This window comes from Muricoccus pecuniae (genome assembly GCF_014199205.1).
In the GTDB taxonomy this organism is placed as follows: Bacteria; Pseudomonadota; Alphaproteobacteria; order Acetobacterales; family Acetobacteraceae; genus Roseomonas; species Roseomonas pecuniae.
In genome coordinates this window covers 1-224,301 of sequence record NZ_JACIJD010000008.1, presented here as the reverse complement: position 1 = coordinate 224,301, position 224,301 = coordinate 1, and the positions used below count along the sequence as shown (strand labels likewise).

The 224,301-nt window shown below is 72.6% G+C and carries 197 protein-coding genes, 4 tRNA genes and 1 rRNA gene; 116 read left to right on the top strand and 86 right to left on the bottom strand.

The genetic code is table 11. The features are described 5' to 3' along the window. Positions 1–112: 112 nt before the first annotated feature. Together FHS87_RS24610 and FHS87_RS10805 are read right to left on the bottom strand one after the other, a co-directional pair. The gene (locus FHS87_RS24610) at positions 113–292 is read right to left on the bottom strand and encodes a transposase (RefSeq protein WP_376766433.1); all 180 of its coding nucleotides are present in this window, start codon (positions 290–292) and stop codon (positions 113–115) included. Beyond that, on the bottom strand, positions 244–669 hold the full coding sequence (locus FHS87_RS10805) for an IS5 family transposase (protein WP_221299783.1): 426 nt from the start codon (positions 667–669) through the stop codon (positions 244–246). Before FHS87_RS10805 ends, FHS87_RS24610 begins: the two co-directional genes overlap by 49 nt. A gap of 265 nt (positions 670–934) precedes the next feature. Here FHS87_RS10805 and FHS87_RS10800 point away from each other — a divergent pair, with 265 nt between their 5' ends. The 7 genes from FHS87_RS10800 to FHS87_RS10770 all read left to right on the top strand — a co-directional run bounded on the left by FHS87_RS10800 (position 935) and on the right by FHS87_RS10770 (position 7,570). Then, positions 935–1,879, top strand: coding sequence for a LysR family transcriptional regulator (locus FHS87_RS10800; RefSeq protein ID WP_184517610.1), 945 nt, complete (start codon positions 935–937; stop codon positions 1,877–1,879). Positions 1,880–1,968: 89 nt separating this feature from the next. After that, entirely contained in the window at positions 1,969–2,718 is a 750-nt protein-coding gene (locus FHS87_RS10795; protein ID WP_184517608.1) for an SDR family NAD(P)-dependent oxidoreductase, read from the top strand. 51 nt (positions 2,719–2,769) lie between these two features. Beyond that, positions 2,770–3,621, top strand: a complete 852-nt coding sequence (locus tag FHS87_RS10790) for a transketolase (protein ID WP_184517605.1) — start codon at positions 2,770–2,772, stop codon at positions 3,619–3,621. Continuing rightward, the gene (locus FHS87_RS10785) at positions 3,618–4,673 is read left to right on the top strand and encodes a transketolase family protein (RefSeq protein WP_246418311.1); all 1,056 of its coding nucleotides are present in this window, start codon (positions 3,618–3,620) and stop codon (positions 4,671–4,673) included. Before FHS87_RS10790 ends, FHS87_RS10785 begins: the two co-directional genes overlap by 4 nt. A gap of 41 nt (positions 4,674–4,714) precedes the next feature. Then, positions 4,715–5,713: a TRAP transporter substrate-binding protein gene (locus tag FHS87_RS10780; protein WP_184517603.1), complete on the top strand. Its 999-nt coding sequence runs from the start codon at positions 4,715–4,717 to the stop codon at positions 5,711–5,713. Between the two features lies 1 nt (position 5,714). Then, complete coding sequence (locus FHS87_RS10775; RefSeq protein ID WP_184517601.1) at positions 5,715–6,314, top strand: TRAP transporter small permease; 600 nt, start codon at positions 5,715–5,717, stop codon at positions 6,312–6,314. Continuing rightward, on the top strand, positions 6,311–7,570 hold the full coding sequence (locus tag FHS87_RS10770; RefSeq protein WP_184517599.1) for a TRAP transporter large permease: 1,260 nt from the start codon (positions 6,311–6,313) through the stop codon (positions 7,568–7,570). The genes FHS87_RS10775 and FHS87_RS10770 overlap by 4 nt, the downstream gene beginning before the upstream one ends. A 720-nt stretch (positions 7,571–8,290) precedes the next feature. Here FHS87_RS10770 and chrA read toward each other — a convergent pair. Beyond that, on the bottom strand, positions 8,291–9,475 hold the full coding sequence (gene chrA / locus FHS87_RS10765; protein ID WP_456306612.1) for a chromate efflux transporter: 1,185 nt from the start codon (positions 9,473–9,475) through the stop codon (positions 8,291–8,293). A gap of 218 nt (positions 9,476–9,693) precedes the next feature. After that, positions 9,694–10,131, bottom strand: a complete 438-nt coding sequence (arsC, locus tag FHS87_RS10760) for an arsenate reductase (glutaredoxin) (RefSeq protein ID WP_312861963.1) — start codon at positions 10,129–10,131, stop codon at positions 9,694–9,696. A gap of 303 nt (positions 10,132–10,434) precedes the next feature. Here arsC and fumC point away from each other — a divergent pair, with 303 nt between their 5' ends. The 12 genes from fumC (at position 10,435) to phnE (FHS87_RS10700) (ending at position 27,472) form a co-directional block, all read left to right on the top strand. Then, positions 10,435–11,856 carry a class II fumarate hydratase gene (gene fumC, locus FHS87_RS10755; RefSeq protein ID WP_184517595.1) on the top strand — a complete coding sequence of 474 codons (1,422 nt, stop codon included), beginning with the start codon at positions 10,435–10,437 and terminating at the stop codon, positions 11,854–11,856. 409 nt (positions 11,857–12,265) lie between these two features. Beyond that, positions 12,266–13,852, top strand: a complete 1,587-nt coding sequence (locus tag FHS87_RS10750; protein ID WP_184517593.1) for an ABC transporter substrate-binding protein — start codon at positions 12,266–12,268, stop codon at positions 13,850–13,852. 18 nt (positions 13,853–13,870) lie between these two features. Then, positions 13,871–14,839 carry an ABC transporter permease gene (locus tag FHS87_RS10745; RefSeq protein ID WP_456306611.1) on the top strand — a complete coding sequence of 323 codons (969 nt, stop codon included), beginning with the start codon at positions 13,871–13,873 and terminating at the stop codon, positions 14,837–14,839. After that, on the top strand, positions 14,836–15,675 hold the full coding sequence (locus FHS87_RS10740; RefSeq protein WP_184517588.1) for an ABC transporter permease: 840 nt from the start codon (positions 14,836–14,838) through the stop codon (positions 15,673–15,675). Before FHS87_RS10745 ends, FHS87_RS10740 begins: the two co-directional genes overlap by 4 nt. Continuing rightward, a complete protein-coding gene (locus FHS87_RS10735) occupies positions 15,672–17,273 on the top strand; it encodes an ABC transporter ATP-binding protein (RefSeq protein ID WP_184517585.1) in 1,602 nt (533 codons plus the stop codon). Before FHS87_RS10740 ends, FHS87_RS10735 begins: the two co-directional genes overlap by 4 nt. 91 nt (positions 17,274–17,364) lie before the next feature. Further along, entirely contained in the window at positions 17,365–18,315 is a 951-nt protein-coding gene (locus tag FHS87_RS10730; protein ID WP_184517582.1) for a tripartite tricarboxylate transporter substrate binding protein, read from the top strand. 335 nt (positions 18,316–18,650) lie between these two features. Beyond that, positions 18,651–23,333: a PAS domain-containing protein gene (locus tag FHS87_RS10725; protein ID WP_184517579.1), complete on the top strand. Its 4,683-nt coding sequence runs from the start codon at positions 18,651–18,653 to the stop codon at positions 23,331–23,333. A gap of 107 nt (positions 23,334–23,440) precedes the next feature. Beyond that, positions 23,441–23,764: a DUF2934 domain-containing protein gene (locus tag FHS87_RS23395; RefSeq protein ID WP_221299781.1), complete on the top strand. Its 324-nt coding sequence runs from the start codon at positions 23,441–23,443 to the stop codon at positions 23,762–23,764. 132 nt (positions 23,765–23,896) lie between these two features. Further along, entirely contained in the window at positions 23,897–24,700 is an 804-nt protein-coding gene (gene phnC, locus FHS87_RS10715; RefSeq protein ID WP_184517574.1) for a phosphonate ABC transporter ATP-binding protein, read from the top strand. A 48-nt stretch (positions 24,701–24,748) separates the two neighbouring features. Then, a complete protein-coding gene (phnD, locus tag FHS87_RS10710; protein WP_184517571.1) occupies positions 24,749–25,654 on the top strand; it encodes a phosphonate ABC transporter substrate-binding protein in 906 nt (301 codons plus the stop codon). Between the two features lie 67 nt (positions 25,655–25,721). Then, positions 25,722–26,612: a phosphonate ABC transporter, permease protein PhnE gene (phnE, locus tag FHS87_RS10705; RefSeq protein WP_184517568.1), complete on the top strand. Its 891-nt coding sequence runs from the start codon at positions 25,722–25,724 to the stop codon at positions 26,610–26,612. Next, positions 26,609–27,472: a phosphonate ABC transporter, permease protein PhnE gene (phnE, locus tag FHS87_RS10700; RefSeq protein ID WP_184517566.1), complete on the top strand. Its 864-nt coding sequence runs from the start codon at positions 26,609–26,611 to the stop codon at positions 27,470–27,472. Before phnE (FHS87_RS10705) ends, phnE (FHS87_RS10700) begins: the two co-directional genes overlap by 4 nt. A 36-nt stretch (positions 27,473–27,508) precedes the next feature. Here the strand turns inward: phnE (FHS87_RS10700) and phnN are convergent, their stop codons facing one another. The 16 genes from phnN to FHS87_RS10620 form a co-directional block, all read right to left on the bottom strand. After that, on the bottom strand, positions 27,509–28,051 hold the full coding sequence (phnN, locus tag FHS87_RS10695) for a phosphonate metabolism protein/1,5-bisphosphokinase (PRPP-forming) PhnN (protein WP_184517563.1): 543 nt from the start codon (positions 28,049–28,051) through the stop codon (positions 27,509–27,511). Beyond that, positions 28,048–28,752, bottom strand: coding sequence for a phosphonate C-P lyase system protein PhnL (phnL, locus tag FHS87_RS10690; protein ID WP_184517560.1), 705 nt, complete (start codon positions 28,750–28,752; stop codon positions 28,048–28,050). The genes phnN and phnL overlap by 4 nt, the downstream gene beginning before the upstream one ends. Beyond that, positions 28,749–29,525 carry a phosphonate C-P lyase system protein PhnK gene (phnK, locus tag FHS87_RS10685; RefSeq protein WP_184517557.1) on the bottom strand — a complete coding sequence of 259 codons (777 nt, stop codon included), beginning with the start codon at positions 29,523–29,525 and terminating at the stop codon, positions 28,749–28,751. Before phnK ends, phnL begins: the two co-directional genes overlap by 4 nt. Further along, complete coding sequence (locus FHS87_RS10680; RefSeq protein ID WP_246418310.1) at positions 29,522–30,379, bottom strand: alpha-D-ribose 1-methylphosphonate 5-phosphate C-P-lyase PhnJ; 858 nt, start codon at positions 30,377–30,379, stop codon at positions 29,522–29,524. Before FHS87_RS10680 ends, phnK begins: the two co-directional genes overlap by 4 nt. After that, complete coding sequence (locus FHS87_RS10675; RefSeq protein ID WP_184517554.1) at positions 30,376–31,479, bottom strand: carbon-phosphorus lyase complex subunit PhnI; 1,104 nt, start codon at positions 31,477–31,479, stop codon at positions 30,376–30,378. Before FHS87_RS10675 ends, FHS87_RS10680 begins: the two co-directional genes overlap by 4 nt. A gap of 4 nt (positions 31,480–31,483) precedes the next feature. Next, complete coding sequence (gene phnH / locus FHS87_RS10670; protein ID WP_184517551.1) at positions 31,484–32,101, bottom strand: phosphonate C-P lyase system protein PhnH; 618 nt, start codon at positions 32,099–32,101, stop codon at positions 31,484–31,486. Then, complete coding sequence (gene phnG, locus FHS87_RS10665) at positions 32,098–32,547, bottom strand: phosphonate C-P lyase system protein PhnG (RefSeq protein WP_184517548.1); 450 nt, start codon at positions 32,545–32,547, stop codon at positions 32,098–32,100. Before phnG ends, phnH begins: the two co-directional genes overlap by 4 nt. Continuing rightward, positions 32,544–33,716 carry an alpha-D-ribose 1-methylphosphonate 5-triphosphate diphosphatase gene (locus FHS87_RS10660; RefSeq protein ID WP_184517545.1) on the bottom strand — a complete coding sequence of 391 codons (1,173 nt, stop codon included), beginning with the start codon at positions 33,714–33,716 and terminating at the stop codon, positions 32,544–32,546. The genes phnG and FHS87_RS10660 overlap by 4 nt, the downstream gene beginning before the upstream one ends. Next, complete coding sequence (phnF, locus tag FHS87_RS10655) at positions 33,703–34,455, bottom strand: phosphonate metabolism transcriptional regulator PhnF (protein WP_184517542.1); 753 nt, start codon at positions 34,453–34,455, stop codon at positions 33,703–33,705. Before phnF ends, FHS87_RS10660 begins: the two co-directional genes overlap by 14 nt. Positions 34,456–34,538: 83 nt before the next feature. Then, entirely contained in the window at positions 34,539–35,069 is a 531-nt protein-coding gene (locus tag FHS87_RS10650; protein WP_184517539.1) for a hypothetical protein, read from the bottom strand. Positions 35,070–35,198: 129 nt separating this feature from the next. After that, a complete protein-coding gene (locus FHS87_RS10645) occupies positions 35,199–36,017 on the bottom strand; it encodes an ABC transporter permease (protein ID WP_184517536.1) in 819 nt (272 codons plus the stop codon). Positions 36,018–36,027: 10 nt separating this feature from the next. Further along, positions 36,028–37,227, bottom strand: a complete 1,200-nt coding sequence (locus FHS87_RS10640) for an ABC transporter substrate-binding protein (protein ID WP_184517533.1) — start codon at positions 37,225–37,227, stop codon at positions 36,028–36,030. Positions 37,228–37,266: 39 nt separating this feature from the next. Further along, positions 37,267–38,040 (bottom strand): ABC transporter ATP-binding protein, encoded by a 774-nt coding sequence (locus tag FHS87_RS10635; protein WP_184517530.1) that lies wholly within the window; start codon positions 38,038–38,040, stop codon positions 37,267–37,269. Then, a complete protein-coding gene (locus FHS87_RS10630; protein ID WP_184517527.1) occupies positions 38,037–39,110 on the bottom strand; it encodes an acyl-CoA dehydrogenase family protein in 1,074 nt (357 codons plus the stop codon). Before FHS87_RS10630 ends, FHS87_RS10635 begins: the two co-directional genes overlap by 4 nt. 6 nt (positions 39,111–39,116) lie before the next feature. After that, a complete protein-coding gene (locus FHS87_RS10625; RefSeq protein ID WP_184517524.1) occupies positions 39,117–39,686 on the bottom strand; it encodes a carboxymuconolactone decarboxylase family protein in 570 nt (189 codons plus the stop codon). Positions 39,687–40,059: 373 nt separating this feature from the next. Next, a complete protein-coding gene (locus tag FHS87_RS10620) occupies positions 40,060–40,341 on the bottom strand; it encodes a TM2 domain-containing protein (protein ID WP_184517521.1) in 282 nt (93 codons plus the stop codon). Between the two features lie 821 nt (positions 40,342–41,162). Here FHS87_RS10620 and FHS87_RS10615 point away from each other — a divergent pair. The 13 genes from FHS87_RS10615 (at position 41,163) to FHS87_RS10555 (ending at position 55,352) form a co-directional block, all read left to right on the top strand. Then, the gene (locus FHS87_RS10615; RefSeq protein WP_246418309.1) at positions 41,163–41,591 is read left to right on the top strand and encodes a PadR family transcriptional regulator; all 429 of its coding nucleotides are present in this window, start codon (positions 41,163–41,165) and stop codon (positions 41,589–41,591) included. Between the two features lie 109 nt (positions 41,592–41,700). Beyond that, positions 41,701–43,569 (top strand): ATP-binding cassette domain-containing protein, encoded by a 1,869-nt coding sequence (locus FHS87_RS10610; protein WP_184517515.1) that lies wholly within the window; start codon positions 41,701–41,703, stop codon positions 43,567–43,569. A gap of 100 nt (positions 43,570–43,669) precedes the next feature. Continuing rightward, complete coding sequence (locus FHS87_RS10605; protein ID WP_184517512.1) at positions 43,670–44,701, top strand: ABC transporter substrate-binding protein; 1,032 nt, start codon at positions 43,670–43,672, stop codon at positions 44,699–44,701. A 2-nt stretch (positions 44,702–44,703) separates the two neighbouring features. Beyond that, on the top strand, positions 44,704–46,101 hold the full coding sequence (locus tag FHS87_RS10600; RefSeq protein WP_184517509.1) for an amidohydrolase family protein: 1,398 nt from the start codon (positions 44,704–44,706) through the stop codon (positions 46,099–46,101). Positions 46,102–46,114: 13 nt separating this feature from the next. After that, on the top strand, positions 46,115–46,894 hold the full coding sequence (locus FHS87_RS10595; protein WP_184517506.1) for an ABC transporter ATP-binding protein: 780 nt from the start codon (positions 46,115–46,117) through the stop codon (positions 46,892–46,894). Further along, on the top strand, positions 46,891–47,640 hold the full coding sequence (locus tag FHS87_RS10590) for an ABC transporter permease (RefSeq protein WP_184517503.1): 750 nt from the start codon (positions 46,891–46,893) through the stop codon (positions 47,638–47,640). The genes FHS87_RS10595 and FHS87_RS10590 overlap by 4 nt, the downstream gene beginning before the upstream one ends. Further along, the gene (locus tag FHS87_RS10585) at positions 47,637–48,383 is read left to right on the top strand and encodes an ABC transporter permease (RefSeq protein ID WP_184517500.1); all 747 of its coding nucleotides are present in this window, start codon (positions 47,637–47,639) and stop codon (positions 48,381–48,383) included. The genes FHS87_RS10590 and FHS87_RS10585 overlap by 4 nt, the downstream gene beginning before the upstream one ends. A gap of 172 nt (positions 48,384–48,555) precedes the next feature. Further along, positions 48,556–50,325 carry an IlvD/Edd family dehydratase gene (locus tag FHS87_RS10580; protein ID WP_184517497.1) on the top strand — a complete coding sequence of 590 codons (1,770 nt, stop codon included), beginning with the start codon at positions 48,556–48,558 and terminating at the stop codon, positions 50,323–50,325. A gap of 3 nt (positions 50,326–50,328) precedes the next feature. Next, positions 50,329–51,414: a LacI family DNA-binding transcriptional regulator gene (locus tag FHS87_RS10575; RefSeq protein ID WP_184517494.1), complete on the top strand. Its 1,086-nt coding sequence runs from the start codon at positions 50,329–50,331 to the stop codon at positions 51,412–51,414. Further along, positions 51,411–52,367, top strand: coding sequence for a sugar kinase (locus tag FHS87_RS10570; protein WP_184517491.1), 957 nt, complete (start codon positions 51,411–51,413; stop codon positions 52,365–52,367). Before FHS87_RS10575 ends, FHS87_RS10570 begins: the two co-directional genes overlap by 4 nt. After that, positions 52,364–53,008, top strand: coding sequence for a bifunctional 4-hydroxy-2-oxoglutarate aldolase/2-dehydro-3-deoxy-phosphogluconate aldolase (eda, locus tag FHS87_RS10565; protein ID WP_184517487.1), 645 nt, complete (start codon positions 52,364–52,366; stop codon positions 53,006–53,008). Before FHS87_RS10570 ends, eda begins: the two co-directional genes overlap by 4 nt. After that, a complete protein-coding gene (uxuA, locus tag FHS87_RS10560; RefSeq protein ID WP_184517484.1) occupies positions 53,008–54,198 on the top strand; it encodes a mannonate dehydratase in 1,191 nt (396 codons plus the stop codon). The genes eda and uxuA overlap by 1 nt, the downstream gene beginning before the upstream one ends. Positions 54,199–54,335: 137 nt before the next feature. Beyond that, positions 54,336–55,352: a Bug family tripartite tricarboxylate transporter substrate binding protein gene (locus tag FHS87_RS10555; RefSeq protein WP_184517481.1), complete on the top strand. Its 1,017-nt coding sequence runs from the start codon at positions 54,336–54,338 to the stop codon at positions 55,350–55,352. 48 nt (positions 55,353–55,400) lie between these two features. On the opposite strand, the gene FHS87_RS10550 is transcribed toward FHS87_RS10555, so the two are convergent. Both FHS87_RS10550 and FHS87_RS10545 read right to left on the bottom strand, forming a co-directional pair. Continuing rightward, a complete protein-coding gene (locus FHS87_RS10550; protein ID WP_184517479.1) occupies positions 55,401–56,381 on the bottom strand; it encodes a S1C family serine protease in 981 nt (326 codons plus the stop codon). A 93-nt stretch (positions 56,382–56,474) separates the two neighbouring features. After that, positions 56,475–57,806 carry an OmpA family protein gene (locus FHS87_RS10545; protein WP_184517476.1) on the bottom strand — a complete coding sequence of 444 codons (1,332 nt, stop codon included), beginning with the start codon at positions 57,804–57,806 and terminating at the stop codon, positions 56,475–56,477. A 296-nt stretch (positions 57,807–58,102) separates the two neighbouring features. Between FHS87_RS10545 and FHS87_RS10540 the strand changes: the two genes are divergently transcribed. Beyond that, the gene (locus FHS87_RS10540) at positions 58,103–59,338 is read left to right on the top strand and encodes an aminotransferase (protein WP_246418308.1); all 1,236 of its coding nucleotides are present in this window, start codon (positions 58,103–58,105) and stop codon (positions 59,336–59,338) included. Positions 59,339–59,351: 13 nt separating this feature from the next. Here the strand turns inward: FHS87_RS10540 and FHS87_RS10535 are convergent, their stop codons facing one another. The 7 genes from FHS87_RS10535 to FHS87_RS10505 are packed head-to-tail and all read right to left on the bottom strand — an operon-like array spanning position 59,352 to position 66,167. Further along, positions 59,352–60,638, bottom strand: coding sequence for a phosphoribosylamine--glycine ligase (locus tag FHS87_RS10535; protein WP_184517473.1), 1,287 nt, complete (start codon positions 60,636–60,638; stop codon positions 59,352–59,354). 44 nt (positions 60,639–60,682) lie between these two features. Further along, positions 60,683–61,498 carry an NTP transferase domain-containing protein gene (locus tag FHS87_RS10530; RefSeq protein ID WP_184517470.1) on the bottom strand — a complete coding sequence of 272 codons (816 nt, stop codon included), beginning with the start codon at positions 61,496–61,498 and terminating at the stop codon, positions 60,683–60,685. Beyond that, a complete protein-coding gene (locus FHS87_RS10525) occupies positions 61,495–62,655 on the bottom strand; it encodes a dATP pyrophosphohydrolase (RefSeq protein WP_312861962.1) in 1,161 nt (386 codons plus the stop codon). Before FHS87_RS10525 ends, FHS87_RS10530 begins: the two co-directional genes overlap by 4 nt. Then, positions 62,652–63,413, bottom strand: a complete 762-nt coding sequence (locus FHS87_RS10520; RefSeq protein WP_184517645.1) for a sterol desaturase family protein — start codon at positions 63,411–63,413, stop codon at positions 62,652–62,654. The genes FHS87_RS10525 and FHS87_RS10520 overlap by 4 nt, the downstream gene beginning before the upstream one ends. Before the next feature lie 17 nt (positions 63,414–63,430). Beyond that, a complete protein-coding gene (locus FHS87_RS10515; protein WP_184517467.1) occupies positions 63,431–64,495 on the bottom strand; it encodes an LptF/LptG family permease in 1,065 nt (354 codons plus the stop codon). Next, complete coding sequence (locus FHS87_RS10510) at positions 64,492–65,727, bottom strand: LptF/LptG family permease (protein ID WP_184517464.1); 1,236 nt, start codon at positions 65,725–65,727, stop codon at positions 64,492–64,494. The genes FHS87_RS10515 and FHS87_RS10510 overlap by 4 nt, the downstream gene beginning before the upstream one ends. Further along, positions 65,724–66,167 (bottom strand): HIT family protein, encoded by a 444-nt coding sequence (locus tag FHS87_RS10505; protein WP_184517461.1) that lies wholly within the window; start codon positions 66,165–66,167, stop codon positions 65,724–65,726. The genes FHS87_RS10510 and FHS87_RS10505 overlap by 4 nt, the downstream gene beginning before the upstream one ends. Positions 66,168–66,378: 211 nt before the next feature. On the opposite strand from FHS87_RS10505, the gene FHS87_RS24460 reads away from it, so the two are divergent. Continuing rightward, positions 66,379–66,780, top strand: coding sequence for a DUF2141 domain-containing protein (locus FHS87_RS24460; RefSeq protein ID WP_312861961.1), 402 nt, complete (start codon positions 66,379–66,381; stop codon positions 66,778–66,780). On the opposite strand, the gene FHS87_RS10495 is transcribed toward FHS87_RS24460, so the two are convergent. Next, positions 66,777–67,715, bottom strand: a complete 939-nt coding sequence (locus tag FHS87_RS10495) for a metallophosphoesterase family protein (RefSeq protein WP_184517456.1) — start codon at positions 67,713–67,715, stop codon at positions 66,777–66,779. The genes FHS87_RS24460 and FHS87_RS10495 overlap by 4 nt on opposite strands. Here FHS87_RS10495 and FHS87_RS10490 point away from each other — a divergent pair. The 3 genes from FHS87_RS10490 to FHS87_RS10480 are packed head-to-tail and all read left to right on the top strand — an operon-like array spanning position 67,695 to position 70,794. Further along, a complete protein-coding gene (locus FHS87_RS10490; RefSeq protein ID WP_312861960.1) occupies positions 67,695–68,909 on the top strand; it encodes a CDP-alcohol phosphatidyltransferase family protein in 1,215 nt (404 codons plus the stop codon). The two genes, FHS87_RS10495 and FHS87_RS10490, sit on opposite strands and share 21 nt — an antisense overlap. Next, positions 68,906–69,862 (top strand): diacylglycerol kinase family protein, encoded by a 957-nt coding sequence (locus FHS87_RS10485; protein WP_184517453.1) that lies wholly within the window; start codon positions 68,906–68,908, stop codon positions 69,860–69,862. Before FHS87_RS10490 ends, FHS87_RS10485 begins: the two co-directional genes overlap by 4 nt. Further along, positions 69,859–70,794, top strand: a complete 936-nt coding sequence (locus FHS87_RS10480; protein WP_184517450.1) for a hypothetical protein — start codon at positions 69,859–69,861, stop codon at positions 70,792–70,794. The genes FHS87_RS10485 and FHS87_RS10480 overlap by 4 nt, the downstream gene beginning before the upstream one ends. 4 nt (positions 70,795–70,798) lie before the next feature. Here FHS87_RS10480 and spt read toward each other — a convergent pair whose 3' ends face one another. From spt to FHS87_RS10460, 4 genes are read right to left on the bottom strand one after another with little or no spacing between them, the layout of a single operon-like run. Continuing rightward, the gene (gene spt, locus FHS87_RS10475; protein WP_184517447.1) at positions 70,799–72,007 is read right to left on the bottom strand and encodes a serine palmitoyltransferase; all 1,209 of its coding nucleotides are present in this window, start codon (positions 72,005–72,007) and stop codon (positions 70,799–70,801) included. 3 nt (positions 72,008–72,010) lie between these two features. Continuing rightward, positions 72,011–72,262: an acyl carrier protein gene (locus FHS87_RS10470; protein ID WP_184517444.1), complete on the bottom strand. Its 252-nt coding sequence runs from the start codon at positions 72,260–72,262 to the stop codon at positions 72,011–72,013. Continuing rightward, positions 72,252–73,679, bottom strand: a complete 1,428-nt coding sequence (locus FHS87_RS10465) for a lipopolysaccharide biosynthesis protein (protein ID WP_184517441.1) — start codon at positions 73,677–73,679, stop codon at positions 72,252–72,254. Before FHS87_RS10465 ends, FHS87_RS10470 begins: the two co-directional genes overlap by 11 nt. Further along, the gene (locus tag FHS87_RS10460) at positions 73,676–74,812 is read right to left on the bottom strand and encodes a glycosyltransferase family 4 protein (protein ID WP_184517438.1); all 1,137 of its coding nucleotides are present in this window, start codon (positions 74,810–74,812) and stop codon (positions 73,676–73,678) included. The genes FHS87_RS10465 and FHS87_RS10460 overlap by 4 nt, the downstream gene beginning before the upstream one ends. A gap of 71 nt (positions 74,813–74,883) precedes the next feature. On the opposite strand from FHS87_RS10460, the gene FHS87_RS10455 reads away from it, so the two are divergent. Beyond that, complete coding sequence (locus tag FHS87_RS10455) at positions 74,884–76,065, top strand: mitochondrial fission ELM1 family protein (RefSeq protein ID WP_184517435.1); 1,182 nt, start codon at positions 74,884–74,886, stop codon at positions 76,063–76,065. On the opposite strand, the gene FHS87_RS10450 is transcribed toward FHS87_RS10455, so the two are convergent. Further along, positions 75,974–76,912, bottom strand: a complete 939-nt coding sequence (locus tag FHS87_RS10450; RefSeq protein ID WP_184517432.1) for a hypothetical protein — start codon at positions 76,910–76,912, stop codon at positions 75,974–75,976. The genes FHS87_RS10455 and FHS87_RS10450 overlap by 92 nt on opposite strands. A gap of 93 nt (positions 76,913–77,005) precedes the next feature. Here FHS87_RS10450 and FHS87_RS10445 point away from each other — a divergent pair, with 93 nt between their 5' ends. After that, on the top strand, positions 77,006–77,383 hold the full coding sequence (locus FHS87_RS10445; RefSeq protein WP_184517429.1) for a hypothetical protein: 378 nt from the start codon (positions 77,006–77,008) through the stop codon (positions 77,381–77,383). An 11-nt stretch (positions 77,384–77,394) separates the two neighbouring features. On the opposite strand, the gene FHS87_RS10440 is transcribed toward FHS87_RS10445, so the two are convergent. From FHS87_RS10440 to FHS87_RS10425, 4 genes are all read right to left on the bottom strand, one after another. Next, a complete protein-coding gene (locus FHS87_RS10440; RefSeq protein ID WP_184517426.1) occupies positions 77,395–78,363 on the bottom strand; it encodes an NAD-dependent epimerase/dehydratase family protein in 969 nt (322 codons plus the stop codon). Between the two features lie 11 nt (positions 78,364–78,374). Then, positions 78,375–80,132 carry a fatty acyl-AMP ligase gene (locus FHS87_RS10435; RefSeq protein WP_184517423.1) on the bottom strand — a complete coding sequence of 586 codons (1,758 nt, stop codon included), beginning with the start codon at positions 80,130–80,132 and terminating at the stop codon, positions 78,375–78,377. After that, entirely contained in the window at positions 80,132–80,929 is a 798-nt protein-coding gene (locus FHS87_RS10430; RefSeq protein ID WP_184517420.1) for a phosphocholine cytidylyltransferase family protein, read from the bottom strand. The genes FHS87_RS10435 and FHS87_RS10430 overlap by 1 nt, the downstream gene beginning before the upstream one ends. A gap of 103 nt (positions 80,930–81,032) precedes the next feature. Continuing rightward, positions 81,033–82,388, bottom strand: a complete 1,356-nt coding sequence (locus FHS87_RS10425; RefSeq protein ID WP_184517417.1) for a formimidoylglutamate deiminase — start codon at positions 82,386–82,388, stop codon at positions 81,033–81,035. A 283-nt stretch (positions 82,389–82,671) separates the two neighbouring features. On the opposite strand from FHS87_RS10425, the gene ffh reads away from it, so the two are divergent. From ffh to FHS87_RS10370, 11 genes are all read left to right on the top strand, one after another. Continuing rightward, positions 82,672–84,057: a signal recognition particle protein gene (ffh, locus tag FHS87_RS10420; RefSeq protein ID WP_184517414.1), complete on the top strand. Its 1,386-nt coding sequence runs from the start codon at positions 82,672–82,674 to the stop codon at positions 84,055–84,057. 34 nt (positions 84,058–84,091) lie between these two features. Continuing rightward, on the top strand, positions 84,092–84,430 hold the full coding sequence (gene rpsP / locus FHS87_RS10415) for a 30S ribosomal protein S16 (protein WP_184517411.1): 339 nt from the start codon (positions 84,092–84,094) through the stop codon (positions 84,428–84,430). Between the two features lie 18 nt (positions 84,431–84,448). After that, the gene (rimM, locus tag FHS87_RS10410; RefSeq protein ID WP_184517408.1) at positions 84,449–85,036 is read left to right on the top strand and encodes a ribosome maturation factor RimM; all 588 of its coding nucleotides are present in this window, start codon (positions 84,449–84,451) and stop codon (positions 85,034–85,036) included. Then, positions 85,033–85,758 carry a tRNA (guanosine(37)-N1)-methyltransferase TrmD gene (gene trmD / locus FHS87_RS10405; RefSeq protein WP_184517405.1) on the top strand — a complete coding sequence of 242 codons (726 nt, stop codon included), beginning with the start codon at positions 85,033–85,035 and terminating at the stop codon, positions 85,756–85,758. Before rimM ends, trmD begins: the two co-directional genes overlap by 4 nt. A gap of 26 nt (positions 85,759–85,784) precedes the next feature. After that, entirely contained in the window at positions 85,785–86,225 is a 441-nt protein-coding gene (gene rplS, locus FHS87_RS10400) for a 50S ribosomal protein L19 (RefSeq protein ID WP_184517401.1), read from the top strand. Between the two features lie 68 nt (positions 86,226–86,293). After that, positions 86,294–87,736 (top strand): 3-isopropylmalate dehydratase large subunit, encoded by a 1,443-nt coding sequence (leuC, locus tag FHS87_RS10395; protein ID WP_184517398.1) that lies wholly within the window; start codon positions 86,294–86,296, stop codon positions 87,734–87,736. Continuing rightward, positions 87,733–88,344, top strand: coding sequence for a 3-isopropylmalate dehydratase small subunit (gene leuD / locus FHS87_RS10390; protein WP_184517395.1), 612 nt, complete (start codon positions 87,733–87,735; stop codon positions 88,342–88,344). The genes leuC and leuD overlap by 4 nt, the downstream gene beginning before the upstream one ends. A 27-nt stretch (positions 88,345–88,371) precedes the next feature. After that, complete coding sequence (gene leuB, locus FHS87_RS10385; protein ID WP_184517391.1) at positions 88,372–89,484, top strand: 3-isopropylmalate dehydrogenase; 1,113 nt, start codon at positions 88,372–88,374, stop codon at positions 89,482–89,484. 49 nt (positions 89,485–89,533) lie between these two features. Continuing rightward, positions 89,534–89,610, top strand: a tRNA-Arg gene (locus tag FHS87_RS10380). A 35-nt stretch (positions 89,611–89,645) separates the two neighbouring features. Beyond that, positions 89,646–89,722, top strand: a tRNA-Arg gene (locus FHS87_RS10375). 134 nt (positions 89,723–89,856) lie between these two features. Continuing rightward, entirely contained in the window at positions 89,857–91,812 is a 1,956-nt protein-coding gene (locus FHS87_RS10370; RefSeq protein ID WP_184517390.1) for an AsmA family protein, read from the top strand. On the opposite strand, the gene FHS87_RS10365 is transcribed toward FHS87_RS10370, so the two are convergent. The 12 genes from FHS87_RS10365 to rpmI form a co-directional block, all read right to left on the bottom strand. Continuing rightward, entirely contained in the window at positions 91,809–92,978 is a 1,170-nt protein-coding gene (locus FHS87_RS10365; protein ID WP_184517388.1) for an isovaleryl-CoA dehydrogenase, read from the bottom strand. The genes FHS87_RS10370 and FHS87_RS10365 overlap by 4 nt on opposite strands. A gap of 84 nt (positions 92,979–93,062) precedes the next feature. Then, positions 93,063–95,339 (bottom strand): xanthine dehydrogenase molybdopterin binding subunit, encoded by a 2,277-nt coding sequence (xdhB, locus tag FHS87_RS10360; protein ID WP_184517386.1) that lies wholly within the window; start codon positions 95,337–95,339, stop codon positions 93,063–93,065. Continuing rightward, entirely contained in the window at positions 95,339–96,718 is a 1,380-nt protein-coding gene (locus tag FHS87_RS10355; RefSeq protein WP_184517384.1) for a xanthine dehydrogenase small subunit, read from the bottom strand. The genes xdhB and FHS87_RS10355 overlap by 1 nt, the downstream gene beginning before the upstream one ends. Before the next feature lie 48 nt (positions 96,719–96,766). After that, positions 96,767–97,129 carry a response regulator gene (locus FHS87_RS10350; protein ID WP_184517382.1) on the bottom strand — a complete coding sequence of 121 codons (363 nt, stop codon included), beginning with the start codon at positions 97,127–97,129 and terminating at the stop codon, positions 96,767–96,769. Positions 97,130–97,251: 122 nt separating this feature from the next. Continuing rightward, a complete protein-coding gene (locus tag FHS87_RS10345; protein WP_246418306.1) occupies positions 97,252–98,247 on the bottom strand; it encodes a tripartite tricarboxylate transporter substrate-binding protein in 996 nt (331 codons plus the stop codon). 95 nt (positions 98,248–98,342) lie between these two features. Then, the gene (lepA, locus tag FHS87_RS10340; protein ID WP_184517380.1) at positions 98,343–100,148 is read right to left on the bottom strand and encodes a translation elongation factor 4; all 1,806 of its coding nucleotides are present in this window, start codon (positions 100,146–100,148) and stop codon (positions 98,343–98,345) included. A gap of 132 nt (positions 100,149–100,280) precedes the next feature. Further along, positions 100,281–101,093, bottom strand: a complete 813-nt coding sequence (locus FHS87_RS10335) for a potassium channel family protein (protein WP_184517378.1) — start codon at positions 101,091–101,093, stop codon at positions 100,281–100,283. After that, positions 101,090–101,668 carry a peroxidase-related enzyme gene (locus tag FHS87_RS10330; protein ID WP_184517374.1) on the bottom strand — a complete coding sequence of 193 codons (579 nt, stop codon included), beginning with the start codon at positions 101,666–101,668 and terminating at the stop codon, positions 101,090–101,092. The genes FHS87_RS10335 and FHS87_RS10330 overlap by 4 nt, the downstream gene beginning before the upstream one ends. Before the next feature lie 70 nt (positions 101,669–101,738). Continuing rightward, on the bottom strand, positions 101,739–104,234 hold the full coding sequence (gene pheT, locus FHS87_RS10325) for a phenylalanine--tRNA ligase subunit beta (protein ID WP_184517370.1): 2,496 nt from the start codon (positions 104,232–104,234) through the stop codon (positions 101,739–101,741). A 10-nt stretch (positions 104,235–104,244) separates the two neighbouring features. Beyond that, positions 104,245–105,330, bottom strand: coding sequence for a phenylalanine--tRNA ligase subunit alpha (pheS, locus tag FHS87_RS10320; protein WP_184517368.1), 1,086 nt, complete (start codon positions 105,328–105,330; stop codon positions 104,245–104,247). A 134-nt stretch (positions 105,331–105,464) separates the two neighbouring features. After that, a complete protein-coding gene (gene rplT, locus FHS87_RS10315) occupies positions 105,465–105,836 on the bottom strand; it encodes a 50S ribosomal protein L20 (RefSeq protein WP_184517367.1) in 372 nt (123 codons plus the stop codon). An 18-nt stretch (positions 105,837–105,854) separates the two neighbouring features. Continuing rightward, positions 105,855–106,061 (bottom strand): 50S ribosomal protein L35, encoded by a 207-nt coding sequence (gene rpmI, locus FHS87_RS10310; protein WP_043836759.1) that lies wholly within the window; start codon positions 106,059–106,061, stop codon positions 105,855–105,857. Positions 106,062–106,290: 229 nt separating this feature from the next. Here rpmI and FHS87_RS10305 point away from each other — a divergent pair, with 229 nt between their 5' ends. The 6 genes from FHS87_RS10305 (at position 106,291) to FHS87_RS10280 (ending at position 112,114) form a co-directional block, all read left to right on the top strand. Further along, positions 106,291–107,028, top strand: coding sequence for a metallophosphoesterase family protein (locus FHS87_RS10305; protein WP_184517365.1), 738 nt, complete (start codon positions 106,291–106,293; stop codon positions 107,026–107,028). 2 nt (positions 107,029–107,030) lie between these two features. Further along, entirely contained in the window at positions 107,031–108,443 is a 1,413-nt protein-coding gene (locus FHS87_RS10300; RefSeq protein ID WP_184517363.1) for a serine/threonine protein kinase, read from the top strand. Beyond that, positions 108,440–108,979, top strand: a complete 540-nt coding sequence (locus FHS87_RS10295; protein WP_184517361.1) for a deoxycytidylate deaminase — start codon at positions 108,440–108,442, stop codon at positions 108,977–108,979. Before FHS87_RS10300 ends, FHS87_RS10295 begins: the two co-directional genes overlap by 4 nt. A 48-nt stretch (positions 108,980–109,027) precedes the next feature. Further along, complete coding sequence (gene dapF / locus FHS87_RS10290; protein WP_184517359.1) at positions 109,028–109,858, top strand: diaminopimelate epimerase; 831 nt, start codon at positions 109,028–109,030, stop codon at positions 109,856–109,858. Positions 109,859–110,240: 382 nt separating this feature from the next. Next, entirely contained in the window at positions 110,241–111,311 is a 1,071-nt protein-coding gene (gene ftsY, locus FHS87_RS24455) for a signal recognition particle-docking protein FtsY (RefSeq protein WP_456306613.1), read from the top strand. After that, positions 111,311–112,114, top strand: a complete 804-nt coding sequence (locus tag FHS87_RS10280) for a creatininase family protein (protein WP_184517357.1) — start codon at positions 111,311–111,313, stop codon at positions 112,112–112,114. The genes ftsY and FHS87_RS10280 overlap by 1 nt, the downstream gene beginning before the upstream one ends. Here the strand turns inward: FHS87_RS10280 and FHS87_RS10275 are convergent. From FHS87_RS10275 to ugpB, 8 genes are all read right to left on the bottom strand, one after another. Then, the gene (locus tag FHS87_RS10275) at positions 112,111–112,548 is read right to left on the bottom strand and encodes a hypothetical protein (protein WP_184517354.1); all 438 of its coding nucleotides are present in this window, start codon (positions 112,546–112,548) and stop codon (positions 112,111–112,113) included. The genes FHS87_RS10280 and FHS87_RS10275 overlap by 4 nt on opposite strands. Next, positions 112,545–113,120: an NUDIX domain-containing protein gene (locus tag FHS87_RS10270; RefSeq protein WP_184517351.1), complete on the bottom strand. Its 576-nt coding sequence runs from the start codon at positions 113,118–113,120 to the stop codon at positions 112,545–112,547. Before FHS87_RS10270 ends, FHS87_RS10275 begins: the two co-directional genes overlap by 4 nt. Before the next feature lie 52 nt (positions 113,121–113,172). Next, complete coding sequence (locus FHS87_RS10265) at positions 113,173–113,373, bottom strand: hypothetical protein (protein ID WP_184517348.1); 201 nt, start codon at positions 113,371–113,373, stop codon at positions 113,173–113,175. A 130-nt stretch (positions 113,374–113,503) separates the two neighbouring features. Next, positions 113,504–115,822 carry a glycosyltransferase family 4 protein gene (locus tag FHS87_RS10260; RefSeq protein ID WP_184517345.1) on the bottom strand — a complete coding sequence of 773 codons (2,319 nt, stop codon included), beginning with the start codon at positions 115,820–115,822 and terminating at the stop codon, positions 113,504–113,506. Positions 115,823–115,883: 61 nt separating this feature from the next. Then, positions 115,884–116,957, bottom strand: coding sequence for an ABC transporter ATP-binding protein (locus FHS87_RS10255; RefSeq protein ID WP_184517342.1), 1,074 nt, complete (start codon positions 116,955–116,957; stop codon positions 115,884–115,886). Between the two features lie 5 nt (positions 116,958–116,962). After that, positions 116,963–117,868 carry a sn-glycerol-3-phosphate ABC transporter permease UgpE gene (gene ugpE / locus FHS87_RS10250; RefSeq protein WP_184517339.1) on the bottom strand — a complete coding sequence of 302 codons (906 nt, stop codon included), beginning with the start codon at positions 117,866–117,868 and terminating at the stop codon, positions 116,963–116,965. Beyond that, a complete protein-coding gene (gene ugpA, locus FHS87_RS10245) occupies positions 117,868–118,749 on the bottom strand; it encodes a sn-glycerol-3-phosphate ABC transporter permease UgpA (protein ID WP_184517336.1) in 882 nt (293 codons plus the stop codon). The genes ugpE and ugpA overlap by 1 nt, the downstream gene beginning before the upstream one ends. A gap of 49 nt (positions 118,750–118,798) precedes the next feature. Continuing rightward, positions 118,799–120,148 (bottom strand): sn-glycerol-3-phosphate ABC transporter substrate-binding protein UgpB, encoded by a 1,350-nt coding sequence (gene ugpB, locus FHS87_RS10240; protein WP_184517333.1) that lies wholly within the window; start codon positions 120,146–120,148, stop codon positions 118,799–118,801. A gap of 157 nt (positions 120,149–120,305) precedes the next feature. Here ugpB and FHS87_RS10235 point away from each other — a divergent pair, with 157 nt between their 5' ends. The 3 genes from FHS87_RS10235 to pcaF all read left to right on the top strand — a co-directional run bounded on the left by FHS87_RS10235 (position 120,306) and on the right by pcaF (position 123,372). After that, complete coding sequence (locus tag FHS87_RS10235; protein WP_184517330.1) at positions 120,306–120,848, top strand: hypothetical protein; 543 nt, start codon at positions 120,306–120,308, stop codon at positions 120,846–120,848. A 46-nt stretch (positions 120,849–120,894) separates the two neighbouring features. Further along, positions 120,895–122,091 (top strand): MFS transporter, encoded by a 1,197-nt coding sequence (locus FHS87_RS10230; RefSeq protein ID WP_184517327.1) that lies wholly within the window; start codon positions 120,895–120,897, stop codon positions 122,089–122,091. 72 nt (positions 122,092–122,163) lie between these two features. Next, positions 122,164–123,372 carry a 3-oxoadipyl-CoA thiolase gene (gene pcaF, locus FHS87_RS10225; protein WP_184517324.1) on the top strand — a complete coding sequence of 403 codons (1,209 nt, stop codon included), beginning with the start codon at positions 122,164–122,166 and terminating at the stop codon, positions 123,370–123,372. A 19-nt stretch (positions 123,373–123,391) separates the two neighbouring features. Here the strand turns inward: pcaF and FHS87_RS10220 are convergent, their stop codons facing one another. The 3 genes from FHS87_RS10220 to FHS87_RS10210 all read right to left on the bottom strand — a co-directional run bounded on the left by FHS87_RS10220 (position 123,392) and on the right by FHS87_RS10210 (position 129,500). Beyond that, entirely contained in the window at positions 123,392–125,704 is a 2,313-nt protein-coding gene (locus FHS87_RS10220; RefSeq protein ID WP_184517321.1) for a DUF6212 domain-containing protein, read from the bottom strand. Then, positions 125,701–128,214 (bottom strand): glycosyltransferase, encoded by a 2,514-nt coding sequence (locus FHS87_RS10215; protein WP_184517318.1) that lies wholly within the window; start codon positions 128,212–128,214, stop codon positions 125,701–125,703. Before FHS87_RS10215 ends, FHS87_RS10220 begins: the two co-directional genes overlap by 4 nt. Before the next feature lie 128 nt (positions 128,215–128,342). Beyond that, the gene (locus tag FHS87_RS10210; protein ID WP_184517315.1) at positions 128,343–129,500 is read right to left on the bottom strand and encodes a glycosyltransferase family 4 protein; all 1,158 of its coding nucleotides are present in this window, start codon (positions 129,498–129,500) and stop codon (positions 128,343–128,345) included. A gap of 150 nt (positions 129,501–129,650) precedes the next feature. On the opposite strand from FHS87_RS10210, the gene galE reads away from it, so the two are divergent. From galE to FHS87_RS10195, 3 genes are read left to right on the top strand one after another with little or no spacing between them, the layout of a single operon-like run. Next, entirely contained in the window at positions 129,651–130,661 is a 1,011-nt protein-coding gene (gene galE, locus FHS87_RS10205; RefSeq protein ID WP_184517312.1) for a UDP-glucose 4-epimerase GalE, read from the top strand. Between the two features lie 2 nt (positions 130,662–130,663). Next, entirely contained in the window at positions 130,664–131,734 is a 1,071-nt protein-coding gene (locus FHS87_RS10200; protein WP_184517286.1) for a glycosyltransferase family 4 protein, read from the top strand. A gap of 5 nt (positions 131,735–131,739) precedes the next feature. Then, positions 131,740–132,891 (top strand): hypothetical protein, encoded by a 1,152-nt coding sequence (locus tag FHS87_RS10195; RefSeq protein ID WP_184517283.1) that lies wholly within the window; start codon positions 131,740–131,742, stop codon positions 132,889–132,891. 31 nt (positions 132,892–132,922) lie between these two features. Here FHS87_RS10195 and FHS87_RS10190 read toward each other — a convergent pair whose 3' ends face one another. Next, on the bottom strand, positions 132,923–133,666 hold the full coding sequence (locus FHS87_RS10190) for a hypothetical protein (protein ID WP_184517281.1): 744 nt from the start codon (positions 133,664–133,666) through the stop codon (positions 132,923–132,925). Positions 133,667–133,695: 29 nt separating this feature from the next. Next, positions 133,696–136,044 carry a glycosyltransferase gene (locus FHS87_RS10185; RefSeq protein WP_184517278.1) on the bottom strand — a complete coding sequence of 783 codons (2,349 nt, stop codon included), beginning with the start codon at positions 136,042–136,044 and terminating at the stop codon, positions 133,696–133,698. A 174-nt stretch (positions 136,045–136,218) separates the two neighbouring features. Here FHS87_RS10185 and FHS87_RS10180 point away from each other — a divergent pair, with 174 nt between their 5' ends. The 3 genes from FHS87_RS10180 (at position 136,219) to FHS87_RS10170 (ending at position 140,288) form a co-directional block, all read left to right on the top strand. After that, a complete protein-coding gene (locus tag FHS87_RS10180) occupies positions 136,219–137,703 on the top strand; it encodes a hypothetical protein (protein WP_184517275.1) in 1,485 nt (494 codons plus the stop codon). Then, complete coding sequence (locus FHS87_RS10175) at positions 137,700–138,965, top strand: glycosyltransferase (RefSeq protein ID WP_184517272.1); 1,266 nt, start codon at positions 137,700–137,702, stop codon at positions 138,963–138,965. Before FHS87_RS10180 ends, FHS87_RS10175 begins: the two co-directional genes overlap by 4 nt. A gap of 378 nt (positions 138,966–139,343) precedes the next feature. Further along, on the top strand, positions 139,344–140,288 hold the full coding sequence (locus tag FHS87_RS10170; protein ID WP_184517269.1) for a nucleoside hydrolase: 945 nt from the start codon (positions 139,344–139,346) through the stop codon (positions 140,286–140,288). Positions 140,289–140,303: 15 nt separating this feature from the next. On the opposite strand, the gene FHS87_RS10165 is transcribed toward FHS87_RS10170, so the two are convergent. Further along, the gene (locus FHS87_RS10165; RefSeq protein ID WP_184517266.1) at positions 140,304–140,591 is read right to left on the bottom strand and encodes a hypothetical protein; all 288 of its coding nucleotides are present in this window, start codon (positions 140,589–140,591) and stop codon (positions 140,304–140,306) included. A 124-nt stretch (positions 140,592–140,715) separates the two neighbouring features. Here FHS87_RS10165 and FHS87_RS10160 point away from each other — a divergent pair, with 124 nt between their 5' ends. From FHS87_RS10160 to FHS87_RS10120, 9 genes are all read left to right on the top strand, one after another. Then, positions 140,716–141,447, top strand: coding sequence for a glycerophosphodiester phosphodiesterase (locus FHS87_RS10160; RefSeq protein WP_184517263.1), 732 nt, complete (start codon positions 140,716–140,718; stop codon positions 141,445–141,447). A 146-nt stretch (positions 141,448–141,593) separates the two neighbouring features. Beyond that, positions 141,594–142,364 carry an ABC transporter ATP-binding protein gene (locus FHS87_RS10155; protein WP_376766431.1) on the top strand — a complete coding sequence of 257 codons (771 nt, stop codon included), beginning with the start codon at positions 141,594–141,596 and terminating at the stop codon, positions 142,362–142,364. Then, positions 142,361–144,262 (top strand): AMP-binding protein, encoded by a 1,902-nt coding sequence (locus FHS87_RS10150; RefSeq protein WP_184517258.1) that lies wholly within the window; start codon positions 142,361–142,363, stop codon positions 144,260–144,262. Before FHS87_RS10155 ends, FHS87_RS10150 begins: the two co-directional genes overlap by 4 nt. A gap of 2 nt (positions 144,263–144,264) precedes the next feature. Next, the gene (locus tag FHS87_RS10145; RefSeq protein ID WP_184517254.1) at positions 144,265–145,158 is read left to right on the top strand and encodes a branched-chain amino acid ABC transporter permease; all 894 of its coding nucleotides are present in this window, start codon (positions 144,265–144,267) and stop codon (positions 145,156–145,158) included. Positions 145,159–145,162: 4 nt separating this feature from the next. Continuing rightward, entirely contained in the window at positions 145,163–146,230 is a 1,068-nt protein-coding gene (locus tag FHS87_RS10140) for a branched-chain amino acid ABC transporter permease (protein ID WP_184517251.1), read from the top strand. Between the two features lie 50 nt (positions 146,231–146,280). Further along, the gene (locus FHS87_RS10135; RefSeq protein WP_184517248.1) at positions 146,281–147,567 is read left to right on the top strand and encodes an ABC transporter substrate-binding protein; all 1,287 of its coding nucleotides are present in this window, start codon (positions 146,281–146,283) and stop codon (positions 147,565–147,567) included. Next, positions 147,567–148,406 carry an ABC transporter ATP-binding protein gene (locus tag FHS87_RS10130; RefSeq protein WP_184517630.1) on the top strand — a complete coding sequence of 280 codons (840 nt, stop codon included), beginning with the start codon at positions 147,567–147,569 and terminating at the stop codon, positions 148,404–148,406. Before FHS87_RS10135 ends, FHS87_RS10130 begins: the two co-directional genes overlap by 1 nt. Next, positions 148,403–149,638, top strand: a complete 1,236-nt coding sequence (locus FHS87_RS10125) for a phenylacetate--CoA ligase family protein (protein WP_246418303.1) — start codon at positions 148,403–148,405, stop codon at positions 149,636–149,638. Before FHS87_RS10130 ends, FHS87_RS10125 begins: the two co-directional genes overlap by 4 nt. Positions 149,639–149,718: 80 nt before the next feature. Beyond that, the gene (locus FHS87_RS10120) at positions 149,719–150,702 is read left to right on the top strand and encodes an alpha/beta hydrolase (protein ID WP_221299776.1); all 984 of its coding nucleotides are present in this window, start codon (positions 149,719–149,721) and stop codon (positions 150,700–150,702) included. Between the two features lie 19 nt (positions 150,703–150,721). Here the strand turns inward: FHS87_RS10120 and FHS87_RS10115 are convergent, their stop codons facing one another. Both FHS87_RS10115 and FHS87_RS23735 read right to left on the bottom strand, forming a co-directional pair. After that, on the bottom strand, positions 150,722–152,233 hold the full coding sequence (locus FHS87_RS10115; RefSeq protein WP_184517245.1) for a YifB family Mg chelatase-like AAA ATPase: 1,512 nt from the start codon (positions 152,231–152,233) through the stop codon (positions 150,722–150,724). Next, complete coding sequence (locus tag FHS87_RS23735) at positions 152,230–153,261, bottom strand: histone deacetylase family protein (RefSeq protein WP_184517242.1); 1,032 nt, start codon at positions 153,259–153,261, stop codon at positions 152,230–152,232. Before FHS87_RS23735 ends, FHS87_RS10115 begins: the two co-directional genes overlap by 4 nt. A gap of 143 nt (positions 153,262–153,404) precedes the next feature. Between FHS87_RS23735 and FHS87_RS10105 the strand changes: the two genes are divergently transcribed. From FHS87_RS10105 to FHS87_RS10085, 5 genes are read left to right on the top strand one after another with little or no spacing between them, the layout of a single operon-like run. Then, positions 153,405–154,697 (top strand): ArgE/DapE family deacylase, encoded by a 1,293-nt coding sequence (locus tag FHS87_RS10105; RefSeq protein WP_184517239.1) that lies wholly within the window; start codon positions 153,405–153,407, stop codon positions 154,695–154,697. Continuing rightward, positions 154,694–155,935: a Zn-dependent hydrolase gene (locus tag FHS87_RS10100; RefSeq protein ID WP_184517236.1), complete on the top strand. Its 1,242-nt coding sequence runs from the start codon at positions 154,694–154,696 to the stop codon at positions 155,933–155,935. The genes FHS87_RS10105 and FHS87_RS10100 overlap by 4 nt, the downstream gene beginning before the upstream one ends. Before the next feature lie 2 nt (positions 155,936–155,937). After that, positions 155,938–157,461: a M81 family metallopeptidase gene (locus FHS87_RS10095; RefSeq protein ID WP_184517233.1), complete on the top strand. Its 1,524-nt coding sequence runs from the start codon at positions 155,938–155,940 to the stop codon at positions 157,459–157,461. Further along, entirely contained in the window at positions 157,461–157,853 is a 393-nt protein-coding gene (locus tag FHS87_RS10090) for a VOC family protein (protein ID WP_184517230.1), read from the top strand. The genes FHS87_RS10095 and FHS87_RS10090 overlap by 1 nt, the downstream gene beginning before the upstream one ends. Then, positions 157,850–158,287: a GNAT family N-acetyltransferase gene (locus tag FHS87_RS10085; RefSeq protein ID WP_184517226.1), complete on the top strand. Its 438-nt coding sequence runs from the start codon at positions 157,850–157,852 to the stop codon at positions 158,285–158,287. The genes FHS87_RS10090 and FHS87_RS10085 overlap by 4 nt, the downstream gene beginning before the upstream one ends. Before the next feature lie 34 nt (positions 158,288–158,321). On the opposite strand, the gene FHS87_RS10080 is transcribed toward FHS87_RS10085, so the two are convergent. Together FHS87_RS10080 and FHS87_RS10075 are read right to left on the bottom strand one after the other, a co-directional pair. Next, a complete protein-coding gene (locus FHS87_RS10080; RefSeq protein WP_184517223.1) occupies positions 158,322–158,579 on the bottom strand; it encodes a hypothetical protein in 258 nt (85 codons plus the stop codon). 161 nt (positions 158,580–158,740) lie between these two features. Then, positions 158,741–161,536 carry a glycosyltransferase gene (locus tag FHS87_RS10075; RefSeq protein ID WP_184517220.1) on the bottom strand — a complete coding sequence of 932 codons (2,796 nt, stop codon included), beginning with the start codon at positions 161,534–161,536 and terminating at the stop codon, positions 158,741–158,743. A 248-nt stretch (positions 161,537–161,784) separates the two neighbouring features. On the opposite strand from FHS87_RS10075, the gene FHS87_RS10070 reads away from it, so the two are divergent. Continuing rightward, complete coding sequence (locus FHS87_RS10070) at positions 161,785–163,089, top strand: hemolysin family protein (protein ID WP_184517216.1); 1,305 nt, start codon at positions 161,785–161,787, stop codon at positions 163,087–163,089. Positions 163,090–163,101: 12 nt separating this feature from the next. Here the strand turns inward: FHS87_RS10070 and FHS87_RS10065 are convergent, their stop codons facing one another. The 3 genes from FHS87_RS10065 to FHS87_RS10055 form a co-directional block, all read right to left on the bottom strand. Further along, positions 163,102–163,530: a DoxX family protein gene (locus FHS87_RS10065; protein WP_184517213.1), complete on the bottom strand. Its 429-nt coding sequence runs from the start codon at positions 163,528–163,530 to the stop codon at positions 163,102–163,104. An 88-nt stretch (positions 163,531–163,618) separates the two neighbouring features. Next, the gene (gene gpt, locus FHS87_RS10060; protein ID WP_184517210.1) at positions 163,619–164,116 is read right to left on the bottom strand and encodes a xanthine phosphoribosyltransferase; all 498 of its coding nucleotides are present in this window, start codon (positions 164,114–164,116) and stop codon (positions 163,619–163,621) included. Positions 164,117–164,131: 15 nt separating this feature from the next. Beyond that, positions 164,132–164,491 (bottom strand): tRNA-binding protein, encoded by a 360-nt coding sequence (locus tag FHS87_RS10055; protein ID WP_184517207.1) that lies wholly within the window; start codon positions 164,489–164,491, stop codon positions 164,132–164,134. Between the two features lie 129 nt (positions 164,492–164,620). On the opposite strand from FHS87_RS10055, the gene FHS87_RS10050 reads away from it, so the two are divergent. The 3 genes from FHS87_RS10050 to FHS87_RS10040 all read left to right on the top strand — a co-directional run bounded on the left by FHS87_RS10050 (position 164,621) and on the right by FHS87_RS10040 (position 169,809). Beyond that, positions 164,621–166,504, top strand: coding sequence for a bifunctional sugar phosphate isomerase/epimerase/4-hydroxyphenylpyruvate dioxygenase family protein (locus tag FHS87_RS10050; protein ID WP_184517204.1), 1,884 nt, complete (start codon positions 164,621–164,623; stop codon positions 166,502–166,504). A gap of 160 nt (positions 166,505–166,664) precedes the next feature. Next, the gene (locus FHS87_RS10045) at positions 166,665–168,275 is read left to right on the top strand and encodes a gamma-glutamyltransferase family protein (protein WP_184517201.1); all 1,611 of its coding nucleotides are present in this window, start codon (positions 166,665–166,667) and stop codon (positions 168,273–168,275) included. Positions 168,276–168,312: 37 nt separating this feature from the next. Then, positions 168,313–169,809: an amidase gene (locus tag FHS87_RS10040; protein WP_184517198.1), complete on the top strand. Its 1,497-nt coding sequence runs from the start codon at positions 168,313–168,315 to the stop codon at positions 169,807–169,809. A 7-nt stretch (positions 169,810–169,816) separates the two neighbouring features. Here the strand turns inward: FHS87_RS10040 and FHS87_RS10035 are convergent, their stop codons facing one another. The 3 genes from FHS87_RS10035 to FHS87_RS10025 form a co-directional block, all read right to left on the bottom strand. Continuing rightward, positions 169,817–170,074 carry a hypothetical protein gene (locus FHS87_RS10035; protein WP_184517195.1) on the bottom strand — a complete coding sequence of 86 codons (258 nt, stop codon included), beginning with the start codon at positions 170,072–170,074 and terminating at the stop codon, positions 169,817–169,819. Further along, positions 170,071–170,385, bottom strand: a complete 315-nt coding sequence (locus tag FHS87_RS10030; RefSeq protein ID WP_184517192.1) for a hypothetical protein — start codon at positions 170,383–170,385, stop codon at positions 170,071–170,073. The genes FHS87_RS10035 and FHS87_RS10030 overlap by 4 nt, the downstream gene beginning before the upstream one ends. Positions 170,386–170,504: 119 nt before the next feature. Next, positions 170,505–170,759, bottom strand: a complete 255-nt coding sequence (locus FHS87_RS10025; protein WP_184517189.1) for an Lrp/AsnC ligand binding domain-containing protein — start codon at positions 170,757–170,759, stop codon at positions 170,505–170,507. 158 nt (positions 170,760–170,917) lie between these two features. Between FHS87_RS10025 and FHS87_RS10020 the strand changes: the two genes are divergently transcribed. The 3 genes from FHS87_RS10020 (at position 170,918) to FHS87_RS10010 (ending at position 176,978) form a co-directional block, all read left to right on the top strand. Next, positions 170,918–172,027, top strand: a complete 1,110-nt coding sequence (locus FHS87_RS10020) for an efflux RND transporter periplasmic adaptor subunit (protein ID WP_184517187.1) — start codon at positions 170,918–170,920, stop codon at positions 172,025–172,027. Positions 172,028–172,039: 12 nt separating this feature from the next. Beyond that, positions 172,040–175,162 (top strand): efflux RND transporter permease subunit, encoded by a 3,123-nt coding sequence (locus FHS87_RS10015; protein ID WP_184517183.1) that lies wholly within the window; start codon positions 172,040–172,042, stop codon positions 175,160–175,162. A gap of 118 nt (positions 175,163–175,280) precedes the next feature. After that, positions 175,281–176,978 carry a thiamine pyrophosphate-dependent enzyme gene (locus FHS87_RS10010; RefSeq protein ID WP_221299772.1) on the top strand — a complete coding sequence of 566 codons (1,698 nt, stop codon included), beginning with the start codon at positions 175,281–175,283 and terminating at the stop codon, positions 176,976–176,978. 71 nt (positions 176,979–177,049) lie between these two features. Here FHS87_RS10010 and FHS87_RS10005 read toward each other — a convergent pair whose 3' ends face one another. From FHS87_RS10005 to FHS87_RS09990, 4 genes are all read right to left on the bottom strand, one after another. Next, the gene (locus FHS87_RS10005; protein WP_246418301.1) at positions 177,050–177,742 is read right to left on the bottom strand and encodes a DUF1045 domain-containing protein; all 693 of its coding nucleotides are present in this window, start codon (positions 177,740–177,742) and stop codon (positions 177,050–177,052) included. Further along, entirely contained in the window at positions 177,739–178,878 is a 1,140-nt protein-coding gene (locus tag FHS87_RS10000) for an alpha-D-ribose 1-methylphosphonate 5-triphosphate diphosphatase (RefSeq protein ID WP_184517180.1), read from the bottom strand. The genes FHS87_RS10005 and FHS87_RS10000 overlap by 4 nt, the downstream gene beginning before the upstream one ends. Positions 178,879–179,034: 156 nt before the next feature. After that, positions 179,035–179,110 (bottom strand) — tRNA-Asn (locus tag FHS87_RS09995). Between the two features lie 236 nt (positions 179,111–179,346). Further along, positions 179,347–179,420 (bottom strand) — tRNA-Cys (locus tag FHS87_RS09990). Between the two features lie 133 nt (positions 179,421–179,553). On the opposite strand from FHS87_RS09990, the gene FHS87_RS09985 reads away from it, so the two are divergent. From FHS87_RS09985 to FHS87_RS09960, 6 genes are all read left to right on the top strand, one after another. Then, the gene (locus FHS87_RS09985) at positions 179,554–180,216 is read left to right on the top strand and encodes a protein-L-isoaspartate O-methyltransferase family protein (protein ID WP_184517177.1); all 663 of its coding nucleotides are present in this window, start codon (positions 179,554–179,556) and stop codon (positions 180,214–180,216) included. Positions 180,217–180,374: 158 nt separating this feature from the next. Continuing rightward, entirely contained in the window at positions 180,375–181,808 is a 1,434-nt protein-coding gene (locus tag FHS87_RS09980) for a TolC family outer membrane protein (RefSeq protein WP_184517174.1), read from the top strand. 61 nt (positions 181,809–181,869) lie between these two features. After that, positions 181,870–182,409, top strand: coding sequence for a DUF2497 domain-containing protein (locus FHS87_RS09975; RefSeq protein ID WP_184517171.1), 540 nt, complete (start codon positions 181,870–181,872; stop codon positions 182,407–182,409). A gap of 88 nt (positions 182,410–182,497) precedes the next feature. Further along, the gene (locus tag FHS87_RS09970; protein WP_184517168.1) at positions 182,498–185,194 is read left to right on the top strand and encodes a valine--tRNA ligase; all 2,697 of its coding nucleotides are present in this window, start codon (positions 182,498–182,500) and stop codon (positions 185,192–185,194) included. Between the two features lie 10 nt (positions 185,195–185,204). Beyond that, positions 185,205–185,390, top strand: coding sequence for a hypothetical protein (locus FHS87_RS09965; protein WP_184517149.1), 186 nt, complete (start codon positions 185,205–185,207; stop codon positions 185,388–185,390). A 105-nt stretch (positions 185,391–185,495) separates the two neighbouring features. Beyond that, on the top strand, positions 185,496–186,053 hold the full coding sequence (locus FHS87_RS09960) for a 3'-5' exonuclease (protein WP_184517146.1): 558 nt from the start codon (positions 185,496–185,498) through the stop codon (positions 186,051–186,053). On the opposite strand, the gene FHS87_RS09955 is transcribed toward FHS87_RS09960, so the two are convergent. Next, the gene (locus FHS87_RS09955) at positions 186,050–186,676 is read right to left on the bottom strand and encodes a histidine phosphatase family protein (RefSeq protein WP_184517144.1); all 627 of its coding nucleotides are present in this window, start codon (positions 186,674–186,676) and stop codon (positions 186,050–186,052) included. The two genes, FHS87_RS09960 and FHS87_RS09955, sit on opposite strands and share 4 nt — an antisense overlap. A 175-nt stretch (positions 186,677–186,851) precedes the next feature. Here FHS87_RS09955 and ilvD point away from each other — a divergent pair, with 175 nt between their 5' ends. The 4 genes from ilvD (at position 186,852) to FHS87_RS09935 (ending at position 191,103) form a co-directional block, all read left to right on the top strand. Next, positions 186,852–188,576, top strand: coding sequence for a dihydroxy-acid dehydratase (ilvD, locus tag FHS87_RS09950; RefSeq protein ID WP_184517141.1), 1,725 nt, complete (start codon positions 186,852–186,854; stop codon positions 188,574–188,576). Between the two features lie 69 nt (positions 188,577–188,645). Continuing rightward, complete coding sequence (gene pdxA, locus FHS87_RS09945) at positions 188,646–189,659, top strand: 4-hydroxythreonine-4-phosphate dehydrogenase PdxA (protein WP_184517137.1); 1,014 nt, start codon at positions 188,646–188,648, stop codon at positions 189,657–189,659. Then, on the top strand, positions 189,656–190,390 hold the full coding sequence (locus FHS87_RS09940; protein ID WP_184517134.1) for a pyridoxine 5'-phosphate synthase: 735 nt from the start codon (positions 189,656–189,658) through the stop codon (positions 190,388–190,390). The genes pdxA and FHS87_RS09940 overlap by 4 nt, the downstream gene beginning before the upstream one ends. Further along, positions 190,387–191,103: a 2OG-Fe dioxygenase family protein gene (locus FHS87_RS09935; protein ID WP_184517131.1), complete on the top strand. Its 717-nt coding sequence runs from the start codon at positions 190,387–190,389 to the stop codon at positions 191,101–191,103. The genes FHS87_RS09940 and FHS87_RS09935 overlap by 4 nt, the downstream gene beginning before the upstream one ends. A gap of 163 nt (positions 191,104–191,266) precedes the next feature. Here FHS87_RS09935 and FHS87_RS09930 read toward each other — a convergent pair whose 3' ends face one another. Next, positions 191,267–193,081, bottom strand: coding sequence for an ABC-F family ATP-binding cassette domain-containing protein (locus tag FHS87_RS09930; protein WP_184517128.1), 1,815 nt, complete (start codon positions 193,079–193,081; stop codon positions 191,267–191,269). 180 nt (positions 193,082–193,261) lie between these two features. Here FHS87_RS09930 and FHS87_RS09925 point away from each other — a divergent pair, with 180 nt between their 5' ends. The 6 genes from FHS87_RS09925 (at position 193,262) to bcsD (ending at position 204,404) form a co-directional block, all read left to right on the top strand. Next, positions 193,262–194,323, top strand: coding sequence for a glycosyl hydrolase family 8 (locus FHS87_RS09925; protein WP_184517126.1), 1,062 nt, complete (start codon positions 193,262–193,264; stop codon positions 194,321–194,323). 685 nt (positions 194,324–195,008) lie between these two features. Then, positions 195,009–195,215, top strand: coding sequence for a hypothetical protein (locus tag FHS87_RS09920; protein WP_184517124.1), 207 nt, complete (start codon positions 195,009–195,011; stop codon positions 195,213–195,215). A gap of 16 nt (positions 195,216–195,231) precedes the next feature. Next, positions 195,232–196,086, top strand: coding sequence for a cellulose synthase operon protein YhjQ/BcsQ (locus FHS87_RS09915; protein WP_184517122.1), 855 nt, complete (start codon positions 195,232–195,234; stop codon positions 196,084–196,086). Further along, positions 196,083–200,729: a UDP-forming cellulose synthase catalytic subunit gene (bcsA, locus tag FHS87_RS09910; RefSeq protein WP_184517120.1), complete on the top strand. Its 4,647-nt coding sequence runs from the start codon at positions 196,083–196,085 to the stop codon at positions 200,727–200,729. The genes FHS87_RS09915 and bcsA overlap by 4 nt, the downstream gene beginning before the upstream one ends. After that, positions 200,726–203,953, top strand: coding sequence for a cellulose biosynthesis protein BcsC (locus FHS87_RS24210; RefSeq protein WP_184517118.1), 3,228 nt, complete (start codon positions 200,726–200,728; stop codon positions 203,951–203,953). Before bcsA ends, FHS87_RS24210 begins: the two co-directional genes overlap by 4 nt. Positions 203,954–203,969: 16 nt before the next feature. Beyond that, entirely contained in the window at positions 203,970–204,404 is a 435-nt protein-coding gene (gene bcsD, locus FHS87_RS09900) for a cellulose biosynthesis protein BcsD (protein ID WP_184517116.1), read from the top strand. A gap of 4 nt (positions 204,405–204,408) precedes the next feature. Here bcsD and FHS87_RS09895 read toward each other — a convergent pair whose 3' ends face one another. After that, positions 204,409–205,317, bottom strand: a complete 909-nt coding sequence (locus tag FHS87_RS09895) for a methyltransferase domain-containing protein (RefSeq protein WP_184517114.1) — start codon at positions 205,315–205,317, stop codon at positions 204,409–204,411. 110 nt (positions 205,318–205,427) lie between these two features. Between FHS87_RS09895 and FHS87_RS09890 the strand changes: the two genes are divergently transcribed. The 3 genes from FHS87_RS09890 to FHS87_RS09880 all read left to right on the top strand — a co-directional run bounded on the left by FHS87_RS09890 (position 205,428) and on the right by FHS87_RS09880 (position 207,026). Further along, positions 205,428–206,198 carry a ComF family protein gene (locus FHS87_RS09890; RefSeq protein WP_184517618.1) on the top strand — a complete coding sequence of 257 codons (771 nt, stop codon included), beginning with the start codon at positions 205,428–205,430 and terminating at the stop codon, positions 206,196–206,198. 14 nt (positions 206,199–206,212) lie between these two features. Then, positions 206,213–206,470: a glutaredoxin 3 gene (gene grxC / locus FHS87_RS09885; protein ID WP_184517615.1), complete on the top strand. Its 258-nt coding sequence runs from the start codon at positions 206,213–206,215 to the stop codon at positions 206,468–206,470. Between the two features lie 73 nt (positions 206,471–206,543). Next, on the top strand, positions 206,544–207,026 hold the full coding sequence (locus FHS87_RS09880; RefSeq protein WP_184517111.1) for a DUF1178 family protein: 483 nt from the start codon (positions 206,544–206,546) through the stop codon (positions 207,024–207,026). A gap of 6 nt (positions 207,027–207,032) precedes the next feature. On the opposite strand, the gene ubiG is transcribed toward FHS87_RS09880, so the two are convergent. After that, entirely contained in the window at positions 207,033–207,749 is a 717-nt protein-coding gene (ubiG, locus tag FHS87_RS09875) for a bifunctional 2-polyprenyl-6-hydroxyphenol methylase/3-demethylubiquinol 3-O-methyltransferase UbiG (RefSeq protein ID WP_184517109.1), read from the bottom strand. A gap of 104 nt (positions 207,750–207,853) precedes the next feature. On the opposite strand from ubiG, the gene FHS87_RS09870 reads away from it, so the two are divergent. The 9 genes from FHS87_RS09870 to FHS87_RS09830 all read left to right on the top strand — a co-directional run bounded on the left by FHS87_RS09870 (position 207,854) and on the right by FHS87_RS09830 (position 216,706). Continuing rightward, positions 207,854–209,074: an aspartate kinase gene (locus FHS87_RS09870; RefSeq protein WP_184517106.1), complete on the top strand. Its 1,221-nt coding sequence runs from the start codon at positions 207,854–207,856 to the stop codon at positions 209,072–209,074. Between the two features lie 188 nt (positions 209,075–209,262). Further along, positions 209,263–210,249, top strand: a complete 987-nt coding sequence (locus tag FHS87_RS09865; protein WP_246418312.1) for an NAD(P)H-dependent flavin oxidoreductase — start codon at positions 209,263–209,265, stop codon at positions 210,247–210,249. A gap of 83 nt (positions 210,250–210,332) precedes the next feature. Then, positions 210,333–211,343 (top strand): helix-turn-helix domain-containing protein, encoded by a 1,011-nt coding sequence (locus FHS87_RS09860; protein ID WP_184517087.1) that lies wholly within the window; start codon positions 210,333–210,335, stop codon positions 211,341–211,343. A 68-nt stretch (positions 211,344–211,411) separates the two neighbouring features. Continuing rightward, positions 211,412–212,557 (top strand): flavodoxin-dependent (E)-4-hydroxy-3-methylbut-2-enyl-diphosphate synthase, encoded by a 1,146-nt coding sequence (gene ispG / locus FHS87_RS09855; protein WP_184517084.1) that lies wholly within the window; start codon positions 211,412–211,414, stop codon positions 212,555–212,557. Further along, positions 212,557–212,736, top strand: coding sequence for a hypothetical protein (locus FHS87_RS09850; protein WP_184517081.1), 180 nt, complete (start codon positions 212,557–212,559; stop codon positions 212,734–212,736). Before ispG ends, FHS87_RS09850 begins: the two co-directional genes overlap by 1 nt. 38 nt (positions 212,737–212,774) lie before the next feature. Then, positions 212,775–214,019 carry a histidine--tRNA ligase gene (gene hisS / locus FHS87_RS09845; RefSeq protein WP_184517078.1) on the top strand — a complete coding sequence of 415 codons (1,245 nt, stop codon included), beginning with the start codon at positions 212,775–212,777 and terminating at the stop codon, positions 214,017–214,019. Continuing rightward, on the top strand, positions 214,019–215,074 hold the full coding sequence (gene prfA, locus FHS87_RS09840; RefSeq protein ID WP_184517076.1) for a peptide chain release factor 1: 1,056 nt from the start codon (positions 214,019–214,021) through the stop codon (positions 215,072–215,074). The genes hisS and prfA overlap by 1 nt, the downstream gene beginning before the upstream one ends. Next, the gene (gene prmC, locus FHS87_RS09835; RefSeq protein ID WP_184517073.1) at positions 215,071–215,952 is read left to right on the top strand and encodes a peptide chain release factor N(5)-glutamine methyltransferase; all 882 of its coding nucleotides are present in this window, start codon (positions 215,071–215,073) and stop codon (positions 215,950–215,952) included. Before prfA ends, prmC begins: the two co-directional genes overlap by 4 nt. 289 nt (positions 215,953–216,241) lie before the next feature. After that, a complete protein-coding gene (locus FHS87_RS09830) occupies positions 216,242–216,706 on the top strand; it encodes a DUF4167 domain-containing protein (RefSeq protein ID WP_184517071.1) in 465 nt (154 codons plus the stop codon). A gap of 39 nt (positions 216,707–216,745) precedes the next feature. Here FHS87_RS09830 and FHS87_RS09825 read toward each other — a convergent pair whose 3' ends face one another. From FHS87_RS09825 to FHS87_RS09815, 3 genes are all read right to left on the bottom strand, one after another. Then, entirely contained in the window at positions 216,746–218,953 is a 2,208-nt protein-coding gene (locus FHS87_RS09825; RefSeq protein ID WP_246418300.1) for an amylo-alpha-1,6-glucosidase, read from the bottom strand. A 95-nt stretch (positions 218,954–219,048) separates the two neighbouring features. Beyond that, positions 219,049–220,107: a glycosyltransferase family 4 protein gene (locus FHS87_RS09820; RefSeq protein WP_184517068.1), complete on the bottom strand. Its 1,059-nt coding sequence runs from the start codon at positions 220,105–220,107 to the stop codon at positions 219,049–219,051. 88 nt (positions 220,108–220,195) lie between these two features. Continuing rightward, positions 220,196–220,975, bottom strand: coding sequence for an MOSC domain-containing protein (locus FHS87_RS09815; protein ID WP_184517065.1), 780 nt, complete (start codon positions 220,973–220,975; stop codon positions 220,196–220,198). Between the two features lie 178 nt (positions 220,976–221,153). Here FHS87_RS09815 and clpB point away from each other — a divergent pair, with 178 nt between their 5' ends. Continuing rightward, positions 221,154–223,745, top strand: coding sequence for an ATP-dependent chaperone ClpB (gene clpB, locus FHS87_RS09810; RefSeq protein WP_184517062.1), 2,592 nt, complete (start codon positions 221,154–221,156; stop codon positions 223,743–223,745). A gap of 464 nt (positions 223,746–224,209) precedes the next feature. Continuing rightward, positions 224,210–224,301: ribosomal RNA gene (locus FHS87_RS09805) — 16S ribosomal RNA — on the top strand; the annotation flags it as partial.

Below are 224,301 nucleotides of genomic sequence, written 5' to 3'. Positions count from 1 at the left end.
ACTCCATGTCGATCACTCCGATAACCCCGGCCGTCCGGCCAGGGAGGTGAACAGACACAGGTCATTTCTCGGCGAAAACTTCGGCCCTCTCCGGGTCAGCTCTCACTGCAAATCAACAGCCCTCCTTCAGCCAGCGGCGGAGGCTGTCTGCGTCATAGGCCTTGTCCGCGATGAGCCGGTGGGGTCGTGCCACTGCCTGGAGCAGGAGCAGGGCCATGGTGATGTCGGCGACGTTGCCCGGCGTCAGCGCGAGGGCAACCGGGCGGCCGCGATTATCGGTCGAGCAATGGATCTTGGAGGTGCGGCCGCCGCGCGAGCGCCCGACCGCCTGCGCCCACTCCCCCCTTTTCCGCCCGCGGCCGAGCGATGCGCCTTCACGTGAGAGCTGTCGAGGCTGAGTTCCTGCGGCACCTCGCCTGTGGCGGCCACCTTCTCGAACAAGCGCTGCCAGAGACCGCGCAGGGACCAGCGGTTGAAGCGGTTGTAGATCGTGGTGGGCGGGCCGTACTCGGGCGGCACGTCACGCCAGCGGCACCCCGTCTTGAGCACGTGCAGGATGCCGCTGATCACCCGCCGGTCATCCACACGGGGCTTGCTGGGCCTGCCGCGGGGCAGGTGTGGATCAAGGGCCGCCCAGGCCTCGTCCGAAAGCCAGAACAGACGCGCCATGTCGACCTCCTAATCAGCCAGACCCGATCAGGAGGCAAAAACATCAACAACGCAGGAAGTTGTTTGGGTTCCCTACCTAGGGAAGCGGGGCGGCCAGAAGCCTCGCCATGAGCACGACGAGGGTGAAGGGTGCGACCTCCTCTGCTGAGCCGAAACGCATAAGAAACCGAGCCCAGGGCGCCCGCTCGTCGAACGGAGTAAGCCGTCCGGCTCACCGAAGGACGAATGGATTGCACCTGATGATGAGGTTCGCTCATCATCCGGCATGGCTCCACATCTTCCCCTGAGTGCCCTCCGCGCCTTCGAGGCTGCCACCCGCACGGGCTCCTTCCGCCTCGCGGCCGACGATCTCGGCCTTACGCCGAGCGCCGTCAGCCACGCGATCCGCGGATTGGAACGCGATCTCGGCACCGTCCTCTTCGAGCGAGAGGGACGGTCTATCCGCCTCACCCCTGAGGGCCAAACGCTGATGCGTCATGTCGAGCGCGGCTTCGGCGAGTTGCAGCTCGGAATCGGCAGCGTCGCGGCGCGCAGGCCGCAACTGCTGAAGCTCCACAGCGCCCCAAGCTTCGCGGCACAATGGCTCGTTCCCCGCCTCATGCGTCTCTTGCAGGAGTGCGAGGGATTGGAACTGCGCATCGCGGCCAGCACGGAATACACGCGCTTTCTTGCCGATGAGTTCGACGCCGACATCGTGTATGGCGCGCCCCCGCCTGAGTACTACGGCAGCGCCAATCACCAGGGGGTCATCGTCCTTCCGCTCGGCACGGAGATCGTCACTCCGCTCTGCGCGCCGTCCCTCGCCCCCACGATCCGCAGCGCGCGCGACCTGTTCGCACAAACCCTTATCCAGAGCGACACCAAACGGGTCCGCTGGCCCGCCTGGTTCGCGGCCAACGGCCTCGCTGCTCCGGCGCCGGGCGGTCCGCGCTTTGACCGCAGCTTCATCTCGATCAGCGCCGCGGCAGACGGCCTCGGCGTCGCGCTGGAGTCGACGAGGCTGGCCGAGCGCGAGATCGCCTCAGGCCGCCTCGTGCGCCCGCTCGCCGGCATCTGCGAGGACGTCGTCTACACCGGACACTGGCTCGTCTTTCCCCGGGCGAAGCGGTACGCGCGCTCGATGGTGCTATTTCTCGGCTGGCTGACGAAGGAATTGGGGCTCGACGTGAAGCTCGACGACCTCCGGGCCGAGCAAACTGAAAACACATGATCTGAATTCACTGAACCACGCGAAAATCTCGCTTGTCCGTGAAAGGCTGGCTGGATCACCCTCTGGCAACAAGACGAGGGAAGAAACGCATGCTTTTGGCCGGCAGGACCGCCGTCATCTCCGGTGCCGCCAGCGCGCGGGGGATCGGCCGCGCGACCGCGAAGCTCTTCGCCGAGCACGGCGCGCGGGTCGCCATTCTCGATCTCGATGCGGCCGGCGCCAAGCGCGCCGCTGAGGAGTTGGGCGAGGGGCATATCGGCATAGGCTGCGACGTCGCCGACCTGGCGAGCTGCCGCCAGGCAGCGGAGGGAGCGATCGGTGCTTTCGGCAAGGTCGATATCCTCATCAACAATGCCGGCATCACCCAGCCGCTGAAGATCATGGAGATCGAGCCCGAGAACTGGGAGCGCGTGGTCGACGTGAACATGACCGGGGTGCTCTATCTCAGCCAGGCCTTCATCCCGCACATGCGCGCCCGGAAGCAGGGCTCCATTGCCTGCATGTCCTCGGTCTCCGCCCAGCGCGGCGGCGGCATCTTCGGCGGGCCGCACTATTCCGCCGCAAAGGCCGGCGTTCTGGGTCTCGCCAAGGCCATGGCGCGGGAGCTCGGGCCGGATGGCATTCGCGTGAACAGCGTCACTCCCGGCCTGATCCAGACCGACATCACCGGCGGGAAGCTGACGCCGGAGATGAGGACGGAGATCCTGAAGGGCATTCCGCTGAACCGCCTGGGCGATGCGGAGGATGTGGCGCGGATCTACCTGTTCCTCGCCTCCGATCTCTCCTCCTACGTCACCGGCGCGGTGATCGACGTCAACGGCGGCATGCTGATCCACTGAACCCAGCCCGCGGCGCATCGGGGCTGACGTAGAACAAGGAGGAAACGCGGGATGGAAGCGCGAACGACGCTGCTTGCCAACGCACCGGCACTGGAGGAGCGCGCATGGCGCATCCGGCGCAACGCGTTGCGCATGGGGCAGGTGCAAGGGCAGGGCTACATCGCCCAGGCGCTCGGCGTGGCCGATGTGCTCGCCGTGTCCTACTTCCACGCGCTGAGCTACCGGCCGGAGGAGCCGGATTGGGAGGGACGGGACCGCTTCCTTCTCTCCATCGGCCACTACGCGATCGCGCTCTACGCGGCGCTGATCGAGGCCGGCATCATCCCGCCGGATGAGCTGGAGAGCTACGGCACTGATGACAGCCGCCTGCCCATGTCGGGCATGGCCAGCTACACGCCGGGCATGGAGATCAGCGGCGGCTCGCTCGGGATCGGTCTCGGCATCGCGGTCGGCATCGGTCTCGGCCTCAAGCGCAAGAGCTCCGACCGCTTCGTCTACAACCTGATGTCGGACGGGGAGCTGGACGAGGGCCCGACCTGGGAGGCCGCGATGTCGGCCGGTCATTGGCGTCTGGACAACCTGATCTGCATCGTGGACGTGAACCGCATGCAGGCGGACGGCGTCTCGACCGGCGTACTGAACTTCGAGCCGCTTCCGGCCAAGTGGGAAGCCTTCGGCTGGCACGTCCAGCGCGTGGACGGCAACGACATGGGCGCACTCGTCCAGGCCTTCGACACGGCCCGCGCCCTCACCGAGCCGAAGCCGCGCGTGATCATCTGCGACACCAGGATGGCCAAGGGCGTGCCTTTTCTGGAAGCACGGGAGAAATCGCATTTCCTGCGCGTGGAGCCGCATGAATGGGACTTGGCCATCGAGGCGTTGGACGCGGGGAGGGGCGCATGAGCCGGGTGAGGCGCGGGCCCTGGGCGGCCGGCATGGCGGGCACGCCCGCGGCAGCGATGAGCGACCCTTCGAAGCCGCGGCTGACCACCTCGGCCATGATCGCTTCCCTCGTTTCCGAAGGGCAGAGATCGAGCACGGCGCCCTTCGGCCACGCGCTGGTCGAGGCGGCGCGTAACCGGCCGGACATCGTCGGCATGACGGCCGATCTCGGCAAGTACACGGACCTGCACATCTTCGGCGCGGAATATCCCGACCGCTACTACCAGATGGGCATGGCGGAGCAGAACATGATGCTCGCCGCCGCCGGCATGGCGCATGAGGGCTTCGTGCCCTTCGTGACGACCTACGCCGTCTTCGCTTCCCGCCGCACCTATGACTTCATCAGCCAGGGGATCGTGGAGGAGGGGCTGAACGTCAAGATCTGCTGCGCGCTTCCCGGCCTCACCACGGGCTACGGCCCGAGCCACCAGGCCACCGAGGACATCGCGATCTTCCGCGGCATGCCGGACCTGACCATCGTCGATCCCTGCGACGCGCTGGATATCGGGCAGGCCACCCACGCCATCGCGGCCCATCAAGGCCCGGTCTACATGCGCCTGCTGCGCGGCAAGGTGCCGCTGGTGCTCGACGAGTACGACTACCGCTTCGAGCTGGGACGGGCGAGCCTGCTGCGGGACGGCGCCGACGTCCTCGTCATCTCCTCCGGCCTGATGACCATGCGCGCGCTGGAAGCGGCGAAGCTGCTCGAGACGGACCGCGTGAGCGTCGCCGTGCTGCACAGTCCGACCATCAAGCCCCTTGATGAGGCGACGATCGTCCGGGAAGCCGGTCGTGGCGGACGCGCGGTGGTGGTTGCGGAGAACCATTCCGTGATCGGCGGTCTCGGTGAGGCCGTCGCCGGCGCGCTGCTGCGGAATGGCGTGGCGCCGCCCCTCTTCCGGCAGGTAGCCTTGCCCGACGTGTTCCTCGACGCCGGGGCCCTCCCCACCCTGCATGACCGCTACGGTATTTCCGCGGAGGCCATGGCGCGGAGCATCAAGGGATGGCTGTAGCCGAGTAGACCTCGCTAAGAATAATCAGAACGGAGGAAACAATGATCACGTCCAGGACCACTCGCCGGGCGGCGCTGCTCGGAACGCTCGGCCTTCTCTCCGCTCCAGCGGTGCTCCGCGCTCAGGGGCAGGTAAGGCTCACGCTCGGCCACGGCGCCGCGCCGGGCAATCCGCGCAGCCTGGCCGCCGAGCGGCTCGCTGCGACCCTGCGCGAGCGCAGCAACGGCCGCATCGAGATGCGCGTCGCCGGCTCTGCCCAGCTCGGCGACGATGCGGCGATGCTGACAGCGCTTCGCACGGGCACACTCGACATCTCGGTGAATAGCCAGGGCGCCTCCTCGGCCGTGCTGCCGGAACTCGCGGCGGTCGGCATGCCCTTTCTCTTCTCCGGCGCCGCAGCGGCCCACAAGGTAATGGACGGCCCGATCGGCGAGGAGCTGGCACGGCGCTTCGAGGGCGTGGGCCTCGTCGCATTGGGATGGTGGGACAACGGTGTCCGCCACACCACGAACAGCAAGCGCGCGATCAACCGGCCCGAGGACCTGCGCGGGCTGAAGGTCCGCACTCCGCCCGACCCGATGACCATCGACATCTTCCAGGCCCTCGGTGCGGCGACGCAGCAGATCAACTTCAACGAGCTCTACGTCGCCCTGCAGCAGGGTGTGGTGGACGGGCAGGAGAACCCGCTCGCGAACATCCAGTCTTCCAAGATCTACGAGGTGAACCGCTTCGTCTCGCTCACCGGCCACAAGTGGGAGTGCAATCCCTTCCTCGTCTCGAGGATCGCCTGGGGCCGGCTGCGGCCTGACGATCAGCGGCTGTTGCGGGAGGCGGCAAAGGAGGCCGAGCTGCATCAGCGCACCCTGTCGCAGGAGATCGATGCGAAGCTGCTGGGGGAGTTCCGCGCCAACCCGAATGTTTCGGTCAACGAGGTCAACCAGGCGCCGTTCCGCACGGTGACCGCCTCCGTTGCCGAGAAGTGGGAGGCCCGGCCGTTCGGCGATTTCGTGAAGCGCCTCCGCGCTACGGCCGTGGCGTGAGATGGAGGCGCCCTTCCACACCACGCCGGTGCCGGGCGGCACGGCACCTCCCTCCGGCGAGAAGGCGCGGCGGAGCGGGCTGATCGTCGCGGCGGATCGGCTGGACCGCGGCGTCGCCCTCCTGCTGCAAGGGGTGCTGCTGCTCACCGGCACCGCGATGATGGCCGTGCTGACCGCCAATATCGTCGCGCGGTACGTCCTGGCCACAGGTGGCTTCGATTGGTCGGAGGAGGTGCCGCAACAGATCTTCCCCTGGTTCATCATGGCCGGCGTGGCATTGGCCGTGCAGCATGGTGGGCACATCGCCGTGGAATGGCTGCTCGGCCGCCTCGGGCGTGGAGGGAAGCGCCTCCTCCTGCTCGCCGGGCACGGGCTCGTCATCGCGGCCTATGTCGCCCTCTGCTGGCAGGCGCTCTCGGTGGCCGAGATCGTAGCGATCGAGCACAGTCCCGTGCTCGGCCTGCCGGGAAGCGTCGGCTACTGGTCGGTGGCCGCGGGGTGCGCCCTGCTGGCCCTCGGCACCTTCACGATCGCCCTGCGTATCGCGCTGCTCGGCCCTGAGGCGCTTCCGCAGCCCGCCCCCGAGGAGATACCGACGTGAGCCTCGTCCTCGTCCTCGCCTTCACCGTCCTTCTCGTTGCGGTAATCCCCGTGGCGCACGCCCTCGTCATCGCCTCCGGCGTCGCGCTGTTCTGGGAGGGGATGCCGCTGCTGCTCGTTGCGCAGCAGATGTTCCAGCAGACCCAGTCCTTCCCGATGCTGGCGCTGCCCTTCTTCATCCTGGCCGGGACGCTCATCATGGAGGGCAAGCTCGGCGAGGAGCTCCTGCGCTTCTCCGGCGAGGTGATGCAGCGCGTGCGTGGCGGCGCGCTCGCGACCACCGTGCTGGGATCGGTCGTCTTCGGCGGCGTCTCCGGCAGCGCGGTGGCCAATGCGAGTGCCCTCGGCTCCGTGCTCATTCCCTGGCAGAAGCGGCAGGGCTACCCGGCCGGGCTCTGCGCCGCCAACAATGCGACGTCGGCGGTGATCGACATCCTCATTCCGCCTTCCATCCCGATGATCCTCTATGCCGTCGTCAGCGGCGTCAGCATCGGGGATCTCTTCATGGCTGGCGTGCTGCCGGGCGTGCTCATGGCTGCCGGCTTCGTCGTGGTCTGCTGGTGGCAGGCGCGCAAGGTGACGGTTACGGCTGAAGCTCCGCCGCTGAACGCGGGGCGCCTCGCCCGCCTCGCTGTCCTCGCCCTTCCTGCGCTGATCCTGCCCGTGCTGATTCTGCTGGCCCTTCGCTTCGGCCTGGCGACGCCGACCGAGATCGCGGTGATGGCGGTGCTCTACGCGCTGGTCGCCAGCCTCCTTCTCTACCGCGACCTGTCCTGGCAGCGCTTCCGCAAGGCGATGGTCGACGCGGGCGTCGCGACCGGCATCGTGATGATGGTCATCATGGGCAGCGCGGCCGCGAGCTGGATCCTCACCTATGACCAGGTGCCCCAGCGCTTCGCCGAATGGGTTTCCACCACGCTGCGCGAGCCCTGGCTCGTGATCCTGGCGATGAACCTGATCATGCTGCTGGTGGGCGGGCCGCTGGACCTCGCTCCCGCCATCCTGCTCCTCGCGCCGATCTTCGTGCCGCTCGCTGAGGGGATCGGGCTGGACCCTCTCCAGCTCGGGCTGATGATGGTGCTGAATCTCGGCATCGGCCTCTACACGCCGCCGGTGGGGACCACCCTCTTCATCTCGTCCACCATCGCGGGCAGCACGATGTCGGAGACGACAAAGGCGCTCTGGCCCTTCTTCTGGGTCGCCATCGGGCTGCTGGCGCTCGTGAGCTACGTGCCGGCACTGACCATCCGGTTCTGAGTCGGTGAGGCGCGATCGGCTGCTCTCGGCCGATCGCGCCTCACTCTCACCTGCTCAGCCCGGCAGAGAGTGTCGGTGCCCGGTTGAGAGCTGATCGGGGATCCGTGGTGCGCACGGCGCCCGGTATCAGCGATACCCTCAGTCCAGAGCCAGGCCGATGACGTCCCGCAACACCTAGAGCAGCGGCATGTCAGAGGGGACATCGACATCATGCGACGTCCCGTTCACCGTGAGAGAGATGATGTCCACCTCGTTTGACAAAGTCTCATGCCAGCACACCACCTCTGGGGACCGCCCATCGGTTGGCGGTAGTCATCGCCGGGGCCGAAGCACGCTGTCGTTATCATTCCGGCGTCGTGTACCCGGAAGCTGCTCGCTTCGCGGCATGAAGGGCGAGCACGGGACGCAGGGCACGACAGCGGGGAGACGCGAGACCGTGCACAGCGTTCCCGGTCGTTTCGACGCGGGACGTTCTTTGCTTTCGGCGCGCCGTCAGCGGGCCGCTGTCCTGGATGTCCCAGCCCGAGTGGAGGGCTGTGCCGGTCCGGGAGCAGGGATTTCCGGGTGGCTCAGCGCACGGCCAAGTGAGCCGGAAACCTTGGTGACATGGACAGCAGCCAGGGAGGGATGCCGGAGCTTCTTTCTGGCGCCGCCAGAGCTTGGCGCCTTCGGACCCCATCGCGCATCGGCGGGTGGCGTCCGCTCCGGTTCGTCATTGCTCTACAGCATCGCCGCAGCGATGCCCGCGATCCCTGTCGCCACCACCACCAGCCAGGCTGGAACCCGCCAGAGGACAAGGGAGGCAAAGGCCAGCAAGGCGATCGAGAAATCGAGCGGGGTCCGGATAGTCGATGTCCAGATCGGCTGGAACAGCGCCGCGGCCAGAATACCGACCACCGCGGCGTTGACGCCCAGTAGGGCGGCCCGTGCCGCCGGGCGCCGCCGCAAGGCATCCCAGAACGGAAGCATCCCGTACATCAGAAGGATGCCCGGCAGGAAAACGGCCAGCAGGGCCAGGAGGCCACCCGTGATGCCGTTGGGCGGCATGGACTGTGCCGCGCCGAGGAAGGCCGCGAAGGTGAAGAGCGGCCCGGGCACCGCCTGCACCACGCCATAGCCCGCCAGGAAGCCATCCGCGGAGATCCAGCCCGTCGGTACCATGGCCTGCTCCAGCAACGGCAGGACCACGTGGCCTCCGCCGAAGACGAGCGATCCTGCGCGGTAGAAGGCATCGATCACCGCCATGCCATGGGCACCGGTCATCGCGGCAAGCAGTGGAAGACCGGCCAGCAGGAGGACGAAGAGAACGAGGGAGGACAGCGCCGAGCGGCGCGGCACCCGGACGGGCAGGACGGCGTCAGGCGCTCCCGTATCGGCGTTGCGGTACAGCGCCAGCCCCGCCGACGCCCCGAGGATGACGCCGATCTGGGTCAGGGCGGAAGGCAGGAGGAGCACGAAGACGGTCGTGAGGACGGCCAGCGTGGCGCGCGGCCTGTCCGGGCAGAGGCTGTTGGCCATTCCCCAGACCGCCTGCGCCACCACGGCGACCGCGACCAGCTTGAGCCCGTGAAGGAGGCCGGCCCCGGCCCCGCCGGCCAGGGCGCCGACACCATGGGCCGCCAGCAGCATGATGACCGCCGAGGGGATGGTGAAGCCGATCCAGGCCGCGGCCCCGCCGGGCAGCCCGGCGCGGAGCACGCCCAGGGCGAAGCCGACCTGGCTGCTCGCAGGTCCGGGCAGGAACTGGCCCAGGGCCACGAGGTCCGCGTAGCTCTTCTCGTCGAGCCAGCGGCGGCGCTCGACGAACTCCTCGCGGAAGTAGCCGAGATGCGCGACCGGGCCACCGAAGGAGGTCAGGCCGAGCCTCAGGAAGACCAGGAGAACCTCGAGGAAGGAGTTTCGCACGGACGCTTTCTCCGTCATGTCGCCGGCCGGGGCCCGGGCGTCTCCCGGGGCGGATCCACCCTGTGCCGGGCCTGGTCAACCCCGGCCCGGCCGAACCCGCGCTCGTGCCGGACAGGCCAAAGCAGTCCGGCAGCCCGGGTGGGGCAGGGGGGGCGGGCCATGTCCGGCGGTGTCGGGTGCCACCGATCGGCTCGGCTCAGCGGTCTGGCACGAGGCGCCTACGCATTCGTCCCCGGCGAAACGCGGCGGCCCTGGTCGTCGATGACGCGTTCGCCGTCCTCCTTCCTGAAAGCCGCCCTCTGCGGGCTCGGAAGGATGCTCAGCACCGTTTCCGAGGGCCTGCAAAGCCGCACGCCGATCGGCGTCACCACGATGGGGCGGTTGATGAGGATGGGGTGCGCCATCATGGCATCGAGCAACTGGTCGTCGGTCAGGGAGGGATCGCCGAGGCCGAGCTCATCATAGGGCGTGCCTTTCTCGCGAAGGACGTCACGCACCGGGACATCCATGCGCCGGATCAGCTCGGCCAGCCGCTCGCGGGAGGGCGGTGTCTTCAGATACTCGACGATCTCCGGCTCCAAGCCGCTGTTCCGGATGAGGGCGAGGGTGTTGCGGGACGTCCCGCAGGCCGGGTTGTGATAGATCGTGATGGTCACGATGGCAGCTCCTCGATCTGTCGTTCGGGCGACGCGGCGGACAGGAGGCGGGGCGCGGCTCCCGGATGCCCGCAGGTCCCGGGCATGGGCGCAGATCCTTCTCCTGTCGAGGCCCTTGGAGGCAGCGGGGCCGGGCAGGGCCCCAGCGCCTGAGCGACCGCCAGGGGCTGGATGGGCAGCGCTGCCCGGCCGCCGAGAACCGATCGCCGCGCCGGGCGTTGTGCGCCGGGGGATGGTCCGGCTCCGGCACGTCGCGGGCGCCAGTCCACGTCCCGGCAGATCCCGCCCGAAGTGGAGGACAGAATGGCAGACGAGCGCAACCCGGACGCAGGCTTCAGGACCGAGACGGACTCGATGGGCGGGGTCCAGGTTCCGGCCGACCGCCTCTGGGGCGCCCAGACGCAGCGGTCCCTCGTGAACTTTCCCATCGGCGTCGAGCGCTTCCGCTTCGGAAGGCCGGTGATCCGCGCCCTGGGCATTCTCAAGAAGGCCGCGGCGCTGGCGAATGCGGAGCTCGGCCAGCTCCCGCGCGAAAGGGCCGACCTCATCGTGCGCGCCGCGCAGGAGGTGATCGAGGGCCGGTGGGATGCGGAGTTTCCCCTCGTGGTGTTCCAGACGGGGTCCGGCACCCAGACCAACATGAATGCGAACGAGGTCATCGCGAACCGCGCCATCCAGATCGCGGGCGGCCAGCTCGGCTCAAAAAAGCCCGTCCACCCAAATGACGACGTGAACCACAGCCAGTCCTCGAACGACACCTTTCCCACGGCCATGCACATAGCCGCGGTGGAGGTGCTGTCCGAGGTTACCATTCCTGCCGTGCGGATGCTGCGCGACACGCTGGACGACAAGGCGCGCCAGTTCGGAGAGGTGGTCATGGTGGGCCGTACCCACCTGCAGGATGCGACCCCGGTCACGTTGGGCCAAGTGATCGGCGGATGGGTTGCGCAGCTCGACGACGCCGTTGCGACGATCGAGCACGCGCTGAAGGGTCTCTACCGCCTCGCGATCGGTGGCACGGCCGTAGGCACGGGCCTCAACGCGCATCCTCAATTCGGCGAGGCGGCCGCGCGCGGGATCGCGAGCGAGACAGGGCGGCCGTTCGTGTCTGCGCCGAACAAGTTCGCGGCTCTCTCCGCCCATGACGACCTGGTGAACAGCAGCGCCGCGCTCCGAACGCTGGCGGGGGCGCTCATGAAGATCGCCAACGACGTGCGCTGGTACGCCTGCGGCCCGCGAGCAGGCTTCGCAGAACTGCGGATCCCGGAGAACGAGCCCGGCTCCTCGATCATGCCAGGCAAGGTCAATCCGACCCAGAGCGAGGCGATGACCATGGTTGCCGTTCAGGTCTACGGGAACGACGCTGCCGTCGCCTTTGCGGGAAGCCAGGGAAACTTCCAGCTCAACGTCTACAAGCCCGTCATGGTGCACAACGTGCTGGAGTCGGCCGAGCTCATCGCCGATGCGTGTCGCGCCTTTGACGAGCACTGCGCGCGAGGCATCGAGCCGAACGAAGGGCGCATCCGTGAGCACCTCGAGAACTCGCTCATGCTGGTCACCGCTCTCAACCCGCATATCGGCTACGAGAAGTCGGCCAAGATCGCCATGGCGGCCTATCACGACGGAACCACCCTGCGTGAGGCCGCCCTCAAGCTCGGCCATGTCACGGGCGAGCAGTTCGACGCATGGGTGCGTGCGGAGGAGATGACCGGGCCAAGGTCCTGATCTCCCGCTTGTCACGAGCGGCGTGCGGGCCCTTCTGGGGCACGCCGACAGCCAGGCGGGAACGGGGCAGGGGACCTGGTCTGTCCCGTGCCGGTAAGAACTTCCGCGCCGCTCTTGCAGTTGCGGTGCGCGATCTAGAGACGGCTGCCATCAACCGCCGGTGGTAGGCAGGTGATTGTCCTGCTGGTGCTTCGGGTTGCGCGGGAATCCTGAGCGCGAGCTGCTTGTCCGGACGTCCCGAGACATTTCCTCCGGGAAAAGCGGAGATCGAAGGCAGTACTCGCGCCAGCATGCACCCCGAATAGGCATGGCGCTGCCAGAGACCCTGTTATAGGCCTCGCTCGCCTCTTCCCTGGTCAGCAAGTTTCGGCCTAGCGTTCGCGGGCTTCGACCGACGGGAGATGCTGCGATGAACCTGACGCGCCGCAACCTGCTAGCGGGGGCGGGATCTGCACCCCTCCTCCTGAGCGCACAGGAGGCCCTGTCCCAGGGTGCGCAGCCGAAGCGAGGCGGGGTGCTCAACATCATCCTGAACCCAGAGCCGCCGATCCTGCAGATCGGCGTCAACAATCAGACGCCCACCCTCATCTGCGGCACGAAAATAACACAGGGACTGCTGAAGTTCTCGCCGAGCCTGGATCCGCTGCCGGAGCTCGCGAAAAGCTGGACCGTGAGCCCGGACGGGCTGGAGTATGTCTTCAGGCTCCAGGAGAACGTTAAATGGCACGACGGCCGGCCCTTCACGGCCGAGGATGTCATCTACTCCGTCATGACATTCAACCGGGAGATTGCACCGCGCCTCCGAGGCGTGCTGTCAGGGATCGGTGAAGCCGCGGCGCCCGATCCCCATACGGTGCGCTTCGTCCTGAAGCAGGCCTTCCAACCTTTCCTGCTCTGCTTCGACGCCACTGCCCTGCCGATCGTCGCGAAGCACATCTATGACGGCAACGACATCCGCTCGAATCCGGCGAATGCTCGCCCGGTCGGCACGGGGCCGTTCCGTTTCGTGGAGTGGCAGCGCGGGAATTTCGTTCGGATGGAGCGGTTCGACGACTACTGGAAGCCGGGTCAGCCCTATCTTGACGGCATTCTCTGGCGCGTCATCCCGGACGGGCAGAGCCGCCGGCTGGCCATCCAGTCCGGGCAGGTGCAGATGACCACGGCCACGGATATCGAGCCTTTCGACATCCCCGCCCTGCGGCAAGCGCCGAACCTCAATGTCACGACCAGGGGCTGGGAGTACTTCTCGCCGTTGTTCTGGTTCGAGGTAAATCACCGTGTGAAGCCGTTCGACGACAAGCGCGTGCGTCAGGCGATGAGCATGGCGCTGGACCGCAACTTCATCGTGAACCGTCTCTGGTTCGGCCTGGGTAAGGCAGCGACCGGGCCGGTTGCTTCCACCACGCGGTTCTACGAGGCAGACGCCAAGCTGCCACCCTTCGACGTCAGCAAGGCCAGAGCTCTCTTGGACGAAGTCGGCCTGCGCCCGAACGCACAGGGCATCCGAGGCTCCTTCAAATACGTCATCCCGCCTTACGGGGAAATCTGGAACCGGATGGGCGAATATTTCCGACAGGCCATGAGGCAGATCGGCTTCGACGTAACTCTCGAATCGACCGACGCAGGAACCTGGGGGTCGCGCGTCGCGAACTGGGATTACGAGGCAACGTCCAACGTGCTCTACCAGTACGGAGATCCTAGCCTGGGCGTCGAGCGCAGCTACGTGTCATCCAACATCCAGAAGATCCTCTTCACGAACACCGCAGGGTACTCGAATCCGAAGGTGGACGAGCTCTTCGCCAAGGCACGGGTGGCAGCGACCGAAGCCGACCGTCGTGCCGCCTTCTCCGAGGTTCAGAAGATACTGGTGGACGATGTTCCCCTGCTCTGGGTCGTGGAGGTGAACTATCCAACCGTTACCGATAAGCGGCTGCACAATGCCGTCCAGCTCGGCACCGGTGACCACGCTTGCTACGACGACGTGTTCCTGTCCTGAGCCATGGAGCTCTCACGCTTGCCCGGCTTCGTCCTGCGCCGGATTCTGAAATCGGTTCTTGTCGTGCTGGCTATCGTGGTCTGCAATTTCCTGCTCATCCATGCGGCGCCGGGCGATCCGGCGACCGTCATGGCCGGGCAGTCGGGCGCGGCGGACCCGCAGTACATGGAGCAGCTTCGCCGCCAATTCGGCCTGGATCAGCCACTGACGACGCAGCTCTGGATTTATCTTCGGGGCGTGCTGCAGCTCGACCTCGGGTATAGCCACAGGCAACAGGCAGGGGTGGCCGGGCTGATCGCGGATCGGCTGCCCGCGACATTGCTGCTCACCGGCGCTGCGTTTCTCATCGCGATCGCCGGCGGGGTGACCGCCGGTGCCCTGGCCGCGCGCCGCGCGGGCAGTTGGGCAGACAGCCTCATCACGGTCATCGCGCTCGCCTTCTACGCAACGCCGCTCTTCTGGGTCGGGCTGATGCTCGTCCTGCTCTTCAGCGTGTATCTGGAATGGCTGCCCAGCTTCGGGATGAGCGATCCCGGCCTCGCCCTGACCGGGCCGGCGCTCTGGTGGGACGTCGCCCGGCACCTCGTGCTGCCGGCGGTCACCCTCGGCCTCTTCTACCTCGCCGTCTATGCGCGCCTCACCCGCGCGGCGATGCTGGAGGTGCTGGACCAGGACTTCGTGAAGACAGCCCGCGCGAAGGGCGTCCCGGAGGGGCGCGTGCTGCGGGCACATGTGCTCCGCAACGCTCTCCTTCCGGTCATCACCTTCGCGGGCATCCAGGCGGGCCAGCTCGTCGGAGGATCCATCCTGGTCGAAACGGTCTTCGCCTGGCCCGGCATCGGCAGACTCGCCTTCGAGGCGCTCCTGGCGCGCGATTACCAGGTGCTGATGGGAGTGTTCTTCGTGACTTCCGTCGTCGTCGTCCTCTTCAACCTCCTCACGGATGTCCTCTACGCGCTGATCGATCCGCGGGTGGAGGTCGCGTGACGGGTCTTCTCCGCCGCTTCACCCGGCATCCCGGCGCCGTGATCGGTGCCGTGGCCCTGCTGCTGGTGCTGGCTCTCGCCCTGCTCGCGCCCCTGCTGTTCCCGGGAAGTCCCTGGGACATGGCGGGCGCGCCTTTCTCTCCGCCGGGCGAGGATGGAATGCTGCTGGGATCGGACAGCCTGGGCCGCGACGTCGCTGCCGGCATCGCCTATGGCGCGCGCGTCTCCCTGATGGTCGGGGCCGTTTCCACCATCGTGTCCATCCTGATCGGGGTCGCGTTGGGAGCCCTCGCGGGCTATCTCGGCGGCGTGGTGGACGACGCCGTGATGCGCTTCACGGAGTTCTTCCAGACGATCCCCTCCTTCGTCCTGGCCATTCTGCTCGTCGCGATCTTCACGCCGTCCATCACATCGATCGTCGCTGCCATCGCGATCGTCTCATGGCCACCGGTCGCCCGCGTGGTAAGGGCCGAGTTCCTGAGTCTCCGGGGCCGTGAATTCGTGCAGGCCGCGGAGGTGCTCGGCAAGAGACCGCTCAGCATCGTGCTGACCGACATCCTGCCCAACGCCCTCTCGCCCATCATCGTCCTGGCCTCGCTCAACACGGCCAGCGCGATACTGCTCGAGAGCTCGCTGTCCTTCCTCGGCCTCGGTGATCCGAACCTGATGTCCTGGGGTTTCCTGATCGGCTCGGGGCGGTCCGTCATCCGGATCGCCTGGTGGATGAGCGTGTTTCCCGGAATTGCCATCTTCATCACCGTGCTTGCGCTCAATCTCATCGGCGAGGGCCTGTCGGACGCCATGAACCCGCGGCTGAGAAAGCGGGGCGCGCCATGAGCCTCCTGTCCGTGGAGGGCCTGACGGTCGGGCTGCCGAAGGGCGGGGACCGGGCGAACGCGATCGAGGATGTGAGCCTCACGCTCGCCCCGGGCGAGATCCTCTGCATCGTGGGTGAGAGCGGGTCGGGCAAGTCGATGACGGCGAACGCGGCCATGGGGCTGCTGCCGCACGGGTTGCCGGTGAGGTCCGGCCGCATCCTGTTCGAGGGCAGGGACCTGCTGACCACACCGCCCGAGGAGATGCGGCGCCTGCGCGGGTCACGCCTCGCGATGATCTTCCAGGAGCCCATGACGGCGCTGAACCCGCTCATGCGGGTGGGCGACCAGATTGCCGAGGCGATGCGCGTGCACGGCGCCGCGGCGGAGGCCGCGAGGCGGGTTCCCGAACTGCTCGAGGCGGTCAACCTGCCGGATCCCGGGAACCTCGCGCGCTCTTACCCCTTCCGGCTCTCCGGCGGCCAGCGGCAGCGGGTGATGATCGCCATGGCGCTTGCGCTGGAGCCGGCCCTGCTGATCGCGGACGAGCCGACGACCGCGCTCGACGTGACGACGCAGATGCAGATCCTGCGCCTGATCCGGGAGGTGCAGGGCCGGCGCGGGACGGGGGTGATGTTCATCACCCACGACTTCGGCGTGGTGGCCGAGATCGCGGACAGGGTGGCGGTGATGCAGCGCGGCCGCGTGGTGGAGAGCGGCACGGCGGCCGAGGTGCTGAACGCCCCGCGGCACGACTACACCCGTGCTCTCATCGCTGCCGTTCCGCGCGGGAGTGCCGCGAAGCGCGAGGCCGTGGCGCCCGGCGAGCCGATCCTTTCCCTGCGCGGCGTGCGGAAAACCTATCATCGCGGCGGCGGGTTGTTCGGCAAGGGCCAGTCCTTCAAGGCCGTCCACGACGCGGACCTGGATCTTCGGCGCGGCGAGACGCTCGGCATCGTCGGCGAGAGCGGCTCGGGCAAGTCCACCCTGGCCCGCGCGATCGTGCGGCTGGTGCGCCCGGAGGAGGGGGAGATCCTGTTCCACGGCACCGATCTGCGGCCGCTCGGGCGGGAGGCGTGGAAGCCTTTCCGGCGCCGCATTCAGATGGTGTTCCAGGATCCCTATGCCTCGCTGAATCCGCGCCGGTCCGTCGGCGAGGCGATCGCGGAAGGGCCGGTCACCCACGGTGTCCCGCGCGCTGCCGCGCTGGAGCGCGCGCGGGAATTGCTGCGTCTCGTGCAGCTCGATCCCGGCGCCATGGACCGCTACCCCCATGAGTTCTCCGGTGGGCAGCGGCAGCGGATCGGCCTGGCGCGCGCCCTGGCCATGGAGCCGGAGCTGCTGATCGCCGACGAACCCGTCTCGGCGCTCGACGTCTCGGTGCAGGCGCAGGTGCTCGCCCTCCTGGCGGACATCCGCAAGCGCCTGGGCCTCACCATGCTCTTCATCACCCACGACCTGCGCGTCGCGGCCGAGATCTGCGACAGGGTGGCGGTGATGCAGCGGGGCGCGATCGTGGAGCAGGGCGCGACGGCGCAGGTCTTCGACGCGCCGAGGCACGCCTACACCCGCGCGCTGCTGGAGAGCATCCCCGGGAGAGGCTGGACGCCTCCCGTGTGACGCCCGCCTCTGGTCACGGCGTGCGACATCCCCCTAGTCTCCCCGCACCGATAACGGGGAGGACGATATGGCAGTCGGTTGGCGGTGCGCGTTGCGGCGCCGGGGCGTTGGTTCCCTCGCTCTCCTGCTGATGGCCCTGGCCACGGGCGCGGCGGCGCAGGAGAGCTATCCCTCGCGCCCGGTCCAGCTGATCGTGCCCTATCCCCCGGGCGGCAACACGGACCTGATGGCGCGCGCCCTGCAACCCGCCCTCTCGCAGGCGCTCGGCCAGAGCGTCGTCATCGTGAATCGCGGCGGCGCCTCGGGCACGATCGGCGATGCGGAGATCGCGCGGGCGAGGCCGGACGGCTACACCATCGGCCTCTCGCCCAACACGCCGCTCACCGCGCAGCCGCATCTCGTGCCGCTGAGCTACTCGCTGGAGAGCTTCCGGTTCCTCTGCCTCGTCTATGACAACCCGCAGGTGCTGGTGCTCGGGCGCGACACGCCGTTCCGCGACATCGCGGGCATGGTCGCCTATGGCCGCCGGGGCAAGGAAGCGCTCGTCTTCGGCTCGCCGGGGCAGGGGAGCACGCAGCACATCCTCCTGGCCCGGCTGTTGCGCGGGGCCGGGGTGGAGGCGCTGCACGTCCCCTTCACCGGCGCGGGGCCGATGGCGCAGGCCGCGCTCGGCGGGCAGATCATGGCCTTCGTCGAGAGCCCCTCGATCCCCGCCTCCACCGGCCTGCCCGTCGCCGGGGTGTTCAACGCGGCACGGGTGCCCGGCCTGACGGAGGTGCCGACGGTGACGGAGGCCGGCTATCCCATCGTCGGCAGCTCGGCCGGCGGCCTCGTGGCCCCGGCGGGTCTGCCGGACAACGTGGCGGCGGCGATCCAGCGCGCCTGCGGCGAGGCCGTGGCCAGCGAGAGTTTCCGCACGGCGGCGGTGCGGCTCAACTCGGTGCCGAGCTATCTGAGCGGGGCGGAGTTCCGCGCGCGCTTCGCCGAGGAGAGCGAGAGCAACAAGCGCGTGCTGCAGGAACTCGGCATCGCGCGCGAATAGGCCTGGCTGAACCGGTCGCGGGCCTGCGCTGTCGCAGGTCCGCGGCTCCGGAGGGCGGGGAACAGCCGCACCGGGGCGGGGCCCCGGTCGCCCCGGCCGGACGCTCACGAGGGAACCGGGGCGCCGGGATTCCCGTCGCGACATGTTGACTTTGCCCTGCCCGGCTCACATGGTCTCCGCCCCGTGATGGCGGCCGGGGCTTCACGCCTTGGAGCGGTCGCCGTAGTCCAGGGTGAGCAGCTTTGCCGCTGAGGAACGAGCAGGGTCAGGCATCCTTGAGCGGTTCCCGCCCCATGGACGTGGGGAACAGGGAGCCATCCGCGCGGGCACGGCCCGTGCCGGCAGACACGCCACGCCAGGGCTCGCCTCTCTCCCTCCGGCTCGTCCTCCTGGTCGGCGCCGTTTCCGTGCCTCTCATCCTCCTCGGCGCCGGCGCGCTGAGGCTCGAATACGAGGCGGACCGCGACAGGGCCGAGACTCAGCTCGTCGAGCAGGCGCGAAGCCTCGCGCGGCTCGTCGATGGCGAGTTCGACCGCGTGGAAACCGCGGCGCTCACCCTGGCGGCATCCTCCGCGCTCGCCCGCGGGGACCTGTCCGCCTTCGCCCAGGAGATGAGCGCGGCGCGAAACCTGATCTCCGGCGGCGGCACGGAGATCGCGCTGTACGACCTGTCGGGGCTTCGCCTCCTCGGCCCGGCCCGGCCCGGGGAGGAGACGCGGCGGGACGCGCCGGACCTTGCTTATGTCCGCGCCGCCATCGCGAGCGGCCAGCCCCGGAAATCGGACCTCATCGCCCTCCCCGGGGGGAAGGGGGTTGCCGTCGGCGTCGCCGTTCCCCTCACGGCCGGCGACGAGGCGACGCGATCGTCCGGGGCCATCTCCGTCACGCTGCCGCGGGCCCGGCTGCTGGACATCGTCACCGCGGCGAGCCTGCCGCCCGGCGCCTTTGCCTCGGTGCAGGACCGCCAGGGCCTGACCGTCGCCCGCTCCTTCCGCGACGCTGAGACGCTGGGCAAGCTGCCGATGCCCGCGGTGCTGGAGGCGATCCGCGGCGCCCCGGCCGGCCTCGCCCCGCGCGGCACGCGCACGCTGGAGGGCGTGCCCTCGGTGATCGCCTTCGCCCACGCACCGGCGAGCGGCTTCATCGTGAAGCTGGACGTGCCGGAGGAGGTGTTTCTCGCGCCCTTCCAGGCAGCGCTGCTCCGGGCGGTGCTGGTCGGCGGCGGCGTGCTGGCGGCGGGGCTCGGCCTCGCCCTTCTCAGGGCCCGCCGCATCGTCGCCTCCTTCGGCAAGGTCGCCGAGACGGCGATGGGGGCGGGTGCCCCGCCCGGCACGACCGGCCTGCGCGAGGCCGACGACCTCGCCGCTGCCCTCTCGGCCGCGATCGCCGGGCGCGAGCGCGCCGATGCCAGCCTGCGCGCGCTTTTCGAGAGCAGCCCCATCGGCGTCATCATCTCCGACACGGGTGGGCGGGTGCACGAGGCGAACAACGCCTTCCTCCGCATCATCGGGCGCGACCGGGCCGACCTGGAAGCCGGCCGCATCCGGTGGGACGAGATCACGCCGGACGAGTGGATCGGCCGCGATGAGCGGGCGATCGCCGAGGCCGTGGCGCGCGGCCGCTGCAGGCCCTACGAGAAGGAGTATGTCCGGCCGGACGGCACGCGGGTGCCGGTGCTGCTCTCCTTCGGCCTCACCGACCGCGCGATCGGCCTCGCCGCCACCTTCGTCGTGGATCTCACCGCGCGACGCGAGGCCGAGGCGGCGCTGCGCGACAGCGAGGAACGCCTGCGCCTCGCCCAGGAGGCCGGCGGCATCGGCGCCTGGGAGTTGGATCTCGTCACGGGCCTCCGCCACTGGTCCGACACGGCCTATGACCTCTGGGGGCTGGAGAGGGGGCGGCAGGTCACGGCGGACCTGCTGATGGGCCTCATCCACGAGGATGACCGGGAGCGGGCGGGCGCCGCGCTCGCCCGCGCGCGGACGCTGGAGGGGCCCTTGCCGGACCTCGAGTTCCGCATCCGCCGGGCGTCGGACGGCGCGGTCCGCTGGATCAACTCCCACAGCCGCATCGTCGCCCGCGACGAGGCGAGCGGGGTCGGGCTGCGCCAGATCGGCGTGATGCGGGACGTCACGAAGCGCCGGGAAGCGGAAGCGGCGCTGCGGGAGGCGAAGGAGAGGATGGACCTCGCGCTCCAGGGCACGGATGCCGGGCTCTGGGACTGGAATGTCGAGACGGGCGAGGTCTGGTTCAGCGAGCGCTGGTGCACCATGCTCGGCTACGCGCAGGGAGAGATCGAACCGCATATCCGCTCCTGGGAGCGGCTGGTCCATCACGACGACATGCCCGCCATCACCTGGGTATTGGAGGACCACCTCGCCGGGCGCACGCCCCTCTACGAAGGCGAGCACCGCCTGCGCCACCGTGACGGCCACTGGGTATGGGTGCTCAGCCGTGGCAAGCTGGTGGAGCGCGGCGAGGACGGAAGGCCGCTGCGCGCCGTCGGCACGCATCAGGACATCACCGCCCGCCGCGCGGCGGAGGACGCGCTGCGCGAGAGCGAGGCGCGCTTCGCCCGCGCCGTCTCCGTGGGCGGCATCGGCACCTGGGACTGGGAGGCGGCGACGGACCGGCAGGTGAACTCGCCGGGCTTCGAGGCGCTCTACGGCCGCGCGCCCGGGGAGGTCGGGAGCAAGAGCGACTTCCTCGCCCTCGTCCACCAGGAGGACCGGGCGGCGGTGGAAGCGGCGATCGGCCGCGCCGTTGCCGGAGGGGAGGGGGAAGGCTTTGACGTGGAGTACCGCATCCCACTGCCCGGAGGCGGATTCCGCTGGCTCCGCTCCCAGGGCGCGGTGACGCTGCGGGGCGAGGACGGCGCGCCGCTGCGAATGAGCGGCGTGGTCACCGACGTGACCGAGCGTGCCGAGGCCGAGCAGGCGCGCATCGAGAGCGAGGCGCGCTTCCGCGCCGTCGCGGACGCCATGCCGCAGATGGCCTGGTCCGCCGGGCCCGATGGCCGCACGGACTACTGGAACGCGCGCGCCTACGAGTTCACCGGCCGCGACCCCGGCACCCTCGGCAGCTTCGCGCGCGAGGACATCATCCACCCCGACGACCTCCCGGCGCTGCGCGAAGCCTGGAACCGGGCGAGGGAGACGGGCGAGCCCTTCGAGATGGAGCACCGCCTGCGCTACCGCGACGGGACCTATCGCTGGGTCCTGGCCCGCGCCCTCGCCGTGCGGGGTACCAGGGGCGAGGTCCATCGCTGGTTCGGCACCTCCACCGACATCTCCGAGATCGTGGCCGCCCGCGCCGCCGCCGCCCGCCAGGCGCAGGAGCTGGAGGCGCGGGTGGCCGAGCGCACGCGCGCGCTGAGCGATGCGGCGCAGGAGCTGCGCGCCGAGATCCAGCGCCGGGAGGAGGCGCAGTCCGCGCTGCTCCAGGCGCAGAAGCTGGAGGCGTTGGGCCAGCTCACTGGCGGCGTCGCGCACGACTTCAACAACGTGCTCGCCGCCGTCTTCGGGAGCTACAGCCTCATCCGCCGCCGGACGGACTCGCCGGCCATCCTTGAGGTCGTGGCCCGCGGCGAGCAGTCGGCGGAGCGGGCGCGCAAGCTCGTGTCGCAGCTCCTGACCTTCGCGCGGCGGGGCGAGCTGCGCCCCGAGGTCCTGGACCTCGCCTCCGTGATGCTGGGCGCCGAGGACCTGATCTGCCACGCCATCGGCCAGGGCATCCGCTGCGCGCTGGAGCTGCCGCCCGGGATCTGGCCCGTGCTGGCGGACGCGCACCAGTTGGAGGTCGCGCTGCTCAACCTCGCGGTGAACGCACGGGACGCGATGGAGGGGCAGGGCACCCTCACCATCGCGGCGCGCAACCTGCCGCGGCCGGAGCGCCCCGCGCATCTCCCGCCCGGGGAGTATGTCGAGGTCGCCGTGCGCGACACGGGCGCGGGCATGCCGCCCGAGGTCGTCGCCCGCGCGACCGAGCCCTTCTTCACCACCAAGCCCCAGGGCAAGGGCACCGGGCTCGGCCTCGCCATGGTCCACGGCTTCGCGGTGCAGAGCGGCGGCGCGCTGGCGATCGAGAGCCGGCCGGGCGAGGGAACGGCCATCCGCATCATCCTCCCCCGCGCGGCGCTGGAGGACGAGGGCATCGACCTCGGCGAGGATGAGGGGCCCGACGCCGCCCTGCACGGCAACGCCACCCTCCTGCTCGCCGAGGATGACGAGCAGGTGCGCGCGATGACCGCGGCCCTGCTGCGCGAGCTCGGCTACACCGTGGCCGAAGCCGCCAATGCCGAGGCCGCCGCGGCGCTGGTACACACGCTGGACCGCTGCGACATGCTGGTGACGGACGTGACGATGCCCGGCGTGGATGGTCCCACCCTCGCCCGCCGTCTTCGCGCGGAGCGGCCGGACCTGCCCGTGCTCTTCCTCACGGCCCATTCGCCGGGAGCGGAGCAGCCGCCGGGCCCGGTGCTGCGCAAGCCCTTCGGCATCCCCGCGCTCGGCGCCGCGGTGCTGGAAGGGCTCGGGCGCTGGTCCCGCCCCAGCGCGGGGGACGAGCGGCTGCTCGCGCGGCTCCGCACCCCGGCGATGCGCCGCCTCTACCTCGCCTGGGAGGCCGCACGGAGCGGGCCGGCCGTGCTTCCCCGTCCGGGGAGCGTCGATCCCGCCGCCTTCGACCTGTTGCCGCACAGCTTCGTCGCCGACGTCCTGCCCGGCGAGCCGCCCCGGTTCAGCTATCGCTGGGTGGGAGAGGCGCTGGCGGAGCGGCTCGGCCATCCCCTGCCGGGCGGCATGGCGACGCCGGGCGCCCAGGCGGAGGTGCTGGGCTCGCTGGAGGGCGCCTATCGCCGCTGCGCCCGCACCCTGCGGCCGCTCTACCAGGCGGCGCGCTACGACCTCGGGGATGGCGTGCCCCTGAGGTTCGAGCGGCTGATCCTCCCCGTCTCGGCGGATGGGCGGGAGCTCTCGGAGCTGATCGGCGTCGCCCTGTTCGACGACGCCTCCCCTTGAGGGTCCGGGCCGCCTTTCGGCCCTGAGTCCCGCTCCGGGATTGCGACAGGTGAAAGCCGCCCAGCGGCGCACCATGTCAGAATCCTCCTTTACCCGGATGGGACGCCATGCAGGACGATCGCCGCGTACGTGAACGGGCCCATGCCATATGGGAGCAGGAAGGCCGGCCCGAGGGACGGGAGCAGCAGCACTGGTCCCAGGCCGAGCAGGAGGTCGGTTCCGAGGGGCAGCCGCCGGCGACGCCCCCCGGGGACACCTCCGCCTCTCTCTCCCAGGCCGGCCTGAACCCCGGGGACGAGGCCGCGCCCGGCACGCCGGGAACCGGGGACGGCATCTGCCCGGAATGCCAGGGCACGGGGCGCGTCGCGAAGGGCGCCTGCGGGAATTGCGGCGGCACGGGGATCATCGTCCAGGGCATCGCCGGCGGCTGATCTAGGGTCGGCCCGCCGGCACCGGCGGGCCGACCTCCCAAGGGTGACCTGAGTGGCGGCGGGAAGTGTCGTCACCGATCCGTCATCCCGCCGTCATCGGCCGGTCAGCTGAGCGGGCTAAGTCGCCGGCCCATGCTCATCATCGAAGGCCTCACCCGCCGCTACAACGGCCGCATCGCGGTGGACGATGTCTGCCTGGAGGTGCCGCGCGGCAGCTTCGTCGGCGTGATCGGCCGCTCGGGCGCGGGCAAGTCCACCCTGCTGCGGATGGTCAACCGCCTCGCCGATCCCAGCGCCGGGCGCGTGCTCTGGGACGGGCGGGACGTCACGCGGCTGCGCGGGCGGGAGCTGCGGGACTGGCGCGGCCGCTGCGCGATGGTCTTCCAGGGCTTCAACCTCTCCGGCCGCCTGGACGTGCTCACGAATGTTCTGATGGGGCGGCTGAACCACGTCTCCACCCCGCGCGCGCTCCTCCGCCTCTGGTCCGCCGAGGACCGGGCGATCGCCCTCTCGGCGCTGGAGCGGTTCGACATCGCCGAGCTGGCCTCGCAGCGCGCCGAGAGCCTTTCGGGCGGGCAGCAGCAGCGCGTCGCCATCGCTCGCGCCCTGGTGCAGGAGCCCGATATCATTCTGGCCGACGAGCCCATCGCCTCGCTCGACCCCCGCAACACGCGCATCGTCATGGACGCGCTGGCGCGCATCAACCGCGACTTTGGCATCACCGTGCTGTGCAACCTGCACGCGCTCGACATCGCACGGGGCTATTGCGACCGGCTCGTCGGCCTCTCGGCCGGCCGCCTCGTCTTCGACGGCCCGCCGGGCGAACTCGACGCGGAGGCGGCGCGCAAGCTCTACGGCCTGGAGGGCGGTGCCGCGGGCGGGGCTGGCCCGAGGCCGGAGCGTGCGTCGCCCGCGCCCCTGCTGCTCCCGAACTGACCACGGGCGGGTAGCACCTCGCCCGCCGATCCACAGGAGTTGACGAAAATGCTGAACCGCCGCGCCCTCATGGCGGCCACCGCCGCCCTCGGCACCCCGGCCATCGCCCGTGCCCAGGCGGGTTTCGCCTCCCGCTTCCCCGAGCTCGTCTTCGCGATCATCCCGTCGGAGAACGCGTCGGGCGTCACCGAGCGCTGGGCGCCCTTCACCGACTATCTCTCCCAGCGCCTCGGCACGAAGGTAACGCTCCGCATCGCGAACGACTACGCGGCGGTCATTGAGGGGCAGCGCGCGGGCAACATCCACATCGCCTCCTACGGCCCGTCCTCCTTCGCGCGCGCGCTGATGACGGGAGCGCGCATCACCGCCTTCGCGATCGAGGTGAATCTCGACGGCACGAAGGGCTACCACTCCGTCTTCTACGTGAAGGCCAGCAGCCCCTATCAGAAGATCGAGGACCTGCGCGGCAAGAACCTCGGCCTGGTGGACCCGAACTCCACCTCCGGCAACAACGTGCCGCGCTTCGCCCTGAGCAAGATGGGCATCACGCCGGAGAGCTTCTTCGGCCGCGTCGTCTATGCCGGGAGCCATGAGAACGCGGTGATCGCGCTCAACCAGGGCACGGTGGACATGTGCGCCAACTGGTGGAACGACGAAACGGAGAGCAACCTGCTCCGCATGGCGCGCAAGGAGATGGTGAGGGCGGAAGACTTCCGGATCATCTTCAAGTCCGAGCAGATCGTGAACTCCCCCATGGCCCTTCTCGACAGCCTGCCGCAGGACCTGCGCAGCGCGATCCAGGCGGCGGTGCTGGAGATGCCGGAGCGCGATCCCGCCGGCTTCCGCCGCATCACCGACGGCAAGCAGGCGCCCTGGCAGCCCGCGACGAACGCCGACTACAACCCGATCATCGAGCTGAACCGCTTCGTGGACGGGCTGCGCCGCCGCAACTGATCGCCCTCGGCCCCATGCCGCGCCGGTTCCCGCCGGCGCGGCCCACGCGTTACCAGGAGCCGAGTCATTGGCCACCTCGCTGACCCGCCTGCCCGATGACCGCCTGTCGGAACTGCTCGACGGCTACCGCGCCGCCTCGCGCGGGCCCCGCCGCCGGGCGCTGGCCCTGGCCCTTGCTGTCGCCGCGCTCGCCCTCCTGGCCGGGCGCGTGGCCGAGGTGGATCCCGCGCGGCTCCTGGAACATGGCGGCGCCTTCTTCGGCTATTTCGACCGCATCACCGCGCTCGAGGGCGGCGGCGGCCGTGTATGGACCGACCCGGCCGAGTGGTTCTGGGGCTGGCACAAGTGGCTGCCGCTTCTCGGTGACACGCTGCTGATCGCCTATGTCGGCACGGCGCTCGGTGCGATCGGCGGGGGGCTGCTCTCCTTCGTCGCGGCGGCCAACCTCATGCGGAACCCCTGGGCGCGCGGCGCGGCGCGGCGCTTCCTCGAATTCTGCCGGACGGTGCCGGACATCGTCTTCGCGCTCGTCTTCGTCATCGCCTTCGGCCTCGGCCCCGTTCCGGGCGTGCTGGCGCTCGCGATCCACAGCATGGGCGCGCTCGGCAAGCTCTTCTCGGAAGTGGTCGAGAACATCGACATGCGGCCCGTGGAGGGCGCGATGGCTTCCGGCGCTTCATGGCCCGCGATCGTGCGCTTCGCCGCCCTGCCGCAGGTGCTGCCCGGCTTCGCGAGCCTCGCCCTGCTCCGCTTCGAGGTGAACGTGCGCCAGGCTTCCGTCCTCGGCTTCGTCGGCGCGGGCGGCATCGGGCAGGACCTGATCGAGGCGATCCGGAAGTTCTACTACAACGATGTCGCGGCGCTGCTGCTGCTGATCATCCTGACCGTGATGCTGATCGATCTCGGCACGGAGCGGCTGCGCCACCGCCTGATCGGCGGCATGGAGAGCCGCGCATGAGCCGCCCCGCCTCGCTGCACGATGCCGCCATCGCCGATCTGGCCGGCATCACCGCGCGTCATCCAGCGGTCTTCCGCGCGCTCCCGCCCGCCCGCCTCCGCTCGATCGCCCTGTTCCTGGCCGCGGCGGGACTGCTGGGCTACGGCCTCTGGCGCCTGGAGTTCGCGCCCGCGCGGCTGGCGAGCGGCTTCGGGCAGCTCGTACACTTCCTCGGCCTGATGCTTCCACCGGACCCCGGAAGCTGGTCCCGCGCCCTGCTCGTGCTGCGCGGCCTAGCGGAGACGCTGGCCATAGCCTTCCTCGGCACGCTCGGCGCGGCGGCGATCGCCCTTCCGCTCGGCTTCCTCGCGGCCAGGAACACCTCGTTCAACCGTCTCGTCCACTTCCTCTCCCGCCGTGTCCTGGACGGGATCCGCGGCATCGACGCGCTGATCTGGGCGCTGATCTGGGTGAGCGTGGTCGGGCTCGGCCCCTTCGCGGGCGTGCTCGCCATCCTGACGAGCGACATCGGCACCTTCGGCAAGCTCTTCTCGGAGGCGATCGAGGCGGCGGACCGCAAGCCGGTGGAGGGCGTCGCGGCCTCGGGCGGCGGCAGGCTGCACGGCATCCGCTTCGGCGTCCTGCCCGCCGTGCTGCCGGTCATGGCGGGGCACGTACTCTACATGTTCGAGTCCAACACTCGTTCCTCCACGATCATCGGCATCGTGGGCGCGGGCGGGATCGGGCTGATGCTGTCGGAGATGATCCGCACCCTCGAATGGGGCGCGGTCTCCTTCATCGTGCTGCTGATCCTCGTGATGGTGATGGCGATCGACGCCGTCTCCGGCCGGCTTCGCGCGGCGCTGATCGGGCGTCGCTGAGGCGACTGCCGGGCGCCTTCGCGCGCCCGCGCCGGATCAGGCAGCGCGGAGCCCCGCGAGCACGCGCGCGACGCCCTCGTCCAGGCTGCGGTCGTTCACCACTGTCTCCACGTCCAAGCCGGCCGGGAGCGGCGCCTGCCGCGCGAGGCGGCGCGTTACCTCCTCCAGGCTCTCCCGCCCGCGTGAGGCGAGGCGCTCGGCCCGCAGCGGCAGGGGCGCGGTGATCTCCAGCACGCGAAGCGGGAAGCGCGCCGATGCCTCGGGCAGCACGGCACGGGAGAGATTTGCCACCGCCGTTCCCCCGACTGCCAGAACAGCCTCCAGCGGCGCGCGCGGCACGCCGTAGAGCAAGCCGTGCGCTTCCCACGAGAGGGCGAACTCGCCCGCCTCCCGCATCGCGGCGAAGCTCTCCGGCGTCGCCGCGATATGGTCCTCGCCGCCCGCATCGGCGGGGCGGGTCACCACGCGGCGCAGGAAGGCGAAGCCGGGATCGCCCGCCAGCGCGGCGCGCGCGGCCTCCATCAGCGTGTCCTTGCCCGCGCCGGAGGGGCCGACGACGGCGACCAGCCGCCCGCTCAAGCCGCCTCGCGCAGTGGCGCGACCTCCACAACGCGGTGGGCCACGCGGTCCCGCACGTCGAGGTCGTGGAAGATGCCGACCAGCCCCGCGCCGCGCGCCTTCGCCTCGCCGATCAGGGCGATGACGACCTCGCGGTTGGCGGCGTCGAGGCTCGCGGTCGGCTCGTCCAGCAGCATGAGGGGGAAGGGCGCGATGAAGCCGCGGGCGAGGTTCACGCGCTGCTGCTCCCCGCCGGAGAAGGTGGCGGGCGGCAGGCCGTGCAGCCGGTCCGGCAGGTTCAGGCGGCGGAGCAGGGCGCGCGCGCGGTCCAGCGCCTCCTCCCGCGCCATACCGCGCGCGATCAGCGGCGCCGCGACGACCTCCAGCGCCGGCACGCGGGGGATCACGCGCAGGAACTGGCTGACATGGCCGATGGTGTCGCGCCGGAGGGCGTTCACCTCGCGCGGGGGGGCGGTGGCGAGGTCCGAGACGCCCCCATCGGGGCGGCGCAGCAGGATGCTGCCGGCATCCGCGCCGTAATTGCCCTGGAGCAGCCGCATCAGCGTGGACTTGCCCGCGCCGGACGGGCCGGAGAGGGCGACGCACTCGCCCGGCTCCACGGTGAGCGCGGCGTCGCGCAGCACGGGGATGCGGGTGCCGCCCTGCAGGTGCAGGGTGAAGCCCTTCGTCAGGCCCTCGGCCCGGAGGATCCAGCCGGTCATGCCGCGAGCACCGAGGAGACGAGGAGTTGCGTGTAGGGATGGCGGGGATCGTCCAGCACGCGGTCGGTCAGCCCCTCCTCCACGATCCGCCCCTCGCGCATGACGACGAGGCGATGCGCCAGCAGCCGCGCCGCGGCGATGTCGTGGGTGACGAGGGCGACGGCGATGCCGAGGTCGCTCACCAGCCCGCGGATGAGGTCGAGCAGTCGCGCCTGGACGGAAACGTCCAGCCCGCCCGTCGGCTCGTCCATGAAGACCAGGCGCGGGCGCGTGACGAGGGTGCGCGCGATCTGCAGCCGCTGCCGCATCCCGCCGGAGAAGGTGCCGGGCCGGTCGTCGATGCGCGAGGGGCTGATCTCCACCCGTTCCAGCCAGCGCGCGGCCTCCTCGCGGATGCTGCCGTAGTGGCGCGCGCCGGTGGCCATCAGCCTCTCCCCGACATTGCCGCCGGCGGAGACGCCCATGCGGAGCCCCTCGCGCGCGTCCTGCCGCACGAAGCCCCATTCGGTGCGGGCGAGGCGGCGCAGGGCGGGCTCGCCCATGCCGTGCACCTCCATCGATGCGCCGAGAGTATCCCTATAGGTGACGGCGCCGGCATCGGGCCGCGCCTCTCCGGCCATCACGCGCAGCAGGGTGGACTTGCCCGAGCCGGACTCGCCGACGATCGCGAGCACCTCGCCGGGCCAGAGATCGAGCGAGACGCCGTCGAGCGCGCGCACGGCGCCGAAGGAGAGGGAGAGGCCGCGGGCCGAGAGGATGGGATCGTCGCTCATGCCGCCTTCTCCTCGCGCCGCGTGGCGCAGTGATCCGTGTCCGAGCAGACGAAGAGGCGCCCGCCGCGGTCGTCCGTGATCATCTCGTCGAGATAGGTGTCGCGCGCGCCGCAGAGCGCGCAATGGCCGTTGGCGCGCAGCGGCTCGAAGGGATGATCCTCGAAGTCGAGGCTGCGCACCTCGGTGTAGGGCGGCACGGCGTAAAGCCGCCGCTCGCGCCCCGCGCCGAAGAGCTGGAGCGCGGGCGACATGTGCATCTTCGGGTTGTCAAAGGCCGGAATGGGGGAGGGCGCCATGAGGTAGCGCCCGCCCACCATCACGGGATGGTCGTAGGAGGAGCCGACGCGGCCCTGGCGCGCGATGTCCTCGTAGAGCTTCACCTGCATCAGCCCGTAATCGGCCAGCGCGTGCAGGCGGCGCGTCTCGGCGCGGCGGGGCTCCAGCTTGTAGAGCGGCTCGGGCTGCGGCACCTGGTAGACCATCACCTGCCCCTCGCTCAGCGGCGTCTCGGGGATGCGGTGGCGCGTCTGGATCACCGTCGCCTCCGCCGTGCGCTCCGTCGTGCGCAGCCCCGGGGCGACGCGGGCGAAGAAGCGGCGGATGGAGACGGCGTTGGTCGTGTCATCGGCGCCCTGGTCGATGACCTTCAGCGTATCCTCCGGCCCGATCACCGCGGCCGTCACCTGGATGCCGCCCGTGCCCCAGCCATAGGGCAGGGGCATCTCGCGCGAGCCGAAGGGCACCTGGTGCCCGGGCACCGCGACCGCCTTCAGCAGGGCGCGGCGGATCATCCGTTTCGTGCCCTCGTCGAGATAGGCGAAGTTGTAGCCGCTCTCCGGCATTGGGGTGCTCATTCCGCGGCCTCCTTCATTACCGGGGGCATCGCCGGGGGGCTGGCGGCGGCGCGCATGGCGCGCACGATCTCCAGCTCGCTCTGGAAGTCGACGTAGTGGGGTAGCTTCAGGTGCTCCAGGAAGCCGGTCGCCTCGATGTTGTCGGAGTGGGAGAGGACGAATTCCTCGTCCTGCGCGGGCGCCACCACCTCCTCGCCCAGCTCCGCCGCGCGCAGCGCGCGGTCCACCAGCGCCATGGACATCGCCCGCCGCTCCGTGCGGCCGAGGACGAGGCCGTAGCCCCTGGTGAACTGCGGCGGCTCGGTGCGGGAGCCGTGGAACTGATTCACCATCTGGCACTCCGTCACGGTGATCTCGCCGATCTCGATCGGGAAGCCCAGCTCGGGCGGGACGATCTCCACCGTCACCTCCCCCTGGCGCAGCTCGCCCACGAAGGGGTGGTTCGCGCCGTAGCCGCGCTGGGTGGAGTAGGCCATGGAGAGGAGGAAGCCCTCATCCGCGCGGGCGAGGTTCTGCAGCCGCAGCGCCCGGCCGGCGGGGAAGGAGAGGGGGGTGCGGGTCAGGTCGCCCGGCTCGGCTTCCGAGGGTTCCTCACCCGCCATCAGCCCCTCATCGGCCAGCATCCCGGTCACGCGCGGGCAGGCCGCGTCCTCCCCGGGCTCGGCCTCGGGCGCGGGCGGCGGCGCGTGGCCCTCGGCGGCGAGGGCGAAGTCGAGCAGGCGGTGGGTGTAGTCGAAGGTCGGGCCGAGCACCTGGCCGCCCGGCAGGTCCTTGTAGGTGGCCGAGATCCGGCGGCGCACCCGCATCTCCCCCGTGTCCAGCGGCAGGCTCGTGCCGAAGCGCGGGAGGGTGGTGCGATAGGCCCGGAGGAGGAAGATCGCCTCGATCAGGTCGCCGCGCGCCTGCTTGATGGCCAGCGCCGCGAGGCTGGGATCGTGGCAGGACCCCTCCGCCATCACCCGGTCCACCGCGAGGGTGAGCTGCTCCCCGATCTGCTCCGTGCCGATCTCGGGCAGGGCGGGATCGCCGCGCCGCTCCTCGGCCAGCCAGGCATGGGCGTTCGAGATGGCGGCCTCGCCGCCCTTCACCGCGACATACACGGGCTCAGCCCTCCTCGATCCGGGTGGTGCGGGGCAGGGCGGCGACCCGGTCCCCGGCGCAGAGGATCACGTCCACGCCGCGCGGAAAGAGCGCCGCGTTCGCGGTCCGCTCCGCGATGAAGCCGGGCGGCGCGCCGGCGACGCGCAGCCGGTGCTCGCGCTCGATCCCCGGCCCCGTCAGGCGCCAGCCGCTTCCCTCCTCAAGCGCCTGCACCTGGAGGATGAGCGTGGCGGAGAGCTGCGGATCCTCGTCCGTGCCCGCGCGCAGGGCCGCGAGGGGGGGCGGGGTGCCGGTCGCCAGCAGGAAGTCGGCCTCGGCGGGGCCGTCGGCGAGGGGGCAGCCGGCGTGGAAGCGCAGCCAGGCCTCGGCCTCCGCCCCGGCATCGGTGAGGACGGGCGTGGCCGAATCCACCAGGGCCAGCAGGACGGCACCGGCCGCGGGAAGGATCGGCGCCGGGGGCGCGGGCGGGCGCGGGAGGCGCTGCACCCGGCCGGGGCGGGCCATTGCCTCCAGCACGGCCCGGAAGGCCGACTGCGCGTCAAGCACGGGGTCGGCGAAGCCGGGGAGGAGGGTGCCCGCCGTCGCGGCCACGGGGGGCCTGAGCCGATCGCGCGCGCTCATCGCATGTTCGCCATGGTCAGGAATCTCACCCGTGTCGCGGCCGCCTTGCGCGCCGATGCCTCCCGCGCCGCGGCCTGCTCGGCCGCCAGCGGGTCCACCACCGCCCGCATTAGGCCGGGGCGGCGCTCGGGGTCCTGCAGCGCGGCGTCCAGCACCGCGGCCAGCTCGGCCCCGCGCATGTCACGCCCGGCGAGGTAGGCGTGGCCCACCCGCCCGTCCTCCAGCCGCACGGCGCAGCGGGTGACGGTCATCTCGCCCAGGTTGAAGGGCGCGCCGTCGCCGCCGGCGCGGCCGCGCAGCATGGTCAGCCCGATCTCGGGGCCGCGCAGGCGGGAATGGGGCGGCAGGGGCGGGGCGCCCTCCAGCCGCGGGAGGATGCCCTTCGCGCCGGCGCGGGCGAGCACGCCCATCCAGCCCCGGCGCTGCTCGGTGGTCGCCTCGCTCATGCGGCCTCCGCCACGGCGGCGGCGGCGCGGCCGGACCAGCCGTCGGAATGGATCATCCGCCCAGCCCGCCAGACGGCGCGCAGGCGAGGGGCGGCGCCGCTGTCGTCGAGCAGGACGAGGTCGGCCCGCGCGCCGGGCGCGACCGCGCCGCGATCCGCCAGCCCCGCCGCGCGGGCGGGGTTGCAGGTCACGAGGGCGACGGCCTCGTGCAGCGGCAGCAGATCCTCGCGCACCCAGCCGAGCACGGCCGGCAGCATGGCTCCCTGGTGGTAGTCGGCCGCGAGCGCGTCCAACAGCCCGGCCTGCATCACGGAGAGGGCGGTGGCGTTGCCCGTCATCGAGGCGCCGCGCAGGGCGTTCGGCGCACCCATCATCGTCGCCATCCCCAGGCGCCGCGCCTCGGCGGCGGCCTCCAGCGTCACGGGGAACTCGCTGATCGTCGCGCCGAGCCCCTGCATCAGCCGCACCTTCTCCGGCGTGTCGTCGTCATGCGAGGCGATGGGGATGCTCTGGGCGCGGGCCAGCGCCGTCACGCCGCGCGCCACCTCCCAGGCCGGGGGGGCGGCCATGCGCTGGCGGGCGCGGGCCTCGGCGGCGGCGGCGTCCTCGCCATGGGCACGGGTCTGGTAGCGGACATACTGCTCGATGTCCCGGTACTGGCCCTGGCCCGGCGTGTGGTCCGTCAGCGAGACGAGGTGGACGAGGCCGCGCGCCAGCAGGTCCCGCAGCACCGGCTCGGCGCGGGCGACGGTCACCTCGAAGCGAGCATGGACGCGCAGGTCCACCCGCAGCCCGTCCCGCAGCCGCGCCACTGCCTCGATCACGCCGCGCGCCCGGTCCTCCGTGCGGAGATGCGCCCCCGCCTTGCCCTCGGCGAAGGAGAGGCCCGCATAGGCGGTGGTCACGCCCGAGGCGGCCAGCCGCGTGTCCAGCTCCGCGATGGCGACGTCGACGGGGAAGGCGGCCCCGGGGCGCGGCTCCACCTCCTTCTCGATCATGTCCCCGTGCAGGTCCACGAGGCCGGGGATGAGCAGGTGCCCGCCGCCATCCAGCGCGGGGCCGCGCGGCGCGCTCTCGGCCAGCTCCGCGATCCGGCCGCCCTCGATGCGGACGGCGCCGCCGGGGATGACACGGTCCGGCAGGACGAGCCGGAGGTCAGCGATCCACATGAAGGGACTCCTCGCGCGTGGCATGGTCGACCAGGAGCTGCACGCGCTGCCCGGCCCAGAGGGTTTCGGAGAAGGCGATGGGGACGCCCGCCGTGTCGGCATCCACCTTGCGGACGACGAGGACGGGCTGCGCCGCCGGCTGGTCCAGCAGCCGCGCCTCCTCGGCGCTGGGAAGGCGCGCGAGCACGGTGCTGGATACCCGTCGGTAGTCGGTGATGCCGTAGCCCGCGAGCACGGCGCTGGCGCCGCCCGCCCCCGCCCAGGCCTCCGCCATGCCGGGGAAGCGGCGGGCGGGGTAGCAGGCATCGGAGAGGTCGACCGGCACGCCATCGGCGAGGCCGAGATGCCGGACGCGGAAGACCGGCTCGCCCGGCGGGAGGCGCAGCGCCTCCGCCACCCCCGGCGGCGCGGCGGTGTCCTCCACCCCGAGCACCCGGCCCGAGGGCTCCCGCCCCTGTTCCAGCAGGTTCTGGGAGAAGCGCGTGCGGCCGGAGAGCCGGTAGTTCAGCACGGGCGCCTCGCGGACATAGGTGCCGCTGCCCTGGCGCGTGCGGACCAGCCCCTCGGCCTCGAGCGCGGCGATGGCGCGGCGGACGCTGTGCCGGCCGGCGCCGAAGCGGCTCATCAGGGCCGGCTCCGTCGCGAGCCGCGTGCCCGGGGTGAGCACGCCCTCGCGGATCTCCGCGGTGAGCGCGGCCAGGACGGCGAGCCAGTCGGCGGAGGGGCGCAGGTCGGTCATCTCGGGCGGGAGCTTAGCCCGGCCGAGAATTCATTCGAATGACTTCACGGTGAAGGAATGATGACGGCTCCTGCACCGGGCGATCAGTGCGAGGCTGCGGAGCGTATCCTCTCCAGGTCGAGCAGCCCCTTCGCTCCCCAGCCACTCGCATCGGCCGGGACCTCCGGGCGGAAGCGCTCGTAGAGATGGAAGCCCACCCGGTTGAGCTCATCCGGCTCCAGGGAGAGGGCGAGGTCGCGCATGGCGGCCCTTACCTCCTCCAGCCGCGTCCCGAACGCCTTGGCGACATAGGCCCGCGGCGGCGCGGCCGGGGCGGGCCTGCCATCGCCCGCATCGGCGAGCACGACGCCGTCCTCGTCATGCGTTATCGGGATGTCCCGCCCGAGGAACCGGACCGTCTCGCGCTTGGCCGGAGGGGGCGCCTTGCCATGGTCGTGCTCCTCCTCGGCGATGCCGAGGCGGCGCGCCTTGGCCCTCGCCGCCGTCCCGGCGACGATGCTGGCGAGGCTCAGGGCCGTGTCCGGCGGGTGGCCCAGCCGTTCCGCGACGACCGCCGCCCAGAGGGTGAGGACGGGCGCCCGGTTCACCCGCACCGGCGCGCTGTTTCCAGCCATGATGTCTCTCCCCCGGCCGCTGTGTCCGTGCCGGGGAACGCGGGCCGGGCGCGGAGGTCACGGGACAGGCCCGCCCCGCGCGGCGATGGACCATCGCAACGGCCCCGGCGGGTCGCGGAAGGGCGCGGCCTAGCCGCCCCGCAGCCGGTGCAGCCCCTGCGCCGCGGCGTCGAGAAGGAAGCCGAGCAGGCCGATCAGCAGCACCACCGCCATCAGCTCCGAATAGGCCATGCGGTCCCGCGCATCGAGGATCATGTAGCCGAGCCCGGCGGAGACGCCGAGCATCTCGCAGGGCACCAGCACGATCCAGACGATGCCGATAGCGAGGCGCAGCCCCGTCAGCATCGGGCCGAGGATGCCGGGCAGGACCACGCGCCAGAGCGTCTCGAACCGCGTCGCGGCCAGGCTGCGGGAGAGCTGGAGCCAGCGGGGATCGAGCCCGCGCACCCCGGCCGCCGTGTTCAGCATGATCGGCCAGACGGCGGCGAAGGCGAGGAGGAAGAGGATGGGCTGGTCGCCCACGCCGAAGACCATCACCGCCAGCGGCATCCAGGACAGGGGCGAGATCATCCGCAGGAACTGGAAGGCCGGCGTGGTGGCGGCCTCCAGCAGGCGCAGCCTCCCGATCGCGAGGCCCAGCGGGACGCCGACCAGCAGCCCCAGGGCGAGGCCGGACAGGACGCGGCGCAGGCTCGCCCAGACATGCAGAGGGAGGTCGGGCTCGGCGAGCAGCGCCGCGAGGCTGGCCAGCGCCCCGCCGGGGGAGAAGCGGCGCGCCATGCTCCCGGCCGGGGCGAGCAGGTCCGTCCCCGTCCACCAGGCCGCCAGGATGGCGAGAATCCCCGCCAGCCCGAGCAGGACCCGCCCCGGGGCGGAGCCCGCGCGGGGGCGGCGGGGAAGGCGGGCGGCGGGGCGCGCCTCCCGGCCGGCAAGGGCGTGGTCGGACATGGCGGCGCGGCTAGATCGCGATCGTCTCGGTGCGGGTCCAGCCGGCGGGGATGCCGAAGGCCGAGGGACCGCCCACCGCCTCGACCGCCCGGCGCACGAACCGGTCGTCCACCAGCTCCCGCGCCGCCGCGGCGGGGTCCAACGCGTCGAGGAAGGCGCGGTCGCCCTCCATCAGCGTGCCCTTCAGGCGCCGCACGAGCTCCTCCGTGTAGGAGGGGAAGGGATAGGGCTGGAAGTCGATGCGGCGGTTGCTCCAATCCGCGTGGCGGATGGCGCCGGAGGCGAGATAGGCGGCGCGGTCCGTCCCGGCCGGGGAGAGCACCTTCTCCAACACCGGCAGCGGGTGCGGCGTGTAGCGGTTCGCGCCCTCCCGCGAGAGGAGGCGGGCGGTCTCGGCGCGGTGGTCGCGGGTCCAGAGCTGCGCCTTGACCAGCGCGTTCACCACCTTCTGCGACCAGTCCGGCCGAGAGGCCAGGTCGCGCTCGTTCATCAGCACGACGCAGCAGGCATGGTCGCGCCAGACATCGCCGGTGAAGCGCAGCACCTTGCCCACCCCTTGCGCCTCGGCCGCGGCGTTGAAGGGCTCGGCCACGATGTAGCCGGCGATGCGCTTGGCCGCGAGCGCCGGCACCATGTCGGAGGGCGCCATGACGACGAGGTTCACCTCGTTCGCCGCGGGCGAGCCGCTGCGCCGCGTGACGGGCGTGAGGCCGGCGCCCTGCAGCATCATGCCGAGCACGACGTTGTGGATGGAGTACCAGAAGGGCACCGCCACCGTCCGGCCGCCGAGATCGGCCATGCCGTTGATCTCGGGCGCGACGGTGAGGGCGGAGCCGTCCATGTGGTTCCAGGCCACCACCTTCGCCGGGGCCTTGCTGCCGAAGCGCGCCCAGACGGCCATGGGGGAGAGGACGTGCACCACGTCCACCTGCCCCGCGAGGAAGGCCTCGATCAGCTGGGCCCAGGAGCGGAGGAGGGTGGGCTTCTCCGCCCGGATGCCCTCGGCCTCGAACAGCCCGTTGTTGTGGGCCACCAGCAGCGGCGTGGCATCGGTGATGGGCAGGTAGCCGATCCGCAGCGGCGCGTCGGGCGAGGCGCCAGTCGCTTGGGCGCGGGCGGCGCCGGCGCGCAGCAGCGGCGCGGCGCCGGCCGCGGTGAACAGGCCCGCGAGCCGCACGGCGTCGCGCCGGGAGAAGATCTCGGTGGCCATGGCGTTCCTCGTCAACGGCTTCGGGTCAATGGCATCGGGTCAGTGGCGCTGGCGGATGGCGGCGCGCAGGGTCCGCAGGATCTCGACGCGGAGGCCGCCCATCTCCGCGACCATCTCGTCGCGCGGGCGGGGCAGGTCGATGCTCCACTCGCCCATCACCCCGGCCGGCGCGCCGCCGAGCAGCAGCACGCGGTCGGCGAGGAGAAGGGCCTCGTCGATGTCGTGGGTGATGAGAAGCGTGGCCGTGCGGAAGCGCGGGACGAGGCGCAGCAGCAGGTGCTGCATCTCCTCCCGCGTCACCTCGTCCAGCGCGCCGAAGGGCTCGTCCAGCAGCAGCACCTCCGGCTCGCGCGCGAGGCAGCGGGCGAGGGCGGCGCGCTGCGCCATGCCGCCCGAGAGGGCGGAGGGCGGCTGGTGCCGCGCCCTCTCCAACCCCACAGCGGCGATGGCGGCATCCACCCGGGCCCGCCGCAGATCGGCGCCCAGCCGGGGCTGGTGGCGGAAGTCCAGCCCGAAGGCGACGTTCCGCTCCAGCGTGAGCCAGGGCAGGAGGGAGGGGTCCTGGAAGGCGATGGCAACGCGCGGATGCACGGAGGTGAGGGGCGCGCCGTGCATCGTCACGCGGCCGGCGCTCGGCCTCTCCAGCCCCGCCAGCACACGCAGCAGGCTGGACTTCCCCACCCCGCTCGGGCCGAGCACGGCGACGATCTCGCCGGGATGCAGCTCGAGGTCGAGCCCCGCCAGGACCGGCCGCTCCGCGCCGGGATGGCGGAGGTCCAGGCCCTCGGCCCGCAGCGAGGGGACGCCGCTCATGCGGCGCGCGCGGCCTGTCCGGCGAGGGCGGCGCGGAGCTGGACGAGGCTGGGCGTGATCACCGGGATGAAGGCGGCCTCGCGCCAGCGGCGGGCGAAGCCCTCGCCGGGGCCGGTGAGATAGGCACGGCCGCCGGAAGCCTGCAGCTCCAGCCCCGAGGCCTCGGCGACGATCCCGGCCAGGGCGATGCGGATGCGGAAGAGGGAAGGGGCGTCGGCGGCGAAGCGCCCGTCCCGCAGGCCCTCCCGCAGGGCGCGCTCCCGCGCGGCCAGCCCCGCCCGCAGCTCCGCCACGGGCTCGCGCAGCACGTGGCGCGCGGCGCCCCCGCAGAGCGCCGCCTCCGCCAGGGCGCGGCGCGCCAACCCGATGGACATGCCGCATTGCAGCCCGAGGAAGGCCGGCCGCACCTGGGGCAGCCACTGCCTGGCCGAGGGATGAAGCACGCTCTCGGGCCCGACCTCCACGCCCTCGATCTCGATCGCGGCGGTGGAGGTGCCGCGCATCGCCATGAGGTCGAGATCCTCCGAACGGCGGAGCCCCGGCACGTCGTGCGGCAGGGCGACGCAGAAGGGCTCGCCCCCGGCGGGCGCGACGGCGGCCGCGACGTGGAAGCCCTGCGCCCGCAGGTTCGTCACCCAGGGCAGCCGCCCGTCGAGGACATGGCCGGCTTCCCCGGGCCGGGCCGTGATGCCGATCTCCTCGAGCCCGGAAAGCGCCTTCATGGCGTTGGACATGCCGGTGGCGCCGGCCACCTCCCCGGCGAGGAGGGCGGGGAGGAGGCGCTCCCGCAGGGACCCGTTCGGGCTCTGCAGGAGGTACTCGATGAAGGTGCGCTGCCCCCAGGCCACGAAGCCCGCGGCGAGGGAGCGCTCCGAAACCGCGGCGATGCCTTCTACGGCGTCGGTGACGCCACCGCCCGCCCCGCCGAGCGCCTGCGGCACCCCGGCGCGGAACAGCCCGGCCTCGCCCAGGCGCGGCAGCACCGAGGCGGGATCGGCCGTGCCGGCATCGAGCGCCGTGGCGGAGGCGTCGAGCCAGTCGTGGAGCGCGGGGTCGAGGGCAGTGGCCATGGCGGTTCAGGCCGCGTGCCGGGCCGGGGCTTCCCAGCGGAACTGCGCCAGCTCCGGGTTCAGCTCGGGCTGGCCCAGATTGTTCGCGAAGTTGCAGAGGGTGGCGAGCGAGACGCCGAGCACCACCTCCAGCGCGTTCGCGTCGGTGAAGCCCGCAGCGCGGAAGGCCGCGAGCTCGGCTTCCTGAACCCCGCCGCGCGAGGCGATCACCGCGGAGGTGAAGGCGGCCACCGCGGCGAGACGCGGATCGGCGGGCGCCTCCACGCCGCGCAGCGCGCCGACGGTGGCCTCGTCCATCCCCGCCTTCTTCGTGGCGATGGCGGTGTGGCCGGCCACGCAGAAGCCGCAGCCATGGGTCGCGGCGGCGGTGATCTGCACGGCCTCGCGCTCAGCAAGCGTCAGCCCGGCGCGGGCATTGATGCCGGAGACGACCTGATAGGCCTCCAGCGCCGTCGGCGCATTGGCCAGGAGCCGCACGAGGTTCGGCAGGAAGCCGTTGTTCTTCTGGGCGGCGAGGAGGCGGTCGCGGGCCTCCTGGGGCGCGTCCTCGGGCGTACGAAGGGGTAGGCGGGCCATGTCCTAGCGTCCTGTCCGTGATCGTGGCGCCTTCTTCCCGGGCGCGACGGACGCAGCTCGGGCGAGGCAGTTCCTGGCAGGGGCGATCTATAGCCGAGAACAACGACCAGCAAGCGGAAAAACCGTAATTACACGATCGGAGGCGTTCCGTGCTGCGGATTGCCTGGCTGGCGAGGCTGGACCGGTGTCGTCGAAAGTGTTGCCGACGGACGGAAAACGGGCGGATCGGAGCCCAAAGAGCGGGCTCACATTGTACGATAAGCATGTGTGCTTTTTCGGCGGAAGGCCGGCGTGGCCGGCCTGACCACGCGCTTCCCGGGTGCCCTGTCCCACTATCTCTGCGGCGCTCGGCCCGACCTCCGGGCCCGTCCGGTCAGGCCGTAGCCGGTGCGGCCACGCCGTCGAGCCCGCGCGCCATTTCCGGAATCAGGATCAGGTCCGAGAGCGCCCAGACCGTCGTGGTGACCAGCCCGAGAAGGCCGGGATCGGTGGTGACCAGCGGCAGGGAGAGCAGCGTCGTCGCCCCCATGCCGACCGCGCTGAGCCTGTGCCCGAGGTAGAGCCGGTGAAGGCCGCAGAGCCCGCCCACGAGCCACAGCCCGTAGGCAACCGGCACCGAGCGGGTGCGAGAGACGGAGAGAAGGGAGGCGGTCATGAATCTGGCTTCCGTTTTGCCCGGCTATCGGGCGGCCCCGGGGACATCATCGGGCCTCAACTGGAAGTTGTAAAGTTTCCGTGAGTTGTGTGCTGTCGAGTCGGCCGACCGGCGGCGGATCCTGTTGCTGAAACGATTCGGTCCGACCGGAGCGCTTTGTTGCGCCGAATTTCTCTTGATCCTGCAACCCTGGCGGGTGCATAGAATGAAATCACGAAGTCGTGATAACGGGCGCCAGCCGTCGCCCTCTTTGTGGACAGATTTCCGTGAGCCCTGCGGATCCCTTCCCCCTTCTCTCCCTGGCGACACTCCACCAACCACTCGGGCCAGTCGAGCGTCGTTCGACCGCCCGCGCCTCCGCATCGCAGGCAAGTCGGGACTGCCTAGGCACTCGTGGCGATACCTCACCGGCTCGCCTTCGGGGGGCAGGCTGATGTCGCGCTGGAACAGCCTGGCCCAGCGAGGCGGCCGGTCCCGCAAGGTGATCTCGCTACTCCGCGCCTGGTTCTCGCGTGACGGCTACCGCCCGGAGCGCCACTACATGAGAGGGGGCAGGTCGGCCTGATACCGGCCCTCACCGCAAGGCTTCACGAGCAGGTGATATAGATCTCGGCATGTCTGAACTGAGATAGATCGCGATCTATATCGGTTGCATGAGTCATGATCGCGGAGGCGGCCGGGGCCGCCCCGCTGCCTGCTGTCCCGAGGCCGCCGACCGGCGGCACGGCAGGTACCCCCGGCACCGCTGCCATCATCCCGAGCACGGAAGCCGGGGCCGGCATGGCGGACGCTATGGCAGGCGGCTCTTCGACGATGGCGAGTTGCGCCTCGTCGTTCTCGCCGTGCTCGCGGAACAGCCGCGGCACGGCTACGGATCAATCAAGGCGATCGGCGAGCGCCGGGGCGGGAGCTACAGCCCGAGCCCCGGCGTTATCTATCCGACCCCCTCCTGGTTTGAAGCCATGGGCTACGCCGTGATCGAGGCCGAGGAGGCAGGCCGCAAACGCTACCGCCTCACCCCGGAGGGCGAGGGCTTCCTCGCCGCGAACCGCCAGACCGTCGACGCCCTCTTCTCCCGCAGCGGCGGCGGCGAGGGGCGTGAGGGCGTGCCGGCGCCGGTGACCCGGGGCATGGAAAACCTGAAGCTCGCCCCACGCCTGCGCCTCCGGCGCGGCCCGCTCGATGCGGATGCGGCCGAGAGCATCGCGGCAGCCCTCGACGCCGCGGCCCAGGCCGTGGAGCGGAGCTGATGGGGGCTGTCGAGCGCGGGATGCGGGGGCTGGCCGCCTACGCCCGGCTCGGCATGCCGAGCGGCCTCGTGCCGGTCGGGGCGTCGCGAGAACCGGGCCGGTCCCGCCCATGAGGCCTCCTCAGCCCGCGCCCGACGGGGCAACGGGCGACGGCGCCTCGCCGTCATCGGACGCGGGGAACAGCATCCCGGAGGGCGCAAGGCGCCGCCATTTCCGCGATGCCTGGGCCCAGCTCCGGCAGGGCCCCTGGCGCGACATCTCCCCCGCCGGCCGGCGGCGCTTGGTGCTGGTCGCCGCCCTCGTCGCGCTGGGCGCGGCGCTGCAGGGCTTCGCGCCCCTGGCCTTAACCTCGGCTGTGGACGGGCTCGCGGCCGGGCAGGCGACCGGGGCGGCGCTCGCCGCGGCGGCCTATGCCGCCATGGCCGGCCTCTCCCGCGCGCTGCGGCAGGGCGTGTCGCTCATCCATGGCGAGGTCGCGCGCGGGCTCGAGCGCGATCTCTACCGCGGCTCCTACGCCCATGCGATCGCCTTGCCGCACAGCCTGCATCTCGGGCGCCGGGCGGGGGAGTTGGCGCGGACCGTGACGGACGGCGTACGGGGCTGGCGCCGCATGCTGGACGCCGTCGTCCTCACCGGGCTGCCCTTCCTCGTAGAGATGGGCACGGTCGCCACGGTGCTCGCGGTCGCGGCCGTGCCGCCCACCCTCGCTGGCGTCTTGCTCCTCTTCGTGCTCGCCTATGGTTGGGCCTTCCATCGCGGGATCCTCGGGCAGCGCGAGGGCTTCCGCGCCGCCGCCCGGGCCGATGCCGAGGCGCAGGGCGTCGCGGCGGACGCGCTGGCGAACCAGGAGACCGTGAAGCTCTTCGCCCGCGAGCCGCTGGTCGGGCAGCGGATCGGGGAGGCCTTCACCCGCGGGGGGACGGCGTGGCAGGCCTATAACCGGGCGGTGGCGCGGAACGGGCTGGCTCTCTCGGCCATCTTCGCCCTCGCGCTCGGCGCCACCCTCCTGCTCGCCGTGCGCGAGGTGGCGGCGGGGCGCATGACCCCCGGCGGCTTCGTGCTGGTGAACGCCTATGTGCTGCAGGTCGTCGGGCCGGTCGAGCGCCTGGGGGGCATGGCGCGGGAGATGGTCCAGGGCCTCGACCTCACGGCGAGGCTGCGCGAATTGATGGACGAGCCGGACGAGCTGGCCCTCTCCCCCGGCGGGCGGGACCTGCCCGGCAGCGGCCCGCTCGCCGTCCGGATCGAGGGTCTCCGCTTCGGCTACGATCCCCGCCGGCCGGTCCTGCGCGGCGTCGATCTCGACATCCCGGCCGGGCGGAGCCTCGCCGTGGTGGGCCGCTCCGGCTCCGGCAAGTCCACCCTGGCCCGCCTGCTCTGCGGCCTCTACCGGCCCGATGGCGGCACGATCCGGATGGACGGCGTAGCCGTCGCTGATCTCTCCCTGGCCGCGCTGCGCGAGGCGGTGGCGGTGGTGCCGCAGGACACCGTGCTGTTCCACGACACCCTCCGCGCCAACCTCCTCTTCGCCCGGCCCGGGGCGGGAGAGGAGGAGATGCTGCGCGCCGCGCGCCTCGCCGGGCTGGAGGGCGTCGTGGCCACCCTGCCGGATGGCTGGGAGACGGTGGTAGGCGAGCGCGGGCTGCGCCTCTCCGGCGGCGAGAAGCAACGCGTGGCGATCGCGCGCGCCGTGCTCAAGCGGCCGAGGCTCCTCCTGCTGGACGAGGCGACCTCCTCCCTCGACACCCGGACCGAGCGGGCGATCCAGTCCGGGCTGGAGGCCGCCGCCCGCGGTGTGACCACCCTCGTCATCGCGCACCGGCTCTCGACGGTGCGGGACGCCGACGAGATCGCGGTGATGGAGGAGGGGCGGATCGTCGAGCGAGGCCGGCACGGGGCGCTGCTCGCCGCCGGCGGGGCCTATGCCGCGCTGTGGCGGGCGCAGGAGGTGGAGAGCCCGGCCGGGGCGGGCGGGTGATGGGGGGCCTCCCCCTGACGCCGCTGCCGGAGGCCCCCTTGAAACTCTGGCCCGCTCCATGCTTGGTCACGCCCGTCCTGATTCCCGGGTTCCCCGCACCATGCTCCCTGACCGCCGCCGCCTGCTGGCCGCCATCGCCACCACCGGCCTGACCGCGCCCTTGATCCTCCGGGGCGCCGCCGCCCAGGGGACAGCGCAAGGCCTGGCCAAGACCCGCCTCCAGCTCGGCTGGATTCCCAACGTCCAGTATGCCGGCGAGTGGGTCGCGCTGGAGAAGGGCCTGTTCCGTAAGCACGGGGTGGAGCTGGAATGGGCACCGGGCGGGCCGAACGCGCCGGCCGCCCCGGTGGTGCTGGCCGCCGGCCGCGCCGATCTCGGCTATACCAGCTGGTTCCCCTTCCTCGACGCGGTGACGCGCGGCAACGACTTCGTCATGGTCGGCGTGGTCTTCCCCAAGAGCCCGCTCGGGATCGTCTCCCTCGCCAAGAAGCCGATCCGCCGGCCGCAGGACCTCGTCGGCGCCCGCATCCTCGCCCAGGGCGCGCCGGAGAAGACGGCGATCGACGCCACCCTCGCCATCGCCGGCCTGCCGGTGCAGTGGACGCAGGTGCCGGCCGGCTTCTCCCCGGAGCCGCTGCTGAGCGGGCAGGGCGACGGCTACACCGCCTTCAGCACGAACCAGGTCATCACGCTCGAGAACATGGGGCTCGTGCGGGACAAGGACTTCTTCTTCGCCAGCTTCGACGAGCTGGGCTTCCGCACCTACGGCTCCGTCCTCGCCGCGCCGCGCGCCTATGTGGAGCGGAACCGCCCCGCCGTGGTCGGCTACCTCCGCGGCCTGATCGGGGGCATGCAGGAGAACGAGCGCGACCCCTCCCTCGCGCCGCGGCTGGCGGTGCAGCGCTACGGCGTGGACTTCGGCCTCGACCTCAAGCAGCAGACCCGCCAGAACGCGCTCCAGATCCCGCTCACCCATTACGACGAGCCGGGCCGGCCGCTCCTCTCCCTCGACCGCGCGCTGATGGCGGGCGTGATGTATGACGGGGCGCGCGCGGCGGGGCGGACCAACCTGCCCGATGTCGACCGCATCGCCGACTTCTCCCTCGTGGCCGAGGCGCATCAGGGGCTGTGACGATGGAACTGCCCCAGGGCGGCGCGGACATCCTTGTCCGCGGCTGCGATGTCGTGACCATGGATGATGCGGGCACGGTGCTGAAGGACGGCGCCGTGGCAATCGCGGGCGGGCGCATCGCCTGGATCGGCCCGGCGGGCGAGGCCGAGGGCATCCGGGCATCGACGGTGCTCGATGGCCGCGACCGCATCGCCATGCCCGGCATGATCGACGGCCATGTCCACACCGCCCAGCAGCTGCTGCGCGGCAAGCTGCCGGAGATGAGCCGCAAGGCGCCGCTGCGGAACCCGCCCTGGAAGAACTACTACATCCCCTTCGAGGGGCTGCTGGAGCCCGAGGACGTCCATCTCAGCGGCCTCGTCACCTATGCCAACATGCTCCTCTGCGGCACGACCTGCTTCGCCGAGGCCGGCGGCCCGCATCCGGACGAGATGGCGCGGGCGGCGGAGGAGATCGGCATCCGCGGCTTCGTCGCCCTCTCGACCGTGGACCAGAACACGGCCTTCGCGGGCCGCGCCGTGCCCGGCTCCATGCTGATGACGACCGAGCAGGCGCATGACCGCAACCTCGCGCTCGTCCGCCGCTGGAAGGGCGCGGACCGCCGGGTGCAGGCCTGGATGTCCATGCGGCAGATCATCGTCTGCACGCCCGAGCTGATCCGGGGGCTCACGGATTCCGCCAGGCAGGAGGGGGTGCGGATCCACACCCACCTCGGCGAGGGCACCTACGAGGTGGACTACGCGCTGGAGAATTTCGGCCGGCGCCCGACCGAGTATCTGGACCAGCTCGGCGCGCTGGGGCCGCATCTCCACTGCGCGCATTCCGTCACCCTCTCGGCGGAGGAGGTGGACCTCTATGTTGAGCACGGGCTGACGGCCTGCCACTGCGCCTGGGGCAATTACGGCCTCGGCGTGCCGCGGCTGCAGGAGATGTGGCGGCGCGGCGTGCCGATCGGCCTTGGCACGGACGGCGCGGCGGGCGCGGCCACGATGGACATCTTCCAAGTGGCCCATGCCGCCCGCGTCGGCCAGGCCGCGCAGATCGGGCATCCTTATCACCAGCGCGTGCCGATGAGCGCGGAGGAGCTGCTGAAGATCGCCACGCGCGGCGGCGCCCGCTCGCTCGGGATGGGTGACGAGCTGGGCAGCCTCGAAGTCGGCAAGCGTGCCGACATGATCCTCGTCCAGACCACCGATCCCGACCAGATGGGCGCGACCGACCCGCTCTTCATCGCCTCCTCCTGCATCGTCGGGCGGGACGTGCAGGACGTGATCGTCGACGGCGCGCTGGTGGTGAAGGACCGCCGCCTGCTGACGGTGGACCTCGAGGAGATCCGCGCCCGGCTGAAGCAGCGGCGCCCGGAGATCATGGCCCGCTTCGACGCGGCGGTAACTGCCTGATGGGGACCGCCTGATGGACGCGCAGCCGGCAATCGCCGTCGAGGGCGTCACCAAGCGCTTCAGGCTGGAGGGCGGGCGGGAGTTCACCGCGCTCGACGACGTCTCCCTCTCCCTCGCCGAAGGCGAGTTCGTCACGCTGCTTGGCCCCAGCGGATGCGGCAAGAGCACCATCCTGCGCCTCGTCGCGGCACTGGAGGAGCCCAGCGCGGGGCGTGTGGCCGTGGAGGGACGGCCGCCCGCCGAGCTGTCCCGCCAGCACCGGCTCGGCGTGGCCTTCCAGGACCACGCCCTGCTCCCATGGCTCGACGTGGCCTCGAACATCGCGCTCCCCTTCAAGGTGGCGGGGATGCGCGTGGATGCGGAGCGCGTGGCGGGGCTCATCCGCCTCGTCGGCCTCTCGGGCTTCGAGAAGGCGCGGCCGAGGCAGCTCTCCGGCGGGATGCGGCAGCGCGTGGCGATCGCGCGCGCCCTCGTGCTGAAGCCCGACGTGCTCCTGCTCGACGAGCCCTTCGGCGCGCTCGACGCGGTGACGCGCCGTGGGATGAACATCGAGCTGCAGCGCATCTGGACGGAGCAGCGCACCACGACGCTGCTGGTCACCCACGATGTCGGCGAGGCGCTGTTCCTCTCCGACAGGATCGTGGTGCTGAGCGGGCGCCCGGGGCGCGTGGTGCGGGTGGTGGACGTTCCCTTCGAGCGGCCCCGCCATCCCTCCATCATGCGCTCCGACCTGTTCCACGGGATGTCGGACGACCTGACGGAAGCGCTCCACCCGCCGGCGGAGCTGCCATGACGGAGCAGCGCAAGGCCCTCCTCCTCGGCTCGCTCGGCATCCTCGGCTTCCTCGCCCTGTGGGAGGCCGTGGGGCAGGGACGCTGGCTCGGGCTGAGCTGGCCGCCCCTCAGCGCCGTGCTCGCCCTGCTCGCGGACGAGAACCGGCAGCCGCTCTTCGCCCGCGCGCTGGGCGCGACGCTCTCCTCCCTCGGCACCGGCTACGCCATCGGCTGGGCGGCGGGGATCGGCGCCGCCGTCCTCGCCCATCTCGTCGCGCCGCTGCGCGAGGGGCTGGAGCGCACCAACGCCTTCATCCACGCCGTCCCCTCCGTCGCCCTCGCGCCGCTGCTGATCCTGCTCGTCGGGCGGGAGGGGACGCCGGCCACGCTGGCGGCGCTGAACACCTTCTTCATCCTCTACGTCTCCACCGCCTCGGGGCTCGGCGCCACGCAGCCCGCGCTGCGCGACCTCGTGCAGGTCCTCGGCGGCAGCCGCTGGACGCGCTTCATCCGGCTGGACCTTCCCCTCTCCCTGCCGACCGTCGTCAGCGGCATGCGCCTCGCGGCGCCGAGCGCGCTGATCGGCGTGATCATCGGCGAGTGGTTCGGCGCCCCGCGCGGCCTGGGCGTGCTGGTGATCAACGCGATGCAGAACTTCCAGATCCCGCTTCTCTGGAGCGCGGTGCTCCTGGCGGTGATGGTCTCGCTCAGCCTCTTCGCCATCCTGGGCGCGCTGCATCGCGGCGTCGTGGCGCGGCTGCGATGAGCGCCGTCCTCCGCGCGCTCCGGGCGTCCTGGGGCATCCTCGCGATCCTGCTCTTCTGGCAGATCTGGGTCGGGCTGAGCGGGGTGAACAGCATCGTGCTCCCCGGCCCCGCGGCGATCCTGCGCAGCCTCGCCGACGCGCCGGGCCTCTATCTCTCCAGCACGGCGCAGACGCTCGCGCTCGCAGCACTGGGGCTGGTGCTCGGGCTGCTGCTGGGGGCCGGCCTCGCCGTGCTCACCTGGTTCTCCTCCCTGCTGGCCGGGCTTCTCACGCCGCTCGGGATCATCTTCGCCTCGGTGCCCGTCGTCGCGCTGATCCCGGTGCTCGCGCGCATCTTCGGCTACGACATGCGGACGGTGCTGGCGATCGTCGTCATCATCTCCTTCTTCCCCTCCTTCGTCTTCACCGGCGCGGGGCTGCGCGCCCTGCCGCCCGGCAGCGCCGACCTGTTCCGCGTGCTCGGCGCCTCCACCTGGCGGCGGCTGACCCTGCTGGCCCTCCCGGCGGCGGTGCCCGACATGTCCGTGGCGCTGCGGCTGGCCGCGGCGAACAGCATCCTGGCCGCGATGGTCGCGGAGTTCCTGATGGGCACGAGCGGGCTCGGCTACCTCTTCGCGGCGGCCCGCAGCGACTTCGACATGGAGAAGGCGCTGGCCGCGAGCGCCATCGCGACGGTCATCTCCGTCACCTCCTTCCTGCTCGCCTCCCGCGTCGAGAACTGGGCCGCGCGCAACTGGCGCTGAGGGGAGCGCGCGTTCTCCCCCGCAATCGAGTCCGCGTCACAGTTCCGCGTCCTGCCGGCGCGCAGCATTGACCCCCGCGAGGGCGCGGGCCTAGAACCGGCTATTGGATCGATCCAAGTGGTCGGCCAGAAGAAGGACGGGCCGCCAAGGCCTCAGGAGGGTGGGAGGCCCGATGGTCAAGCTGCGCAGCCAGGCCTGGTTCGACGATCCGGATGATCCGGACATGACGGCGCTCTATCTCGAGCGCTACCTCAACTTCGGCCTGACGCGCGCCGAGCTGCAATCCGGGCGCCCGATCATCGGCATCGCCCAGACCGGCAGCGACCTCGCGCCCTGCAACCGTCACCACCTCGCGCTGGCCGAGCGGGTGAAGGCGGGCATCCGAGACGGCGGCGGCATCCCGCTCGAATTTCCCTGCCATCCGATCCAGGAGACGGGCAAGCGCCCGACCGCCGCGCTCGACCGCAACCTCGCCTATCTCTCCCTCGTCGAGGTTCTGTACGGCTACCCGCTCGACGGCGTGGTGCTGACCACGGGCTGCGACAAGACCACGCCCGCCTTGCTGATGGGGGCGGCGACGGTGAACATCCCGGCCATCGTGCTCTCCGGCGGGCCGATGCTGGATGGGCACTACAAGGGCCGGCTCGCCGGCAGCGGCACGATCATCTGGGAGTCGCGCCGGCGCCTCGCCGCCGGCGAGATCGACTACGAGGAGTTCATGCGGATCGCCGCCGCCTCCGCGCCCAGCGTCGGTCACTGCAACACCATGGGCACGGCGCTGTCGATGAACTGCCTCGCCGAGGCGCTCGGCATGAGCCTGCCCAACTGCGCCTCCATCCCCGCGCCCTATCGCGAGCGCGGGCAGATGGCCTACGACACCGGGCTGCGCATCGTGCACATGGTCCATGAGGACCTGACGCCGCTCAAGGTGATGACGAAGCCGGCCTTCGAGAACGCCATCATGGTGGCCTCCGCGCTCGGCGCCTCTACGAACTGCCCGCCGCATCTCATCGCCATCGCGCGCCACGCGGGCGTGGACCTCTCGCTGGACGACTGGCAGCGCGTCGGCCACCCGCTGCCGCTGCTGGTGAACTGCCAGCCCGCCGGCGCCTATCTCGGCGAGGCCTTCCACCGGGCGGGCGGCGTGCCGGCGGTGATGCGGGAGCTGCTGGATGCCGGCCTGCTGCACGGCGAGCCCGTCGGCGTCAGCGGCCGCTCGATGGCCGAGGTGCTGGCCCCGATCGAGGTGGCGGACCGCGACGTCATCCGCTCCTTCGACGCGCCGCTGATGCCCGAGGCGGGGATGCTCGTCCTGCGGGGCAACCTCTTCGACACCGGCGTGATGAAGACGAGCGTGATCTCGAAGGAGTTCCACGCGCGCTATCTCTCGAACCCCGAGGACCCCGACGCCTTCGAGGGGCGCGCGATCGTCTTCGAGGGGCCGGAGGACTACCACGCGCGCATCAACGATCCCGCCCTGGCGATCGACGAGTACTGCGTCCTCTTCATCCGCGGCTGCGGTCCCGTGGGCTATCCCGGCTCGGCGGAGGTGGTGAACATGCAGCCGCCTGACGAGCTGATCCGCCGCGGCGTCACGGCGCTGCCCTGCATCGGCGACGGGCGGCAGAGCGGCACCTCGGCCAGCCCCTCCATCCTCAACGCCTCGCCCGAGGCGGCGGTGGGCGGCGGCCTCGCCCTGCTCCGCACCGGCGACCGCGTGCGCTTCGACCTGCGCCAGCGGCGCGTGGACGTGCTGCTGCCCGAGGAGGAGTTGGCGGCGCGCCGGGCGGCGCTGAAGCCCTTCGTCCCGAAGAACCAGACGCCGTGGCAGCAGCTCTACCGGGAGCGGGTGGGCCAGCTCTCGGACGGCGCCTGCCTCGACTTCTCCACCTCCTACCAGGACGTGGCGCACACGGCCGGCCTGCCCCGGCACTCGCACTAGCCCATGGCCGGCCCCGCCCCGCCGCCCCGGCTGACGCTGCGCGACGTCGCGGCGCGGGCCGGCGTCTCGCGCGCCACGGCCTCCCTAGTGCTGCGTGAGAGCCCCGTGGTCGCGGCGGAGACGCGGGCGCGGGTGCGGGCGGCGGTGGACGCGCTGGGCTACACCTACAACCGGGGCGCGGCGATGCTGCGCGCCGGGCGCAGCCACACGATCGGGCTCATCGTCACCGACATCACCAACCCCTTCTTCGGGGAGATGGCGCTGGGCGTGGACGCGGCGATGGACGCGGCGAGCTACGTCTCCTTCCTCGTCAGCACCGGGGAGGAGCTGGAGCGGCAGGAACGCTTCCTCCAGCGCATGCGGGAGCAGGGCGTGGACGGCGTGGTGCTCTGCCCCGCCCATGGCACCCCGCCCTCCCTCATCCGCCGGCTGCGCGAATGGGGGATGCCCGTGGTGCAGGCGCTGCGCCACGTGCCGGAAGAGGCGGGCGGGGACCGTGCGCTGTCCGACAACGCCGCGGCGCTGCGCCTGGTGGTGGATCATCTCGTCGGGCTCGGCCATCGCCGGATCGCCTATCTCGGCCACGACCTCGACACCTCCGTCAGCCGTGACCGGCGGGCCGGCTTCACCCGCGCGATGCGCGCCCATGGGCTCGACCCCGGTCCGGCGATCGCGATCCCCGTCTCCCGCCGTGCCGGGGCCGAGGCGATCGGCGCGCTGCTGGACGGCCCCTCCCGCCCGACGGCCGTGGCCTGCTTCAACGACCTCCTGGCCCTCGGTGCCATGCTCGGCCTGGAGCGGCGCGGGATGCGGGTCGGGCCCGACATGGCCGTGACGGGGGTGGACGACCTCGCGGAGGCCTCGCTCTGCGAGCCCGGGCTGACCACCGTCTCCACCCTGCCGCGCCGCGTGGGCGAGGAGGCTGGGCGCCTCCTGCTGCGCCGGATGGCCGAGCCCGGCCGCCCGCCGGAGGAGGTGGTCCTGCCGGCGCGGCTCGTGGTGCGCGCTTCCTGCGGCGCGGCCCGCGGCACGGCCCCGTCCGGGAGCATGGCCAAGGCCGGCCCGGTCGCCGCGGGGGCCGCAGCATGACCGTGGCCATCAGGCGCCTCGCCTGTCTAGGCGAGTGCATGATCGAGCTGCGGGAGCGGCCGGACGGGCTGCTCGCGCGCGGCTTCGGGGGGGACACGCTGAACACGGCGGTCTACCTCGCCCGCCTCGGCGTGGCCGTGGACTACGTCACCGCCCTCGGCGACGACCCGCACAGCGAGGAGATGCTGCGCGCCTGGGAAGGGGAGGGGGTGGGCACGGGCCATGTGGCGCGCGTGCCCGGGGCGGTTCCCGGCCTCTATCTCATCCAGACCGACCCGCGCGGCGAGCGCCGCTTCTCCTACTGGCGGGACAGCGCGCCCGTGCGGCGCCTCTTCGACCTGCCGGGCACGCCCGATATCGAGGCGGCGCTGGCGGCGGCGGACCCGCTCTACCTCTCCGGCATCACCCTCTCCCTCTTCCCCGGCGCGGCGCGGGAGCGGCTCTTCGTGGCGCTGGAGGCCGCGCGCGCGCGGGGCAGCCGCGTGGTGTTCGACAGCAACTTCCGCCCTCGGGGCTGGCCCGACCGGGAGGAGGCCCGCGCCGCCTATGCGCGCGCTCTCGCGCTCAGCCACACCGTGCTGGCCGGGGTGGAGGATTTCGAACTGCTGGAAGGGGAGGGCTCCCCGGAGGCGCTGATCGGCCGGCTGCGCGCCGCCGGGGTGGCGGAGGCCGTGGTGAAGCTCGCCGAGCCCGGCGCCATCGCGGTGACGCCCGAGCGGGCCGTCGCCGTCCCTGTCACCGAGCACGTCACCCCGGTGGACACGACGGCGGCCGGGGACAGCTTCGCGGCCGCCTATCTCGCCGCGCGCCTCTCCGGTGCCGCGCCCGAGGCGGCGGTGCTCGCCGGGCACCGGCTGGCCGGCATCGTCGTCCGCCATCCCGGCGCGATCATCCCGCGAGAGGCCATGCCGGCCAACCTCACGCCATCCCCGCCCGCCCCGGAGACGCCATGAGCGAGAACAACCCGACCGCCGCTCTCCTGCGCGCCGCGCGCATCGTGCCGGTGCTGACGATCCACGATGCCGCCTCGGCCGTGCCGCTCGCCCGCGCGCTCGTCGCGGGCGGCGTCCGCACGCTGGAGGTGACGCTGCGCACGGAGGCCGGCGCCCGTGCTGCCGAGGCGATCCTGGCGGAGGTGCCGGAGGCGGTCGTCGGCCTCGGCACCGTCCTCACCGCCAGGGATCTCGACCTCGCCCGGCGGATCGGCGCGACCTTCGCCTTCTCCCCAGGGGCCACGCCCGAGCTGCTGGACGCCGCCGCGGCGGCCGGCATTCCCTTCGTGCCCGGCATCGCCACGGCCTCCGAGCTGATGGCGGCGATGGCGCGCGGCTTCTCCACGGTGAAGCTCTTCCCCGCCGCCCAGCTCGGCGGGATCGGCGCCCTCAAGGCGCTGGGCGCGCCCTTCCCGGAGGCACGCTTCTGCCCGACCGGCGGCATCGGGGAGAAGGAGGCGCCGGACTACCTCGCCCTGTCCAACGTGGTCGCCGTGGGCGGTTCCTGGCTCGTGCCGGCGGCCGAGCTGAAGGCGGGGGACTGGGCCGCCATCGAGGGGCGCGCGCGGCGGTCCATGGCTTCCGTGGGAGGGCCCGGCTGATGCTCGAGACCTGGCGCTGGTTCGGCCCGGACGATCCCGTCACCCTCGCCCATGTGCGGCAGGCCGGCGCCTCGGGCGTGGTCAGCGCGCTGCACCACCTCAACCAGGGCCGCGCCTGGCCGGCCGAGGAGGTGGAGAAGCGCAAGGCCGAGATCGAGGCCGCGGGGCTCGTCTGGTCCGTGGTGGAGAGCGTCGCCGTCGCGGAGGATATCAAGACCCGCACCGGCGACTTTCGCGCGCTGGTAGAGGCCTACAAGAGCTCCATCCGCGCCGTCGCCCGCGCCGGGGTAGGGGTCATCTGCTACAACTTCATGGCGGTGACGGACTGGACGCGGACGGAGCTGAACTGGCCGCTGCCGAACGGCGGGACCGCGCTGCGCTTCGACTGGACCGACCTCGCGGCCTACGACCTCTTCGTGCTGCGCCGCCCCGGCGCCGAGGGCGACCATCCGCCCGCGCGCATCGCCGCCGCCGAGGCCCGTTTCCGCTCCATGTCGGAGGGGGATATCGACCGGCTGGAGCGCGTGCTGATCGATTGGCTGCCGGCGCGCGAGTTCGTCTACGACCGCGCGGGCTTCCAGCGCATGCTCGACATCTACCGCGACGTCGGCACGGAGGGGATGCGCGCCAACCTCGTGGAGTTCATCCGAGAGGTCGCGCCGGTCGCCGCCGAGGAGGGCGCGCGCCTCTGCATCCACCCCGACGATCCCGCCTTCCCGATCTTCGGCCTGCCGCGCGTGATGTCCACGGCGGATGATGCGCGCGCGCTGCTCGACGCGGTGCCGGAACCGGCGAACGGCCTCACCCTCTGCAGCGGCGCCTTCGGCAGCAACCCGGCGAACGACCTCCCCGCGATGGCGAGGGAGTTCGGGCCGCGCATCCACTTCGCGCATCTCCGCAACGTGCTGATCGAGCCCGACGGTTCCTTCCACGAGGCGGATCATCTCGATGGCAGCACCGACATGCTCGCCCTCGTCGCCGAGCTGATGCGGGAGGAGGACCGGCGCCGGGCCGAGGGGCGCGAGGACGCGGTGATCCCGATGCGGCCCGACCACGGCCATCTGCTCGTGGACGATATCGGCAAGCGGGTGAACCCCGGCTACTCGTGCATCGGCCGCCTCAAGGGGCTGGCCGAGCTGCGCGGCGTCATGCGGACGGTCCGTGCCTTCCGCGAGGGGGCGTTGAGCTAGACGGCGCCGGCGCCGCGGGGGCGCCGTGCCGCGACATGAAGCGCCCGCTCCCCGCCGGTGACGAGGATGCCCCGGGGCTTCCCGGCCATCGGCAGGAGCGCCGCGACGATCGCAAGCCTAATTGGAGGATGAAGAGAATGGCAGACGAACGAGACCGCAACCACCCGATCCCGCGGCGCACGGCCCTTGCCGTGGTGCTGGGCACCGGCGCGCTCGCCGCGCCTTTCGTGGCGCGCGCGCAGGGCGCCTGGCCGAGCCGCCCGGTCACGCTCGTCGTCGGCTTCCCGCCCGGCGGGCAGACCGACTTCGCCGCGCGCATCCTCCAGCAGGGGCTCTCCATCGCGCTCGGCCAGCCCGTGGTGATCGACAACCGCGGCGGCGCGGGCGGCAATCTCGGCACGGATCTCGTGCTGCGGGCGCGGCCGGACGGCTACACGCTGCTCGTCGGCAACGCCAACCCGCTCACGATCAACCCGCACACCTTCCAGAACATGACGATCGATCCGCTCAAGCTGACCTCGATCGGACTGATGCTGCAATCCTCCCTCATCCTCTGCGTCCACCCCTCCGTGCCGGCGCGGACGCCGGAGGAGTTCGCGGCCTGGGCCCGGTCGCAGAGCAACGGGCAGGGCATCAACTACGGCTCCGGCAGCGCGGGCAGCCTCACCCATGTCGCGATGGAGCTGTTCAAGAACAGCATCGGCAACCCGCCGATGGAGCACGTGCCCTATCGCGGCAGCGGCCCCGCGCTGCAGGACTTCATCGTCAACCGCTTCAGCGCGATGTTCGACGCCGCCTCGGTCATGGCGCCCTTCATCCGCGCCGGGCAGGTCCGCCCGATGCTGACCACGGGGCGCGAGCGCATCCCCGCCTTCCCCGACATCCCGACGGCGACCGAGCTCGGCCTGCGGGACTTCGCCTTCAACGCCTGGATCGGTCTCTTCGGCCCGCCCGGCCTCCCCGCCGAGATCGTGCAGAAGGCGAATGCGGCGGTGAACGCCGCCGTCCAGGACGCGACGGTGCGCGAGCGCATCACGAGCCAGGGCGACGAGCCCGGCGGCGGCACGTCCGAGGAGCTGAACGCCACCCTGCACGGCGACCACAAGCGCTGGGGCGAGGTGGTCAGGGCGAACAACATCCGCGCCGACGCGTGATGGCCGGGCCGGGGGCCACCGCGCCCCCGGCCCTTCCCGCCGTAATGGTCAGTGCAGCGGCGCGGATTTCAGGAAGCGCTGCCGGTCGCCGGAGGTGACGCTCACCTCGAAGCGGTCGCCCTCGCGCTCGACGGTGAGGGGGACATCCACCCCGGCGGGGCCGAGCGCCCAGACCGCGCGGAAGAACCCCGCGAGGTCGGAGACCGGCTGGTCCCCGACGGCGAGGACCGCATCGCCCTTCCGCAGCCCTGCCCGCGCCGCCGGGCTGCGCGGCGTCGCGCCGAGGAGGACCACCCCGTCGTCATCCGCATGGACGGAGACGCCGAGCCAGGGGCGGGCCGGGCGGGCCGGGCGGCCGAGGGTCAGCATCTCGTCGAGGATCGGCTTCAGCAGGTCGATCGGCACGCTCATGTTGAGCACGCGGACGCGCCCGTCCCCGGGATCGTGGCCGAGCTGGATCGAGCCGATCCCGATGAGGCTGCCATCCGGCCCGATCACCGCCGCGCCGCCCCAGAGGGGATGGGCGGGGGAGGTGTAGATCGCGCTGTCCAGCAGGTACTCCCAGTAGCCCGTGAACTCCTGGCGCGAGACGATCTGCCCGGCCAGCGCGCCGGCCCGGCCGCCAGCCCCGGCGAAGACGACCGACTGCCCCGGCTCCGCCGCGCCGGACACCCCGAGGGAGAGCGCGGGCAAGCCGGTCCGCCCGAGGGCCTGGACGAGGCCGAAGCCCGTCTCCTGGTCGTAGCCGACGACATGGGCCGGCACGACCCGCCCCTCCCCGGTGGTGAGCCAGATCTCATCGGCCTCGGTGATGAGGTAGCCGATGGTCAGGAACAGCCCGTCCTCCCGGATCAGCACCGCATTGCCCGCGCGCTCCGTCCCGAGCGTGCCGGCGGTGAAGGCGTCCTCCGGCACGCGGGCGCGCAGGGTGACGACCGCGCGAAGGGCCTGGTCGAGGTCGTAGGCAAGCTTCTCCGGCCGGGGCCGCATCGCCTCGGGCACCAGCCCATCCTCCTCCGTTCTCGCCATCGGTCACTCTCCCTCGTCGCCTGTCTCTAGATCGGTGCTTCCGGCGCGGCGCAACACCCCCGCGCGGTTCGGGCGGGCGCCGCGGCACCGGAACTAGCGGATGAGCCGCTCTTCCATGCCCGAACCGGGCAACGTGCCGAGGGCGACGTCCGCGCAGGGCACGGGGCGCAGCTCGACGCGGCGGTCCAGGACATCCGAGGCGTTGTCGGCCCCGGTGCCGACGATGGGCTCGCTCGCCCCCGCCCCCTCGGCCCGCAGGCGGGAGCGGAGGGAGGGCTGCTCCTGCGCGATCCGGCGGCGGAGCGCCTCTGCCCGGGCGAGGGAGAGCCGCTCATTGGCGGTGGCCGAGCCGCTCGGGCTGCTATGGCCGCGCAGCAGCAGGCAGGTGTTGCGCGCCGCGACGCGCCCGGCGATCTGCCGGATCCAAACAGGGTAGGGGCCGGAGATCACGGGGTCCGGCCAGAAATTCGTCGAGCCCGGCTGGAAGGTGAACTTCACCATCACCTGCCCGCGGTCGAGGCCGAGATCCACCAGCCGCCCGAAGGCCGCCTCCGCCGCATCGGCGCGGCCGAGGGCGGCGCTGACGAGATAGATGCCGTTATAGGTACGGGGCTGCTCGCCCGAGGGAAGGCGCTCAGCTCCGGTGAAGCGGTCCAGCGCCTCGGCGTAGCGCCCGGCCTCGTAGGCGCGCGTGCCCTCGGCCAGCAGCGCCGTGGCGGGAAGGCCGGCGAGGTATTGCGGGTCGATGGGGTCGCCCTTCCGGGCGAGGCTCGTGCGGAGATAGGCCTCCGTCGCGCGGTCGGGCATCCAGGTCGGGCTGTCGCGGAAGATGGCGGCGGGGGCGGCGGTCACGTCCTCGCGCCGGGCCCAGGCCTGCTCGCTGGAGATCACCCGCCCGGTCGCCAGATTGCCGATGATGCCCCAGATCCGATAGGCGCCCGCCCGGTCCTCCGGCACCGGCTCGACGGAGCCGGGCGACGCGACGGCGTTGATGGCGCCGATGACGATCAGCGGCTCCCGCGCCAGGCTCTCCGTGCCGAAGGGCAGCAGCTCGACCAGGGGGAAGCGTGTGCGGACCAGCTCCCCGATCCGCGTCTCCATCGCCCGCGTCGTCTCGGACTGCTCGCCCGTCCCGCGATCGATCCAGGGGTCCACCACCGTGCGGTAGGTGCCGGAGGCGTTGGGCAGGCCGAGCTGAGCGTTGGCGATCAGCGCCCCGGTGAGCCCGGCCACGGCATCGTCGAGCGAGAGGGCGACGGGGGGCGGGGTGGAAGCCTCCAGCATCGACACCCCCGTCCGCAGGAGGGCGCAGCCCCCGAGAGGGGCCGCGGCGAGCAGGCCGAGCGCGATGGCGAGGCCCCGGAGGGGGTGGCGGCCACCCTTCCCGGGGTGTCGCGCCTCGGGCCCTGCGATCCGTTCCTGCATGCTGTCCTCCCGGGCCCGTCTCTCCGGGGCCCGATCGGCACCCGGCTCCGCCCGCGAAGGCATGGCCGTGCTGGCTAACGCCCCGCGGCGCCATCGGTCACGAAGGCGCGCAGGCACCCTTGCCGGGCTTGCCGAGCTTCCCGGGCATTGCCATCGAGGCGCGGCGCGGCCTCACGCGGGCAGGATGGCGCCCTGAGTGGGCCCGCGGGTGGCGTTCAGCAGCCCCCGCGACGGCGGCGCCCCGAACGCGGCGCGGCCACCGGCGTTGAGCTGGAACAGGTGGAGGCTCAGGCTCGATGAACATCTCTCTCATGGCGCCCTTGCCGCCCGCCGCGACGCGCCCGTCCCGCCCGGCGGCTCCCTCCAGCCCGGCCTTGAACCCCCGCCTGCTCGACACCGGCAGCCCGCCCATCCCCGAGATCCAGGCCTGGGGCGCGGAGTACCGGGGCGGGGAGGGGCCGCTGCTCAACCTCTGCCAGGCCGTGCCGGCCCATCCGCCCGCGCCGGGGATGCTGGAGCAGCTCTCCCTGGCCGCGGGGAGCCCGGCCACGGCCGGCTACGGCCCCATCATGGGTGAGGCGGCGCTGCGCGAGGCCTATGCCGCGGAGCTCGGGAGCGTCTATGGCGGGCCGCGCCGGGCGGCGGAGGTGGCGATCACCGCCGGCTGCAACCAGGCCTATTTCGTCGCCATGATGGCGCTGGCCGGGCGCGGGGACGCGGTGCTGCTGCCCACGCCCTGGTACTTCAACCACCAGATGACGCTCTCCATGCTGGGGATCGAGGCGCGCGCGCTGCCCTGCCGCCCGGAGCGGGGCTTCGTGCCCGATCCCGAGGAGGCGGCGGCGCTGATCGACGGGCGGGTGAGGGCGATCGTGCTCGTCACCCCCAACAACCCGACGGGCGCGATCCTCTCGCCCGAGGTGATCGCGCGCTTCCACGCCCTGTGCCGGGAGCGCGGGATCTGGCTCGTCCTCGACGAGACCTATCGCGACTTCCTGCCTGAGGGGCAGGACCGCGCGCACGACCTCCTCTCGGGCGAGGCATGGCCGGAGAACCTCGTCCAGCTCTACAGCTTCTCCAAGTCCTTCGCGGTGCCGGGCTACCGGCTCGGGGCGATCGGCGCGCCGCCGGCGCTGATGCCGGAACTCGGCAAGGTGATGGACTGCGTGCAGATCTGCGCCGCGCGGGCGGGGCAGGTGGCGCTGAGCTGGGGCCTCGGCCACCTGGCGGAATGGCGCGCGGCGAACCGGGCGGAGATGGTGGGGCGCGCGCGGGCGGTGCGGGCGGCCTTCTCACGGCTGCCGGGCTGGCGGCTGGATTCCCTCGGCGCCTATTTCGCCTATGTCCGCCACCCCTTCGGCGCGACCCCGGCCTGGGAGGTGGTGGAGCGGCTCGCCCGGCAGCACGGGCTGATGTGCCTGCCCGGCCCCGCCTTCGCGGGGGAGAGCACGCATCTCCGCATCGCCTTCGCCAATGTGGACGGCGCGGGGATCGCGGAGATGGAGCGCCGCCTGCGCGCCGCCACGGGCTGACCGGCGCGCCCCCTCAGCCCGGCGCGGCGGGCAGCCAGCCGAGGGTCCGGAGGCGTTCGCGCTCTCCCCGGAGGAAGCGGTCCCCGATATCGGCGCGCCAGCGCAGCTCGGGGGCGACGACGTTGCGCGCCCGCGCCCGCGCGGCCTCCTGCGCGGCCTCCACGGTCGGGCCCGTGCCCGTCACGATCATGAGGTGGCCGGAGCGGCGGTGGCCGAGGAGCTGCCCGTCCTCCTTCCGCATGTCCACGAAGTGATAGCTGTCCAGCTCCTCGCCCTCGGGCGGGCGGAGGAAGAAGACGGGCGGGTCCTCCTCCGGCGGGCTGCTCTCCGTATGGGCGGGGAAGGGCGGCACGGTCAGCACGATGGCGACCGACCAGCCGGGGCGGGTGGCGAAGCGGGGTTCCCCCGATGCCGAGGCGCCGGAGGCCATGCGCCCGAACAGGTCCCCCCAGCCATCCCGCTGGAGGGCGGCGAGCACGGCGAAGCCGGGATTGCCGAAGCGGCAGGTGAACTCCAGGGGCCAGACCCCGCGCTCGTTCACGATGAGGTTGAGGTTGACGTAGCCGACATGCCCGGCCTCGGCGAAGCGGGGCGCCATGCGGTCCAGCGTGGCGGCAAAAAGAGGTTCCGAGCCGTCATAGGCGGCGAGGGTGCCCATCTCCCCCGTCATCTCGCCCATCTCGCCGGGGAAGAAGCGCTTGTGCTCGAAGTCGATGCAGGCCGGGCGAAGGAAGGCGCGGCCGTCGAAATACGCCCCGACCCCGACCTCCACCCCGTCGAGCCGCTCCATCAGCAGCACGCGCCCGTCGCCGGCGCGGCGGAGCATGAAGGCGAGGTCCGCGCCCTCGGGATGGTCCCCGACGAAGGTGGTGCGCTTCACGTCGTCATGCTTCAGCACGTAGCGCCCGGGATGGCGGGCGAGCCATTCGAGGGCGAGGGACGGGTGCTCGAAGGAGTGGCTCTCCGCGATCTGAAGCCCGGCCTCCCGCAGCACGGACTGGCCGAACTCGCGCTCCTCCTCCAGCCGGTCGCCGAAGGCGCTGCCGCCGACGACGCGATAGCCCTGCGCCCGCAGCCTGTCCTGGATCGCGCCGCGGCCGATGCGCTCGAAGAAGACGATGCCGTCGCGCCCTACCCAGTCGAGCTCGGCCCGCCAGTCCGGCACGGTCTCGATCAGCCCGCCGAAGGCGCGGAAGGCTGGAGGGTCCTCGGCATGCACGCGGACCTCGTGGCCCTCGCGCATCAGCGCGAGATAGACGTCGCCGAGATAGGCGCGTGGCCCGATGGCGAGGATCCGCATGCGTGCTCCGTCTCCGCTGCTCCGGTCGCGCCAGGACCGGTCCGTCAGGATGTGAGGGAGGGCGCCGATCCCTCAAGCCCGGCCGGCTCGCCGCGCAGCCGTTCCTCGACGAGCCGCAGGTCCTCCGGCTTGTCCACGTCCACCGCGGCCGCGCCGAAGGGCATGTCCACGGTGGCGAGGCGCGCGCCGCAGCGGACCTCCAGCGCGTCCAGCGCGCCGCGCAGGGTCAGCCGTCCCAGGGCGTGGCGGAGGAGGGTCGCCGGGCCGATCATCCAGGCCATGGCCAGCGGCCGCTTCCGCCGCCCCTCCAGATCCTGCCAGAAACGGAGCGCGCCCGCGGCCTCCGGGGTGGCGAGGAGGAAGAGGTTGCAGCCGCTGAAATCGCCGTCGCGGAAGCGCAGCCAGGTCCGCCGCGTGCCCGGGAACTCGCCCAGCACCGTCTCCCGCCGGGCAAGTCCCGCGATGGCCGCCGCGCCGGCCGGGGCGGCGGCAAGGAAGTGGCCCACCATCGCGGGCGTCAGCAGCGCGTGGTCGGCGGTGGTCACCAGCATTGGGGCGCCGAACTCCCCGAAAGCGGCGGCGGCGCTGCGCGCGGGGCTCGGGGCGGCCTCTCGGAGGATCACCCCATCCAGTCCTTCCAGGCCGCGCAGCGTCGTCCCCGACGCTTCGACGGAGACGACGATCCGCCCGATCCCGGGCGAGCCCCGCAGCGCCGCGACCACGCGCAGCAGCATGGGCACCCCGGCGACCGGCAGCAGCGCCTTGTGGGAGAGGCCGGCGGCGGCGGCCATCGGGTCCGTCCCGCGCCGCTGCCCCGCGAGGACCAGCGCCGTCACGCCCTCCGCCAGGCCCGGCCTCATGCCGGAAGCGCCTTCTCGTAGACGCGGTAGGTCTTGTAGGCGCGGGCGCCGAAGGCCTCGGCGATGTGGCGCATGCGGAGATTGTCCTCCAGCACCCAGGACATCTCGATCCGCTTGAAACCGAGCGCCAGCGCCTCGCGCCGCAGCGCCTCGATGAGGAAGATCGGGAGGACGCGGCCGAGCATCCCCGCGCCGATCTCCCGCCGGAACCCCATCAGCGGCACGCGCGCGGTGGAGACGCCCTTCACCTTCAGCCGCCAGAGCAGCCGCGCCCAGCCGAAGGGCAGCAGCCGGCCGGAGAGGTCCCGGATGGCCTCGTTCAGGTTGGGCAGGCAGACGCCGAAGCCCACCGCGCGGCCCCTCATCTCGGCGAACCAGACCAGGCGCTCGTGGAGCAGGGGCCGCAGCTCGGAGGCGAGATGCGCCACCTCCTCCGGCGTGAAGGGCACGAAGCCCCAGTTGCCTGCCCAGGCCTCGTTGAAGATGTCGATCAGCAGGTCGACCTCCGCCCGCAATTCCCTCCGGCGCAGCGGGCGCAGCGTGACGCCCGCGGGCAGGCCGCGCGCGATGGCGCGGGCGGCGGCCGGGGGCAGCGGCACGTCGGGTTCGCAGACATAGGCGAGCAGGTCGCGCGCCTTGCGGTAGCCGAGCGCCTCCAGATGCGGCCCGGCATAGGGGGGGTCGTGCGGCATCATCAGCATGGGCGGCGTGTCGAAGCCCGAGACGAGCAGGCCGGTCTGCTCGTTGATGGAGAGGCTGAAGGGACCCTGGACCAGCCGCAGCCCGCGCGAGGCCGCCCAGGCCTCGGCGGTGCCGAGCAGGGCGGCGAAGACCTCCCGGTCGTCCTCGGCCGCGAGCAGGCCGAAATAGGCGGGGCGCTGCCCCTCCACCGCCGGTGCCAGACGGTCCTCCTGCGCGCTGATCCGCCCGACGTCGCGCCCGCCCCGGCGCGCGATCCAGAAGGCGGCCTCGCCGTGGCGGAACCAGGGATTGCTCCGGGGCGAGAGCGCGCCGCGCCGCTCCATGGCGAGCGGCGGGACCCAGGCGGGATCGGCGCTGTTCAGCGTGTTGGGCAGGCGGATGAAGCGGTCGAGGGCGGCGCGGCCCCCGACCAACTCGACCTCGATGGGCTGGCTCGCCGCCGCCCGCGGGGTCACGCCTTCTCGCCCGGGCGGGCGGGGCGGTCGCGCGGCGGCGCGCCGGTCAGCCGGGCGACCCAGGGGAAGCGCTCCGCCTCGGCGCGGTCATAGCCGAGGTTGAAGGCGTGCGGGCTGCGCGGCCGCTCCCGCGCCTCGGCGTAGTAGGTGCCGAAGCCGCGGTCGATCAGGTAGCTCGTGATCCCGAAATTGCCGCCCTCGTGGTGGAAGTGGTGGGCGAGGTGCAGCTCCTTCATCCGGCGCAGCAGCCGGCTGCGCGGCTTAAAGTTGAGGTGCTGGATGCAGTGGCAGAACTCGTAGATGCAGGTGATGACGAGCCCCGCGGCCACGGCCGCCGCCGCGCCCGCGCGCCCGCCGCCCACGAACCAGCCGAGGGGGATGAGGATCGCGAGGATCGTCGGCAGTGTCGTCACCGGGGCGCCGAAGAGCACGTCCAGCCGGTGCGGGTCCTGGTGGTGGTCGAAATGGATCCGCTTCCAGAGCGCGGCCGTGAGGGGCGAGCGGTAGAGGAAGCGGGAGTGCAGGACGAAGCGGTGGATGAGGTACCAGGCCAGGGGATAGGCGAGGGCGGTGGCGAGCACCGCGAGCAGCGGTCGGAACCCGGCGCCCTCTCCCCAGAGCACCGCGAGGACGGTGCTGACCACCGCCAGCACGGCGTAGAGATGGATCGCGGGATGGGCGGCATAGGCGACCACGAGTTCCCGCAGCGTCATCCGCCCGAGATCGAAGCTCCGCCCGCCCCGCCAGGGACCGTACATCGCGCTCACTCCCTCTCTCAGCCCTCCTCCCGCCAGAGGAGGAGCAGCCCGGCCATGGCGAAGAGGACCGGCGTGGCCCAGGCGGCCGCCACCGGATGCAGCCCGCCCGCCTCGCCGATCGACGCCATCAGCCCGGCGGCCACGAGATAGCCGAGGCCGAGCACGAGTCCAACGGCCGCGCGACGAAAGGCGCCCTCCTGCCGCGGCAGGCCGAAGGCGGCGGGGGCGGCGAGCAGGAGCATCACGAAGGGCGCGGCGGCCGAGGCGGCCAGGGCGTGCAGCCGCGCCGCGTAGAAGGCGGGCCCGCGGGAGACCGGGCCCTCCCCGCGCCACCCCGCGAGCAGGCGGGCCGGGGACTGCGCCTCGGTGGGGCGGGCCAGCTCGCGCAGGGCGCGCGGGGCCGGGCCCTCGGGCCAGGGCAGGGCTGCCATCTCCTGCGGCCGGCTCGCGCCGGGGCGGATGAGGCGCACCCCCTCCAGCCGCCAGCCCTCGGCCCCGTGCGCGGCTCGGCGCGCGTCCAGCCGGTCCAGCGCGCGGCCCTCCGTGTCCCGCCGGATCACCAGCAGGCCCTCCAGCACCCCGCCGTCGCGCGAGACGGCGTCGGCCGCCACGATCTCCGTGCCGTTCCGCAGCCAGAGCCGCTGGGGCAGGACGAGGGGCCGCTCCGCCGGGTCGCGGCTGTCCCACCAGTCCGCCAACGCCCGCTCGGTCCGCGGCGCGACGCCGAGGAGGAGGGCGGATTGCAGCAGGAAGGCGAGGGCGCAGGCGGGGGCGAGGGCGCCGAGGATGCGCCAGGTGCCGATCCCCGCCGTCCGCATCGCCGTGACTTCCAGCGAGGCGGCGAGCTGGCGGAAGGCGAGGATGGCGCCGACCAGCACGGCGAGTGGCATCAGCCGGCCGAGGGTGGTCGGCAGCCGCAGCATGGCGTAGCGCCCGATATCGGCCAGCCCGCCGCGCGAGAGCACGTCGCTCGCCTTGTCCAGGAGGTCGAGGAGTTGGAGCAGCGCGGCCAGCCCGAGCAGGACGGCGAGCGCGCGGGCGACGAAGAGGCGGGTGAGGTAGCGGCCGAGCACGCCGTTCACGGCGCCGTCCCCCGCCGCGGCAGCAGGGCGGCGAGGGCACCGGCCGCCGCGTCCAGCCGGGCGAGCAGCCCGTCGAAGGCGCCCTCCTCCGGGTGGCGGTTGCTGTGCCGGAAGACGAGGGCCGCGAAGATGGAGAAGAGGATGAACATGCCCCAGAGCGCCGGCCGCGGGTCGATCCGCCCGACATCGCCGAGCGATTCCGCGAGCTGCAGCGCCTGCTGGTAGACCACCAGGATCACCGCCCCGAGAAGGATGGCGACCGAGCGGCTGGACCGCTTCGCCGCCAGCCCCATCGGCATCGCCAGCAGGGGCAGGACGAGCAGCGAGGCCGCGCGCACGAGCCGGCCGTGCAGCTCTCCATCCATCCGGCGCCGCTCCACCGGCGGCTCGTCCTCATCCCGCGAGGCCCAGAGTTCCCCGAGCGTCATCTCCCGCTCGTCGCCCCCGCGCAGGCGGAAGATCGGGAGGCGCCGGACGAAGGGGCGCGACTGGGCGGAGCTGGAGAAGGCGAGGGTTGAGACCTCGCCATCGGGGCGGATGGTGATCTGCTGGCCGTCCTCCAGCTCGATCAGCAGCTCGCTCTCCTCGCTGCTGAAGAGCATGCGGCCCGTGGCGGCGGTGGTCAGCACCTCCCCGCCCCCCTCCAGCCGCTGGTGGATGGTGATGCCGTGCAGGAGCCCGCTCCCGGGCTCCCGGCGATCAACGGAGACGGTGAAGCGCCGCCCGGCCCGGGCGAACTCCCCGGGAACGAGGCTCGCGTTCCAGCCCGCATTGGTGAGAGCGTGATAGGCCGCGCGATAGGCGTAGCGGCTGAGGGGCTGGGCATAGCCGTAGAGGCCGATGCCGAGCGCGGCGCAGACGAGCCCGACGGCGAGGAAGGGCCGCCCGAGCCGCGCGAGCGAGATGCCCGATGCCTGGAGCGCGTCCAGCTCGTGGTCCTGGCTCAGCCTGGCGATGACGACATAGACCGCGAGGAACAGCGCCGCCGGGACCGCCAGGCCGAGGTAATGGGGCACGAGGTAGAGCAGGAGCTGGAGGATGGAGGAGGCGGGGCTGCCCGCCCCCGCCAGGAGGTCGAACAGCCGCAGCAGCCGCTCCAGCAGCAGCGCCGGCAGGACGAGGAGGAGGGTGGCCGCGAGCGGCCGCGCCAGCAGCCGCAGCATGTAGCGGCTCACCAGCCCGCCCGCGGCCGGCAACCCCCGGTAGGCCGGGGCGATGGGGTCCGTGCTCACGCCCCGGTGGCTGTCCAGGCCGCGCGCAGCCGCGCAAGCAGATCGTCCCGCACCGCCGCCTCCGGCTCCACCGCCTGCGCCAGGGCGGGCGGGCCGGGCCAGCCGGCATCGGGGAAGCCCTGCCCGAGATGGGTCCGCAGCCCCTCGTAGCGGGGGATGACGTGGAAGTGGACGTCGGGGTCCACCATCATCAGCATGAGGTGGTTGATCTTCTCACAGGCGACGAATTCCCTCAGGATCGGCTCGATGCGGGACACGGCGCGGTGCAGGTCGGCGAAGGCGGCGGGGCTGGCCTCGCCGAATCGCGTGACCTCCTCGCGGCAGACGAGGACGAGCGAGCCGAGCGTCACCTGCTGCGGTCGCAGCAGCACGGTCCAGTGCTCCGTCTCCCCGACCAGCGTGGTGGGATGGCCGAATTTGGCGAGCGTTGCGGCTGGCATTCCCCATCCTGAGCGGCCGGTGCTGCGGGCGGGCGAAGCGGACCCCGGCTGCGTCGCCGCCCGGGTCCGGCCCGGCGGGACTATAGGTGCCACCCGGCGAGGGTGCCAATCGGGGGCGGGACGCCGGCTGCGCCTGGCCGGGGTGGCGGCCCTGGCGGGGTTGCTCGGAGCCCTTCTCCCGCAGGGGCAGGCGCGGGCGCAGGACCCCCGCGTGGCGCCCTGCGCCTCGGCCGAAGCCCCGGCCGGGCCGAGGCTCCGGGTGGAGGTGACCGGCGCGCGGCGCGTCGCGGGCAATGTCACCGTCACCGTCTACGGCCCGCGGCCGGAAGCCTTCCTCGCGCGGCGAGCCTATCTCTCGCGGCAGCGGATCCCGCTGCGGGCGGCCTCGGCCGAGGCCTGCTTCGCCCTCTCCGCCGCCGGCGACTATGCCATCGCCGTCTATCACGACGAGAACGACGACCACGACTTCAACCGCAACCTGATCGGCATGCCCGCCGAGGGCTACGGCTTCTCCAACGACGCCCCGACCACGGTGGGCCTGCCCGACTTCGCCGATGTGCGCTTCACCGTGCCGGCAGAGGGAAGGCGCATGGCGATCCGGCTGCGCTACTAGGCCGTCCCGCTCCCCGGATGCCCGAGGCCTTCCGTCGCCGGGCGCGCGAGGCGCCACGCCCCCGGCCGCGCGCCCTCCGCGAAGCGGCCGGTCGCGGGGTCCTGCAGGCGTAGAACGCTCTCCAGCCGCCAGCCCCCCGCGTCGCGCTCGATCCGGTGCAGCCACCAGCCCGCCCATCCGTGCCCGGGGGCGAGGGCGTGGGGGGCGCCGAGAACGGGGATGGGGCCTCCCGGGCCGGGCAGCTCGCCTTGCATGACCCGGTGATGGTGGCCGTGCAGCACGAGCTCCGCCCCGTGGCGGGCAAGGATTTCCCGCAGCGCCGCCCCGTCCCGCAGTGCCTTGCGCCGGCCGCCGGGGCCGGGGAGGGGCGGGTGGTGGATCAGCATCACCCGGAACAGCCCCTCCCGTGCCGCCCAGTCCAGCAGGGCGGGGAGCCGCGCGAGCTGCCCGCCCCCCAGCTCCCCCGCCGCGGAGCCGGGAAGGGTGGGCAGGGCGGAGGAGAGGCCGATCAGCGCCAGGGGCCCGCGGCGGTGCAGGAAGGGGAAGGGGGAGGTGCCCGGCCCGGCGCCCTCGCCCGCCATCCACTCGTCCCAGCGGCCCAGCCCCTTCGCCCAGGGCACGGCCACGGTCGCGTCGTGATTACCGGGCACGAGGCTCAGGCCCTCGGCCGGGCCCAGGCCAGCCAGAAGCTCGCGCGCGGCCGCGAACTCGCCCGGCAGGGCGAGGTTCGTGAGGTCCCCCGTCACCGCGATGTGGTCTGGCTCCGCGGCGGCGATATCCGCCAGCAGCGCGCCCGGTGCCGCGGCACGCCGCCGCTTGCGCCGCCAGGCGAGATAGGCGAGCAAGCGCTTCCCCGCGAGTTGCCCGAGCGGGCGCAGAGCCCCAGGGGGAACCGGCAGGTGGAGATCCGAGACGTGCGCGAGGGTGAAGGCCATGGGGCGGCGCAATCTCGCCCGTCCGAGGCCTCCGCGCCAGCCATGCCGGCCGCGCGGCTGATCGGCGAATCGCCGGTTCCCGTCTGGAGCATGCCCGGATCGGCCCTGCTCCGCCGGGCGCTCGCGCGCGCGGGGATGGTGGATGTCGCCGCCTGGGAAGGCGAGGCGCCCGGAGGCGCAGGAGCGCCCGGAGGCGCGGCCGGGCTGCTGCTGATGCGGGCGGATCATGTCTACGACGCCGCCCTCGTCGCCGGCCTTGCCCGCAACCCGGGCCGGCTGCTGTGCCGCCCGGGGGACGGCCTCCCCGTCGCCGCCCATCTGCCCGCCGGCGCCGGGGCCGCGGGCATCGCCGCCGCGCTGGAGGCCGGGCGAGGGGCGGGGGACGCCGCCTTCGCCGGCCTGCGCCCCGCCGCGCCCACGGATCTGACGGAGAGCTACAACAAGGCGCTGCGCAAGCGCGGCAACCCCTATCTCCTCCGCCTCGCGCCCGAAACGCGGCGGGCGGTGGAGTGGGAGATGTTCGGCGGCTCCTACAAGGGCGTCACGGACGCGATCACGAAGCATGTCTGGCCGCGCCCCGCCTTCCATGTCGTCCGCGCCTGCGCCGCGCTGGGCATCACGCCGAACCAGGTGACGCTGGCCAGCCTCGTGCTCGTCTTCGTCGCGCTCTGGCTCTTCATGCAGGGGGCTTTCCTCCCCGGCCTGCTGGCGGCCTGGGTGATGACCTTCCTCGACACAGTGGACGGCAAGCTGGCGCGGGTGACGCTCACCTCCACGCCGCTGGGCAATGTCTTCGACCACGCGATCGACCTCATCCACCCGCCTTTCTGGTGGCTGGCCTGGATCTACGGGCTGGAGGCGGCGGGGATGCCGCTCGCGCATCCCGTGATCGTGGGGGCGGTGGTCTTCGGCGGCTATGTCGCCCAGCGGCTGCAGGAGGGGCTGTTCCTCGGCCTCTACCGCATGGAGATTCATGTCTGGCGGCGATTCGACAGCTTCTTCCGCCTCTGGATCGCACGGCGGAACCCGAACCTGCTCCTGCTCAGCCTCGGCACCCTCGCCGGGCGCCCCGATCTCGGCATGCTGGCGGTCGCGGCCTGGACCCTCTTCGGCTGCGTCGAGCAGGCGGTGGTGACGGTGCAGGCGGGGCTCGCCCGTCGCCGGGCGCCGCTCCGCTCCTGGCTCGAGGGATGAGCCCTGCCGCCGGGGCGGCGCGCATCGGCGTGATCAGCAACCCCCGCAGCCGAGCCCTGCGGGAGGGCCGCTTCGCCCTCGGCGCGGCGGCGGCCTCCATGCCCCGCGCCGCGCCCGAGAGCCGCGAGGCCCTGGTCGAGGCCCTGGCCGGCTTCGCGGCCGAGGAGGTGGATCTGGTCGCCGTGCAGGGCGGGGACGGCACGCTCCGCGAGGTGCTCACCGCCCTTCCCGCCGCCTATGGCGAGCGCCCGCCCGCCATCGCCGTGCTCGCCACGGGGAAGACGAACCTTGCCGCGCGCGTGCTGGGGAGTGCCGGCCCGGGGGAGGCGGCGCTCGCCAGGCTGCGCGACGCCGCCCTTCGGGGCTCGCTGCGCCGCCGGCTGCTGCCGGTGCTGGAGGTCGCGAGGCCTGGGACGGAGGCTGCGCCCCTGCGCGGCCTTCTCTTCGGCGCCGGCGCCTTCACCGAGGCGAAGCTCCTGGCCGAGCGCTCGCTGCACCGGCGGGGCGTGCATGACCGCCTCGCCGTGCTGCTGGCCCTCGGCGGCACCGCGCTGCGCAGCCTCGGCGGGAGAGGGCACCCGCTGCGGGAGGGCGCGCCGATGGGCATCTCGGCCGATGGCGCGGCGATGCGGGAAGGCCGGCGCTTTCTCCTCCTCGCTACGCCGCTGGATCGGCTGATGCTCGGCCTCTGGCCCTTCTGGGGAGAGGGGGAAGGGCCGTTGCGCTGGCTGGAGGTGGATGCGCCGCCGAGCCGGCTCCCGGCCGCGCTGCTGGCGGCTTTCCGCGGGCGGCCATGGCGCTGGATGCCGGGGGCAGGCTACCGCAGCGGCCGGGCGGAGCGGATCGCCCTCCGGCTGGAGGCGCCCTTCGTGCTGGATGGGGAGGTGTTCAAGCCCGGGCCGGAGGGGCTGCTCCTCTCCGCCCCCGGCCGGGTCGCCTTCGTCGCGCCGTGACGCCCGGGTCGCTCGACGCATTGGTGGCGGAGGGGCTGGAGCCCGGGCCAGGGGGCGCCATGCGCGCGGCGGTGCTTCTCACCGGGGACATCCTCTCGCGCCACGGGGCGGCGGTGGAGGCGGTGCTGTTCTACGGCGCCTGCCGGCGGGACGGCGACGCCGGCGGCCTGCTCGACCTCTACGTCCTCACCTCCGGCCACCGCGCCTTCCACCGCCGCGCCCTGCCGGCCCTGCTCAACGCCCTGCTGCCGCCCAACGTGCTGCACTGGCAGGTGCAGGGAGCGGAGGGGCCGGTCAGCGCCAAGGTCGCGGTGATGAGCCTCGCGCAGTTCGAGCGGCGGGTGCGCCCCGCCTCCCTCGACACCACGGTCTGGGCCCGCTTCTGCCAGCCCGCCACCCTGCTCCACGCGCGCGATGCGGCGGCCCGGCGGCGGGTGGAGGCGGCGGTGGCCGGGGCCGTGGAAACGGCGGCGCTCTGGGCCGTGGCGCTGGGGCCGCCCTCCGGCACGGTGCGGGAGTACTGGCGCGGCCTCTTCGCCCGGACCTACGGCGCCGAGTTGCGGGCCGAGCGCGGCAACCGACCGGACCGCCTGCTGGACGACGCGCCGGACTGGTACGCCCGCACCCTGCCGGCGGCCCTCGCCCGGCTCGGCCTGGAGGCTCGCACGGACGGGGAAGGGCGGCTGCACCCTGGCCGGCCGGCGGGGCCAAGGCGGTCCTGGGCGGCCCGCCGGGTGCTCGGCAAGGTGCTGAACGTCGCGCGGCTGGTGAAGGCCGCCTTCACCTTCGAGGGCGGGGCGGACTACCTCGCGCGCAAGGTCGAGCGGCACTCGGGCGTGGCGGTCCAGCTCACGGACTGGCAGCGCCGCCACCCCGTGCTGGCGGCGCCGCTCCTGCTCTGGCGCCTCAGGCGCCGCGGCGCGGTTCGCTGAGCCCCTATTCCGCCGCTTCCAGCGCCGTGCCGATCAGCCCCAGCGCCTCGCCCGTGCGCGCGACGGCGAGGACCGCCGCGTCGATCTGCGCCGGGGTGAGGAGCGCGCTGACGCTCATGCGGAGCAGCGGCTTGCCGCCCGGGGTCGCGGGGCCGAGGGCGAGATTCGCGTAGACCCCGGCCTCGAGCAGGCGGTTCCAGAACAGCACCGCCCTCTCCCGGTCCGGCATGGGAAGGGAGACGATCGGGCTCGGCATGGCGCCCAGCATGAACCCGGCCGCCGAGAGCCCGGCATGCAGCCGCTGCCCGTTCCGCCGCAGCGCCTCGCGCAGCTCCGGCCGGGCCTCCATCACCTCGATCGCCCGCGTGACGGAGGCGACGGTGGAGGGAGGGAGGGAGGCCGTGAACATGTAGGCGCGGGCGGAGAGGCGTAGCGCGTCGAAGCCGTCGAGGTCGGAGGCGAGGAAGCCTCCGATCGCGCCGAGGCTCTTGCTGAAGGTGCCGACGACGAAGTCCACCTCCGCCTCCACGCCCTCGGCTTCCGCGAGGCCGCGCCCGCTCTCGCCGAGCACGCCGAGCGAGTGCGCCTCGTCCACCAGCAGCCAGGCCCCGGCCTCGCGCTTGACCTCGACGATCTCGCGCAGCGGCGCGGTGTCGCCGAGCATGCTGTAGATGCCCTCGGCGACGATCAGCTTCTCGCCGGGCTGGCTCGACAGGTGGCGCAGGCGGCGGCGGAGGTCGTCGGGGTCGTTGTGGCGGAAGCGCGTGACCTGCGCCGCGCTCAGGCGGGCGCCGTCATAGATGCTCGCATGGCTGTCCGCATCCAGCAGGAGATGGTCGCCGCGGCCCGCGAGAGCGGCGAGCGCGCCGAGATTCGCCTGATACCCCGTGGTGAAGACCATGGCCGAGCGGCGGCCGAGGAAGCGCGCCAGCCGCGCCTCCAGCGCCGCATGGCCGCCATAGGTGCCGTTCGCGATGCGCGAGCCGGTCGTCCCCGTCCCCAGCGAACGCACGGCCTCGGCCGCGTCCTCGATGCAGTCGGGGTCGAAGGTGAGGCCGAGATAGTTGTTGGTGCCGAGCAGCAGCACCCGCCGCCCTTCCAGCACGGCCTCGGTCGCGGAGAGGACGGTGTCGAAGGCGACGCCGAAGGGATCCCGGCCGGCAGCGGACACGGCCGCGTGCTCGGCGCGCAGGGCGCGGAACTTTTCGAGCATGATCTAGTTCGCCGCGGAAGCTTGGCTGGTCAGCACGCGGACGAGGTCGCCGATCGTCTCGATCTCGGCCATCCGGTCCATCGGAATGACGGTGTCCAGGCGCGTCTCCAGCAGCATGACGAAGTCGATCGCGCCGACGGAGTCGAGGTTCAGGTCGTGAAGAATGCTGGTCTCCATGGTCACGGGGCCGGTCAGTTTCCCCGATTCCTCAAGCGCTGCGGTAATCTCCCGCAGCGCGGCCTGCTCATCCAGCATCTCCGGTTCCCCTGTTGCCGACGCCCATACCCCCCCGGGCATCCCCGGTTAAATGCTTCCCTGAACTGTAACGCAAGTTTTGATCGCGCGCGCCCGAAGCGGGAGAGGCCACCCAGCGCAGGGCCGGCACCGCCTGCCCGGCCAGGAGGAGCAGCGCCGAGAGCAGGGCGGCGATGCCCGCGCCCTCCAGCCCGACCAGCCGGAGGCCAATCAGGGCGAGGGGGACATAGGCGGCCGTGGAGAGCGCCCGAAGCCGCAGCGCGAGCCCGTGGCGCCCGGCGGAGACGAGCAAAGGCTCCAGCGCGAAGCCGGCAAAGCCGATCGAGGTGGCCGCCGCCAGCAGGAGCATGAGGCGGTAGGCCTCTCCCCCTTCCGGCCCGCCCACCAGCCGCAGCAAGGGCCCGCCGATCGCCGCGAGAAGAAGGAGCAGCCCGAGCGCGAGGGCGGCCGAGAGGCGGAGCCCCCGGCGGAGCAGCCGGCGGAGCGCGTCATGGTTCCCCTCCGCCAGGAGGCGGGCGAGCTCGGGATAGAGGGCGGGGGTGAGGAAGCGGCTGGGCTTCAGCGCGGCCTCCCCGATCTGCCGGGCGAGGGAGAAGAGCGCCGCCCCCACGGGCCCGATGGTCCAGCCGACGCAGAGGGTCGCGACATGGCTGGAGCCGAGGGAGAGGGTGGTCATGAGATTGGTGGACCAGGTGAAGCCCCAGATCCCCGGATGCACCCGCGCCGCCCGCACCCGCCGCCCCGCGGGGTCGGGGCGCAGCAGGCCGCGCCGGGCGACCTCCCGCCAGGCGGTCGCGACCAGCACGACGCCGCCGAGCGCCGTGCCCGCGTACCAAGCGCCGAGGAAGCCCGGCAACCCGGCGCCGAGCCCGGCCGCCAGCGCCGCGCCGCCCAGCCGGATCGCCGCCCCCGCCGCGTCCCGCCGCGCCAGCAGGTCGAAGCGGTCGAGCAGGCGGAGCAGCCCCGTCGGCGTCGCGGTGACGAGGAAGAGCGTGCTGGTCGCGTAGAGCGCGGCGAGCGGCAGCACCTCCGGCGGCCAGCCGAAGGAGGGGCCGAGGAGGAGGGCGGCCCCGGCGCAGAGGATGGCGCCGAGAACCCCGGAGCCGATGTCCAGCCCCGCGGTGAAGCGGAGCAGGGCGTGGAACTCCGCGCGCCGCTCCTCGCCGAGGCTGCCGGCGCCGTAGCGCAGCACGGCCTGCCAGGACTGGAACTTTACGAGGGAGGAGGCCGTCTGCGCGAAGCCGTGGACGAGGACGAGCACCCCCATCCGCTCCGCGCCCAGGCTGTGCATGCCGATGCCGAAGGCCGCGAGGTTCAGCAGCGCCGTGACCAGCTTCCCGCCGAGCACGAGGCCGGCGTTCCGCAGGATGCGGCGGAAAAGGCTGTCGGCGACGGCCTGCCCCGGTTCCTCCGTCATCCCCGGAGTTCCGCGATCCGGCGGAGGATCCGCGCGGCGCGGGCGTCCCAGGTGAAGGTGCCCAGCAGCTCCGCCCTTGCCGCGGCGCCGAGGGCGGCGGCCCGCTCCCGGTCGGCGAGCAGGCCCCGCGCCGCCGCCGCCCAGGCAGCGGTGTCACCGGGCGGGAGGAGCAGCGCCGTCTCGCCGTCCCGCAGGATCTCCCGCAGGGCAGGGATGTCGGAGGCGAGGATCGGCTTTCCGGCGGCCATGTACTCGAACACCTTCAGCGGGGACATCCAGCGCCCGATCTCGCGCCCCGCCGAGGAGAGGACGCGCGGCGCGGGCGGGGCGAGGAGCAGGTCGAAGCGCGCGAGCAGGCCGGGCACGAGGGCGTGCGGCACGTGCCCGTGCAGGTGCAGGTTCGCCCGCCCGGCGAGGCGCGCGCGCCAGGAGGCCAGGTCGCGCTCCGTCCCGCCGATCGCGTGCAACTCGCATTCCGGCAGGGCTTCGGCAAGGGCCGCTACGGTCTCCATCCCCTTGCCGGGATAGAGATGGCCGACATAGCCGAGCTGCGGGGCACCGGGGCGGCCGGGCCAGGGGCCGGGCGGCAGCGCTGGCAGGGGATCGGGCGCGGGGTCCGCCCCGTCATGCGCCACCAGCACGGGCCGCCCGCCGAGGGCCGGCATCGCGGCCGCGTAGTCCTCTGCCAGGGCGTTGGAAATGGCGACGAGCAGGGCGAAGCGCGGCTGGCGCAGGAGCCAGGACTCCGCCAGCCGCCGGGCCCGCCGGAGCGGGAGGGCATGCACCTCATAGGCGACCGGCGCCGCGACGAGGGGCCCCACGAGGCCCATGGCATAGGCGTGGCGGCCGTAGATCAGCTCCGGCACCGGCCGCGCGCGCATCTCCCGCGCGACGAGGGCGGGGTAGAGAAGGTTCTTCCCCAGGGGCAGGCGGGGCGGGGCGAGCAGCACGAGGTCGAAGAGCGGCTCCATCCCGAAGGCGGCGAAGACGGCCGCCTCGTCCCCCCGGCGGCCCCGGGCGTAGAGCGTCACCTCGTGCCCCGCGGCGGCCAGGGCGCGGCACATGCCCATCACGTTCACCGCGCTCGCGACGCGGGAGGGCAGGGCGGTGCCCGCGACGTAGCTTATCCGCATCCGGCCCGGCCCCCCTTGCCCGGCGCGGGGCGCCCCCGCATCCTTTCCCGCCCCGGAGAGGCCGCAGCCGCTTGGACACAGGGACCAGCCCCGGCGGGCCGCTGCGCGTCTGGGCGCTGCTCGGACCGCGCACCGGCGACAACAACCAGGTGCTCGCCCTGGCCGCGGCGCTGGGCGGCCGGGTCGAGCCGATCCCGCTCCGCCAAAATCCCCTCCGCCTGCTGCCCAACCGCTTCGGCTGGAGCGGGCTGGCAAGCCTCGATGCCGCCTCCCGCGCCCGTCTCGTCCCGCCCTGGCCGGATGTCGTCATCACCGTCGGGAGGCGGGCCGTGCCGGCCGCGCGCTGGATCCGGGCGCGCTCCGGCGGCCGGACGCGCATCGTGGGGATCGGCCGCCCGCGCTGCCACCCCGCGCTGCTCGACCTCGTGGTGACCACGCCCCAGTACGGCGTGCCGCCCGGCCCGGAGGTGATCGAGGCGCCCGTCTCCCTCTCCGCGATGGGGCCGGCGCGGCTGGCCGAGGCGGGGGAACTCTGGCGGGAACGCCTCCGGCCCTTCCCGGAGCCGCGCCTCGCCCTTCTCCTCGGCGGCAATTCCCCGCCCTGGCGGCTGCGCCCCGAGGATGCGGAGGCGGCCTGCCGCGTGCTGCTCGCCCGCGCGGCGGCGGGGGGCGGCAGCGTGCTGGCAGTGGCCAGCCGCCGGACGCCCGAGGCAGTGGAACGGCGGGTGCGGGCGATCCTCGCCGGGGCGGAGGGGCCTGCCGCCCTCCTCACTGGGAGCGGGGAAGGGAACCCCTATCCCGGCCTGCTCGCCCTCTCGGCGGAGATCGCCGTGACGGCGGACAGCGCGGCGATGATCTCGGAGGCCGTCGCGACGGGGAAGCCCGTCGGCCTCGTGCCCGTCCGGGCCGGGGGGGTAGGGGCGGCGCTGCTGCGGGTGATGCGCACCCTGCGCCGGGCCGATGCGGGGGAGGACGGCGCCTCTCTCCCCGCGCGCCTCGCGGGCCGGGCCTGGGGCGCGCTCGTCCGGCGCGGCCTGGCCGGATGGCCGCGCGACCTCTGGTTCTTCTGGCGGGAGATCGACCATCACGGGCTCGCGGGCACGGTGGAGGCGCCGAGGCGGGGCATCCCGCCGGACATCGCCGGGGAGGCGGCCGCGCGCGTCAGGCGGCTACTGGCTGGCGGGGCGGCGGGAAGCGGCCGCGGCAGCGCTCCGCCATCTCCAGCGCGTCGGGGCGGATGTGCCGCTCCCTGATCCCGTGCTCCACCTCCGCGCGCGTCACGGCGCCAGTGTCCAGGCACTCCGCCAGGAGCGCGAAGAAATACGCCTCCTGCCCTGGGTCGGGATGCGGGCGGTAGCGGGCATGGGCGGTCCAGAAGCGCAGCACGGGGCGGACGAGCACGGCCGGGATCGGGCCGAAGCCGCGCTCGCGCAGGGTGAAGTCCACAGGAAGGCCGGTCTTCCAGGGCTGGGTGCGGCGCTTGGTAGTGTGGAGCAGCCGCGTCTCCGGGGTGAGCCGGTCGAAGTCGTTCCAGACGGGCTCCAGCAGGCCGATCGTCTCGCGCCTCTCGCGCCGGAGCTCGATCAGTTCCACGTAGTCCAGCCGGCCGCTGAACAGCTCCTCCAGCGTTTCCTCGAAGCGCCAGTGGGGCAGCAGGGCGCAGTCCAGTAGCATCACGCTGCTGGCCAGGTAGTCCGGCGCGCCGTTATGCCCGGGGCGGGCGCGGCAAAGGATCGCCTTGCCATGCCGGTCCCGGGAGAACAACTCGCCGACATCGCCCACGGCGAAGACGTCGGGGTCCACGACCAGGCCGAGGCCGCGATGCCCCATGGCATCGGGCACGGCGAAGCGCAGCGGGGTGAAGGATTGCAGGTCGTCCATGTGCCAGACCCGGCCGTGCCCGGCGCGCTGGAAGCTCCGCCCCTCGGCCGCGAGCAGGGGCGGGCATTTTTCGGCTTCCAGCAGCCGGACCTCGAAGGAGTCGGCGTCGCGCGCGTTGCGCCGGAAGGAATGGGCCGAGACGAGCGCGCCCAGGCGCTGCTTGGCATTGGTGTGGATGAACACCACGGGGCGGTCCGTGGCGGCGGGGGCCTGGCTCATCGCTCTCGTCCTGTGACGTTACGGGGGGCTCGCGCGGCGGCGCTCGCCCTGTTGCTCGGGGCTGGACTGGCGGGATGCGCCGATGGGGGAGCCGTGCCGGCCCCCTCCGGCGCGGCCTCGCGCTTCGATGGATGGTATCGCGGCCGCCGCATCCCGGTCGGGCCCGCCGCGTCCTGCCGGGAGGCGGCGCGGGAGGTCTGGTTCCGCGTGGAGAACGGGTCGGTGGAGCTGCGCGGCTCGCGCCACCACCGCTCCGCCGTGAAGGAGGCGCTGCTCACGGGCACGGTCTCGCCGGGCGGCGAGCTGGCCCTGGTCTCCGACCTCGCCACCCGCTTCGCCACGGGGCGCATCGAGGGCGACAGCCTGGTCGCGGCGGATGCCGCCGTCCCGGCCGTGTCGCGGGAGGGCGGCGCCAACAGCAGCTGCCTCCGCCGCTACGAGGCGGTGCGGCAGGAGCCCATCCGGCCCTGACGGCGGCGGCCCTAGCCATGGGCGGCGGCTCCTGGCAGGCCGAGATCTGCCCACCAGCGGCGCGTGTCGCGCAACCCGGCCTCCAGCGAGACCCCCGGCGACCAGAGGCCGGGAGGGAGCTGCCGTTCCCGGGATGAGCCCCAGTCCCGGTGCAGGATCTCCCGCGCCTTGCCGCGCCCGAACAGGGCGGGCCGGCCGGAGAGGCGGGACAGGGCATCGGCCGCGGCGCCGGCCGCGAGCATGGCGGCGTCCGGCACGGGCAGGAAGCGCGGCCGGCGCCCGAGCGCCCCCGCCACCCCCTCGATGATCTCGCGCCAGCCATAGCCCTCTGCCCTGGCGTCGGTGACCTCGAAGGCAGCGCCCTCCGGCCCGCCGCGGAGGAGGGCAGCGATGGCGCCCGACACGTCCTCGGCATGGACGAGGCCGATCCGCGGCTCCGGCGCGCGGGGCACGGGAACGAGCGGGGAGAGGGCGAGGCGGCACAGGACCAGCCCCTCCCGGTCGCCCGGGCCGTAGATGACCCCGGGCCGCAGCACCACCGGGGAACCCGCCCCGCCCAGCGCCGCCACCGCCGCTTCTTCTCCCGCCCGCTTGCTGGCGGCATAGGGGGAAATGCCCGGCTCCCGGGCGGCGAGGGAGGAGACGAGGACGAGGCGCGCGCCCGGGGCCGCGGCGGCGACGGCGGCGGCCAGCCGCGCGCTCCCGTCCCGGTTGACCGCGAGGAAGTCCGCCTCGCGGCGCGCCTTGGTCAGCCCGGCGAGATGGACCACGGCATCCACGCCGGCCACCAGCCGCCGCAGCGCCTCCGCATCCCCGAGGTCGCCGCGGACTGTCTCGGCCGCGGGCAGGCCCTCCGCCGTGCCGCCCCCATCCCGCAGGAGCATCCGCACCCGCCACCCCTGGCGGGTGAGCGCCGCGACGGCGTGGCGGCCGAGGAAGCCGGTGCCTCCGGTGACGGCGACGAGCGGCGCCCCCGCCATGGCGGCCCCCTTCATCGCGTGAGGGCGGCGAGCTCGGCGGCGGGCCGGGCGAAGGCCCCCTTGAGGTAGCGGCTGCGGGCCAGCGCCCGGCTGAGCTTGCCCGAGGAGGTGTGCGGCAGGCTCCCCGGCGGCACGAGCACGATCAGCGCCTCCACCCCGTGCCGCGCGCGGAGCGTGCCCGCCGCCTCGGCCGCGAGCCTTTCCCGCCCGGCCTCGTCCGGCGCGCCGCGGGCCTCGATCAGCACCACGACGCGCTCCGTCCCTTCCTCCTCCACGGCGAAGGCGGCGGCATCGCCGCTGCGGAGGCCGGAGACGGCCTGCTCCACCGACCATTCGAGGTCCTGCGGCCAGAGATTCCGGCCGTTGACGATGATGAGGTCCTTCGCGCGCCCGGTGATCACGATCTGCCCGCCGAGCCGGTAGCCGAGATCGCCCGTCTCGAGCCATCCGTCGGGCGAGAGGGCGGCGGCGCTCTCCTCCGGGCGGCCGTCATAGCCGCTCATCAGCCCGGGGCCGCGGACGAGGATGCGGCCGACGCGCCGCTCCGGCAGGGCGGCGCCGTCGGGGTCCCGGATCTCCACCTCAGTGCCGGGAAGCGGTGGGCCGCAGAGGGCGAAGCCGCGGACGCGCCCGCCCCCGGCCGCGGGCGGAGCGGCAAAGCCCTCGCTCTCCAGCCGGTCGAGATCGACCGTGTCCACCGCCACCCCGGCGCCGGGAGGCGCGAAGCTGATGGCCAGCGTCGCCTCCGCCATGCCGTAGCTCGGCACGAAGGCCCCGGGCCTGAAGCCGTCCGGCAGGAAGGTCTCCGCGAAGCGGGCGAGGACATGCGGGCGGATCATGTCCCCCCCGATCCCCGCCGCGCGCCAGGAGGAGAGGTCGAGAGGCGGGCCCTTGGCCGGGTCGGGTCGGCCGCGCCGGACGCAGAGCTCGTAGCCGAAGCTCGGGCTGTAGGAGAGCGTGCCCCGGTTGGCCGAGAGCAGGCGGAGCCAGAGCTGCGGGCGGCGCGCGAATTCCTGGGGCGAGAGGAGGTCGAGCGCCACCTGCCCCGCCATCGGTGCCAGGAGGAAGCCGACGAGGCCCATGTCGTGATAGAGCGGCAGCCAGGACACCGCCCGGTCATCCGGCGTGACGCGCAGCCCGTGGCGCAGGATGGCGCGGAGGTTCTCCATCAGCGCGCGGCCGGTAACGGCGACACCCACGGGGAAGCGCGTGCTGCCCGAGGAGAACTGGAGATAGGCGATGTCCTCCTGCCCCAGCGGCTGCGGCGCGGGCAGTCCCTCCGGCGCCGGGGGCAGGGAGGAGGGGCGCCCGAAGGCCTTCAGCCCCATCTCCTGGGCGACGGGGGCCAGCCAGGGCTTGAGGGACTCCGGCACGAAGAGCGCCGAGGCCCGCGCCGCCACGGCCAGGCGGCGGATATGGTCGATATAGCCCTCCCGCCCGCCGAAGGCCGCCGGCACGGGCAGGAGCGCGGGGACCAGGCCCGCATGCTGGCAGGCGAGGAAAGCGGCGACCACCTCGGGATGCGTCTCGGCGACGATCGCCACCCGCTCCCCCCGCCGCAGCCCGGCATGGAGCAGCCGGCCGGCGAGGTCGAGCGCCTCCTCCCGGAGCTGGCGGTAGGGCAGGGCGCAGGTCACCGCGCCCCGGCCGTCGTGGAAGGAGAGGCCGGTCTCGCCGCCCGCGGCGTATTCCAGCGCTTCCGCGAGGTTCGCGAAGTCCCCGAGGCGCTGGGGCAGGTTGCTGCGCGTCGGGAGGGGCGGGGGCGCCATCAGCGCTCCCCCACCGCCGCGGCCAGGGCCGGGCCGGCGCCTTCCCAGGAGCGGACGAGGGCCTCGGCGCGGGCGAGGTCGGCGGGGTAGTCCACCTCGCCCCAGCTCAGCCCCTCGATGGAGGCCACCTGCACGGCGCCGGTGCGGGCGAGGGTGTGGATGACCGAGAGATACCAGCGCCGCAGCCCGTCTGGCTGGCGCAGCGCGGCCTCCAGCCCGGCCGCGAAGACTCTTCCACCGTGGCCGCGGAACAGGAGCATGCCGATCGACTCCCCGTCGGTCTCGCCGGGAAGGAGGGTCTTGCCGATGGCCGTCAGCCGCGTGCCGTCGAGCGAAACCTTCATGTCGTCGGCGTCATAGGCCGCCTTGCGGTCGATGGTGACGGTGATGGGCGCGTGCGGGGAGGCGAGGAGGCGCTTCAGCACCGCCGGCTCGAAGAGCGTGTCGCCGTTCAGCAGCACCGTGTCCCCCTCCGCGATGAGGTCGCGGACGAGAAAGCAGCTGCCGATGTTCTCGGCCACCGCGAAGAAGGGATTGTAGAGGGTCTCGACCACCATGCCCGGCGGCGCGATGCCCGGGACGGCCCCCTCCAGCGCCTCCGCCTCGAAGCCCGTGACGAGGGTGACGTGGCGGATGCCGGCCGCCGCGAGCCCCCGGAGCTGCCATTCCAGAATCGGATGCCCGGCCACGCGGAGCAGGCATTTCGGGGCATGTTCCGTGAGCGGCAACAGGCGCCGCCCCTGGCCAGCACAAAGTATGATGGCCCTCAACCCAGGTCCCCCCGCCTCTCGCCCCATATCCGCGCGGAGCTACCCCTTTCCCCCGGGGGGCACAAGAATTCATGCCGTTGCCCCGCGGCCTCGATCCCGCTCCGGCCCTGGCCGCCCGGCGAACCGCCCCTCAGCCCGCGGAGGCGCCCGCGATCCGGCGCATGGCGGCGGCGTTCCGGGCCTCGATGGCGTCCCGCGCCACGTGCCGGCCCTCCCGCACCACGGCGCGGCCGGCGCACCAGACGGTGTCCACGCCCCGGTCGGCCGCGGCGAAGATCCAGTGGTCGAGCGCCTCATCCTCGGTGATGCCGGGCGCCGGGCGGAGCGCGACGAGGTCGGCCGGCGCGCCGGGGCGGAGGGCGGGGGCCTCCTCGCCCAGCGCGCGGGAGCCGCCGGCCAGCGCCGCCTCGAACAGGGTGCGCCCGGTGGAGGCGCCGGGTGCCGGGGCCATGAGGTTGCGCCCCCGCCGCGCCAGGCGCTGCGAGTACTCCAGCATCCGCAGCTCGCCATTCGCGGCGATGGAGACGTTGGAGTCCGTTCCCACGCCCCAGGCCCCCTCGGCGGCGCCCCAGCTCTCCGCATCGAAGACGCCGTCGCCGAGATTGGCCTCGGTCACGGGGCACAGCCCGGCCACGGCGCCCGTGCGGGCGAGGCGCGCGGCCTCCCCGGGCAGCATGTGGGTGGCGTGGACGAGGCACCAGCGCCGGTCCGGGCCGGCATGGTCCAGCAACCAATCCACCGGGCGCGCGCCGCTCCAGGCGAGGCATTCCTCCACTTCCCGCACCTGCTCGGCGGCGTGGATGTGGACGGGGCGGCCGGGCAGCATGGAGAGGACGGCGGCCAGCTCCTCCGGGGTCACGGCGCGCAGGCTGTGGGGCGCGACGCCCAGCCCGGCGCCCTCCAGGGAGGCGATCGCGCGGGCGCTTCCCTCCAGCAGCCGGGCGAAGCCGTCGAGGTCGTTCACGAAGCGGCGCTGCCCCGGCAGGGGTGGCAGCCCGCCGAAGCCCGCATGCGCGTAGAGGACGGGAAGAAGGGTGAGCCGGAGCCCGGTCTCCGCGGCCGCGGCGGCGATGCGGGACGCCATCTCCGCCGGATCGTCATAGCAGCGGCCGTCGGGCGCGTGGTGGAGGTAGTGGAACTCGCCGACGCGGGTGAAGCCGGATTCGAGCATCTCGGCATAGGCGAGCGCCGCGATCGCCTCGACATCCTCGGGGGTGAGCACCGGGAGGGAGCGGTACATCACGTCGCGCCAGGACCAGAAGCTGTCCTCCCCCGGGCCGCGCCGCTCCGTCCGCCCCGCGATGGCGCGCTGGAAGGCATGGGAGTGGAGGTTGGGGAGGCCGGGCACGGCCAGGGCGTGGCGCTCGACCCCCGACGGGGCTGACTCGCCCGGGCGGACTGCGGCGATCCGCCCGGCATCCAGCTCCACCAGCACGTCCCGCGCCCAGCCGCCGGGCAGCAGCGCGGCGCCGAAATGCAGCCTCATGCCCCGGGGATCCCGCGCCGCCCATCTCGTGCCGGGGTCATGGAGGGGTCGCTCGTCATGCGCGGAGGATGCGGGCCGGGCGGTCCGGTGTCCATGAGGGCCGCCCGACGCTGCAATTCCTTGACGCAGGGGTCCCGTGCCTGTATGGCCCGCCCCTCACGGGACATGTCCCGCCCGCCGGTCGGCCGCCCCCTGGGTGCCGGCTCCGCCGCTCCGCGAAGACTCGCGCAGCGGCGCGATCGGTCATGGGGCGGTCCCAGCGTGAAAGGTCCACCCCGCCCGAATGTTCGAGGCGCTCTCCTCCCGCCTGAACGGCGTCTTCGACAAGCTCCGCCGCCGCGGCGCGCTGTCCGAGGCCGACGTGAACGAGGCCCTGCGCGAGGTCCGCATCGCCCTGCTGGAGGCCGATGTGGCGCTCCCGGTGGCGCGCGACCTCATCAACAAGGTGCGCGAGCGGGCCGTGGGCGTGGAGGTGATCCGCAGCGTCTCCCCCGCCCAGCAGGTGGTGAAGATCGTCAACGACGCGCTGGTCGAGGCGCTCGGGGGCGGGGAGGGGGAGGAAGCCCCGGGGCTCGACCTCAACGCGCCGGCGCCGGTGCCGATCCTGATGGTCGGCCTCCAGGGCTCCGGCAAGACGACCACCTCCGGCAAGATCGCGCTGCGGCTGCGGACGCGGGAGAAGAAGAAGGTCCTGCTCGCCTCGCTGGACGTGCAGCGCCCGGCGGCGCAGCTCCAGCTGCAGACGCTGGCGAACCAGACCGGCGTCACCAGCCTCCCCATCATCCCCGGCCAGACCCCGCTGGAGATCGCGGCGCGCGCCATGGATGTGGCGCGGCGCGAGCTCTACGACGTCGTCATCCTCGACACCGCCGGCCGCCTCTCCATCGACGACGCGCTGATGGACGAGGTCGCTGCCGTGAAGGCCGCGACGCGGCCGCACCAGACGCTGCTCGTCGTGGACGCCATGACGGGCCAGGACGCGGTGAACACCGCGCGGAACTTCCAGGACCGCGTGGGCGTCAACGGCATCGTCATGACGCGCGTGGACGGCGACGCCCGCGGCGGCGCGGCGCTTTCCATGCGGGCCGTCACCGGCGCGCCGATCCGCCTGCTCGGCGCGGGCGAGAAGCTGGACGCGCTGGAGGACTTCCACCCCTCCCGCATTGCCGGGCGCATCCTCGGCATGGGCGACATCGTCTCCCTCGTCGAGCGCGCGGCGGAGACGATCGACCGCGACGAGGCCGAGAAGCTCGCGGCCAAGATGCAGAAGGGCACCTTCGACCTGGAGGACTTCGCATCCCAGCTGAAGCAGGTCGGCAAGATGGGGAACCTCTCGGGGATCCTCGGTATGCTGCCCGGCATGGGCGCGATGAAGGACAAGATCGCCAACGCGAAGATCGACGACGGGATGATCGGGCGGCAGTCCGCCATCATCTCCTCGATGACGCGCAAGGAGCGGAAGAACCCCGACATCATCAAGGCGTCGCGCAAGAAGCGCATCGCCGCGGGTGCCGGTGTCACGGTTCAGGATGTGAACCGCCTGCTGAAGCAGTTCGACGACATGTCCGCGATGATGAAGCGGATGAACAAGCTCGGCCAGAAGGGGTTGATGCGCGGCGGTCTCGGCGCGCTCCTGCCTGGCATGGGGGGCGGCAAGCGCCCCTTCTGATCAACCCAGCACAGACACACTAAGGAAGCTGAATATGGGCCTCAAGATCCGCCTCGCCCGCGCCGGTGCCAAGAAGCGCCCCTACTACCACATCGTGGTGGCCGACAGCCGCTCGCCGCGCGACGGCCGCTTCATCGAGCGCCTGGGTTCCTACAACCCGATGCTGCCCTCCGACCATGCCGAGCGCGTGCGCCTCTTCGACGAGCGCGTGAGCCACTGGATCTCCCAGGGCGCCGTGGCGACGGACCGCGTGGCGAAGTTCCTCGGCAAGGCCGGCCTGGCCCCGATGCCCGTGTTCCGCGACCAGCCGAAGCAGTCCGCCCCGAAGAAGCGCGCCCAGGAGCGCGCCGCGGCCGCCGCCGCGAACGGCTGAGAGTAGTCCCGCTCAGCCATGTCCGCGTCGCGTCGCATCCTGGTCGGCGAGTTCGGCCGCCCGCACGGGGTGAGGGGGCTGATTCATCTCCGCTCCCACACCGCCGAGCCGGCGGCCATCGCCGGCTATGGACCGCTCTCGGACGAGAGCGGCGCCCGGCGCTTCGTGCTGAAATGGCTGGCCGAAGGGCTGGTGCAGGTGGAAGGCGTCACGGACCGTGACGCCGCCGCCAGGCTCACCGGCACACGCCTCTATGTCGACCGGGACGCGCTCCCGCCGCCCGAGGAGGACGAGTTCTACCTCGCCGACCTGATCGGCCTGCGCGCCGAGACGGAAGGCGGGGAGCTGCTCGGCACCGTCTCGGCGGTGGAGGATTTCGGCGCCGGCAGCGTGCTCACGCTGCGCGACGCGAACGGGCGGGAGTCGCTCTTCCCCTTCACCAGGGCCGTGGTGCCCGTGGTGGAGATCGCGGCGGGGCGGATTGTGGTCGTGCCTCCGGGCGAGACGGAGGTGCCTCCCCAGCCCGGCGAGGCGGAAGCGACCGACACGCCCCGCCCGCGCCGCCCCTCCATGCGCCGCCGCAGCGGCGGGCGGGACGCGGCATGAGCTGGCGCGCCACCGTCCTCACCCTGTTTCCGGGCATGTTCCCGGGGCCGCTCGGCACCTCGCTGGCCGGGCGCGGCATGGAGCGCGGGCTCTGGTCGCTGGAGGCGCGCGACATCCGCGCCGTCGCCACCGACCGGCACCGCACCGTGGACGACACGCCCTTCGGGGGCGGCGCCGGCATGGTGCTGCGCCCCGATGTGGTGGATGCCGCCGTGGCCGCCGCCATGCCGGAGGGCGATGCGCGCCCGCTGGTCTTCCTCACCCCGCGCGGCGCGCCGCTCCGGCAGGAGCTGGTGCGGGAGCTCTCGGCGGGGCCCGGCGTGGTGGCGCTCTGCGGCCGCTACGAGGGGGTGGACCAGCGCGTGGTCGAGGCGCGCGGGATGATCGAGGTCTCCATCGGCGACTACGTCCTCTCCGGGGGCGAGCTGGCCGCGATGGTGCTGCTCGATGCCTGCGTGCGCCTCATCCCCGGCGTGATGGGCGCGGCCGAGAGCGCGGAGGAGGAGAGCTTTTCCGCAGGGCTGCTCGAATACCCCCACTACACCCGCCCCGCCGAGTGGCGCGGCCGGCGCGTGCCGGAGGTTCTCCTCTCCGGCCACCACGCCGAGGTCGCGCGCTGGCGGCGCGAGCAATCCGAGGCCGTGACGCGCGAGCGGCGCCCCGACCTCCTGAGTGAACAACGGCGCGCCGCGCCATTGCATCCGGCGGCAAGCCCCGCCTAAACGACGCGAAGAAGAGGACCACAGCCATGAACCTGCTGCAGCAGTTCGAGCACGAGCAGATGACCCGCCTCGCGGGCGCGCGCCAGACCCCCGAGTTCGATGCCGGCGACACCGTCCGCGTGATGGTGAAGGTGCAGGAAGGCGAGCGCATCCGCACCCAGGCCTATGAGGGCGTGGTGATCGCCCGCTCCAACCGCGGGCTGAACAGCAACTTCACCGTGCGCAAGCTCTCCTACGGCGAGGGCGTGGAGCGCGTCTTCCCGCTCTACTCCCCGAACGTGGCGGAGATCCAGGTCGTGCGCCGGGGCAAGGTGCGCCGCGCGAAGCTGTACTACCTGCGCGGCCGCACGGGTAAGTCCGCCCGCATCCAGGAGCGCGCGGCCGTTCGCGGCCCCAAGGGCGGCGCCTCCGCCGTGGCCGAGAGCCCGGTCGCGGCGAACGAGCAGCTGAACGAGCAGCAGGCGTAAGACGGCCGGAAGCGGCCCGCCCGGAAAGGGCGGGCCGCGCACCGGTGACGCAAGAGGGGAGAGGAAACATGTCGGCCACGAAGCCGCGCACCTTGTTCGACAAGATCTGGGACGCCCACGTCGTCGAGCAACTTCCGGACGGAACCTCCCTTCTCTACATCGACCGCCACCTCGTCCATGAGGTGACGAGCCCGCAGGCCTTCGAGGGCCTGCGCGCCACGGGCCGCCGCGTGCGCCGGCTGGACGGCACCTTCGCCGTCACCGACCACAACGTGCCCACGGATTCCACCCGCTTCACCGGCATCCGCGAGCCCGAGAGCGCGCTGCAGGTCGCGACGCTGGAGAGGAACGTCGCCGAGTTCGGCGTCACCTACATCCCGCTGAACGACCGGCGCCAGGGCATCGTCCACATCGTCGGGCCGGAGCTGGGCATCTCGCTGCCGGGCATGACGATCGTCTGCGGCGACAGCCACACCTCCACGCACGGCGCGCTCGGCGCGCTCGCCTTCGGCATCGGCACTTCCGAGGTCGAGCACGTGCTCGCCACCCAGACGCTGCTGCAGAAGCCCGCGAAGAACATGCGGGTGACGGTGAACGGGAAGCTCGGCTTCGGCTGTACGGCCAAGGACATCGTGCTCGCCATCATCGGCAAGATCGGCACGGCCGGCGGCACGGGCCATGTGATCGAGTTCGCCGGCGAGGCGATCCGCGCGCTCGACATGGCCGGGCGCATGACGATCTGCAACATGTCCATCGAGGCCGGCGCGCGGGCCGGCATGATCGCGCCCGACGAGACCACCTTCGACTACGTCCGCACCCGCCCGATGGCGCCGAAGGGCGAGGCGCTGGAGCGCGCCATCGCCTGGTGGCGCAGCCTGCCGAGCGACGAGGGCGCGGTGTTCGACCGCGAGGTCGTGCTCGACGCCTCCGAGATCGCGCCGATGGTGAGCTGGGGCACCTCGCCCGAGGACGTGCTGCCCATCACGGGCATCGTGCCCGATCCCGAGGCGGCCGCCGACGAGGCGCGCCGCGCGCAGCTCCGCCGCATGGTGGAGTATATGGGCCTCACCCCGGGCCAGCGCCTGCAGGAGCTGAAGGTGGACGCCGTCTTCCTGGGTTCCTGCACCAATGGCCGCATCGAGGACATCCGCGCCGCCGCCGAGGTGATGCGCGGCCGCCGCGTGGCGGAGGGCGTGCGCGCCATGGTCGTGCCCGGCTCCGGCCTCGTGAAGGAGCAGGCGGAGAGGGAAGGGCTGGACGTCATCCTCAAGGAGGCGGGCTTCGAGTGGCGAGAGGCCGGCTGCTCCATGTGCCTCGGCATGAACCCCGACCGGCTCGAGCCGGGCCAGCGCTGCGCCTCCACCTCCAACCGGAACTTCGAGGGCCGGCAGGGCAAGGGCTCGCGCACCCATCTCCTCTCCCCCGCCATGGCCGCCGCGGCGGCGGTGACCGGGCGCCTGACGGATGTGCGCGAGCTGGCGGGCGCGAGCGCGATGGGAGACGCGGCATGACCCCCTTCACGACCCTCACCGGCATCGCCGCGCCGCTGCCGATGGCGAATGTCGACACGGACAAGATCATTCCCGCGCGCTTCCTCAAGACGATCGAGCGCAAGGGACTCGGCCGCGCCGCCTTCGCGGACATGCGCTTCAACGACGATGGCTCGGAGAAGCCCGAATTCGTTCTGAACCGCGAACCCTACCGCGCGGCCGAGATTCTCATCGCGCATGAGAACTTCGGCTGCGGCTCCTCGCGCGAGCACGCGCCCTGGGCGCTGCTGGATTTCGGCATCCGCTGCGTCATCGCACCCGATTTCGCCGACATCTTCTTCAACAACTCCTTCAAGAACGGCATCTTGCCGATCCGCCTTCCGCGCGAGCTGTGCGACGCGCTGATGGAGGATGCCAAGCTCGGCGCCAACGCGCGCATTACCGTCGATCTCGCGCGCCAGGTCGTGCTGCGTCCGAACGGGGAGGAGATCCCCTTCGATGTCGATCCGCTCCGCAAGCACCGGCTGCTGAACGGGCTGGACGACATCGGCGAGACGATGCAGCGTTCCGCCGTGATCGAGAGCTTCGAGCAGAAGCAGCGCGCGGCGCAGCCCTGGCTCTTCGGCTGAAGCCTCGCGCGTCCAAGGAAGGTTCCGATGCCCGCGAACAAGAAGCTGCTTGTACTGCCCGGTGACGGCATCGGCCCCGAGGTGATGCGCGAGGTCCGCCGCGTGGTGGACTGGATGGACCGCCGCCGCAGCGTGACCTTCGACGTGGTGGAGGGGCTGGTCGGCGGCGCCGCGATCGACGCCGAGGGGCATCCATGCCCGGACAGCACGATGGAAAAGGCGCGGGCCGCCGATGCCATCCTGTTCGGCTCCGTGGGCGGGCCGAAATGGGATACGCTGCCCTTCGAGAACCGGCCGGAGCTGGGCATCCTGCGGCTGCGCAAGGATCTCGGCCTCTTCGCTAACCTCCGGCCGGCGCAGGTCTGGTCGCCGCTCGCCCAGGCATCCTCCCTCAAGGCCGAGCTGGTGGACGGGCTCGACCTGATGATCGTCCGGGAGAGCACCGGCGGCATCTATTTCGGCGAGCCACGCGGGATCGAGACGCTGCCGAACGGCATGCGCCGAGGCTTCGACACCGAGTCCTACACGGAGGAGGAGATCACCCGCGTCGCGCGCATCGGCTTCGAGCTGGCGCGCAAGCGGAGCAACAAGCTGACGAGCGTCGAGAAGGCGAATGTCATGCAGTCCGGCCGCTTCTGGCGGGAGGTGGTGACCGCCGTCGGGAAGTCGGAATTCCCCGATGTCGAGCTGTCGCACATGTATGCCGACAACTGCGCCATGCAGCTCGCCTCGCGCCCGAAGCAGTTCGACGTGATCCTCGCCAGCAATCTCTTCGGCGACGTGCTGTCCGATCTTGCGGCGGCGGTCACGGGCAGCCTCGGCATGCTTCCCTCGGCGACGCTCGGGGCGCCGGACCCGGATGGGCGGCGTCATGCCCTCTACGAGCCGATCCACGGCTCGGCGCCGGATATCGCGGGGAAGGGCATCGCCAATCCCTGCGCGCAGATCCTCTCCTTCGCCATGCTGCTCCGCTGGTCCTTCGGCATGGAGGAGGACGCGCGCATGCTGGAGAACGCGGTGGAGCGCGTGCTCGCGGGCGGGCTCCGCACGGCCGACATCATGGTCTCCGGGGCGGCGCGCGTGGGCACCTCCATCATGGGCGAGGCCGTTATTCGCGAACTCGACAAAATGGCGGCTTGAGGGGGTTGCGCCCCCCACGGCTCCGGGCTATCTCCCGCGCAACGGAAGAGCGCTCGTAGCTCAACTGGATAGAGCACTAGACTACGGATCTGGGGGTTAGGGGTTCGAATCCTCTCGAGCGCGCCAAGCTCCCTGATCCAAGCGTTGTTTGACTTTGGTACGCGCCCGTAGCTCAGCTGGATAGAGCACCAGACTACGAATCTGGGGGTCAGAGGTTCGAATCCTTTCGGGCGCGCCATAGTCCTCGCGGTGATCCACCGCTTCTCCCAGCCTCCTTGCTGCAGCGCAAACCGGCCATGCCGGACAACCATCCCGTTCCTCGCGCATTTACATCCCAAGCCGTTTTCGCGGCGGAGGAATGCTGAGGGCCGCATGGCACAACGCCGGATACCGCGCTGGCTGCTCTGGACGGGGGTTCCGATCCTGCTGATCGGCCTGCTCATCTCCGTCTGGTCCTGGGACTGGTTCATCCCCCTTGTGGAGAGCCGCGCTTCCGCGGCGCTGGGCCGGAAGGTGACGATCGAGCACCTCCATGTGCGTCTCGGCCGGGTCGTGCAGATCTCCGCCGACGGCCTGCGCGTGGCCAGCCCGGAGGGCTTCCCGGAAGATCCGCCCTTCGCCCGGGCAGAGCGGCTCTCGGCCGGGCTGGACGTGATGGCCTATATCCGCGATCGCGCCCTGGTGATTCCCTCCATCGAGGTGATGCGGCCGGTGGTGGAGGCGGTCGCGCTCGCCGATGGGCGGGCGAACTACAAGTTCGATCTCGGCCAGCCCGCCGGAGAGGGCGGCGAGACCCCGCCCGATCGTGCCGCGCCCCGGATCGGGCTGCTGCGGATCGTCGAGGGCAAGGCCCATGTGGTCGATCCCCGTCTGACCGCCGACTTCAACCTCGATGTCGGCACCCGCGGCGAGGAGAGCGCCGATCCCCGGATCGCGGTCGAAGCGCAGGGCACCTATGCCGGCCAGCCTATCCGTGGCACGGCCCTGGGCGGGGCCGTCCTCGCCTTGCAGGATAGCGGGAAGGCTTGGCCCATCGAGATGCGGCTGGAGAACGGGCCCACCCAGGTCAGCGTGCGGGGCACCGTCCAGAACCCGCTCGCACTCCAGGGCGCCGATGTCCGGCTGGAGATGAAGGGGCCCGACATGGGGCTCCTCCAGCCCCTGACAGGGGTTCCGATCCCGAAGACGCCGAATTACGAAATAGCCGGGCAGATCGACTACATCGCCGGGCGCGTGCGCTTCCGCGACTTCGCCGGGCGTATGGGGCGCAGCGACCTGAACGGGACCATCACCGTCACCACGGGCGGGGCAAAGCCGGTGGTGGACGCGGAACTGCGCTCACGCCGAGTGGACCTGGCCGATCTCGGCGGCTTCATCGGCGAGGAGCCGGGGCGCACCACCACGCCGGGCCAGACGCCCGAGCAGCGGCGGGCCGTCGCGCGAGACCAGGCGCGCGGGCGCGTGCTTCCGGATGACCCCATTAACTTTCCCAAGATCGAGGCCGCCAACGTCAACCTGAACTACCGGGCGGAGAGCATCGTCGGGCGCAACATGCCCTTCGACAACATGCGGGCCGAGATGGAGGTGAAGGACGGCGCGATCACCGTGCGGCCGCTCGCGCTCGGCGTCGGCACAGGCCGCATCGAGGGGACGGTCGCGCTCACGCCGGAGGAGGGAGGCAAGCTCCGGGGGCGGGCCGATGTCCAGTTCCAGCGACTCGATCTCTCCCGCCTGATGCGGGCCACCAACGGCTTCGAGGGCGCGGGACGTATCAACGGCCGCGCGCGGATCGAGGGGGCGGGCGGCTCCTTCGCGGACATCCTGGGCAGCGGCACCGGCGAGATCACCCTCGGCATGGCGGGCGGCAACCTGTCCGCCCTGCTCGTGGACCTCTCCGGCCTGCGGCTGGGCAATGCGCTGCTCTCCGCGCTCCAGCTCCCGGACCGGACGGTGGTGCAGTGCTTCGTCGCCAGTGTCGCGCTGCAGCGCGGCATCGCCAATCTGCGCACCGTCATCCTCGACACGGAAGACGTGATCATCAACGCGACCGGCGACGTGAACCTCGCGCGGGAGCGGCTGAACGTGCGGCTGCGGAGCGAGTCGAAGGGGTTCACCATCGGCGCCGTGCCAACCTCCATCCACATCGACGGCGGCTTCCGCAACCCCGATATCGGGCCGGAGGTCGGGGAGCTTCTCACGCGCGGCGGGCTGATCGGCGGGCTAGCGGCGCTGGTCGCGCCCGTAGCGGGGCTGCTGCCCACCATCCAGTTCGGCTCGGGGGAGAACGATCGCTGCGAGGCGCTGGTGCGCCGCGCCTCCCGGCGCTAGGCCGTCTCGGCGAAGAGCTCCCGGCCGATCAGCATCCGCCGGATCTCGCTCGTGCCCGCGCCGATCTCGTAGAGCTTCGCGTCGCGCAGCAGGCGCCCCGTGGGATAGTCGTTGATGTAGCCGTTGCCGCCGAGGCATTGGATGGCCTCCAGCGCCATCCAGGTGGCCTTCTCCGCGGCGTAGAGGATGGCGCCGGCGGCGTCCTTGCGCGTGGTCTGGCCGCGGTCGCAGGCCCTCGCCACGGCGTAGACATAGGACTTCGCCGCGTTCATCACGGTGTACATGTCGGCGATCTTGCCCTGCATGAGCTGGAACTCGCCGATGGGCTGGCCGAACTGCTTGCGGTCGTGGATGTAGGGAAGCACCACGTCCAGGCAGGCGTGCATGATGCCGGTCGGGCCGGCGGCGAGCACCGCACGCTCGTAGTCGAGCCCGCTCATCAGCACGTTCACCCCGCGGCCCTCGGTGCCCAGCACGTTCTCCGCCGGCACCTCGCAATCCTCGAAGACGAGCTCGCAGGTGTTGGAGCCTCGCATGCCGAGCTTGTCGAGCTTCTGCGCGGTGGAGAAGCCCTTGAAGCCCTTCTCGATGAGGAAGGCGGTGATGCCGCGCGGCCCGGCGGCCGGATCGGTTTTGGCGTAGACGACGAGCGTGTCGGCGTCCGGCCCGTTGGTGATCCACATCTTGCTGCCGTTGATGACGTAGCGGTCGCCGCGGCGCTCGGCGCGGGTCCGCATGCTGACCACATCAGATCCGGCGCCCGGCTCGCTCATCGCGAGCGCGCCCACATGCTCGCCGTTGATGAGCCGTGGGAGGTAGCGGCGCTTCTGCTCCTCGCTGCCGTTGCGGGCGATCTGGTTCACGCAGAGGTTGGAATGCGCGCCGTAGGAGAGGGCGACGCTCGCCGAGGCCCGGCTCAACTCCTCCATGGCCACGCAGTGCTCGAGATAGCCCATGGCCGCGCCGCCATACCCCTCCGGCGCGGTGATCCCGAGCAGGCCGAGATCGCCGAACTTCCGCCAGAGATCCATCGGGAACTCGTTGCTGCGGTCGATCTCGGCGGCGCGGGGGGCGATCTCGTCTGCCGCGAAGGCGGCGACCTGCTCGCGCAGGGCGTCGGCCGTCTCGCCCAGGCCGAAATCGAGTCCGCGGAAGCTGTTGCTCATGCCGTTCCCTCTGCCCCTGCCTGAACTCGGGGCCTTGGGGAAACGGTATGGGCCGCGGCGCCCGACGGCAAGCCGCCTCCGCCGTTAGCCCCTCGCGGCCGTCAGCAGGCGCTCGGGCGTCGCGGGCAGGTCCAGCCGCTCGCAGCCGGCGGCGTCCCGCAGCGCGTTCCACACGGCGGTGGCGAGCATCAGCGGCGGCTCGCCCACGGCCTTGGAACGGAACACCGTATCCGCCCGGCTGGGCGCCCCTTCCAGCAGCCGGACGTTGAACACGGGCGGCACGTCCCGCGAGCCCGGGATCTTGTAGGTGGAGGGGCCGAGGGTGCGGAGCCGCCCCTCCTCGTCCCACCACAGCTCCTCGCAAGTGAGCCAGCCCAGGCCCTGGACGAAGGCGCCTTCGATCTGCCCCCGGTCCACGGCGGGGTTGAGGGAGCGGCCGCAATCCTGGACGAGGTCCGCGCGCAGCAGCCGGTGCTCGCCCGTCAGGAGGTCCAGCTCCACCTCGGCGACCGCGGCGCCGTAGGAGAAGTAGAAGAAGGGCTCGCCCCGCATGGCGGCGGGGTCCCAGTGGATGCCGGGCGTCCGGTAGAAGCCGGTGGAGGAGAGGGAGATGCGCGCCTGGACGCAGCGATGCGCCAACTCGCCGAAGCCCATGCGGTGATTTCCCGCGAAGACCTCCTCCTCCTCGAAGCGCACCTCCTCCGGCCCCACGCCCCATTCGGCGGCGGCCAGCTCGGCCATGCGGGTGCGGATGGTGGTGGCGGCGATCTGGGCGGCCCAGCCGTTCAGGTCCGTGCCCGTGCTCGCGGCCGTCGGGGCGGTGTTGGGCACCTCGGCCGTGCTGGTGGGCGTGATCCGCACGCGCTCGACGCCGACGCCGAACACGCCGGCCACGACCTGGGCGATCTTGATGAACAGCCCCTGGCCCATCTCCGTGCCGCCGTGGTTCAGGCGGATGGAGCCGTCCTCGTAGACATGCACCAGCGCGCCGGCCTGGTTCATCGACATGATGCCGAAGGAGATGCCGAAGGCGAGGACGAAGCTGCCGAGGCCGCGCCTGACCACCTCGTTTGCGGCGTTGAAGGCGTCCACCTCCGCGCGGCGGCGGGCCCAGTCGGCGCCGTCCCGGCACTCGGCCCAGACGCGGCGGAGGAGGTCCCCCTCCAGCGCCTGGCCATAGGGCGTGTGGGAGCCGTTGCCCCCGCCCGCCAGGTTGCGCTCCCGCACCGCCTCCTGCGTGAGGCCGAGGGTGCGGGCGACGCGATGCGTCACATCCTCCATCAGCAGCACGCCCTGCGGCCCGCCGAAGCCGCGGAAAGCGGTGTTGCTCACCGTGTTCGTCTTGCAGGCGACGCCGCTGATGGTGACGTCGGGCACGTCGAGGCAGTTCAGCGCGTGGGTGACGGAGCGGAAGACCACCCCGCCCGAGAGGTCCACGCTGTGCCCGCCATCGGCCGCCAGCGTCGCCTCCAGCGCGAGGATGCGGCCGGTCTCGTCGAAGCCGGCCTGCCAGCGGTAGAGCATGGGGTGGCGCTTGCCGGTCGCCGCGATGTCCTGCTTGCGGCCGAGGCGGAGCTTCACCGGGCGGCCGGTGCGGCGGGCGGCCAGGGCCGCGCAGGCGGCGACCCAGGAGGCGTTGCTCTCCTTCCCCCCGAAGCCGCCGCCGAGGCGGCGGACCTGGACGGAGATCCGGTTGTGGTCGAGGCCGAGGAGGCGGGCGGCGACGTGCTGCACCTCCGTCGGGTGCTGGGTCGAGGAGTGGATCGTGAGGTCCCCGTCCTCCCCCGGCACGGCGAGGGCGATCTGCCCCTCGAGGTAGAAGTGCTCCTGCCCGCCCGCCACGAAGGTGCCGGAGAGGCGACGCGGCGCGGCGGCGAGGATGGCGGGCGCGTTCCCGCGCGACATGACCATGGGCGGCATGAGGAAGGCGCCGGCATCCAGCGCCTCCTCCACGGAAAGAACGGGGCGAAGCGGCTCGATCCCCGGCCGCACCGCCGCCGCGCCGGCCAGGGCCGCGTCCCGCGTCTCGGCGACGACGATCGCCAGCGGCTGGCCCCAGTACTCCACCAGCCCCTCGGCCAGCATGTGCTCCTGCGCGCGCCCAGCCTGGGCGATGTCGTTCCGGCCAGGGATGTCCCCCGGCCCGATCGCGGCGACGACGCCGGGGGTGGCGAGGGCGGGGGAGAGGTCGATCGGCGCGAGGTGGCCATGCGCGACCGGCGAGAGCACCAGCGCGGCGTGGAGCAGGGCCGGCGGCATGGGGATATCGTCGGCGAAGCGGGCCTCGCCGGTTGCGTGCTTCAGCGCGCTGTCCTGGCGGAGGGAGGCGCCGGGCCCTGTGTGGCGCGCGGTCATGTCCATCAGGCGAATTCCGGCTGCCGGTGCCAGAGGCGCCGGAGAAGGTTGCCGGCGGCGAGCCGGCGATAGGCCGCGCTGCCGCGGAGGTCCGAGAGCGGGCTGATGGCGGCCTCCAGCGCCGCGGCCGCGGCCTCGACCGCCTCCCGGCTCCAGGGCCGGCCGGCGAGCGCGGCCTCGGCCGGACCGCAGCGCTCGGCGCGCGGCCCCGTGCCGCCGAGGGCGATGCGGGCGCGGGCGACCAGCCCGCCCTCCATCTCGATCAGGGCGGAGAGGCCGACCGTGGTGATGTCCTGGTCCGGCCGCTTGGACAGCTTCTCCGCCGCGAAGAGCGCGCCGGCGGGCGGGTGGGGGATGAGCACGTCCCGTATCACCTCGCCCGGGAGGAGGGCGTTGGTGCGGTAGCCCGTGAGGAAGCTCTCCACCGCCATCTCCCTCTCGCCCCCCGCCCCGGCGATGCGGAGCGTGGCGCCGAGGGCGATCAGCGGCGGCAGGGCGTCGCCGATCGGGGAGGCCGTGCCGAGATTACCGCCGAGCGTTCCCATCCCGCGGATCTGGCGGGAGCCGAGGCGGCGCAGCAGGGCGGCGAACGGGGCGAGGGCGACATCCCGCGCGCAGGCGGCGAGGAGCCGGCGGTAGCTCGTCGCGGCGCCCACGCGCAGCCATCCCGGCCCGGCCTCCAGCAGGTTCAGCTCCGGCACACCGGAGAGAAGGATGACCCGCGGCGGCACCTCCCGGCGCTCGGAGACGCGCAGCCCGAGATCGGTGCCACCGGCGAGGAGCCAGGCCTCGGGATGGGCCGCGCGCAGGGCGAGCAGGTCCGCCAGGCTCGTCGGGCGGTCGAAGACCTGGCCCGGTGCCTCGAAGCGGGTGGCGGGGGCGTCCGGCGCGGGCGGCGGCGGCACGCCGTCGTCATGGAGCGCCTCCAGCACCTCGACGATCGGGCGGTAGCCCGTGCAGCGGCAGAGATTCCCGGCGAGCGCGTCATGCGGGTCGCCGCCCTCCCGCGCATGGGCCCAGGCCGTCATGACGATGCCGGGGGTGCAGAAGCCGCACTGCGTGGCGTCCCCCTCGGCCATGGCGCGCTGCACGGGATGGGGGCCGCCATCGGCGCCGCTCAACCCCTCCACCGTGCGGATGCGGCGGCCATGCATCTGCCCGAGCAGGGCGAGGCAGGCATTCACCGGTACCCGCGCCCCTTCCTCCTCCTCGACCACCACGGTGCAGGCGCCGCAATCGCCTTCCGCGCAGCCCTCCTTCGTCCCGGCGAGGCCGGCGGGGCCGCGGAGCCAGTCGAGAAGGGTCGCGGTGGGGGAGATCCCCGGCGGCAGCCTCCGCGGGGTGCCGTTCAGGGTGAAGACGATCGGGCCGGCGATGGGCGTCATGGCAGGGAGCCTAGCAGGCTCCGTGCCGTGGCATACCCGGCCCGCCGCTCAGCCGACGGGCAGCCGGGCGAGGGCGGCGGTCAGGTCCTCGGGCGCGTAGGGCTTGGCGAGGACCGGGTTGCCGACGAGGCGCTGCGGCAGCCCGGCCGCGCCGTAGCCGGAGGCGACGACGAAGGGAACCTCCAGCGCCATCAGCCGCTCGGCCACCGGCTCGGAGGTTTCGCCGGCCAGGTTCAGGTCCAGCACCGCGAGGTCGGGGCGTTCGGACTCGAGGAGCGACAGCGCCTCGGAGACGGTCGCCACTGGCCCCATCACCTGCACCCCGGCATCGGCCAGCGTATCCTCGACCAGCATGGCGACGAGGGTCTCATCCTCGACAACCAGAACGCGGCGGCCCGTCAGGCTTCCCATCCAGACAGTCCCTCCATCTCCGGCGAGGGCACCCCGCCGGTTCAAACATGCCCAAGGGCGTGGCCCCGGGCCGCCGCCCTGTCAAGCTCGGCCCGGTTTCGTTACGCCTCCGAGCGGCCGCGTCAGTCCGCGTACTGCCCCGCGGCCTGGATGATCGGGCGCCACTTGGCGATGTCCGCCTGCCAGTAGCGGCGATGCGCCTCCGGCGTCGCCTGCTCCTGGCTCACCGGGGTGGTGCCCAGCTCGGCGAAGCGCGCGATCAGCCGCTCGTCGCGCAGCGCGACCTGCAGGGCGCGGGAGAGGCGGTTCACGATGGCCGCGTCCGTGCCCTTCGGCGCGTAGAGCCCGTGCCAGACCGAGACCTCGAATCCGGGCAGCCCCGCCTCGCTCGCCGTCGGCAGGTTCGGAAGGGCCGAGTTCCGGGCGGAGGTGGTGACGGCGAAGGCCTTCACCGCGCCCGAGGTGATCTGCTGCGTCGTGTTGGTCGTCTGGTCGCAGAGAAGGTCCACCGTGCCGCCGATGAGGTCCGTCATCGCCGGGCCCGTGCCGCGATAGGGCACCGTGGTGACCTGGGTCTGCACCGCCGCCTGCAGCAGCAGCCCGCAGATATGGGAGGCGGCGCCGACGCCGGCATTGGCCAGGTTCACCTCCAGCTTCCGCTGGCGCATCACCTGCACCAGCTCGGCGAGGTTGTTCGCGGGGAAGTCCTTCTTGGCGATGATGGTCATCGGGACTTCGGTGATCAGCCCGGCCGCCTCGAAGCCGTTCACGGGATCGTAGGCGAGGCGGCGGTAGAGGGAGGGGGTGGTGCCCATCCCGATATGGTGGATGAGCAGGGTGTGCCCGTCCGGCCGGGCCTGGGCGACGCGCTGCGCGCCGAGCGTCCCGCCGGCGCCGCCCACGTTCTCCACGACCACGGGCTGGCCGAGGTCGCGCGCCATCACCTCGGCGACGAGGCGGGAGACCACGTCCGTCGGGCCACCGGCCGCGAAGGGGACGATGATGGTGACGGGGCGGTTGGGGTAGTTCGCCTGGGCGCGCGCCGTGCCGGGAAGCAGGGCCGGGGCGGCGAGGGCGGTCGCGAGGGCGAGCGCGCGGCGACGCGTCATCGAGATCATGGACGTGAACTCCCGTTAATAACGGGGCGGTCGCAGGATTCGGGGCGCGCTGTCAAGCGGGTTGCGGGGGCGCAACGGCGCGCCCCCGCCGGGGCTCAGGAATCCATCTTGAGCGCGGCGATGAAGGCGCTCTGCGGGATCTCCACCTTGCCGAACTGCCGCATGCGCTTCTTGCCCTCCTTCTGCTTCTCCAGGAGCTTGCGCTTGCGGCTGATGTCGCCGCCATAGCACTTGGCGGTGACGTCCTTGGACATGGCGCCGATCGTCTCGCGCGCGATGACGCGGCCGCCGATCGCGGCCTGGATGGGGATCTTGAAGAGCTGGCGGGGGATGAGGTCCTTCAGCTTCTCGCAGATCTGGCGGCCACGGCGCTCGGCCTGGGAACGGTGGGCCATGAAGGAGAGGGCGTCCACCGGTTCGTTGTTCACGAGGATGCCGATCTTCACGAGGTCGCCCTCCTCGTAGCTGTCCATCGCGTAGTCGAAGCTGGCATAGCCGCGGGAGATGGACTTGAGGCGGTCGTAGAAGTCGAAGACCACCTCGTTCAGCGGCAGGCGGTACACGGCCATGGCGCGGGCGCCGACATAGGTCAGCTCCACCTGCTGCCCGCGGCGCTCGCTGCAGAGCGTGAGGATGTTGCCGAGATACTCGTCCGGCACGAAGATCGTCGCCTTGATCCAGGGTTCCTGGATGCTGTCGATCGTGACGATGTCGGGCATGTCGGCGGGGTTGTGCAGCTCCCGCTCCGTGCCGTTCGTCATCTTGAGCTTGTAGACAACGCTCGGCGCCGTCGCGATGAGATCGAGGTCGAACTCGCGCGAGAGGCGCTCCTGGATGATCTCGAGGTGCAGCAGGCCGAGGAAGCCGCAGCGGTAGCCGAAGCCGAGCGCCGCGCTGCTCTCCGCCTCGTAGTGGAAGGAAGCGTCGTTCAGCCGCAGCTTGGCGAGACTGTCGCGCAGCTTCTCGAAGTCGTCGGCATCCACGGGGTAGAGGCCGCACCAGACCACGGGGATGGAGGGCTTGAAGCCCGGCAGCGCCTCGGCCGCGGGGTTGCGGTCGTCCGTGATGGTGTCGCCGACATTCGTGTCGGCGACCGTCTTGATGGCGGCGGTGATGTAGCCCATCTCGCCCGGCCCGAGGCTCTCCACCGCCTGCATCTTCGGCCGGAAGACGCCGACCTGCTCGACCACATGCGTCGAGCCCTCCGCCATCATGCGGATCTTCTGCCCCTTGCGGAGGTGCCCGTCCTTCACGCGGACGAGGATGACGACCCCGAGATACGGGTCGTACCAGCTATCGACGAGAAGGGCCTTGGTGGCAGTAGAGGCGTCGCCCTTGGGCGGGGGGAGGCGGGTGACGATGGCCTCCAGCACCCCCTCGATGTTCAGCCCGGTCTTGGCGGAGATCATCACGGCGTCGTCGGCGGGCAGGCCGACCACGTCCTCGATCTGCTGCTTCACCCGCTCCGGCTCGGCGGCGGGGAGATCGACCTTGTTGAGGATGGGGACGATCTCGTGGCCCGCATCGATGGCCTGGTAGACATTGGCCAGGGTCTGCGCCTCCACGCCCTGGGAGGCGTCCACCACCAGGAGGGAGCCCTCGCAGGCCGCGAGGCTGCGCGAGACCTCATAGGCGAAGTCCACATGGCCCGGCGTGTCCATGAGGTTCAGGACATAGTCCTGCCCGTCCTGCGCGCGGTAGTTCAGGCGCACGGTCTGCGCCTTGATGGTGATGCCGCGCTCCTTCTCGATGTCCATGTTGTCCAGCACCTGCTCCGTCATCTCGCGGGAGGTGAGGGCGCCGGTGTTCTGGATCAGCCGGTCGGCCAGGGTGGACTTGCCGTGGTCGATATGGGCGATGATCGAGAAGTTGCGGATGCGGTCGAGCGGGGTGTCGGTCATCTGGTTCCGGGCCGTGGGCGGGCATGGCCCCCCGGCCTGATTCAGGGGCCAATCTGGGGCGTTCAGGGCATCAGATAGGGCAGGCCGCGCCCGGGGCCAAGCGCGGCGTGCCGGGGGGAGCGGCAGGGGGGCTCAGCTGCCCTCGTCCGGGATGTTCAGGGTCTGGCCGCAGGCCTTGCAGTGGACGGCGTCCGGCTCGTGCCGCTGGAGCCCGCAATTGGGGCAGGGGAAGCGGACCTTGTTCGGCCGGAACAGGGACTGGGCCAGGCGCAGGAAGAGGGTCACGCCGGCGAACATGATGAGGACGGTCAGCAGCCGGCCCGTGCGCCCGGGCAGGGTGATGTCCCCGAAGCCCGTCGTCGTCAGGGCGGTGACCGTGAAGTAGAGGGCGTCCGCGTAGTCCCGGATCTCCTCGTTGAACCGGTACTGGGTCTCGTAGACCAGCCCCGTCATGATGAAGATGAAGACGACGAGGTCGGTGGCGGCGACGATCGAGTCCTCGTTCCGCTGGAAGGCGGGGAAGTCCCGGCGCAGGCGGTTCAGCAGCCGCGGGGAGCGGAGGAGCCTGATGACCCGCAGGGCCCGCAGGAAGCCCGCCGCCGCCCCCAGCCTGGGGATGAGGAAGCAAAGGATCGCCACCGCATCGGCGAGGGTGGCCGGATGCATCAGCTCGCGCCACGGCCGGGGGCTGGCGCGGAGCCGGGCGCCGAACTCGGCCAGCAGGACGAGGCCGAGGGCCGTGTCCGCCACCTCCACCGCGGTGGTCCGCGCGATGAAGGAGGTGGCGATGATGAAGACGAGGGTGACCGCGTCCAGCAGGAGCAGGCCGTAGCGGTAGCGGACCGCGCGGGGCGTGTCGCGATAGTAGAGCTCTCGGAAAAACTGCCGGTCCGCGGGAAGGGCCGCGCTGCCCCGCCCGTTCCGGCCATGCGCCGGGAGCTTCATCGCCGCCCGAGGGTGTGGAACTCCGGATTCGGCCGGAGATCCATCGCGTTGGCCAGGCGGTTGGACATGGAGAAGAAGGCGGCGATGGCCGCGATGTCCCAGGCCTCGTCCTCGGAGAAGCCGGCCTCGGCCAGCGCCCGGTGGTCCTCCTCGCCCACGAGATGCGAGGCGGTGGCCACCTTCAGCGCATGGTCCAGCATGGCGCGCTGGCGGGGTGGCAGCCCGGCCTTGCGGTAGTTCGTCGCCACGAGGTCGGCGATGACGGAGTCCTTCGCCCGGACCCGCAGGATCGCCCCGTGCGCCACCACGCAGTAGAGGCAGGAATGGGCGGAGGAGACGGCGATGACGATCATCTCCCGCTCGGCCGCCGTCAGCCCCTCGCGCTTCTCCATGAGGGCGTCGTGGTAGGCGACGAAGGCGCGGAACTCCTCCGGGCGCCGGGCGAGGAGGAGGAAGACATTGGGCACGAAGCCCGCCTTCTCCTGCACGGCCAGGATCTTCTCGCGGATGTCCTGGGGCAGGTCGCCCAGTTCGGGAACGGGGAGGCGGAAGGGGCGAGGGGCTTCGCTGGCCATGGTCGTTTCCGTCTTGTGGGCACCCGCCGGGGCGGGCGCCGCGCCACGCTAGACCCGACGCGCCCTGCGGTCAGCCCCGCAGCACCGCGCCCGTCGCCTTGGTGACGGCGGCGACGATGCGCCCGGTGATCGCCTCGATCTCCGCATCCGTCAGCGTCCGCTCCCGCGGCTGGAGCGTGATCTCCAGGGCGAGGGACACCTTCCCCTCGGGAAGCCGGTCACCGGCATAGCGGTCGAAGAGCGACACATCGGCCAGCAGGTTCCGCTCCGCGTTGCGGGCGGCACGGATCAGCGCCTCGGCGCCCACCGTCTCGTCCACCAGGAAGGCCAGGTCTCGGCGGAGGGGCTGGAAAGCCGGGAGATCAGGCGCGGCCTTCTTCCGGCGCTTCGGCTCGGGAACCGAATCCAGCAGCACCTCGAAGGCCACCGCCGGCCCGTCGATGCCCAGCGCCGAGAGCAGGCGGGGATGCAGCTCCCCGAAGCGCGCGAGCGGCAGCTTCGGGCCGCTGCGCAGCACGCCGGAACGGCCGGGATGGTAGTGCCCGGGCGCATCGGCGGTGACGCTCAGCGCCGCGGGCGAGAGGCCGAGGGCGAGCAGCACGGCCAGCGCGTCCCCCTTCGCGTCCAGCGCGTCCACGGGGCGGGAGGGCTCCAGCGGATGGCGCGGCGTCCGCCCCAGGCGAAGCCCGGCCGCGGTGGCGAGCTGCCCTTCCGGCGAGGGCACGGCGTAGGAGGCGCCGATCTCAAAGAGCGCCACGTCCGGGAAGCCGCGCGCCGCGTTGCGCCCGGCGGCACCGAGCAGGGTGGCGAGCGGCGTGGGCCGCATCTGGTCGAGATCGGCGGCGATCGGGTTCTCCACACGGAGCGACTCCGGTGCCTCCCCGAACAGGAGGGCCGTGCCGCGGCCGGTGAAGCCGAAGGTCACGGCCTCGGCGAGCCCGCGCGAGGCCAGCACGCGGCGGGCAAGGCCGGCGCGGGACTGGCGCGGGGTGAGGGCGGGAAGGGGCAGCCGCCCCTCGGCGGGCAGGGAGACGGCGGGGATGGCGTCCAGCCCCTCCAGCCGCAGCACTTCCTCCAGCAGGTCGCACTCGGCCTCGACATCCTCGACCCCCTCGGCCGCCGCGGCGGCGCGGGCGGGATCGAGGTTCGGCTCCTGCGTCAGCTCCGTGCCGCCCGCGCGATAGGTGGAGCGGGAGGAGGCGACGTCGTTGCGCCAGGACGGCACGGCGACGGTGACGGAGGCCGCGTCCTGAGCCCCCACCGCGAAGCCCAGCCGCTCCAGCGAGGCCACGGCGCGCTCGGCCGGGATGGAGGAGCCGCCGAGGCCCGCGATCCGCTCGAAACGCAGCGTCGCGTCGCGACGCCACTGCGGCTCCGCCCCGGCCTCGGTGATCGTGCTCGCCTCGCCGCCGCAGAGATCGACGATCATCCGCGTCGCCGCCTCCAGCATCGCGCGCTGCGCGGCGGGGTCGAGGCCGCGCTCGTTGCGCGCGCGGGCGTCGCTGTGCACCCCGTGGCGGCGGCCGGTGAGGGCGATGCGCACGGGGTCGAAGAGCGCGCACTCGATGAAGACCTCTCGCGTCCCCTCGTCGCAGCCCGTGGACTCGCCGCCGACAATAGCGGCGAGGCTCTCCACCCCGGCCTCGTCGGCGATGACGATATCCTCGGGCGTCGGGCGGTAGGTCTTGCCGTTCAGCGCAAGGTACTCGTCGCCCTCGCGGCCGAGGCGCATGGTGAGGGTTCGCCCCTTCACCTTTGCCACGTCGAAGACGTGCAGCGGGCGGCCGAGATCGAAGGTGAAGAAGTTGGTGACGTCCACCAGCGCGTTGATCGGGCGCAGGCCGATGGCGGTCAGCCGGTCCTGCATCCACTTGGGCGAGGGGCCGTTGGTCACGCCCCGCACGGCGCGGCCGAGCACCTGGATGCAGGCGCGGGGATCGTCGATCAGCCATTCCAGCGGCGTGGGATAGGCGGGCGCGACCGGCTCCGGGTTCCAGGGCTTCAGCGTGCCGAGCCCCGCCGCGGCGAGGTCACGCGCCACGCCGCGCACGGCCAGCGCGTCGCCGCGGTTGGGGGTGACGCTGATCTCGATCACGGGATCGCCCAGCCCGGCATAGTCGGCATAGGGCGTGCCCACCGGCGCGTCCTCCGGCAGCTCCACGATGCCGCTGTGGTCGTCGCCCAGCCCCATCTCGCGCGAGGAGAGCATCATCGCCTCGCTCTTCACGCCGCGGATCTCGCCGGCCTTCAGCGTGATGCCGGTGCCGGGCACGAAGGCGCCGGGCAGCGCCGCCACGCCCCTCATTCCCGCGCGCGCATTGGGCGCGCCGCAGACGACGGAACGGAGGGTGCCGTCGCCCACATCCACCTTCAGCGCGCGCAGGCGATCGGCGTTCGGGTGCTGCTCCGCCTCGACCACATGGGCGATGCGGAAGGGGGCGAGGGCGGCGGCGCGGTCCTCCACGCCCTCGACCTCCAGCCCGATGGTGTTGAGGGTCGCGAGGATCCGGTCCAGCGACGCATCCGTCTCCAGATGGTCGCGCAGCCAGGAGAGGGTGAACTTCATCGTCTGTCTCTCAGGCGGCGTCGTGGAGCGTGAAGGGCGAGAGCGGCGAGGTCGCGTAGTGGCGCAGCCAGCGAAGATCCGCCTCGTAGAAGGGGCGCAGGTCGGGGATGCCGTGCTTCAGCATGGTGATGCGCTCGATCCCCATGCCGAAGGCGAAGCCCTGCCACACCTTCGGGTCGATGCCGGCATTGGCCAGCACCTTCGGATGCACCATGCCGCTGCCCAGGATCTCCAGCCAGTCACCGCCCTGGCCCAGCTCGCCCGTCCTGCGGCTCCAGCCGATATCCACCTCCATCGAGGGCTCGGTGAAGGGGAAGTAGCTGCTGCGGAAGCGCACGGGCAGGTCCGCGATGCCGAAGAAGGCGCGAAGGAAGTCGACGAGCGTGCCCTTCAGGTGCCCCATGTGGATGTCGCGCCCGATCACCAGCCCCTCGACCTGATGGAACATGGGCGAGTGCGTTGCGTCGTGGTCCGCGCGCCAGGTGCGGCCGGGGACGATCACGCGGATCGGCGGCTCCTCCTCCAGCATCGTGCGGATCTGCACGGGGCTCGTGTGGGTCCGCAGCACCGGGCGCCGCCCGCCGGGCTCGGGAGGGGTGAGATAGAAGGTGTCGTGGTCCTGCCGGGCGGGGTGATGGTCCGGGATGTTGAGGGCGGAGAAGTTGTGCCAGTCGCCCTCGATGTCCGGCCCCTCGGCCACCCTGAAGCCCATCGCGCCGAAGAGGGCGATCAGCTCCTCCATGGTGCGGGAGATCGGGTGGATGCTGCCGGATTCCGGCCCCGTCGGCGGGTGCGGGCGCGGGGGGAGGGTGACGTCCATCCGCTCCGCCGCCAGCTTCGCGTCCAGTGCGAAGGCCTCCAGCGTCGTGCGGCGGCTATCCAGCGCGCGCTCCACCTCGAGCTTGAGCGCGTTCACCTGCGCCCCACGCGCGCGGCGCTCCTCCGGCGGGAGGGCGCCGAGGGTCTTGAGCAGCCCCGTCACCTCGCCGCTCTTGCCCAGCGCCGAGACGCGCACCGCGTCTAGCGCGCGGAGGTCGGCGGCCTCCGCGATGGCGGCCTCGATCGAGGCGCGCAGCATGTCGAGATCGTCAACCATTCCCGAACCCATCCCTGGCCACCCGGCGGGCGCCCCATATGCCAAGGGCCGCGCCGCCGGGAAACCTCCCGGCCATCGCGGCCCTCGAACGATCAACTGGATTGGCGCCCCGCCCTGCGGCGGGGCACCGGGGCTCAGGCGGTCTGCTGAGCCGGGAGGGACGCCTTGGCCTTCTCGACGAGCGTGGCGAAGGAGGCCGCGTCGTCATAGGCGATGGCGGCCAGCACCTTGCGGTCCAGCTCGATCCCCGCGGCCTTCAGCCCGGCGATGAAGCGGGAGTAGACGATCCCGTTCTCGCGGCAGGCGGCGTTGATGCGCTGGATCCAGAGGCCGCGGAAGTCGCGCTTCTTGTTGCGGCGGTCGCGATAGGCGTACTGCAGCGCCTTCTCGACCCGCTCCAGCGCGGGGCGGTAGGCGGTGGAGGACCGGCCGACATAGCCCTTGGCGAGCTTGAGGACCTTCTTGTGACGGGCGTGGGCGGTGACGCCGCGCTTTACACGAGCCATGTGTCTATCCTCTCTCGCTTACCGGGGCAGGCCGTAGGGCAGCCAGGTCATCACGGTCTTCGCGTCCTGGTCGCGCAGCACCTGGTTGCCGCGGTTCTGGCGCTTCACCTTCTGCGAGCGGGCGGAGAGGTTGTGGCGCTTCTTGCCCGGGCCAGCCAGAACCTTGCCGGTCGCCGTGATCTTGAAGCGCTTCTTGGCAGAAGACGTCGTCTTCATCTTGGGCATTTGGGTCCTCCTCATGGCAGGGGGATGGACGGCCCCACCTTGCGCCGCCCCCTTCGCCTTTCGGGTGGGGGGCGGGCCGCACCATGCGGCGGGGGCCGGGACCACGGCCGGGCAGCCCAGAGAAGCCCGGGGCGCGTGGGAGGGCGGGGTATAAGGGAAGCCCGGGGGTGCGGCAAGACCCGTTGCGGTCCTGGCGCATCCGGCCGGACAGGATAAGGATAGCGGGGCGATGATCGCCATCCTCTCCGACATTCACGCCAACCGCGAGGCCCTCTCGGCCTGCCTCGACCACGCCGACCGCGCGGGCGCCACGCGATTCGTCTTCCTCGGCGACATCGTCGGCTACGGGGCGGACCCCGCCTGGTGCCTCCGCACCGTCATGGACCGGATCGCCCACGGGGCGGTCGCCATCCTCGGGAACCACGACCAGGCCGTCTTCGCCCGGGGCACCCGCATGAACGGCCGCGCCGCCGCGGCCATCGACTGGACCCGCGCCCAGCTCAGCCCCGATGCAGCCGGTTTCCTCCGGACGCTCCCGCTCGAGCACGTGGAGGGAGACGTTCTCTTCGTCCATTCCGACGCCTCCGCCCCGGAGGAGTGGCGCTACGTCCTCGGCGCCGAGGAGGCCCGGCGCAGCCTCGACGCGAGCCCGGCGCGGGTCACCGTCTGCGGCCACGTCCATGTCCCCCGGCTCTTCGGCCTCACCGCGACGGACAAGTGCACCGCCTTCTCGCCCGCGCCCGGCGTTCCCGTCCCTCTCCCCCGCCCCCGGCGCTGGCTGGCGGTGATGGGAGCGGTCGGTCAGCCCCGGGATGGGGACCCCGCCGCCTGCTACGGGCTGCTGGACCCCGCGGCCGCCGAGCTGCGCTGGATGCGCGTGCCCTACGACGTGGAGATGGCGGCCGCGAAGATCCGGGGGGCCGGCCTGCCGGAGAGCCTCGCCGACCGCCTCTTCCTCGGGCGCTGACGATGCCCCAGCGCCGGCCGCGGGAAGGACAGGTGATCGACGGCTTCACCCTCGGCCCGCCGCTCCACCAGGGAGGCATGGCCTCCATCTTCGAGGCGACGCATCCCGCGCACGACTTCCCCGTGCTGATGAAGCTGCCACATCTCGACGGGGTGGACGCTGCCCATATCGTCTCCTTCGAGATGGAGCAGATGATCCTGCCCCGGCTCACCGGCCCGCATGTCCCGCGCTACGTGGCGGCCGGGGGGTTCGACACGCCGCATCCCTATCTCGCGATGGAGCGCATCCCCGGCCCCTCCCTCCTGGCGAGGCTGCGGGACCTTCCCCTATCCCTGGACGAGGTGGCCGCGATCGGGGCGAAGGCGGCGCTGGCCATCGCGGCCCTGCATCGCCAGCGGGTCTCACATCTCGACATCAAGCCCGCCAACATCCTCTTCCGCCCGACACCGGACGGGCTGCGGGGCGATGCCGTGCTGGTAGATTTCGGCCTCTCCCACCACGGCCAGCTCCCCGACCTCATCGAGGAGGAGTTTCGCATTCCCTACGGCACCGCCCCCTACATGGCGCCGGAGCAGGCGATGGGGCAACGGAACGAGCCCCGGAGCGACATCTTCTCCCTCGGCGTCCTGCTCTACCAGCTCGCGACGGGGATCCTTCCCTTCGGAGAGCCGCAGCACCTCCGCGCCGTCCGCAAGCGCCTCTGGCGCGACCCCGTGCCGCCCCGCAAGCTGCGCCCGGAGATCCCGTCCTGGCTGCAGGAGGTGATCCTGCGCTGCCTGGAGGTGGAGCCGGGCAGCCGCTATCCCACGGCGACCGGGCTCGCCTTCGACCTCCGCAACCCCGAATCCGTGCGGCTGACGCCACGCGCCGAGCGCCTGCGGCGGGATGGCTGGCTCGCCGTGCTGGAGCGCCGCTTCAACCGCGACCGCGCCCCCCGCACCGGTCGCCCGGCGGTGACGGCCCATGCCGCGCCGATCGTCGCCGTGGCCGTGGACCTGCGGGAAGGGTCCGTCGCCCTGGCCGATGCGCTGCGGGCGAGTGTGGGGAACGTCCTCCGCACCATGCCCGGCGCGCGCGTGGCCTGCCTCAACGTGCTGCTGGACGGCTACATCACCGGGGACGCGCAGCACGACGACGAGGGCCGCTCCTCCCGCGTGCAGCGCCTGGCCGAGCTGCGCCACTGGGCTGCGCCGCTCGGGCTGGAGGAGGGGCGCATCACCTTCCACGTGCTGGAGGGTTCCTCGGCGGCCGAGGCCCTGCTCGAATACGCCGTGGCGAACGGAGTGGATCACGTCGTGATGGGCGCGCGGGCGAATTCGGTGCTGCGGAGCGTTCTGGGCTCGGTCTCGGGGGAGGTGGCCGCGCGCGCGCCCTGCTCCGTCACCGTCGTGCGGCCGAGGGAGGCCGCGCCGTGACGCAGGAGGGAGAGACGGCGCTGACGCGCTGGGACCGGCGCTATCTCGGCCTGGCCGCCCACATCCGGGGATGGTCGAAGGACCCCCGGGGGCGCGTGGGCGCCGTGATCGTCGCGCCCGAGCTGAACCGCATCGTCGCCACCGGCTTCAACGGCTTCCCCACCCGCATCGAGGACGACATGGACCGGCTCTCGGACAAGCCGACGAAGCTCGACATGATGGTGCATGCCGAGCAGTCCGCCCTTCTCTTCGCCGGGCGCGAGGCGAGGGGCTGCACGCTCTATGTCGTGGGCAAGCCGGTCTGCAACCACTGCGCCGTGCTCTCGATCCAGTCCGGCATCCGGCGCGTGGTGGCCTCCGCGCCGCGGCTCGGCACCCGCTCCGAATGGGACCGGCGGGGCCACATATCGGCCAGGCTCTTCGCCGAGGCCGGGCTCCGCTTCGACGCCGTGCCGGAGGAGGTGCTCGCCGCGCTGTTGCCGGGGGAGGCGGGGGGCGCGGCGACGCTCGACCCCACCCCGACCCCCACGGGCTAGGGCACGGCGCTTCCGGCGCGGGCCGGCGCCCCCTATATCGGCCGCGCGATGATGATCTCCTTCCGCAAGATGCACGGCCTCGGCAACGACTTCGTCGTGCTCGACGCGCGCCGCGCCCCCCTGCCCATCACCCCCGCCCGCGCGGCCGCCATCGCCGACCGGCACCGGGGCATCGGCTGCGACCAGTTCATCGTCATGGAGCCGGGCGGGGAGGGGGCGGAGGTGTTCATGCGCATCCGCAACCCCGACGGCTCCGAGGCCGGGGCCTGCGGCAACGCCACCCGCTGCGTGGCCGAGCTGGCCATGGCCGAGGCCGGGAGCGACGCGGTCGCCATCCGCACGATCGCCGGCCTCCTCCCCGCCGACCGCCTGCCGGATGGCCGCATCCGCGTAGATATGGGCCCGGCCCGGCTGGGCTGGAGGGAGGTGCCCCTCGCGCGGGAGGCCGACACGCTGCACCTACCGCTGGCGGCGGAGGGCGTCTCCGACCCCGCCGCCTGCTCCATGGGCAACCCGCACGCGACCTTCTTCGTGCCCGATCTCGATGCGCTGGACCTCCCCCGCATCGGCCCCGCGCTGGAGCGCGACCCGCTCTTCCCCGACCGCGCGAATATCGGCTTCGTGCAGGTCCTCGCGCCCGACCATCTCCGCCTCGCGGTCTGGGAGCGGGGGGCGGGGCTGACGCTCGCCTGCGGCTCCGGCGCCTGCGCGGCGCTGGTGAACGCGGCGCGGCGGGGCCTCTCGGCACGGGCCGCGACGGTTTCCCTGCCCGGCGGGGACCTGTTCATCGAGTGGCGGGAGGACGGGCATGTGATGATGGCCGGCCCCACCGCGACCGCCTTCACCGGCATGATCGACCTCGACGCCTACGCGTCGTGAGACGCCCCCTGATGGAGTGGAACGCATGGCGCTGAAGGATCTCTGGGGGCGGCTCGCTACCTGGGCCACGACCCCCGAGGGCGAGCCGAAGCCGCCCGCGGGGGAACCGGACGCGCCGACGATCCCGCCTCCGCCCGCCGAGGAGCCGCCCCCGCTCCGCGAGCCGGATGCCCCGGACCAGGTGCCGGAGCCGGAGCCCGGCATCGGCGACCCGCCCGACGCGCCCGCCCCGATGCAGGCCCGGGGACCCGGCCACCTTCTTCCCCCGGTCTCCGGCATCCCCGGCTTCGCCACCCCGGCCCCGGCGGAGGTGTCCACGGATGGCGGCGAGATCCCGCAGGCCTTCCGCCCGACCATGCCGACCCTGCCCGTGGTGCCCGGGCTGAGCACGGATTCCGGCCCCGCCCCGGCCGCGGAGCCGGTGGAGGAGGCGTACGAGGTGCAGGCTGCCGAGGTGCAGGCTGCGGCGCCGGCCGCGCCCGATGCGCCGCCGGCGCCGCAGCCGGCACCCGCCGCCGGGCATGCCGCGCCCCAGGGGGGCTTCTTCTCCCGGCTCAAGGCGGGCCTTTCCCGCTCCACCGCGCGGCTGACGGAGAACCTGACCGGCCTCTTCCGCAAGCGCCGGCTGGACGAGGAGGCGCTGGAGGAGTTGGAGGAGACCCTCATCCTCGCCGATCTCGGCCTGCCCGCCGCCCGGCGCATCGTCGGCAGCTTCCGCCGCACCCGCTTCGGCAAGGAGGTGACGGACGAGGAGGTGAAGGCCGCCCTGGCCGATGAGGTGGCAGAGATCCTGGCCCCCGTCGCGCAGCCCCTTCGGCCCGACTGGGGCGTGAAGCCCTATGTCGTGCTCGTGGTCGGGGTGAACGGCACGGGCAAGACGACCACCATCGCCAAGCTGGCGCAGAACTACCGCGCCGAGGGCCGGCGCGTGATGATGGCCGCCGGCGACACCTTCCGCGCCGCCGCGGTGGAGCAGCTCCAGATCTGGGGCGAGCGCACGGGCAGCACGGTCGTCGCCCCGGCCAAGGAGGGTGCGGATGCGGCGGGCCTCGCCCATGAGGCGCTGCAGCGCGCACGCGCCGAGGGCGCCGACATCCTCCTCATCGACACCGCCGGGCGGCTGCACAACAAGGCCGGGCTGATGGAGGAGCTGCGCAAGGTCGTGCGCGTGCTCCGCAAGCTCGACCCCGAGGTGCCGCACGCCGTGCTGCTGGTGCTGGACGCCACCACCGGCCAGAATGCCGTGCAGCAGTGCAAGGTGTTCCGCGAGATGGTGGACGTGACCGGCCTGATTGTCACCAAGCTCGACGGCTCGGCCAAGGGCGGCGTCGTCGTCGCCCTGGCCGAGGAGTTCGGCCTGCCCGTCCACGCCGTCGGCGTGGGCGAGACGGCAGCCGACCTCCGCCCCTTCGAGGCGCGCGACTACGCCCGCTCCCTCCTGGGCTTGTCCTGATGCCTGAGGTCCGCTGGGAAAGGCTCACTGCCCCCGAGATCGGGGAATGGGCGGCGCGGGACGCCACCGTGATCCTGCCCGTGGCCGCGCTGGAGCAGCACGGGCCGCACCTGCCGGTCTGGACGGACAGCCTCATCGGCCACGCCGCCTGCATCCGAGCGGCCGAGCTGGTGGAGGGGGACGCGCCCGCAATCGTCCTGCCGCCGATGTGGCAGGGGATCAGCGAGCACCACCTGCCCTTCGGCGGCACGATCAGCCTCGACTTCCGCACGATGCAGGCCGTGATCGCCTGCGTGGCGCGATCGGTCCTCGCCTGCGGGTTCCGCAAGCTCTTCCTCGCCAACTCCCATGGCGGGAACATCGAGCCGCTGGTGGTGATCGCGCGGGAGCTGGGCGCGGAGATGGGCATCCCGGTCGTCACCGCCACGGTGCATCAGGCCGCCGCCGCGGCCATCGCCGGCATCCTGGAGACGCAGAGCGGGACGCAGCACGCCTGCGAGGCGGAGACGAGCCTCTGGCTGGCGCTGGACCCCGCCCAGGTCCGGCGGGAGAGGATCGAGGGCGCGCTGTCGAATGGCGGGCCATCCGTCGGCGGCAGCGCCTTCCAGCGCTTCTGGTCCTTCGCCGAGCGCGCGCCCGGCACCGGCGTGCGAGGCGACCCCCGTGCCGCGACGGCGGAGAAGGGCGAGCTCATCCTGGCGGCGATTGCCGAGGCCCTGGCGCGGGGGCTGCGCGACCCCGCCCTCTGGGCGCGTCCCGACGACGTCTGGTCGCCCGGCCGCGCGCAGCGCTCTCCTTCTTAGTAGGAGAAGGGGATCTCCAGCCGCGCCCCGGCGGCGGGATCCCGGAACAGCCTGTCCTGCCGCTCGGTGTAGTTGTTGCCGGACTGCACCCGGCTGTCCGGCAGGTTGCGCGGCTCGATCAGGTCCGGGCGGAGCCGCGCCGCCTCCCGCGTCGGCGGCGGCCGCGGCGCCTCGACCGAGCGGTTCGGCATGGGGGCGATGTCCGCCTGCGGGGCGGGCGCGGGAGGCGGAGGCGGGGGCGCCTCGGCCACAGGAGGCGGCGCTCGGCGCCGGGCCGCGCGACGCTGGGCGGGGCGCCGGGAGCGCGGCGTGGTCGCGACCGGGGGAGCGGGCGCGTCCTGCACGAGATGGATGGCGCCGGCCCCCGGCGCCTGCCCATCGCCGGCCGGCGTGGCACCGAGAAGCAGGGCCGATAGGGCGAGGCTGGCGATCATCCGGCATCTCCCGCCAGGATGTGCCCGGGGAGCGGGCGCGTGCCGCGCTGGTCCTCGGGCGGGTTGAGAACGGCCGGGCCGGGATGGCCGGCCCCCTCGCGCCAGGCATTCAGCGCCCAGCGCACGGTCGGAAAGGCGATCTCGTCCCAGGGAATGCTGGCCCAGGGAAAGGCGCGGACCTCCAGGCTCTCGGGCCCCGCGGCATAGCCGGGCTCCTCCAGCCGCGCGCGGAACATTACCTGCACCTGGCCGAGTCGCGCGATGGAGTAGACGGCGAGGACGCCTTCGGTGCGGATACGCGCACAGGCCTCCTCCCACGCCTCGCGGCGGGCGCCTTCCTCCACGGTCTCGTGCATCTCGAGATAGCCCGCGGGCAGGGTCCAGAAGCCGCTGCGGGGCTCGATGGCGCGCCGGCAGAGCAGCACGGCATCCTCGCCCGAGGGATCCTCGACGGCAACGACGGAGCCGACCACGACTTTCGGGTTCTCATAAGCGACATAGCCGCAGTCGCGGCAGGTCAGCCGATCCCTGTCGTCTCCCTCCTGCCGAATTCTCTCGAACCGTCCGGGCATCGGCGAAGAATGAGCCGCGCCCGGCCGCCTCACAACCCCTTTCGGGGCGGGTTCAGACCCGGAGGTCGAGCAGGGAGCCCCGGGGGAGCGGGGTGGCCGGCGCGGCCGGGACCGATTCGAGCAGGCGCTGCGCCGGTGCCGCCGCATTGCCGCCTCCGCCGCCCGGGGCGGCGCGCACGGGCTGAACCCCGCTGATCCCCGCGGCCCGCGACACGTCCTGCGTGAAGGCGGCCAGAGCATTGGTGCTGATCATGCGCAGGATCGTGCCGGAGAGATGTGAATCGGAAGTAAATCGGGTCCGGCGGAGGGGGGCGGTTCGCATGCCCCAGCCTCGCCGGCCCTGCCGTTAACCTTCCAGCAACCAATGGCTGTATTCGTGGCGGTCAGCCCGCCCGGACCGCCGGCAGCCGCTGGGCTTCGAGGAAATCCAGGCGCGCGATCAGGTCATCCTCCCGGCAGAGCATCAGGGCCCGCAGCCCCGTGCCCTCCGGCGCGTCCACTTCCAGTTCCAGCACCTCCGTCCCCTCCGCCACCTCCAGGGAAAGGGCGGTCGCGAAGTCGCCCCCGGGCGGGGCGGGGATGCTGGCGGCGCCGGCAGGCGCCGAGTCGGCAAAGAGGGCGAAGCGGATCGGCCGCCCCCCTCCCGCGCGCAGCTCCAGGTGGAGCCGCAGCGGCCCGGCCGTGCCGGGCGGCAGCACCAGCCTCAGCCGTGCAGGGATGCCACCGGCCAGGGGCGTTCCCCAACCCTCCTGCGGCCGCCAGCCCGGCCCGTCGCGCACGGTGTCGGAGAGCGCCAGGGCGAGGCTCGGCACGGTCGCGTCCGAGCGGGACAGCGGCAGGCGCTGGCCGAGAGGCAGGGCCAGCCTCTCGGTCAGAGAGGGCGAGCCCTCCCCCTCGAAACGTTCCAGCGCACCGAGCACATCGGCCAGCACGGCTTCCCAGCGGCGCCCGGGGCCGTGATCGGCGACGGCCCGCTCGGCCCTGGCCAGCGCACCGGGCTCGAAGAGCAGGCGCTCGACGGCGGTGGCCATGTCCGACTCGCTTTGCGGCTCGACATAGACGGCCGCGCCCGCTCCCGATTCCAGCAGGGCGGAGTGGCGGGGCAGGAGCGGCACCTTGCCCCAGGCGATGCTCTCCGTGACCGGCAGCCCCCAGCCCTCGTGGTGGGAGTTGTAGATCGTGAAGAGACAGTCCCTGTAGAGCGCGGCCAGCCCGCCATCGGAGATGTCGTGCAGGAGCACGACGTGGCGGGCCAGCTCCGCGCTCCCCTCCAGCAGGTTCATCGCGGCCTCCGCGTGCCAGCCCTGCGTGCCGACGCAGACGAGGCGCGGGATGCGGGCCGGGCCGTGCCGGCGCAGCAGGGCGAGCCAGGCGCGGAACACCGTGAGGTGGTCCTTCCGGCTCTCGATCGTCGCGACGAAGAGGACATAGGGCTCGGGCGGGCGCGGCGCCCGCGTGCCCTCCAGCGCGGTGGGGTCCGGCGCGGCCCCGCCGCGGGGATCGGCATCGAGCGGGACCACCGCCATGGGGATGTCGAGGCCAGGGAGAAGATCGTGTAGGAAGCGCCGCCCGTCCGCTCGCGTCGCCTCGGAATTGCAGAGCACGCCTTGTGCATGGACCCCGAGGGAGGAGAACCAGCGGGCGTAGTCCTGCACGAGGATCCGCACGCAGTGCTCCGGCATCACCAGCGGCACGCAGTCGTGCAGGAAGGGGATGTAGCGGAGGTCCGCGCCGCGCCGCGCGTTCCGCAGTCCGCGGAAGTAGTCGGGGATGCCCCAAGAGTTACCGAGGTTGACCAGGGTCGCGGCGGGGGCGAAGCCGTGGGCCGGGCCGCTCGCCGCTGCGCCGAGCACCTCGTCCCGCGCCGCTACCCAGGCCGGCTCGCCCGTGTCCGAGCCGGCGGCGGACAGGGAGAGAAGGCGGGAAAGGCCGTCCGGCTCCACCGCCCGCCAGATCGCCCGGTCGCTGTCGAAGGCGAGGTAGGAGGCCTCCAGCCCCGTGCCGAGCGCCGCGCCGACGATGCCGGCCTGCACGCGCTGGATCCCCGTGAGGGTGCGGCGGCCCCTGAAATGCAGCAGGAGGTCGCTGACGTCGAAGGCGATGCCGGTCCCGGCCGCATGGGCGGCGCGCGGAAGGGCGTTCCCGCCCGCGCGCAGCATCGCGATGCGCGGCCGGGGTGGAGGGGCCAGGCGGGTGGCGAGCCGAGGCACTGCGGGGCGCGGCGGGGCGGCCGCCACCAGAGGAGGCTGCTCCGGCGCGGGCTGCGGGGCCCGCACCACGGGTGCCGGAGGCGGCGGGGGTTCGGGAAAATCCGGGCTCTCCGACTCGAGGGCGCGGATGGCGGCCTCGGCCGCCGCGCCCTGCGTCGCGCCCGTCTCCAGGGCTACGGCGAAGGCATAGGCCTGCAGCGCCTCCCGGTGCCGCCCCGTCGCGCGCAGCGCGTGCCCGCGGTGCCGGTGCATGGAGGCATCGGCCGGCGAGGCGGCGCCGGCGCGCGCATAGGCCTCCAGGGCGGCCTCCGTCTCTCCCGCCGCGCGGAGCGCGTGGCCCTGCCAGGCGAGGAATGGCGCGGGGTCCGCGGACTGCGCCGCGGCCTCGCCGTAGCGGCGCGCGGCTTCCTCGAAGCGGCCCTCGTGCCAGAGCCGGTCGGCATCGGCGCGAAGGGCGGAGAGGGCGGGGTTTTCGTTGGGCCGGGCGTCCATCACCGCGATGGGTAGCGGGCGCCGGGCCCGGCCGGAAGAGGATACCGGGGAGTGCCGCGAATCATGGATCGAGGCGCCGGCCCGTCTCCGCGTCGAAGACGTGCAGATGCGCGCCCGGCAGGCGCACGGGCAGCACCGAGCCAGAGAAGGTCCCGGGCAGCCGGGCCGTGATGGCAAGGCCGCCGGGCGCGCGGCCATGCACCACCGTCTCCGAGCCCAGCGGCTCGATCAGCTCCACGGCGAGCGGGATCGCGCCCTCGCCCTCGCCCTCGCCGGGGAGAAGGTGCTCCGGCCGGACGCCGAGGGTGATGGGCTGGCCCGCGCTGCCCGGCCGGTGCCCCTCGGGGAAGGGCACGAGCGTGCCGTCGGCCAGCCGGGCCGAGGCGTTGCCCTGGTCGAGGGCGGCGGGGATGAAGTTCATGGACGGGCTGCCGATGAAGCCCGCGACATAGGTGTCGGCGGGGCGGGCGAAGATCTCCATCGGCGGCGCGACCTGCGCCGGGCGGCCGGCATTCATCACCACCAGCCGGTCCCCGAGCGTCATCGCCTCCACCTGGTCGTGGGTGACGAAGAGGGAGGTGACGCCGAGGCGGCGCTGCAGCCGGCGGATCTCGGCGCGCATCTGCACCCGGAGCTTGGCGTCGAGATTCGAGAGCGGCTCGTCGAAAAGGAAGAGCGCGGGCTCGCGCACGATGGCGCGGCCCATGGCCACGCGCTGCCGCTGCCCGCCGGAGAGCTGCTTCGGCTTTCGGTCCAGCAGCGGCTCGATCCCGAGGATGCCGGCGGCGTCCCGCACCCGCCGGTCGATCTCTGCACGCGGCAGCCCGCGGATCTTCAGCCCGTAGGCCATGTTCCCGAAGACGGACATGTGGGGATAGAGCGCGTAGTTCTGGAACACCATGGCGATGTCGCGGTCCGCGGGCTCGAGGCCCGTCACGTCGCGGCCATTGATCACCACCTGGCCGTCGCTCGGGGTCTCCAGCCCGGCCACGATGCGCAGCAGGGTGGACTTGCCACAGCCGGAGGCGCCGACGATGACGACGAGCTCGCCATCCGCGACCTCCAGGTCGATCCCGTGCAGGACAGCGGTGTTGTTGAAGGACTTGCGGACGCCGTGGAGGGAAAGGGTGGCCATCTCGTCTACTTCTCGGTCTCGGTCAGCCCGCGCACGAACCAGCGCTGCATGAGCGCGACCACGAGCACGGGGGGCAACAGGGCGAGCACGGCGGTCGCCATGATCGTGTTCCAGTCGTTCTGCGAATCCCCGCGCCCGATCATCTTGGAGAGGCCGACGACGATCGTCTCCATCGAGCGGTCGTTGATGATCAGCAGGGGCCAGAGATACTGGTTCCAGCCATAGATGAAGAGGATGACGAAGAGGGCTGCGATATTCGTCAGCGACAGGGGCAGCACGACGTCGCGCAGGAAGCGCAGCGGCCCGGCGCCGTCCATCTTCGCGGCCTCGACGAACTCGTCAGGGATGGTGAGGAAGAACTGGCGGAACAGCAGCGTCGCCGTCGCCGAGGCGATGAGCGGCACGACCAGCCCCGTCCAGCTGTTGCCGAGGTTCAGGTCCACGATCACCTGGAAGGTCGGGATGATCCGCACCTCCACCGGCAGCATGAGGGTGATGAAGATCGCCCAGAAAGCGATCATGCGCCCGGGGAAGCGGAAGAACACCACGGCATAGGCCGAGAGGATGGAGATGGTGATCTTCCCCACCGCGATCAGCACCGCCATCAGTAGGCTGTTCCACAGCATCACCGAGGCCGGGGTGGTGCGCGTGCGCCCGCCGCCCTCGTTCCAGGCGGTCGCGTAGTTCTCCGCCGCGTGCGAACCGGGCAGGAGGGGAACATCGCCCCGTCCAATGGTCCCGGCATCGTGGGTGGAGCCGACGAGGGTCATCCAGATCGGAAAGGCGACGATGGCGACCCCGAGGAGAAGGGCCGCGTGGGCGAGGAGCCGCGAGGCAAGCCGCCGGCGGCGGGTGGCGCGCAGCAGGGCGTCGTCGCGGACCGGCGCGGGGGTGGCGAGGCTGCCGTCCATCAGTAATGGACCTTCTTCTCGACCGCGCGGAACTGGATGGCGGTGAGGGCGATGACGATGATCATGAGAATCACGCTCTGGGCCGAGGACTGGCCGAGGTTCAGGTTCTCCACCCCGTCCACATAGACCTTGTAGATCAGCGTCTCCGTCGCCTTCGCCGGCCCGCCGCCGGTGAGGGCGTGGATGATGCCGAAGGTCTCGAAGAAGGCATAGGTGAGGTTCACGACGAGCAGGAAGAAGGTCGTCGGCGACAGGAGGGGGAAGATGACGGTCCAGAAGCGGCGGGTCGGACGGGCGCCATCGATCGCAGCCGCCTCGAGCACGCTGGCCGGGATGGATTGCAGCCCCGCGAGGAAGAAGATGAAGTTGTAGGCGAGCTGCTTCCAGGCAGCGGCGATCACGATCAGCGTCATCGCCTGGCCACCGTTCAGCCGGTAGTCCCAGGCGATGCCGATCGCGTTCAGCCCCCGCCCGATCAACCCGACCTGGGGCTGGAAGAGGAAGAGCCAGAGCACGGCCGCCACGGCGGGGGCGACCGCGTAGGGCCAGATCAGCAGGCTGCGGTAGACCGTCGCGCCGCGCAGCGACTTGTCCGCCTGCACCGCCAGGAAGAGCGCGAGGCCGAGGGCGAGGCCGGCAACGAGGGCGGAGAAGACGAAGCTGTTGAGGGCGGCGTTCACCCAGGCCGGGTCCTCCAGCACCTCGCGGAAGTTCTCCAGCCCCACGAACTCGCGGGAGAAGCCGAAGGCATCCTCCCGCATGGTGGACTGCAGGATCGCCTGCCCCGCCGGCCAGAAGAAGAACACGACCGTCACCGCGAGCTGCGGCGCCAGCAGGACGAGCGGGAGGAGACGCCCGCGGAAGAAGACTTTTTTCTGCATAGCATCCTTCGGAGGCGCCGGGCGGCACTGGCCGCCCGGCGCAGGGCGGTCAGTTGTTGCGGTTGGTGCGCTCGAAGTTACGCAGCACCTGGTTGCCGCGCGTGTTGGCGTTGGCGAGGGCGGCCTCGGGCGTCGCCCCTCCCTGGAAGGCCCGCTCCATCTCTTCCTGGATGATGTTGCGGATCTCGATGAAGCCGCCGAGGCGGATGCCGCGGCTGTTCGCGGTGGGATCGCCGCCGCGCAGCATCTGCTCGATCGGCACGTCAGCCCCGGCGTTCTGCTGGTAGTAGCCCGCCGCCTTCGTCACCTCATAGGCCGAGCGGGTGACGGGGACGTAGCCGGTGTCCTGGTGCCACTTGGCCATCACGGCGGGGCTGGAGATGTAGCGGAAGAACTCCGCCACGCCGCGCAACTCCTGCGGGCTGCGCTGGGCGTTCGGCCCGCGGTTCATGGTCCAGAGGGCCGCGCCGCCGATGATGGAGTTGCGCGGCGCGCCCTCCGCGCCCTGGTAGTAGGGCAGCATGGCGACGCCCCAGTTGAAGCGCGCCTCGCGGGTCACGCGCGCGCGGGACCCGGAGGACATGAAGGAGATGGCGCACTCGCCCGTGGGAAAGAGCGCCTCGGCCGCGGTGTCGCGCCCGCCGTAGCGGAACAGCCCGTCCTTCTGCCAGTTGACGAGATTCGTGAGGTGCCGCGTGAGGACGGGGTTGGCGAGGTTCAGCTCGGTGTTGAGCCCCTCGAAGCCGTTGCTGCGGCTGGCCAGCGGGACGTCGTGGATGGCCAGGAGCTGCTCCACCATGATCCAGGACGGCCAGGAGGTCGTCATGGGGCATGCGATTCCGGCCGCCTTGAGCTTGCGGGCGGCATCCTCCACGCCCTGCCAGGTGGCGGGGAAGGCATTGGGGTCCAGCCCGGCGCGCTGGAACATGTCCTTGTTGTAGTAGGCAATGGCCGTGCTGCTGTTGAAGGGCATGGCCATCATGCGCCCGTCCGCCGCGGCGTAGTAGCCGGCGACGGGGCCGATGAAGTCGCGGGGGTCGATGGCCACGCCGGTCTCGGCCAGGATCTCGTGGAGCGGCTTCACCGCCCGGCCCGCGGACATCATCGTGCCCGTGCCGACCTCGAACATCTGCACGATGTGCGGCGCGGTGCTGGACCGGAAGGCGGCGATGGCGGCCACGACCGTCTCGGCATAGCTGCCGCGGAAGCTCGGCACCACCTTGTAGGTGGACTGCGTCGCGTTGAAGTCGGTGGCGAGCTGTTCGAGCATCCCCCCGAGCGGCTGGTTCAGCCCGTGCCAGAATTGAAGCTCGACCGGCTGCTGGGCGCGGACGGCGAGGGGCACGGAGACGAGCGTTGCCAGCGCGAGTGCGCCGGCGGCGAGGTGGCGACGCCGCATACTGATTCCTTCCCTGAGGTCGATGGCGCCGGGGTTATTCTCCCCATGTTGCAGTGAGACTACAGTCGTATGACGGGTTCGTGGAAGGCCGGCGGCCCTCTCGTTTTCGGCATCGGTGTTAACCGCGACTTGACCTCGGCGGCGCAGGATCGCCGGAATGGTAAGCGAGACGCCCTTTCTCCTGCTCGGTGTCGCACGTCACGGGACACCGGGCTTCGGCGCCGTGCGCGCGCGGCGCGTGACGGGGCTGCTGGCCGGCGGCCCGCGCCACCGGAGCCTCCCGGCGCTGGCCCTGCGCCTGCCGGAAGCGGTCGGCTTCGACGAGATCGCTGAAGTCCGGGCCTGGCTCATCGCGCGGGAAGCAGCGCTGGACATGGCGCTGCGGGTACTGGCCGGGGCCGGCGGGGGCTCGGCTTCCGCCGTGGCGCGCCGCGTGGTGGAAGCGCGCCTCAGGCCTGAGCTTCCTGCCCTGAGCGGCGCTCGGCGCCCGCCCGTCACCGGCCAGCAAGTCCCGGTAATCTCGACGCCCTCCGCGAAGTCTGCCCACGGGGCGCCCCGCCCGCCGGACTACGCGGTGGACCGGTTGCTCAGCGCGCTGCGACTGCACGAGGTGGAGATCGCGCAGCTTGGCCCGGTACCGGCCGGCGCGGCGCTTGTCGCCACCGGCCCCTGCATCCCATCCCGGCCCGCTATGGAGTGAGGGCCGGGCCCTTGCGGAGAGGCTCGGCATCCCGCTTCATCGGCGCGTGCAAGAGCCAGATGCAGGGCGGCGCGATCCGCCGAAGCCAGGACGCCGACGGATCGTAGGGGCGCTGGGAGTCGCCCAGACGATCGCCTGGGCCTCTTCCTATTACCTGCCCGCCATCCTCGCAGCTCCGATGGCGGCCGATTTCTCACTGCCCGCAAGTGCCATCTTCGCTGCCTTCTCCGCCTCCCTGCTGCTGACCGCGGTGCTCGGCCCGTGGGTGGGGAGGCTGATCGACCGCAAGGGCGGCCGCGGCGTGCTCGCCGCCTCCAACCTCGCTTTCGCATCGGGGCTCCTGCTGCTGTTCGCCGCGCCTGCTGGCTGGGTGTCCGTCCTGTTCCTCGGCTGGGGGATGCTCGGGCTCGGCATGGCGCTCGGCCTCTACGACTCCGCCTTCGCGACCGTGGCCGGCCTCTATGGCCGGGAGGCGCGCGGCGCGATCACGGGGATCACGGTGATGGCGGGCTTCGCCAGCACCATCGGCTGGCCGCTCACGGCCTGGCTCGAAACCTCCTTCGGCTGGCGGGGCGCCTGCCTCGCCTGGGCGGTCCTTCATCTCGGCCTGGCCCTGCCGCTGCACCTGCTGCTCATCCCGCCGGCACCGCCGCCTGTCCCGGGCCCCGCCAGTGCCGAGGATCCGGAGGGGGCCGCGGGCTGGGGGCAGCTGGCCCTGCTCGCCCTTGCCCTCACCGGCACGGGATTCAACATCGCGGCGATGGCCGCGCACCTGCCGGGCGTGCTGGCGCGCGCCGGGGTGGCGCCCGAGGCGGCGCTGGTCGCTGCGAGCCTCGTCGGGCCCATGCAGGTGCTCTCCCGCGTGCTTGACGCCTCCCTGCTGCGGCGCGTCCCGCCCCTCGTCTCGGCGCGGCTCGCCACCGCGGCCCACCCGCTGGCCGCCGCGGCGCTGGGGCTGGGGAGCGGCGGCGCGCTGGCACCGGCCGCCTTCGCCGTCATCCACGGCGCGGGGAACGGCATGCTGACCATCGTGCGGGGGACACTGCCCCTCGCGCTGTTCGGCGCCCAGGGCTACGGCGCCCGGCAGGGGATCCTGCTCGCTCCCATGCGGCTGCTGCAGGCCCTGGCGCCGCTCGCTTTCGGCCTCGCGCTGGAGCGGGTGGGGCTGGGGGCGCTCTGGCTCTATGCGGGCGTCGGGCTGATCTCGCTTCTTGCCCTGATGGCGCTGCGCCGGCCGGGATAGTCGCCCGCCGGCCCCTTGCCGCCGGCTGCCGGATGGGCTTCCTGCGATGGCAGGACGGAACCGGAGGACGCCATGGCCGAGGCCCTTATCTGCGACGCTGCCCGAACCGCGATCGGCCGCTATGCCGGCGGGCTCTCCGCCGTGCGGGCGGACGACCTGGGCGCGGTGCCGCTCAAGGCGCTGATGGCCCGCAACCCCGGCGTGGACTGGGCCGCACTGGACGACGTGGTCTTCGGCTGCGCCAACCAGGCGGGCGAGGACAACCGCAACGTCGCGCGCATGGCGCTTCTCCTGGCCGGCCTGCCCGAGACGGTGGGCGGCAGCACGGTGAACCGCCTCTGCGGCTCGGGCATGGATGCGGTCGGCATCGCGGCGCGGGCCATCAAGGCGGGCGAGGCCTCCTTCATGCTGGCCGGCGGCGTGGAGAGCATGACGCGCGCGCCTTTCGTGCAGGGCAAGAGCGCCGAGGCCTTCGGCCGCGTGGCCGAGATCTACGACACCACCATCGGCTGGCGCTTCGTGAACCCGCTGATGAAGAAGGGCCATGGCGTTGATTCCATGCCCGAGACGGCGGAGAATGTGGCGCAGGACTTCGGGGTGAGCCGCGCGGACCAGGATGCCTTCGCCCTCCGCAGCCAGCAGCGCGCCGGTGCCGCCCAGAAGGCCGGGCGCTTCGCCGAGGAGATCGTCCCCGTCACCATCCCCCGCCGCAAGGGCGACCCGGTGGTCTTCTCGCAGGACGAGCACCTCCGCCCCGACACCACGGCCGAGGCGCTGGCGAAGCTGCCCACCCCGTTCCGCAAGGAGGGCGGGAGCGTGACGGCGGGGAACGCCTCGGGCGTGAATGACGGCGCCTGCGCCATCATCGTCGCCGACGAGGCGGCCGCCGCGCGCCACGGGCTTACCCCGCGGGCGCGCGTGGTCGCCACCGCAACCGCCGGCGTCCCCCCGCGGATCATGGGCTTCGGTCCCGCCCCCGCCACGCGCAAGGTGCTGGAGCGGGCGGGGCTGAAGCTCTCGGACATGGACGTGATCGAGCTGAACGAGGCCTTCGCCGCCCAGGCGCTCGCCGTCACGCGCGACCTCGGCCTGCCCGATGATGCCGAGCACGTGAACCCCAATGGCGGCGCCATCGCGCTCGGCCATCCCCTCGGGATGAGCGGCGCGCGGCTGGTCCAGACCGCCGTCCACGAGCTGCACCGGCGCGGGGGGCGCTATGCCCTCTGCACCATGTGCATCGGCGTCGGCCAGGGCATCGCCATGGTGATCGAGCGGGTCTGAGCCTCCCGCCCGCGCCGCCTCATGCGGCGGCGCGGATTCCGGTCTCCTGCAACTCCCGCGCGCGCTCCACCCATGCCGCCGTGTCGGCGACGGAGAGGCCGGCCTGGCGGCAGGCATCCTCGGCGGCGCGCGGCAGCACGGCGAAGAGCGCCTGCATCATCGCGGCGTCGCGCTCGTCCGTGATGGATTCGAGGAAGTCGCGCAGCTCCGGCAGGGCGATCCGGAGGAAGGGCCCGAACTTGTCGCTCGACCGGCCGAGCCAGTCGCGGAAGACCTGCGGCCAGCCGGTCGCGCGGCGGAATTCGAGCCGCGGCTCGCCGTCCTTGCTCACGAGCTTCACCCTCACGGCGGCCCAGCGCATCGGGCCGCTGGCGAGGCTGGCCACCGTCATGTCGAGATGGCGATAGGAGTCGCCGGGCATGTGCTGATGGAGCCGGACGGCCTCGAAGCGCGCGGGGGCTCGCCCGGGCAGGGGGTTGATCGGACCCGTGCGGACCGCGGGCGCCACCGGGCGGGGCAGGGCGGCCAGCGGCGCGGGCTGCTCCGCCGAGGGCGCGGGCCCCGCCGGCATCTCCACCGGGACGGGCAAGGGGAGCACGATCGGCCGGTACTCCTCCAGGCCGGGCGATGATGGGGGGGGCGTCGCCGGCGCAGGGGCGGGCGAGGTGACGATAGGGGAAGGCGCGGCCTCGGGCGCCGCGGCAACGTCCTCATCCGGGCCGGCTGCCGGTACTTCACTGGGCCCGGCCGGCTCCCCGGCCTCCTCCACCCCTTCCTCGGGGAGGGGCGAGGCCTCCGGAGGCTTCACGGCGGCCGCTTCCGCCTCCTCGTCGGGCACCGCGGCGACGGGCACCTCCGCGGGCTGCGGGGGCGTGCCGAGGAGCGTCTCCCTGGCCTCCTCCGGCGCGGCGGCCGGGCGCTGTGGCGCGGGGAGTGCCCCCGTGCGCTGGGCCGAGAGGGCCACGCCCTCGACCTCGACGGAGGCTTCCGCCTCTCCCGCCCGCAGGGCGATCGCGAGGGCCGCGCGGCCACCCAGCAGGGCGGAGAGGGGCAGGGTGAGCTCCAGCCCCTCTTCCGGCAGGGCACGCCATCCGCTCTCCGCGGCCCCGGCGGCCGGCCCGTCGAGATCCGCCGCTCCGGCGGGCGCTGGATCGGCGGGGCGGAGCCAAGTGGCAACTGAGGCCCCGGCACCCGTTCCGTTCGCGAAGGCGATCCGCAGGCGGTCGAAGCCCGGCGCGTGGATAAGGGGCAGGAGCAGGAGCGCCCGCTCCCCGGCAGGCGCGCGCAACAGTGGGCGCGGCGGCTCGTCGCCCAGGGCGATGCTGCTCACCGCCCCCTCGATCACCCGTGCAGCGGCCCAGGCCGGGGCCGGCAGGGCGAGAGGGACATCGGCGCCGGGCAGGCCGAGCCCGACCTCCTCCGGCACCCAGTGCGCCGGGGCAAGGTAGCGGCTGCCCGGGGCGCCGGCCCAGGCACGGATCGCGAGGGGGTGCTCCCCCTCCGTCCCGGCCCAGCGAAGCTCGGCCGAGAGGGGCGGAAGGCCTTCACCCTCGGCCAGCACCTCCAGCACCGCCGTCTCGCGGAAGGGACCGAGCGGCGTGGGAAGCTCGAGGGTGAGCCAGCCCGGGGCGAGTTCGGCGGCGGGCACGGACCAGGCGCCGAGGACGCGGTCGCTCTCCCCGCCGATAAGGCGAAAGCGCAGCAGCCCGTCGCCCTCCGCCGCCCCGGCGAGGTGGACGGCGATGGCGGCCAGCCCCGCGAGCCCCGTGCCGAGTGCGTGGCGCCCATGGGGCAGGGTCGCCGCCCCGGCCTCGCCCGAGAGGATGAGCCGCGGCGCGACGGGCGGGCGGTGGGCGAGGAGGCGGGCCGTGTCCGCCATGGCCTCCCGCGTCTCCTCCATCTCCTGCCGGGCCGCCACCAGCGCGCGGCAGGCCTCGTTCTCCCGTGCCTGGGCCGCCGCCAGCTCCGCGGCGAGGATCGCGAGCAGGCCGGGCAGCGCCGCCTGTCCCGTCGCGGCCGGCACGAAGGGCGGCGCCGGCAGCCCGGCCGCCTCCACCCACCAGCGCGCGACCGGCGCGATCCGCGCGCGGTCACTGGCGATGAGGGCGAGGCCCCCCATCGGCGGCGTGGCCAGCGGGATCGCCGTCTCGGGATCCGGCGCGCGCGTGCCCTGGGGATGCAGCAGCAGCGCGCCGCCGCGGGCGGCGATGCTCCAGACCTCCAGCCCCGGCACGGCGAGCGGGGAGGGGTCCATCACCCCCTCAGCCACGAGGACAGCTGGGCGGCCGCCGGCGAGGGCGGCGAGATGGGCGGGATCGGCGCGCAGGGTCACGGGGCGGAAACCTTGTCCAGGCGGGCGAGGAGGGGCTCCATCCGCGCCGCCCAGCCGGGCAGGGCGGCGGCGCGGGCATGGGCGGCACGGGCGGCGGCGAGCAGGGCCGGGCGGTCGGCGGCGAGGGCGGCGAGGCGCGAGGCGAAGTCGGAGGCTACCCGGAGGTCGTCCCGCCCGTTCGGCCGGGCGGGGATGAGGAATCCGTCCACCCCGTCCGCGATCATCTCGGCGACCGCGCCCGTGCGGGTGACGAGGGGGACGCAGCCCATCCGCTGCGCCTCGGGGATGGTGAGCGGCGAGCCCTCGAAGAGGGAGGGAAGGACGAGCACGTCCGCCCAGGCGAACAGGGCTTCCAGCGCCGCGCCCTCGGCGGGCGGCTCGACGGCCAGGCCCGGGATCGGTTCGGGCGCGCGGTCCAGCACCGCGCGGCCGGCCGCTCGCCACTCCACCCCGGGCGTCAGGGCAACGATGTCGCGCAGCCGGGTGAGGCCCTTCTGAGGATCCAGCCGGCCGAGGAAGAGGGCGCGCAGCGGCCCCTCGCGCCCGATCCGGCCCTCCATCGCGGCCTCGGCCGCGCCGGGCAAGGCGGGGTGACCCGGGCCATTGGGGACGAGAAGCACCTTGGAGGCGGGGATGCCCTGGGCGATGCACCAGTCCCGTAATCCTTCAGAAACAACGGCTACGGCGTCGTAGCTCGCCTCGTGGGCGAGGAGTGCGTGCGGATTGCCCAGGGGCGCTCCGGCGGAATCGCGCTCCACCACATGCAGCCCGGCGATGGTGAGGACGCCGAGGCCCCGCAACACCCCCGCCAGGGCGTGCACACCCTGGGAATGCGTGGCGAGCACCGCCTCCATCGGCGCGAGCTGGCCGAGCGCGTCGCGCAGGGACGTCGCGCCTGGAAGCGGCGCGCCGAGATGCGCGGCCTCGGGGTCGTTCCCCTCGATCCCCCCGCGCTGCGGGAATTGGACGGTCTCGAAGGCGGCGAGGGCGTCGGGCGGCAGGGTGGCGGTATCGGCGCCGGTGACGACGAGATGCGGGCGCCAGCCGCGCTCCCGCAGCACCGCGGCGAGATTGGTCACCACGCGCTCCACCCCGCCCATCTCGAAGACGGGGACGGCGAGGGCGATGTCGCGCCCCCTTTCCGGTGCGAGCCAGGGCAGCACCGCCCCGGCCCCGATCAGCTCGCCATAGCCCTGATGCGCCCGGCTCCGCGGGCGGCGCCAGTCGCCGCGCCACTCGCCGTGCTCGGGATGGCGCGTGGCGAAGGCTTCGGCCAGGGCCGCGAACTCGGCGGCGGCCTCGGGCAGGGCGGGCGGGATGGCTGTTCCGGCTTCCAGGGGAAGGGTGACCCGCAGGGTGGCGCCCCGCCGCGTCGCGGAGGCGAGGGCGGAGCCGAGCGCCGCCGCCTCGGCGAAGGGCTGGCTGCGGAAGAGGATGAGCGCCGCCTGCTCGCCCGGCGTGCCCTCCCCGCGCTCGACCGAGAGGCGTCCCCCCTCGGACGGGGCGAGGGTGACGGACACTACCTCCGCCTCGCGCAGCAGGATCTCGGCCTGCCAGAGCGTGTTGTGCAGCAGCCGCCCCGCCGCGAGGGCATCGAGCGCCGCGCCGGAGGCGAAGAGGAGGAAGGGCGGCGCATGGACGGCCTGGGGATGGCGGCTCGCCTCCACCAGCCGGCGACGGGCGGCCTCGCGCGGAAGGGCGGGAAGGGCGGGGCGGAGGGGGTCCACCACGAGCTCGGCCCCCGAGGATCCCGCGCGGAGCAGGAGGAAGCGCGGCACCTCCCCCGCCTCCAGCCGCAGGAGGTTGCGCGGGCGGAGCGCCGGCCCGAGGCGGCGGCGCATCCCGGCCAGGATGGCGGGCCTCTGCCGCTCGGCCTCCTGTCGCATCCCGCCCGCGCGCCGGCGGTAACGGAAGCCGCCCATGGGAAGGTGCCGGCCCCGGAAGCCCGCGGCGGCGGCGCGGAGCCAGAAATCCCAGTCCTCGAAGCCGTCCCGCATCGTCTCGTCGAAGCGCAGCCCGGCCTCGAAGACGGCGCGGGAAACGAGGCTGCCCGCGTCGCTCGTATTCTCCAGCAGGTGCATGAAGCGGGAGTAGTCGCCGGCCGCGGAGGCGCTCTCCGGGACGCCGAAGAAGTCGAAATCGGGATAGACCCAGCCCGTCTCCGGCCCGGACGCCTCCAGCAACTCCGCCGCCCGCTCGATCAGCCGCGGGCCCAGGCGGTTGTCGGCATCGAGGAAGAAGAGGGAGCGGCAGCCCGGCCAGGCGCGGAGGGCGAAGTCGATGCCCGTGTTGCGCGCGGCCGAGAGCCCGCCATTGGCGCGGCGTAGCAAGTGGACCTTGCCGGGATGGGCACGGGCGAGGCGCAGCCCCGTCCGCCGCGTCTCCTCCATCGGGCAGCCATCATCCACCACCACGGCAGCGACGCGCCGGCGGCCGCAGCTGGCGAGGACGGACTCGACGGCCTCGGCCAGCAGCGCGGGCTGCTGCCAGGCCGGCACGATCACTGCCACTTCGGGCGCCCCTGCGCCCGCCGGCGCTGTTGCGCCCGCCGGTGCCGCTGCGCCTCCGCCCGGCGTCGATTGCCAGCCCATGCCGTCCACGCGCCCCTTTTGCCGCCCCGCCTGCGCGGCCCATTATCTCACTCGCGCACGACTCCGTGAAGTGGTGGAAGGGTCAGGCGGCGCAACCGGGCGAGGTAGCGCGCGGTCATGGCCGTCGCGTCCCAGGCCGTGGCCATGCGCCAGGCCCGCGCCGCCCGCGCCGGCGCGGGGCCGTGGGCGTCCAGGCAGCCGGCCAGGGCATCGGCCATGGCACCGACATCCTCGGCATCGGCGATGGCCGCGAAATCCCCCGCCGCCGGTCCGAGCGCCTCCAGCGCCGCGGGGCTCGCGGCGACGGGGAGGTCGTGGGTGGCGGCCTCCAGGAAGGCGAGCGGCGCTCCCTCCAGCCGGGAGGGCATGACCAGCGCGTCCACGGCGGCCAGCAGCTCCGCCGGCCTGGGATGCTGGCCGAGCAGCCGGAGCGGATGGCCGGGCGGGGAGGCGCGGGCGAGTTCCTCCCCCAGGCTGCCCGTGCCGGCGCAGGCGATCACGCCTCCGGTGCGGCAGGCGAAGGCCTCGGCGAGGAGGGGCAGGTGATCGGCGCCCTTCGCCCGGTCCAGCCGGCCGAGGAACAGGGCGACGGGCGCATCGGCATCGAGGCCGAGCCGGGCGCGGAGCGCCGCCCGGCGGCCGGCTCGGTCCCCTGGCACGGGCGGATCCACCCCGTTCGGGATCGTGTCCACCCGCCCGGGCGGCAGGTCGAGGAAGCGCGAGACGCGGGCGGCGGTGGGCTCGGAGACGGCCACCCAGTCCGCCCACATGGCCGAGGCCGCGCGCAGGGCCTCCCCGTCCAGCCCAAGCGGGCGCTCCTCGCCGTGCGGCGCGAGATGGCAGACGACGAGGGTGGGGGTGCCCAGCTCCGCCAGCGCCTCCATCGCGCCCCCGGCCTGGTCCGGCCAGGGCAGGGGGAGCAGGACCACATCGGGATAGGCGGCGTCGAGGGCGGCGCGCGCCGCCTCGGCCTGGGCGCGGCGGGCCGTGTGGGGCAGGCCCCGGCGCCAGGCGAGCGGCAGGTCCAGCAGCACCCGGCCCGGGCCGGCCAGGGCGGGGTGGAGCGCCCCTGACGCGGCCAGGGTGACCTCCATCCCCAGGGCTCGCGCCGCATCGGTGACCCGCAGCGTGTGGGCCTCGGCCCCGCCGAACCGCTCCCCTGGAAAGAGGACGAGCAGGCGCGCCGTCCGCAAGGTCCTTGCCATGCGCCTTCTTCCAACGGACAGGTGATCGGGACAACCCTTGCGCGCGGGGGGCGTGGACGGTCATGCGGGGACCGGCTTCGGCGGCGCGCGGAAATGGGCTATACTGCCCCCGTCGCGCCGGCCGGGCGTGAACCTGGCCGAGGATGACGGATGGCAAGATACCTGGTGACGGGCGGCGCGGGTTATGTGGGCAGCCACATCGTCCTCGCGCTGCTGGAGCGCGGCGATGAGGTGGTGGTGCTGGACAGCCTGCGCCAGGGCCATCGCGGCGCGGTGCCCCCCGGCGCGGAGCTGGTCGTGGGGGAGCTGGGCAACCGCAAGACGGTCGAGGAGGTGCTGGCCGGCTGGCGCTTCGACGGCATCCTCCACTTCGCCGCCCTCTCCCTCGTGGGCGAGAGCATGCGCGAGCCGCTGCGCTATATCACGGAGAACGTGGGCAACACGCTCGGCCTGGCCGAGGCGGCGGTGCGCGCGGGGGTGATGCGCTTCGTCCTCTCCTCCACCGCGGCGCTCTTCGGCCTGCCCGACCGCATCCCCATCGACGAGACGGAGGCGATGAAGCCTGTCTCGGCCTATGGCGATTCGAAGCTGATGGCCGAGCGCGGGCTGGAATGGGCCGACGGCGCGCACGGGCTCCGCTCCGCCTGCCTGCGCTACTTCAACGCGGCCGGCGCCGATCCCGGCGGGCGGCTGGGCGAGGACCACGACCCCGAGACGCATCTCATCCCGAACGCGGTGAACGCCGTGCTCGGCCTCGGCCCGCCGCTGACGGTCTTCGGCACGGATTACGACACGCCCGATGGCACCGCGATCCGCGACTACGTCCACGTGACCGACCTCGCCGACGCCCATCTGCGCGTGCTCGACAAGCTGAAGGACGGCCCCTCCTGCCGTTACAATGTTGGCAGCGGCACGGGCGCCTCGGTGCTGGAGGTGATCGCGGCGGTGGAGCGCGCGGCGGGCAAGCCGGTTCCCTACAGCCTCGGGCCGCGCCGCGCGGGCGACCCGGCGGTGCTCGTCGCCTCCAACGCGAAGCTGCGGCGGGAGACGGGCTGGGAGCCAAAGCTCGGCTCGCTCGACGACATCGTGGGCACCGCCTATGCCTGGCGGGCGCGCAACCTGAAGGGCTACCGCGGCCTGGCAGCGGAGACGGCTGCCTGACCATGCGCCTCGCGCTCCTCATGAGCCACGCGGACCGGTCCATGGCGGGCGCGATGCGCGACATGCACTTCATGCGCTTCCTCGCCCGGGCGGGGGCGGAGATCGCCGTCTTCCGCCTCCATCCCGGGCCGGAGGTGGAGCGCGAGAGCTACCTGGAGGGGGAGGTGCCCGTCACCTTCGCCCCCTCCGACAATCCCGGCGAGATCCCGCACCGGCAGGTCTCGGCGGCGCTCGTCGGGGCCGTCAGGGACTTCGCGCCGGACGCAATCCTGATGAAGGGGCTGAGCTACCGGGTGAACGCCGCCCTACGCGAGGGGCTGGCGGACATGCCCGGCGGCGCCCCGCGCTTCGGCTTCGTCGTCGGCGGCAGCGTGACCGACCCCGTGCTGGACGCCGCCGATTTCGTCTTCGGCGAGTATCCCGAGCAGCTTCGCCGCCACTTCCCCCGCTTCGCGGCGGAGGGGCGCGCCTTCGTCATGCCGAAATACGTGGACCTGGACGCCACGCGCCCGGCCCCGCGGCCGGTGGAGCCGCTGCACGACATCATCAATGTCGGCGGCCTGCACGAGAAGCGGAAGAACCAGGAGGAGGTCGTTCCCTTCACGGATTCCTGGCGCGTGGTGCTCGTCGGCGGCGGGGTGCCGCGGCCGGAGGTGAAGGCCGCGGTGGCCGATCCCTCCCGGCTGACACTCGCCGGGCGCCTGCCGCAGCCCGAGGTGATCTCCCTCCTCAGGCGCTCCCGGATCATGGTGCATCCCTCCCGCATGGACGGCCTGCCGCGCGCGGTGGTGGAGGCCATGGCCTGCGGGCTCCCCGTGATCGTCTACCGCGACACGGTCTATGGCGGCTTCGTGGAGGGGCAGCACGGCTTCATGGTCGGGCCGGACTCCCTCCGCCCCGCGGTCGAGCTGCTGCTGCGCGAGGAAGGGCTGCGCCGGGTTATGGGCCGCCGCGCGCGCCGCCATGTCGAGGCGAGCCACGGGCTGCCGGCGCTGGCGCGTGCGGCCGATGCCTTCCTCGGCTTCCTCCGCGGCCAGCCGCATGTGCCGGTCGCGGCCGGGGTGGCGGGCTAGCTCCCATGTCGAAGCTCTCAGGAGCAGGGCTCTCAGGGGCAGCGCTCTCGGGCACGGAGGCGCGCCCGGGCCGCATCGTCTTCACCGGGGACGTGCTGCGGCCCGCCGATGCGGGCTTCCGCCCCTCCCAGACCGAGAACATCCTCTGGTTCCATCGCCTCGTCCGCGGCCAGGTCGCCGCGGCGTCGCGCCTCCCGGTCGAGGTGGTCGCTTGGGGCCGGGGCATCGATACGCCGCGCCTTTACGAGTTCTGGGAAGTCGAGAAGAGCTGGCGCGGCTGGGCCCGCATCTTCGACGCCGGCTTCGCTCCGGAGGGGGTGATGACGGAGATGGAGCGGGCCTATGGCGGCTCCGTCGTCATCGGCTTCGAACTGGCGGAATCGATGAAGCGGATCCTCAGCCTCCTGGGCATTCCCTTCGTCGATTTCGGCATCCACCCCATCCGCTTCCTCGACGACGTCTTCTTCGCCGTGCAGACGAACGACGCCGCCGTCTTCGAGGCCCTGCTGCCCGACCACGCGGAGGACAGCGCCTTCCTCGGCCCGGCGGGGCTGCTCGCGGCCTCCGCCCTCAAGTTCCGCCCGCGTCTGCAGGTGCCCGGCGAGACGCTGCTGGTGGGGCAGACCCGGATCGATCGCTCGCTCGTCCGCGACGGGCGCGTGGTGGACCTCTCGGACTTCGCGCCGGAGCTGCGCGCGGCGGTCGGGGAGGGCGGCATCACCTTCAAGCCGCATCCCTACGCGAACAGCGACTTCGGCGCGATCGCCGCGGGGTTCCCGCTGCGCGCCCTGCACGTGACCTATGAGAATATCTACGCGCTGATGGCCTCGGAGGAGATCCGGCAGGTGGTGGGCGTCAGCTCCTCCGCCCTGATGGAGGCCCGCTTCTTCGGGCAGGAGGCGCGCGTCCTCCACCAGTCGCCCTTCGATATCCCGGACCGCCGGGCGGATGCGGTGCCGGGCCAGCATCTCAGCATCGTCGAGAGCTGGGGAGACACGGACTTCTGGCGCCGCGCCCTCGCGCCGTTGACCCCCGTGACGCGCCCCGATGGCGAGCGCTTCCGCCGCCCGCCCAACGCGCTCCGGACCTCGCTGCGCAATTTCTGGGGCTTCAACGAGCTGTCGACCGACTTCCAGGTCGCGATCGCGCGGGGCTAGGGGGCAGCCCCGCCGCCCTGGCCTTGCCGGCTCAGCCCCGGCGCCGCCCCGCCGGCCGGGCGGAGAGGCTGCGGAAGCCGATGCCGAGCTTGCGCGTGTCGCGCCCCGTGGGGTCCGTCACCAGCGGCCCGAGCAGGACCAGCCCGAGGCTCGCGCCGGGAGCCTCGGCCCCTTCCCAGATGGCGGAGAAGCTGCCGCGATGGCCGTTGCGCAGGGCCATGGCGAGCTCCAGCGGCTCGCCATTGGCGAGGATGGTGACGGCCCCCTCGTTCAAGGGCTGGCGGAAGGGCAACTGCAGGTCGAACTCCAGCTCCACCCGCCCGGAGCCGAGATCGGGCAGCACGACGGAGGCGGCGGGCGCGAGACCACTCCAGCGCCAACTCTCCCGCCCATGTCCCTCGGCAGAGTGCCAGCCATAGCCGATGAAGCCAGGATCGGCCGCGTGGATCTCAACGGCCCCGGGACGCGGCGGGGGCGGCGCGGACCGGTCCTCCGGGATGTGCCGAAGCGGGTCGATCTGGAGCCAGTCCCCCCGGTCCCGCCGGTTCTCCATCGCGCCCTGCCGGGCCGCCTCGGCGGCGGCGGAAACGGCTCCCAGTTCCTGCACCAGCTGCTCCATGGCCTGCCGCAGGGCAGGCGGCAGCGGGGCGAGCGACGGGGCGAGGCGTGCCAGGATCGCCTCCGCGCGCAGCCGGGCCGCGGCGTCGGTGAGGGCGGTCTCGGCCTCGCGCATGGCGAGCAGGTCCAGTCCGTCGCTCGGGGTCTCAATCGGCATCGGGGAGAGGTTCTCCTGGGCGTCGCGGCTCAGGCCGCGCGCGCCTCGGGGCTGGTCGGGGCGGGGAGGGCCGGCATCCCGCCGGCCTCGCCCTCCCGCGTGACGGAGGGGGCGTGGAAGGTGAGCGCGAGGGCGGCGAGGGTGCGGCAGGCCGGGCGCGACGCGGGCGGGGCATAGCGGGCGCGGCCGAAGCGGAAAGCGCCTTCGCCGAGGATCTGGCGGCGCTGCGGGTCGCGGATGAGGCCGCGCAGATGGGCCACGAACTCCGCGCGGGAGCGCGCGACGAGATAGGCCGATCCCTCGCCCCCATGCATGCCGAAGGCGCCCTCTTCCGTCAGCACCGAGGGCAGGCCGCGGCAGAGATACTCCACCGTCTTGATCTTCAGCCCGCCGCCGTAGAAGACGGGGTTAATGCCGATGTCGGCGGTGTCGAGGAAATCGGCGGTGTCATCCACCTCGCCGTGGAGGATCAGCCCCGGCACGGCGGAGCCGGCCAGCGCGTCGCAGACCCGCCCGGCCACGTGCAGCTCCGCCCCGAGATCGGAGACGGCCGGCCAGACCTGGTCGATGAACCAGCGCAGCCCGTCCCGGTTCATCGGGCTGTCCCCCCCGATGAAGGCGATGCGCCGGACCTTCCGCGCGATGCGGGGCGCCGGCAGCTCGGCCACCGTGTGCGGCAGGAGGATGGAGCGGCCGGGAAGGGCGCCGTCGAGCAGCGCCTGCTCGGATTCCTGGATGGCGAGGACCGCCTCGAAGCCGCTCATGATGCCCAGCTCCTCCAGCACGCTCAGCCGGATGAAGTGCTCGCGGCCGAAATGCTCGAAGTTGCGGGTGCGCAGCGACATCACGTCATGGGTGTCCAGCACGCGCAGCGGCGGCGTGGGGCGGGCGTGCCGGAGATAGGAGAGGCGGATGTATTCCAGGATGAGGAGCTGGTGCCCGCGCTCCTCCAGCACGGCCTCCAGCGCGGCGAAGTGGCCGGCGTCGAACTGCCCGCGCTCGAAGCCGGTGAGGCGCGCATGGGGCGGCACGGGCCCGGCGCGGCGGCCGGCCGCGTCGGCGGGGGAGGAGAGCAGCCGCCCGCGACGGCCGAGGACGCGGGACGCCCTGCCGATGTCCTCCGGCTCCAGCCGGCCGAGGAACAGGGTGTCCACGTCCATCTCGCCGCGCAGGACGCGCAGCATGGCGGCGATGCGGGCCTGGTTCCCCAGGCTCTCGCGCCAGAAGGGGATGTCGGTGACGAGCAGGGCGCGCGGCCGGGAGACGAGGGCCGAGAGCGCCGCGCGGGAGCGGAAGGGGGCGATCTGCCGGCGCACCTCGCGCGCATAGCGCCGCGCCAGGGCCGCGCTCTCCCGCGCGACCTCGATGCGGAACCCGGGATCGCGGGCCCAGCGGCGCACGAAGCCCGCCGTGGCCACGGCATCGGCCGCGGCGTGGAAGGGCGCGCGGGCGCCGAGGCCGAGGAAGGCCTCCGCCGTGCCGATCACTGGCAGCCCGTGGGCGAGGGCCTCGACGGTCTTGATCTTCAGCCCCGTGCCGCCCTCATGCGGGTTCACCACGAGGTCGAGCCCGGCGAGGAAGTCGGCCGGCCGCTCCACCGCCCCGACCGGGAGGAGGCCGGGTCGGGCGGGTTCGGCGTAGCGCGAGGCGCCGCCGGCCACCTGCACCGTGGCCTCCAGGCTCTCCGGCTCCACCGCCTCCAGGAAGCGCGTGAGGGCGTGGCCGTTCAGGGGATTGCCGCTGCCGAGATAGCCGATCTGCAGCCCGTCCCGGGCCCTGCGGTCGAGCGGGGCCACCTCCGGCATGAAGCCCAGGGTCACGACCGGGGCCTCCGTGACCTCCTCGAAGAGCTGCCGCTCGTCGTCCTGGATGGCGAGGACGAGGTCGGCCCGGCCAAGGCCGCGCGCCTCCTCCTCGGGCGTGGTGTGGAAGAAGCCGACGGGCAGGCCGAGCGCCTGCAGCCGGCGATGGCGGTCGGCGAAGACGTCGTGCGTGTCGAGCACCCGGAGCGTGCCGGGGGGGAAGAGGTCCAGCGCGCGGCTGAGGAAGACGTACTCGACGAGGACGAGGTCGTAGGGGGCGGAGGCGGCGATCTCCGCGACGGCGGCCTCCACCTCGGGCGGGAACCAGTCGTCCAGCGCGAAGGTCTCGCCGAGGCCGGGCCGCTCCGCCCTCCGGTCGTAGGGGATGAGGTGCAGCGCGTCCCAGGCGGCGCGCATGGCCTCGATCGCCTCCTCCTCGACGGCCTCGCGCCGGATGAAGGCGAATTCCACGCGGTGCCCGAAGCCGCGCAGGGCCGAGACGAGGCCGTGGATGCGCTGTCGGTTGCCGGCATCCTGGGGATGGGTCGGCGTCGGCGAGATAACGAGGCAGCGCATCGGTTCAGGGATCGGTCCCGGGCATTCCGGCCGGGGAGGCTCCCGGTAGGCGCCCAGGATACCGGAGGCGGGGGGCGGGCGGTCAAGACCGCAACCGCCGCGTGCGTCGTCGCGCTTGCACCCGGGCACCCGAAGGGTGTTAATCACATGCAAGTGAACAGTAGCGGCGGCTGAATGTACTTCGAGTTCGGACAGGGGCTCCAGGCCGGGCTGGACTGCGCGGGCGAGGTGACGCCCGGGCAGGGAGCCTTTTTCGGCTGGGTACGCTATCCCGCGGGCGCTGCGCTCCGGATCAGGGTGGAGCAGGCCTCAGGAGGGCCGGTCGAGACCCTCCTGCTGGACCTCCATCCCAGGCAGGACATCGACTGCCCCGAGGGAATGGCGGTGGCGGGCTTCAGCCTGATCCACGACCTTCCGCCCCGCGGCCGCGGACGGTTGCTGGTGTTGGGCGCGGGCCCGGCGGAGACGGCCAGGGAGGTCGCGATCGACCTCCTCGCCTACGACCTTCCCTCCGACGTGCGAGCGGCGACCCACAACCGGGAATGGGGCGCGAACTTCAACCTCCTGCACGCCTCGGCCCTGGCCCCACAGCGCCTCCGGACCCTTGCGGCCGAGGAAGGCTCGCTCGGCATCTTCGGCGGGTGGCTCGACCGCCTGCCGCGGCTGGCGGGCGGGGCGGAGTGGTTCCTGGATTTCCAGCGGGTCTCGGCCGTGCTGCTCCCGACTGGCGAGCTGGCCGTCTCCGGCCGCCTCTCCCAGCCCGAGGCCGGGGAGAGGGTGCAGACCGCCGCCTGCCTTCTCGTGAGGTGGCCGGGAAGGGAGGAGATGCGCCCGCTCCCTGAGGAACGGCACGCGCCGCTCTCCGGCGGCTTCGCCCTGTCCGGCCGGGCGGAGGTCCCGCCCGATGCCTCGGTCGAGCTGGTGGTGCAGGTCCGGCGCGGCGGGCAGGGCTGGTGGTTCCGCGCGGAACCCGCGATGGCCGCGCTGCCCGACTTCCTCGACGCGCTCTCGCTCGCGGGCGGCGGGGCGGCGGGACCCGACGCGGCCGCGCTGCAGGGCTGGATGCGCGGGGTGCTGGCCGAGCGGAGCGAGGCGCTGCGGGGCCGGCTCTCCGCCCTGTCCCTCGCCGGCGTTCCCTCCCAGCCCGGCGGGACGGCCCTGTTCTTCGACCTCGATGACGACTTCGCCGGGCGCGTCCTGACCCTTCTCGCGCCGGTGATCGAGGCTCGCTTCGGGCGCGTCGTGCTGAGCGGCGCCGCCGCCGGGAAGGCCGGGGCGGCGCTGATGCGCCGGGGCCGGGTGGAGGTGTCGGTCGAGGCCGATGCGGAGGAGGCCCTCGCCTCGGCCGCCCGCGGGCCGGGACCGGTCGCCGCGATCGACACGGCCGCGCTCATCGACGCCGCGATCGAGGGGGATGCGGGGCGGCTGGCCGCGAGAGCGCTCCCCGCCGACCGACTGGCCGAGCTGGACGCGCTGCACGGGATGGCCGGGACGGGCGGGATGGAGAGCACGCTGCGCCGCGTGGTGGCCCTGATGGCCGGGGCGGAGGCGGGGGCGCTCACGGTACCGGCCGGGCGGTCCGACGCGCTCGGGGAGGTCGCGGCCGAGCATCTTCGCGAATTGTGGGAAATGGTGCCGGTGAGGGGCGTGGCGCGATGAGGAACCCTTCCGTCTGCATCATCGCCCACGCGCATCCGGACTTCTCGAAGGGCGGGGGGGAGACGGCGGCCTACCGCCAGTTCCAGACCCTGGCGGGGGAGGGCTGGGACGCGCGCTTCGTCAGCGCCGTCGAGCTTCCGGGCGGCCAGTCGCCCTCCGACCGGGGGGAGGCGGTGGCCCGCTACGGGGAGGCCGAGTACCTCTACGGCGTGGGCGGCATGGAGGAGGACCGCCTGTGGTGGCGCAACCCGGAGGAGCGGCGTGCCCTGGTGCGCCTACTCGCGGGGCTAGGCTCGGAGGTCTATCACTTCCACCACTACTGGCGCGTCGGGCTCGACCTCGTGGCCGAGCTGGCGGAGGCGCGGCCGGATGCGCGGATGGTGGTCACCCTCCACGAGATGCTGGCCATCTGCAGCCATCACGGCCAGATGGTCCGCACCCGCTCCCGCGAGCTGTGCAGGAAGGAGACGGCGCAGCGCTGCCTCACCTGCTTCCCGGACGGGACCCTTGAGCGGCTCCGGCTGCGCAAGGCGCTGATGATGGCCGGGCTCCGCCGCTTCGACCACCACCTCTATCCCAGCCACTTCATCGCCGAGCGCTACCGCGCCTGGGGCCTCTCGCCCGATACGGGGACGGTGCTGGAGAACTATCTCGGGGACGACCTCCTCGCCCTCCCGCGCAGGCGGCGGGACAGCGAGCGCCTGTCCGGGCGCTTCGCCTTCTTCGGCCAGCCAACGGAGTTCAAGGGCCTCGACGTGCTCATCCCCGCCTTCGCGGCGGCGCTGGCCGAGGATGCCGGCCTCGGGCTGACGATCTACGGTGCGACGGAGGCCGAGGCGCTGCGCTTCTTCCCCCAGCTGGAGCGCCCCATCGCCGCGGCGACGGACCGGATCACCTTCGCCGGCCGCTACGACGCCGCGGACGTGCTGGACCTCATGGGCTCGGTGGGCTGGGTGGTGATGCCCTCCGTCTGGTGGGAGAACTCGCCCGTGGTCATCCAGGAGGCCCGGCGCGCGGGAACGCCGCTGCTCGTCTCCGGAATCGGCGGCATGGCCGAGAAGGTGCAGGACGGGGTGGACGGCCTGCACTTCCGCGCCGGCTCCGCGCCCGACCTCACCCGCGCGATGCTGGAAGGGGCCGTGCCGGAGACCCATGCTCGCCTCTCAGCCAGCTTGCGGGACGTGATCGGGCGCGAGGAGTTCATCTCCACCCTTCGGGACATCTACCGCCCGGCGCCGCGGCGGGCCGCCCGGGCGGCCTGAGCGCTACTCCCGGCCAGGGGCCGGGAGCAGCAGCGCCGGACCGACCCGGCTGCGCGTGGCGCGGCCCGAGAGCCGCGTTTGAGGCTTGGGGGCGACGCATGGGCCAGCGTGCCACCCCGGGCAGCCCCATGTGATTCCGTGCTGTTTGCCGTCGTTCCGGGGCCGGCGTGGTAGCGGGCGGCCAGGGCTGGCATCCTGGCCGCGCCGCCACGGACGGAGACGCCCCATGCCAGCCCCCGACGTCCTCGCACCGCCCCGCATCGGAGGGGCAGCGCGTCCCGAAGGTCGGCAATACGACCCGCGGCTCGGGCTGAATGACACTTCTGGTGCGCGTGACGAGGCTTTCTCCCTCGGCGCCGCCGCGGCGGAGCCGGGGGGATGAGCGGGCCCGCCGCCCCGCGCCGCGCCGTCATCCTCGACTGCGATCCCGGCACCGACGACGCCCTCGCCCTCTGGCTCGCCCTCGCCTCGCCGGAGCTGGACCTGCGGATCGTCACGGTCGCGGGCGGCAATGCGGGGCTCGCCCGGACCCTGCCGAACGCCGCCGCGGTGGTAGGGCTGGCCGGCTCCGTCGTGCCGGTGGTGCCGGGGGCGGACCGGCCGCTCCGCGGTGCCTTCGCCGGGGAGCGCGCGGTGCATGGCGAGGACGGGCTGGCCGGCATCGTCCTGCCCCCTGGGCCGCCCCCTGTGCAGGCCGTGGCGGCGGACGCGATCCGCGAGTTGCTGCGCGCGGCGCCCGCCGGGGCCTACACGTTGGTCGGGATCGGCCCGGCGACGAATCTCGCCCTCGCCCTGGCGACCGAGCCCGCCCTGGCGGACCGCGTGGCGGAGATCGTGCTGATGGCCGGTGCCTGGGGCGAGGGGAACCTGACCCCGGCCGCCGAGTTCAACGCCGCGAGCGACCCGGAGGCGCTGGACATCCTTCTCGCTTCCGGCGTGCCGACGACGCTGGTCACGCTCGAGCTGACGGCCCAGGCGCTGGTCACGCCCGCGAGGATCGCGGCCATGCGCCGCCTCGGCACGGGCGCCTGCCTCCGTGCGGCCTGCGACATCATGTCGGCCGTTCCTCCCTCGCGCCGCCTGGGCGGGGAGGGGCACCCGCTGCACGATCCCTGCGCCGTCGCCTGGCTGGTCGCACCCGAGCTGTTCGGGGCGAGGAGCGCAGGGCTTCGCATCGAGTGCGGGGAGGGGCCGGGCCGCGGGCGAACCTACATCGATCGCTGGGGCAAGATGCCCACCGGCGCCCGGATCACCCTTCCCGAGACGCTCCGGGCGGACGGCTTCTTCCAGCTGCTCGGCGGAAGACTCGCCCGGCTGCCCTGAGCCGCGTGGGGCCTTTCACTCGGCCGTCTCGCAGAGGCTCTCCGCGATCCAGGCCTCGACCTCCGGCTCCACGCCCCAGCTGCGGAGCTGCGAGGTGGCCGGGGCGATGATGAGCCTCCCCGCCAGCCCCGCGCGGATGAGGGCCCCGCGGAGATGGGAGAGGAGGTAGCCGGCCGAGACGCTCGTATCCACGAGCATGCCGCAGCCGAACATCGAGTGGCTCTCGCTCAACTCCCAGACGGCGGCTTCCAGGACCTCCGTGCCGCCCGGCGGCAGGTCGTGGAGCACGAGACAGAGGGGCATCTTGCTGATCCGGCTGAGTGTTCCCGGTCCCTTCCCGGGGGGTCGGGCGAGGTTTACAAATCCCCCTCTCGCCTGATCCAGGCCAGGATCACAGGGCAGGCCACGCAGATCAACCGGATTCAGAATGACAGAGATCATAGCCCATCGCGGGGGCGCCATCCTGTGGCCGGAAAACAGCATGTCGGCCTTCCGCAACGCCATCGCGGCGGGCGTGGACGCGGTGGAGTGCGACGTCCACCTCTCCGCCGACGGCGAGCCGATGGTCATGCACGACGCCACGCTGGAGCGGACGAGCAACGGCCAGGGGCCGCTCGCGGCGCGGAGCGCGGATGAGCTGGCCGGGCTGAAGCTCGTCTCGGCGGGCGGGGAAGGCGTGCCGCGCCTCTCCGACCTTCTCGGCCTGGTGGCGCAGGGGCGGACGGGCCTCCAGGTGGAGGTGAAGGCGAATGCGCAGGGGCGCCCCGATCCGCGGCTGCTGGCACGGGTCCTGACGGAGCTGGACCGCTTCGGGCTGCGGGCCCGCACCGAGATCATCGTCTTCGAGGCCGAAATCGCGGCCGCGGCGGTCCAGGCCGGCGGTTTGCGGAACGTCGCCTGGCTCTTCGCCCCCGCGATGATCCGCCATCTCGGGCTGGAGGGGGTGGTGGCGATCGCCCGCCGTACCGGCGCGAGCATGGTCGAGACCCACGAGTCGGCGGTGAATGCGGACGTCCTCGCCACGCTCCGCGGTGCCGGGCTGCGCGTCGGCGCCTGGGGGGCGAACCGCGAGCCGGCGATCGCGCGCATGCTGGATCTGGGGCTGGACGCCGTCGCCACCGACGATCCCGTCCTCGCCTTGTGGCTCCGCCGGCGCTAGCGCGCTTCACAACCCACGGTGGCGCCGGCCCTCCCGGCGCACAAGGTGCTTGCCGAGGCCGCCCGCGGCCCTCATGCTTCCCTCAACAAAGAATTCGAGGGAGCGTCTGGGTGGGCGAGCATGCGCCAATCCTGCAGGTTGATTCCGTGTCCCTCCGCTTCGGCGGGATCAGGGCGCTGACGGATGTTTCCTTCGCCGTCGGGCGCGGCGAGGTGTTCTCGATCATAGGGCCGAACGGCGCGGGCAAGACCTCGATGGTCAACTGCGTCTCCGGCCGCTACCGCCCGACCGAGGGGCGCGTGCTGTTCGACGGGCAGGACATCACGCGGTTGCGCCCCAATCGCCGCGCGGCTCTCGGCCTCGGCCGCACCTTCCAGAACCTCGCGCTGTTCGGGCATATGAGCGTGCTCGACAACATCATGGTGGGCCGCCACCACCTCCTGAAGTCCGGCTTCCTCTCAGGCATGGCCTACTGGATCGGCGGCGCTCAGAAGGAAGAGCTGGCGCATCGGCGCGAGGTCGAGGAGATCATCGACTTCCTCCAGATCCAGCACATCCGGAAGGCCCAGGCGGGCACGCTCTCCTACGGATTGCGCAAGCGCGTCGAGCTGGCGCGCGCCGTCGCGCTGCGGCCGAAGCTCATCCTTCTCGACGAGCCGATGGCCGGCATGAACCTTGAGGAGAAGGAGGACATGGCGCGCACCATCCTCGATCTGAACGAGGAATGGGGCATGACCATCCTGATGATCGAGCACGACATGGGCGTGGTGATGGACATCTCCCACCGCGTCATGGTCCTCGATTTCGGGCGCAAGCTCGTGGAGGGACGGCCGGAGGAGGTGCTCGCCCATCCCGAGGTGCGCCGCGCCTATCTCGGCGAGGCGGAAGAGGCGCCGGCCGAGGCGATGCCGGCATGAGCGCCGCGATGGCGCCCGAGGACACACTTCCCCGCCTGCTCCGCCGCAACGCGCGGGGCCATGGCGCGGAGGTCGCGCTGCGGGAGAAGGACCTCGGCATCTGGCGGAGCATCACCTGGGCCGAGTACGAGGCGCGCACCCGCGCCATCGCGCTCGGCTTGCGCAATCTCGGCATCGGCGAGGGCGAGGTGATCGCGCTGCTCGGCGACAACCGGCCGGACTGGATCATGGGCGAGATCGCGGCCCACGCGCTCGGGGCCCGCTCGCTCGGCCTCTACCGCGACGGGCTGGAGGAGGAGGTCGCCTATCTCCTCGCCTATGCCGGCGCGACCGTGGTGATCGCCGAGGATGAGGAGCAGGTCGATAAGCTCCTCAACATCGCGGAAGCCGTGCCGGGGCTTCGCCACATCATCTATTCCGACCCGCGCGGGATGCGGAAATACGCCGATCCCCGGCTGCTCCCCATGGCCGAGCTCGTGGCGCGCGGAGAGGCCGCCCACGCCGCCGATCCCGCCGCCTGGGACGCGCTCGTGGACGCGACCGACGGCGAGCGCACCGCCATCCTCTGCACCACATCGGGCACCACGGCGCGGCCGAAGCTCGCTATGCTCTGCGGCCGCGCGATGGTCCGCCACGCCGAGACCTATCTCGCGGCTGACCCGAAGGGCCCCGGCGACGAGTATGTGTCTGTTCTTCCGCTGCCCTGGATCATGGAGCAGATCTACGTCCTCGGCTTCGGGCTGGTCGCGCGCATGCGGGTCTCCTTCGTCGAGGAGCCCGAGACGATGATGGCCGATTTCCGCGAGATCGGGCCGAGCTTTGTGCTCTTCGCGCCGCGCGTGTGGGAATCGCTCGCCGCCGATGTGCGCGCGCGCGTGATGGACTCCTCCCCCCTCAAGCGCCGCGCCTTCGACTGGGGGATGAAGCTCGGCCTGGCGGCGCAGGCCAAGGGGCGGCGCTCGCGGCTGGCCGACCTCATCCTGTTCCGCGCGCTCCGCGACCGGCTGGGCTTCACGCGCCTCACCTCGGCCGCGACGGGCGGGGCTGCAATGGGGCCGGACACCTTCCGCTTCTTCCAGGCCATGGGCGTGCCGCTGCGCCAGCTCTATGGCCAGACGGAGCTGCTCGGCGCCTATACCCTGCACCGTCCGGAGGACGTGAACTTCGACACGGTCGGCGTCGCCTTTGAGGGCGTGGAGTTGAAGGTCGACGAGCCGGACGCGAACGGCGTCGGCGAGATCCTGACGCGTCATCCCAACATGTTCCACGGCTACCACGGCGTGGAGGGGGTTCCGGACCTGCGGGACGGATGGATGCATACGGGGGATGCCGGCTACTTCGACAAGTCGGGCCATCTCGTCGTCATCGACCGCGTGAAGGATATCGCGACCACGTCGCGGGGCGACCGGTTCAGCCCGCAGTTCATCGAGAACAAGCTGAAGTTCAGCCCCTACGTGGCAGAGGCCGTGGTGCTGGGGAATGAGCGTCCGCACCTGACGACCCTGATCTGCATCCGCTTCCCCATCGTCTCGAAATGGGCCGAGCGGAACCGCATCGCCTTCACGACCTACTCGGATCTCTCCTCGCGGCAGCAGGTTCTCGACCTCCTCCGGGGCGAGGTCGAGAAGGTCAACGCGACCCTCCCGCCGGCCCAGCAGATCCGCGACTTCGTGCTGCTCTACAAGGAGCTGGACGCGGATGACGAGGAGCTGACGCGCACGCGCAAGGTGCGGCGCGGCGTCATCAACGAGAAGTACGGCCCGATCATCGAGGCGATCTACGCCGGCGAGAGGAGCATCCCGGTGGACACGACCATCACCTTCCAGGACGGCACAAAGCAGCGGATCCGCACCGTGCTGGGCGTCGTCTCCACCGAGGCGCAGAGGGAGATGGCCTAGGCATGGACGGCGCGCTCCTCTTCCAGCTCCTTCTGAACGGGCTCATCGTCGGCGCGCTCTACGGCGTGGTCGCGATGTCCTTCGTGCTCATCTACAAGGCCAGTCAGGTCGTGAACTTCGCCCAAGGCGAGTTCCTCCTCGTCGGTGCCTGGATGTGCTGGTGGCTGCTGACAGACTGGCAGCTTTCCTTCATTCCCGGATTCCTGCTCACCCTCGCCTTCATGACGCTCTTCGGCATCATCCTTCAGGTCGTGGTGCTGCGGCCGTTGATCGGTGAGCCCGTCATCAGCGTCATTATGGCCACGATCGGCCTTGGGATCTTCTTCCAGGCCCTGATGAAATGGATCTTCGGCGTCTTCGCCAAGCCCTTCCCCGCTGTCTTTGCGGCGGAGCGGGTTTCGGTGCTCGGGCTCGAGGTGCAGACCGCCTATCTTCTCTCCCTCGGCATCTCGATCGCCATCATGGCGGGTTTCGGCTGGTTCTTCCGCTACTCCCGCTACGGCCTCGCCATGCGGGCCACGGCTTTTGACCAGCAGGTGGCGCAGTCGCTCGGCATCTCCGTGCCGCGGGTCTTCGCCATGTCCTGGGCGATCTCGGCCGTGGTCTCCGCGGTGGCCGGCGTGACGGTCGGCATGGTGAACGGGGTGTCCTCCGCGCTCTCGATCTACGGCATCAAGGTGTTTCCCGCCGTGATCCTGGGCGGGCTCGATTCCATCGTCGGCGCCGTGCTGGGCGGGCTGATCGTCGGCGTGCTGGAGAACCTGGCCCAGTACGTGGACAGCCAGTGGCTGAACTGGGGCAACATGTACCAAGTGGCCCCTTTCTATGCCCTCCTGCTGATCCTGCTGATCAAGCCCTACGGCCTGTTCGGCACGAAGAACATCGAGCGGATCTGACGCGATGACGGTGATGAACCCCGCCGGCGACTTCCGCACGAGCTACCGTGCCGACACCACCATCTTCCCCACGCTCGGCAGCCGGGTGGCGCTCTGGCTGGGCCTCGCCCTGATCTGCTGCGCGCCGCTCGTGCTCGACCGCTACTTCCTCGGCCTGCTCATCAATGTCGGCACGCTCGGGATCGCGGCGCTGGGGCTGAACATCCTGGTCGGCTTCACCGGCCAGATCAGCATCGGCCATGCCGCCTTCTTCGGCTTCGGTGCCTTCGCCTCGGCCTGGATGCACGAGACGTTCCACATTCCCGTGCTGCTCTGCATCCCGCTGGCCGGGGTACTGACCGCCGCGGTCGGGCTGATTTTCGGCGCGCCGGCCGGCCGGCTCAAGGGCCTCTATCTCGCGATCGCGACCCTCGCCGCGCAGTTCATCCTGGAGGACTTCTTCGCCCGCGCCCGCTGGTTCACCGGGGGCGTCGCCGGGCGCATCACTGAGTCGCCCAGGATCGGCAGCTTCGCCTTCGACCGCGAGGAGAGCTACTTCTACCTCGTCCTCGCCTTCGTCATCGTGATGTTCGTGGCCGCCGCGAACCTGATGCGAACGCGGGACGGGCGGGCGCTGGTCGCCGTGCGGGACCATTACCTCTCGGCCGAGATCATGGGCATCAACCTCGCCTACTACCGGACGCTCTCCTTCGGCATCGCGAGCTTCTACGCGGGGATCGGCGGCGCGCTCTACGCGCACCACCTCCTCTTCGTCAGCGTCGAGGCCTTCAACATTCTCTTCTCCATCCAGTTCCTCAGCATGGTGATCATCGGGGGGCTGGGCTCGATCATGGGCAGCCTCATGGGCGCGGCCTTCATGGTCGCGCTGCCGGAGGTGGTTCAGGCTGGCGCGGATGCGATCGCGGGGAGCGCGGTGGATCGTGCGCTGAGGATCGGGGGCAACATCTCCTTCCTGCGGGAGATGGCCATCGGCGCGGCGATCATCCTCTTCCTCATCTTCGAGCCGGACGGGCTTGCGCGCCGGTGGAAGCTGATCAAGTCGTATTGGAAGCTCTACCCGTACTCGCACTAGCAAGCTCGCAACATACCGAGCCGCGCGAAGCGGCCGATGGAGGGAAGCGGATGAAGAAGGTGGCCCTGGTACTCGCGGCGGGCGTTGCGGCGGCCGCGCCGGCGGTGGCGCAGCAGCGCATTCCGGTCGGGCATCTGATGGACAATTCCGGCGCGACGTCGGATGTCGGCGTGCCCTATGGGCAGGGCGTCGCGGACACGCTGGCCTGGGTGAACCAGACACGCAACGGCGTGAGCGGCCGTCAGCTCAACGTGCTCGGCTTCGACTATGGCTATCAGGCCCCGCGCGCCGTGAGCCAGTACCAGGCCTGGACGGGGCGGGAACGCGTCGTCGCCATCCAGGGCTGGGGGACGGCGGACACCGAGGCGCTGGTGCGCTTCGTCAACCGCGACCGGATCCCCTTCGTCTCCGGCTCCTATTCCGCGGCGCTCACCGATGCCGGCGGCAAGTCCGGGCGGCAGGGCGTCGAGGCCTCGCCCTACAACTTCTTCTTCGGCCCGTCCTACTCGGACGCGCTGCGCGGCATGCTGCGCTGGGCCGCCGATGACTGGAAGGCGCGCAACGGGCAGGGCCGGCCGAAATACGTCCATATGGGCGGCAACCATCCCTATCCGAACTCGCCGAAGGAGGCGGGCGAGGCGATGGCGCGCGAGCTCGGCTTCGATGTCCTGCCAGCCATCCAGTTCGCGCTCGCGCCGGGCGACTACACCTCGCAGTGCCTGACGCTGAAGCAGCAGGGCGTGAACTACGCCTATCTCGGCAACACGGCCGGCTCCAACATCTCCGTGCTGCGCGCCTGCCAGACGGCGGGGGTGCAGGTGCAGTTCATGGGCAATGTCTGGGGCATGGACGAGAACGCGATGAAGGCGGCGGGCTCGGCCGCGAACGGCGTCGTCTTCCCCGTCCGTACCCAGGTCGTCACGGGGCAGGACGCGCCGGGAATGGAGACGATCCGCGCGATCAGCCGCATCTCCGATCCCGCTGGCAGCACCTATCGCCCTGTCCATTACCTCGCCGGCGCCTGCGCCGCGATGCTGATGGTGGAGGCGATGGACACGGCCGCCGCCAATGGCGGGCAGATCACGGGCGAGCGCATCCAGAAGGGCTTCTACGAGCGCAGCAACTGGGTTCCGCGCGGCTTCGAGGGGGTCTGCACGCCCTCCACCTTCACGCCGGACGACCACCGCGGAACGATGCGGGTTGCGATCTACCGCGCGGTCGTGAGCGGGGACACCTCCCAGGGAAGCGTCGGGGATCTCATGCGCGCGGGCACGATGCGGCTCGAGCCGGTGACGACGGTGGAGCTCGAGCGCAAGCGTGAGCTGCTGGGTTGGTGATGCTCGACGCCGCGCATCGTCCCGCGCCCGTGGGGGCGGCGCCCGTCGCGCCGCCCTTGCTGGAGGTCTCCAACATCGAGGTCGTCTACAACGACGTCATCCTCGTGTTGCGTGGCCTCTCCCTCTCCGTTCCCAAGGGCGGCATCGTCGCGCTGCTCGGGGCCAATGGCGCGGGGAAGTCCACGACCCTCAAGGCCATCAGCGGGCTCCTGAAAACCGAGGAAGGGCAGGTCACGCGCGGCGAGGTGCGCTTCGCCGGGGAGCGCATCGACGGCATCGATCCCCATGAGATCGTCCGCCGCGGCATCTTCCAGGTGATGGAAGGACGGCGGATCGTGGCGGACATGACCTGCCTCGAGAATCTCCGCCTCGGCGCTTTCACGCGGAGCGACGGCGATATCAAGCGCGACATCGAGATGGTGTACTCCTATTTCCCGCGCCTTAAGGAGCGCACGGGGCTGGCGGGCTATCTCTCCGGCGGGGAGCAGCAGATGCTGGCGATCGGCCGCGCGCTGATGGCCCGGCCGAAGCTCATCCTGATGGACGAGCCCTCCATGGGCCTCTCGCCGCTGCTGGTGCGGGAGGTGTTCGGCATCATCCGGCGGATCAATGCCGAGCTGGGCGTGACCATCCTGCTGGTCGAGCAGAACGCGCGCATGGCGCTCTCCGTCGCCGACTACGGCTATGTGATGGAGCAGGGAAAGGTGGTGCTGGACGGCACGGCCGAGGCGCTCTCCTCCAACGAGGACGTGAAGGAGTTCTACCTCGGCGGCCACGGGGCGGAGCGGAAGTCCTTCCGCAACCTCAAATCCTACAAGCGCCGGAAGCGCTGGCTTTGAGCCCCTTCTACGACGCGCTGGAGACGAGAGAGCCCGCACAGCGCGAGGCGGCGCTGATGTCGCGCCTTCCGGGCTTCCTCGCCCGCGCGGCGGCCGGCTCGCCGCATGCGGCGCGGGTGCTGCATGGCGTGGAGCCCGCGGAAGTCGACTCCCGTGGGGCGCTCGCGCGGCTCCCCGTCACGCGAAAGTCGGATCTGATCGCCTTGCAGTCCGCGGAGCCGCCGCTCGGCGGGCTCAACGGCGTGCCGGTCGCCTCGCTCGCGCGCATCTTCGTCTCCCCGGGGCCGATCCACGAGCCGCAAGGGCAGGGCACCGACAGCTTCCGCTTCGCCCGCGCGCTGCACGCCACGGGGCTGCGCGCGGGCGATGTGATGCAGAACTGCTTCTCCTATCACTTCACCCCGGCCGGCTTCATGCTGGAGGGGGGCGCGCGGGCGCTCGGCTGCCCCGTCATCCCCGCGGGGACCGGCAACACCGAGGCCCAGGCGCGCGCGATGGCGCATCTCCGGCCGCGCGCCTATTCCGGCACGCCGGACTTCCTGCGCACCATCCTGGAGCGCGCGGACGAGCTCGGGCTCGACGTGTCGTCGCTCCGACTCGGCCATGTCTCGGGCGGTGCCTTCCTGCCCTCCCTCCGTGCCTTCTACGGGGATCGCGGGCTGACGGTGCTGCAGTCCTACGCCACGGCCGAGTGCGGCGTGATCGCCTATGAGAGCGAGGCGCGCGAGGGGCTGATCCTCGACGAGGAGGTGATCGTCGAGATCGTGCGCCCCGGCACCGGCGACCCCGTGGCGGAGGGCGAGGTGGGCGAGGTCGTCGTCACCGTCTTCGACGAGGCCTATCCGCTCATCCGCTTCGCGACCGGAGACCTCTCGGCGTTCATGCCGGGCGGCAGCCCTTGCGGGCGGACCAACGCGCGCATCCGCGGCTGGATGGGCCGCGCGGACCAGGCGGCGAAGGTGCGTGGCCTCTTCATCAGGCCGGAGATGGTGGCGGCGATCGCGAAGGGTATCCCCGGCCTCGGCCGCCTGCGCCTCCTCGTCTCAGAGACCGAGGGGCGGGACAGGATGGAACTGCGCGCCGAGGCGCCGGAGGTTCCGGGCCTGCGCGACAGGCTGGCCGACGCCCTCCACGCTATCACGCGGCTTCGCGGGGAGGTTGCGCTGGTGCCGCCGGGCAGCCTACCGAACGACGGCAAGGTGATCGACGACACCCGCCCTGCGCCGGGGTGAGGCGCGTCGCTTGCCGTCACGCACCGGCCATCGAACGCCTGACCGCGTCGGCGGGGGCTCATCTTCAGGAAAACCGTGCTGTGAGATCTGGAACCCTGTTTCCCGCACCCACCCGCGCGGCGCTGCTCGCCATCGCCCTCCTGGCCCTCGGCCTGACAGGCGCTGGTGGGGCCCATGCCGTCGCGCCGGCCGATGGACAGGAGATCCCGCTCTGGCCGGCCGACCCGCCGGGCTCCGCGCGCTTCGCCGCGGCCCAGGAGGTGATCGAGCGCAGCCGCGACCCCGGGATCCAGGACCGCGCCGTCCTGAACATCACGCGGCCGCAACTCGTCATCTTCCGCCCCGAGCGCCCGAATGGCACGGCGCTGCTCGTCACACCCGGCGGCGCCTACCAGCGCGTGGTGATCGACAAGGAGGGTGAGGAGGTCGCCCGTCGCCTGAACCGCGACGGCATCACTGTCTTTCGCCTTGTCTACAGGCTGCCGGGCGGCGGCCAGGCCACCGACGCGCCGCTGATGGACGCGCAGCGCGCGATGCGCCTGATCCGCCACAATGCCCGGGACTGGGGTCTCGACCCCCAACGGATCGGCATGCTCGGCTTCTCCGCCGGCGGGCACCTCGCGGCGCAGCTGGCCACCGGCTTCGAGCGCAGGGTCTACCAGCCGCAGGACGCCGCCGACGCCCTCCCGGCACGCCCCGACTTCCTGGCGCTCGGCTATCCCGTGATCTCCATGGACCCCGCCATCACCCACGCCGTTTCGCGCGAGGAGCTGCTCGGCAAGACGCCCCTGGGAGAGCTGGTAGAGGCGAACTCGCCCGAGCGGCACGTGAGCAAGGCCCTGCCGCCCAGCTTCATTTTCGGTGCCAGCGACGACGACGCGGTGCCCGTGGCAAACGCCCTGGCCTTCTACGGCGCCGCAGCGCGCGCAGGCGTGCCGGCGGAGCTGCACCTCTTCCGGCAGGGCGGGCACGGTTTCTCCATCCGCCTCGTCGCCGGGATGCCCGCGGCGGAATGGCCGGGGCTGCTGGTGAACTGGATGCGGTCCATCAGAATGGCGCCCTGACGGGAAAGCGATCCGGCACTCAGCCCGGCGCCGGCCGCCTGTGCCGGAAGGCGAGCGCCTCGGCCAGATGGGCCCGCTGCACCACCGCCGAGGCGGCGAGATCCGCGATGCTGCGCGCGACGCGGAGCGTGCGGGTGAAGCCCCGGCTGGAAAGGGCCAGGCGCTCGGCCGCGCTCTCGGCGAGGGCCAGCGCCTCCGCGGCGAAGTCCTGCCGCATCGCTTCCACCGGCGCCTCCGCATTGGTCGCGATGCCGAGCCCGGCATAGCGCGCCCGCTGCGCCTCGCGCGCGGCCGCGACGCGGGCCGCGACCGTCGCGCTCGCCTCGCCGGTAGGGGCGCGGGCCAGTTCGCGCGGGGGAATGGGCTGCACCTCGATCGTCAGGTCGATCCGGTCCAGCAGGGGGCCGGAGAGCTTGCCCTGGTAGCCCTCGCCGCATCGTGGCGCCTGCCCGCACTCGCGCGAGGCATCGCCGAGATAGCCGCAGCGGCAGGGATTCATCGCGGCCACGAGCTGCACGCGGGCGGGATAGCTCACATGGGCCGAGGCCCGGGCCACCATCACCCGGCCCGTCTCCAGCGGCTGGCGAAGCGCCTCCAGCGCGGGGCGGGGGAACTCGGGCAGCTCGTCGAGGAACAGCACGCCCCGGTGGGCGAGGCTGATCTCACCCGGCCGCGCGCGCGGCCCGCCGCCGGTCAGCGCCGCCTGGGAGGCGGAGTGGTGCGGGTCCCGGAAGGGCGGCCGCGCGCTGATCCGCCCGCCTTCCAGCCCGCCCGCGACGGAGCGGACGAGGCTCACCTCCAGCGCCTCCATTGGCGAGAGGTCGGGCAGGAGGCTGGGCAGGCGCGCGGCGAGCATCGACTTGCCCGAGCCGGGAGGGCCGATCATCAGGAGGTGGTGCGATCCGGCTGCCGCCACTTCCAGCGCGCGCTTGGCGCTCTCCTGCCCCCTGACCTCGGAGAGGCAGGGGCCGCGCGCCTCGCCGGCCAGCGGCGCGGCGGGGAGGGGAGGCGAGAGGAGCTGCCGCCCCTGGAAATGGGCGATGAGGGCGCGGAGGTCCGGCGCCGCCACGGCCTCGGTCGCGCCCGCCCAGCAGGCCTCGGCCCCCTGCGCCGCCGGGCAGACGAGGCCGAGCTCCCGCTCCGCGCAGGCGAGCGCCGCGGGCAGCACACCGGCGACGGGCTGGATCGTGCCGTCCAGCGCCAGCTCGCCCATGGCCGCGAAATGGGCCAGTTCGTCCGCCGGGATCACCCCCATGGCCGCGAGGAGGCCGAGGGCGATGGGCAGGTCGAAATGGCTGCCCTCCTTCGGCAGGTCGGCCGGGGCGAGGTTCACCAGCACGCGCTTGGGCGGCAGGGAGAGGCCGAGGCCGGAGAGGACGGCGCGCACCCTCTCCCGGCTCTCCCCCACAGCCTTGTTCGGCAGGCCGACCAGGGTGAAGGCGGGCAGCCCGGCCGAGAGCTGGACCTGCACCTCGACCGGCACCGCCTCGACGCCCTGGAAGGAGAAGGTGGTGACCCGGGCGAGGCTCACCCCCGCCAAGCTCCGAGGAAGCGGGCGAGAAGGGTGCCGATGACCTCCGTGTTGTAGCCGCCCTCCTGGATGATGGCGGAGGGCAGCCCGAGGGCGGCGATGGCGGCGCCGGCGCGGGCGAAGCCCTCCTCCGTCACGCGGAGCGCGGCGAGCGGCTCGTGCTCCGAAGCATCGAAGCCGAGGGAGACGACGAGCGCCTCGGCCCCGAAGGCGCGGATGCGCGCGATCCCCGCGGCCACCGCCTCCAGCCAGGCCTCGTCGGCCGTGCCCATGGGCTGGGGAAGGTTGAGGTTGAAGCCCGCCCCGTCCCCCGCGCCGGTCTCGGCGGCGTGGCCCACGAACCAGGGGTAGTAGGCATCGGGATCGGCGTGGATGGAGACGGTCAGCACGTCCGGCCGCGTCCAGAAGACGCCCTGCGTGCCGTTGCCGTGATGGCTGTCGATGTCGAGCACCGCCACCCTGCCGGCGCCGGCCTCGCGCAGCGCCTGGGCGGCGAGCGCGGCGTTGTTGATGTAGCAATGCCCCCCGGCACGGGCGGCATAGGCGTGGTGCCCGGGCGGGCGGCAGAGGGCATAGGCCACCCCGCCGCGCGCCGCGACCTCCGCGGCGGCCAGGGCGCAGCCGGCGGCGGCCCGCGCTGCCTCGTAGGTGCCGGGGCCGACGGGGCAGGCCGTGTCGGCCGTGTACCAGCCCGCCTTGCCGACCGCCCTGGTCGAGGGCCGGGCGCCCTGGGCGATCATCTCCGGCGAGGGATGGATGTTGGACACCACCTCCCCCCCTGAGCCGGGAAGGGCGGCCCATTCGGCATGGGCGTCCCGGAGCCAGTCGAGGTAATCGGGGGCGTGCACGCTCTCCAGCGCCGCCCGGTCGGGCAGGGCTGAGGTTTCCGGCGCGATGCCGAGCGCGCGCAGGCCCTCGCGCAGCGCGGCGGCCCGGGCGGGCACCTCGAAATTCGGGCGCAGCACCCCGCGCATAAGGAAGAAGCCCGGCGCGTGGGCCGATTCCAGCGGATGGTCGAAGGCCTGCATGGGCGGACCCTATGGGCGGGCCGGGGGCTTGTCCACGCGCCTCGACAGATGACCCATCGACGCCTCGACAGGTGACCATTCCGCGCCTCGACAGGCGACGCGGAAGGCGTAGCCTGCGCGCCACGCAGCCCCCAGGAGACCGCATGATCCCTCTCGACCCCGGTGCCCGCCGCGCCATCCTCGACGCCGTCACGGCCCTGGAGGGGGAGGCGGTCGAGCGGCTGGCCGCCCTGGTGCGCTGCGAGTCGACGCTGGGGAAGGAGGCGGGCGCGCTGGACCTCATGGCCGCCAACTTCGAATCCCTTGGCCTCGCCCCGCGCCGCATCCCGACGGATCCCGAGGCGCTGCGCGACCATCCCGGCTTCTCGCCCCCGCTCATCTCCTATGCCGGGCGGGACAACGTCGCCGCCGTGCACACCCCGCGCGAGGGGCGCGGGCGCAGCCTTGCCCTCCAAGGCCATGTGGACGTGGTGCCGGAAGGGGCGGCCGATCTCTGGATCACCCCGCCCTACGAGCCCTCGGTGCGGGACGGCCGCATGTACGGGCGCGGCGCGGGGGACATGAAGGCGGGGATCGTCTCCTACCTCACCGCCTTCCAGGCGCTGCGGCTGGCCGGGCTGCAGCCGGCCGCGACCGTGCAGATGCAGGCAGTGATCGAGGAGGAGTGCAGCGGCAACGGTGCGCTCGCCACCATGCTCGCCCTGCCGAGGACGGATGCGGTCGTCATCCCCGAGCCCGGACCGGGCATGGCCGCCATGTACTCCGCCGAGGTCGGCGTGGTCTGGGCCTGGGTCACCGTCACGGGCCGCCCGACCCATGTGCGGGACATGCATGCCGGCATCAACGCCATTGAGGCGGCTATGCACATCGCCGGCCGCTTCAAGGACTACGAGAACGAGCGCAACCGCGCGGAGAACATCCACGCGGCCTTCCGCGGCGTGAACCACCCCGTGAACGTCAATCTCGGCACGGTCGAGGGCGGCGAGTGGAACTCCTCCGTCCCGACGCGCGCCCGGATCGGGCTGCGCGTGGGGGTGATGCTCGGCTACAGCGCGGCCCGGACCCGCGCCGACATCGAGCGCATCGTGGCCGAGGCCGCCGCCGATCCCGCGCTGCGCGGGACGCAGGTGAGGGTCGAGTTCAAGGGCTTCATGGCCGACCCCTGCGCCTTCGACATGGAGAGCGAGATCTGCCGCCTCGCCCGCCGCAGCTATGCCGAGGTCTCGAGCGGCGAGCTGCGCGACTATCCCGCGACGGGGCTGACGGACGGCCGCTTCTTCACCCTCTACCAGGACACGCCCGTCGCCTGCTTCGGCCCGGACGCGCAGGAGATCCACGGCATCGACGAGAGCGTGGGCCTACAATCCATGCACGACATCACGCGCAGCATCGCGCTGCTGATGGCGGAGTGGTGCGGGGTGGAGCGCGCGGCGTGAGCAACCTTCCCCTCTCCGGCGCGCGGCTCTGGGACTCGCTGATGGAGATGGCGCGGATCGGCGCCACGACGCGCGGCGGCTGCAACCGGCAGGCCCTCACCGCGCTCGACGGCGATGGCCGCGCGCTGCTCGCGCGCTGGGGCGCGGAGGCCGGGCTTCAGCTCACGACCGACCGCCTGGGCAACATGGCGCTGCTGCGGCCCGGGCGCGACCCTGTGCGCAGGCCTGTCGCGATCGGCAGCCATCTCGACACCCAGCCCACGGGCGGCAAGTTCGACGGCGTGCTCGGCGTGCTCGCCGGGCTGGAGGTGATGCGCGCGCTGCACGAATCCGGCACGGAGACCGAGGCGCCCGTCATGCTCATCAACTGGACGAACGAGGAGGGCGCGCGCTTCTCCCCGCCCATGATGGGCAGCGGCGCCGCCATGGGCGCCTTCACCGAGGCTGAGGTGCTCGGCGCGCGCGACCCCGAGGGCATCGGCTTCGGCGAGGCGCTGGAGTCGATCGGCTGGAAGGGGGAGGGCGACCCGGCGGCGTTGCGCGACCTCGAAGCCTATTTCGAGCTGCATATCGAGCAGGGGCCGATCCTGGAGCGCGAGGGGGTGGATGTCGGCATCGTCACCCACGCCCTCGCGCAGCAATGGTTCGACGTGACGGTGACGGGCGTGGAATCCCATGCCGGCGGCGCCATGGCGCACCGTCGGGACGCGCTGGTCGCGGCTTCCCTCCTCGTCGCGTCGCTGGAAGGGATCGCGCTGCGATCCGGCGGCGACGGGCGCGCGACCGTCGGGCGCATCGCGGTGGAGCCCTCCAGCCGCAACGTCGTCCCCGCCGTCGCGCGCTTCAGCGTGGATCTCCGCCACGGCGACGAGGCCGCGCTGGACGCCATGGCGGCCGCGCTGCGGGACCGCGCGGCGGCGCTGGCGGCGGAGCGCGGCGTCACCATCGAGGTCACGCCCTTCTGGGCCTTCCCCCAGACGGGCTTCGACCCCGTGCTGGCCGGGCGCCTCCGCGAGGCCGCGCGGGCCCGCGGCATCAGCTTCCGCGACATGCCGACGGGCATCGGGCACGACGCCGTCTATGTCGCGCGACAGGTGCCGAGCGTGATGCTCTTCAGCCCCTGCCATGGCGGGATCAGCCACAACGAGGCGGAGAGCATCACCCCGGAATGGGCGGAGGCGGCGCTGCTCGTCCTCGCCGATGCGGTGCTCGCCACCGCCGGGATAGGGAGGGACTAGCCATGCGCATCGCCATCGGCGGCTTCCTGCACGAGAGCCATTCCTTCGCCCCCGTGCCCACGGGCTGGGCGGACTTCGCCGAGCCCGGCGGATGGCCCGTGCCGCAGCGCCCGGCCGGGCTGCTGGAGGGGCTGCGCCACACCGGCGTCCCCGCGGCCGGCGCCATCGACGCGGCGGAACGGAGCGGGCTGCGGATCGCGCCCCTCTCCTGGGCCTTCGCCAACCCGGCGGGCCCCGTGACGGCCGAGGCCTTCGAGCGCGTGGCCGCCTGGATCGTTTCCGACCTCTCCGCCGCCATGGCAGAGGCGCCGCTGGACGGCATCTACCTGGACCTGCACGGCGCCATGCTCGCCGACGAGTTCCCGGATGCCGAGGGCGAGCTGCTGCGCCGGGTGCGGGCGGTGGCCGGGCCGGACATTCCCATCGCCTGCAGCCTCGATCCCCACTGCAACCTCACGGCGGCGATGGTGGAGCGCTCCGACGCGCTCTCCCCCTTCCGCACCTACCCGCATGTTGACATGAAGCAGGCCGGGGCGCGCGCCCTGCGGCTGCTGGTCGAGCGCCTGCGCCGCGGCAAGCCCTTCGCCCGCGCCTACCGCCAGGCCGATTTCTGGCTGCCCATCACCAGCCAGTGCACGCTGGTGCCGCCGATGAGCGAGGTTTTCGCCGAGCGCGAGCGCATCGCCACCCGGCACGGCGTGGCGGAGTTGGCCTTCTGCTTCGGCTTTCCCTACGCCGACTTCCCTGGCTGCGGCATGGCGGTGGCCGCCTATGCCACGGATCAGCCGGCGGCCGATGCGGCGGCGGACGAGTTCATCGCCCTGCTGCACCGGCGCGAGCGCGACTTCGCCGGCGAGATCCTGCCCGCCGGCCGCGCGGTCGCCGAGGCCATGCGGAGCGCCGGCCCGCGCCCCGTGGTGCTGGCCGACACGCAGGACAATCCCGGCGGCGGCGGCCATGGCGACACGACGGGGCTGCTGGCCGAGCTCGTGCGCCAGGGCGCGCGCCACGCCGTGCTCGGCTCGATCAACGATGCCGAGAGCGCGGCCGCCTGCCACAGGGCCGGGGAGGGGGCGCCGCTCTCCCTCCGCCTTGGCGGCCGCAGCGACGGCGTGCCGCTGGAGGCCACCGCGCGCGTGCTGCGCCTCTCCAACGGGCGCTTCACCTGCACGGGCGCCATGGCCGGCGGCAACCCGGCCGATCTCGGCCCCTCCGCCCTGGTCGCGATCGGGGGCGTGAAGGTAATCGTGACGAGCCGGAAGATGCAGGCCTACGACCTCGCCCTGTTCCGGCATATCGGCGTGGAGCCGACGGAGGAGCGGATCGTGGCCGTGAAGTCCTCCGTGCATTTCCGCGCCGATTTCGGCCCGATCGCGGAGCAGGTGCTGGTGGTGGCGGCGCCGGGGCCGGTGGTCGCGGACCCCGCCACGCTGCCCTTCCGCAACCTGCGCCCGGGCCTGCGCCTTCGCCCCGGGACGAACCAGGCCTTCGCCCCCGGCGAGAGGCCCAGCAGCGGAGGGGAGTGATGTTCAGCCATGTGATGGTCGGCACGAGGGATGTGGACGCGGCGGCGCGGTTCTACGACGCGCTGCTGCTGCCGCTCGGGCTGGAACGGGGGCCGGATTCCGTCGCCGGGCCGCGGGGCATCTGCTACCGCCAGCCCGGCACCACCCACCCGACCTTCGACGTGCAGGAACCCTTCGACGGCGGCGCGCCGAGCCCGGGCAATGGCTGCATGGTCGCCTTCTTCGCGCCGAGCCGTGCCGCGGTGGACGCGGCCCATGCCGCGGCCCTCGCCCTCGGCGCGGGGGATGAGGGAGCGCCCGGCCTGCGGGAGCGCTACGCGCCCGACTACTACGGCGCCTATCTGCGCGACCCCGAGGGCAACAAGCTCCACATCGTCCATCGCGGCGGATGACCTGGCGGGTCGAGCGCGCCACCGCCCTCCCGCCCGGCTTCCCCGCGCTGCGGGAGACGGCGCTGGTCGAGGGCTGGCGCATGCTGCGCGTGCTGGAGGAGGATTGGGAGAGCAACGTCCTCCGCTTCGACCTTCCGGGAGAGGCGCTGCTCGCCGGCTGGGAGGAGGGTGAGCTGGCAGGGATCGCCTGGCTCAGCCGCGATCCCTATGCCGAGCAGCCCGGCATCGCGCGGCTGCGGCGGCTCTACGTCGCGCCCCGGTATCGCGGGCGGGGCCTCGGCCGCGCCCTGGTGGAGGCGGCGGCCGGGGTGGCGACGGAATTCGGATATCGCCTGATCCGGGTTCGCTCCCCGGCGGCGGCGCGAAGCTTCTACGAGGCCTGCGGCTTCCTGCCGGCAGTGGTGCGCTCGGCCACGCATATCCGCCCTCTCTGAGCGGGGCGGTCGCGACTCGCTCTGAGCGAGGCGGTCACATCCGGGCGGCGGTTTCCTGCAGCTTGCGGACGGCCTCGCGCGCGGCATCGACCTCGCGGCCCGTGGCGAAAACCTGGCGCTGCCATCCGTGCACGCTGGCCTGCAGGCGGGAGGTGCTGTCCCGCAGCTCGTAGAGGCTCTCGCGGAAGGCGGCCACGGCCTCGCGCTGCTCGTCCTGCGCGATGGTCAGCAGGCGCAGCGCGGCCTGGAGGCGGTCCTGCGGGTCGCGGGTGAGAGGAAGGATCTCGGCCATGTGCTCTGCTCCGGCAAAAGGTAAGCATTTGCTTAACGCCGGCCGGGCATCTCGCACATCGTCAAACTGCGTTAACGAATTTCAACTCTTTTGCGCCGGGCGGAAATGGAAACGGCCCGCGGGATCGCTCCCGCGGGCCGCCCGTTGCCGGCGTTGCCGGGTCAGTTGACCTCGCTCGCCACCGCCTGCCCCGCCGAGGAGGTCGCCGGCAACGCGCCCGGCAGCGCCATCGCCTTGCGGGCCGGCACCGCGGCGATCAGCGCCATCGACACCGCCGCGAGATAGGGCACGGACTGCACGAGGAGGATGACGGTCCAGAGGATCGCCTCCCAGGTGCCGCCGCGATGCGCGACGGTGATGCCGGCGGCGGCGAGCCAGAGCAGGAGCATCATCATCCCCTCCTGCCGCGCCGTCATCAGCCCCTGCACGAGGGCCGGCGCGTTCTCCATCTTCGGCGTGCGGGCGAAATGGGCCCGCCGCTTGAAGAAGCCCTGCCACACCGCCTTGCCGATGGTGTGCGTCAGCGCGAGGCCGCCGAGCGCGGCGCCGATCCGGTCCCACGGGCCGCAGGCGACGCGGGCGCGGTAGAGCAGCCAGATCTGCGCGAGCTTGAAGGCGAAGAGGCCAAGGCTCGGGATCATGAAGAGCGTGATCGGGAACTCGTCCGACAGCCCGACCGAGACGAGGGCGGTGCGCAGCCCCTCCGTCGCGATATGAAGCCCGAACAGGTCCACCGTGGGATAGAGCCGTGTCAGCGGGATGAGCGTCAGGCCCAGCGACCAGACGAGGCCGCCGACCACGAAGGCGAGGCCGAGCGCGTCGCCCATCCAGGGCATCCAGCCCATGACGAAGTGGAAACGCTGGCCCTGGGTGAGGCTGCGGTCGAAGGGGTTGAGCAGCGCGCGCCAGTGGTGCTTCACGATCTGCACCGCGCCGAAGGCCCAACGGTGGCGCTGCTTGCGATAGGCGGAGAAGTCGTCGGGCATCACGCCGCGGCCCATGGAGTCCGGCACGTAGACCGCCTCCCAGCCCTGGCGCATGAGCTTCAGCCCGAGCTCGCTGTCCTCGCAGATGCACCACTCCGCCCAGCCGCCGGCGCCTTCCAGCGCCGACTTGCGGATCAGCGTCATCGTGCCGTGCTGGATGATGGCGTTGCGCTCGTTGCGCGTGACCATCCCGGCCTTGAAGAAGCCCGCGTACTCCCAGAACATCAGCCGCTTGAAGAGGCCGCCATTGCCGTCCCGGTAGTCCTGGGGCGACTGGGTGAAGCCCACCTCGGGGCGGTCGAAGAAGGGCGCCATGCGGCGCAGCCAGTCCGGGCGCACGAGGTAGTCGCTGTCGATCACGCCGACCACCTCGGCGTCGGGCGCGGTTTCGCGGAGGGCGAAGTTCAGCGCGCCGCCCTTGAAGCCGGGCCAGCGGCCGAGATGGAAGAAGCGGAACCGGGCACCCAGCCGCGCGCAGTGCTCGGCCACGGGCTCCCACAGCGCGGGGTCGGTGGTGTTGTTGTCCACCACCAGCACCTCGAACTCGGGGTAGTCCAGCTCGGCGAGGGCATCGAGCGTCTCGCGCACCATCTGCGGGGGCTCGTTGCAGATGGGCAGGTGGATGGAGACCTTGGGCAGCCGCGCGCCGGCGGGCGCCGGCAGGGCGGGCCAGCGGCGCTTGCTGACGCGGCCGAAGAGCGTCTCGGCCAGCTCGAAGCCGTCCGAGAGGAGCAGGGCGAGGAGCAGCGCCTGCCCCGCCACCAGCAGCGACCAGACGACGCCCGCCGTGTTGGACATATAGGTCTCGCTCATCGCGAGCAGCACGCCCGTGCCCAGCGCCACGAAGCCCTGGGACAGGGTGGCGAGCATCAGCTTGCCGGGCCAGCGGATGTCGGGGCGGCGGGAGAGGAAGAAGAAGCTCGCGAGCGAGGCGAAGAGGCTCGCGCCCAGCGCCCAGGAGAGCCAGGCCGGCGTCTCCTGCACGGGGCCGGTGAGCGACCACTTGGGCTGGCGGTCGAGGTCGTACATGCCCCAGTGGCCGGCTGCGCGGCCCTCGAAGGAGGTCTTCCACGGCTGGTCGAAGGCCTCCATCACGAAGTATTCGAGGCCGCGCTGCTCGGCGATGTTGAAGAAGCTGCGCATGAACAGCGCCTGGTTCACGCGGCTGGCGCGGGCGGCGCCCTGCGCCACGCCGTCGGACGGCCAGCCCACCTCGCCGATCACGATCCGCTTGCCGGGGAAGCGCGCCTGCACGGCGTCGTACTTCTCCATGATGAAGCGCAGCGCGTCGTCGATCGGCAGGCCCTCCCAGTAGGGGAGGAGGTGGATGGTGATGTAGTCAACCGCCCGGCCGAGCTCGGGATGGTCCATCCAGACGTGCCAGGGCTCGGCGGTGGAGACGGGCTGGCGCACCTGGCGGCGCACCTGCTCGATGTAGCCGACCATCTGCGCGGGGGTCACGTCGCCGCGCAGCACGGCCTCGTTGCCCACCAGCACGCGCTCGACGTTCCGGCTCTCGCGCGCGACCTGGACGAGGCGGCGGATCTCGGCCGCGTTCCGGTCCAGCCGCCGGTCCAGCCAGGAGCCGAGCGTCACCTTCAGGTCGAGTCCCGTGTTCCAGGCGATCTCGGGGATGCGCTCGATCCCGCCATGGGCCGCATAGGTGCGGATGTGGCGCGTGATGGGCGCGATCCGGCGAAGGTCGCCCTCGATCTGCTCGGGGGTGGGCCAGTCATTCCCCTCGGCGCTCTGCCCACGCTGATAGGGGGCGAAGGCGAGGCCGTTCACCTGGCCGCGGAAGTCCGGCACCGGCGCGGGGCGGTTGAGCGCCCACCAGGCGCCCAGATGGGTCAGGGCGACGAGGGCGAGCACCGCCAGCGTCGTGCCCTGGCGGGCAAACACGCCGCGGCGAACGGGGGTGGAGAGGGTCTCCGGGTTGCGGGAGGGGCGCGGTGCGGCGTGCGCGTTCATCGCGTGAAGGGCTCCGGCGCAAGGCTCCCACCCGCCGTCCGGCCGATCCGGTCCGGCATGCTGGGCGCCCTCTGCGCTCACCCTCATCAGTACCCCTGGCTGAGGCGCGCTTCCGGCCCAATCTGGGCAAGATTGCGGCGCAGCATGGAACGACCCCTCCTCGCGGCTTCGGCCCTGGCCGCCCCGGCGCTATGCTGCGCCTCCCCCATGGGCCCGAGGGCCCGGCGAGAAGGAACCCCGCCCCGACCATGTCCGTGCTCCTGGAGATCGGCATCCTCATCCTGCTGGTGCTGCTGAACGGCGTCTTCGCCATGAGCGAACTGGCGATCGTCTCCTCCCGCCGGGCGAGGCTCACGGCGCTGGAGCGCGGCGGCTCGGTCGGGGCGAGGGCGGCGCTTGCCCTGGCCGACGACCCCCAGCGCTTCCTGCCCACCGTGCAGGTCGGCATCACCCTCGTCGGGGTGGTGGCCGGAACCTTCGGCGGCGCGCGGCTCTCGGCCACCCTCGGCCCGGTGCTCGATTCGATCCCCGGCGTCGCGCCCTACGGCACAGAGGCGGCGCTCTTCGTCGTCGTCGTGCTCATCACCTATCTCTCCCTCATCCTGGGGGAGCTGGTGCCTAAGCAGCTCGCCCTGCGCGACCCGGAGCGCCTGGCGACCCTCGTGGCCCGGCCGATGCTCGCCCTCTCGCGCATCTCCGCCCCGGTGGTCTGGCTCCTCTCCAGCTCCTCGGCCCTGGTGCTGCGCCTCCTCGGGGCGAACACGACGGTCGAGCAGTCCGTGACGGAAGAGGAGGTCAAGGCGGTGGTGGCGGAAGGCGCCGAGGCCGGGGCGCTGGAGACGGAGGAGCGGCACATGATCGAGCGCGTGCTCCGCCTCGCCGACAAGCCTGTCCGCGCGCTGATGACGCCGCGGACAGAGATCGCCTGGCTCGACCGCAACGCGACGCCGGACGAGGTGGCCGAGAAGCTGCGGGGGGAGACGGTCAACCGCTTCATCGTGGCCGATGGCCGGGTGGACAACGTGGTCGGCGTGGCCGCGGCGAAGGACCTGCTGGACCAGGTGCTCTCGGGCCAGCCCATGTCGGTGGCCGGCGTGCTGCGCCGGCCCATGGTCCTGCCCGACAACCTCTCCGCCCTCGACGCGCTGGAGCGGATCCGCCAGGACCCGCTCGGCCTCGCCCTGGTGATGGACGAGTACGGCTCCTTCGAGGGGGTGGTCACCGCCTCCGACCTGCTGGAGGCGATCGTGGGCGAGCTCGGCGCCCCCGCCGTGCCGGCGGAGAGCGGCCCGGCGGTGGAGCGGCACGACGGCAGCCTGCTGCTGGACGGCATGATGCCGAGCGACGAGCTGCGCGCGAGGCTGGACCTGCCCGTCCTGCCGCAGCCCGGCAGCTATCACACGGTCGCCGGGCTGATGCTCGCCCTGCTGCGGCGCGTGCCGAAGGAGGGCGACCGGATCGTCTTCGGCGGCTGGCGCTTCGAGATCATCGACATGGACGGGCGGCGCGTGGACAAGGTTCTCGCCGCGAAGGACGAGACCGTTCCCGTCTGACGGCCCCGCCCCTCAGCGGCGCGGAGGGGCGAGCCGCGCGAGTTGCGCCTGAATCGCCGCGAGGGCGAGGCCGCCACACATGCCGACATGCTCGACGGCGGTGTGGAAAGCCTTGATTCCCTCCGGCCCCTGCAAGGCCCAGAAGGTGTGGACGAGGGGGATGGTGAGCAGCGTGAACACCCCCAGCGCCCCGGCCCCGAGCCAGGCATGCCGCCCGTGGATCACCAGGGCCGAGCCGATGAGCTGGGTGAGGATCACCGCGACCGCGAAGGGCGCCGTGGGGTGGAGGCCGAACATCCCCATCTCCGCCCGGGCGCCCGCGAAGTCGATCAGCTTCGCCAGGCCGCTCGCCCAGTAGGGGAAGGTGAGGACGACGCGCATCAGGAGGCCGAAGGCACGGCTCTCCAGGATCGCGGCGATCGGGCGCGGCGCGCTGGGCATGGCCTGGTTCCTTCCCGGATCGAGTCGGGAAGGAATACTGGCCGCGCTGGGCGGCCCGGCGCCAGCGCCGCGTGCCAGGCCGCGCCGCTTAAACCGCGCCGCTGGCCGCCGTGCGGGCGATCGGGGCGACGAACTGGGGCTCGGTGTCCCAGGGGAAGAGGATCCAGGTGTCCTGGCTCACCTCGGTGATGAAGCTGTCCACCAGCGGGCGGCCGGCCGGCTTGGCGTAGATGGTCGCGAAATGCGCGCCTGGCAGCATGGCGCGGACCACACGGGCCGTGGTGCCGGTATCCACGAGGTCGTCCAGGACGAGCCAGCCCGTGCCGTCTCCCGCCGCGTCCGGCGACTTGGCCACGCGCGGCTCGCCCTTCTTCTCCTCGTCATAGGTGATGACGGAGACGCTCTCGATCAGGCGGCAGTCCAGCTCGCGCGCCACGATGGCGGCGGGGATCAGCCCGCCGCGGGTGATCGCGACGATGCCCTTGAAGCCGCCCCCGATCGGTCCCTTGCCGACGAGGCGCCAGGCGAGCGCCTTGGCATCCCGGTGAAGCTGGTCCCAGGTGACGGTGTAGTAGCGCGGCTGCATGGGGTGGCGATCCTGTCAGAACATCCGGGCGCCGTTGGGGACGGCGCGTTCGGGGCGGAGGAGCACCACGGCACCCGATTCGTCGGGCACGCCGAGCACGAGCACCTCGCTCGGGAAGCCGGCGATCCGGCGGGGGGCGAAGTTCACCACCCCCATCACCTGCGTCCCCACCAGCGTCTCGGGCGCGTAGTGAACCGTGACCTGGGCGGAGGAGCGGCGGATGCCGATCCCCTCGCCGAAATCGACCGTGAGCTTCAGCGAGGGCTTCCGCGCCTCGGGGAAGGGCTCGGCCGCGATGACCGTGCCGGCCCGGATGTCGATCCGGTCGAACTCGGCGATCGTCGCGGGCGGGGCGGGTTCCGTCGGGCTCTCCATCCCGGGGAGGTAGCCGAAGCCGCCGGGGCTTGGAAGGGCCGGGCTTCGGAGGGCGGGGCCGGCCGCGGCCTGGCCGGTGGTCCCGGCGGCCCGGGCGCGCTAGCCTCTCCCGGACCATCCGGGCCGCCCATGCCAGAACTCCCGCTTCCCAAGTCGATCGCCACCGTCTGCCTCTCCGGCAGCCTTCCCGACAAGCTGGAGGCCGCGGCCAGCGCCGGCTTCCAGGGCGTCGAGATCTTCGAGCCGGACCTGCTGACCCATGACGGCCCGCCCGAGGGCATCCGAAGCATGGCGGCCGACCTCGGCATCGCCATCACCCTCTTCCAGCCCTTCCGCGACTTCGAGGCGGTGCCCGAGCCGCAGCGCCGCCGGAATCTCGACCGGGCGGAGCGCAAGTTCGACGTGATGCAGGCGCTGGGGACGGACCTCCTCCTCGTCTGCAGCAACGTGCAGGAGGCGGCGATCGACGACCCCGCCCGCGCCGCCGCCGACCTCCGCGAGATGGCCGAGCGCGCCGCCGCGCGGGGCCTGCGGCTAGGCTACGAGGCGCTGGCCTGGGGCCGGCACGTCAACCGCTGGCGACAGGCCTGGGACATCGTGAAGCGGGCGGACCATCCCGCCCTCGGCCTCATCCTCGACAGCTTCCACACCCTCTCCCTCGGCGACACGCTGGAGGGACTCGCGGAGGAGGTGCCGGGGGATCGCATCCTCTTCGTCCAGCTCGCCGACGCGCCGCGGCTCTCCATGGACGTGCTCAACTGGTCCCGCCACTTCCGCAACTTCCCCGGCCAGGGGGAGCTGCCGGTGGCGGAGTTCACGCGGGCGGTGCTGGCGGCGGGCTATCGCGGCCCGCTCTCCCTGGAGGTGTTCAACGACGGCTTCCGCGCCGCCCCGGCCCGGCGCATCGCGCGGGACGCGCACCGCTCCCTCATCTGGCTCGACTCGGTCCTCGCCGCGCCCTCCGTCCCGGCCGCGCCCTTGCCGCCGGCGCCCGAGCTCGGCGGGGTGGAGTTCCTCGAATTCGCGGTGGACGGGCCGGGCGGGCGGGACCTCTCCGCCTTTCTCTCCACCCTCGGCTTCCGCAAGGCGGGGCAGCACCGGTCGAAGGCCGTGGAGCTCTGGCGCCAGGGCGGGGTGAACCTCGTCCTCAACGCCGAGCCCGACAGCGCGGCGGCCGGGCATTTCGAGCTGCACGGCCCCTCCGTCTGCGCCACCGCCTTGCGCGTGGACGACGCCGCCCGCGCCATGTCCCGGGCGGAGGCACTGCTCTGCTCCACCTGGCGGGAGCGGGTGGGCGAGGGGGAGCGGCACATCCCCGCGGTCCGCGCGCCCGACGGCACGCTCATCCTCCTCGTCGAGCCCGGCGCGGCCGGGCGCAATATCTGGGAGAGCGACTTCCACCTCCTTCCCGGGGATGACCGCCCGGGCGCGCTGGAGGGGGTGGACCACATCGCCTACGCCCTGGCCGAGGGGCAGATGGACGGATTCGTACTTTTCCACCGCGCCGTCTTCGGCCTGCACCCGAATCCGCCCATGGACCTGCCGGACCCGCAGGGCCTCGTCCGCAGCCGCGCCATGGCGGACCCGGCGGGGCGGGTGCGGATGCCGCTGAACGTCTCCGAGAGCCGGCAGACCGCGACGGGGCGCTTCGTCTCCGCCATGGCGGGGGCGGGGGTGCACCACATCGCCTTCTCCACCCCCGATGCAGCAGGTTTCCTCGCAGGGCGGGGCGCCCCGGTGCTGCGCATCCCCGACAACTACTACGAGGATCTCGGCGCCCGCTTCGGCCTCGCGGACCCCGTGCTGGAGGCACTGGAACGTGACCACCTCCTCTACGACCGCGATGCCGCGGGCGGGGAGTTCATCCACGCCTACACCGTCTCCTTCGAGGACCGCTTCTTCTTCGAGATCGTCGAGCGGCGCGGCGGCTATGACGGCTACGGCGCGGCCAATGCCGGGGTGAGGATGGCCGCCCAGGCGCGGGCGCGGCCCTGGATGCCGGGCGGGGGATAGCAGCGGGCCCGGGCTTTCGTCCCCACGGAGCGGGCTTTCGCCCCCCGGGGCGGGCTTCCGCCCCCCGGGGCGGGCTTCCGCCCCGCCGGCACGCGGCGTATTGCGGGGGCGAGCCGCCGAAGCGGCCCCGCCCGACCCCCAGCGAGGAACGGATCCAGGAATGCGCGACCTTCACCTCCCCGGCCGCAGCCCGGCCATGGCGCTCAACGCGATGGCCGCAACCTCCATGCCCGTGGCGACCCTCGCCGCGCTCGACATCATGCGCGCCGGCGGCAACGCGCTCGACGGCGCCATCGCCGCGGCGGCCGTGCTGGCCGTGGTGGAGCCGCAATCCACCGGCATCGGCGGCGACTGCTTCTGCCTCTACGCCCCGGCCTCGGGCGGGGTGGTCGCCATCAACGGCTCCGGCCGGGCTCCGGCGGCCGCGACGCCGGAGGCGCTGCGGGCGGCCGGGCTCACCGCCATGGAGAACACCTCCGTCCATTCCGTGACCGTGCCCGGCGCCGTCTCGGCCTGGGAGGCGCTGAACAAGGCGCATGGCAGGATCGGGCTCGACCAGATCCTCCAGCCCGCGATCCGATACGCCGAGGAGGGCTTTGCCGTCTCTTCGCGCGTGTCGGCCGATTGGGAGGACAGCGTCGGCAAGCTCTCGAAGCAGCCGCAGACCGCGCGGCGCTTCCTCAAGGACGGCCGGGCCTTCGCCTTCGGCGACCGCTTCACCCAGCCGGAGCTGGGCAGGACGCTGCGGGCCATCGGCCGCGACGGTGCGCGCGCCTTCTACACCGGCGAGATCGCGGCCGACATGGTGGCGACCCTGCGCGCCGCCGGCGGGCTGCACACTGAGGAAGACTTCGCGGAGGGGCTCGAGGTCGCCAACTTCGTGGACCCGATCTCCCGGAAGTGGCGCGGCATGGAGGTGTTCCAGTGCCCGCCGAACGGCTCGGGCCTGCTCGTCCTCATGCTGCTCGGCATCCTGGAGGGCTTCCCCGATCCCGGCGGGCCGCTGACGGCTACGCGCATGCACCGCCACCTCGAGGCCGCGCGCCTCGTCTACCGCGACCGCGACGCCTTCCTCGCCGATCCCTCCCAGGTCGAGGTGCCGCTCGGGAAGCTGCTCTCGGACGACTACCTCGCCGGCCTGCGCGGCATGATCAGCGACGAGAAGGCGATGGTGGAGCTGCCGCCCGCGGGCGAGGTGGACTGGCAGAAGCACAAGGACACCGTCTATCTCACCGTCGTGGACAAGGACGGGAACGCCTGCTCCTTCATCAATTCCCTCTTCGAGGGCTTCGGCTCGGGCATCCTGGCCGAGAAGTCGGGCGTGATGCTGCAGAACCGCGGCTTCGGCTTCCGCCTGCAGGAGGGCCACCCGAACTGCATCGCGCCCCGCAAGCGGCCGATGCACACCATCATCCCGGGCATGGTGATGAAGGACGGGAAGGCGATCATGCCCTACGGCGTGATGGGCGGGCATTTCCAGCCGATGGGGCAGAGCTGGTTCCTGACGAACCACTTCCAGTTCGGCCTGGACGTGCAGGAGGCGCTGGACCTCACCCGCGTCTTCCCCAGCGTCGGGGCCGACCATCGCGACGTGGAGATTGAGAACGGCCTGCCGTCCGAGCTGCGGGACGCGCTGGCGGCGCTCGGCCACCAGCCGAAGCCGATCAAGAAGCCGCATGGCGGTGGCCAGGCGATCCTCATCGACCGGGAGCGCGGCATCCTCGTCGGCGGTTCCGATCCCCGCAAGGACGGCTGCGCGATGGGCTACTGACGCCCGCGCCGCCCTGCCAAACAGCCCGGAAGAGCCGATGACCGAGCCCTGCGACCTCACCGCCCTCGAAGCCCGCCGCCTGATCGGGACGAAGAAGCTCTCCCCCGTGGAGCTGCTCGATTCCTGCCTCGCGCGGATCGAGGCGGTGAACCCGGCGATCAACGCCGTGGTCGCGATCGACGGGCGCGCGCGGGACGCGGCGCGCGCGGCCGAGGCGGCGGTGATGCGCGGCGAAGGGCTCGGCCTCCTCCACGGCCTGCCGATCGGCATCAAGGACCTGGAGGAGACGGAGGGGCTGGTGACCACCTTCGGCAGCCCTCTCTTCAAGGACCATGTGCCGAAGGCCGACCTCTCCTCCGTCGCCCGCATCCGGGCGGCGGGGGCGGTGATCACGGCGAAGACGAACACGCCGGAATTCGGCGCGGGCGCCAACACCCGCAACGCCGTCTACGGCGCGACCGGCAACCCGCACGACCCGACGAAATCGGCGGCCGGCTCCTCCGGCGGCTCGGGCGCGGCGCTGGCGGCGGGGATGTTCGCCATCTGCTCGGGCTCGGACACCGGCGGCTCCCTGCGGAACCCGGCGGCCTTCAACGGCATCGTCGGCTTCCGGCCGAGCCCTGGCCTCGTGACGAGCGAGCGCAAGCTGCTGGGCTGGCAGAACCTCTCGGTGCTCGGGCCCATGGCGAACACCGTGCCGGACGTCGCCCTCCTCCTGGCCGCCATGGTGGGGGACGATCCGCGCGACCCGCTCGCCTATACCCTGCCGGGGGAGGCGGTCCGGGCGCGGCCCGAGCGCTGGACCCCGCTCGCCCCGATGGATCTCTCATCGCTGCGCGTGGCGGCGACCGAGGATTTCGGCCTCGCCCTCGTCGAGCGCACCGTGAGGGAGGCGTTCCGCGCGCGGGTGGAAGGCCTGGCGCCGCTCTTCGCCGGCATCGACGAGAGGACGCCGGACTGCAGCGGCGCGAACGAGGCCTTCGAGGTGCTGCGCGCCCTCAACTTCCTGGCCGCCCATGCGGAGAAGGTCGAGAGGACGCCCAACATGGTCGGGCCGAACGTGCGCGCCAATGTCGCGGAGGGGCTGGGCTACTCGGCGGCCGATGTCGCACGCGCGGGCGTGGCGCAGACGGCGCTGTATCATCGCTGGCAAAGGTTCTTCGCCTCGGGCGTGGACCTGATCGTCACGCCGGCGATCACCATCTCGCCCCGCCCCTGGACGGAGCTCTTCCCGGCCGAGATCGACGGGCAGGGGACCCGCACCTACTTCCACTGGCTCGCCATGGCCTACATCGTGACGCTGACGGGCCACCCCGCCATCTCCATCCCGATGGGAAGGGACGCGCTCGGCATGCCCTTCGGCCTGCAGATCGTGGGGCCGAGGGGAGGGGACGCGCTGGTCCTGCGCGCGGCTGCGGCGATCGAGGCGGCGGTGGCGGGCGATCCGCTGCTGAGCCGCCCGCGGCCCGACCTCGCGGCGCTGAAGGCCGCGCCGCCGATCTCCTCCATGCCCGGCTTCCTCGGCTTCGACTGAGCCGCCGCTACCAGTGGCGCCAGCCGTGCCGGTAGTAGCCGGGATGGTAGCCGTAATAGCGCGGCCGCGGCGCGTAATAGGCGGGGGGCGCGTAATAGGCGGGCGGGGCGTAGTAGGTCGGGCCGGAGGCGATCGCCGCCCCGGCCACCGCGCCCACTCCCGCGCCGACCAGCGCGGAGCCCGCCACGCTCGGCTCGCCATAGGGATAGTAGCAGCCGCCGAGCGCGAGCCCGGCCGCCACGAGAACTGCCGACCGGAGCCTCATCGCCAAGCCCTCCCGTAACCATTGCCGTAACCATTGCCGTAGCCATGACCATAGCCCTGGCCGTAGCCGCCGGCATGGGAGCGGCCGTAGCCGCCGCCATAGCCGCCATATGAACCGCCGCCGCGGCGGGAGGGTTGCCGGTAGCGCGGCCCGTCGTCGCTGGCCGCCGCCGCGACCAGCCCGGCGGCCAGCCCCGCACCGGCGCCGAGGGCGAGGGTGCTGCCCCAGTCGGTCGAGCCGTCCGGGTTCTGGCAACCGGCGGTAGCGAGGGCGGCGCCGAGGGCGAGGGCGGGGAAGAAGCGGACCTTCATCTGATGGGACCTCCGATCGCACCGAAGATGGGCGCCCCTCGTGGCGACCGCGCGGCGGGCCGGTGGCATGCCGCGGCGGCTTGGAGGTCTTTTCATGGCAGGCCCGAGGGGGGGGCGGCTCAGCCCCGCGGGCCGGAGAAGGCGTTGAAGGTCTGGAGAGTGTAGGTGTCCTTCACCCCCGGCACGCCCTGCACCCGCTCCACGACGAAGAGGCCGATATCCTGGTCGGGCTCCAGGTAGAACTTGCCGAGAAGGTCGTACTGCCCGCTGGTGGAATGCATCTCGGAGAGCTCCGGGATGCCGTCCGCCATCTCGCGGGCGACGCGGTAGGCCGCGCCCATCTCGCATTTGATCATGACGAAGATCGCTTTCATGCTTCACTCATCCCTGCAGGAAGGGAAGCATGGCGCCGCGGGGAGAGGCTTCCAAGCCCGCGATGCGGCTCCCGGCACCCCGGAATCCCTGTTGCGGAATCCCTGTTGCGCCTGGCGGCTCACCCCGCGAGAGTGAGATCGCGTACTGGGACAGAACGATGCGAACCCGAACTCAGCTCCTCGTCCTGGCGGTGCTCGCCGGCGGGGGAGCGGCCTGGCAGTTCTTCGGCGAGGGGGTCGGGCTTCCCCGGCCGATGGCGCTGCTGGGGCTGAGCCGTGGGGGTGCGGTCGCCGCGACGGGCGCCCCCGCGCCCCCGACGCCCGTCGCCGTTTCCCCCGTGCGGACCGGCACGGTGACGGAGCGGGCCGAGAGCGTCGGCACGGTGCGCGCGCGGGAGGCGGTGATGATCACCGCCAAGCTTCCGGGGATCGTAACCGCCATCCGCTTCCAGGAGGGGCAGCGCGTGCCCGCCGGGGAGACGCTCGTTATTCTCGACGATGCCGCCCTGCGCGCCGAGCTGGACCAGGCCCGCGCGCTGCTGGACGACGCCCGCAGCCAGCTCCTCCGCGTGCAGCGGCTGACGGCCGGGGTGGTGGCGGAGCAGCGGGTGGACACCCTCCTGGCCACCGCGCGTGGCGCCGAGGGGCGGGTGCGGCAGGTGCAGGCGCGGCTCGACGAGGCGCGGGTGACGGCGCCCTTCGCCGGGCGCGTGGGGCTGCGCACCGTCAGCCTCGGGGCGCTGGTGCAGCCGGGCACGGCGGTCACCACGCTGGACGACATCAGCCGGGTGCGGGTCGAGTTCTCGATCCCCGAGGTCTATCTCGCCCGCATCCAGCCCGGCAGCACCGTCACCGCCCGCAGCACGGCCTACGGCGACCGCCGCTTCCTCGGCACGGTGACCGTGGCGGACACGCGGATCGACACGGCCACCCGGACGGTCCGCCTCGTCAGCGAGTTCGACAACACCGACGAGGCGCTCCGCCCCGGGCTGTTCCTGACCATCGAGCTGAACCTGGAAACCCGCGACAACGCCCTGATGGTGCCGGAGGAGGCGCTGGATCCCGTGGGCGAGCGCGCCTTCGTCTTCGTGGTGCGGGACAACCGGGCCCAGCGCGTGGAGGTGACGCTCGGCCAGCGGATCGCCGGGGAAGTCGAGGTGGTCCGCGGCGTCACGCGCACGGATCAGGTCGTGGTGCGGGGCATCCAGCGCCTGCGCAACAACGCGGCGGTGCGGGTGACGGAGACAATCACCCGGCCGACGAGCTGAGAGGAGGCGGGCGTGGTCCTCAGCGACGTCTCGATCAAGCGGCCGGTCTTCGCCACCGTCATCAGCCTCCTCCTCGTGGTGATTGGGCTGGCCGCGCTCTTCCGGCTGCCCGTGCGGGAATACCCGGCCATCGACCCGCCGGTCGTCTCCGTGACCACCACCTATACCGGCGCCACGGCGGCGGTGGTGGACACGCAGATCACCGAGCTGATCGAATCCGCCGTCGCGGGGATCGAGGGGATCAAGACCCTCACCTCCATCTCGCGGGACGAGCGCAGCAGCGTCACCCTCGAATTCCGCCTCTCCCGCAACGTGGACGCCGCCGCGAACGACGTGCGGGACCGCGTGGCCCGCGCCCTCGCGCGGCTGCCGGAGCAGGCGGACACCCCCGTTGTGGCGAAGGTGGATGGCGACAGCCGCCCGATCCTCTGGATCGCGCTCACCTCCAGCGCCTTCAACGGCATGGAGCTGACCGAGATCGCCTATCGCCGCTTCCGCGACCGCCTCGCCATCGTGGACGGCGTGGCCGACGTGCTGATCCAGGGCGAGCGCAAGTACTCCATGCGCATCTGGCTCGACCGCCAGGCGCTGGCCGCGCGCGGGCTGACCGTGCAGGACGTGGAGGACGCGATCCGGCGCGAGAACATCGAGCTTCCCGGCGGCCGGATCGAGAGCAGCCAGCGCGAGCTGACGGTGCGGACGGACACGCGCATGTCCCGCCCCGAGCAGTTCCGCCAGGTCGTCCTCTCCCGGGGCGGGGGCGCGCAGGTCCTTCTGGGCGACGTGGCGCGGGTGGAGGTGGCGGCGGAGGACACACGCGGCGAGTACCGCATCAACGGCGTGCCGGGCGTGGGCCTGGGCATCCTGCGCCAGTCCACCGCCAACACCCTCTCGGTCGCCGACGGCGTGAAGAGCGAGGTGGAGCGGATCCGCCAGACCCTGCCCGAGGGGATCAACACGCAGATCGGCTACGACGAGAGCATCTTCATCGCCCAGTCCATCTACGAGGTGGAGCACGCGCTTCTCACCGCGCTGGTGCTGGTGGTGATCGTGATCTTCCTCTTCCTCCGCTCCTTCCGGGCGACGATCATTCCCGCGGTCGCCATCCCCGTCTCCATCATCGCCTCTTTCATCGCCATGTCGGCCATGGGGTTCTCGCTCAACGTGCTGACGCTGCTCGGCCTCGTGCTGGCGATCGGGCTGGTGGTGGACGACGCGATCGTGGTGCTGGAGAACATCCACCGCCGGGTGGAGGAAGGCGAGCCGGTGCTGCTCGCCTCCATCCGCGGCTCGCGCGAGATCGCCTTCGCCGTGATCGCGACGACGCTGGTGCTGGTGGCCGTCTTCCTGCCCCTCTCCTTCATGGGGGGCAATACGGGGCGGCTTTTCAGCGAGTTCGGCTTCGCCCTCGCGGCCTCAGTGCTCTTCTCCGGCCTCATCGCGCTGACGCTCACGCCGATGATGTGCTCGAAGCTCCTGCAGGAGCACCAGGGCGAGACCTGGCTCATCCGCCGGACCGAGCCCTTCTTCCTCGGGATGAACAACGCGCTGCGCTGGTCCCTCCGCCACGCGCTCCGCATCCCGCTCATCGTGCTCGGCGGCGTCGGGCTGGTCTGCGCCCTCGCCGTCGCGCTCTTCCAGGCGATCCCGAAGGAGTTCACGCCGGTCGAGGACCGGGCGAGCATCATCATCCCCCTCACCGCGCCCGAGGGTGCCTCTTTCGCCTACACGCGCGAGCAGGTGCAGCGGGTCGAGCGGATAACCGACGAGTACCTCCGCAGCGGTGAGGCGATGGTCGTCTTCGCCACGCTCGGCGGCTTCCAGCGCCCTCCCCAGGGCAACATCGCCAACATGTTCATCCGCCTCTCCGGATGGGAGAGCCGGGCGCGCAAGCAGCAGGCCATCGCGCAGGAGCTCTTCCCGCGCCTCACCGCCATCCCCGGCGCGCGCGCCTTCCCGCTCAACCCGCCCAGCCTCGGCCAGCGCGGCTTCCAGCCGCCGATCCAGTTCGTGATCGGCGGGCCGGACTACACGACCCTCGTCGGCTGGCGCGACCGCTTCCTGGAGCGGGCGGCGACGAACCGTAACCTGCTCAACCTCGACAACAACTTCCGCGAGACGAAGCCCGAGATCCGCGTCGGGATCGACCGGCGCAAGGCGGCCGATCTCGGCGTCTCGATCCAGGCGGTGGGACGCACCATCGAGACCATGCTCGGCTCGCGTGAGGTCGGCACCTATGTGGAGGCGGGGGAGGAGTACAAGATTCTCCTCCAGGCGCGGGAGGGCGACCGGGGAACGCCCTACGACCTCGAGAACATCTTCGTCCGCACCGGGGGCGGCGGGCTGGTTCCCCTCTCGAACGTGGTGTCGCTCAGCGAGCGCGCGCGGCCGCAATCCCTGGCCCGGGAGGACCGGGTGCGCGCGATCACCATCACGGCGACGCCCGCTCCCGGCTACTCCCTCGGCGAGGCGCTGGACTATCTCGACGGGCTGGCACGCGAGGTGCTGCCGCCGGACGCGCGCATCGCCTATCGCGGGCAGAGCCTGGAGTTCCGGGAATCCTCGGGCAGCCTCGCCATCACCTTCGCCATGGCGCTGCTCGTCGTCTTCCTCGTGCTCGCCGCGCAGTTCGAGAGCTTCATCCACCCCTTCGTCATCCTGCTCTCCACGCCGCTGGCCGTGACGGGCGGGCTGCTCGCGCTGCATCTCACCGGCGGGTCGCTGAACATCTTCAGCCAGATCGGCATGGTGATGCTGATCGGGCTGATGGCGAAGAACGGCATCCTCGTGGTGGAATTCGCGAACCAGCTCCGCGACGAGGGGCGGAGCGTGCACGATGCCGTGCTGGAAGCCTCGGTGGTGCGGCTGCGGCCGATCCTGATGACCTCGATCGCGACCGTGCTCGGCGCCGTGCCGCTCGCCGTCGCGACCGGTGCGGGGGCGGAGAGCCGGCAGGCGCTCGGCGTCGTGATCGTGGGCGGGATCACCCTCTCCACCTTCGTCACCCTCTACGCCGTGCCGGCCCTCTATCTCCTGCTCGCGCCCTTTACCCGGCCCGTGGGCGCCATCGCCGCGCGGCTGCGGGAGCTGGAGGGGCGCGGGCCGGCGCCCCACCATCCCGCCCCGGCGGAGTAGCGAGGCAGCGGCGGGCGCCGATCCGGCCGGGGGAGGTTGGCCCCGAGGCGCTGCCGCCCTAGTCTCCGCCCCGCCGGGACACGCCACCAGGGCCCGGCCGGGGCAAGGGAGCGGAACCATGGATGACGGGGCGGCAGCGCGGCAGGGGATGACCCGCGGGCGCACGGGCGGGCAGCTCCTGGCCGACGCGCTCGTGGCGCAGGGCGTGACGCACGCCTTCTCGGTGCCGGGCGAATCCTTCCTCGACCTGCTCGACGGGCTCTACGAGGTAGGCGACCGGATCGAGCTGGTGACCTGCCGCTTCGAGGCGGGCGCGGTCCACATGGCCGAGGCGCATGGCAAGCTCACGGGGAGGCCCGGCGTCGCGATCGTCACCCGCGGCCCCGGCGCCTGCCACGCCAGCATCGGCGTCCACGTCGCCATGCAGGACAGCACGCCGCTCGTGCTCATCGTCGGCCAGATCCCCTTCTCCGAGACGGACCGGGACACCTTCCAAGAGGTGGATTACCGCCGGATGTTCTCGCCGCTCGCCAAGTGGGTGACGCAGATCGACGACGCCGCGCGCATCCCCGAGCTGATGGCGCGCGCCTTCGACGTGGCGCGCAGCGGCCGCCCCGGCCCGGTGGTCGTCGCGATCAGCGAGGAGATGCAGAAGACCGTTGTCGAGGTGCCCGATATCGGACCCGCGCCGACGCTCCCCGCCCATCCCGCGCCTGGGGCCATCCCGCGCCTGCTGGAGCTGCTGGACGGCGCGCAGCGGCCGGTGCTGGTCCTCGGCGGCACGGGCTGGTCGGAGGAGGGGCGGGCCGCGATCCGCGACTTCGCCCGAGCCCATGACCTTCCCGTGGCGGTCGGCTTCCGGCGGCTGGACCTGTTCGACGGCACCTCGCCCAACTTCGCGGGCGATCTCGGCGTCGGCTCCGATCCCGGCCTCGTCGCGCGGGTGAAGGAGGCGGATCTCGTCATCGCCGTCGGCACCCGGCTGCAGGAGGCGACGAGCCAGGGCTACACCCTCTTCCCCGTCGGCGAGACGAGCCCGATCGTCCACGTCCTGCCCGACCCCGCCGAGATCGGCCGCGTCTTCCGCCCGCTGCTCGGCATTACCTCCGACCTCAACGCCTTCGCCCTCGCGCTGCGCGACGCCGCGCCGGGCAGGGCGCGCCCCTGGGGCGAGTGGACGCGCCGGTTGCGGGCGGTGCGCGAGGCGAGCGTGGCGGCGCCGGACTACGAGGGGCCGCTGAACTTCGCCCGCGCGCTGCAGGCGCTGGAGGCGGAGCTGCCTGCGGACGCCATCTTCACCGTCGATGCCGGCAACTTCGCGACCTGGCCGCAGCGCTTCATGTCGGTGCGGGAGGGCCAGCGCTTCCTCGGCCCGAACAACGGGGCCATGGGCTATTCCGTGCCGGCAGGGCTGGGGGCGGCCATCACCTATCGCGACCGGCTCGTGCTGAGCTTCGTCGGGGACGGCGGATTCCTGATGACGGGGCAGGAGATTGCCACCGCCTTCCAGGCCGGCGTCGCGCCGATCGTGATGGTGGTGAACAACGGCCAGTACGGCACGATCCGCATGTACCAGGAGCGCCACTATCCCGGCCGCGTCTCCGGCACGAAGCTCACCAATCCCGACTTCGCGAAGTTCATCGAGGCCTTCGGCGGCCATGGCGAGGTGGTGACGGCGACCGACGAGCTGGTCCCCGCCTTCCGCCGCGCCCGGGCCAGCGGCAAGCCCGCCGTGATCGAGGTGCGGATGAGCCCGGAGCAAATCACCAATCGGCAGACCGTGACGCAGATCCGGGCTGCCGCCGCGAAGGGCTGAGGGCGCTTCCTCCCCGCTCCCGGCCGTCGCCGGGGGCGGGGATGCCCTTCGCAAGCCCCGGGTGGGCGGGTTCACCCGCCCAGAGGCAGCCGTTCGGCGATGAGGAAGGGCTCGCCCGGCGCGGGCTGGGTGAAGAGGCAGAGCTCGGCCACCCGGCGCGGGCGCGCGGCGGTTTCCGCCAGCGCGGCCTCGGCGGCGGGGCGGATCACCGCCTCCTGCTCCGCCGTCAGCCGGTGGGTGAGGGTGACGTGGAAGCGCCACTCGCCGAAGACGTGCGGGTACCCCCAGCGGCGCAGGTTGTAGAGGCCGGCGGCGTCCAGCCGTTCCGGCCGGCGCCGGGCGATCTCGGCCTCGGTCGGCGGGGCGCGGTGGCCGTCCAGCGCCGCGACGCAGAGATCGGCCAGGGCCTGGAGGGCGGGGCAGGGGATCGATTCGCGCAGGGCGAGGAAGCCGTCGAGCGAGGCGAGCTCCAGCGGCGGCAGGTCGAACGGCTTCGTCGCCGCGGCCAGCCGGGCCGCCTCCTCCCGCAGCGCCGCGTAGGAGCCGGCGAGGCGGAAGGGCGGCTTGAGCGTCGCGTGCAGCCCGTAGAGGCGCGGATCGGCGGTGAGGGCGTGGAGGTCCGCGCCGGGGATGGCGGGCTGGTCCAGCCGCGCGCCCGTTTCGGCATTCCGGCCCAGCCAGGCGCTGCCCGCGCGGTGCAGGGGGTCGTCGATCGCCGGTGCCCAGTAGAGGGCGGCGCGGGCGAGGGATGCCACGCCCATCATGCGATGCGCGCCCCGCCGCGCCACACGGCCTGCACCACCGGCATGCCGCCGAACTCGCGCAGGCGCACGAGGTCCGCGCGCAGCCCCGGCTCGATCCGCCCGCGGTCGTGCAGGCCGAGGGCGCGGGCGGGGTTGGCGGTGATGGTCGCGACCCCTGCGGGAAGCGTCATGCCGGCCTCCTCCACCAAGCGCCAGGCGGCCTCGATCATGGCCGGGGGCACGTAGTCCGAGGCGATGATGTCCACCAGCCCTTCGCGCGCGAGGTCAGCCGCCGCGACATTGCCGGAATGGCTGCCACCGCGCACGAGGTTGGGCGCCCCCGCGATCACCGCCATGCCCTCCGCCCGTGCCGCGCGGGCCGCCGGGAGGTTCACGGGGAACTCGCTCATCCCGATTCCGTCGGCCGCGTTGCGGGCGACGATCGCGGGGTCCCAGTCGTCATGCGTGGCGAGCGGCACGTCCCTCCCGCGGAAGAGGTCGAGGAGGGCGCGGCGGTTGGGCTCGGCATAGGCTGCGCGCTGCTCCGCCAGTTCGGCGATGCGGCGCTCCACGGCTTCCGGCTTCGCCCCGCCCTTCACCCGCATGGCGCGGTAGCGGTCCGCATCGACGTACTGGCCGACGCCGGGGGTGTGGTCCATGAGGCTGACCATCCGCAGATGCGGGTCGGCATGGAATTCCTCCAGCATCGGCAGCATGTCCGTGGCCGGCAGCTCGCAGCGCAGGTGCAGCAGGTGCTCGGACTTCAGGGCACCGGAGGCGGTCAGTGCGCCGAGGTCGCGCACCCCGTCCCGCGCCGTCTGGAGCCGGCTCTCGTCGAAGCCGAGATCGCCGAGGCAGAGGGCGTCGAGCACCGTCGTCACCCCGGCGACGGCCACCTGCCCGTCATGGGCGAGGAAGGCCGAGGCGGATGGCCAGCGGGCCTGGCTGCGCGGCAGGACCTGACGCTCGAGATTGTCGGTGTGGACGTCCACCACGCCGGGGATGAGGAAGTCGCCCTCCAGGTCCAGCGCACCGGGCGCGGCGCTGCGCCCGGGGGAGATCTCCGCGATAGTGCCGCCGCGCAGCAGCAGCGTGCCGGGCAGCACGCGGTCCGGCAGCACGAGCCGGGCGTTGGTCAGGACTGTCTCGTCGCTCATGCGCCCCTTCTGCCCGAGCCGCGCGCCAGGACAAGAGCGCGGGCGGCTGCCCCGTGCGGAAGGCCGGATGAAGTTTTCGAGGCGGGCTGCGCGGGACAGCGGGCGCCCCGAACGGAAAAGGGGGACGCACCTTTCGGTGCATCCCCCCTCCTGCAATGGCTCCCCGAGTTGGACTCGAACCAACGACCTAGCGATTAACAGTCGCGTGCTCTACCAGCTGAGCTATCGGGGATCAGGCCCGCTGCGTGCGGGTCGGCCGGATACCGCGTGTGCCGCCGCCCCGCAAGGGGGTCCGTGGAAGTTTGCGCGAAGCTTTTTCCGCAAGCCCCGTCCGCGCACGCGCAAAAGGTGAGAACTGGTGAGCCTCCGGCAAGCGCGGCGGCGTCCAAGGGCAGTCCTGGATATTTTCAGAGGGAAGGTCCCGGCCCCTGCCGGGCGCCGCAGGAGGGCGCCAGGAAGGGGAGGGGGTGGAGGCCCGAGCGGGAATCGAACCCACATTCACGGATTTGCAGTCCGCTGCATCACCACTCTGCCATCGGGCCGGCAGGAGGGCAGGGTATCGCGCCCCGGGGGCATCGGGTCAACCCGCATCCGGCGCGACCCGCCGCGCGGCTTCCAAGCGCCGCCCGGGGCGCCTATAAACCGCCCGGTTCAGTTGATGGGGCAGCGGGCGGCATGGACTTCGCCGAGGCGCGCAGGCGCATGGTTGATGGGCAGGTAAGGCCCAACCGGGTGACGGATCCACGGATCCTGGAGGCGATGCGGGCTGTGCCGCGGGAACTCTTCGTCCCCGCGCCGCTCCGGGCCCGTGCCCTGGCGGACGAGGATATCGCGCTCGGCGGCGGCCGGGTGATGCTGCAGCCGATGACGGTGGCGCGGCTGATCCAGCTCGGCCTGCCGCGCCCGGGGGAGCGGGTGCTCGTCCTGGCATCGGGCACGGGATACGGCGCGGCGCTGATCGCCCATGGGGGCGCGGAGGTCGTGGCGGTCGAGAACGAGCCCGCGATTGCCGCGCTCGGCGACGAGGGAATCGCCGCCTCCGGCCTCAGGCCAGGCTCACTGCGCCGCGTTGCCGGGGACCCCGCGGCGGGGCTGCCGGACGGCGCCCCCTACGACCTGATCTTGGTGGAGGGCGCGGTCCCGGCCGTGCCGGCCGCCCTTCCCGCCCAGCTCGCCGAGGGCGGCCGGCTGGTCGCCATCCGCCGCGCCCCGGGCGAGGCGGGATCGGCGATCCTCGGCCGCCGCGCCGCCGGCAGCTTCAGCGCGGTGCCGCAGTTCAACGCGCAGACCTCCCTTCTGCCGGCCTTCTCCCCGCGGCCGGGCTTCGCCCTCGTCTGACGCGGGCACCGCGCCGGCCGTCCGGGAACGGCAAGGATGCGGAAAGGCTTCTTCGCCATCCTGGCCGCCTGGCGGCCGGGCTGGCTAACATCCCGGGACGAAGGCATAGGCGACCCCTCCGGCTCCTCGGACCGGGGCGGCCCAGCAGGAACCGCATCATGACCCGCAGACACGCCCCGCGCCGCCGATCCGTACTTCCGACCGCCCTCGCCCTCGCGCTGGTCCCGCTGGCCCTGGCCGCGCCCGCCGGAGCGCAGACGCTGCAGGAAGCGCTGGCCCAGACCTATGTGAACAACCCCACCCTCGCCACGGCCCGCGCCCAGCTCCGCGTGGTGGACGAGAACGTCCCGCAGGCCCTGGCCGGCTGGCGCCCGACCGTGACCCTCTCCGGCAGCGCCGGCTACGGCGAGGGCACGCTCCGCTCCCGCTCCACCAATGTCCGCGGCGAGCGGGTAGGCGTGACGACGGACCAGGACCGCACGATCGCCACCGCGGCCGCGACGATCACCCAGCCCCTCTACCGCGGCGGCCGCACCGTCGCCTCGACCCGCCGGGCGGAGAACCAGGTGCTCGCCCAGCGCGCGCGGCTCCTCGCCACCGAACAGCAGGTGCTGCAGGATGCCGTCGCCGCCTATGTGAACGTGATCCGCTTCCAGGAGGAGGTGCGGCTCAACCTGAACAACGCGCAGGTCCTCCAGCGCCAGCTGGACGCGACCAACGAGCGCTTCCGGGTGGGCGAGATCACCCGCACCGACGTGGCCCAGGCCGAGTCGCGCCTCGCCGGCGCCCGCGCCTCCCGTGCCGGTTCCGAGGGAGAGCTCCAGAACGCGCGGGCAAGTTTCCAGCGCACCATCGGCCTCGCCCCCGCGCGGCTCACGGCGCCCCAGCCGCTGACGTCGGCCGTTCGGAACGGGCAGGATGCGGCGCAGGTGGCGGCGCTGAACAACCCCGCCGTCGTGGCCGCGCTGTTCGACGAATCCGCCGCGCGCGACTTCGTCGACGTCCAGCTCGCCGCCCTGCTGCCGCAGGCGAGCCTCCAGGCCCAGGCCTTCCGCAACGACAACCAGCAGATCATCGGCCAGCGCACCATCGGCGAGCAGGTCGTCGCCACCGTTACCGTGCCGCTCTACCAGGGCGGGGCGGAGTACGCCGCGGTGCGCCAGGCCCGGCAGGACGCCACCCGGCTCCGGCAGGTGGTGGACGACCAGCGGCGGATCGCCTCCGCCCAGGCGATCCAGGCCTGGGAGACGCTCGGCAGCGCCCGGGCCACGGTGGACAGCGTGCGCGCCCAGATCCGCGCCGCCGAGATCGCGCTGGACGGCGTGCAGCGCGAGGCGGTCGTCGGCAGCCGCACGACGCTCGACGTGCTCAACGCCGAGCAGGAGCTGCTGAACGCCCGCGTCTCGCTCGTGCGCGCCCTCGCCAACGTGGTCACGGCCAGCCACTCGCTCGCCCAGGCCGTCGGCCGCCTGACGGCGCGGGACCTGAACCTGCCCGTCGCCCTGTACGACCAGGAAGCCTATTATCGCGCGGTCCGCGACCGCTGGGCCGGGCTGCGCGACTACACCGCCCCCCAGCCCGTCCAGCAGTAGACACCCGAACTCCAGGAACACCAGCATGTCCGGCGCCACCGCTCCTGGTCAGGATCCTTCGATGGAGGACATCCTCGCCTCCATCCGGAAGATCCTGAACGAGGAGGAAGCGGCACCCGCGCCGGCAGCGCCCGCGCCCGCGCCCCCGCCCGTCATGCCGGATCCGCCGTCCCTGCCGGAGCCGCTGGAGCTGACGGAAGCGATGCTCGTGGCGGCGCCGGAGCCCGAGCCGCCGGCTCCACCCGTGCCGGTGCCGGAGCCGGTGGAGTTGGTCGCCCCGCCTGTCGTCCCGGCGCCGCAGCCCGCGCCGCCGCCCTCCGCGGCGCCCGCCTCCTTCGCCGGCGGCGCGGCTTCCGGCGGGGAGGAGCTGATCGCGCCCGAGACGGCGGCCGCCGCGGCCGCGATCCTCGGCCAGCTCGCCCGCACCGTGGCCGCCGAGCGCAGCGCCCCCGTCCATCGCGGCGGCCCCTCGATCGAGGACGTGGTGCGGGAGGAGGTGCGGCCGATGCTCAGGGCCTGGATGGACGCGCACCTGCCCGCCATGGTCGAGCGCCTCGTGCGCGCCGAGATCGAGCGGGTGGTCAACCGCTCGCTCGGCTAGCCTCGGCGCCCCTTTCCCGCCGGGGGCGGGGCAGGGGCCTGGCATGAGCCCTTGACGGCGGGGCGGCGCCTCCGCCAAGCCTCCGCCCATGCTCGACAAGACGCTCTCGCCCGCCGGCTTCGAGCCGCGCCTCTATCAGGGCTGGGAGGGTTCCGGCGCCTTCACGGCGAATCCGGGATCCAAGGCCCAGCCCTTCACCATCATGATCCCCCCGCCCAACGTGACGGGGAGCCTGCATGTCGGCCACGCGCTGGACGTGACGATCCAGGACACCCTCATCCGCTTCCGCCGGATGCAGGGGCGGGATGCGCTGTGGCAGCCCGGCACGGACCATGCCGGCATCGCGACCCAGATGGTGGTGGAGCGGCTGCTCGCCGCGGAGGGCCGGGACCGGCGCGAGATGGGCCGCGAGGCCTTCCTCGACCGCGTCTGGAGGTGGAAGGGCGAGAGCGGCGGCACCATCACCCGCCAGCTCCGCCGCATGGGGGCGAGCCTCGACTGGTCGCGCGAGCGCTTCACCATGGACGAGGGCCTGTCCGAGGCCGTGCGGGAGGTCTTCGTCACCCTGCACCGGCAGGGGCTGATCTATCGCGACCGGCGGCTGGTGAACTGGGACGTGAAGTTCCAGACGGCGATCTCGGACCTCGAGGTCGAGAGCCGGGAGGTGAAGGGCAGCCTCTGGCACCTGCGCTACCCCGTGGAGGGCGAGCCCGGGCGCTTCATCGTGGTCGCCACCACGCGGCCCGAGACGATGCTGGGCGACACGGCCGTCGCCGTGAATCCCGAGGACGAGCGGTTCAGGGACCTCGTCGGGAAGCGGGTGGTCCTGCCCATCCTCGGCCGCGCCATCCCCGTGGTGGCCGATGCCTATTCCGACCCGGAGAAGGGCTCGGGCGCGGTGAAGATCACGCCGGCCCACGACTTCAACGACTTCGAGGTGGGCCGCCGCCACAACCTCGCCTCCCCCAGCGTGCTGGACGCCGAGGGCCGGGTGACCCTGGCCGAGATCGAGGCCGAGGCGCGCGAGGCGCCGGGCCTGGCCGAGCCCGGCTTCCTCGCCTCCCTCGCGGGGATGGAGCGCTTCGAGGCCCGTAAGGCAATCCTGGCGGAGCTGGAGCGGCTGGAGCTGATCGAGAAGGTCGAGCCGCACGCCCATGCCGTCCCGCACGGGGACCGCTCCGGCGTGCCGATCGAGCCGCGCCTGACCTGGCAGTGGTACGCGGACGCGGCGACGCTGGCCAAGCCGGCGATCGAGGCGGTGGAGACCGGCCGCACCCAGTTCGTCCCGCGCCAGTGGGAGAACACCTTCTTCGCCTGGATGCGCGACATCCAGCCCTGGTGCATCTCCCGCCAGCTCTGGTGGGGCCACCAGATCCCTGCCTGGTACGGGCCCGATGGCCACATCTTCGTCGAGCGCACCGAGGCCGAGGCGCTGGCCGCCGCCCGCGCGCGCTACGGCGAGGACCGCCCGCTCACCCGCGACCCCGACGTGCTGGACACCTGGTTCTCCTCCGCCCTCTGGCCCTTCTCCACCCTTGGCTGGCCGCGGCAGACGCCAGAGCTCGCCCGCTACTATCCCGGCGACGTGCTGGTGACGGGCTTCGACATCATCTTCTTCTGGGTCGCCCGGATGATGATGATGGGGCTGCACTTCATGGGGGACGTGCCCTTCCGCGTGGTGAACATCCACGGCCTCGTGCGGGACGAGCGCGGGCAGAAGATGTCCAAGTCCAAGGGCAACGTCATGGACCCCCTGGAGTTGGCGGACGCCTATGGCGCCGACGCCCTCCGCTTCACCCTGGCCTCCTTCGCGGGCCCCGGGCGGGACGTACGGCTGGGCCGGCAGAAGGTGGAGAGCAACCGCGCCTTCGTCACCAAGCTGTGGAACGCCGCGCGCTTCTGCGAGATGAACGGCATCGCGCCCGACCCCTCCTTCAACCCGATGGAGGCGAGGACCCCGCTCGCCCGCTGGATCATCGATGCCGGCAACGCCGCCATCGCGGAGGCGACGGCGGCGCTCGATGCCTATCGCCTGGATGACTACGCGGCGGCCCTCTACCGCTTCACCTGGGGCTCCTTCTGCGACTGGTTCCTCGAACTCGCCAAGCCGGCGCTGACCGGGCCCGACGGGGCGGAGAAGGCGGAGGCGAAGGGAGCGGCGCAGCACGTCCTCGGCCTCATCCTGCGCCTCGCCCATCCCGTCATGCCCTATGTGACGGAGGAGCTGTGGAGCCGCTTCGGCTACGGGCCGGAGGGCAGCCTGATCCGCACCCCCTGGCCGGTCCCCGTCGCGGTGACGGGCGCGGAGGAGGCGCGGGGGGAGCTGGAATGGCTGGTGAGCTTCATCTCCGTGGTCCGCACCGTCCGGGCCGAGGTGAACGTGCCGCCCTCCGTCACCGTGCCGCTGCTCCTCCAGGGAGCCTCGCCCGCGACCCTCGCCCGCGCCGCGCGCTGGATCGAGCCGATCCGCCGCATGGCGCGCGCGACCGAGGTGAGGCCGCTGGAGGGCGCGGCGCCGGAGGGCGTGGCCCAGGCCGTGGTGGGGGAGGCAACCGTGATGCTCCCCCTCTCCGGCGTGGTGGACCTCGCGGCCGAGCGGGCGCGACTGGCCAAGGAGCACGCGAAGGTGGAGGCGGAGGCGCGCAAGATCGCCCAGAAGCTCGCCAATCCCGACTTCACCAGCCGGGCGAAGGAGGAGGTGGTGGAGGAGACGCGCGAGCGCCTCTCCAGCGCCGAGGCCGAGGCCGCGCGGCTGGCCGCGGCGCTGGCCCGCATCGCCGCCTGAAGGCCCGGGCGTGAGGTTCTTCGACTTCTTCGCGCTGACGGTGCTCGCGACCGTGCCCATCCTCTGGTGCCGGTCGCGGCTGCCCATGCTGAACCGGGAGCCGCCGATCACCGAGCAGCAGGCGGTGCGGATCGGTGCCTTCCTCAGCGCCGTCCTCTGCGCGATCTACATCCTGCGCTACGTCGTCTATCGCTGACCGCCTGGGGTGCGGCGGTGCCCGGGCGGTTCACGCCCGCCACCCACGGCCCTCTCCTGCGTTCCGCCAGGGCGAGGACTTCGCGGCGGGAGGCGGGAGCGGCGCATGATTGTCTTCCTCGACTTCGAGGCGAGCGGGCTGGGCAAGCGCGGCTTTCCCATCGAGGTCGGCTGGGTCCGCGAGGACGGGGCGGCGGAGGAGCACCTCATCCGCCCCGCCCCCGACTGGCACGAGTGGGACCCGGAAGCAGAGCGCGTCCACGGCATCCCGCTCGAGCGGCTGGAGCGGGAAGGCGAGCCGCACGACGCCGTCGCCCGCCGGATGGTGGAGGCGCTGGCGGGTCACGACCTCTACGCCTCCGCCCCGTCATGGGACGGGCAGTGGCTCAGCCGCCTCCTCCGCGCTGCCGGGCTGCCGCGCCACGCGCTGCGTCTGCGCGACACGGAGGAGGCGCGCGAGGCCGCGGCCCTCGCAGCCCTCGCCGAGGCTGGCGGCGACCCCGCTCGGCGCGGGGAGGTGCTGCGCGCCGTGCTCGACGAGGTGGCGGAGGAGGCGCGAAAGGCGGCCCCGGCCCACCGCGCGCTGGCCGATGCCCGGCGCGAGATGGCCCTGCTGCGCGGGATCGACGCGCGGGTCCGGCGGGCCCTGGACGGCGCGCGCTAGCCCCGGGCGGCGGCGATCAGCGCCGGCCAGTCGGTCGTCCGGATCCGGGCGACCGGTCGGAAGCCGGGCGGCTCCGCCGCGGGGCGGAAGGCCACGATCTCCCCCTCGGCCAGGTCGGCGAAGCCGGAACCCGCGGCGTCCACGAGGTTGGGGCGATGGGCGACGACCAGCACGGCCTGGCCCGGCGCCGGCGCGGCGCGCAGCAGGGCCCGGAGCGCCTCCGCCTGGGGCGTGTCCGACCCCTTGGCCAGCATGCGGCCGCCATCGTTCAGCGCGGGCTCCGTCTCCGCGCCCGGCAGACCCATCAGCGCGGCCGTCTCCCGCGCCCGGCAGTACTCGCTCGTGACCGTGCGGCGGACGGGGATGCCGATGGCGCGCAGGGCCGCGCCTGTCTCTGCGGCGGTGCGGCGCCCGGCCTCGCTCAGGTTCCGCTGGGTGGCGCAGTCAGCGAAATCCAGCGCCTCCGCATCAGTCTGGCCCGGCTCGGTCGCGGGATGGCGCATGTAGAGGACCAAGCCCCCGCCGCGCAGGAGGAGCAGCGCCTCGGCCGGGGAGGGCACGGCCTGCCCGAGCGCGGGCATGGCGGCGAGGAGGCCGGCAAGGACGAGGAAGGGGACGCGCATCGCGATCCTCCGTCACGGCAGCCGCGGAACGTTACGCCCGGCCGATGAGGCCGGCGGTGACATGCGCGTGTGCGCCGGCCGGGCGGGGAGGGGTGGCGCCGGGGATCGTTGCGCCCTGCCGCGTTGCCCCGGGCCGTTTGTTGCGCGATACAGCCCGCATACGAGGAAGATGCAGATGCCGGACAACACCTGGGACAAGTCCCGCCTTCCCAGCCGCCACGTGACGGTCGGCCCCGAGCGCGCCCCGCACCGCAGCTACTACTACGCCATGGGCATGACCGAGGAGGAGATCGGCCAGCCGCTGGTCGGCGTCGCCACCTGCTGGAACGAGGCCGCGCCCTGCAACATCGCCCTCAGCCGCCAGGCGCAGAGCGTGAAGACCGGGGTCAAGGCGGCGGCCGGCACGCCCCGCGAGTTCACCACCATCACGGTGACCGACGGCATCGCCATGGGCCACCAGGGCATGAAGTCCTCGCTCGCCAGCCGCGACGCCATCGCGGACACGGTGGAGCTGACCATGCGCGGCCACTGCTACGACGCGATGGTCGGGCTGGCCGGCTGCGACAAGTCGCTCCCCGGCATGATGATGGCGATGCTGCGCCTGAACGTGCCGAGCGTGTTCATGTATGGCGGCTCCATCCTCCCCGGCACCTACAAGGGCCGTGACGTGACGGTGGTGGACGTGTTCGAGGCCGTGGGCATGCACGCCGCCGGCCGCATGTCCGACGAGGACCTGCACGAGCTGGAATGCGTCGCCTGCCCCAGCGCCGGCGCCTGCGGCGGCCAGTTCACGGCCAACACCATGGCGACCGTCTCCGAGGCGATCGGCCTGGCGCTCCCCGGCTCTGCCGGCGCCCCCGCGCCCTATGAGGACCGGGACAAGTGGGCGGTGGAATCCGGCCGCGCGGTGATGGAGCTGCTGCGGAAGAACATCCGCCCGCGCGACATCGTCACCAGGGAGAGCCTCTACAACGCGGCGCTCATCGTGGGCGCCACGGGCGGCTCGACCAATGCCGGGCTGCACCTGCCGGCCATGGCGCATGAGGCCGGGATCAAGTTCACGCTGCAGGACGTGGCCGAGATCATGCGCAAGGCACCCTACATCGGTGACCTCAAGCCGGGCGGCCGCTACGTCGCCTTCGACGTCTACAAGATCGGCGGCATCCCCGTGATCGTGAAGGCGCTGCTCGATGCCGGGCTGCTGCACGGCGACTGCATGACCGTGACCGGCAAGTCGCTGGCCGAGAACCACCGCGAGGTGATTTTCCCCGTGGACCAGGACGTGATCCGCCCGGTGTCCAACCCGATCTCCGAGACGGGTGGCGTGGTCGGGCTCAAGGGCAACCTCGCCCCGGACGGCGCCATCGTGAAGATCGCGGGCATGAAGGAGCTGCGCTTCGAGGGCACCGCGCTCTGCTTCGACTGCGAGGAGGACGCCTTCGCCGCCGTCGAGAGCCGCGCCTACAAGCCGGGCGACGTCATCATCATCCGCTACGAGGGGCCGAAGGGCGGGCCGGGGATGCGGGAGATGCTCTCCACCACCGCCGCCCTCTACGGCCAGGGCATGGGCGGAGAGGTGGCGCTGATCACCGACGGCCGCTTCTCCGGCGCGACGCGCGGCTTCTGCATCGGCCATGTCGGGCCGGAAGCGGCGGTCGGCGGCCCGATCGCCCTGCTGCGCGACGGCGACCGCATCGTCATCGACGCGGAGAAGGGCACGATCGACGTGGAACTCCCCGAGGAGGAGCTGGCCCGGCGCCGGGCCGAGTGGAAGCCGCGCGGCACCGACTACAACTCGGGCGCGCTGTGGAAATACGCCCAGCTCGTCGGCCCCGCCCATCTCGGCGCCGTCACCCATCCCGGCGGCGCGGCCGAGACGCACGTCTACGCCGATATCTAGGCCGGGCAGGGCAGCCATGAGCGGGGAAGGGGGTTTGGCGCGGATCGGCGCCGTGCGAACCTCCCCGTAATGAGCGCGCCGCTTCCCCTTGCCCTGACCATGGGAGACCCCGCCGGGATCGGCGGGGAGATCGCCCTGGCTGCCTGGGCCCGGCTACGCGGCGAGGGGCCGGCCTTCGTCGCGCTGGACGATCCCGCGCGGCTCCTCGCCCTAGCGGCACGGCTGGGCTGGGATGTTCCCGTCATCACGGTTTCCGGACCGGAGGAAGCGGCGGCGGTCTTCCCCGCAGCCCTTCCCGTGATGACCGTGCGCTGCCCCGCGCCTCCCGTGCCCGGTCGGCCCGACCCGGCCAACGCGCCGGCCGTGCTCGGCTCGATCGAGCGCGCCGTGGCGCTGGCCAGTGCGGGGCGGGTGGGCGGGGTGGTGACCAACCCCATCAGCAAGGCGACGCTCTACCGCACGGGCTTCGCCTTCCCCGGCCATACCGAGTTCCTCGGCGCCCTGACCGGCACGGCCGAGCCGCCGGTGATGCTGCTCGCCTCGCCCATGCTGCGGGTGGTGCCGGTGACGATCCACGTCTCCCTGCGCCGGGCGCTCGACACCCTCACCACCGCCGAGATCATCCGCACCGGCCTCGCCCTCGACCGCGGGCTGCGGGAGGGCTTCGGCATGGTCGCGCCGCGCATCGCGGTGGCCGGGCTGAACCCCCATGCCGGGGAGGAGGGCGCGATGGGCGACGAGGAGCCGCGACTCGTCACCCCCGCCATCGAGGCCCTGCGCGAAGGGGGGGTGGACGCCTTCGGGCCCCTGCCGCCGGACACGATGTTCACCGCCCGCGCCCGGGCCGGCTACGACGCCGCCCTCTGTCTCTACCACGACCAGGCGCTGATCCCGATCAAGACGCTGGACATGGATGGCGGGGTGAACGTCACCCTCGGCCTGCCCATCATCCGCACCTCGCCCGACCACGGCACCGCCTTCGGCATCGCCGGCCAGGGCGTCGCCGATCCCGGCAGCCTGGTCGCCGCCCTCCGCCTCGCGGCCGGCATGGCCGAGCGTCGCCAGATGAAGGCCAGCGCATGACCCCCATTCGCCTCGGCGTGAACGTCGACCACGTCGCCACCCTGCGCAACGCCCGCGGCGGGGCGCATCCCGATCCGCTCGCCGCCGCGCGGCTGGCGCTCGCCAACGGGGCGGACAGCATCACCATTCATCTCCGCGAGGACCGCCGGCACATCCGGGACGCCGACTGCCGCGCGATGCGCGAGGCGCTGGACGCCCCCATCAACCTGGAGATGGCCGCGACGGAGGAGATGACGGGCATAGCCACCGCCCTCCGCCCCCATGCCTGCTGCCTCGTGCCCGAGCGGCGGGCGGAGCTGACGACGGAGGGCGGGCTGGACGCTGCGGGGAACGAGGCCGCGCTGGCCCCCGTGGTCGCCGCCCTGCTCGGCGCCGGCATCCGCGTCTCCCTCTTCCTCGACCCCGAGCCCCGCCAGATCGAGGCCGCCGCCCGGCTCGGCGCGCGGGCGGTGGAGCTGCACACCGGGACCTTCTGCGAGGCCGCCCCCGGCCCCGCGCGCGACGGGGAGCTCGCCCGGCTGCGGGAGGCCGCGCGCCTCGTCGCCGCAGCCGGGATGGAGTGCCATGCCGGCCACGGCCTGGACTACGACACCGCCCCGCTCCTGGCCGCGATCCCGGAGGTGGTGGAGCTGAACATCGGGCACTTCCTCATGGGCCAGGCCCTGTTCGAGGGCCTGCCCGCCGCCGTCTCCCGCATGCGGCACGTGATGGAGGGGGCCCGGCGCTCGTGACCGACCCTGCCGCCGTCATCGCCGAAAAGGGCTATGCCGCGCTCGGCGCGGAGAGGGCGCGGGCTCTCTTCGACCCTGCCGGAACCGCCCTGTCCGGGGCCGCATGGGAGGGCTTCGTCGCGAGCTGGGGCGACCTCCGCCCCGACGGCTACATGGCCGATGGGGGCCGCTACCGCCTCCGCCGCCACGCCATCCTCACCGCCCCGCCCGGCGCCCCGCTGGTCCGCGCCCCCGACGGCCCGCACTTCCAGGCGACGCGCTACAACGCGCTGAACGGCGGCATCGACCGCTGGTTCGAGCCGGTCCTCCCCGCCGTGTCGGAGGGCGGCGCGATGAAGGCGCTATTGGAGGGGGCGCGCGCCGTCTTCGACCGCCTCTCCCCCGGCAACTCCTGGCACGTCGAGGCCCACCAGTTCCGGATCGAGGCCCGGCCGGAGGAGGCCGGCAAGCCGACGCCTGAGGGGATGCATTCGGACGGTGTCGACTACGTGTTGGTGATGTTGATCGGCCGCGAGAACGTGGCGGGCGGCATCACGGGCATTCAGGTCGACGGGAAGGAGGAGGCCAGCTTCACCCTTTCCGCGCCCTGCGATGCCGTGCTGCTGGACGACCGGCGGGTGATGCACGGGGTCACGCCGATCCATCCGCTCGACCCCTCCCGCCCCGGCTATCGCGACGTGCTGGTGCTCACGTTCAGGAAAGACGAGAACTGATAGAAATTCAGTGCTTTATGCGGTGATGCTCGTACAAAGTTCTAAGATCCTCGGCTCATAATCGCCCAGCTCCGCTCTTAAGAAAACCGTGTAACCGCTTCTTCTTGTTGGAAATTAAGGTGGGCTTACAACGGCACGCTTGCCTCGTCGCTGACCTGCCCGATCAGGATGCGGCCTCGATCTCCTCGCGCCGCATCTCCAGTTCGAGCCAGCGCTCCTCCGCGGCGGCTAGCGCCGCCTGACGCCCGGCCAGGAGCTCCGTTGCTTTCGCGAAGCGCGCGGGATCGCGGCTGTAGAGCTGCGGGTCCGCGAGGATGTCGTTCAGCTTCGCGATCTCGGCCGAGAGCTTCTCCATCTCCGCGGGCAGGGTCTTCAGGGCTTGCAGCTCTCCCATGGTGAGGCGAAGGCGTGAGGCGGCCGCCGCGGCAGGCTCGGGCGCCCGCCTGGACGCGGGGGCGGCCTGCGGCGCCTCCGCGCGGGCGCGCACCCCGTGGCCGCGTTGCGCCACCATGTCCGAGTAGCCGCCCGCATAGTCCTGCCAGCGCCCCTCGCCCTCATAGGCGATGACGCTCGTCGCCACGCGGTCGAGGAAGTCGCGGTCGTGGCTGACCACCAGCACCGTGCCGGGATAGTCGGCGATCATCTCCTGCAGGAGGTCGAGCGTCTCGAGGTCCAGGTCGTTCGTCGGCTCGTCCAGCACGAGAAGGTTGCTCGGCCGGGCCATGGCGCGCGCGAGCATCACCCGCCCGCGCTCCCCGCCCGAGAGGACACCGAGCGGCGTGCGCGCCTGCTCCGGCAGGAAGAGGAAGTCCTTCATGTAGCCGATGACGTGGCGCGGCGTGCCGCCGACATGGACCATGTCACCGCGGCCCTCGGTGAGGGCGTCGGAGAGGGTCATGGCGTCGTCGAGGCTCGCGCGGCGCTGGTCGAGGGTGACCATCTCGATCCCCGTGCCCAGCCGCACCTCTCCCTCATCGGGAGCGAGGACGCCGGTGAGCATGTTCAGCAGCGTCGTCTTGCCCGCGCCGTTCGGGCCGACGATCCCCACCCGGTCGCCGCGCAGGATCCGGGTGGAGAAATCCCGCACCACCGCGCGGCCGCCATAGAGTTTCGAGATCCGCTCGGCCGAGACCACCTGGCTGCCGGAGCCATCGGCCTCGCTGGCGGCCATCTTCACCCCGCCCAGGGGCCCCCGGCGCTGGCGGTGCTTCTCGCGCAGCGCCTGTAATTCGCCGACGCGCCGCATGTTGCGCTTGCGCCGCGCCGTGACGCCGTAGCGGAGCCAGTGCTCCTCCCGCACGATCTCGCGGGAGAGCTTGTGCGCCTCGCGCTCCTCCTCCTCCAGCACCTCGTCGCGCCAGGCCTCGAACTCCGCGAAGCCGCGTTCCAGCCGGCGCGTGGCGCCGCGGTCGAGCCAGACCATGGCGCGGGAGAGGGACTCGAGGAAGCGCCGGTCGTGGCTGATGAGAACGAGGGCGGTGCGCAAGGAGGCCAACTCGCCTTCCAGCCACTCGATGGCGGGGAGGTCGAGGTGGTTGGTCGGCTCGTCCAGCAGGAGGATGTCGGGGGAGGGGGCGAGCACCGCGGCCAGCGCCGCGCGCCGCGCCTCGCCGCCCGAGAGCCTCGCCGGCTCCTCCTCGCCCGTGAGGCCGAGCTGCTCCAGGAGGTAGCGGGCCCGGTAGGGATCGTCCCCCGGGCCGAGCGCCGCCTCGACATAGGCGAGGGTGGTCGCGTGGCCGGAAAGGTCGGGCTCCTGCGGAAGGTAGCGGAGCGTGGCGCCGGGCTGGAGGAAGCGGCTCCCGCCATCTGGCTGGATGAGGCCGGCCGCGATCCGCAGCAGCGTGGACTTGCCGGAGCCGTTGCGTCCAATGAGGGCGAGGCGCTCGCCCGGGCCGACGGAGAGGGTGGCGTCGCGCAGCAGGGGCGTGGTGCCGAAGCCCTGCCGGATGCCCTGGAGAAGCAGGAGAGGGGGTGCCATGGCCCGGGATATGGCATCTCCGGCCGCCGAGGGCACGGGGTAGCGGTGGAGCGGCGCGTCGAAGCGGCGGGTAGCCTCCCGGTTTCGTGATGGCTATGCTCGACCATCCCGGGTGGCACCGGCCGGGAGACTGCCCGTCCCGCAACCGGGCTTTAACCTCGGGTGCCGCAAGCTAGGGCCATGGCGATCCACATCCCGCGCCGATCCGCACTGGGCTTCCTCGGCGGGGCCGCGGCCTCGCTCTGCCGGCCGGGCTCGGTGCTCGCGGCCGAGGATGCGCGGGAATGGGCGGCCTTCAAGGCACGTTTCCTGTCCCCCGATGGCCGCGTCATCGATACGGGGAACGCGAACCAGTCCCATTCCGAAGGGCAGGGCTGGGGCCTCGCCCTCGCCGAGCATCACGACGACCGCGCGGCCTTCCACCGCATTCTCGACTGGACCCGGCGCAACCTGCGCCGAGAGGCCGATTTCCTGCATTCCTGGCGCTGGCAGCCCGACAAGCAGCCGGCAATCCAGGACAGCAACAACGCAACCGACGGGGATCTCTTCATTGCCGGCGCGCTGCTGCGCGGTGGCCGCCGCTGGTCCGACCCCGCGCTCACCGAGGAGGGCACGGCCGTGGCACGGGATGTGCTGCGGCTGCTCGTGCGCCGCGCGGGCGGTCGCCTCGTCCTGCTGCCGGGCGCGCGCGGCTTCGAGCGCGGCGACCATGTGGTGCTCAACCCGTCCTACTACGCCTATCCCATGATCGCGGTGCTCGCGGAGGCGGTGCCCGATCCGGCATGGCTGCGCGTGGCGGGCGACGGGCTCCACCTTCTTCGCGCAGCGCGATTCGGCCGGTGGCGTCTCTCGCCGGACTGGGTAGCCGTCTCCCGGCTCGACGGGCGGGTCACGCCCGCGCAGGGATGGCCGGCGCGATTCTCCTACGACGCGGTGCGCGTGCCGCTGTGGCTCGCCTGGGCCGGGCTTTCCGAGGAAGCGGCGGTCGAGGGTCCGCTCGGCTTCTGGTCCGATACGAAATTCGCCGAGATCCCTGCCTGGGCCGACCTGTCGAATGACAGCGTGTCGCCCTATCCCGCGGGGCGCGGCGTCGCGGAGATCGGGCGCTTCGCCGCCGGGCAGAGGGGCCAGCGCTGGGCCAGGAGCGTGTCGGAGGGCGGCGCAGCAGGGCGTGACTATTATGACACAGCTCTTGCCCTCCTCGCCCGGATGGGTGCGGCCGAGCGAGTCCGCGGAACGTAATCTGGCTCGAACACCGCAACTTGCGATAATGTGATCTTCTGGGCGGCAGGGGGCGACGAGCGCCGCCGGCGTACGGGAGTTGGGGATGCGTCAGGACACGGATGTTGCCCGCATGGCGGCAGCGTTGGGAACTCCCTCGCTGAAGTACCGCAGCTTCGGGAACGAGCCGGTCCGTAATCCTCCCCCGGTTCCCGAGGAATCGCGCTTCAACATTCTGGGAGACGCGCTGGCCGGGGTGTCCGACCTTTCCCCGGACACGGTTCTCGGTGTGTCTGCGGAGCCCGCAGAGGCCCCCGCGCCCCGGTCGGTCCCGGAAGCCCACACCGCCCAGCCGCTGCCGGCTCCGCATCCCGGTCAGGCTGGCCCTGCCCCGCTGCAGGTCGTCCGCCCCGCACAGGAGCCGGTCCGGATGCCCGCGGCACCGGCCTTCCAGGCGATACGGCCGGCCGCACCCACGCCGTCGCCCGTGGCCCAGGCTGGCGGGCAGAATCTGTTGCAGACACTCCTGGCGGCCCCGGCCCGGCCGCAGCAGCCGGCTCCGGCCCAGCCCTTCCCGGGCCCGGTCGCGCTCGCGATGCAGGCGGCTGCCGCACGGCCGGCTCATTCGGGGCAGGCAGGCCCTTCGCAGCTTGCCCCCGCATCCGGCACCGGGCGGCCCTCGCCGGGGATCAGCACCGGCTCCTCCTTGCTGGACGCGCTCATGGGCTACGGCACGGGCAGCGGCGCATCGGCCGTCCACTACCCCCTGCTCGACGCCCTCGGCGACACGCTGCGCACCGGCCCAGCCCAGCCCTCCCCACGGCAGTGGCCGGCCAGCCGGGTGGACATTGCCCTCCCGGAGCTGCTGCGGCGCGTCGCGGCAGGTGTCCGCTCCCACCGTTCCGCGGCCTGAGTCCAGGAGCTAAGCCGTGTCCCTCATCTGCTTCGCGTCGCCCAAGGGCGGGGTCGGCAAGACCACGCTCGCCGCCAACATCGCCGATGGGCTGCAGCGCCTCGGGCACCGGGTCCTCGCGATCGACCTCGACGCCCAGAACGCGCTCCGCCTCCATTTCGGCGTGCCTCTCTCCGACCGGGTAGGGTTCATGGCGGGGCTGCGCAGCGGCGGTGACTGGCGCGGGCAGTTGCGCCAGACCGCGTCGGGGGTGCTCCTTCTCCCGCACGGCGCGACGGACCTGCGCGGCGCGCTGGACCTCGCCGTGGCGCTGGACCGCGATTCGGACCTTCTGGGCGCGCCCGTGCGCGAGATGCTGGCCGAGCCAGGGCTGGTGGTGGTGGCAGATCTGCCCCCGGGCCCTTCGCAGGCCCTCGCCACCCTCGCGCCGATGGCGACGATGGTGATCGGCGTGCTCCAGGCCGAGGCGATCAGCGCCGCGCTGGTGCCCGAGATCGAGAGCGGGCGCTTCCTCGGCACGGGCACCATGGCCGCGCTGCTGGCGGGCCGGCTGCGCGTGGTGCTGAACGGCGTGGATCTCGCCTCGCGCCTGTCGCGCGCCTCGGCCGAGGCGGTCGCGCGGCATCTCGGCTTCCGTATGCTCGGCGCGATGAGCCGCGAGGAGACGGTTGCCGAGAGCCTCGCCTGCCAGCGCCTGCTTCTCGACCACGCCCCCGACAGCCGTGCCGCCTCCGACCTGAAGGAGGTTGCCAGGCTCATCTCCGCGGCGCTGCCGCCGCCCGGCGCGGTGGCCTTCCCCGCTCCTCCTGACCATGCGGGCTTCGAGCGTCCCCTGGGCATGGCCAGGCCGCCGGCCGAGGCCTTCCGGTGAGGCGGCTCACCCGGATCGTCGGCGGGAGCGTCTGGCTCGCCCGGCTGGCCACGCTGTTCGGCTTCGTCGTCGCACTACCCTTCGTCGTGGCGCCGCTCGAAGCCGAGCCGCAGGCCTGGGTCGCGGTCGGCTGCCTGCTCGTCTTCTGCATCGCCTCCCTCGTCCCCGGGCGCGGCACGCTCGTCTTCCTCGCCCTCCTCTCGGGCGTGATCTCGACGCGCTACATCTATTGGCGGATCACGGACACGCTCGACTACACGAGCTTTCTCTCCACCTTCCTCGGCACCGGGCTGCTCCTGGCCGAGATCTACGCCGTCGTCGCGCTGCTGTTGTCCTACCTGCAGTCGCTCTGGCCGCTCGAGCGCCGCCCGGCGCCGCTGCCGGAGGACCCGGAGGAGTGGCCGACGGTCGACGTGTTCATCCCGACCTACAACGAGCCGCTCGAAGTGGTGAAGCCGACGATCTTCGCCGCGCTCGCCATGGACTGGCCGCGCCACAAGATGAACGTCCTGCTGCTCGACGACGGCCGGCGCGAGGAGTTCCGCGCCTTCTGCGAGGGGGTAGGGTGCGGCTACATGGTCCGCCCGGACAACAAGGGCGCGAAGGCCGGCAACATCAACCACGCCCTCTCGAAGACGAGCGGCGAGTACGTCGTGATCTTCGACTGCGACCACGCAGCGACGCGCGCCTTCCTGCAGATGACCCTCGGCTGGATGATGCGGGACGCGGGGCTCGCGATGGTGCAGACGCCGCACCACTTCTACTCCCCCGACCCGTTCGAGCGGAATCTCGCCTCCGGAACCCGGGTGCCGAATGAGGGGCTGCTCTTCTACGGGCTGATCCAGCAGGGGAACGACCTCTGGAACGCCACCTTCTTCTGTGGTTCCTGCGCCGTCATCCGGCGCACGGCGCTGGAGGAGGTGGGCGGCGTCCCGACCCAGACCGTGACCGAGGACTGCCATTGCAGCCTCAAGATGCAGCGCCTGGGCTGGCGGACGGCCTATCTCCGCCTGCCCCTGGCCGCGGGCCTCGCGACGGACCGGCTGATCGCGCATATCGGCCAGCGCATGCGCTGGGCGCGCGGGATGGTGCAGATCTTCCGCGTGGACAACCCGCTGCTCGGGCCCGGCCTCTCGATCACGCAGCGCTTCTGCTACGTCTCCTCGATGTGGCACTTCCTCTTCCCGCTGCCGCGCTTCGTATTCCTCACCTCCCCGCTCGCCTTCCTGCTCTTCGGGCAGAACATCATCGCGGCCTCCCCGCTCGCCATCGTGGCCTATGCCGGTCCGCACGTGGTCCACGCGGTGATGACGAACTCGAAGCTGCAGGCCCGTGTGCGCCACTCTTTCTGGTCCGAGATCTACGAGACGGTGCTCGCCCTCTATCTCCTGCCCGTCGTGCTGACGACGCTGCTGGATCCGAAGAAGGGTAAGTTCAACGTCACGGACAAGGGCGGCACGCTGGACGAGGGCTATTTCGACTTCCGCGCGACCGGGCCGAACTTCGTCCTCGCGGTCATCCTGGTGCTCGGGATGCTGTCCGGCATCTACGGGATGTCGGCGAACGACCCGGAGTCGCTCGAGTTCCAGGCCAACGCCCTCAACACGGTCTGGGTGTTCCTCTCCCTGTTGACGGTGCTGGCCGGCCTCGCGGTCGGGCGCGAGCGGCGGCAGGTGCGCGAGCGCGCGCGCATCGGCGCCGTGCTGCCGGTGAACGTCGTCCTTCCCGACGGCAGGCTCGTCCCGGGAGAGACGCGAGACCTCTCCCTGGGCGGCGCGGCCGCGCTCGTCCCCCGGCCAGACGGCCTGCCCGACAATGCAATGGTGACACTGGAGATCGACTTGGGTCCGGAACGCGTCGCGATTCCCGCCGAGGTCCTGCGCTGGCAGGATGGCCGCTTGCAGGTGCGTTTCGCGCCCGAGGATGTCCGGGACGAGGGCAACATCACCCGCGTCGTGCTCGGGCGCGCCGATGCCTGGGTGGACTGGGACGACGTGCGGACGGACCGGCCGTTGCGCTCGCTCGGCGAGGTCCTGCGCAGCATCGGCGGCCTGTTCCGCGGCGAGAGCCAGTTCTCCCTCAAGGCCCGTCGCGCCCGCCGCGCGGCCGCGCGCGCCGCGGTCGCCGCGGCTTCGTCGCGGCCCGCGCCGGCCGCCGTTGCCCCGCGCGCAGCCGAAGCGGGGCGCGCGCGCAAGGTGGAGCGGGCCAGGCGATCGGCCGCCCTCCTGCTGGTGGGTCTCCTGCCGGCGACGGCCGGGGCCCAGGTCCCGCGCAGCCAGGCGCCCACCCCGCCTCCCGCCATCGGCCAGGGCGGCTTCACGCCGCCGCCTCTGCCCGGCACGGCGCCGGCCCCCTTCGCTCCCGCGCCGCTTCCGGGCGGGCTGCCCTCCTACGCGCCGGGCTCGGCCGTGCCCGGCGGCCCCCGCGTGGCGCCGGCCGGGGCGCCGCCGATCGCGCCCTCCGCGCCCGTCACCTTCGGCGGGGAGGCCACGCCGGCCGCGGGGACGCGCACTGAAACCCGCACCCTCCGCCAGCTCGGCTTGCGCAGCCCGATGCAGCTTCGTGGCCTCGCGGACCTGCAGGGCATCCTCTTCGGCATCCGGTCGGACGAGGTGGTGACCGCCGCGCGCCTGACGCTGCAGGGCGCGACGAGCCCCGGGCTGATCCCGGAGTTGTCGCAGATCGCGATCACGATGAACGAGCAGTTCGTCGGCGCGATCACCCCCGACCGCGCGCGCCCGGCCTTCGGCCCCGTCGAGTTCCCGATCAACCCGGTCTTCTTCGCCGACAGCAACCGGCTGAACATGCGCTTCACCGGCCGCTACGCGGTGGAGTGCAACGACCCCCTCTCGGGCCTGCTCTGGTCCACGGTGTCCGACCTCTCGACGCTGCAGCTCACCCTCGAGCGGCTGCCGCTCGCGAGGGACCTCGCGCGGCTGCCCGAGCCGTTCTTCGACCCCCGGCTGCTGCGCGAGCCGCTGGTGCTGCCCGTCGTCATGGCCGAGGGAGCGGGTAACGACGCGGTGCGCGCCGCGATTATCGCCTCCTCCTGGTTCGCGGTGCAGGCGGATTACCGCGGCTCCAGCTTCCCGGTCAGCGCGGTCGTACCCTCCCGCGGCAACGCGGTGGTGATCGCGACGGGCTCCGATTCCCTTCCCGGCCTGACCCTGCCCCGGATGGACGGCCCGACGCTTGCCATCCTGCCGAACCCCAACGACCCGAACTCGGTCCTCCTCCTCGTTGGCGGGCGGTCGGGGGCCGAGGCCGCCGTAGCGGCGCAGGTGCTGGCGACGGCGAAGGAGGGGCTTTCCGGCGAGACCGCGACGGTCCAGGTCGCCGACCTTCCGGCGCGCCGGCCCTATGACGCGCCGCGCTGGATCAGGAACGACCGCCCCGTTCGCTTCGGCGAGCTGGTGGACCCCTCCGAACTGCAGTCCTACGGCTACGTGCCCGGCCCGGTCTCCGTGCCCTTCCGCACCGCGCCCGACCTCTACACCTTCCGCGACCGCAACCTGCCGGTGGACGTGCGCTTCCGCGCGCCGCCCGGTCCGATCCTGGACCTCGCCGTCTCCCGCCTCGATGCCGCGCTGAACGACGTCTACCTCAAGTCCTTCCCGCTGCGCGAAGCGGGGGCGGCCTGGCCCTGGCCCTGGCTGAACCGCACCATCGGGACGAGCGCCGCGGCCGAGCGGGGCGAGGGGCAGGTGGGCCTGCCGCCCTATCTCGTCTTCGGCCTGAACGAGCTGCAGTTCCGCTTCGACCTGCGCCCGCTCAACCGGGGCGACTGCGTGAGCGTGCCGGGCGACATCCGCTCCTCGATCGATCCGGACAGCACGATCGATCTCTCCGCCGCCTACCGCTACACGGAGCTGCCGAACCTCGCCTATTTCGTCGGCAGCGGCTTCCCCTACACGAAGATGGCGGATCTCTCCTCGACGGCGGTGATCCTGCCGGACCGGGCGACCTCGCTCGAGATCTCCTCCACGCTCAACCTCATCGGCCGCCTCGCCTCCATCGTCGGCTATCCCGCGACCCGGATCGACGTGGCGCGGCCGGGCGGGCTGGAGACGGTGGCCGCGCGCGACCTCCTCGTCATCGGGCCGCTGAACCGGCAGCCCGCGCTGACGACGCTGCTGCGCGACGGCCCGATCACGGTCGAGGGCAACCGCGTGAACGTCGCCCTGCCCGACGCGCTGGAGAGCTTCCGCAACGTGTTCCTCTCCGACGACCGGCGCCTGGAGCGGGAGCGGCTGACGGCCACCCTCGGCGGCGCGGCGGGCGAGGGGAGCGGGATGCTGATCGGCTTCCAGAGCCCGCTGAACGCCGAGCGCTCGGTCATCGCCCTCACGGGGTCCAACCCGCAGGGCATGGAGGCGATGGTGGCCGCGCTGCGCGACACCGAGCAGCAGCCCCGCATCCAGGGCGACGTCGCCTATCTCGCGAATGGCCGCGTGCAGTCCTTCAAGGTCTCCCGCAACTACGGGGTGGGCAGCCTGCCCGTGACGCTGCTTCCGCAGCGCTACCTCGCGACGCGGCCGGACCTGATGCTCGGCCTGCTCGTGATCGCGGCGCTGGCCGTCGCGGTCCCGCTCTACTGGACGCTGCGCCGCCGGGCGATCAACCGGCTGAGGATCCGCGCATGACCTCGCTTCGCCATCAGCTCCTGGCCGCGGCCGCGACGCTCGCCTGCCTCGCGGCGGCTCCCGCCCTCGCGCAGGGCGGCGTGGGGGTGCTCGTCGAGCAGGCCTCCTTCTGGCGGGCCCAGGGCCAACCTGCCCGCGCCGCCGCGGCGCTGGAGCGCGCGCTCGCCGCGCATCCTTCCAACCCGGACGCCCTCGCCGCCGCTGCCCAGCTGCAGATCGAGCTCGGCCAGCCCGGCGGCGCGCAGGACTTCCTCACCCGCCTGCGCGCGGCGGCCCCCGCGGATGCGCGGATCGCCGGCATCGAGGGCGCGCTCCGTCGGGCCCGGCCCGTGGAGGCGACATCCCAGCCGGGCGCCGCGGCGGCGGAGGAAGCGACGGCCGCCCTGGATGCAGGCGACCCGGCGCGCGCCGCGGCGGCCTACGAGGCCGTCCTCGCCCGCAATCCGGAGGCGCCGGGCGCGCTCGGCGGGCTGGGCCTCGCCCGGCTGCGCCAGGGCCGCGCCGCGGAGGCGCGCGACCTCCTCCTCCGCGCCTTCTCCGGCGGGGCCGATGAGGCCCGCCGGTGGGCGGGCGCGCTGGACGAGGCGTCCTTCGCCGCGGAGTTGGCCGAGGCGCGGCGCCTCGCGGCTCTCGGCGCCGCCGAGGCGGCGGAGCGGCTGCTCCTCCGCGCCGCGCGCCGCGAGGTGGCGGACCTCGCCGAGGCCGAGGCGCTGCTCGGCGAGCTTGCCCTGCGCCGGGGGGAGTGGGCCGAGGCGGAGGCGCGGTTCCGCGCGGCCGCCCATCGCCGCCCCTTCCTGCCCGCGGCGCGGTCCGGGCTGCTGGAGAGCCTCCGGCGCCAGGGCCGGATCGCCGAGGCGGAGTCGCTCGCCCGCGCCGCCGCGCCCGGCACCTCGGCGCGCGCCGATGCCCTTCGCCTGGAGGCCGCGCGCACGGAGGATCCCGAGGCGTCGCTCGCCCTGCTGCGGGACGCGCTTCTCGCCGCCCCCGCGAGCCCCTGGGCGAGGCTCGACCTCGCGCGCCTGCTCACCCGCCAGGGCCGGGGCGGCGAGGCGCGCGCCCTGATGGAGGAGGCCTTCGCCTCCCTGCCCGCCGCCGAGGCCGCCCATGCCGCCGCGCTGCACGCGGAGGGGGAGGGGCGTTTCGCCGAGGCGGCCGCCCTGATCGAGCGCGTGCCGGACCGCCTTCGCGGCCCCGACCATGTGCGGCTTCTCCGCAGCCTGCGCTGGCAGGCCGAGATATCGGGCGCGATGGAGCAGGCCCCTGCCGGGCGGCGCGCCGCGCTCCTCGCGATGGCCGGGCGCGCGGACCCGACGGGCGAGGCCGGGCTCCGCGCCCTCCGCGCCCTGCTGCGCGCGGGTGACCGCGAAGGGGCCGGCGAGGCGCTGCGCCTTCTGCTCGCCCCCCAGCGCGCCGCCACGCCGGCGATGCGGCTCGCCCTGGCAGCCGCGCTGGTTGATTCGGGCATGGAGGGCGAGGCGGCCGGGCTGCTCCGCCAGATCGAGGCGGAGGCGTCCCTCGCCCCCGCGCAGCGCCGCCAACTCGCGGCGCTCTCGAACCCCGGGGCTCCCCTGGCCTCCGCGCCCGCGAGCCCGTCAGCCATCGCCGCCGAGCCGCCACGCCCCTACCAGGGCGCGCAGGACCCGCGCGTGGCGGGCCGGATCGCCGAGGCCGTGCTGCGTCGGGACCCGCGCAACGTCGAGGCCCGTCTCGGCGCGGTGGAAGCCGCACTCGCCCGGCGCGAGATCGCGGCGGCGGAGGCGCATCTCGCCGAGGGGCGGCTGCTGAACGCGAACGATCCTCGCGTCTCCCTCATGGAGGCGCGGGTGGCCCGCGCCGGCGGCGACCAGCGGCGGGCCCGCACGGCCCTGATGCTCGCGGCGGACCAGCGGCGGGCGCAGGTGGGCGGCGGGGACGCGCCCTATCGCCGGACAATGCTGGCGGGCCCGGCGCAGGGGCCGCAAGCGGCCTCGCCTTATATCCCGCTCGATTCCGGCACGCCCGGGGTGGCGGCGGCCGGCGTGACGCCGAGCCAGCTCCGGGCCTCGGAGGACCCGCTGCTCAGCGAGATCGGCCGGCAACTCGCCGAGGTGAACGAGGAGGCCTCGGGCCGCTTCTCGCCGAATGCCTCCTTCCGCACCCGCTCGGGCGATGGCGGGCTGGACCGGCTGAACGAGTACTCCGTCGGCGCCGAGGCCTCGATGCCCCTGCCCACGGTGGGCGGCGAGCTCCTCGCCCGCGTGCAGGGCGTGGCCATCGACAATGGCGGGCTGGACGCCTCCACGCGCAACCTGCGGCGCTTCGGCAGCAACGCCGTCGTCCTTCCCGGGCCGACCGCGACGGTCACCCGCCAGCAGGCGGCGGCGCTGACGCCGCGGGACGAGTCCGCCTCGGGCGTCGGCCTCGGCATCGCCTATGCGCGGAACGGCTTCACGGCCGATGTCGGCTCCACCCCCCTCGGCTTCCGCGAGCAGAACATCCTCGGCGGAATCGAGGTGGCGCCCCGGCTCTCCGACACCCTCCAGCTCCGCCTCCGCGGCGAGCGCCGCTCGGTGACGGACAGCCTGCTCTCCTGGTCCGGGATGCGGGACGCGCAGAGCGGCCAGATCTTCGGCGGCGTGGTGCGCACCACCGGCCACGCGCAGCTCGAGTACAATTCCGGGCGCCTGAACACCTATGCCGGCGGCGGCTACTCCTCGATCACCGGGCGCAACGTGGCGGACAACAACCGGCTCGAGGTCGGCGCGGGGATGAGCTACGCGCTCATGCAGGAGCCCGATGCGGAGCTCGTGGCGGGGCTCAACCTCGTCTACTTCGCCTATGACAAGAACCTGCGGCTCTTCAGCCTCGGCCATGGCGGGTATTTCAGCCCGCAGAGCTATGTCGGGGCCTCCATCCCGGTGGACTACCGGGCGCGGCGGGGCAACTGGGCCTACCGGCTCGGCGGCAGCCTCGGCTTCGCCTATTTCCGCGAGAAGACCGCGCCCTACTACCCCACCAACGGAGCGCTCCAGGCCGTGCTCGAGTCCCAGGCGGCGGGCGACCAGACCGTCTCCGCCTTCTACCCTGCCCAGCGCGAGACCTCGGTCACCGCGGGCGCGCGGGCGGATGTCGAATATGCCATCACCCCGTCGCTGCGCATCGGCGCCTCCGCGCGCTACGACAAGTCGGCGGATTTCAGCGAGGCGCGCGGCCTGATCTATGCTCGATACCGCTTCGACCCGTGAGGAGGCATTGTTTCCGATGACCTCCGAATCCCGCTCCGCGCCGGACTGGGAGGGGTTCCTGCGCGCGCTGATCGAGACGCTGGACGAGCATATGTCGTCCGAGGAGCGGGCGGTGCTGTTGCGCGCCGTCGGCCAGCGGATCGCCGCGCGCTCCCACATCCCGCCGGAGCCGACGCTGGCCGGGCTGGAGGCGCGGATGAACGAGCGCCTGGCCGGGCCTCGCTGGGGCTCCGTCTCCATCGCCCTCGACGCGGACGGGCCGGCGCTGGTGCTCACCCATGCCGCGCCGCCGAGGCTCTCCGCCGGCCAGGGCGGGAGCGACTGGATCGCGCCGGTGCTGGAGGGCCTGCATACCGGCTGGATCGGCACCCAGCCCGGCGCGGCGCCCGAGATCGGGGCCCGGCTCGTCAGCGCGGACGAGCACCGGATGGTGATCCGCTACGGCGCCTGACGGATCATCCCCCCTGCCTTCCGCCCCCTCCCGGCGCCTCGCCCGCCTTGCGCTCCTCGACCCCGAGCGCGTCGGCCAGGCGCGCGGTCGCGCTTCCCGGCCGGGCCGGGCGCGGCTGGTGGGGGCCGGGGCTCCAGCCCGTCAGCGTCAGCAGGCGGAGCGCGACCGGCACGCCCTGCGGCCCGGCGGGAAGGGTGGCGAGGGCGGCGGGGAAGAGGCCGCGGGGCGGGATGCGGTCGTCGCGGGAGAGCACCGCGTTGGTCTCCCCCGCCGCTTGGAGGTCCCTGAGAAGGAGGAGCGGGTCGCGATAGGCGAGCGCGATCTCCTCGATATCGGCCACCGGCAGGGCGAAGCCCGCGCGCTGGAGCAGGGCCGCGCCGTCCCGCAGTTCCGGGAAGGGCGAGACGCGCGGGGCCGCCCCGCCGCGCAGGGAGGCATCGGCCGCGGTGAGCGCCTCCCGCAGGTTCTGGAGCGTGCCGAGGGCCGGCAGGCTGGCGAGGAGGAGCCCGTCCGGCGCCATGGCCGCGCGGATCTGCGCCAGCGCGCCCGGCAGGTCGTTGACCCAGTGGAGGGAGAGATGCGCGACCACGAGGTCGAAGCTGCCGGGCGCGAAGGGCAGCCATTCCTCGTCGCCCGCCACGGCGGGGCCGCCGGAGAGCGCGGCTTGCCGGGCCGAGAGATCCATCGAGACGACGTGCCCGACTCCTCGCGCCCGCAGCGCCGGAGCGATCGCGCCGCGCCCGCCGATCTCCAGGGCGCGGTGGAAGCGGCGGGTGGTGTCGTCCAGCCGGTCGAGCAGGCGCTCGGCCGCGGCGTCCAGAACGGGGGCGACGCGCTCCTGCGTCGCGGCCGCGCGGTCGCGGCGCCGGCGCAGGAGGCCGCGGTCGAAGATGAGATGGGGCGAGCCGCTCATGCCACGCATATGTCGTGGCCGGCCCGCCGCCGCCAGGGGGCGGCTCCTTCCTGCGGCAGGGCTCCTCGCCGGGGGTGGCGCTGATGCGCGCCGCCGTCGCCGGGGGCGCGATGCGGCTGGCGCGGCGAGGCGCCCGGGGGGTGCTGGACGCGCTTCTACCCCCGCACTGCCTCGCCTGCGACGCCCGGGTGCTGGAGCAGGGGGCGCTCTGCCCCGATTGCTTCGGCGGGCTGCACGCGATCGTCCCGCCCTTCTGCCTGCAGTGCAGCACGCCCTTCGAGCATGGGGGGGAGGGGGAGGAGGGGCTCTGCCCGGAATGCCTCCTGAACCCGCCGCCCTTCGAGCGGGCCCGCGCGGCCTTCGCCTATAACGAAGGGGTCGCGCGGCTGATCCTGCCGCTCAAGCACGCGGACCGGACAGAGCTCGCCGCGCCGCTCGCCCGCCACATGGCCCGTGCCGGGGCCGAGCTGCTGGCCGAGGCGGAGGTGATCGTGCCCGTGCCGATCCATCGCGGACGGCTCTTCCTCCGCCGCTACAACCAGGCGGCGCTGCTGGCGATGCATCTCGGCCGGATCGCGCGCCGGCGGGTGATCCCGGACGCGCTGCGCCGCCTGCGCCGGACACGCTCCCTCGGCCCCCTCGGCGCGGAGGCGAGGCGGGCGGAGCTGGAGGGGGCGATCGGCGTCGCGCCGCGCGCCCGGTCCGCCCTGGCAGGGCGGCGGGTGCTGCTGGTGGACGACGTGCTGACCAGCGGCGCGACGGCCGGCGCCTGCGCCGAGGCCCTGCTGGAGGCCGGCGCCTCGGCGGTGGACGTGCTCGCCATCGCCCGCGTGCCGGACCCCGGGGGGGAGTGGGACGGCTTGAAGGCGAGGGGGGGATGAACGAGATGTGCGGGATGGCCGAGATCGAGATCTACACCATCCCCTTCTGCCCCTATTGCGAGCGCGCCAAGGCGCTGCTGAGTCGCAAGGGCGCGGCGTTCCAGGAGATCGACGCGCCGAGCGGCTCCGCCGCCCGCAAGGCCGCGATCGAGCGCTCGGGCGGGCGCACGACCGTGCCCCAGATCTTCATCGGCGGGCAGGCGATCGGCGGGTCCGACGACCTCGCGGCGCTGGACCGGGCCGGCAAGCTCGACGCGCTGCTGGCGGCATGAGGCTGTTTCCGGCACTCTCGCGAGGAGAGTGCCACGAATGGGCCCGGAAGGGCCCGGAACTGTCCAGACCGAGATGATCCACTATCAACTGCGCTGCAGCACCGACCACGGCTTCGACGGCTGGTTCAAGGACAGCGCCGCCTTCGAGAAGCTGGCGAAGGCGGGCATGGTCGAGTGCCCGGTCTGCGGCGACACCGCCGTCCGGCGGGACCTGATGGCCCCGGCCATCGCGAAGCTCCGGACCGAGGCGGCCCCCGCACCCGCGCCGAAGGAGGCCGAGGCTGCGCCTTCCGCCCAGCCCCCCCAGGCCCAGGCCGCGACGGCCGGTCCCATGCCGGCCCAGCTCTTCGCCCTGCTGCAGCGCATGCGGGCCGAGGTGGAGAAGAACTGCGACCATGTCGGCCGCGACTTCGCCGAGGAGGCGCGGCGGATGCACCGGGGCGAGAGCGACCGCCGGGGCATCTATGGCGAGGCCACGGCCGAGGAGGCCGAGTCCCTGGCCGATGAGGGCATCGAGGTCGGCCAGATCCCCTGGGTGCCGCGCGCGGACGGCTGACCCGGCTCAGTCCCGCACGGCGGCGAGGATGTAGTTCACCGCCGTGTCCCGGCTCTCCCGCCAGCCGCCCGTCAGCGGCTCCGGCACCATGCCCGCCACATCCGTCACCCGCATCCCGGCCCGGCGCATCCCGGCGCCGAGCTCGGCGGGGGTGACGAACATCTTCCAGTCATGGGTGCCCCGCGGCAGAAGCCGCAGCAGGTACTCCGCCCCGAGCTTGGCGAAGAGGAAGCTGCGCGCGGTGCGGTTGAGGGTGGAGAGGAACACTATCCCCCCCGGCCGCACGGCACGGGCGAGGGAGACGAGGAAGGCGTCGCGGTCGGCGACGTGCTCGATCACCTCCAGCGCCATCACCGCGTCGAAGCGGGTGTCCAGCTCCTCCGGCCGGCCCATCCGGTAGTCGATCGACAGGCCCTCGGCCGCGGCGTGGAAGCGCGCCGCCTCCAGCGCGCTCGCGGCCATGTCGAGCCCGGTCACGCGCGCGCCGCGCCGCGCCATGGCCTCCGAGGCCAGGCCGGCGCCGCAGCCGACATCGAGCAGTGTCAGCCCGCCGAGCGCCCGGGGATCGCGCCCCGTGGCCCGGGCCAGCCGATCGGCGATCCATCCCGTACGGAGGGGGTTCATGGCGTGGAGCGGGGCCATGGGCCCCCGCGGGTTCCACCACTCCGCGGCCAGCGAATCGAATTTCTCGATCTCCCCGGCCAGCACGGTGCCCTCTGCCATTCACATCCTCCTGAGGTTGCCGCCCGCGGCCGGGGCCGGTATCTGTGCCGCCCCGCGCGGGGACGCAACCCGTGCGCCCACATCCCGGCAGCTCCCGACCCCCTATGGCCCGTATCGTGATGAAGTTCGGCGGCACTTCCGTCGCCGATCTCGACCGTATCCGCAACGTCGCCACCCGCGTGAAGCGGGAGGTGGAGGCCGGGCATGAGGTGGCGGTGGTCGTCTCCGCCATGTCGGGCGTGACGAACCAGCTGGTGAAGTGGTGCACCGAGCTCTCCCCCCTGCACGACGCGCGGGAGTACGACACGGTGGTCGCCACGGGGGAGCAGGTGACGACGGGGCTCCTGGCCATCGCCCTCCAGACGATCGGCGTGGACGCCCGGTCCTGGCAGGGCTGGCAGGTGCCGATCCGCACCGATGGCGCCCATGGCAAGGCGCGGGTGGAGGAGATCGAGGGCGCGCGCCTGATCGAGCGAATGTCCGGGGGGCAAGTGCCCGTGATTGCCGGCTTCCAGGGCATCGGCCCGCGGGAGCGGATCACGACGCTTGGCCGGGGCGGCTCGGACCTCTCGGCGGTCGCGGTGGCGGCCGCGGTGCGGGCCGACCGCTGCGACATCTATACGGACGTGGACGGCATCTACACGACCGATCCGCGCATCGTGCCGCGCGCGAGGAAGCTCGCCGCCGTGGCCTATGAGGAGATGCTCGAACTGGCCTCGGTCGGCGCGAAGGTGCTGCAGACCCGGTCGGTCGAGCTGGCGATGAAGCAGAAGGTCCGGGTGCAGGTCCTGTCCTCCTTCGAGGACAAGCCGGGCAGCCTGGTGGTGGACGAGGACGAGATCGTGGAACAGCCCCTGGTCACCGGCGTCGCGTATTCCCGCGACGAGGCTAAGGTCACCCTCCGGCGGGTGCCGGACAAGCCCGGCATCGCGGCGACCGTCTTCGGCCCGCTGGCGGACGCCAACGTGAACGTGGACATGATCGTCCAGAACCTCGGCTCCGACGGCACGACGGACATGACCTTCACCGTGGGCAAGGCCGAGGTGCCGCGCGCCCGCGAGGTGCTGGAGAAGTCCAGGGCCGAGATCGGCTACAGCGAGGTGGTCGCCGACCCCGAGGTGACAAAAATTTCTATCGTCGGCATCGGCATGCGCAGCCATGCGGGCGTGGCCGCCACCATGTTCAAGACGCTGGCGGAGAAGGGGATCAACATCCAGGTCATCTCCACCAGCGAGATCAAGACGAGCGTGCTGGTCGGCGCCGAGTACACGGAGCTGGCGGTGCGCGCCCTGCACACCGCCTACGGGCTCGACGCGCCGGCCTGAAGGAACACCCCATGCCGCCCCTCGCCACCACCGACCTCCCCGCCATCCCGGCCGCGCAGGGCGACTCGCCCTTCGCCCGCTCGGCCGACGCGCTGCCGGTGCCCGCGCAGCCCGTGGCGCCCCCGGCGCCCGCTCACGCCGAGGCGCCTCCGGCGACGGACGCCGCCCGCGCACGGCTGGACCGGCTGATGGCGCGGGGCGCTGCCTTCCTCGGCAGCCGCTACGCGGTCATGGGCGGGGCGATGTCCTGGATCAGCGAGCGCAACCTCGTCGCCGCCCTGTCCAATGCCGGAGCCTTCGGCGTTATCGCCTGCGGCGCGATGGAGCCGCCGCGGCTGGCCGAGGAGATCGCGGCCACCCAGGCGCTGACGGACCGCCCCTTCGGCGTGAACCTCATCACCATGCATCCCCGGCTCGATGAGCTGGTGCAGGTCTGCCTCGACGCGCGGGTCGGCCACATCGTCTTCGCCGGCGGCATCCCCCCGACGCCGGCCATCCGCAAGGCGAAGGAGGGCGGGGCCAAGGTCGTGTGCTTCGCCCCGGCCCTGGCGCTCGCGAAGAAGCTCGTCCGCTCGGGCGCCGACGCGCTGGTGATCGAGGGCTCCGAGGCTGGCGGCCATATCGGCCCGGTCTCCCTCAACGTGCTGGCGCAGGAGATCCTGCCCGCCATGGCCGCCGAGGTGCCCGTCTTCGTCGCCGGCGGCATCGGCCGGGGCGAGGCGCTGCTCTCCTACCTGGAGATGGGCGCGGCGGGGGCGCAGATCGGCACCCGCTTCGTCTGCGCGAGCGAGAGCATCGCCCATCCCCGCTTCAAGCAGGCCTTCATCCGCGGCGCCGCGCGGGACGCGCTCCCGACCGTGCAGCTCGACGGCCGCTTCCCCGTGATCCCCGTCCGCGCCCTGCAGAACGAGGGCACGAAGCGCTTCATGGAGCACCAGGCCGAGGTCATCCGCCGCCACCAGTCCGGCGAGCTGGACAAGACCGCGGCCCAGCTCGACATCGAGCACTTCTGGGCCGGCTCGCTCCGCCGCGCGGTGGTCGACGGCGATGTGGAGAACGGCTCCCTCATGGCCGGGCAGAGCGTCGGCATGGTCACGAAGGAGGCCCCCGCGGCCGAGATCCTGGCCGAGATCATGGACCAGGCCGCCGCCGTCCTCGCCGCCCGCGCGGCCTGACCCTGCGGCCGGCCCGGGAGCAGCCGCCCCAGGTCTGGCCGCGCAGCCCAGCCCGCCCACCCCCAGGAAACGCCCTCCCACCCATGGCGAACCCCGACATGACGACGGCGGAGGCGGCCCGCGTGGGCGAGCAGCTGCGGGACGCCCGCCTCGCCCTCGGCGCCACGCTGGACGAGGCGGCGGACACGCTCCGCATCAACCGCCGCTACCTCGCCGCGCTGGAGGAGGGCCGCAGCCGCGACCTGCCCGGTCCGGCCTACGCCCTCGGCTTCGTCCGCAGCTATGCCCGCCTTCTCGGCCTTGATGCCGACGACCTCGCCCGCCGCTATCGCGAGGCGGGCGCGCCCGGCCGGGGCGGGGACCTCGTCTTCCCCGAGCCCGTGCCCGAGCGCGGCATCCCGGCCGGGGCGGCGATTCTCGTCGGCGCCGTCATCATGGTGGCGGCCTATGCCGGCTGGTGGCGATGGAGCGGCTCGGCCGACCGCGTGGTGGACACCGTGCCACCCCCCCCGGCGCGGATCGAGGAGGCGGCGCGGGGCTCCCGTCCCGCCGCCCCACCCGGGGAGACGGCGCCGGTGCTACCGCCCGCCCCCGGCCAGGCAAGCGGGGGAGGTGCCGCGCGGGGCACGCCGGCGGCGACGCCCGCCCCTGGCTCCCCGGCCGCACCGCCAGCCTCGGCGGCGGCTGGCGGGCGCATTCCTGCCGCGGGCGCGGCGCCTAGCTCGGCCGGAGCCGCCCTGCCCACGCCGCCCGTGCCTCCGGGGACGACGCCCGCCGCCCCGGCCGAGGCGCCCAGCCGCATCACCCTGCGCGCGACGGAGGAGGCCTGGGTCCAGGTCCGCGATCCCCGCTCCGGCCAGACCGTGATGAACCGCGTGCTCCGCCCCGGCGAGACCTTCGCCGTCCCGCGCGAGGGGCTGGTCATGACGACCGGCCGGGCGCAGGGGCTGGAGGTGGTGGTGGACGGCCAGGCGAGCGGGGTGCTCGCCGGGCGGGTCGGGGTGGTGCGCGACATCGCCCTGGACCCGGACGCGCTCCGCCAGCCCCGCCCCGCGTCATCGAGCGGCGGGGCGCCGCAGCCCGCCGCGCGGTAACCGGATCGTCCCTTGGCCGGCGCCCCCGCGGCTGCCATATCAGGGCGAGGTTTTTGGGGAAGTCGCGCGTGTCCTACCGCCCGTATCAACGGATCGAGCGCCGCAAGTCCCGCCAGATCATGGTGGGCCGTGTGCCGGTGGGGGGCGATGCCCCGATCACCGTGCAGACCATGACCAACACCCCGACCGAGGACGCCGAGGCGACCATCGCCCAGATCCGGCGCGCCGAAGTGGCCGGGGTGGACATCGTCCGCGTCTCCTGCCCGACGGAGGAGGCCACCGCGGCGCTGGCCGAGATCGTGCGGGAGGTGAACGTCCCGATCGTGGCCGACATCCACTTCCACTACCGCCGCGCCATCGAGGCCGCGAAGGCGGGCGCCGCCTGCCTGCGCATCAATCCCGGCAATATCGGCTCGCCGGAGCGGGTGAAGGAGGTCGTGAAGGCTGCCCGGGACTACGGCTGCTCCATCCGCATCGGGGTGAATGCCGGCAGCCTGGAGAAGCACCTGCTGGAGAAGTACGGGGAGCCCAACCCGGAGGCGCTGGTGGAGAGCGCGCTCTGGCACGCCGACCACCTCCTCCAGAACGACTTCAACGAGTTCAAGATCAGCGTGAAGGCGAGCGACGTCTTCCTCGCCGTCGCGGCCTACCAGCAGCTTGCCGAGGCCTGCGACCACCCGCTGCATATCGGAATCACCGAGGCTGGCGGGAAGCGCGCGGGCACGGTCAAGTCCTCCATCGGCCTGGGGTCGCTGCTCTGGGCGGGGATCGGCGACACGCTGCGCGTCTCCCTCTCGGCCGAGCCGGAGGAGGAGGTGCATGTGGGCTGGGACATCCTGAAGTCCCTCGGCATCCGGCACCGCGGGGTGAAGATCATCTCCTGCCCCTCCTGCGCGCGGCAGGGCTTCAACGTCATCAAGACGGTGGAGGCGCTGGAGGAGCGGCTGGCCCATATCGAGCAGCCCATCTCCCTCTCCATCATCGGCTGCGTGGTGAACGGGCCGGGCGAGGCGCTGATGACCGATATCGGCCTTACCGGTGGCGGGGCCGGGACGCATATGGTCTATTCCGCGGGCAAGACGAGCCACACGACACGGAGCGAGGAGATGGTGGACCACATCGTTTCGCTGGTGGAGGCGCGGGCGGCCCTGCTCGCGGCCGAGAAGGAGGCCGCCAAGGCCGCCGAATCCGCCCTCATCCAGGCGGCCGAGTGATGCCTTCCGCCGAGGAGGAGGACCAGCACCCCGTCCTCGCCGCGATGGAGCAGGCGATCCTCGACCTCCTGGAGGAGTTCGAGGAGGGCCACGGCGCGCTGGACGAGCAGGACGCCGAGGTGTTCGAGGCGGCGAAGGAGCATCTCCGCCGCGCCATCCAGGCTCTGCGGGAGGGGTAGGGACATCCGGGTCGGGCGGTGCTATCCCGCCGCCCACCATGGCGAAACCTGATCTCCAGCCCGCGCGCGGCACGCATGACCTGATCGGCGAGGAGTTCCGGCGCCACCACCACGTCATCGACACCGCGCGCCGGGTCTCCGCCCTCTACGGCTTCGAGGAGTGGGCGACCCCCATCTTCGAGGACACCCGCGTCTTCTCCCGCAGCCTGGGCGAGACCTCGGACGTCGTCTCGAAGGAGATGTACTCCTTCGAGGACCGGGGCGGGGACAGCGTGACGCTGCGCCCCGAGGGCACGGCGGGCGCCTGCCGGGCGCTGGTCACCAACGGGCTCACCCAGTCCAACCTGCCGCGCAAGGTCTTCTATGCCGGCCCGATGTTCCGCTACGAACGCCCGCAGAAGGGCCGCTACCGCCAGTTCCACCAGATCGGCTGCGAGGTGATGGGCGCGGCCGAGCCGCTGGCGGATGCCGAGGTGATCGCCTGCGGCTGGCATATCCAGCAGGCGCTGGGGATCGACCAGGGCTCGGTGCTGGAGATCAACACGTTGGGCGACGCCGCCAGCCGCGAGGCCTATCGCGCGGCCCTCGTCGCCTATTTCACCGCCTCCGCCGACCGGCTCTCCGAGGAGAGCCGCACGCGGCTGGAGAAGAATCCCCTCCGCATCCTCGACAGCAAGGACGCCAGGGACCGCGCGCTCGTCGCCGGCGCTCCGACGATCGAGGCGCATCTCACCGAGGCCGCCGCCGCCTTCTACGCCGGGGTGAAGCGCGCGCTGGACCGCTTCGGCGTGCCCTATCGCGAGAACCCCCGCATCGTGCGCGGCCTCGACTACTACAGCCACACCGCCTTCGAGTTCGTCACCGACCGCCTGGGGGCCCAGGGAACGGTGATGGCGGGCGGCCGCTACGACGGGCTGGTGGAGGAGATGGGCGGCCCGCCCACGCCCTCCGTCGGCTGGGCGGCGGGGGTGGAGCGCCTCTCCATGCTGCTGGAGGCGGCCCCGGCCGCGCCGCGCCCCGTGGTGGTCATCCCCGTGGGCGATGCCGCCGAGGCGGCGGCGCTGGACGCCGTTCAGGCGCTCCGCCGCGCCGGGCTGGTGGCCGAGATCGGCTACAAGGGCAACCTCAAGCGCCGTATGGAGCGCGCCAACCGGCTCGGGGCGCGGGCAGCGGTCATCATCGGCGATGACGAGCTGGCGGAGGGCGTCGCGCAGCTGCGCGACCTCGATGCCGGCACGCAGGAGAGGGTGCCGCTGGCCCAGTTGCCGGCGCGTTTAGCGTAATGGCGCTCCCCGCGAAGCTGGACCGCCTTCTCACCCGCGCCGAGGAGCTGCGGCACGAGCTGGGCACCGCCGATGGCAGCCGCTTCGGCGCGCTGTCGAAGGAGCTGGCCGAGATCGAGCCGGTGGTGGCCAAGGTGCAGGAGCTGCGCGAGGCCGAGCGCGCCCGCGACGACGCCGAGGCGATGCTTGCCGATCCCGAGATGCGGGAGCTGGCCGAGGCCGAGTTCTACGAGCAGCGGGATCGCGTGCCGGCGCTGGAGCACGAGATCCGCATCATGCTCCTGCCGAGGGACGCGGCCGACGAGCGCTCGGCCATCCTGGAGGTGCGCCCCGCGGCGGGCGGCGACGAGGCCGGGCTCTTCGCCGCCGAGCTGTTCCGTGGCTACCAGCGCTACGCCGAGAGCCAGGGCTGGCGCTTCGAGCTCCTGGAATGGGACGAGAGCGAGGCGGGCGGCATCAAGGGCGCCTCCGCCTCCGTCACCGGCCGCGGCGTCTTCGCGAAGCTGAAGTTCGAGAGCGGGGTGCACCGCGTCCAGCGCGTGCCGGCGACCGAAACCCAGGGCCGCATCCACACCTCCACCGTCACCGTCGCCGTGCTGCCGGAGGCGGAGGAGGTGGACGTGCAGATCAACGACAGCGACCTGCGGATCGACACCTTCCGCGCCTCGGGCGCCGGCGGGCAGCACGTGAACAAGACGGACAGTGCCGTCCGCATCACCCACATCCCGACCGGGACCGTGGTGGCGATGCAGGAGGAGAAGTCCCAGCACAAGAACCGCGCCAAGGCGATGAAGGTGCTGCGCGCCCGCATCTACGAGGCGCAGCGCCAGGCCCTGGCCGGTGCCCGCGCCGCCGACCGCAAGGGTCAGGTGGGCACGGGGGACCGCAGCGAGCGCATCCGCACCTACAACTTCCCCCAGGGGCGCGTGACCGACCACCGCATCGGGCTGACGCTGCACAAGGTGGACCGGGTGATGATGGGCGAGTTCGAGGAGATCTTCTCCGCCCTCATGGCCGAGGACCAGGCCGCGCGGCTGGCGGCCGAGGAGGGGTGAGCGGCTGCGAGCCCCCCGGCTCCGAGCATGGCACTTCGGTCGGCGCCTTCCTCTGCCAGGCCGGGCAGGTGCTGCGCGCCGCGGCGGTGGAGGCGCCCCGGCTGGAGGCGCGGATGCTCCTCGCCCATGCCATGGGCTGCCGGCAGGAAGACCTGCTGCGCGACCCCCGCGCGCCCGTCGCGCCCGAGGCCCAGGCCCGGTTCCGAGAGGCGCTCGCCGCCCGCGCCCGGAACGTGCCCATGGCCCATCTGCTCGGCCATGCCGGCTTCTGGACGCTCGACCTCCTGGCCACCCCCGCCACCCTCATCCCGCGCGCCGACACCGAGACGCTGGTGGAGGCTGCCCTGGGCGCCTTCCCGGACCGGGCCGTCGTGACGCGGCTGCTCGACCTCGGCACGGGGACGGGGGCGCTGCTCCTCGCCTGCCTCGCGGAGTTCCCCCATGCCTTCGGCATCGGCGTGGACCGCAGCCCCGAGGCCGCGGCCCTCGCTCGGGCGAATGCCCTGCGCAACGGGCTGGCGGAGCGGGCCGCCATCATCGCCGGGGACTGGGCCGCCGCCCTGGCCGGGCGCTTCGACCTCATTCTCTCCAACCCCCCCTATATCGAGACCGCCGCCATTCCCGGGCTGATGCCCGAGGTGGCGCTGCACGAGCCCGCCCTGGCGCTGGACGGCGGGGCGGACGGGCTGGACGCCTACCGCGCCCTCGCCACCGCGCTGCCCGGCCTCCTGGCCGAGGGCGGCAAAGCGGTGCTGGAACTCGGCCAGGGGCAGGAGGCGGGGGTGGGGGCGCTGATGCGCGCGGCGGGGCTGCGCGTCCTGGGGTGCCGGCCCGACCTGGGCGGGATCCCCCGCGCGCTTATTGTCGGGCGGGTTTGAAAAAACCATTTGGAGGAATCGCCGGGGATCACTACCTTCGCCTCGCGGCCCCGTCACGCGACACGCGCGGCGGATCCGCCGGAGCCTCGACCGCCCGCATCAGGGCTGGCCTCGCTTCCGGTGTGCCGCCAGGCACAACATCCCCAGGCACAAGAATCCGGGCCTTACAATCCGATGTGCCCTCGGGCACGGTGATCATCATCCCTCCAGCCAGTCCCGAACGGGGCCTAGCGAGCCCCTCTTTCGCGCAGACCGGCGGCGGGAGCATGGAAGTGCGAACCAGATCCAGATGAACATGAAGCGTATGCGCGGCCGCGGAAACTTCCGTCAGGGAGGACATGGCGGCGGCGGTGGTGGAGGAGGGGGAGGCGGTCCCCGGCACCACAACAGCGGCAACCAGCCGATGAACCGCAACCACGTGTTCGATTCCATCGGGCCGGACATGCGGATGCGGGGCACCGCCCAGCAGCTCTTCGAGAAGTATCTCCAGCTCGGCCGCGACGCGACCGGCTCGGGTGACCGGGTGATGGCCGAGGGCTACTTCCAGCACGCCGAGCACTACTTCCGCATCCTCAACGCCATGAACCAGGCCCAGCAGCAGCAGGGCGGCGGGGCGGGCCCGCAGCATGGCGGCCGCCGTTACGCCGGGAACGAAGGCGGGGGTGAGGCCGGTGGCGAGGCCGAAATCGAATCGGCCGTTAACGGCTATGACGGCCCGTCCATGGACGGCGACACGCGCGAGTCCATCCAGTAGGCGCCCTGCCCGGGGGCCGCGGCCCCCGGGGAAGCAGTGCTAGGTGATGACCGCGATCTCGACCGCGCCGCGGCGACGCAGCAGGTTGAGCGAGACGCCGCCATCGGCCTCGTGCCGGCGCAGCCGCACATCCACCGCGGCGGTCCCGAGCCTGAGATTCTCGATCCGCAGCTCCTCCAGCCAGCTCGGCAGGAAGGGGCGGTGGAAGCGGATGACGTTGTCCTCCGGGCGGAAGCACACGCCCAGCATCGCGCCGAGCGTGGCATAGGCCGTGGCCGCCGCCCATGCCTGCGGCAGGCAGGCAACCGGATAGGCCGTCGGGCCCTCGCCCGGGCGGCGCGCGAAGCCGCAGAACAGCTCGGGCAGCCGGTGCATGTCCACAGACAGGGCCGAGTCGTAGATCCCCGTCAGAAGCCGCTCGAGCTGGGCATTCAGCCCGTAGCGCTTCATCCCCAGCGCGATCAGCCCGTTGTCGTGCGGCCAGACCGAGCCGTTGTGGTAAGACATCGGGTTGTAGCGGCTCTCCCCCTCCGCGATCGTGCGGATGCCCCATCCGCAGAAGCTCTCCGGCGCCATCAGGGTCTGGGCGATGCGCCGGGCCCGGTCGGGGGAGGGCAGCCCGGTCAGCAGCGCGTGGCCGGCATTGGAGGAGCGGACGCGGCAGGGCCGCTTCTCGCCGTCCAGCGCGAGGGCGTAGGTCGAGAGGTCCTCCATCCAGAAGGCCTCATCCACGCGGGCGCGGAGGGAATCGGCCCGGTCGGTCCAGACCTCGGCCTGGTTCTCATGGCCGAGCGCCCGGGCCAGCCGGCCCGCGCCGCGCCAGGCGGCCTCCGCATAGGCCTGCACCTCGATGAGGGCGATGGGGGCCTCGGCCAGTCGGCCGTCGTCGTGGAAGACGCTGTCCCAGCTGTCCTTCCAGCCCTGGTTGATCAGCCCGTTCACCGATTGCCGGTCGTATTCCAGCAGGAGGTCGCCATCGATGTCGCCGTGGCGCTCGATCCAGCGCAGGGCGGCGACGAGGTTCGGCCAGATCTCGCGGATGAGGGCGAGGTCGCCCGTCCGGTCCGCGTACTCCGCGGCCAGCAGGACGAAGAGCGGCGTGGAATCGACCGAGCCGTAGTACCGGCCGAAGGGCACCTCGCGCAGGGATGCCATCTCGCCGTTGCGGCTCTCATGCAGGATCTTGCCGGGCTCGGCGTCCCGCGCGGGGTCCAGCTCGGTCGCCTGGAGCTTCGCGTGATATCGGAGCACCCCCCGCGCCAGCTCCGGGTCCGCCCAGAGGCATTGCAGGGCGGTGATGAGGGAGTCGCGCCCGAAGGGGCAGGAGAACCAGGGGATGCCGGCATAGGGGAAGGGGCCGGACGCCGTCTGGGTGGTGAGCATGGTCAGGTCTGATTCGGAGCGCGCGAACCAGTCGTTGAAGGCCTGGTTCGACGAGCTGACGATGGCCCGCTCCGCCCCCCGCTCGCCGCTCCAGGCGCGGATGCCTGCGAGGAGCCCGTCGAAGCCGGGCGGCTGCGTCGGCTCGGCCGGCTCTGGGCCGGTCTCGCAGAGCACGGACACCTCGATCACCCGCTGCCCGCCCGGCGCGAGCTCGAGCGGCCAGCGGTTGTCGCGTCCCGGCCCGCCCTCGGGCGGCGGGTCGAAGCGGAGGCGGGTGCGGCGCTCCACCCCGTCCAGCCCGAGATAGGAGAAGACGAGGCTGCCATCCGGCCGCGCCTCGGCCGCGCGCCGCTCCCCGCGCCGGGCGCGGGTCTGGCCGCGCACCTCGAAGATGTCCGCGAAGTCCGCCGCGAAGGTGAGCGACATCTCGGAGGAGAGGTGGCTGTCGCCGAAATTGCGGACGGTGACCCGCTCCCGCACGATCCCGGAGCCGAGCACCATCTGCCGCTCCACATGCACCGTATCCCGCATCAGCTTGCGGTCGGGGGCGAGGGGGATGTCGGGGTTGGTCAGGTTGACCGAGAGCACCGTGTTGTCCGCACTCACCGCCGAGGACAGCAGCAGGGGCCGCAGCCCGGCCAGCCGCAGGGAGAGGCGCGAGAGGAAGCGCGTGTCCTCGTGGAACAGGCCCTCCGCCGTGGCGCCGAGGGCCTGGGCATCGCCGAAATGGTCGAGGACGAGGAAGGAGGAGCCGTTCTTCAGCGTGCGCGGGCGGTAGAGGGCCAGGGCGGTGGCGGCCGTGGCGGTGACGGCCCAGCTGCCGTCGTCCTCGGGCCGCGGCGGGCCCATTCCGTCGTCATCCATGCCGATCCCCTCCTGCCGCACGCGCTGGTTGAAAACGCGTGCCGCGCCGAGGGTTGCCCCGGGGCGGCGCGCGACGGACCGGCAGGCCCGTTCGCTCAGACGGCGCGGAGAACGCTCGCGCGGTCCTGGCCGAGCAGGCGACGGTAGAGGGCGAGGTGGTCCTCTGCCATCCGGCGGGCAGTGAAGCGGGCCTCGAAGGCCGCGCGGACCCGCGCGCGGTCGAGCCCCGCGGCACCCTTCAGCGCGGCGAGGGCGCCCAACTCGTCCTCGACGATAAAGCCGGACACGCCGTCCTCCACCACCTCCGGCACGGAGCCGCGGTTGAAGGCGATCACGGGCGTGCCGCAGGCCATCGCCTCGATCATCACGAGGCCGAAGGGCTCGGGCCAGGCGATCGGGGTGAGGAGGCACATGGCGCCGCCGAGGAATTCCGCCTTCTCCGCCTCGTTGATCTCGCCGATGAACTCGACCCCGTCCTGGTCGAGCAGCGGGGCGACGACCTCGTCGAAATAGGCCTGGTCGGCCCGGTCCACCTTGGCGGCGAGCCGGATGGGAATGCCGGCGGTGCGGGCGATGCGGATCGCCGCGTCCGGTCCCTTTTCCGGCGACATGCGGCCGAGGAAGGCGATGTAGCCCCCCTCGCGCGGGCTGAAGGGCAGGAGATTCTCCGGCAGCCCGTGCAGGATCGTCCCGGCCCAGTTGACGTCGATGTGCCCGAGCGGCCGGCGCTGGCTGTCCGAGATGGAGACGAAGGGCGCCTCGGGAAAGGCGGCGATCAGCGGCTGGATCTCGGGCAGGTCCAGCCGCCCGTGGAAGGTGGAGACATAGGGCACGCCCCGGCCGCGCAGCGCGGGCAGCTGGAGGTGGTCGATGTGGAAATGGACGATGTCGAAGCCGGCGGCCATGTCCAGCACGCGCTGGACCATAAGCATGTGCGGGGCGACGGCGTCCCTGATCGAGGGATCGAGGCGGATGGCCTGGGGCAGCATCGGCTCGAGCCGGGCACTGGTGACGCTGTCGCCGCTGGCGAAAAGGGTGACCTCGTGGCCGAGGGCGGTCAGCTCCTCCGTCAGGTAGGAGACGATGCGTTCGGTTCCGCCATAGAGCTTGGGCGGCACGGCCTCGGCGAGCGGTGCGACCTGGGCGATGCGCATGGGGGGCTTCTTCCTCGCTGCCCGGCCCACCGGCCGGACTCCTGAGAAGAAGCTTTAACCTATGATCGGGATGCGGTGCAGCATCCCCTCAGGCCGGCTCCAGCGCGTCCCCGACCGCCACGCGGCCTCCCTCGAGCACGGTCGCGTGAACGCCGAGGTCGGCATGGCCGAAATGCTCGCGCAGGAGGCGCGGCACGTCGCAGTCGCGCTCGCCCGTCCGCAGGTCAACCTGGGTGGCCGGGCAGCGGACCGTGCGCTTGAAGACCGAGAGGCGGGCGCCGCCGAGGAGCAGCTCCCCGCCCACCCAGTCGTGCTCCGCCCAGGCGGGCAGGCCGGAAAAGTAGATGTTCGCGCGGAACCGCAGCGGATCGAGCCGCCGCCCGATCGTCTTCTCGAAGGCGTCCAGCGTCGCCAGGTTGATGAGCGAGACGCCCTTGCGCGCCTGGTCCGTGAAGGCGTGGCCGGGCGCCTCGGTGAAGCGGGGCGGGCGGGGGCTTCCGTCGGGGTTCGTGCCGTGGCGCGCCTCATCGCCGAGAAAGCGGACGAGCCAGTCGCCGATCGCCGCCTTGCCCTCCGCCGTGGCGGTGGGGGCGGAGAGGGGAGGGTGGCCTTCGGCAGCGAGGGCGAGGGTTCCCGCCCGGGGGTCGTAGGCGGCGCGGACGAGCACCACCTTCCCGTTCCGCATCATGCAGGCGAAGTTCTGCTTCGGCAGGAAGCGCGGCTCCGCCTCGTCGAAGGGGGAGTCGCCCTGGGCGAGGGCGAAGCGGCGGTCGTGCGGGAAGGTCTCGCCCTCAGCCAGCTCCACCTCCTCCAGGCTCTCCGCCGAGAGGCCCTTCACGGGGTAACGGTACAGCCGCTCGACACGCATGGGAGGTCCTCTGGATACGTCCTGGCGGAACGTGCCCTGGGGCGCGCCCCTTGAAGCTTGACGGAGGTCAATACCACATCCCGATCAAACGCCTAAGCCGTTGCCTGATGAGGGGCGGGGAGGGCGGTCGCCATCGATCCCCCGGGGCTCCGATCCGGGGTGGAGGGACAGCAGAGATATGGATATCGAGAAACTGACCGAGCGCGCCCGGGGCTTCCTGCAGGCCGCGCAGACCATCGCGATCCGCGAGTACCACCAGCGCGTCACGCCCGAGCACCTGCTGAAGGCGCTGCTCGACGACGAGGAGGGCGCGGCTTCCGGCCTTATCCGCGCGGCCGGCGGCGATCCCGCGGCGGCCAAGCGCGAGGTGGATGCCGAGGTCGCGAAGAACCCCCGCGTCTCCGGCGGCGGCGCCGGGCAGCCGCAGGTCACCCCCGATTTCGTGCGCGTGCTGGACGCCGCCGAGCGCGGCGCTGCCAAGGCCGGCGACAGCTTCGTGGCCCAGGACCGGCTGCTCGTGGCCATCGCGGCGAGCGACACGCCGGCCGGCCGCCTGCTCGTGAAGGCCGGCGCGACCGCGCAGAAGCTGGAGGCCGCCGTCGCCGAGCTGCGCAAGGGCCGCAAGGTGGACAGTGCGAGCGCCGAGCAGCAGTTCGACGCGCTGAAGAAGTATGCGCGCGACCTGACGGATGCCGCGCGCAACGGCAAGCTTGATCCCGTGATCGGGCGCGACGAGGAGATCCGCCGCACCATCCAAGTCCTCGCCCGCCGCACGAAGAACAACCCCGTGCTGATCGGCGAGCCCGGCGTCGGCAAGACGGCGATCGTCGAGGGGCTGGCGCTGCGCATCGTGAATGGCGACGTGCCGGAGGCGCTGAAGAGCAAGCGCGTCCTCGCGCTCGACCTCGGTGCGATGGTGGCCGGCGCCAAGTACCGCGGCGAGTTCGAGGAGCGGCTGAAGGGCGTGCTGACGGAGATCGAGTCCGCGCAGGGCGAGATCATCCTGTTCATCGACGAGATGCACACGCTCGTCGGCGCGGGCAAGGCGGACGGGGCGATGGACGCCTCGAACCTCCTCAAGCCGGCGCTTGCCCGCGGCGAGCTGCACTGCATCGGCGCGACCACGCTGGATGAATTCCGCAAGCATGTGGAGAAGGACGCGGCGCTCGCGCGGCGCTTCCAGCCCGTCTTCGTCGGCGAGCCGAGCGTGGAGGACACCGTCTCTATCCTGCGCGGCATCCGGGAGAAGTACGAGCTGCACCACGGCGTCCGCATCGCGGACAGCGCGCTGGTGGCGGCCGCGACCCTCTCGAACCGCTACATCACGGACCGGTTCCTGCCGGACAAGGCGATCGACCTCGTGGACGAGGCCGCGTCGCGCCTGCGGATGGCCGTGGACAGCAAGCCCGAGGAGCTGGACGCGATCGACCGCGACCTCCTGCGCTCGCGCATCGAGCGCGAGGCGCTGAAGAGGGAGACGGATGCGGGCAGCCGCGACCGGCTGGAGAAGCTGGAGCGCGAGATTGCCTCGCTCGAAGAGCGCTCTGCGACCCTGACGGAGCGTTGGCAGGCGGAGAAGAACCGCCTCACCGACGCCCAGAAGGCCAAGGAGGAGCTTGACCGTGCCCGCACCGAGGTGGAGCTGGCCCAGCGCCGTGGCGACTACGCGCGCGCCGGCGAGCTGACTTATGGCGTCATCCCCGATCTGGAGAAGAAGATCGCCGAGGCTTCCGACGGCGGCGGCCGCCTGGTGAACGAGGCGGTCACCGAGGAGGGCGTCGCGGCGGTGGTCTCCCGCTGGACCGGCGTGCCCGTTGAGAAGATGCTGGAGGGCGAGCGCGCCAAGCTCATCCGCATGGAGGACGAGCTGCGGCGCCGCGTCGTCGGCCAGGAGGAGGCGCTCGAAGCCGTCTCCAAGGCCGTGCGGCGGGCCCGCGCCGGGTTGCAGGACCCCTCGCGCCCGATCGGCAGCTTCCTCTTCCTCGGCCCGACGGGCGTGGGGAAGACCGAGCTGACCAAGGCGCTGGCGAGCTTCCTCTTCGACGACGAGCGCGCGCTGCTGCGCGTCGACATGTCGGAGTACATGGAGAAGCACGCCGTCGCCCGGCTGATCGGCGCCCCTCCGGGCTATGTCGGCTACGAGGAGGGCGGTGCGCTCACCGAGGCGGTGCGGCGTCGGCCCTACCAGGTCATCCTCTTCGACGAGGTCGAGAAAGCGCATGAGGACGTGTTCAACATCCTCCTGCAGGTCCTCGACGACGGGCGGCTGACGGACGGGCAGGGGCGGACGGTCGACTTCCGCAACACGCTGATCGTGCTGACCAGCAACCTGGGCAGCGAGATCCTGGCCGCCCAGCCGGAAGGGGAGGACGTGGACCTCGTGCGCGGCCAGGTGATGAACGTGGTCCGCACGCGGTTCCGGCCGGAGTTCCTCAACCGCCTCGACGAGGTCGTCCTGTTCCGGCGCCTCGCGCGCGGGGACATGGGCTCCATCGTCGAGATCCAGCTCGGCCGGCTGCGTAAGCTGCTGGACGACCGGAAGATCACGCTCGAGCTGGACGCGGACGCCCGCGACTGGCTCGCCGAGGCGGGCTACGACCCCGTCTACGGCGCACGGCCGCTGAAGCGCGTCATCCAGCGCAACCTGCAGGACCGGCTCGCCGGGCTGCTGCTGGAGGGGAGCGTGAAGGACGGCGACCGCCTGCGGGTGACCGTCGGCCCGGACGGGCTCGAGGTGAGCCCCGTCGGTTCGTTTGTGGAAAGTGTGTGAAACCCGTTTGACAGGTCTGGGGCGGCCCCATATAAGCCGCCCCACACCGACGGTGCTTCTGATGGGGCGGGTTGGTGACCCTGGTTGGGGCGGATTGAGGGGGTTGACGCGGTGGTGATGAGCCACTAGATACGTCGCCCTGCTGATGCTTCGGCGGGTTTATCGAGACAGGGTTGGGCTTGCCCAGCCGGGATTTCCCGGTTCCTTGTCTCGTTCGTTCATTCACATGAAAATCTGTTTTCCTGAAGACGAGAAGAGTTCTTGTGGCTCTTGCTTCTGCCTCGGGCGGCCTGTTTGGGTTGTTTTGGGGTGGATCGTTGATGTTGGGGAGGGATGCGTGGCCAGTGCTGCGCGGTTCCGACCGGTGTCACGTGGCTTGGGTCGCGGGTAGTAGAAGTGAGCGAGTGAGTTCTGGTTATGGGTCCCTCGGATGGATCTGAGGCTTTCGGGCCGAGGGTTCTGATGAACTTGAGAGTTTGATCCTGGCTCAGAGCGAACGCTGGCGGCATGCTTAACACATGCAAGTCGCACGGGTGGTTTCGGCCATCAGTGGCGG

Bases quoted from the DNA above. Each gene is read 5' to 3' on its own strand.
- FHS87_RS10805 (WP_221299783.1), bottom strand. From the start codon at position 669: ATGGCGCGTCTGTTCTGGCTTTCGGACGAGGCCTGGGCGGCCCTTGAT.
- FHS87_RS10800 (WP_184517610.1), top strand. From the start codon at position 935: ATGGCTCCACATCTTCCCCTGAGTGCCCTCCGCGCCTTCGAGGCTGCC.
- FHS87_RS10795 (WP_184517608.1), top strand. From the start codon at position 1,969: ATGCTTTTGGCCGGCAGGACCGCCGTCATCTCCGGTGCCGCCAGCGCG.
- FHS87_RS10790 (WP_184517605.1), top strand. From the start codon at position 2,770: ATGGAAGCGCGAACGACGCTGCTTGCCAACGCACCGGCACTGGAGGAG.
- FHS87_RS10785 (WP_246418311.1), top strand. From the start codon at position 3,618: ATGAGCCGGGTGAGGCGCGGGCCCTGGGCGGCCGGCATGGCGGGCACG.
- FHS87_RS10780 (WP_184517603.1), top strand. From the start codon at position 4,715: ATGATCACGTCCAGGACCACTCGCCGGGCGGCGCTGCTCGGAACGCTC.
- FHS87_RS10775 (WP_184517601.1), top strand. From the start codon at position 5,715: ATGGAGGCGCCCTTCCACACCACGCCGGTGCCGGGCGGCACGGCACCT.
- fumC (WP_184517595.1), top strand. From the start codon at position 10,435: ATGGCAGACGAGCGCAACCCGGACGCAGGCTTCAGGACCGAGACGGAC.
- FHS87_RS10750 (WP_184517593.1), top strand. From the start codon at position 12,266: ATGAACCTGACGCGCCGCAACCTGCTAGCGGGGGCGGGATCTGCACCC.
- FHS87_RS10735 (WP_184517585.1), top strand. From the start codon at position 15,672: ATGAGCCTCCTGTCCGTGGAGGGCCTGACGGTCGGGCTGCCGAAGGGC.
- FHS87_RS23395 (WP_221299781.1), top strand. From the start codon at position 23,441: ATGCAGGACGATCGCCGCGTACGTGAACGGGCCCATGCCATATGGGAG.
- phnC (WP_184517574.1), top strand. From the start codon at position 23,897: ATGCTCATCATCGAAGGCCTCACCCGCCGCTACAACGGCCGCATCGCG.
- phnD (WP_184517571.1), top strand. From the start codon at position 24,749: ATGCTGAACCGCCGCGCCCTCATGGCGGCCACCGCCGCCCTCGGCACC.
- phnE (WP_184517566.1), top strand. From the start codon at position 26,609: ATGAGCCGCCCCGCCTCGCTGCACGATGCCGCCATCGCCGATCTGGCC.
- phnL (WP_184517560.1), bottom strand. From the start codon at position 28,752: ATGACCGGCTGGATCCTCCGGGCCGAGGGCCTGACGAAGGGCTTCACC.
- phnK (WP_184517557.1), bottom strand. From the start codon at position 29,525: ATGAGCGACGATCCCATCCTCTCGGCCCGCGGCCTCTCCCTCTCCTTC.
- FHS87_RS10680 (WP_246418310.1), bottom strand. From the start codon at position 30,379: ATGAGCACCCCAATGCCGGAGAGCGGCTACAACTTCGCCTATCTCGAC.
- phnH (WP_184517551.1), bottom strand. From the start codon at position 32,101: ATGAGCGCGCGCGATCGGCTCAGGCCCCCCGTGGCCGCGACGGCGGGC.
- phnG (WP_184517548.1), bottom strand. From the start codon at position 32,547: ATGAGCGAGGCGACCACCGAGCAGCGCCGGGGCTGGATGGGCGTGCTC.
- FHS87_RS10660 (WP_184517545.1), bottom strand. From the start codon at position 33,716: ATGTGGATCGCTGACCTCCGGCTCGTCCTGCCGGACCGTGTCATCCCC.
- phnF (WP_184517542.1), bottom strand. From the start codon at position 34,455: ATGACCGACCTGCGCCCCTCCGCCGACTGGCTCGCCGTCCTGGCCGCG.
- FHS87_RS10650 (WP_184517539.1), bottom strand. From the start codon at position 35,069: ATGGCTGGAAACAGCGCGCCGGTGCGGGTGAACCGGGCGCCCGTCCTC.
- FHS87_RS10645 (WP_184517536.1), bottom strand. From the start codon at position 36,017: ATGTCCGACCACGCCCTTGCCGGCCGGGAGGCGCGCCCCGCCGCCCGC.
- FHS87_RS10640 (WP_184517533.1), bottom strand. From the start codon at position 37,227: ATGGCCACCGAGATCTTCTCCCGGCGCGACGCCGTGCGGCTCGCGGGC.
- FHS87_RS10635 (WP_184517530.1), bottom strand. From the start codon at position 38,040: ATGAGCGGCGTCCCCTCGCTGCGGGCCGAGGGCCTGGACCTCCGCCAT.
- FHS87_RS10630 (WP_184517527.1), bottom strand. From the start codon at position 39,110: ATGGCCACTGCCCTCGACCCCGCGCTCCACGACTGGCTCGACGCCTCC.
- FHS87_RS10625 (WP_184517524.1), bottom strand. From the start codon at position 39,686: ATGGCCCGCCTACCCCTTCGTACGCCCGAGGACGCGCCCCAGGAGGCC.
- FHS87_RS10620 (WP_184517521.1), bottom strand. From the start codon at position 40,341: ATGACCGCCTCCCTTCTCTCCGTCTCTCGCACCCGCTCGGTGCCGGTT.
- FHS87_RS10610 (WP_184517515.1), top strand. From the start codon at position 41,701: ATGAGGCCTCCTCAGCCCGCGCCCGACGGGGCAACGGGCGACGGCGCC.
- FHS87_RS10605 (WP_184517512.1), top strand. From the start codon at position 43,670: ATGCTCCCTGACCGCCGCCGCCTGCTGGCCGCCATCGCCACCACCGGC.
- FHS87_RS10600 (WP_184517509.1), top strand. From the start codon at position 44,704: ATGGAACTGCCCCAGGGCGGCGCGGACATCCTTGTCCGCGGCTGCGAT.
- FHS87_RS10595 (WP_184517506.1), top strand. From the start codon at position 46,115: ATGGACGCGCAGCCGGCAATCGCCGTCGAGGGCGTCACCAAGCGCTTC.
- FHS87_RS10590 (WP_184517503.1), top strand. From the start codon at position 46,891: ATGACGGAGCAGCGCAAGGCCCTCCTCCTCGGCTCGCTCGGCATCCTC.
- FHS87_RS10585 (WP_184517500.1), top strand. From the start codon at position 47,637: ATGAGCGCCGTCCTCCGCGCGCTCCGGGCGTCCTGGGGCATCCTCGCG.
- FHS87_RS10580 (WP_184517497.1), top strand. From the start codon at position 48,556: ATGGTCAAGCTGCGCAGCCAGGCCTGGTTCGACGATCCGGATGATCCG.
- FHS87_RS10575 (WP_184517494.1), top strand. From the start codon at position 50,329: ATGGCCGGCCCCGCCCCGCCGCCCCGGCTGACGCTGCGCGACGTCGCG.
- FHS87_RS10570 (WP_184517491.1), top strand. From the start codon at position 51,411: ATGACCGTGGCCATCAGGCGCCTCGCCTGTCTAGGCGAGTGCATGATC.
- eda (WP_184517487.1), top strand. From the start codon at position 52,364: ATGAGCGAGAACAACCCGACCGCCGCTCTCCTGCGCGCCGCGCGCATC.
- uxuA (WP_184517484.1), top strand. From the start codon at position 53,008: ATGCTCGAGACCTGGCGCTGGTTCGGCCCGGACGATCCCGTCACCCTC.
- FHS87_RS10555 (WP_184517481.1), top strand. From the start codon at position 54,336: ATGGCAGACGAACGAGACCGCAACCACCCGATCCCGCGGCGCACGGCC.
- FHS87_RS10550 (WP_184517479.1), bottom strand. From the start codon at position 56,381: ATGGCGAGAACGGAGGAGGATGGGCTGGTGCCCGAGGCGATGCGGCCC.
- FHS87_RS10545 (WP_184517476.1), bottom strand. From the start codon at position 57,806: ATGCAGGAACGGATCGCAGGGCCCGAGGCGCGACACCCCGGGAAGGGT.
- FHS87_RS10540 (WP_246418308.1), top strand. From the start codon at position 58,103: ATGAACATCTCTCTCATGGCGCCCTTGCCGCCCGCCGCGACGCGCCCG.
- FHS87_RS10535 (WP_184517473.1), bottom strand. From the start codon at position 60,638: ATGCGGATCCTCGCCATCGGGCCACGCGCCTATCTCGGCGACGTCTAT.
- FHS87_RS10530 (WP_184517470.1), bottom strand. From the start codon at position 61,498: ATGAGGCCGGGCCTGGCGGAGGGCGTGACGGCGCTGGTCCTCGCGGGG.
- FHS87_RS10520 (WP_184517645.1), bottom strand. From the start codon at position 63,413: ATGTACGGTCCCTGGCGGGGCGGGCGGAGCTTCGATCTCGGGCGGATG.
- FHS87_RS10505 (WP_184517461.1), bottom strand. From the start codon at position 66,167: ATGCCAGCCGCAACGCTCGCCAAATTCGGCCATCCCACCACGCTGGTC.
- FHS87_RS10495 (WP_184517456.1), bottom strand. From the start codon at position 67,715: ATGGCCTTCACCCTCGCGCACGTCTCGGATCTCCACCTGCCGGTTCCC.
- FHS87_RS10485 (WP_184517453.1), top strand. From the start codon at position 68,906: ATGAGCCCTGCCGCCGGGGCGGCGCGCATCGGCGTGATCAGCAACCCC.
- spt (WP_184517447.1), bottom strand. From the start codon at position 72,007: ATGCTCGAAAAGTTCCGCGCCCTGCGCGCCGAGCACGCGGCCGTGTCC.
- FHS87_RS10470 (WP_184517444.1), bottom strand. From the start codon at position 72,262: ATGCTGGATGAGCAGGCCGCGCTGCGGGAGATTACCGCAGCGCTTGAG.
- FHS87_RS10465 (WP_184517441.1), bottom strand. From the start codon at position 73,679: ATGACGGAGGAACCGGGGCAGGCCGTCGCCGACAGCCTTTTCCGCCGC.
- FHS87_RS10460 (WP_184517438.1), bottom strand. From the start codon at position 74,812: ATGCGGATAAGCTACGTCGCGGGCACCGCCCTGCCCTCCCGCGTCGCG.
- FHS87_RS10450 (WP_184517432.1), bottom strand. From the start codon at position 76,912: ATGAGCCAGGCCCCCGCCGCCACGGACCGCCCCGTGGTGTTCATCCAC.
- FHS87_RS10440 (WP_184517426.1), bottom strand. From the start codon at position 78,363: ATGGCGGGGGCGCCGCTCGTCGCCGTCACCGGAGGCACCGGCTTCCTC.
- FHS87_RS10435 (WP_184517423.1), bottom strand. From the start codon at position 80,132: ATGGCGCCCCCGCCCCTCCCGACGCGCAGCAACCTGCCCCAGCGCCTC.
- FHS87_RS10430 (WP_184517420.1), bottom strand. From the start codon at position 80,929: ATGGGGCGAGAGGCGGGGGGACCTGGGTTGAGGGCCATCATACTTTGT.
- FHS87_RS10425 (WP_184517417.1), bottom strand. From the start codon at position 82,388: ATGAGGCTGCATTTCGGCGCCGCGCTGCTGCCCGGCGGCTGGGCGCGG.
- ffh (WP_184517414.1), top strand. From the start codon at position 82,672: ATGTTCGAGGCGCTCTCCTCCCGCCTGAACGGCGTCTTCGACAAGCTC.
- rpsP (WP_184517411.1), top strand. From the start codon at position 84,092: ATGGGCCTCAAGATCCGCCTCGCCCGCGCCGGTGCCAAGAAGCGCCCC.
- rimM (WP_184517408.1), top strand. From the start codon at position 84,449: ATGTCCGCGTCGCGTCGCATCCTGGTCGGCGAGTTCGGCCGCCCGCAC.
- trmD (WP_184517405.1), top strand. From the start codon at position 85,033: ATGAGCTGGCGCGCCACCGTCCTCACCCTGTTTCCGGGCATGTTCCCG.
- rplS (WP_184517401.1), top strand. From the start codon at position 85,785: ATGAACCTGCTGCAGCAGTTCGAGCACGAGCAGATGACCCGCCTCGCG.
- leuC (WP_184517398.1), top strand. From the start codon at position 86,294: ATGTCGGCCACGAAGCCGCGCACCTTGTTCGACAAGATCTGGGACGCC.
- leuD (WP_184517395.1), top strand. From the start codon at position 87,733: ATGACCCCCTTCACGACCCTCACCGGCATCGCCGCGCCGCTGCCGATG.
- leuB (WP_184517391.1), top strand. From the start codon at position 88,372: ATGCCCGCGAACAAGAAGCTGCTTGTACTGCCCGGTGACGGCATCGGC.
- FHS87_RS10370 (WP_184517390.1), top strand. From the start codon at position 89,857: ATGGCACAACGCCGGATACCGCGCTGGCTGCTCTGGACGGGGGTTCCG.
- FHS87_RS10365 (WP_184517388.1), bottom strand. From the start codon at position 92,978: ATGAGCAACAGCTTCCGCGGACTCGATTTCGGCCTGGGCGAGACGGCC.
- xdhB (WP_184517386.1), bottom strand. From the start codon at position 95,339: ATGGACATGACCGCGCGCCACACAGGGCCCGGCGCCTCCCTCCGCCAG.
- FHS87_RS10355 (WP_184517384.1), bottom strand. From the start codon at position 96,718: ATGACGCCCATCGCCGGCCCGATCGTCTTCACCCTGAACGGCACCCCG.
- FHS87_RS10350 (WP_184517382.1), bottom strand. From the start codon at position 97,129: ATGGGAAGCCTGACGGGCCGCCGCGTTCTGGTTGTCGAGGATGAGACC.
- FHS87_RS10345 (WP_246418306.1), bottom strand. From the start codon at position 98,247: ATGATCTCGATGACGCGTCGCCGCGCGCTCGCCCTCGCGACCGCCCTC.
- lepA (WP_184517380.1), bottom strand. From the start codon at position 100,148: ATGACCGACACCCCGCTCGACCGCATCCGCAACTTCTCGATCATCGCC.
- FHS87_RS10335 (WP_184517378.1), bottom strand. From the start codon at position 101,093: ATGAAGCTCCCGGCGCATGGCCGGAACGGGCGGGGCAGCGCGGCCCTT.
- FHS87_RS10330 (WP_184517374.1), bottom strand. From the start codon at position 101,668: ATGGCCAGCGAAGCCCCTCGCCCCTTCCGCCTCCCCGTTCCCGAACTG.
- pheT (WP_184517370.1), bottom strand. From the start codon at position 104,234: ATGAAGTTCACCCTCTCCTGGCTGCGCGACCATCTGGAGACGGATGCG.
- pheS (WP_184517368.1), bottom strand. From the start codon at position 105,330: ATGGTTGACGATCTCGACATGCTGCGCGCCTCGATCGAGGCCGCCATC.
- rplT (WP_184517367.1), bottom strand. From the start codon at position 105,836: ATGGCTCGTGTAAAGCGCGGCGTCACCGCCCACGCCCGTCACAAGAAG.
- rpmI (WP_043836759.1), bottom strand. From the start codon at position 106,061: ATGCCCAAGATGAAGACGACGTCTTCTGCCAAGAAGCGCTTCAAGATC.
- FHS87_RS10305 (WP_184517365.1), top strand. From the start codon at position 106,291: ATGATCGCCATCCTCTCCGACATTCACGCCAACCGCGAGGCCCTCTCG.
- FHS87_RS10300 (WP_184517363.1), top strand. From the start codon at position 107,031: ATGCCCCAGCGCCGGCCGCGGGAAGGACAGGTGATCGACGGCTTCACC.
- dapF (WP_184517359.1), top strand. From the start codon at position 109,028: ATGATGATCTCCTTCCGCAAGATGCACGGCCTCGGCAACGACTTCGTC.
- FHS87_RS10280 (WP_184517357.1), top strand. From the start codon at position 111,311: ATGCCTGAGGTCCGCTGGGAAAGGCTCACTGCCCCCGAGATCGGGGAA.
- FHS87_RS10275 (WP_184517354.1), bottom strand. From the start codon at position 112,548: ATGATCGCCAGCCTCGCCCTATCGGCCCTGCTTCTCGGTGCCACGCCG.
- FHS87_RS10270 (WP_184517351.1), bottom strand. From the start codon at position 113,120: ATGCCCGGACGGTTCGAGAGAATTCGGCAGGAGGGAGACGACAGGGAT.
- FHS87_RS10265 (WP_184517348.1), bottom strand. From the start codon at position 113,373: ATGATCAGCACCAATGCTCTGGCCGCCTTCACGCAGGACGTGTCGCGG.
- FHS87_RS10260 (WP_184517345.1), bottom strand. From the start codon at position 115,822: ATGGACGCCCGGCCCAACGAAAACCCCGCCCTCTCCGCCCTTCGCGCC.
- FHS87_RS10255 (WP_184517342.1), bottom strand. From the start codon at position 116,957: ATGGCCACCCTTTCCCTCCACGGCGTCCGCAAGTCCTTCAACAACACC.
- ugpE (WP_184517339.1), bottom strand. From the start codon at position 117,868: ATGGACGGCAGCCTCGCCACCCCCGCGCCGGTCCGCGACGACGCCCTG.
- ugpA (WP_184517336.1), bottom strand. From the start codon at position 118,749: ATGCAGAAAAAAGTCTTCTTCCGCGGGCGTCTCCTCCCGCTCGTCCTG.
- ugpB (WP_184517333.1), bottom strand. From the start codon at position 120,148: ATGCGGCGTCGCCACCTCGCCGCCGGCGCACTCGCGCTGGCAACGCTC.
- FHS87_RS10235 (WP_184517330.1), top strand. From the start codon at position 120,306: ATGGTAAGCGAGACGCCCTTTCTCCTGCTCGGTGTCGCACGTCACGGG.
- pcaF (WP_184517324.1), top strand. From the start codon at position 122,164: ATGGCCGAGGCCCTTATCTGCGACGCTGCCCGAACCGCGATCGGCCGC.
- FHS87_RS10210 (WP_184517315.1), bottom strand. From the start codon at position 129,500: ATGGCAAGGACCTTGCGGACGGCGCGCCTGCTCGTCCTCTTTCCAGGG.
- galE (WP_184517312.1), top strand. From the start codon at position 129,651: ATGGCAAGATACCTGGTGACGGGCGGCGCGGGTTATGTGGGCAGCCAC.
- FHS87_RS10200 (WP_184517286.1), top strand. From the start codon at position 130,664: ATGCGCCTCGCGCTCCTCATGAGCCACGCGGACCGGTCCATGGCGGGC.
- FHS87_RS10195 (WP_184517283.1), top strand. From the start codon at position 131,740: ATGTCGAAGCTCTCAGGAGCAGGGCTCTCAGGGGCAGCGCTCTCGGGC.
- FHS87_RS10190 (WP_184517281.1), bottom strand. From the start codon at position 133,666: ATGCCGATTGAGACCCCGAGCGACGGACTGGACCTGCTCGCCATGCGC.
- FHS87_RS10185 (WP_184517278.1), bottom strand. From the start codon at position 136,044: ATGCGCTGCCTCGTTATCTCGCCGACGCCGACCCATCCCCAGGATGCC.
- FHS87_RS10180 (WP_184517275.1), top strand. From the start codon at position 136,219: ATGTACTTCGAGTTCGGACAGGGGCTCCAGGCCGGGCTGGACTGCGCG.
- FHS87_RS10175 (WP_184517272.1), top strand. From the start codon at position 137,700: ATGAGGAACCCTTCCGTCTGCATCATCGCCCACGCGCATCCGGACTTC.
- FHS87_RS10170 (WP_184517269.1), top strand. From the start codon at position 139,344: ATGAGCGGGCCCGCCGCCCCGCGCCGCGCCGTCATCCTCGACTGCGAT.
- FHS87_RS10165 (WP_184517266.1), bottom strand. From the start codon at position 140,591: ATGCCCCTCTGTCTCGTGCTCCACGACCTGCCGCCGGGCGGCACGGAG.
- FHS87_RS10160 (WP_184517263.1), top strand. From the start codon at position 140,716: ATGACAGAGATCATAGCCCATCGCGGGGGCGCCATCCTGTGGCCGGAA.
- FHS87_RS10150 (WP_184517258.1), top strand. From the start codon at position 142,361: ATGAGCGCCGCGATGGCGCCCGAGGACACACTTCCCCGCCTGCTCCGC.
- FHS87_RS10145 (WP_184517254.1), top strand. From the start codon at position 144,265: ATGGACGGCGCGCTCCTCTTCCAGCTCCTTCTGAACGGGCTCATCGTC.
- FHS87_RS10140 (WP_184517251.1), top strand. From the start codon at position 145,163: ATGACGGTGATGAACCCCGCCGGCGACTTCCGCACGAGCTACCGTGCC.
- FHS87_RS10135 (WP_184517248.1), top strand. From the start codon at position 146,281: ATGAAGAAGGTGGCCCTGGTACTCGCGGCGGGCGTTGCGGCGGCCGCG.
- FHS87_RS10130 (WP_184517630.1), top strand. From the start codon at position 147,567: ATGCTCGACGCCGCGCATCGTCCCGCGCCCGTGGGGGCGGCGCCCGTC.
- FHS87_RS23735 (WP_184517242.1), bottom strand. From the start codon at position 153,261: ATGCAGGCCTTCGACCATCCGCTGGAATCGGCCCACGCGCCGGGCTTC.
- FHS87_RS10105 (WP_184517239.1), top strand. From the start codon at position 153,405: ATGATCCCTCTCGACCCCGGTGCCCGCCGCGCCATCCTCGACGCCGTC.
- FHS87_RS10095 (WP_184517233.1), top strand. From the start codon at position 155,938: ATGCGCATCGCCATCGGCGGCTTCCTGCACGAGAGCCATTCCTTCGCC.
- FHS87_RS10090 (WP_184517230.1), top strand. From the start codon at position 157,461: ATGTTCAGCCATGTGATGGTCGGCACGAGGGATGTGGACGCGGCGGCG.
- FHS87_RS10085 (WP_184517226.1), top strand. From the start codon at position 157,850: ATGACCTGGCGGGTCGAGCGCGCCACCGCCCTCCCGCCCGGCTTCCCC.
- FHS87_RS10080 (WP_184517223.1), bottom strand. From the start codon at position 158,579: ATGGCCGAGATCCTTCCTCTCACCCGCGACCCGCAGGACCGCCTCCAG.
- FHS87_RS10075 (WP_184517220.1), bottom strand. From the start codon at position 161,536: ATGAACGCGCACGCCGCACCGCGCCCCTCCCGCAACCCGGAGACCCTC.
- FHS87_RS10070 (WP_184517216.1), top strand. From the start codon at position 161,785: ATGTCCGTGCTCCTGGAGATCGGCATCCTCATCCTGCTGGTGCTGCTG.
- FHS87_RS10065 (WP_184517213.1), bottom strand. From the start codon at position 163,530: ATGCCCAGCGCGCCGCGCCCGATCGCCGCGATCCTGGAGAGCCGTGCC.
- gpt (WP_184517210.1), bottom strand. From the start codon at position 164,116: ATGCAGCCGCGCTACTACACCGTCACCTGGGACCAGCTTCACCGGGAT.
- FHS87_RS10055 (WP_184517207.1), bottom strand. From the start codon at position 164,491: ATGGAGAGCCCGACGGAACCCGCCCCGCCCGCGACGATCGCCGAGTTC.
- FHS87_RS10050 (WP_184517204.1), top strand. From the start codon at position 164,621: ATGCCAGAACTCCCGCTTCCCAAGTCGATCGCCACCGTCTGCCTCTCC.
- FHS87_RS10045 (WP_184517201.1), top strand. From the start codon at position 166,665: ATGCGCGACCTTCACCTCCCCGGCCGCAGCCCGGCCATGGCGCTCAAC.
- FHS87_RS10040 (WP_184517198.1), top strand. From the start codon at position 168,313: ATGACCGAGCCCTGCGACCTCACCGCCCTCGAAGCCCGCCGCCTGATC.
- FHS87_RS10035 (WP_184517195.1), bottom strand. From the start codon at position 170,074: ATGAGGCTCCGGTCGGCAGTTCTCGTGGCGGCCGGGCTCGCGCTCGGC.
- FHS87_RS10030 (WP_184517192.1), bottom strand. From the start codon at position 170,385: ATGAAGGTCCGCTTCTTCCCCGCCCTCGCCCTCGGCGCCGCCCTCGCT.
- FHS87_RS10025 (WP_184517189.1), bottom strand. From the start codon at position 170,759: ATGAAAGCGATCTTCGTCATGATCAAATGCGAGATGGGCGCGGCCTAC.
- FHS87_RS10020 (WP_184517187.1), top strand. From the start codon at position 170,918: ATGCGAACCCGAACTCAGCTCCTCGTCCTGGCGGTGCTCGCCGGCGGG.
- FHS87_RS10010 (WP_221299772.1), top strand. From the start codon at position 175,281: ATGGATGACGGGGCGGCAGCGCGGCAGGGGATGACCCGCGGGCGCACG.
- FHS87_RS10005 (WP_246418301.1), bottom strand. From the start codon at position 177,742: ATGATGGGCGTGGCATCCCTCGCCCGCGCCGCCCTCTACTGGGCACCG.
- FHS87_RS10000 (WP_184517180.1), bottom strand. From the start codon at position 178,878: ATGAGCGACGAGACAGTCCTGACCAACGCCCGGCTCGTGCTGCCGGAC.
- FHS87_RS09985 (WP_184517177.1), top strand. From the start codon at position 179,554: ATGGACTTCGCCGAGGCGCGCAGGCGCATGGTTGATGGGCAGGTAAGG.
- FHS87_RS09980 (WP_184517174.1), top strand. From the start codon at position 180,375: ATGACCCGCAGACACGCCCCGCGCCGCCGATCCGTACTTCCGACCGCC.
- FHS87_RS09975 (WP_184517171.1), top strand. From the start codon at position 181,870: ATGGAGGACATCCTCGCCTCCATCCGGAAGATCCTGAACGAGGAGGAA.
- FHS87_RS09970 (WP_184517168.1), top strand. From the start codon at position 182,498: ATGCTCGACAAGACGCTCTCGCCCGCCGGCTTCGAGCCGCGCCTCTAT.
- FHS87_RS09960 (WP_184517146.1), top strand. From the start codon at position 185,496: ATGATTGTCTTCCTCGACTTCGAGGCGAGCGGGCTGGGCAAGCGCGGC.
- FHS87_RS09955 (WP_184517144.1), bottom strand. From the start codon at position 186,676: ATGCGCGTCCCCTTCCTCGTCCTTGCCGGCCTCCTCGCCGCCATGCCC.
- ilvD (WP_184517141.1), top strand. From the start codon at position 186,852: ATGCCGGACAACACCTGGGACAAGTCCCGCCTTCCCAGCCGCCACGTG.
- pdxA (WP_184517137.1), top strand. From the start codon at position 188,646: ATGAGCGCGCCGCTTCCCCTTGCCCTGACCATGGGAGACCCCGCCGGG.
- FHS87_RS09940 (WP_184517134.1), top strand. From the start codon at position 189,656: ATGACCCCCATTCGCCTCGGCGTGAACGTCGACCACGTCGCCACCCTG.
- FHS87_RS09930 (WP_184517128.1), bottom strand. From the start codon at position 193,081: ATGGCACCCCCTCTCCTGCTTCTCCAGGGCATCCGGCAGGGCTTCGGC.
- FHS87_RS09925 (WP_184517126.1), top strand. From the start codon at position 193,262: ATGGCGATCCACATCCCGCGCCGATCCGCACTGGGCTTCCTCGGCGGG.
- FHS87_RS24210 (WP_184517118.1), top strand. From the start codon at position 200,726: ATGACCTCGCTTCGCCATCAGCTCCTGGCCGCGGCCGCGACGCTCGCC.
- bcsD (WP_184517116.1), top strand. From the start codon at position 203,970: ATGACCTCCGAATCCCGCTCCGCGCCGGACTGGGAGGGGTTCCTGCGC.
- FHS87_RS09895 (WP_184517114.1), bottom strand. From the start codon at position 205,317: ATGAGCGGCTCGCCCCATCTCATCTTCGACCGCGGCCTCCTGCGCCGG.
- FHS87_RS09890 (WP_184517618.1), top strand. From the start codon at position 205,428: ATGCGGCTGGCGCGGCGAGGCGCCCGGGGGGTGCTGGACGCGCTTCTA.
- grxC (WP_184517615.1), top strand. From the start codon at position 206,213: ATGGCCGAGATCGAGATCTACACCATCCCCTTCTGCCCCTATTGCGAG.
- FHS87_RS09880 (WP_184517111.1), top strand. From the start codon at position 206,544: ATGATCCACTATCAACTGCGCTGCAGCACCGACCACGGCTTCGACGGC.
- ubiG (WP_184517109.1), bottom strand. From the start codon at position 207,749: ATGGCAGAGGGCACCGTGCTGGCCGGGGAGATCGAGAAATTCGATTCG.
- FHS87_RS09870 (WP_184517106.1), top strand. From the start codon at position 207,854: ATGGCCCGTATCGTGATGAAGTTCGGCGGCACTTCCGTCGCCGATCTC.
- FHS87_RS09865 (WP_246418312.1), top strand. From the start codon at position 209,263: ATGGCGCGGGGCGCTGCCTTCCTCGGCAGCCGCTACGCGGTCATGGGC.
- FHS87_RS09860 (WP_184517087.1), top strand. From the start codon at position 210,333: ATGGCGAACCCCGACATGACGACGGCGGAGGCGGCCCGCGTGGGCGAG.
- FHS87_RS09850 (WP_184517081.1), top strand. From the start codon at position 212,557: ATGCCTTCCGCCGAGGAGGAGGACCAGCACCCCGTCCTCGCCGCGATG.
- hisS (WP_184517078.1), top strand. From the start codon at position 212,775: ATGGCGAAACCTGATCTCCAGCCCGCGCGCGGCACGCATGACCTGATC.
- prfA (WP_184517076.1), top strand. From the start codon at position 214,019: ATGGCGCTCCCCGCGAAGCTGGACCGCCTTCTCACCCGCGCCGAGGAG.
- FHS87_RS09830 (WP_184517071.1), top strand. From the start codon at position 216,242: ATGAACATGAAGCGTATGCGCGGCCGCGGAAACTTCCGTCAGGGAGGA.
- FHS87_RS09825 (WP_246418300.1), bottom strand. From the start codon at position 218,953: ATGGATGACGACGGAATGGGCCCGCCGCGGCCCGAGGACGACGGCAGC.
- FHS87_RS09820 (WP_184517068.1), bottom strand. From the start codon at position 220,107: ATGCGCATCGCCCAGGTCGCACCGCTCGCCGAGGCCGTGCCGCCCAAG.
- FHS87_RS09815 (WP_184517065.1), bottom strand. From the start codon at position 220,975: ATGCGTGTCGAGCGGCTGTACCGTTACCCCGTGAAGGGCCTCTCGGCG.
- clpB (WP_184517062.1), top strand. From the start codon at position 221,154: ATGGATATCGAGAAACTGACCGAGCGCGCCCGGGGCTTCCTGCAGGCC.